Consider the following 230,686-nt stretch of genomic DNA (forward strand, 5'->3'; position numbering starts at 1 on the left):
GCAACGTTTACAGCCAGTTTGATGTCGATAATCGCGGCGTGATCCTCAATAACGGCCAGGGGGTTAACCAGACCCAACTCGGCGGTTTTATCAATGGCAACCCGTCGCTGGCGCGGGGTGAGGCCAGTATTATCCTCAATGAAGTCAACAGCCGTGACCCCAGCAAGCTCAATGGCTATATCGAAGTGGCCGGACGCCAGGCGCAGGTGGTTATCGCCAATCCGGCGGGCATTACCTGTGAGGGCTGCGGCTTTATCAACGCCAACCGCGCCACCCTGACCACCGGTCAGGTACTGCTCAATAACGGCCAGCTCACCGGTTACGATGTGGATCGCGGTGAAATCATCATTCAGGGCAAAGGGCTGGACAGCAGCCGTCAGGATCATACCGACCTGATTGCCCGCTCGGTCAAAGTCAATGCCGGCATCTGGGCCAGTGATCTGAAAGTCACCGCCGGGCGCAATCAGGTGGATGCCGCGCACCAAAATATTAGCGCCAAAGCCGCCGATGGCAGCCCGCGCCCCACTGTGGCGGTGGATGTCGCCAATTTGGGTGGCATGTACGCCGGTAAAATCCGCCTGATTGGCACTGAAAGCGGTGTTGGCGTGCGCAATGCCGGCGAGATAGGCGCGTCAGCCGGCGATATCACCATCACGGCGGATGGCATGCTGGTAAACAGCGGCCAGATTAACAGTGCTCAACATCTGGCGGTGAATACCGCAGCCGGCATAGAGAACGCGGGGGTGCTCTATGCGCAGGGCAATACCCAGCTCACCACCGCCGGTAAGCTCAGTAACAGCGGTACTATCGCGGCGGCGGGTGACACCTCACTGCGCGCGGCAGAGGTGAACAGCAGCCGCGACTCGGTACTGGGTGCGGGCGTCAAGTCCGACAGCAGCGCTATTACCAGTGGCACCTTGCGTATCGACGCCAGCGGTAAGCTTACCGCGCAGGGGAAAAATGTGAGCGGCACGGCGCAGCTATTGAATGCGCACAGCATCGATCTGAGCGGCAGCCAAACTGAGAGCCGTGATCTCACACTCAGCGCGCAAGGCGGGCCAATTGATCTCAGCGGAGCCAAATTATCCGCCAGCCAGCGCCTGTCAGCCGCGACCGCTTCTCTGCTACGCACAGATAATGCCCGCCTGATTGGCGAGAAAATCACCCTCGACGCGCAATCGCTCTCTAATGTCGGCGGCGTGATAGCCCAAACCGGAACCACAGATTTCAATCTGAATCTGCCGGGTTATATTGATAACCGGGATGGCAAAATCCTCTCTAGCGGCACACTCGCGTTGCAAGCCGAGAGCTTGAACAGCAGCGGCAACAGCTTGCTGGGCGCAGGTGTGCAGAGCGATGGCAAGCTGGCCCAGAGTGGGGAGCTTAATGTCGCCACCCGTCAGGTATTGATTGCTCAAGGGCAAAATGTGGCCGCAGGTGCCATGGCATTAACAGGTAGCCGGGTTGATCTGACCGGTAGCCAGACTCAAGCTAGCAATATCACCATCACTGCCCGTGACGGCGATGTTTCTACTCAAGACGCGACCGTGATGACACCCGGAACTCTTGCGATCACCGCCGCAGCAGACCCGAAACAAACACTGAATAACAGCGGCGGTAAATTACATGCGGATAATATCCAGCTCAATCTCGCCAGGCTGGATAGCAGCAAAGGGGAAATAGCGGCCGCCACCGACATGTGGATTCGGCTGCAAAGTGATTTCACTCACCAAGCTGGCGCACGTTTAACAGCGGGGCGTGATCTGCTCTTTAACACCAGTGGAGCACTGATTAACCAGTATAAACTGGAAGCCGGGCGAGATATGCAACTCACGGCGCTCAGTATCAGCAACAGCAATGCCGATAACAGCAGCGCCCTACTGGCCGGTCGGGATTTGTCATTGAACACCGATAGCCTATTTAATAGCGGAACTCTTTATGCAACCGGAGTTGGGCAATTTACTGTTAACGGAAATGCCGAAAATCTGGGTGAGATCTACACCGAACAACAATTGACTTTAGTCTCTGCTGGCAATCTGGATAATCGCGGTGTGGTACAAACTCGCGGGGATATGCAGTTATCCACACAGGGCTATCTCAACAATAGCGGCACCCTGTACGGTGCGGGTGACCACATGGGGCTATCTGTCACCGGTAACCTGACCAATAAGGGCAGCCTCTATGCCGCCAAGGGGGACTTACACCTGTTAACTGAGGGCAATCTGGATAACAGCGGCAGCCTCTATGGCGCGGGGAACAGTGAGCTAACCGTGCAGGGTAATGCGGTTAACTCCGGCTCCGTTTATACCGCAGGCGCACTACAGTGGCAGTCTGGCGCAAGTGTACATAACAGCGGTTCCATTGCCGCACTTGGCAACCTCCAACTGAGTGCCAGCGACTTACTCAGCAGCACTCCGTCCCTGATAGCGGCGGGTTTGACAGCAGACGGTAGCCACGCCAACAGCGGTGATTTAACTATCACGACTGAACACGATTTGATTGCTCAAGGGCAAAATATCGCCGCAGGAACATTGGCGCTGTCAGGTAGCCAACTTGATTTAACTGGCAGCCAGACTCAGGCTAATGCAATCACCCTGGCGGCCAAATCGGCAGATATCACCTTAACTGAAGCGGTGGTTAAAGCGGCGACGCAGCTGTCGGCCAACACCAGCACATTGCTGCGCACCGATAAGGCTAACCTGATTGCCGAACAGATAACCCTCGCCGCGCAATCACTCTCCAATCTTGGCGGTGTGATAGCGCAAACCGGAGCGACAGATTTCAATCTGAATCTGCCGGGCTATCTGGATAACCGCGGTGGCACCCTGCTCTCTAAAGGCAATGTGGCGGTCAATGCACAGCGCCTTGATAGCAACAGCACCAGCCTATTGGCTGCTGGGGTGCAGAGTGATGGTCGCCTGACAGATGCCGGTGATCTGGCGGTAACCACCGGTCAGGACTTAATCGCGCAAGGGCAAACCCTCGCCGCGGGGGCTATGACGTTAACCGGTAGCCGGGTTAGTCTTGCCGATAGCCACACGCAAGCCCGTGAGATGAATATTATCGCCAACAGTGGTGATGTCAGCACGCAGCGCGCCAACATCATCTCCCTTGGCTCACTGACCATCAGCGCGGGCGCTAATGCAGGTCAAACCCTCAATAACCAAGGTGGTGCGCTGGCGGCGAATAACATCTCATTGAATCTTGGTCAGTTTGATGGCGGCGCAGGTAAAGTTACCGCCAGTCAAGATCTGACCATTGGTTTACTGAGTGATTTCAATAATCTGGCCGGTTCTACACTGCAGGCTGGTCGAGATTTAACCTTTACCACTCATGGTGCCTTAACCAATGATGGGCAGTTGTTGGCAGGTCGAAAACTCAGTACCGACTCCACCACTTTGTTCAACCGCGGCAGCATTATTGGCGCAGAGGCCACACTCAAGGCACGGGAGCGCATCACCAACTCCGGCCCTAATGCCCTGATCGGGGCCACCGATGAGAACGGCACCTTAGCTTTACTGGCGCCGGTGATTGAAAACAGTGATACCGTCACCAACACAGACAGCGCCCCGAGCACCACCATTTTAGGGATGGGCAAGGTTATCTTTGCTGGCGCATTAGACAATAGCGGCAATTACCTGGCGGCCAGTCAGGTGCTCAACATTTCCGGTCTGATTGAATCCGGCAAAGATCTGCTGGTTTACGCCACGACACTGACCAATCGCCGCCATATTCTCACCGCTAATAGCAATTTCGTTGCGGCTGGAACGGAGAGTGGAACAGCTTACTGGACAGCAGCAAACCCCGACATCCCCGGCGGGCGCTATGCTGAACCACCCCATGGCGGCTCCATGAACAGCGACTATATTGGCACAAACTATACGTCGACTATCGCCAAAAACAGCATCGATAAAATCAGCCCTGAAGCGCAACTGTTAGCGGGAGGAAGCTTAACGCCTCATGTTGGTACACTGGAAAATTACTGGAGTAAAATCAGTGCGCAAGGCGAGATTGACCTCTCGAGTGTCACCCTAAACCAAGATGGTTGGGGGAGTGCACAACGGCTGATCGAAAGAACCACCTCCACCGGTGAGTGGCGCTACCGCACCTACAAAGGCAATTTGTGGGGCACCGGTTGGGGGCCAGAGGTAAGGGAGCACGCGACCAACCAATACGCCTCCACTCTTACGGCGAAAACCATTAGTGGCAGTGGGGCGACTATTCACAATGGGGCAAACTCCGGCGCAACCACCCCACCGGGTGATCGCGACAATACCGGCAAAGAGATTGCTGTCGAGTTTGACGGTATTTCGCTAACACTTCCCAGCGGTGGGCTGTATCAACTCAATACAGACAAAGGCCACTACGCGCCAAGCCCGGAAGGTGACCTCTCGCTTGGCAGTATCAATAACCCGTCGCCCCTTGATCCCAACTTGGGCGGCACCAACCTTGCTACCCCTGGTCGTGCAGTGAGTGGTGGCTACCTCATAGAGACCAACCCTGCGTTTGCCAACCTAAATAACTGGCGCGGCTCGGACTACGTGCTCCAGCAGCTGAATAACGACCCTTCAGTGATCCACAAACGTCTGGGGGACAATATTTATGAGCAGCGTCTGGTGCGGGATCAGGTGCTGGCGTTGACCGGGCAAACCGTCGCCACTGGCTACAGTGATGCGCAGGCGCAGTTCGAGCAACTCTTTGCGGCGGGCCTCAAGTACAGCAACGAATTCAATCTTGCCCTTGGCACCCACCTCAGTGCTGAGCAGATGGCGGCATTAACCAGCAATATTGTGCTGATGGAGACCCGCGAAGTGGCCGGGCAAACTGTGCTGGTGCCGGTGGTCTATCTGGCGGGGGTGAAACCGGGTGACCTGCAGGCCAATGGCGCGTTGATTGCCGCCAATAATATCGAATTGACTGATATGCAGGGGTTAACCAATCAGGGGGCGATTAAAGCCACCAATAACCTGCAAATCAGCATGGCCAAAGATATCACTCTGACCAGCAATGGCGGCCTGCTTCAGGCGGGCGGCAATATGCAGCTCAGCACACTGAACAGTGATATTGATCTGACCGGCGCGCGGCTAAATGCCACCAATCTGCAACTGGATAGCGGCCGTGATCTGATACTGCGCACTGATAGTGAACAACTCAGCAGCAATGGCGCAGTGCTGCGCAATCAAACCATCCTCGGGCAGCTGGCGAGTATTAATGTCACCAATAATGCGGTGATCAACAGTGATCGTGACTTTATCATGCAAGGCGCGGGCCTCAATGTCGGCAAGGATCTTCAGGTCAATACCGGTGGCGACTGGCTGCTGAATACCGTACAAACCCGCGACCAGATCAGTGCAAATTATGGTTATGGCCACGCCAGCAGTGAACATATTCGCCATCTGGGTAGTGAGGTGAATGTCGGCGGTGCGCTGACCGCCAAGGTTGATAATCTGACCGCCGTGGGGGCCAACATCAATGCCGGCACTATTGATGTGCAGGCGCAGAATATTAACCTCAGCGCGGCGACCGACAGCCTACAGGTCACCGGTAAAGCTACCACTAAGCTCCATAGCGACTCAGTGGATCTCTATGATGAAACCCTGCTGGGTAGCCAGTTAAATGCCACGGGCGATATCAATTTACAGGCGGCAAAAGATATCACCCTCAGCGCCAGCAAGGCGCAAACTGACGGCGCGCTGAAGCTGGCGGCGGGCGGCGATGTCACCTTGACTACACAGACCGAACAGCATGATGAACTGCGCATTCATACCGGTAAGCACAAAGGTCTGGCTTCCAGCTCCACCACGCACACCGAAGACAGTATTAGCCAGACGCTGGCGGTCGGCTCGATGCTCTCGGCGGGTTCGCTTGATATCAGCGGCAAAAATATTGCGGTCAGCGGCAGCAATGTGGTGGCCGACAATGATGTTAGCCTGCGGGCGAAAGAGAACCTCACCATCGGCACCGCGCAACAGCGCGAGAGTGAATCTCACCTGTATGAGAAGAAAAAATCCGGCCTGATGAGCACCGGCGGCATTGGTGTTACGGTGGGCAGTAACCGTCAAAAAACCACCGATCAGGCGCAAACCCTAACGAATGTTGGCAGCACGGTGGGCAGTCTGGGGGGCAATGTCACTCTTGAGGCCGGCGATCAGTTGACCCTCCACGGCAGCGAGGTGATCGCGGGCAAAGACATCGCCCTGAAAGGCGCGGATGTGGCGATCACCGCCGCAGAGAACAGTCTGTCACAACAGCACACCACCGAGAGCAAACAGAGCGGATTAACGGTGGCGCTGTCCGGCCCGGTCGGCAGTGCCGTCAACAGTGCGGTCACCACTGCGCAGCAGGTCACCAAAGAGACCGACGGGCGACTGGCCGCCTTGCAGGGCACCAAAGCAGCGCTATCGGGGGTGCAGGCAGTACAAGCAGGCCAACTGGTGCAGGCGCAAGGGGGCGATACTGCCAGCATGTTCGGCGTCAGTGCCTCATTAGGCTCACAAAAATCGGCCTCGCAGCAACATCAGGAACAGACCAGTGTCAGCGGATCGACAGTGACGGCGGGTAACAACCTGAGCGTGACGGCCACCGGTGAGGGGAACTCGGCGAACAGCGGCGATATTGTGGTGCAAGGCAGCCAGCTTAAAGCCGGCGGCGACACCACCCTGGATGCCGCACGAGATTTACTGCTACTCGGTGCCGCCAATACCCAGAAAACCGACGGCAGCAACAGCAGCAGCGGCGGCAACATTGGCGTCAGTCTGGGGTTCGGCAGCTCCGGCGGTGGCCTGAGCATCTTTGCCAACGCCAACAAGGGGCAGGGAAAAGAGCACGGCGACGGCACCTTCTGGAGTGAAACCCAGCTCGACAGTGGCGGCACGCTGTCGCTCAGCAGCGGGCGTGATACTTCGCTGATAGGCGCGCAAGCCAGCGGTGAAACCGTCAAGGTGGATGTCGGCCGTGACCTGTTACTGCAAAGCCAGCAGGACAGCGATAATTATGACTCGAAACAGAGCAGTATCAGCGGCGGCGTCAGTGCCGCGGTGGTCGGCGGCGGTGGCTCTGCCAACCTGAGCATGAGTCGTGACAAACTGCACAGCAATTATGACTCGGTGCAGGAGCAGAGTGGTATCTACGCCGGTAAAGGTGGCTTTGATATCACCGTGGGTGAACACACTCAGCTCGATGGCGCGGTGATTGCCAGCACCGCAGACAAGAGCAAAAACAGCCTCGACACCGGCACATTGGGCTTCAGTAATATTGAAAATAAAGCCGATTTCAAGGCCGAGCATCAGGGCGGCAGCCTGAGCAGCGGTGGCCCGGTGGGGTCTGACCTGCTGAGCAATCTGGGCAGTGTAGCGCTGTCAGGACTGGGCGGGAGCGGTCATGCGGAAGGCACCACACAGGCGGCGGTGAGTGAGGGCACGCTTACAGTTCGTGACACGGATAAACAGCAGCAGAGTGTCGATAACCTGAGCCGGGATACCGACAATGCCAATGGCAGCATCGGGCCAATATTTGATAAAGAGAAAGAGCAAAACCGGCTGAAGGCGGCGCAGCTGATAGGAGAAATTGGTGCGCAGGCGATGGATATTGCGCGCACACAGGGCGCGATAGTGGCGACCAAGGCGGCGAAAAAGCAACAGAACGACCCGGATGCACAGGCGGCGGCGAAAGCGAAACTGGAGAGAGAAGGCAAACCGGTAACAGCAGACGCCATCCGGAAACAGGCGTATGACACGGCATACAATCAGGCGCTGAATGACTCCGGGTTCGGAACAGGAGGCTCGGTACAACGCGCCTTACAGGCTGCGACGGCGGCGGTACAGGGGCTGTCTGGCGGCAATATGGCGGCGGCACTGGCGGGGGGTGCTGCGCCGTATATCACTAAACTTATCGCCGATACCCTGCCTGATGATCCGGTATCGCGCACACTGGCACATGCGGCGGTTAATGCCGCACTGGCAGCGGCACAGGGTAATAACGCGCTGGTTGGTGCGGGTGGCGCGGTGACAGGCGAACTGATAGGCATGATTGCAATAAATGCTTACGGCAAGCCGGTTAGCGAATTGAGCGAAACGGAAAAACAAACGGTCTCGGCGCTGGCGACACTGGCGGCAGGATTGGCGGGTGGATTGATTGGTGACAGTACAGCGGATACAGTAGCAGGGGCGCAGACCGGTAAAACGGTGGTGGAGAATAACTCCCTGAGTGGAGATCAAGCCCGTGAGTCTGTTAAGCAGGTTACGAGCAACCTGAAAGATCAGGTAAGAGACAAACTGGGTGAAGGCACACTCTCCGCTATCGTTAACAGTATAATTAATGCGACGGCTGACACAGGTGATGCGATATTAGGCGGAGCAGATTACGGCGCTGATGCAGCGATGGCGCTCACCTCATGTGCCATGGGAGACAGTTACTGCACTCAGGCATTAAACGATCTGGCGGGTAAAAATCAGGCTGCGGCAGATACGCTGAAAGCCCTGATGAAGAGTGAAACCTGGTCAGCGGTTGCAGGACAGGTGAAAGAAGCGGCTCAAGGTAACCAGCTTGCTCTTGAAGCAACAGGCGGAATGTTGGCGGGTATGTTCCTGCCGGGCAAAAAAATACCTGATATTGAGGCTGCTAAGTTACCAAGCGGACCGAGTAGCTCAATAGTTCCTAGTGGGGGATTAGCTGCTCATGAAGCGGCAGGTGGACACCTAATCGATAGGCATGTTGGAAAAACAGAAGCGGAGCTATTAAATAGAGTGTCAACGGGTAATGTTAAATCAGCGTCCTCATTCACAGATAGGGCTACTGCTGAAGCAGTCACAAGCAAGGCAATTGATAGCAATCAGGCTAAAATCGATAGTTATCTTTCTGGTAGCCAGAAAGGATATTTAGAGATTGATTATCAATCCAATGTACCGATTGGTATTAGTGTCTCTCGTGGTTCTACAAATGTCTCTTCAGTGACGAATGCTAGAATTATCATTGCAAGAGATCCTTCAATGCCAACAGGGTATAAAATTATTACTGGATATCCAACGCCATGATTATTAACGAAAAATATCCTTCTTTGTCATATCTACTAAGGTGTTACTTTAACCAGGATTTTGAGGTGCTGTTTGGTAATGCAGATGAAACATTGGCAGCTTATAAAGCTACTGAGACTGCGGAAGAGCGGTTGCAGATGAAGGCTGAAATAGATTATCTGCTGGCACTTTCTCTGCCAGATGATGAATTACAGGACATCCTGCTTAACAAAATTGATTGTAGTTATTATTACCCTAATGAATGGTCTTCATCTGAGGAATGGTTGAAGCATATATATAAACAAATGAACTGAAAGATCCCGGCCAGTTGGCCGGGATCTTTGCTTCTAAACCCTAAAAACTTCCCCTTCACGCCGCTGCAATCGGAGCACATCGGGCGCGGCGGTCACTTCCAGTTGTTCCGCGTCGGTAATGCCAGACTCAGTAAGCCAGTCGCCAGCAATCACCAACTCGCCGTTCTCCCGTACCCAATCTGCCCCTAAATCTTGGCGGTCTTGGCTGGCCTCGCACAGCACTTCCTAGGTGGCTTCGTCGGTGACGACAGTGATCCAGAGCATGTGATGCTGGCGTGTCAGTTGCAACGGGGTGCCAGTGGTAAATCCCAATGCGGCCAACGTGCCGCCTGTCAGTGTCAGTTCAGGGATCGGTTCGGGGGTAAAGGTGATGTTCATGCGGCACTGCGCGGAAAAGCAAGAGCGAATCTCACCTGTTCGAGCAGAAAAAATCGGGCCTGATGAGCACCGGCGGCATTGGTGTTACGGTGGGCAGTAACCGTCAAAAAACCACCGATCAGGCGCAAACCCTGACGAATGTTGGCAGCACGGCGGGCAGTCTGGGGGGCAATGTCACTCTTGAGGCCGGCGATCAGTTGACCCTCCACGGCAGCGAGGTGATCGCGGGCAAAGACATCGCCCTGAAAGGCGCGGATGTGGCGATCACCGCCGCAGAGAACAGTCTGTCACAACAGCACACCACCGAGAGCAAACAGAGCGGATTAACGGTGGCGCTGTCCGGCCCGGTCGGCAGTGCCGTCAACAGTGCGGTCACCACTGCGCAGCAAGTCACCAAAGAGACCGACGGGCGACTGGCCGCCTTGCAGGGCACCAAAGCAGCGCTATCGGGCGTGCAGGCAGTACAAGCAGGCCAACTGGTGCAGGCGCAAGGGGGCGATACTGCCAGCATGTTCGGCGTCAGTGCCTCATTAGGCTCACAAAAATCGGCCTCGCAGCAACATCAGGAACAGACCAGTGTCAGCGGCTCGACAGTGACGGCGGGTAACAACCTGAGCGTGACGGCCACCGGTGAGGGGAACTCGGCGAACAGCGGCGATATTGTGGTGCAAGGCAGCCAGCTTAAAGCTGGCGGCGATACCACTCTGGATGCGGCGCGTGACTTGCTGCTACTCGGTGCCGCCAATACCCAAAAAACCGACGGCAGCAACAGCAGCAGCGGCGGCAACATTGGCGTCAGTCTGGGGTTCGGCAGCTCCGGCGGTGGCCTGAGCATCTTTGCCAACGCCAACAAGGGGCAGGGAAAAGAGCACGGCGACGGCACCTTCTGGAGTGAAACGCAGATTGACACAGGCGGCACACTGTCGCTCAGCAGCGGGCGTGATACTATCGCTGATAGGCGCGCAGGCGAGCGGTGAAACCGTCAAGGTGGATGTCGGCCGCGACCTGCTGCTGCAAAGCCAGCAGGACAGTGATAATTATGACTCGAAACAGAGCAGTATCAGCGGCGGCGTCAGTGTCGCGGTGGTGGGCAGTGGCGGCTCGGCCAACCTGAGCATCAGTAAAGATAAGCTGCACAGCAATTATGACTCGGTGCAGGAGCAGAGTGGTATCTACGCCGGTAAAGGTGGCTTTGATATCACCGTGGGTGAACACACTCAGCTTGATGGCGCGGTGATTGCCAGCACCGCAGACAAGAGTAAAAACAGCCTCAACACCGGCACATTGGGCTTCAGTAATATTGAAAATAAAGCCGATTTCAAGGCCGAGCATCAGGGCGGCAGCCTGAGTTCAGGCGGCCCGGTGGGGTCTGACCTGCTGAGCAATCTGGGCAGTGTGGCGCTGTCAGGACTGGGAGGGAGCGGTCATGCGGAAGGCACCACTCAGGCGGCGGTATCTGAGGGCAACATCACCATCCGTGATACCGATAAACAGCAGCAGAGTGTCGATGACCTGAGCCGGGATACCGACAACGCCAATGGCAGCATCGGGCCAATATTTGATAAAGAGAAAGAGCAAAACCGGCTGAAGGCGGCGCAGCTGATAGGAGAAATTAGTGCGCAGGCGATGGATATTGCGCGCACACAGGGGGATATCCTCGGGCTTGAGGAGGCTTTGAAACGCCATCCTGAGTTGAAAGGCGATGCGGAAGCCTTGCGTGAGACAAAAGAATACAAAGCCGAAATGAAGAAATACGGCACCGGCAGCGCACTGCAACAAGGGCTTCAGGCCGCGACAGCAGCCATACAGGGCTTGGCCGGAGGAAATATGGCGCAGGCACTGGTGGGGGCTTCTGCGCCGTATCTGGCTGAAGTGATTAAGAAAAGCACCGGAGATAATCAGGCAGCCAACGCCATGGCGCACGCCGTATTGGGTGCAGTCACCGCCTATGCCAGTGGCAACAGTGCGCTGGCGGGTGCGGCTGGCGCGGTCACTGCCGAGTTGATGGCCCCGACGATTATCGCGGCAATGGGCTGGGACAAGAACAATCTCAGTGAAGATCAGAAGCAGACGGTCAGCGCGTTGGCGACACTGTCAGCAGGACTGGCCGGTGGCTTGACCGGCGACAGCACCGCTGATACGGTTGCCGGTGCACAGACAGGGAAAAATGCGGTTGAGAATAATGCGCTGGGTGAGATCGTTGATCAGAAAGTCTCTGGTGTATCGCAGGCCGAGAAATACCAGAATGCACAAAAGCAAATCGAAGCAGCGGTGGAGGAATTCAAAGCTCAGAATTGTGCGGGAATAAGTGCCGATGCGTGTTCAGCCAAAATGCAGGCCAATAGCGACGAATTGCTGAAAGGTGCCGCCGGTTTTGGGATAGACTTCGTTCCCATCATCGGTGATATCAAGAGCATTGCGGAAGCCCAGAGTACGCTGGATTACCTGATTGCCGTGATAGGGTTTATTCCAGGTGCAGGTGATGTCGCGGGTAAAGCGATCAAGGCAGCAGAGACAGCACTGAAAAAAGGTGATATTGCTGAAGCGTCGAAATTACTCAATAAGGCCAGCGATGAAGTTAGTAGCGCCAAGTACTTCGGCCAGGAAAGAAAATATTGGTCTGATGAACCAATACAATTTAATGGTAATAAGGTCTATCAGCGGCATGATTTGTTCGATCCTCACTATGTGGATCCAAAGTCTGGAAAAACAAATCTCCAGCTAATGGATGCAGGTAGGGCACCAATAGGTACTGATGGTAACCCTGTGAATCTCCATCATATGTTGCAACGACAAGATGGGCCAATTGCTGAAGCCACTCAATCTTTCCATAAGGAAAATCATGAAGTTATCCATATCAACGATAACAGTATTCCTTCTGGCATTAACCGTGCTGAGTTTAATAAATGGCGTTCTAACTATTGGAAGGAAAGAGCTGCAGGACTTAAGTAGGAGAACATATGAATAGTGATATCGACAAAGTAATTAATGAGTTAAAGATTTTGTCAGGTGGTGAAATTCTTAATATAGAACTACCTGACGACGCATTAATAGCGAGCTATGAAAAAAATATTGGTTTTACTTTTCCAGAAGACTATAAAAAAGCTCTAAAAGAGGTCAGCAACGTCTTCTATGGAACAGTTGAGCTATTATCGGTTACTAAAGATGGGAATTACTACGGTGAGCTTGCTCAGGCGCTACGTGATGCGAAAGAGCAGGGGCTACCAGAAGGTTGGTTACCTATCTGTGAAGATAACGGTAGTTATTATTGCCTTGTTCCTGACGGCCAAATTAGATACTGGACGACAGATGGCTATAGTGATGAGAAATGGCCGGATTTGGCAAGCTGGATTAAACAAGTCTGGATAGAAAGTAACTAAGCAGTAACCCCGGCTTTTGCCGGGGTTACTGTATCTAAGTCCTAAAAACTCCAACTCTCGCCGCTGCAACCTGATCACATCGGGAGCGGCGGTGACGTCCAGTTGTCCCGCATCGGTGATTCCGGATTCGGTCAGGTATTGGGCAATGCCAGCATGATCGCCGGTAAAAACGTCACTATTCTGGCGGCGGAAAATCAAAGCAGCCAGACCCATAGTGTCGAGCAAAAAAGTAGCGGCCTGACACTGGCACTGTCCGGTGCAGTCGGCAGCGCGATGAATACCGCGGTCACCACCGCCAAAGAGGCCAGTGAAGAGAGCAATGGCCGACTGTCTGCGCTGCAAGGTGTTAAAGCGGCACTCAGTGGTGCGCAGGCGGTACTGCACTCAGGCATTAAACGATCTGGCGGGTAAAAATCAGGCTGCGGCAGATACGCTGAAAGCCCTGATGAAGAGTTAAACCTAGTCAGCGGTTGCAGGACAGGTGAAAGAAGCGGCTCAAGGTAACCAGCTTGTTCTTGAAGCAACAGGCGGAATGCTGGCAGGCCTTTTCCTGCCGGGTAAGAAATTGCCTGATGTTGGCGCTGTAATTGCCTCTGATAGCATCGTTTTCAGCACCAAACAGTTAGATAAAAAATTCAAACATGCAGTTGATTTTGATGTTGTTACCACAAAGAAAAACTCTGAAACACTTAAGCAGTATGAGACTGCAATTAAAAATCATATGGATGATACTACTACCTTTGAAAAGGGTACTTATGGTTTTGTGAAAGACTCTAAAGTATTTTTTAACCCTACTACAAATAACGCAGTTATTATTGATAAAACAGGTGAATTTATTACAGGTTTTAAAGTCATTCCTGGGACACCACAATATGATAACTTTATGAAAAATGGGGTTTTAAGATGAATTACTTACTTTTGGACTTTGCTAGATCTTTTGTTGCTGAAAGATTGTCAGCAACAGTATTTTCAGAAGCATATATAGAGCTTTGGCGTATAGAAAGAGATAACAAAAATATACTTAACTATGATGCGAAGATAAGTGAGTGTTTATCAAGTATATTTTGTCTGGCTGATATGTATAACCCAGATGAAGATCGTGAGGAGTATGAGTTTAATGATGATCAGCTACGAGATGAAATAAATAAACTCATAGTTAATTATATTTGATAGTAATAAATATCTCCCGGCATAGCCGGGGTTTTTTCATATGCGCCTATAAGGCTTTGTTACCTGCCGCGCCCTAACAGGCGCATAGCAATCTGACAATTGAAATCCCGCCCTTCACGGCGGGATTTTTACACCTAAGCCTCAAATCCTCCAACTCCCAACCGTTGCAACCGAATAACACCGGGAGCAGCGGTCACCTCCAGTTGTTCGGCATCAGTGATACTGCCAGCATGTTTGGTATCAGCGCCTCATTAGGCTCACAAAAATCGGCCTCGCAGCAACATCAGGAACAGACCAGTGTCAGCGGCTCGACAGTGACTGCGGGCAACAACCTGACCATCAACGCGACCGGACAGGGCGGCGCGGCGAACAGCGGCGATATCCTGATTGCGGGCAGCCAGCTTAAAGCTGGCGGCGATACCACTCTGGATGCGGCGCGTGACTTGCTGCTACTCGGTGCCGCCAATACCCAAAAAACCGACGGCAGTAACAGCAGCAGTGGCGGCAACATTGGCGTCAGTCTGGGGTTCGGCAGCTCCGGCGGTGGCCTGAGCATCTTTGCCAATGCCAACAAAGGTCAGGGCAATGAGCACGGCGACGGCACCTTCTGGAGTGAAACCCAGCTCGACAGTGGCGGCACGCTGTCACTGCACAGCGGGCGTGATACTTCGCTGATAGGCGCGCAGGCGAGCGGTGAAACCGTCAAGGTGGATGTCGGCCGCGACCTGCTGCTGCAAAGCCAGCAGGACAGTGATAATTATGACTCGAAACAGAGCAGTATCAGCGGCGGCGTCAGTGTCGCGGTGGTCGGCGGCGGTGGCTCTGCCAACCTGAGCATGAGTCGTGACAAACTGCACAGCAATTATGACTCGGTGCAGGAGCAGAGTGGTATCTACGCCGGTAAAGGTGGCTTTGATATCACCGTGAGTGAACACACTCAGCTTGATGGCGCGGTGATTGCCAGCACCGCAGACAAGAGTAAAAACAGCCTCGACACCGGCACATTGGGCTTCAGTAATATTGAAAATAAAGCCGATTTCAAGGCCGAGCATCAGGGCGGCAGCCTGAGCAGCGGTGGCCCGGTGGGGTCTGACCTGCTGAGCAATCTGGGCAGTGTGGCGCTGTCAGGGCTGGGCGGGAGCGGTCATGCGGAAGGCACCACTCAGGCGGCGGTGAGTGAGGGCACGCTACCGGTGGTGATCAGATAGCAGGGTCTGGCTCAACCAACACGGGCGGAAACCAATTATCAGAACAGGGCGTGAATCATACAGGTAACAATAATGGTCAGACTGATACAGGGCCAAATAATACAGGTGGAAACCAAACTGTAGACCCATCACCAAACAACACGGGTAATACTGAAGCTGTACCTGACCTACCTAACCATATGGTAAGTGATGGACAGGACAATGGAGCTGAAAAACCCTCCAACATAAAAGTTGCCGATGATAAATTCCTAAAAAATAATGAAATAGATGCTCATCAAATCAAAAAAGACTTCTTAGGTGCTAAAGCGGAAATCAAGCTTTATGATATTTACGTTGATAAAGACAGTGGGCAGCTATGGATCTTTAGAAAGGGCGGCACAGGTGAAGGCATTCCAACTGGCGAATTTATCAAAAAATAGGATAGTTACATGGAAAAAACAACAGTTAAAGCTGAGTTTTCTATTTGTGGGGATGTTTTTGACCCAGAAGAAATAACAGCCATGCTACAAATAGAACCTTCTGAAATTTATATCAAAGGTGTTATCAGTGGCACAAGAAAAAGACCTAGTACAGAGACTAGTTGGTCAGTATGTACAGAAAAGGAAGAGTCTTATGATGTTAATGAACAGACAAAAAAGTTGCTTTTTTTATTCAAAGATAAAACTGAAATCCTAGAGAAAATAAAAGAAAAATATGCTGTTACGTTCATTTTATCTCTCTTAATAGAGATAGAAAATGGTGAAAAGCCATCCATTTATTGGTCGGCAGAAACGAACAAATTTCTAGGTGATATCGGCGCGGAAAGCTCCATTGACTTATATGTCTACAGCTAAAGCAGTCTGAAGTAGTTTGGCTCTTATCTGACATACAACCCCGACCAATAGTAGCCGGGGTTACTGTCTTTAAGCCCTAAAAACTCCCACTTCTCTGTACTGCAACCGAATAACACCGGGCGCAGCGTTGACTTCCAGTTGCTCAGCATCAGTAATACCGGACTCGGTAACCCAAATGTTCAACGTGCGCCAGCTTCGACATTCAGAAGTGGTACATATGCTGAAAAAGTTGCGGAAACGGATATTTATCTATATCGGAATTATGGCGGTTCTGCGAAAGCTGATGGTCGTTATTGGACACCAGAACCATCAAAAGGGCCGCTACAATCTCAGCTATATAGCGCGGTTCTCCCTGAGTGGGGAAACACGTTCCAAAATCAAGCCGTTATAAAAATACCTAAGGGTACAACGTACTACGAAGGTGCAGCAGCAGCCCAAACTGGCACTCAAGGGACAAATCCAATACTAAATGGCGGCGGTACTCAGATATTTTTACCTACTCCGCAAAATGACTGGATCATAAAAAAATGAATACGAATGAAATAGTTGAGCAATGGATAAGTAACAGAAGTTCATTTTACTTCTTTCTACCCATGTGAGTGTCCTGACAACCCGTGTGGGCAGTGACAGCGTGACCAATTCACAGGGTGAGCACCTTTCATTATTAGTTTTAGCCGTTAATCGGCCCCCTTCAAGTTAGCACTCACGTTGCGTGATACCCATTCTAAAATTTACCGCTAGAGCTTCTGCTAAATAAAGTGACTGACAGTTGTTATCACTATTTCTTTTATAAAAAATCTAATTATGCTGATACGACATAATAGCTTTCACGGATTTAATAGTGCTGCCACAAATGCTATTTAATTATAGTGCGCTGGTTCGCAACTATAGATAATCACTGATTTTTTTGTCATCAACAATCTACAGCTGTCGCCTAAATTTAATTTATTTATATTTGGTTTTAGCAACTATAATAGTGCTTTACTCTATGATTGAGATCGCGCCTCTCTGATTATTGATTCGGCGAACTGTTCATACAGGAGAGATTTATGTCTCACAGGCCATTAATTCAGCTCCCCCACACTCATGGCGAAGGTTGCCTCTGTAATAGCCCCGTATTCGCGCGCATCAATACACTATTTTCCCAGAAAGCCGCGCAATCAGCCCCCATTACTGCGGCGACTGTCACAGCGGCGGTGCCGGAAACATCACGACAAAAAAGAGCTATCGCCGCCAATGCTGTGCCCGTCAAGGCTTTCATTAATGTTCGTGTTTTTGATGGTGTTTCGGACCAACTGCGGGATGGGTTACGAGTATTAGTGGAGGGTAACAAGATCAAGGCGGTAGAGCCTGCGAATGCACCGCTGTCGCCGGATGTGGAGCTGATTGATGGCGGTGGTGGTGTATTGATGCCGGGGCTGATTGATGCGCACTGGCACGCAATTATGGCTCGCCCGTCGATGATGACCGCCATGACGGCCGACTTTAACTATATCCAGGCACTGGCTATTGCTGAAGCCAATGCCACATTGATGCGGGGTTTCACCACCGTGCGTGATATGGGGGGGCCGGTTTTTGGATTGAAACGGGCAATCGACGAACAGGTGGCGACTGGCCCACGTATTTTCCCTTCGGGGGCATTCATCACGCAAACCGGCGGGCACGGCGATTTTCGCTTGATTGGCGAGTTGCCCCATACGCCGTCAGATCCGCTGAGTTATGCCGAGCGCGTGGGTATGACCGCCATTGCTGATGGTGTTGATCAGGTGTTATTGCGGGCCAGAGAGCAATTGATGCGCGGTGCATCGCAACTCAAATATATGGCGGGCGGTGGTGTGGCTTCCATGTATGACTCCATCAGTGTGACCGAGGGGTCAGTGCCAGAAATTCAGGCGGCGGTCACGGCCGCTGAAAACTGGGGTACTTATGTGACGGTCCACGCCTACACTGCCCGAGCGGTGACTATGGCTATCAAAGGCGGGGTTAAGTGCATTGAGCACGGCCAGTTGGTGGATGAGCAAACTGTCCAGTTAATGGCAGAAAAAGGCATCTGGTGGAGCCTGCAACCCTTCCTCGACGATGAGGATGCGGTGCCCATGGCCAGTCCGGCGTCGCGTGCCAAGCAACTCGAAATGGTTGCCGGTACAGATACGGCATACCGGTTGGCGAAAAAATATAACATCAAGACGGCATGGGGTACTGATACGCTGTTTGATGCTCGGCTGGCAACCCGGCAGGGCGCACAATTGGCTAAGCTGACTCGCTGGTATTCACCGCTTGAAATTCTCAAAATGGCGACCAGTGTTAATGCTGAACTTTGCGCCCTCTCTGGCCCAAGAAATCCCTATCCCGGTCAGTTGGGCGTGGTGGAGAATGGTGCGTTTGCTGACTTGATCCTGGTCGCGGGTAATCCACTCGATGATATCCAACTCATTGCCCAGCCAGAGAAAGCATTTCGGTTAATCATGAAAGATGGGCAAATTTTTAAAAATACCTTGGGAAACGAACAGTAGCGGCGGCTTAGGCTAATCAACCCGGTTTTCTGGTGGAGTGTCGCGTGTTAATTAAGGTTATTCAATGAATAATATGACTTCCCTCAGGAAGCCGCAGTGGTTTTTCGGCAAGTTATTAAGCACCATAAAACAGACGCCATGGTGTGGATCATGGGGTCTGTTCTCAGCTATCGCGCTGAGTGGATGCTCGGGTGCTGAGGCCCCCTCATTTTCATTAGTCGGCTCCTATTTCCCCTCCTGGATGGCATGCGCTTTTATCGGAATAATCACGGCGGTGATTGCTCGCGTTCTGTTTATTCGTGTTGGTATTGATGAGGTGCTGCCATGGCGGCTATTGGTGTATGTCTGCCTGGCGCTGGCAGTGGCATTTATCTGTTCCCTATTACTGTTTACGCGATGAATGATAATGATGAATAAACTACCAGGGAGTGGGGGCAAGCGGCAACTGGCGCTGATTGTTGCGGGCGTTATCATGGTCGCGGCCGTGATATCAGGATGGCTTTCAGTGCGGCAGACCACACTGAATCCGCTGTCTGAGGATGCTGAGCTGGGAGCAAGCGTGGTGCATATTGCCAGCTCGGTTCCTGGTCGTATTAGCGCCATTAATGTGGTGGAAAATAGCAAGGTTCGGCGTGGCGACCTGCTGTTCTCCATTGAGCCAGATCTCTATCGCCTGCAAGTCGAACAGGCGCAGGCTGAGTTGAAAATGGCACAGGCGGCCCGTGATACACAGCAACGGACTGTCGTCGCTGAACAATCCAATGCAGCGATTACCGATGAGCAGATTGTTCGGGCGCAAGCCAACCTCAAATTAGCGACGCAGACATTGGCACGGCTGCAACCTCTGCTACCCAAGGGCTATGTTACCGCTCAGCAAGTCGATGATGCCGCAACGGCAAAACACGATGCCGAGGTCAGCCTAAAACAGGCGTTGAAACAATCATTTGCGGCGCAAGCTTTGGTCAGCAGCACCGCCGCCGCTGAAGCGCTGGTCGTTGCGCGTCGCGCAGCATTGGCTATTGCCGAACGAGAACTGGCGAATACCCAAATCCGCGCGCCCCATGATGGTCGGGTTGTGGGGTTGACTGTCTCTGCTGGTGAGTTTGTGGTGCCGGATCAGGCTATTTTTACACTGATCAATACCGAACATTGGCATGCCTCAGCATTTTTCCGCGAAACGGAATTGAAGCATATCAAAGTGGGGGATTGCGCCACCGTGTATGTCATGGCGGATCGTCAGCGCGCAATTGAGGGGCGGGTTGAGGGGATTGGTTGGGGCGTTAGCTCCGAGGATATGCTGAATATCCCGCGTGGCCTGCCTTATGTGCCGAAATCCCTCAATTGGGTGCGTGTTGTCCAGCGTTTCCCAGTGAGAATCAGTCTGGAAAAACCACCGGAGGAGCTGATGCGTATTGGGGCGACTGCTGTGGTTATCGTGCGCAATGACGACGGTTGCTGACGGTACACTTGGCGGCATAATCCGTCAGGCAAAGGCGGATTTGGCCTATTTCCCCGGGCGAGTCGCGATGACCTGGCGGGTAGCTGCGCTCTGTGCATTGATGGCGATGGTTGCCATGGTGTACGGCATCCCGGAATCCGCGCTCAGTTGCTATCTTATTATTTTCGTTATGAAGCCGGATGGCGTAGAGAGCATGGTGATGGCCATCGCCATCACCCTACTGGTGTCGCTGGTTGTCGGGCTGGTATTTCTGCTTATCCACTTCACTTTGGAAGCCGCGCCGCTGCGCATGGCGGCCTTGATCGTCAGCTCGTTTTTGTTTCTCTATCTTGGCTCGGCCAGCAAACTCGGCCCGGTGGGCAGCATCATTGCGCTGGTGATCGCATTTGTGATGACGTTGCTCAGCAATATTCCGATGGGTGAAGTAGCAACGCGGGGGCTGTTGTATGCCTGGTTAATGGCGGTTTCCCCGATGTTACTGATTATTGGCTTTAACCTTCTCCTTGGCCGAGCGCCACAGCGGTTATTGCGCGCCAGTTTATCCGAGCGACTCCTCAGGGTCGCCGTGGCATTGCAGCAGCCGGACGTCACCAATATGGCGGGAGTGAGGCAACTGCTACAGGAAGGGCAAAAGGAGCATCAACAGCGGGCGCTTTTTGTCCGTATCTTTCATCTGCGGCCCTGTGCCGAGGCCATCTGGCTTGAGAGTGCCGTAACCAGCAGTTACCGATTGCTGCTGGCGACATCGGCTTTACCCCCCACCTCACCTGAGAGTGCGCGCCTTGAGCTTGCGGCCTACTGTCGTGATGTGGCGCAGGCGATTGCTGAGGGGCGGCTTGTTGTTCCCCCGCACTTTGCGCTTAAGAGTGCGAGCGCTGAAATCGATGAGATCAACAACGCGCTGATAGCACTGGCGAATGGTGATATTGGGCCAGATTTGGATGCCCCTAAATCCTCATTTTTTGCCGCAGACGCGCTGACTAACCCCGCCCATCAGCGTTTTGCACTGAAAACCACAGCAGCGGCGCTTATCTGCTATCTGATCTATAGCGCATTGGATTGGCAGGATATTCATACCGCCATGATCACCTGCTATGTTGCGGCGCTGGGGACGACCGGCGAGACCGTGCATAAACTGGTGTTACGGATTATTGGCTGCCTGATTGGGGCGCTGATAGGGGTGCTGGCGATCATGTTTATTATTCCCCACCTGAATGATATTGGGCAATTGATGGCACTGGTATTTGGCTGCACGCTATTGGCTGCTTGGGTCTCCTGTGGCAACGAACGTATTGCCTATGCCGGTGTGCAGATAGGGCTGGCTTTCCTGCTTACCGTGCTACAAGGCTTCGGGCCAAGCACGGATATGGGGGTAGCCCTCGACAGGGTGCTCGGCATCTTGCTGGGCAATCTGGTGGTGTATCTGATTTTTACTCGGTTATGGCCAGTGGCAATTGCTGACGCGGTACAAATACATATTCGTCATGCATTGACGGGGCTAACAAACTTGGCGGCACTATCAGCGGATGCACGACCTGCGGCGCTAAGAGAAGCTACCACCGTTGAGGCAGAGATTACCGATGCGCAAGAGGAGCTGGCGCTGATCCCCTTTGAGCCAGCACAGCTACGGCCCTCGCAGGAGGAGTGTGCGCGCTTACAGGCGATACTGTCAGAAATGAGTCAATTGTGCCCGGTGCTGTTTCTACCCATTGAAAAATCGGCGTCCGATGTAGCGCGATTGCGCCAGCTCTCAGCGGGTGGCGATGCCATGACATTATCGGCTGAACAACAACAGAGTAGCGCATCATCACGGCCAGAATTATCGCCAATTGATCTGACTATTCAACAACGTATAAAGCGGCTCGAGCAGCTTCTGGGAACTTGATGACATGATGACGCACACTGTACTGACGGCCCGGATAGCCAAAATAAGCCTAACTTATTCGGTGTTGAGTTTGAGCATGTTGATTGCCGGTTGTGCTACCGATCGCTTAGATCTGGCTCCTGCATCTTATTCCGAACCCTGGGCACCTGATGCGAATGCTGGGGCCACAGTGGGGGCTGGGAACTTTTCTGTACCGCCGAATCCGCTGGTGGCGGAACTTGCGCCACCACCCAGTATCAATCGCGACCACAGCTATTCGTTGCCGGAACTGATTGATATCGCTCAGAGTCAGAATCCTGACACTCGCATTGCCTGGCAACAGGCGCGGCAGGCCGCGCTGGCGGTAGGGATGGGGGAGGCGATATTTTTGCCGATCATTTCGGCGAGTGTGATTGGTGGCTATCAGAGTACCACCACGCCGCTGCCTTACGCGATCGGCAATGAAAAGGATCTGAAAACGAGTGGTAGCGCTGTTGTTCCTGCTTTGGCATTACAGTGGCTTATCTTTGATTTTGGGCAACGCAGCGCACTGCTTGATGCGGCGAAACAGACCTCCTATGCCGCCAATGTGACTTTTAATGGTATGCACCAGAAGCTCATTTACGACGTGACTCGCACTTACTTCCAATATGGCGCAGCACAAACTCAGCGCGAGATAGCAGAACAGACGCTAAAAAATAGCCTAAAGATTCAGGATGCTGCCGAACAACGCCGGAAAAATGGGATTGCTACGACGGTAGAAGTCGCGCTGGCACAACAGCAGGTTGCGCAATCTGAGCTGCGCCGGGTGATGACAAAAGGCACCGAACGCGATGCCTATCAAGCATTACTCGGGGCGATGGGGGTTTCCCCTTCGTTGGTCATTAAAGTCGGTTATGCCGAGGATCGTGCCTTGCCAGAGGTTGCCAGTCCACCGACAGAAAAGATGATTCGGCTGGCACTTTCCCAGCGGCCAGATGTCTTGGCTAGCTATGCGGCGGCAGAAGCGGCCAAGGCGGGTATCAAAGCGACTGAAGCGGATTTCCTGCCAAAAGTCTATCTTGCTGGGGCTGTCGCGGGTGGCGATGGGCACTTTGATATTCAGGGCTTGCCGGGTATCAGCCCGCAGACCTCATCCTCCAGTATTCTGATTGGCGTCAGTGTACCTCTTTACGATGGCGGGATCCGCGCAGCTCGGGTTAAAGAGGCACAATCGCGTGCGGCGGTTGCTACCGAAGGTTTTAAGAAAACACAAGATCTGGCTGTGCGTGAAATTGTGGTGGCGGCAGATACATTGCGCTCGGCGCTTGAATCCAATCAGGCGGCATTAAATCTCGTGAAAACATCATTTATTACCTATGACGCTGCGCTGGAATCCTATCGCAATGGGGTTGGCACTATCACAGTCGCCAACGAGGCGGCAAATGGTTTGCTGAATGCACAACAAATGAGTACAGATGCACATGCCGCTTCTTTGGTCGCCGCAGCCAATCTGGCTTTTGTGATGGGTAAAATGACTAACAGCCCAGAATAGGGATTACGCCAAGTATGGTAAAAGTCTCTTCTGTACTCTATAACGACGTATTTTTAGTGGAAACATGCGTCTTTAAATTAATAAAACTTAGAAATATATCGAAGTAGTCATGAAAATCAGCATTTAACTTTAAAAAGTAAATTGATATATACCCATTGAAATCCTAATTAGGATTGCTGACTTGTGATTATTTTTTAATTATATTTTTCATGTAATTAACATGATGTCTGTTTTTTATGTCAAGATTAATCTTGCCTTTTTATAGGCTCGGCAGGATAAATAACAAGAATAATCCTAACTTGGGGTGTGGCCACAAAATAATACAAATGTGATTTTGAACGCTATATTCATAGGTAAAAGAATAACTATATTAGAGTTATCAATGTGTTTATAAAAAGCTGACCGCCGATATGTGTTATTTTCTATGTGAGGCTCGCTGATATGGAAAGAGATACATCCATAAAAGAGCTAGCAGCGTTTGGTTTGGCAATAGGGGTATCCGCTGTAGGTAAAGCCTTCACCAGGGAGCATGGATTACCCGACAAAATGACCGCTATACAGGGCCGCTTGGGCGAAACTAACCGCCCCACTTTGCAACCATCATATTTAAGGAAATAAATATGTCACAGTCCCCAGCCAATCATTCAGATGTCAAACATTCCAAACAACGCCGCTCGTTATTAAAAACCGCGGTAGGGATGTCTATTCTTGGTATCGCCAGCGGATTAAGTTTAGCCACGCCGGGGATATCTTATGCAGCAGCACTAACACGTGAAGAGCGAGATAAATTAACGCCGGAGCAAATTATTGCTGGAATGAAAGAGGGTAATATCCGCTTTAGAACAGGCAAGATGCAACAGCATGATTATTTGGCTCAGAAACGTGCTAGTGCTGAGGGGCAATACCCTGCTGCGGTTATCTTAAGTTGCATTGATTCACGGGCACCGGCAGAAATTCTTTTTGATACCGGGATTGGCGAGACATTTAATGCCCGTATTGCCGGTAATATTGCAAATAATGATCTACTGGGCAGTATGGAGTTTGCCTGTGCAGCAGCCGGGGCAAAAGTGGTTCTGGTATTAGGACATACGGCCTGTGGCGCAGTACGTGGGGCTATCGATGGCGTAGAACTCGGTAATCTGACCGGACTGCTAAATCAAATTAAACCAGCCATTGAGGCCACGCAATTTAGTGGAGAAAGAACCGGTAAAAATGATCAATTTGTTGATGCTGTTGCTAAAAGCAATGTGCTGCATACGATCAATGAAATACGGAACCGGAGCAGCATTCTCAATGGATTAGAGAAGGATGGAAAAATTAAAATAGTTGGCGCTATGTATAATCTTAATGGCGGAGCAGTTGAGTTCTTTAGCTAATAGATGGCAAGCTCCGGGCTTTGTTGCTCGGAGCCTGTAATTAGGCATGATTCTGTTTTTTCTATTTTTTATCAGAGTAGTAATAATCTGATAGTACCCTGATTTGTCACTATAGCTAATCCGTGCCTCGTAAATACATTTTTTCTCCGGTGTGAAGCTAATATTCACATGCCGACTATGCTCTTGTACCCAGCCTCCAACAAACTTCCCATCGCATTTTTTGATATCCCATTGTTCCAAGATCCAAGACTCTATAGGTGATAATCGCTACATTCTCATTTGTAACAACATCCTAGAGGGTGACTTAACACTAATATATTTAATGTATGTTTATATGGCATTTAATTTTCGAATGATATGTTAATAAATAGTTGGCGTTGGTGATTTTTTTGTAAAATAGCAAAGGGAAATTGATGTGAAAATGAAACAATGGCTTGCTTTTATTGCCTTATTTGCAATTAGTTTTATCGCATCGGCCTCTGCCCTTGACTCGATAATGATTAATGCACAACAAGGTGCTCTGGGAACTATGACAATAGGTGAGAGGTTTATCTATACCAAACGATTTAATATTGAACTCAATAACGCAGGTAAAAAGACAATAGACCTGAACAATATTTGCTTTAACGTTTATGCGCCGGATGGGGAAAAGTTCAATTTTGATACTGTGGATGCATCACTGGTTGAGGGTTCACTGAAACCAAAGATGTCAGTAAAGGGATTTGTCGTGTTTTCCTCGCAGAATGATTCAGTTTATAAGGCAAAATTTGTGAAAATATCAACCAACTGCTAATGATATTGAATCACTGCGACTATATTAAAATAGCCTACCAATCTTTGTGGGTTTTATTTGTTAAGTCCCTGTCTGAACAGTGATTTCATCATCTCTGCACTCAGTTAATTAAGGGGTAGGTTCACGTTTTATACGTTTTGCTAGAGAATGAATTCAGGTTTGTGAATATTAAAATGTGTGCTGGCTCACATTTATCCTACTGAAAAAATAAAGTGCCACAACTTGCATATTATTCTTGCCAGCTCAAAGTAGCCGTTTGTATTGTTAGGTTGTGCCTCACCAGGGAACAACACAGTTATGAAGTAAATAACTTAATATAGATAATATTAGCAGTTATGTCATAACAATAATAATTATAGAAGTACACCAATCAGGGTGAAAATTAATTTTCACGATTATGAAATGAAGAACAGGTCCAGTTAACGAGATTTTTAGATATGGAGAGCATGTTATGAATGAAGATGAATTGACTAGGAGTAAGGTAATGCCTTTGTAATCAAAGATATATTGAGGTGTGGCTTCTCCTTCTTATGCCCAACCAGTAGTCACGCCTCAATATAATTATATTTTCATGCCCGTTGATACATATTCAGAGATATAGCTCCCCAGCACCGTCTATCTGGTAAATGTTATATTTTTTCTCGTCATTAAATGAATCTAAATATACTTATTAATCAATAAGCTCTATGGTTATAGACCAAGGGGCTTGATCCTGTACATTATATTTTGAAACGCAAAGTCTACTACCATGGGCTATACCCAAATTACCGTTTGAGTCTTGCCCAATGCTAAGGGATATATCATCAAAAGTTAAACCGATCATCGACTTGACTCCATTTCCCCGCCAATTCATAGTAATTATTAATAATTCATTTTTTAATATAAGTATTGGTGGATCGCTATCTGGTTGACTAAGTCGATGGCCATTAATATACAAAATTTGATCGATAAATCTCGGCGAGTTATCAATAACTATATGATTTTGAGTAGAGTTTTTTACTGTTACAATGATTGTTTTCATGTTGTTTACCTATAAATCATTGTTAACTATATAAAATTGCAACAAGCCCCTCCTATTCAACTAAAACTGGATAAGAAAAGAATTTCTTACAATCTCCTTTTTAAGTATATAACCATAACCAATATTAAATATAATGAAAAAGAGTTATCGATTGGTGACATCCAGTAAAACTGACAGATTTATATAGGGTAATAATTCATTATAGAGAAATAAAATAATTGGCTCAATCAGGCGGTCATAAAAAAATCCCCACAGGGTTAGTGGGGAGCACTGTGCTTCAAATCGAAGCAAGATGGGTAGAACTGCAATGACAAAATAATTCTCTTAACGGTAGTGCATTATTGTCAACAGGTTTACCTGTGACTATTTATAAAAATTTAGTAGCCAAAATCACTGATAATGAGTCGATCAATAGGTCGACGTTTCTTGCTAGTAATAGCAGATTTCACTTGTGGATGTAGACGTGGTTTTTTTGTACTTAAGTTAGGTTATCAAATGATAACTTTTCTTCATTATTAATGAGGGTTTTACTCTGCTATGTTTGTACTTGTTCTTTGTCAACCATTTGTAATTTATAATAATAACACTATGATACTTGTTTTTTAATATTGCCAACACCAGGCTATTTAAGTAAGTTAAATAAATATAATTTATGATTCTATAAGATTTTAAAAGTTAAAGTGCCGTATTTTTGTTACATCAAATTTAATGCTTAATTCATGTAAGAATATTTTTCATTCATTTTTTTAATTTTTACTAATTAAGGAGTATCTCTCTATCCTGAGAGATAGATAATATTATGGATGTAGAAGGAAAGTGTCGTTTATCGGCTGAACATGGTGGATGTGTAGGATTCCTCGAGGGGACTTTTGTCCGTTTTTACCAACAAGGGCTATTTACATGGAACAGTTTTACAGATACCCCATTAAAAGTTTGTGGTCGACAGGTAAAAAAATTAAATGGCACCTGGCTATTAAGTGGTGGATTGCCTTTAGCATCGTTTTTGGCACAAAAAATTGATGCCAAAATATATAAATGGGGAGCTGTGCTGGATATGGCATGGGAGAATGAGAAGTATGAGTTTTGGTATCAGAAAGAAGTTAATCGGCTTAGTGTTCCAAGCTATCAGCCAACTATAACAACACAAATTTTGATGGAAGGTAATGATGAATCTCTGACGTTTCCATTAAATACTCTTTTTCATTGGGGGTTATTTACATCCACAAAAAAAGAACAGAAGATGCTTATTAGAAAAATCAGAAAAGAGATGTTAAATATCAGGTTGAAAGAGAGTAATGATATTTTCTAAATTGCGCGGGATGTTGATTCTTGCACTTTTTCCTGCATGGAGTTAGCTTTTTAGAGCCATGTCGATATTGTTTTTAGATTATTTATATGTGGTTTATCAATGAGAGATATTTCTTCTTTACATCATTTAACAAATGGCCAGAGATTCTCATTATATAAATATATGATAGCCGTTAGTAGGGCTGCTGTACTTCCACCAGAAAAAACTAATATTAGTGTTAGGCTAGCACTGTGCCAGCTATGATGAAATCGAGCTGCTATCCCCCATAATAGGATGATGAAAATGATGAGCTGTAGCCATAGATCTTGTGGCAGTAAGTAGATACTGAACTGGAGAAGAAATAACGTAATAAGATAAGCTGCCAGGCTATTTGCAGGAGAAATTCCTAATGAACGGCTCAGAAGAGTACCGATACCTGCGCCTAATCCAATTATGGTTAGCATTGATTTTCATCCTTATTTTTCACCGATATCTGCTGTTGTTATGATGTTATCGTTCAGGGTATTAGCATGGCGTTATTCTCTTCATAAATAAGCTATTTCCCAGTGTGAAAAATTTGACGTTATGAATGGTTGATTTTGACTGTCAAGCAGAATATGACCGGTCACTCGAATTTATTTTTAACAATAAGCTAGCTGGGGCTGTATAAGTATTTATCCTTTTAATCCTATTATCGAAAACGCTGATTTTTACCAGAACTTCGTGGCGAATATTTGACATAGTCGAGCTACCGTTCAAATGCTGGATAGATAGGCTCTTTCTATCAAGTAGTGATCAACTGCAACTTGCGTGCAGAGCCTTATGTCAACTGGTTGGTTTTCTTTGAAGACCAGCAATGCTTACAGGTTCTGGAGTATTTGATGATGAGAAAATTGACAGGTACACGTAAATTGTTCTTTTTTGTCTCAGCTGTTATTGCCGGTTTTTATTCATTGCAGATCGCAGAAGCTTGCACGCGTATTTTATGGAATGATAATAAATTGGGGGTGTTTGTTGCGCGATCAATGGATTGGCCGCAAAGTACAGAACCTATGTTATTTGTATTTCCCAAAGGTATAACACGTAATGGTGCTGATTTTGGTTCAGATACAGTTGTAAAGGACAACCCTGCGGTATGGACATCACAATATGGCAGTATGGTGACAGCAATTTATGGTAGGGGCACTGCCGATGGATTTAATGAAAAAGGTCTGGCAATCCATATGTTATACCTTAATGCGACGGATTATGGCCCAAGAGATAGTAGTAAACCTGGCTTACAGGTTGGAATATGGGGGCAGTATGCATTAGATAATGCTGCGACAGTGGCTGAAGCATTAGATAAACTGTCACAAATACAGCCCGTGATGGTGACAGTAAATGGATTTAAGGGGACAGTTCATTTGGTTTTGGAAGATGCGTCGGGGGATTCAGCTCTGATCGAATATATTGATGGTAAAGCTGTCATTCATCAGGACAAAAAAAATCGTGTTGTAACCAATGATCCTCCTTATACAGAACAACTGGCCATGTTGGGTAAATTGGATTTTAGTCACCCGCAAAGTACGACACCTTTACCGGGCAATATGACTTCAGCAGATAGACTTGAACGTGCCACCTATTTTCTTCAGTTACTGCCAGAACCTAATAATGAACGAGAGGCTGTCGCGAGCATAATGGCCGTTGCGCGAAATGTTTCCGTGCCCTTCGGTGCACCCTACAAAAATTTTGGTATTTATGACACAGAATATCGGACGGTCATTAATTTTAACGATCAACGGTATTATTTTGAGCTGACAACTAGCCCTAGTGTTATTTGGGTAGACTTGAAAAAGTTTAATTTATCAGCAGGAAGCAGTATTTTCGCTTTTGATCCGCGCAAAACTTCCTTGTCAGGGGATATCTCTGATGCATTTGAAAAAATAGATAAGGCGCCATTTTAAATTAATTTTTTCATTACTTAATTAACGTTCTGGAGTATTTCCCGTTATAGCTTGCTTCTCAATAATCGGTTATATCACTTATTCGGAAGGTGTTATATGCCTATGATATTTTTGCGCATGTTAATGTTACTATGCTTATCTGGCTTAAATACAACTGTATTTGCAGCCACGTCTCCATTAGCGAATGATGATTGGACAATAACCGTTACACCCTATCTTTGGGCGCAGTCATCGAATGGTAATGTGTCGGCATTAGGGCACAGAGCGCCGTTGAATGTTCCTTTTGATAAGGCATTGCGTGATACTAATGCTGGCTTTATGGGGAACGTGAGCGTGACTCACGGACGACTGGGCGGGTTTATTGATGCACAATATCTTAGATTATCTGGCAGCCATAATATTGATGCCTATGGGGATCAGATAAGTGGGCGTGGTAGTTCAACAATGGTGAGTCTTGGGGCTTTTTATCGGGCCTATCAATTTCCATTGGGGGGAAATACTATCTTTAATGATCCCCGACTCTTTATTGTGGAACCTTTGGTGGGTGTTCGCTGGACTCGCTTATCTGCCCATATCGGTGCGCTGGGGCACGAGGTTAGTGACCATGCTCTTTGGCAAATTCCCTTCGTGGGGAGCCGGTTAATATATGATCTGTCGGATCGTTGGCGTTGGGGGATTGAGGGGGATATTGGTGGTTTGCACGACCAACTCGCTCTTCAAGGGCAAACCTGGCTCGGTTATCGTACCGTTATTTTGGGGGTCAATACAGAATTACGTGCCGGTTATCGAGCGTTGTACCAGAATTATAAAAAGGGTGACTTCGACTGGGATGTTACCCAGTATGGGCCTGTTGTGGGAGTGGCAATGCATTTTTAACGGGAGAGACCGGCGTATATATTCGCCGGTTTGATGCCGACTCATGAGTTGTTTCTCTCTTGGTGTGAGAAGCGTAAAGGTTATGTCGTGTTCGTTTATTACCTTGCTGCGAAGCGCCTCTTTTTAATTCCCCGTTATAATTTTATATTTGTTATTCATCAATAATAACTTTACCGCAGCAATGTGGGCTACTGAGGGAAAGCCTATGAAAGGGTATAGATATGTGCGTGGTTTTATACTCCTTATTGGGGTGTTCTTGAGTTCGCCATTGTTGGGGAAAGGGGAAGTACATTTACTATTCCATATGGGGGCGGGCGGGGGCGGTCAATTTATTGTGGGCGGAACACTGGTTAATACCGGCGATACTGCAGTCGCCGGAGGTTATCTGGTTATCATTCCTGTCGGGGCTAACTGTCAATTGGCCACGCCGAAACTACAAACCTTTGGCCCTTTGGCCCCAGGGGAAAAAGTGGGATTTCGAGCCGCAGTGGATATACCTCTGACAGATTATCATTTAGCCAGTTTCGCGGCCTATGACGATATGGGGTTCCCGTTACCGGTCGTCGACGAAACCCGTGAAATAATAAAAGTCCGAGAGCCTGAGCAACGTAAGGCTTGCTCTGCTGCACGTCAGGCAAGTGATACGAAAAACAGTGGATGAGTGGCTGCTGAAATTCAGCAGTGCGTTACATTTAAATAGGCACTTAGCTCAGGAGTTAATGCTAAGTACCCAGTTATCAGTGTGTTTCGTCGAGAGTATTATATTGATAGACAAATGTATTATTTTCCAGCGAGATGTGTAACTGGTGATAGCGCAACGCATTTGCTTTGGCCGTCAGCAAAGTGTGGCTGATCTGCGGCATAAGAGTATTCGTCAGAATAGTGTCGACCATTCTCGCCCCGGATTCTACTTCGGTGCATCGGGCCACAATCTGGCCGATTACCTCGTTGCTGAATGTACTGGTAATCCCATGATTTTCCAGTAATCGGTGTTGAATATTGCCCAATTGTAAGCGCACAATATTTTCCAGTATTGCGTCGGTAAGCGGATAATAGGGTGTTATCAGTAGGCGGCCAAGTAGTGCCGCTGGGAACACTGAAAGCAGCTCTTGGCGCAACATTTGCTGCAGTGCCTTCGGCTCAGGGATCTGATCAGGCCTGCTACACAGCCTGGTTATTAGTTCACTCCCTACATTGGACGTCAAGATGATGATAGTATTGCGGAAATCGATATAGCGCCCTTCGCCGTCCTCCATCCAACCCTTATCAAATACCTGGAAAAAGATCTCGTGTACATCCGGGTGTGCTTTCTCAATCTCATCCAGTAGCACCACGCTGTAGGGGCGGCGGCGTACGGCTTCAGTGAGCACTCCACCCTCACCATATCCAACATAACCTGGAGGTGCTCCTTTCAGAGTGGAAATAGTGTGTGGTTCCTGAAATTCACTCATGTTAATGGTAATAATGTTCTGTTTGCCCCCGTATAGGGTTTCCGCTAAAGCAAAAGCTGTTTCAGTTTTACCTACACCAGAAGGGCCAGCTAGCAGAAATACGCCAACGGGTTTATTGGGATCATCTAGTCTGGCGCGAGAAGTGTGAACCCGGCGGGCAATCAAATCCAATGCATGGTGCTGACCGAAGACTCGTTGATTCAATGTGTCAGAAAGTTGTAACACCGCTTCAATTTCATTTTTGACCATGCGGCCCAGTGGAATACCTGTCCAGTCGGCAACAACAGCTGCAACGACATTGGCATCAACGGCAGTGAAGATCAGCGGCGATTCACCCTGTAGCTCATCCAGTTGTTTATGACATTCACTAAGTTGTGAGCGCAATTCATCAATGGAGGGAGAGGGCGGTTCTGCTATTTTCGTGTTGGCTTTATCTGTTTCCTGTTGGTGCAATCTACCCCGTAACGCAATGATCTGTTTGGTTAGCTGCAGTTCCTGTTGCCAACGTAAAGTTAATTTTTCCAACTGCTGTTGCAGCACAACCAGTTGTGCTTCAATTTCTGCTGGGCGCTGCGGGTTGCCAATACTCACCTTAATTTCACGGCGCGCGATATCAAGTTCAATCTGCAATGCTTCAATATTACGCCGGCAATGCTCGACGGAAGCGGGTTCTGCGTGTTGGCTGATGGCTACGCGAGCACATGCCGTGTCTAGCAAGGCTATTGCTTTGTCTGGTAATTGGCGAGCCGGGATGTAGCGATGAGAAAGGTGTACTGCAGCATCCACCGCTTCATCAAGTAGTAGTACATGGTGGTGCTGTTCCAAAGGTGATACAAAACTGCGAAGCATTAGCAGCGCCTTATCTTCGTTTGGCTCATAAACTTGTACTACCTGGAAACGACGGGTTAGCGCGGGATCTTTTTCGATATACTTTTTGTATTCAGCCCAGGTCGTTGCACCGATAGTGCGCAGTTGACCACGAGCCAGTGCAGGTTTCAGTAAATTAGCTGCATCGCCAGTACCTTGGTGACCACCAGCTCCCATTAGTGTGTGAATTTCATCAATAAAGAGAATGGTGGGTGTTTGGCTGGATTGCACTTCATCAATCACTGACTGTAACCGTTTTTCAAATTCACCTTTTACTCCAGCACCTGCTTGCAGCATATTGATATCAAGCAGATAGAGTTGTACATCACGCAGTTGTGGTGGAACATCCCCTGCGATAATACGCAGGGCCAGACCTTCCACTACTGCGGTCTTCCCCACACCTGCCTCGCCAGTCAGTAATGGGTTATTTTGTCGACGCCTCATGAGAATATCGATAACTTGACGTATCTCTTCATCGCGTCCGACGACCGGATCAATCTCCCCTTTGCGCGCACGCGCTGTGAGATCCAATCCATATTGTGCCAACACACTGCCGCTTGTCGTGGGCTCAGTAGTTTCTGCTATCAATGGTGCAGAAACATTTTCCGACGAGCGGGCCGTAATGGCTGTGAATTGATCAATCAATTGGTCAACATTGATCTGGCTGAATAGCGCAGATATTTCGGTTAGTTGATAGCGCAAGCTATGTGTTTTCAGAAGAGCAATCAGTAAATAACCACCACGGATCTTCTGTGAACCGAATTGCAGTGAGCTGTGTACCCATGCCCGTTCTACCGCATTATCAATGTGCTCAGAAAGATCGGATATGGCGCTAGCCCCACGGGGTAGACTATCAAGTGCGGCGATGATGTCTTGCGCCAATCGATCTCCATCAAGGCCGAAATGGCGAATAAGTTGCTGTAAGTCCCCTTCCGCTGACTGCATTAATTGATGCAACCAGTGTACCAATTCAACATATGGATTGCCGCGCAGCTTACAAAAAGCAGTGGCATTCTCTATGCCGGTAAATAAATGACTATTCAATTTTCTAAATAATGTCGAACGGTTAATTTCAGACATGCCTTTCCTTAATTTTCAAAATGATAGATTGGACCACTTATTGGGTTACCCCAATATGCATTGGCTAATGTGATGTTTTTGGATATGGAATACGTTTTAGATATGGAATGCGTTTTAGGGGATCACTCTTAATCCTGACGCACATCAGGCTCAGGGCTGAACGTTAGATCGCTGACATCATGCTGTGGTTTGGTGTTGCTCAGCCAACTGCTTAATCCCAGGCGCTGTGTGCCGCCAATTTGAGTGTTTTGTAATGCCTCTTTTGCCAGAATTAAGCGCAGTTCCCAAACCAACTCAATACCAAGATATTGCCGCACCCAGTCGCGTAGTTGCTCACAATATGCAGAGCCTGGTAGGAATTGGTCGTAATCTTGTTGCGACATCGGACCCAATTCGATACGAAATTTGTGCTGTATATCGCGTACCGCGACTCCGAGGAGTGTTGATACCCCTAAACGTGTGGCGTTGCGCCCTGCTCGTAGTCTGGCTCGTTCACAGGGTTCCACTCTTAACCAGTGAGGAACATTTTCCACAATATGTACTGGCACTTTAAAATAGTGGCGCAATATTTTGCCCAGACCTTCCGGATCGTGACTGTGGCGAATTAAGTGGCCAGCCATGAAGTGCTTAGCGTGAACGTTGATGCTATCGCGCGCTTGCAGTACGGGCTGCCCGATACCAATCAGATTAGAGAAGTAGTTGTCGAAGCGTTTATGGTCTGCGCGATCCAGTGAGACGGTAGGCTGAGTATCTGCCCAGGCACGATAAAATAGTGCGATCAGCCGATGGTGAAATAGGTCGGCAAATGCAAGTAATGTGTCATCCTGATGGTGTTGTATTCTCTCGTGCACAAACTCGGTCAGGTGGAGAGGGAGTGGGCCATCGGGGCCAAATAGACCAAAGTTGAAAATAGAGACCTCATGCAGTTGTGTACCACTACGTGAGCTAACTTTTGTCAATATTGAGGGGGAGAAGGAGAGTTGGGGCTTCTGGCCCAAACGTAGTATTTCGTAGCGTGGTAGTGGTGCTTGCCCCAGCAAGAAGGGTTGACCCGATCGGGCATCAATGTGCCGTAATAGGTGAAATAGCCCATGGCGGCCAGGGCTTGTGATCAGATCCTGCCAAAAATCGAGTGACAAGCGGCATTTATTGTTGATATGAAAGGTTTTTTCCACCACAAATTCGCTCATATCAGCATCCTTTTACCTAGACGTGCTTGCCAATGGGCAATTTCGCCACACTGCGGACTGGAAAGTGTCATTTCGGTAAAGGTATTTATTGCCACCAGACGTGAAAATAGGTGCTCCAATACACTGCCAAGTAAGTAGGGGCTGCTGCCGGAGAATGCTTGATCGTCCACCGTGAGTTCAATGGCAATACCACGGGCGAATACAATTGGCCCTGGCTCGGGAATGCGGCGATAGACCGGGCGCAAGCGACAGTGACGTATTCCTTGAATTTGCTTGGCGACAGCCGGTTCGCTGAGATTACCGTATAGCCCAAGTAACTGACGTAGACTCTCTGCGCCCTGCTCGGGGTCACTATCCATGATGCTGAGGTAGTTGAGTTGTAGCTGGCTGATTAACCGCCATGTAACAACGCCCTCCGCTAACGCAGGCCGTGGCGGTGTTGGCCCTTTTCGCAATGAAACCTGCTTGATAGGGATCGAGTCCGGCATTTCAAAACTACCTTGTTGCTGCAGTAACATCAGCGGCAGATCACGATTGGTGCACAGCACGTCGGCTGTCAGGTATTTAAGATCACTATTCCAAGGCGACTGGTGCTCATCGACCAGTGAGACAAATAGTTCAGAACCCGAGTAGTTATTACGGCTACCATGTTGACGCGCATGTTTGGACAGCGTGCGTTGTTCGCGGCGTTGTGAAAAGTAGGCACCGTAATTGCCACTGTCGGTACTTGCGGTACGGTAGAATGGGTTGAACTCTTGCGTGTAGTCCTGTTTGCTAGCCCTCAGTCGTTGAATAGAAAATATTTCATAATCAACCGGATGGATATTATCCACCACCAGATGGTATTCGTGGTTTTTATCATTAATTGTGATGCGTTCGGTCACTTTAGGGAATAGGTTGATAACCGGTGTGCAGTGCAGTGCCAAATGGTTGATGTCAACCACACGCTCCAGAAACTCACTCTGGCTATCCAATAACACCACTATCTCGAATTGGCGCAATGCGCTCTTATTGTTTAACTGCCTCGGTAGCCCGTTAACACTAAAAAACTGGAAACGTGCCGGAAAGGCAAAATATTCTTGCAGTAGGCGATAGCCCTCAAAATTGCGTTGATCACTTGGTAATAGCGCCTGCTCTGGTTCAAATCCCTCCTGGCGTAATGCCTCTTTTGCCAATAACCACCGCTGTGGCTGCTCTTCTACCGTTTGATACACAACCCCAATGTTGTGCTGCATGAGCAACTCCAACAGCTGTACTGCTTGTTGGTCGGGGCCTGCGAGAAAGAACACCAACTGGTCGAGTTTCATGTCGTTCAGCGTGACTGTCTCATCGCACTCAAGCCGGATACGCAGTGCGCTGACACAGTGCTTGAGATGTGGGTCAAGTGTTGAAAGGGGGATATCGGTTGGAATACCGGTCAGTTCAATCTGTTTCAGCCGTATGGGCTGTAAAGTGACATTATGCGCGGTGGTATAGCTACAGGTTATGCCGCTCTTTTTTAGTGAGCTGCTGTCTATCCGCGTTCCTCGTGGCACCACAAAACCGCCACTGATGTCACCTTTGCTGATATCCGGCTGCAACTCTGCAATGGCTATTGATGGTGTAGGTGAAAGATAATTGGGATAGAGGCTCTCCAATAAATGTTGGGAGAAATTCGGAAACTCATCATCCATCTTTAACTGTATGCGCGAGGTAAGAAAAGCAAAACCTTCCAGCAGGCGTTCGATATAGGGGTCTGCTACTTCAATTCCGTGCATACCAAGGCGGCCAGCAACTTTTGGGTAGCGTTCGCTGAACTCAGTACCCATCTCACGGAGGTAAGCCAGCTCACGGTTATAATAATTCAACAGTTTTGTATCCATCTGCTTACCCTATATCTTTTAGATCGAAGTGGCCGCTTTCCAGATCCATATCAGTACGAAACAGGAATTCGAGTGGGTGGGGTTTGCACCATAGACGGCCTTTAATTTCAATTGATAGTACATTGTAGAGTTCTAGTGAGCCGTTATTCGTCACACAGCTTACCTGCAATCCATCGCGTAGAATGCGTGGCTCAAAGTTAAGGATCGACTGGGTTAGCGCATACTGAATATCTTTCCATTCGATGCCTGAGATACATTTGCCTGCCAGGGAGGCGATACCATAGTTAATAGTGGAGCGTTGCACCCAAGGAAGATCCCCTAAGGTATTATTCGACTCGCTATTGATGCAGTTGAATAGTCGTTGCAGATCGTGCAATACATGAAGTCGTAGTTCATGGTGTGATATTAAATTACTTAAGGGCGCTTCTTGTTTTTTTTGTGGTTCGTTATCGGTGAGCATGGTGAGTAGCATCGGCAGTATATTATTACGCGATGTCTGTCGTTGACTCTCTTTACGTTGAGGATAATTTGAGTTGTACAGTAGGTCGTTTTCTTGATAGGGAGTAAGTTGTTTAGCATCCATAGTTAATTATCCTGATTCAGCTAATCTTTATGATTCTTATATTTTTGTTAGATGGCGGTATCTATTCAGGTATCTGGCTACTCTTTAGATTTGGTCTGTCATGTTTTGCGTTGGTTGACTTGCTTGAATTAGCTCAGATAGATGCCCACTCTTCGTGTCGACAATAAGTTGATGATAAGATTTTACAAAGTGATCCCATAAAATTGCTTTACGATAATAGGGTAGAGGCCACCGTGATATGCTGCGTGTACTACGGACTTCTTCTATCAATGTTATTGGATTTAAGGATTGTAGAGCATGGGCAATAATTATGGGGGTTCTGTTCTGGTATATATCTTTATTGTTTAGTGCCACAGAAGGTTTTTTTTCTGGTTGTATGGTATCCATAATTTTCGGTATCATGTGCTCTTCAAAACTATTATTTTTTGGCGTATGCGGTGGGGCGATTGAGTGCTGTAGTTGTTGATTATCCTCAGCCAATAACACGCTTGGTGTCGTATCTGCCAGCAAGTTTTCATATTCAAAAACAGTACTGTTATCGAACAGTGCCATGGGGTCACTTGTTCTCTGTTGCACATGAATGTGACCCGCCAGGTTCTCCCCTGGTTTATCCGTGGGTAGTTCGGGTGAGGGTTGCATAATTTTATTATTTTCGCTGACATCCACCAACGGTGAGGAGGCAGAAAATGGCATAGGAAACTCTTCTAATAGAGTATCCCAAATTTTATCTTCAATGAGGTTTTTATTGTATTTTTCGTCTTTGATATCGGTGAGTTCTGTCGCCTGAACTTCTCTTTCGCAAGACTGTGGTATTGCATTTGATTGTTGTAACTGACTGATTTGTAATTGGTAGTTATTGATGCAGAGGCGATCTCCGTGTAGCAATTCCATTTGTTTACTCTCTGCCAGAGGTGCATTATTTAATAATATGTTGGAAATGTTGTCATAGTTTATGATATAGCATTTATCATCAGCAGATACTGTTACAATAAGCATGCGGTAAGGTGTTTTTTCATTTTTATTAAAAATATAGTTATTTCCACTGTTGTTAAGAGTGCTTCTTGAAAATAAATTATGACAGCAATTGACATGGCAGATCTTATTATTTTGTTTTTTTTCATTATGTGGTTGCATAAGTTATTCCTGCTAATTTTAGAGTAAATAAAATGTGACTAATGATTCAATTATTATATTTTATTTTTTAATGTAAAATAGAACCCCAGGTATTACCCTGGGGAGTTTTTTATTAAACTTCAACGCCTTGTTTGATATTCCATCCAAAGTTTTTACCTAAACCTTGACCCCCATCCTTTGTTTGCTCAGTATACTTTTGATCTACTATTGCAGCTTGGAAAGTATAAATCATACCAACTTGTCCGTTATGACCAGGCCCAGTATATTGCATGGCCGTAATCAAGGCTTCTTTTAAGGTGATAGTTAAATACTCAAATTTTGATCCAGCATTCCCGGCTTTACAAACAGATAACACAACTTCATCTATGTGTTTGCCTGTACTGCAGAATCTCAGCATTGTTGGAGTTGCTATATCGATGAAAGCATTAATGTGCAAGTCGTGATAAATCACTTTACCAGCTCCTCCCCCACCACCGCTGCCCATATTTCCCGGCTGTGTAGCTCCCCAGGAAAAAGAGTTAATAGCTATTGTTTCCTTATATGATTTGTCTTTGGATTCACCTTTAACATGACTAATTTTTAGAAACATATCGGTATTAAGTTCACTCATAGTGTTATCCTTTATCATGGTTGGATAGATCGATTTGGCAATTAATTTCAGTAGTGTTAATAGGGTAATAAATAGGATGGTCTATTCCCATTAACTCTCTGATATTACACGCCGATTTTGCCATAATCATGGCATATGAAACTGCATATTAATGTATCTATGCAGTCTTATTTTAATTAGAGTTATTAACATATATAAATATACGAGATATGAACATCTAATTAATAATAATCAATTAGAGATAGTACTTAAGCATTATTTTGTTTTAACGAAGGTAATTTTGATGTCAGGCGCAAGGATACCGTCAAACCTTCTAGCTGATAATGTGGACGCAGGAAAAATTTGGCACTGTAGTATCCGGGGTTATCTTCGTTTTCCTCGACGACGACTTCAGCTGCCGCCAGTGGTTTACGGCATTTGACTACCTGTGAGGAGTTAACTGGGTCACCATCAACATAATTCATGATCCAGTTATTGAGCCAACGTTCCATGTCTTCACGCTCTTGGAAAGAGCCAATTTTATCGCGCACAATGCACTTGAGGTAGTGCGCAAAGCGACAGCAGGCAAATAGATAGGGAAGGCGGGCTGAGAGGTGCGCATTGGCTGTGGCATCTGGGTCATGATACTCCGCTGACTTTTGTAATGATTGGGCGCCAATAAATGCAGCCACGTCGGAGTTTTTGCGGTACACCAACGGCATAAAACCATTTTTCGCGAGTTCACTCTCTCGGCGATCACTGATGGCAACTTCTGTTGGGCACTGTACATTCATACTGCCATCATCACTTGAGAAAGTGTGGCATGGTAACTCCCCTATGGCACCGCCGGATTCCACACCACGTATTGCGCTACACCAACCAAACTCTTTGAATGATCGGTTGATATTGACAGCCATCGCGTAGGCAGCATTTGCCCAAACATAATTGCCCTGTGCCGCATCGTGACAATTCTCCTCAAAGTTGAAATCATCCACCGGGTTAGTGAGGATACCGTATGGCAGCCGTGCCAGAAAACGTGGCATTACCATACCTAAATAGCGTGAGTCTTCAGACTCGCGCAAACTGCGCCAGGCGGCATATTCAGTATTCTGGAAGATTTTGCTCAGATCGCGCGGGTTGGCTAGCTCCTGCCAAGACTCCATCTGTATCACATTCGGCGACGTGCCAGTGATAAACGGGCAATGGGATGCGGCACCAATCTTCGCCATTTCGCCCAGCAGCTCCACATCGGGTGGGCTGTGGTCGAAATAGTAATCTCCCACCAGGCAACCAAAGGGTTCCCCACCAAACTGACCATACTCTTCCTCGTAGACTTTCTTGAATATCGGGCTCTGATCCCAGCCAGCACCCTTATGCCGTTTTAATGTACGACCTAACTCTTGCTTGGAAATACTCATAAAGCGTATTTTCAGCATATTGTCAGTTTCGGAGTTGCGCACCAGGAAGTCTAGCCCAGTCCATGCCCCCTCTATTTTTTGAAAGTCTTCGTGATGAATTATCTGATTGATTTGTTGTGATAGTTTTTCATCAATCTCAGCAATTAATGCCTGAATGGTGTGATAAGCATCTGATGAAATTGAGACCGTTGTTTTCAGCGCCTGTTGAGCCAATATTTTCACCGCATTTTCTACTGACTCTTTAGCCTGATCAGTTTTTGGTCGGAATTGTTTACTCAACAGCGCGTTGAAATCATCACTGGATAGAATATCCGTCGCTTGCTGAAATGGCTGTTGCAACTGTAAATCATTCATTAATTACTCCTCAGATTTATTGTCGTCACTATTGTTGTCTTCGGTTTCAGGTTTGGGAGCACTAACAAGGGACTTCAGCATCTCGGGATTTTGCAGTATTTGTGAGATCAGTTCCTCTGCTCCATTCTTGCCATCCATATAGGAGAGCAGATTGGATAATTCAGTCCGCGCATCAAGTAGGTGATTCAGTGCTGGAATTTTGCGGGCGATAGCAGCGGGAGAAAACGCGTCCATACTTTCGAAACTCAGATCGATATTCAGCTTACCTTCACCGCTTAAGGTATTGTCTACCTGGTAGGCGACTCTCGGTTTGAGTGATTTCATGCGCTCGTCAAAGTTGTCGATATCGATTTCGAGGAACTGGCGTTCACCAACACTTGACTGAGGTTCGGTAGATTTTCCGGCCAAATCGGCCATGACTCCCATGACGAATGGTAATTCAACTTTGCGCTCTGCACCGTATAGCTCAATATCGTATTCAATTTGTACACGTGGTGCACGATTACGGGCGATGAATTTTTGTCCGGACATAATTCACTCCATCTAACATCAGATAATGATTAAAAGTTTATCCCGCCGTCTGTTGGTCGGGGTTACGAGAATTGAGCATTTAGCTCGGGCACTGATAAGCCAAAAAAGGATCATCATAAAAATGATGATTAGTGATGATCCTCGCCATAAGTTTGGCCCAGAATGGTCTCCAACTGGCTAAGGCCATTGGGGATCAGGTTTTGAATGATTTGTATGAAATCCAGGGCTATCAGTTTTTGCGCCCGATCGATCATCAATGGCGCCGGATGACTGGGTTCATAAAGGTAAAAATAGTTTTTTACCTTCTCGAGTAGCAGTTGCGCATCATCGCGTGATTGAACTTGCAAACCGTGCCAGTCGAATGCTGCTGGCGTGGCTTGTGGGGTTAATATGGATAGCTGCTGTGTTGCCATTGGCGGCTGTTGGCTGGTTGGAGGCGGATGGCAGGCTTGAGCAATAGTATTGAATTTTTTCAATAAATTATTAAATTCTGGTTGCGCCGCTTCCCCTAAATGTTGCGTTACCTGCTTGTGGATAGCGATAAGATATCGAGGGATGTCGGTAATCAGTTGAGTTACAGATTGCTGTTGGCGCATTAATTCGCTCTGTAGACGTGTGCGCCCCCCTGGGAAATTCGGATTATCTTGATTATTGCCATTAAGTAAGTCACTCGCGGCTAGCAATGAAATTTCACTGCCCGTCTCTTTTAATAGAGTGCTGTTATACACACAGGTTGCCAGGATGGATTTATCACCCAATTCTGCCAGCACATTGGTGCGTAATAGTGGGTCGATTTCCCCCCCAAACTCCAGTGATGGAAATAGAGAACTCCAATAGTTTTCCAGTGTTTGATAGATTAGCTCCAGCCCATCGGCATAACCCTGTAGGCCCCGTAATTGAGTCCAGGCTCGGGTGAGATATAACATGATGCGCAAGTCTTTAGTGCGTGTCAGTAAGTTGCAGGCCAAACCTTCAACCAACATCCAATCTGGTGTTTGTGCGGGGATAATCGTATCGCCAAATTGTTGTTCGGCCTTGCCTATAAAAGCCTGCTCCAAGGCCAAAAAATCAGCATCATACTCTAAGTTTTCCCCACAAGGATTTGCTGTATTTATGGGGGATAGCAACTTATTGATTAATTCAGACGTCATGCTTTAAATCGCCTTTATCAGGTGGTTAGTCGGTTAGGTTTCATATGTTGTCGCAAGAGGCAAGTTGCTTTAAGGGCAGGAGAAAGCCGGTAATTGAAAGGGGCTATAGATACTGTTTGCGATGAATTCCAGTGTGACTCGATGACCGTCTATATTGAAGGTGGATTGTTTGCCATTGAAGGCCAATTGATTATTGCTGCCCTCAGAGGGTTGCGCCATATCAACCATACGGTTCAGCGCCCACGGACCGCTGGTGGTTAAATTAGCACTAGAGCCATTAGCCAGCGTTAATTGTAGAGATACCATGTCAGTATTACGTGTACCCGGCCAGGTCACTACCAGTGGCACCAGTGGGCCATGGCTATACTTGAACAGCTGCCCGTCAATATCCAATGTTAGCTTGAGAATGTCGCTATCCATCCGCACCGGGCGTACTGTTACGCGATAAGATGGTGCAGGAGTGCTGCCGGCAAAAAAAGTATTACGGATCTGTTGTGCCTGTTGGAATGATTGCAGGATATTGCCGCTGCTAGGGAGTATTTTGCCATCCACTCCTGGGGTAAAAGCCCAGTTATTTTGTCTGGTATCCACCTTCCCTTGTAAATTGTCGCGAAAGAATTTGTCCATCAGGCCAATATTGGGGGCGAATATATGGGCCAGATCGTCAGGCGTGATTTCCTGTTTGGCGTGAGGGGATAAAGGATAGCGTTTGGCTATTTCCTGTTGGCAGAAACTGCTCACTTCGAAGTTAATACGCTGCTTGAGATTTTCCATCTCTTTATGTTGAGTGTCGCTACTCGCGCCCACTGCTAGCGATAACAACATTGATTTGAGTGGCTCGGGTAAACGCCCTGAATCTGCCTGTAGACGTGAGATAATATCGCTTGGTGGAACTGCGATACCACTGTTGGTCGCCCCTTGCACCGCAGTCAGATAGTTATACAGTTCATCCACTTGTTTGAGTATATTATCGAACGGAATGGCTTTATTACCCTGCTCCTGACTGCGAGACAACTCTAACCATGGGGCGTAATGTGCCCTAATGGCCTGCACAGGCTGAGTCGCGATATCATCACCAATATTGGCTGTTGTGGAATTAAACAATACATCCAATGTTGGGTTGTTACTCTGGTTCAATTTGCTTTTGGTTTTATCGAGTAGTCCGTTGCGGGCGTCAGTGCGCAACAGGGTGTTTTTACTGACGTTCATCAGTAAATTAAGCAAAGGAGAGTGAGGGCTGGATAATAAGCGTGCGCTACTAATTCGTTGTTCCAGGTTGCTAATATTTGTCAATTGAATGTCGTTTAATAACTCATCCCAGTTTTTGATAAATTCCTGCATATACAGCTGTTGTATAGTGGTAATCAAAATAGCCCTTTTTTGCTCTATTGGGCCGCTGTCCAATACCCAAGTATCCTCTTCCCGCAGTGTATCGACGGCGCGGTCAATATCTTTGTTGAATGCAGACCAACCTTGTGGGGTAAATAGCTCCGACACACTATCCGTCAGAGGTTTACCGCTCTTGCGGGAGAAGACTAACTCGGCTTGCGGCCCCGCCAGAGTCAATAAGTTCACCAATTTTATCTCAGCCTGGCTGAGCCATTGGCGTTTAAGCTGGCGTTTTAGTCTGCTATAGACCCGTTGAGATAATGGAACCTGGTTGATAATCGCCTGGCTTCGCTCCACTAACAGTTGATTTTTGGTGTAGGGTGAAATCTGAGTCTGATTGTCAAGCAACTGGCTCAGGTGCCATTCAAGCCGCTGTAACAGTATTTGTGGAACCCCTTGCGGCAAGTTGCGCTGTAGGTTGAGTATCACCCAAGAGCGCAAATACTTACCGTCATACCGCTCCGATAGAAATAGCATTTGGTACGCTTTCAGTGCTTCATAGCTGAACTCCACATCATTTTGTGGGTCGTTACGCAGGGTATTGGTAATTTGTTGAACTAACAGGGGTAATAGCAGTTCTTTTAGCGCTTTTTGGTACAACTTATTACTGGCTGTACTCACTTCATCACCAGAATAGAGGCCCATATGATAAGTGAACGGCGGGTTCCTTAGCGGGAAATCCTGACTTTCTGGCAGGGACAGCACACTGTCAAGAAATGGCAGTATGGAGAGCATATCTTCTGGCTTCGGTGGTGAGAGTTTTTGCCCCTGGCGCTCGAGTGATGCCACCTTGGTTCTGACCTCTGTCAGGTAGGTTTTGCTGTCGATGTAATTACTGCTCCATAAAACAGTTAATGTTGTCGCTATTGCTGCTAACAGAATATAGCCCGCCCAGTGAAGTGCGCGGTTACGGTATTCCCACCATTTGTTACTGCTGGCCAGTCCCGCCTCTCGAAATACAACGTCTTCCAGCATTTTTTTCAGAAAAAAACTCTGTTTAGGGACGGGCGGCTCTAACGCTTTTGGGGGGAGGCCCGCCGTAAGGGGCGAACTATCGCCGTGACTGCCCGCAGTAGAGAGCTGTAAATAGTGACTTAATTCGCCCATCACCTGGTCAATGGGTAAACCTTCTTGAGTCGCGCTGGTGAAGTAGATGCCGCGTGGGATAAAACGGGTTTCAAAGCTTGACGTAACGAATAAAGTGTCCAGATATTGACGAAGTAATGGGCGTAATGCAGAAAATTGTTGAGGAAAAAGATGACTTTCTGCACGTTGATTCATTGAGTGATTAGTCAGCAGAGTATCCGGTAATGCATCAATGAGTCGCTGTTCCAGCAGGGCATATTGGTGCTCAAACTCATGGCCGAGGTGGAAATCAGGCTGAGTAGAGGCCTCATAAGGGAATACCAAGCCCCAGATTTGTTCACGTTGTTTATTATCGAAATTACCGAAATAAGCGGAGAAACCCTGCAGTAAATCACTCTTGCTGATGATGACATAGATCGGAAAGCGGATACCCAATTGTTCGTCAAGTGATAGCAGTCTTTTGCGTAGCTCATTGGCCTGTTTAGCCAAGGATTCGGGGCTATCAGAGAGTAGATCCAAAATACTGATAGTGACGACTACGCCATTGATGGGCTGGCGAGGGCGATATTTTTTCAGTAAACCGACGAATCTTTTCCATTCGTCGGTATTCTCATCGTACTGACCATGGGGGATGCTGTAACGGCCCGCAGTATCCAGCAGTATGGCGTCATTCGTAAACCACCAGTCACAATCACGGGTAGTGCCGGTATTGTGCAGGGATAAAGGGTTGATATGGTCCGCCAAAGGAAAATTCAGCCCCGAGTTGACCAACGCAGTGGTTTTCCCAGCACCTGGTGCGCCGATGACCATATACCAGGGCAACTGGTACAAATAGTGTTGACTGAAACAGGATATCCAACGGAATTTACCGGTATGGTTTAAGAAATAGGCTTTTTTCAGCCGTTGTTTCACCTCGTTAAAACGCTGCGTCAAGTCACTCTCTTGCTGCGGTTCTTCCTGGTTTTTATTTTTCTCTGATGAAGCATCAGTGACATTCAAATTACGCGGGGAAGCGGCACGATTACGGCGTGAAATAGTGTACCAAAGCCCCCAGAGAAGATAGATGACACTGATGATAATGATGCGGTTCAATTCCAACTTCATGGGTTGGCTTTTACCGATGGCAACCTGTGGGCCGAATATCCAAATGGCTAATGCCAAAATAGAGATGCCGACAGTTCCCCATACCAAGCGATTGGTAAGGATAGAGAGTAATTTTTTTAACATTTTTGATTGTTCCTTTACTGCAATTTATTCAATTCCGTTTTCGTATTTTCCGGCGGAACTAATAATGTAATTTCAACCCGACGGTTTAATGCCCGATCCTTTTTGCTGTCATTGGGGGCTACCGGATTGGCTTCACCACGACCTTCAGTTTTTACCCGTTGTGCACTATCAAGGTATTTTTGCAATTGGCTTCCGACTGCATTTGCTCGGGCCAATGAAAGTGCTGAATTGGACGTGAAGGTTGATTTGCGAATAGGGACATTATCGCTATAACCCGTGACCATGATCTTACCGCTGACGCCGTTCAGTGCGTTGCCGATGTGATTAATGACCTGATTGTAGGCGGGGCGTATTGTGATCATACCGGAGTCGAACAGCCCGTCTCCTCTGAGAGCAATGACACTTTGTTTGTCATCGGTACGAACCACCACCATCCCACTGGCAATTTCTTCCTGCAGGAAGTTCGCCAGATTTAATACTGGGGACACTGCTGGTATAGGTAAGGGAGTGAGCCACTGTGGTAAGGCTACCTGGTAAATTGATGCCAGCACTGGGCGAGTGGCATCATCCAACTTCCAGCTCAACACAATGAACAGTAGTGAGGCCAGGAATGCGGTGAGACTGGTGCTCGCCCACAATGGCATCTTAGGCTTCCTGCGTTTTTGTTGAACCGAAAACGTCTGGGCATCTGGAGAGAGTAGCTCGCTATAACCGCCACGCACCAAACGAATGCGCTGTTGCAGGCGCTGTTTCAGCGTTTCTAACAGTGAATGGCCGTTGTCCATGACTTTGTAACGCCCTTTGAATCCGAGCAGTAGGCAGTAATTTAATAACTCCAGTAATTCGATATATTTGTGTGGGTTTTGCGATAACTTGGCGAGCAGATCAAAAAACTTATCGCCGCCAAAGGTTTCATTGTGGAAAGTGACCAGCAGCCCATTCCCTGACCAGATGTTGTCATCTCCCCAGGCGGGCATCAGCGCGGCAGCTTCATCCAGTGAAGTGCACAAACAATAACGTGCACCAATAGTGATTTCATACGGCAGATTGTCGAGTTGGCAGCGAAGTTCAAAACGCCTGATCTCTTCAATCAAATGTTGGCGTAATTGTGTCGGGTTATCATGGGTCGCTGACTGGCGAATTTTAGCAATAATATTCAGCAGCGGCCTGGCCGCAGAGACCAGCGAATTGCTCCCAGAGACTAATTGAGTTTTTTCCTGAGTCATGGTTACCTGTCCGTATGGTTGCGAATGGCCCAAAATTCCATATTCATGCCAGGAAAATCACCAGCCAAATACAGGGCAAAAGCACTGGATTGTTCCATCTGTTCCCACAGGTCACCGCTCTTCTCTAGTTGAAAGTAGGTATAGCCTGAGTGGTACGGGATTTGACGCGGTGCCGTTGAGGTGTTGCATAACTTGATGCCTGGGAGTTGTAACTGCACGATATCGCGGATCTGGGTGATGGGGGCAATCTTCATTTGTGCCGGAAAATGTGCCAATAGCACGTCAGCCGTGACATTAGCGCGTACTGCCAAAACAAAATCGAAATCCCGTATCATAGCTGCGTCTTGTATGATGGCGACATTGAGCCCTGGGGAGCGCTCAACCAACGCCAGTTGGATGGCGTTGTCTTTCAATATCACTGACAGCCCGTGGCGCAGCAGTAGCATCAGTTCGCCAAAGCAATAAGCCAAATTGTTGTGGTCATACACGGGTAACTGAGCATCAGGTGTACGCTGTAAAGAAAAACTGGCCAGCTCAGTGGCAAATTGTAGCCACTCGGCAAACAGGCGTTCCGGGTGTATATGACTGAGCTGGGAGACATGATTGACTTGCCCCACATAGCGGTTAATCAACTGTAACTGCATGAAATCAATCATTTCTGAACTATTGCGGTTCTCAGGTTGCTGAAGGCGCAGGCTCATCTGTAGGCTACGTTGCAGCAGCAGCCCTGCGAGACCATTGATAAAGGTTTTCAGTTGATGGTTGTTTTGGCAATTAAGTGTTGGGGGAATGCAGTTTTTTTCCAGTTGTAATCGGGGGGGATCACTTTTTTCCTGTATCTCCGCCACAATTAATGCTGTCCACTCGGCACTTAAGTCGCTTTCCAGCATCAGACGCAGACGCAGGGAGCTAAATTGCAACTCGGTGCTGCTAACGGAGACCTCGTTCAGATCATCGACCTCCGCTTCATACGCGAGATAACGGGCTAGTGCGTCGGGTTTCTCCTGAAAAATGATCTCCTCACGACCAGCACGTTGGCTGGGGAGTGCCAGTACCACTTTCTCACTGTTTTTACTCGTTTTTATCACGAGTGGTGTGGGCGCATATTGTGCCCCGCTGAAGTTGAAAGGCGTTCCGTCAGGCATGATGCCACAAGCCTCAGTCAGTGCGATTTTGCCCTGCTGTAGCAGTTCTTGGTCTACTTCCAGATTTAAAAAACCCCAGAAATAACCATTGTGTGCTTGCCCCCAGGCGCGTATGTAATGTTCCAGATAATGTTCTGCCCGCTGAAAATGGTGTGGGCGTAAAAACATTCCTTCAGTCCAAACGATCTTATGAGCTTCTTTCATTATCATAATTAAATACGTTCCTTGCCTTAGAAAGCCGATTACTATTCATTTGTGTTGATGGTTTTCAAGCCCTCAATACCCGCAACGATATATGTGCCCCGCCCATCTGACGAAGATTGACACTCTTGGTCGGTATCTATTGTGGGCATCGTAGATAACGGCAGGGAAAGGCGCCAAACCTTAGCATTCAGGATTTGGTATTCGGCAATAACGCCGATGTAACGGGCATCTTGTGCTATTTGTCCCTGTAGCTTTTTTCCTCTCTGCCCTGGCGTCAGAAAGAACTGATCGCTGCTCAGCAGGCTATTACCAAGAGCGTTCGGGGCATCGTTTTGCAAGCTAAAGAAATCAGCATCCATAAACTCTGCATCAGAACGAAGTAGCAGTGTGCGTATCTTTATCGGTAAGGGATGTCGCTGTACTCCCGTATTAACCTGACGATCGGCATCGAATACCAAACAGTAGATAGGCGGGCCGTCCGGGGACGAAAACGTACAACTGCTCAGTAGCATAAAACCAAGAATGATTAGCAATAGATGCAAACATCTTGAGGCAGTATGTGGTTTTCTCATGATGTTTTTCCGTTGCTATTTGTGTTTGCCGCTGGAAGTTACTGGTTGATTTATCAATGAATTTTTCGGTTTTAACTCTGTCTTTTTACTATAATTTTACTGCTGTAAAGGGTTTTTGGATTGAGTTAGGAGGCAAGGATCAGCACTTTGAACTGACTTGGAACCATACGAGAACCCGAAGCGTTAGTTGAATTTTGTAGGCTGCTGCTGGTGAGTCGAGTAGCGGGTGAACCTTTTAACAATACTGAGAATGCGCCGGACAGATGGCGTGATGGCCCCATCACTGTCGCGGAAGCGACTCCACCCGCAACGCCAGGGCTATCGCCATTGGTTAATGGTATTATTGTCGCCATATTGTGCGCAGGTGCACCGACGAATAAGATATTGAATGCATTTGGGATAGCTGTCTGCGCCGATGCAAAGTTTGGGTAAGGTACGGGGAGTGGAAGCGGACTGGGCGTTAAGCAAACGTCAGGTAACGCAATATCCATGCCCATCATTTGGGTATTGGCAAACATAGTTATTCCTTATCCAAGATGGATCTGTTCTGAATCCAGTTTAGTGATATTTTTTGACGTAATGATCAGGTTACGGGCATGCAAACGTGCATAATCCTCGGCCTGAAGATCAAGTTGTCCTGCACGTACGTGTTCGATCTGACGCACTCGGCGAAATAAGGTATGGCTGGTTTGAATGATTGAATGCCATAAGGATTCGTAACGTTTACCGACCAGACGAACCAGACTAATAAAGCCAGAGAACTCGTTACCGCTGTAAGCCATTTTGTCAATATTACAGTCAGCGCTTTGTGCCTGTATCGCCAGCGTATCGCTACTGATTTTGACCTGTTTAGTGCTATGTAATATCAGCGAACCACTGGGTGTTTCTATTTGTAGATCACCCACCACATTCAGGCGTGTCACTGTGCCTGGATCGGCTCGCTCCAACACCGCGATAACCCAAAATTGTTGACCAGCGTCGGCGACCAGAACCGTATCACCAATATTCGGCATCACCAGGCAACTGGTTGCCTGACGACAAACTCTACCCTGACTCGAATATTGCACTAGCAAACTGCCATCAGGTAGCTTGTCTGCAATCAAACCTGCTGTTTGTTGTGGTAGTAAGCTACTGATTGAATGGTTTTTTGTGACTGTATTCATGGCGTTGCCTCTTGAGTATGGGGGATCAAAGTTTGCGTTCTGAGCTCCAGATTTCGGCGGTATGTAACGCTTCATCCCTTTCTAATACGCCACTACGATCACTCCAGTGCGTTTGCTGTTGCCTGGCTCCGTGTAAGCGTGTGTGCATGAGATGGGCATAGCTCATGTTTGCCTCATTAATATTGGCGTAAGAAAAATCGGCGTAAACTAGATAGCTTTTACTGAAATCGCAGCGTTCTGCCTGACAATAATGGAACAGGCTTTGGAAAAGGCGCGCTTGATGAAAGCTGGCATTATTTAGCGTAGCCCCGTTGAATATTGCTTGATCAAACTCCCCATATTGACACTGCGCCCCGGTCAGGTTGGCTTCTATAAACAGTGTTTGTTGAGCCTGTACTGTATGTAACTTGGCGCGTTGCAAAGAGGCTCCCTTAAAGTTGCTTTGGCGCAATACCGCATTGCTGAAATCAGTATCGTCCAACTGATTATGGGTAAATTGACAAGCCTGCAATTGTTGACCTGCGTAACTTTTCCCACGATGGTCACATTCGAAGAAAGTGACCTGATCAAAATGGGCACCAAGGGTCTGTGTATTGCGTAAATCCAGGCGGAAAAAAGTGACAAGATTCAACTGACAATCATTTAAAAGGGCATCGCTCATTGCAGTTTGGTTAAAGGTCGTTCGTTCTAATTTTCCTGCCGTGAAGTTGCTGCCGCAGAGAGTGCTATCAGTGAAACTCACTTTATTAATTGTTAGCGCACTAAAATCGGCATTATTTAACGTACAGTGGTGAAAAATGGCTTCTTCACATTGGCTCTCCAAAAATGTGGCATGACTTAATTCACAACTATTGAACAGTGTTTTAATAATATTTGCGTGGTTGAATACGCAATCAGTCAGTTGGCAGTTATCAAATACTGCCTCGTTTAAATTACAGTGACTGAAATCAACCCCGGTTGCTGTTAGTTCAGAAAAGATCCCGCCGGAAAGATCCATACCGCTGAGTTGTAGTCCAACAATATTGTGTCCACTGACATATTCGCCACGCTTTATTTGTTGCTGTAACTGAGTTGCACTGAGTCTCATCAGCTTTCTCCTTTGATACGCGGCTGCATTTTGGTGCTTTCGGTATAGGCGCCATCCCAGTTAGTTATATCGTCAAAACGTGATTGCGATATATCCGCACGGAATAGATTGGCCCCGCGTAGGTCTGCACCGCTTAAAATAGACTTTTGCATTATCGCGCTGATCAAATTGGCATTCATGAGTTGGGATTCAGAGAAGTTGCTGCGGATAAAAAGGCTGCCACTACCGTTCAGATATTGTAGATTTGCTTTGATCAACTGTGCTTCCGAAAGATCGCTATTATCTAATCGTGCCCGCTCAAAGCTGGTTTGATGTAAGGGGGTCTGCCGTAAATTACATTGTTTTAGTGTGGCATCACTAAAATCGGCCTGCGCCAAGTCGCTGCCAGCGGTAAAAGAGCAGGTGACAAGATGTGCTGCATGGAAACTGCTGCCGATGGCTTTTGTGTCTACCCAGCAACCGTTCTCTATCTGAGCGTGACTACAATTGAACTCCAGCAGACGGCATTTGATAAAACTGACTTTTTTCATCTGCGCCTCAATAAAACTCATACCATTGAGTTCGAGTTCAATAAAGGTGGTATCAATAATATTGGCCCGCTGAAATAAGCACTGAATAAAAATAGTTTGGTCACCGAACAAATTTTCCAGAAGGGCGTCAGTGAAATTGCAATTTTTAAATAAGGTTTTATGGATATTAGTTCCAATCAGACGAGAAGAGGTAAAATTAGTATTTTCACATTGTGCTAATGCTAAAGATGCATTTTCTAAATGGGTGTGGCTCAGATTAGCGTTAGTGAGATCAGCCCGTGCCAGCATAGCTTCCTGGAGAGAAGCATATTCAAGATTGCATCCATATAAATTAGCATTTTCAAGTAATGTCCCCCGTAGATTAGCATGACGTAGATCCATCTCAGCCAAGTCGGCTCCTGTTAAATCTATACCACTGAGATTTTTATCTCTGGCCATTACGGCACCCACATAGTCACGCACTATTGCTATTGTATTTCCGGTTAGCCGTGTTGCTGGTTCTTGGGCCTGAGCACTCATTAGATAGGTTTGAAACAATGTCTGTTCAGTCTGAGCCACACTTTTCTCATCGTTTTTCCCTACCCCCTTGTAGAGCAGATTGAGTTGCTGATGATAATTATCTGCACCAGAAAACGGCATGTGAGGATTGGACGATTTTTCCGGAGCAAATAGGTCAGCCTGGCCCACATTATTAATCTGTAGTTCCAATACATCAGCTTGTTGCTTTAATTTTGCAGCATAATCTGGCAGTTGTTCCAACGAGGGGGGAGTCGTCTCCTTACTGGTGGGAAATAGTTGTTCAATATCTTTTCCTTCCTCCGCTAACTTAAGACGGTAATATTCGTGCTGATGACGTTCAAAATTTGATATATTTTCATGTATCGGACTTTGAGTATGAGATGAATGGGCGTTCAGACCAGTGGCAATAGCTATTTCAGGGAGTAAATCCTTTTCACGAAATGAGAATAGGGCACCTTTTTCTTTATCCAATCGCTGTTGTAGCACTTGATAGTAGTGAATTGAGGAGCGTGGCTGGTTGATAATTTCCAGTGCTGGCATCAATTCCAGAATGTCGGTTGCATCATCTTCGCTAACACGAATATACCCCTGATAAATTAATACCATCTGTTCACGGTGCGGAAAGAACCAGACCGTGGTGTGGCGCATGGTGATCTCTTCAAATTTCTCTTCACCATCACGTAGGCTATTAACAAAACAGCGGGCTCGCCAGGGCGGAAGTTTGCCCTGCTGGAGTGGCTGAGTGGGGTGCATGTTCCAGATACAGTAGTTCGCTTGGGGAGGTAACTCATTATATTGAGGAAATTGTTGATCACTCTCCGCCATATTAAATAAGCGCCAGTCAATATCCTTGGCAAAACCGGGAAAATCATTTTCCAACCAGTCGGCATCATAGTTTTTACCAATGCGAGTAAAACGACGTGGGCAAGTAATATCGATTGCGTCAAAACTGACGGGTAAAATATTTTGGTGAGGAGAGGTTAATCTAACCTGTGGCGATTCAATATTTGGCAGTTTCTGATGCACATTAGGGTTGGGTTGCTCAGGGGCGACACCTACGCCGTATGGGTTCTCGACAAATTGTGGCCCGCCAAACGCATTACTCCAACCAAGCCCCATTTTTGTGAAGGGTAATGGCTCAGTGGAACTTTCTTGAACCCAGTGGCGATCACCGGTAACAATTAAGGTTTTTTCAAGGATATCGAGCTGGATCTTTACTGCACAAGTTGTTTTATCACTCTGATGATGGGTATATGCGTTACCCGTCGCGAGAAACTCAGCACAATTTTTAGGCATTGCAAGGTCGAGGAGACCTCCACTCGTGGTTAATTCCTCGCTAACAAGTTTCCACAATTCTGCTTCAGGAGATAAATGTGGCGTTTCCTCCATATCTGCCAGAACCAAAACGGAAACACCTAGATGATGCTGCCCCTGCAAGGTGAAAGGTCGCTGAAGTATGCTCAGATGTAACGGTTTTACAATTTTCATCAAATACATCCTGTTATTTTGACTAAAATTCATTTGTTAGCAGTATTTTTAATATGCTGTAAATGAATGAAATGAACACTTCCAGGATATATACGTGACCGATTTTTGACAGGCGTGACTGATCCTGATGTCAAATGGCTTCACCAAAATAATCCAATGATACGTTGTTAAATCTATTCACCCATATATTGCTCTATGTATTAACCCATGACTTTATTATGAGTTAAATAATATTTATAAGTTACTTCCCACCATAGCTACCGCACGAGATTGCAATATTTTTGCCTCGATTAATATAGGTGCAATGCTAGTGGCAGAGTTATGCCTGCATTGATAATAATGATTATAAAAAACAATCACAGAATAGGATTGTTATAATGCGAGGTTATCGATGTCAAGGGATAAATATATATTTCTCCATTGTGATTATTACTTTTTATTTATTACTAATTTTTACATTTTGTTATTTTTGTTACAAGTACACTGATTTCTAATTTATATGTAAAAATAAAAAAATAACTATATAACAATGAGTTGATTTTTAATTTGTGCGAAAATTCAAATTAATTTGATATTTACATGTGGTGCTGAATTCAATGAATTAATTATATGTTTGATTTTTTTCTTGACTATCGCGAGCTGCCGTTAGCACTATGTAAAAATTATATTTATTAAGTTAAATGGATAACTGAGTGGTGGAAATTAATGCGAAGAACGATCAAGTTAAACTCAAAGAAATTATCTGATGAATGGATTTTTAGTCGTTTAATCGGTAGTGAGTCGCTTTCGACACTCTATAAATATAATCTGACATTATTGAATTCTTCCGCTGAAGTTGACCAGCGTGACCTTTTAGGGACGCCGCTGTCCGTTTATATTGAAGATGAGGGGCAACCCGCAAGGTATATTAGTGGCGTTATCACCTCAGTATCACGACAAATTCACGCAACGACTCGCGGTGATTATTATATTTACGATCTTACCCTGCAACCGGCATTATGGTACTTAAGTTGCGGTCGCGACTGCTCTATTTGGCAAGGAAAGTCTGTACCAGAAATTGTGCAGGAATTCCTCAATCGCCACAATATATTACTAGAAAGTAAATTATTAGAATCCTACCGTGAGTGGGAGTACTGTGTGCAGTATCAGGAGAGTGATTTCTCCTTTATTAGCCGTTTGATGGAACATGAAGGCATTTATTACTTTTTCCGCCATGAGTCCAATCAGCATGTGATGGTACTTGCTGATCATCCGCAGGCACATGAGGCTACTGGTGTGAGTAAACTTGCGCTAACTCCTGCAGATAACAAGGGTAATGAAGTCGCTGGGATCTATGATTGGCGGGAAGAGGATATCATTGGCCCTGCGCTATATAGCACCGATGATTATGATTTTCGTAAACCACGTGCTAGCCTGCTACAGACCAGAAAGAACCCAGGTTCTCAAGCCCCTGAAGCCGTGAGTATTTTTGATTGGGCAGGGCATTATACCGATAGCAAACATGGTGAAACTTATACTCGAGTGCGCCAACAAGCATTTGCTGCGAGCCAATATCAGATTATAGGGCAAGCACGTGCTTGTGCTGGCGCGATGGTCCCAGGACAACGAATTTCAGTGGATCATGGTGGGAATTCTGGGAGTAAAACCTATCTGGTGGTGAGCATCGAGTGTGATTATCAGCAAAGTGGGGATGTCTCGGCAGATTTCATCTCTGCTCAATCCGGCACCATTTTCAGTGTCGTACCTGCATCAACTGTTTGGCATCCCACGTGTGAAACCCTATGGCCACGTACCTTTGGGCCGCAAACAGCGGTGGTGACCGGACCCGCTAATGAGACTATTTGGGCTGATCGCTATGGGCGAGTAAAAGTACATTTTCGTTGGGACCGCTATGGAAAGGGGGATGACAGCAGCTCTTGCTGGATCCGCGTATCCAGTCAATGGGCAGGATGGAAATATGGTGCAGTGCAAGTACCACGAGTAGGGGAAGAGGTCATTGTTGATTTTATTAATGGGGACCCTGACCGCCCAATGATTATTGGCCGAGTTTATAATGAAGACAATCAGCCGCCGCTTAATCTGCCCCAGGATGCAACCCGCATGGGAATAATGACTCGCAGTAAAGGCGGTTCTGCAGATAAGTCCAGTTATTTGCTGATTGATGATGCACTGGGGGGGGAGTCAGTCGCTTTGCACTCTGAACGTGATATGAAGATTTCAGCTGAAAAAGATCAGGACATCCATATTCAGGGCAATATGCAACACCGCACCGATGGCAATAAACATCAGGAGATCAAAGGGAATGTAAATATCGATATCACAGGGAATTTAACTGAGGATATCAAAGGGAATGTAAAGCGCAGTATCACCGGCAGTTGGGATGAAAATGTTCTGGGGGGGATTACTATTAGTTCGCCACTGGCTATTACCATTAACAGCGGTGTTAAACTTAATATGCAAGCTCCCGCGTCAAGCTTGACGATTGCTGGTCACACAGAGAGTATTACCGGCAGTTCCAGTTCTATTGTTGGGTCATCTCAGGATCTGAAAGGGACAAGCAAATCAATGGTAGGGCAGAGTCTTACCACCACGGCACAGAGTATCTCCTATACGAAAAATAATACTGCAATAAATGATGTGAATATATCTTACACAAAAATGGGATATAAACGCAAAGGGCAAGAATATGAGTATACCCAAAGCAAAACGGAGACCGGTGTGCACCGCTTGATTCAAACTGCACTATTTTCTATTAACTGATGTCGGTGAAAATAAACGAACTGTTATTGAACACCGCATAAAAGACTTTATAAATCTCTATATAGGATGTGATATGGATTTTCAGCCAGTTGAAGTACAAAATGCTGCGCCGGTAACGAAGCAGGCCATATTGATCCGTGAGCGACAGGCGGTGGGCAATGCGGTATTTACTCGAGGAGATTATAAGCCGGGTGAGGTTAAGCACATTGTATTATTCCGTTACGCTGAATTTGTCAGCCCAGATAAACGACGTCAACTGATGGAAGATTTTCTGGCGTTGCAACATTTGGCACTGCGAGAAGGTAAACCTTATATCGTCTCGATAACCACAGGTAAGCAAGCGAGTGGTGAGGGGGTTGCAGGGGGCTTTGAACAAGGATTTATCGTGACCTTCCGCTCTCAAGGGGATCGCAATTATTACGTGGGTACTCCCGTGGTTACCTCGCCCACATTTTATGATGCAGCACACCAAAACTTCAAAAATCAGGTAGGCCCATTTTTGGCGAAAAAGCAGGGGGTGCTGGTATTTGATTTTATCAGCGGAGATTGAGCTGATACCTGCCTTATTTATTTGTGGTTGAGGCCAAGCGGTGTCTTGGCTAATCAATATTCTGTCAGTCACCATCTCATCTTGTAGGTTAGCACTGAGAATGCTGCCGGGCAGGGTGGCGAAATATCCCCTCTCGGAATGCCTGCATTCAACTTATTGACATCGTTTACCTTCCGTTTATAGCGTGATTTTGAGTGTATCAAGCTGCACAGTGAGGATATATCTGCTGGCGGCACCTATAGGCAGGAGGATGTATGGGTGACAGTAATTTATTGAGTGAGCTGCTTTCCGCGGACCCGCAAACGGGGAATTTGAGTATACAAAATATCGTCAGCTGGGTTGAATTACATGGCGGAGTGAAAGGAATTACCGAAAAATTCAATCAGAATGGACTCGGAGATATTGTTAAGGATGTCGGCGGGCAGAATGGACAGCCAATAATATCCGATGGACATATACAGCAGGTATTTGGTCAGGAAGAGATAGGTCGATTGGCGACGCAATTAGGCATTGATCCACAGGCTACCACCGCTATGCTGAGTCGATCTTTACCTGCGTTAATGGCCCAAATTCCTGGTAATGGATCTATTGCTAAATCAGGGGTTTTGAATGTGATATTACGTTTTTTCAAACGCACGTAATTGAAAACCACGTAATTGAAAACCTTGTCAGGAGATGTTTATGTGTATAAACAGAATGTTATCTATCTTGGTTTTGTTGTCTACAGTACTTATTATCGGCCCGGTTAATGCCGCTCAGACTAAAGCTACTGCAGCAGTCGATCCGGCATCGGCAGCGAATTTAGTTCAAGATCCTAATGGTATTAAGCCCACAGTAAAATCGCCACGCAAACCACGAACCAATGCGAGTGAAGCGGAAGTCTCGGGATTGCCAGCAACAGTGAAAGTACCTGCATCAACACGTAAATCTCACTCTTCTGTGCTCTCGGCAGAAACGACTCCCGCTATTCCAGCGCCGATAACAGTGAAGCCAACGACTCCCGCTATTCCACCGCCGATAACAGTGAAGCCAACGACTCCCGCGACCCCACTGCCGGCAACAGTGAAGCCAACGGCATCGACACCATCTGTTCCTCGGGTGGCTGCATCGCCAGCGTCAGGCAATATTCCATCAGGTGCCACTGCGCGTTGTCAGGATGGTACTTATAGTTATAGCCAACAGCATAGTGGAGCTTGCTCCCGCCATAAGGGCGTGGATAGTTGGTTACAGCAATAGCGCGGAAAAATTATTATGACATAGCATGACAGAAATATTGTTGACCCTGGCATGCTATGTGTATTGACGTCGTTTAGGGCAAAAGGATGATGTTGAAGTAGGTTACAATCCCTTTTACGGGATCGATATCGCATTGGAAAGTAAAATCATGCCAAATATTATCGGCTCGCACCTCACCACTGCCGGTAAGATGATATTGTCCTGTTAGGCTCAAGCTATCTTGGTTATTATCACCAAGAAAAACCCGATCGGCTTTTAGAAAGTCTTTGCTTTGTATTTCAGCGAGGGCCGCGGGTCTACAGATAAATTCAGATACTTTTTTTGCATTATCCCACCGAATAGCGATTTGTCGCTCTTCTGCACGATAAAGCTGACTGATAGCGACATCGATTCGAGTTTGAATACCTGCTGTTAAAGGTGGAGGTTCTGAGGCAATGAGTTGATTGACAAATAATAGTAATAACCAAATGTTATGCTTAACAGGTAGTCGCATTAATATCTCCTGTATATGTATAAGTACAGCATGATAATATTACATCATGCTGTAACTTGGGCTTTTAGAATATTAACTGGGGGCTGTAAGTGTCAAGTTAAGAGTGATAAATGCGAAGGTGTGTTTATATCAATCCCATGATCAGTGCTTTTGAAATGGCCTGGAATTTATTTTTGCAGTTGAGTTTTTTTATAATATTTAACATATGAAAATCGACGGTGCTTTTTGATATGAATATTTTACCTGCTATTTCATGAGAAGTCATTCCATCAACACTAAACATAAGTATCATTAATTCCCGTTTGGTTAAGGTGATATTGTTTTTGTTGAATGTTATCGGGCTTTCAGCGTTCAGAATTATTGAGTTTATTATTTTTACACAGATTTTTGAAAAATAGGATTGTGCGAGTGATATTTCTTTTGGCGTTATTGAGTGACTCATATTTGAAAGTGATAGAATGCTATGGTAACCCTGTGGGAGTGGCATGCCAAATGTAATACCACTCTGGTAACCATACTCTACACCATAGGCCCAGATCTCTTCATGTCCTTTGAAAAAAAGACTATCCCAGACCGCATATTCTAGTTGTGGCATTGGTTTGTAAAAAATCACGGGATCTATTTTCCATAATTTATTTTTCTCATATAGCGTTCTCCATGAGTCATTATAATTATCAAATGTATATATACGTGATTCCGTTATCGGGTATATTTCTCTTATCACAAAAGAAAAGAATGAAAATCCCGTATTTAATGTTATGTAATTACTTATTTGTTGTAGAGTTTCCTCTGATACATCAATTCTATTAAAGGACTCTGGATTATATTTTGATATAAGCATTTACTTTATTCCAAGAGTTACTGCTGGTAGGCATAATGAGATTATACCGTTATTTTTTTTCTCATTTCATTTTATAAATAACAACTTTATTGATATTTATCATATTTACTGTTCTTATCATTATTTAATGAGATGGCGATAGGGCACTGATTGTACCAGTAAACACCATCACCGATGCTGACAAAGGCATAAAATAAGATAACTCAGTGAGTCAATCAAGAACCTGTCGCATCCAGGGTATCTCATCATGCCTTCTGTGTAGGTATTTTAATTATATTAGATTCATTAATTAATAGCTGTCTAATAAAATAAAGTTATCAACCGATAACTTTATTTTATTGGTTTTTTAACGAGAGTGAGATTAATTTGTATGATTTATTTTTCTTGTGAGTGATAGCAAGTATAAAAAATAAAATAGCACTATTAATACGATATTTTGGGGTTATATAGATAATGTCATTCATGTTTTTTATTCTATTATCAGTTGATAACTTAATATTATTTGATGGCTATTTTTTTACCGACTAAGGTGAGTATTGCAATGCAATAATAAATCAGAATGTCGGAGATTAAAATGAAACAGAAACTGAAAACCTTTTTAGAGGATATTGATGCCACACTACCTGCACCTATCATGGTAGATGCGATAGGTTATGCTGGTCTAAATCGAGCAACGATTTTTGATCCAAACAAAAGTCTCACGGTTCGAATTCCTTTTAAGCCTGGGACTAAAGTAGATACCAGAGTAGATTTGTTTTGGTGTAAAACGGGGGATGAAGCTAATGCTATCAATATTAATTTTCCCATAAAGACAATAACCAGTGAAGATATTCAAGTGGCTCACAAAGATATATTTGTTAATATTGGGCAGCTTGATATAGTCGATGGAGATACAACTGTATTTTATACTTTTGCCGAACCACCAGGAAGTAATATAACAAGATCATTTGATGCCAATTTCTTGATAAAAACAACTGTACCCGGCGGGATTGACCCTGACCCTGCAACGCCTTATGTGAACGATTTGTTACCTGCGCCGGGGGGCATTCCAAATGAAATAACAACGGGTAATATTAACGCTATTTCCGCTTCTATCCCTGCTTATAAAAATATGACTAAAGGCGATGTTGTAACATTAAGTTGGGCTGGGAATAAAGATTCTAAATATACGGTGGCAGAGTCTGATATCAATAAGCCTGTGATCATTAACGTTACTGCGGATACTATCAAATTGGCGGGGGACTATAGTGATGCAATCATAAGGTACGAAATAAGAGATACCGTAAATAATTGGTCTTTATGGTCGATTAGTTCCATGGTTGATATTGATGTCGAAGATAGTATCTATCTGGCGCCGGGAGTTCAACAGGCAGTCAATGGTATGATTAATATTGATGACTTGAAGGGTAAGGATGTTTATGTTCAGATCCCTGTTTATCTTAATATTAAATTGGATGATATAATAACACTGAAATGGAAGAATGGGGGGATATTACCTACGGAACAGACGGCTACTATTTTGGCTTCTGATCTTAAATATGGTCATACTTTTATTATCCCCTACTCACAAATTCGTGGGATGGGTGGGGAAATGGTCACCGTCTATTATGAGGTGAATGGTAAAAAATCCCAAAAAACTAATCTGATCATTAATGGTAACCCTTATACACTCCCTGCCCCTGTCGCCCCACAAGCCAAATCTGGAATCCTTGATCTTAACACCATACCGGAAACGGATAACTTTTTGGTTAGACTTAATCAAGATGGAAATTTGGTGAAAGATGATATAGTGACATTAATTATCTCGGGTGTAACTTCTGCCGGTGAGCCGATTGTCATATACGATAAGTCTCATATCGTTACCGAACTTGAGGTTGGTACACCGCTGGTCTTCTCTATTGCCAGAGATAAAATAGTGGGTATGGCCGGTGGCGGTTTGACTATTAGTTATCGGGTTAAAAGTGAGACGAGTGAAGATTTTTCTAGCTCTTATCCTTTAGAATTGGTGTTATTGCCATTAAATAACAATTTGCCAGCCCCCACTATTACCGAAATGGTTAATCCAGGGATACTGAACCCGATGGATGCTGATGCTAACGGGGCGGTGCATGTTCGTGTTGGGAGTTATCCAAACAAGGCGCGCAGAGATGGAATACAATGCTATTGGAGAGGGAAAGTAAATTATGATCCGGATGACATAATTCTGAAAAATGGGGTCGACGATAATTTTTTCACAATTCCGAAAGATATCGTGCAACAGAGTATCGGTGGTTGGGTTGAGGTGTACTATGAAGTCGATGATCTCGCCGGGGATATATTTTACTCTAACCGATTGATATTCCAGGTAACCGAAGATTTACCTGCACCCACAGTTGATCAAGCAGTGGGAAATACTATTACTCTGGTGCAGGTTCCGGCCACTGGTGCAACCGTCACGATACCCGCTGGGGCCAAATTAAAAGAATCAGATGAAGTTGTGCTTAGCTGGACAGGCTCAGGTCCCACTAACTCGAGAAAGGATATACATCAAGTCACTAATCTTGAGTCTGGATTGTCGCTGACATTCACCATACCTTATGAATATGTTGCCGCCAGTAAGGGTGAACTGATTAGTGTGGATTATAGCATTAAGCGCGCTAATGGCGGGATGCAGTTCTTCTCACCGAAAAACAGCTATAACGTTGTTAGTGTCCCTGTTTCAGGAAAACTTAAGGTGATGGGCGCCAGGTTCTCACCTGGTAACTCCTATGGTTTTGGTAATATCAACTCCAAATATATTACCGCGTTGTCCTCTGATACAAATAAACCTCTTGATGGTGCTGAATGGCAATACGCTGGGGATTCGAACTGGAAGCCGGGCGCTCGTTTTCGCGATGTTTCACCAGAACGTGTGTTACGAGTAAGAACGGAGAATGATAGCGTGACACTCTCCGCCTGCAATGTGGCGGGCAATGGGGTTACGGTCGACCCGGCTTTTGCTGTACGGCGCAACAATGGTCATATTGCTGCTTGGGGAAGTTCCATCTTGGGTGGCGATGTACCCGCAACGCTCTTGACGCTTGATGACGTCGTTTACATTGCTGCCAGCCAAACTGCTTTTGTGGCGCTACGGTCTAATAAGCGGGTTGTCTCATGGGGGGAAGATACATATGGGATTGTACCCCCTGAGATTGCGGCAATGAATGACATTGAGCAAATTGTGGCTGCAGGCTACGCCTTTGCTGCTTTACGCTCTAGTGGTAAGGTTGTTGCATGGGGCGGAGCAGTTTCCAAGGGGGGGGTAGTGCCAGCTGATATTGCTCTTCAGACGAATATCAAAAAAGTTTTTGGCGGAGAATTGGGCTTTGTCGCGTTGTGTACCGATGGATCAATTGTGTCATGGGGAGGATTGGCCTTACCCAGTGTTATTAAGCAGCTAACTGATATTGTTGATATTCAGTCGACGCAAGGCGGCTATGTCGCGCTGAGAGCAAATAAAACGGTTGTTGGTTGGGGATTGGCGGTACCTACGATAATCGCGGCCAGAACTGATATCGTGGAGCTGATGGCTTCTACCAATAATTCCTATGTCGCCAAATGCAGTGATGGGACACTGGTTGCATGGGGGGGGTATGGTGGTGTTATTCCTGCGGATATCGCGGGGTTCACAGATATTGTTGACGTTGCTAGCACCGCCAATACGTATATTGGGTTACGAAATAATGGCACTGTCGTGAGTTGGGGGAATGATATATCAATTGTAAATGGCATCGCGACAGAAGTCGCTATGCTGGAGGATGTCGTCCAAATAAGCACCACTGGCTCTGCGGCTGCGGTACTGCGGGCAACAGGGGAGGTTGTGGCATGGGGAAACACTGCGTATGGGGGAGATGCATCGATGGTTCAATCATTATTAACCAATGTACGGGCGTTATATTCAACCTCGACAGCATTTCTGGCCTTAACCAAGGATAACCGTGTTGTCACTTGGGGTGACCCAACCGGTGGGGGAGATAGCAGTACAGTACAGCCATATATTACTGAGCAGCTATCCTATGAGATGACACCACTTTAACAAGGCTTAGTACATTATTTGCTAAAATAATTCAGGAGAGTCAGTTTTATTGATGGCTCTCCTGTTTCATATTGAAATCACAGGTTAATTTTTCCAAACTTCCACCTTCGATAAGCTCTTACCTACAACACCGCCTTGCCAATCCTTCATTTTTGCCAACAAAACTTATGTTACGTTTATTGTTATTTGTTCATTAATCATATGATTTAAAACGTGACTTAAATCTCATTTTAGGACTTCGATGATAAAAAAACCTATGATAAATACTAGAAGATCGACTATTTAGGCGGTCTTTGTTTACATTTATGTAAGAATTGTCCTATGGTTGTTATGGTGACTTTCACTAAGATTAAATGCACTAAAATACCTACTGGTGAATTTTAGAGTGTGAACATCACTATATTTTACCCTATATACCGGACTAATATTTCTTTAGTCTATTTATCTACCTTGCTAGTAAAGAGGGATACAATGGATATTAGAAAATTGAATGCCTTTATCGTGCTGGCGGAAACGTTGAATTATCATAAGGCGGCAGATAAACTTTGTGTCACTCAACCGGCGTTGACTAAACAAATAAACTCATTAGAGGAGAGGCTCAATTGTATCCTTTTTTACCGAGGGCCAGATGGTACACATTTAACGTCTATTGGTCAGAGTGTTTATGCTGAAGCAAAAATATTGATGAATCATGTGAATAAATTCAGAAGAAATACTGCTGAGCTATCAACCGTTAAATATAATGAATTTAAGATTGGGGCTTTCTCTTTTGATTCACATCATAACTATGTATTTAAACAATTCACCGATCTTTTCCCTGATGTTCCTTTAGTGTTATTGAATGGCATGTTACCTAATGAATTAGCTTACCAACTGACTCAAGGTTTATTAAATTTAGCGATTATGCCTTACCCTATCCCTAAAGAGTTATCTTCCCGCCGACTATTCAGTGATTCATTAGTGATTGTCGAGAGAAAAAATATAGATAGAACAACAGGTTTTTCTCTAGGGAGTATTAATAAGTTGGGGTGGCGGGAGACGCAAGAGTTAGAGAGTTACTCCATTAATGGTAATATAAATATATATGCAGTATATGATAGATTGACAATGAAACCGGTAGTGACTACCAATAATATCATGACCGTTCTTGAGTTGGTTATCAGGAAGGATGCCTTTTCCTTTGTGCCGAAAAGTGTTATTTCAGATGTAAGTAATAAATATCTTGAGCTTATGGATATAAAAGAAACAGATATGAGCGTAGATATAGGCTTAGTTTGGGAACCTAATTTTACCAATGAAATTACTCGTAGTGTGATTGATATTTTCCTAGGAAGCCAGGTCGCATCTGTCTGCTAATTATTTATCTAATAAAAATAGTCATGACAATCAAATTGATATCATTATCAATTTGATTGCTATGCCCAAAGGTTATCATCTGATGATACTAATTCATTAGACAGATAGTTATTTTAGTAGGATAACTGTTATTGAGATTAACATTATTTAATCTCAATGGACATCTGTATTATCGGTAGCTATATCAATTATATGACTCACTGTTGTCATATAATATACCTATTCTTTGTTGGAGATATAAATCATGAGCACAAACTATAGAACTACGGTTAAAAGCTATGCTCCACCTCCACTTATTGAGGCTAGAAACACTCTTATACCATCATTTAGAATTATCGACGCTCTACCTGATGGCGTTATTCTCAAAGAGAATGAAAATAATGATCTTGTTGTGAGGGTTGATTCATGGCAAAATTTAAAAGATACCCCCCCCAAGGCTGCTAGAGGTGCTATGCGGGTTTATATGGTCATGGATACTGATGCTGAACCAGAAATACTAGATCCTCCAGGTATCGATAATTATATCGTGGCGAAAGGAGTTGATGCCGAATGGACTCAAGATGAGAAAAATAATGGTTTTACTATGACTATAGATAAAAAATATTTTATTAATAGTGATGAGAATAACCACTATGTCATGCTTTATATAATGCCAGTGTCTGGTAATGTAGATTCTACTATCAGGAAGGAATTCACGTTATTGAAGAAATCTTCGGGAGGAGTGCCGGTTGCTCCATTGATATTTGACACGATATATTCTACAAATGGTATAACAGAGCTAAACCTGGTCAATAATGCGAAAGTACCGCCAGAAAAAGTATTGCCTGTGCACATACACTCATATTTTGATATGCGACAAGGTGATAAAATAAGTCTGTTTTTTGGAGCCTCCTCAGATAATCTTCTTCCCGTCCCCGATGCGGATGTAATTGTTAGTTTAAACCAACTTGGCCAAGATATACCAGCCGAGTTTAATCAAAGTTTATTTAATGGAGAGCCAGATGGGCCTCACTTTTTTAGTTATACCATAACTAACGAAGCAGGCTATACTAGTGACCCGGCTGAACCGGTTATGCTGCAACTGGCCTTTGGTGACTTCCCGGCAGGATTAAAACCTCCAGTGCTACCTGATATTGCAGACAATTTTATTATTAATGATTTTATACATCCGCTTCGTATTGATATACCAGCATATGATAATGTACAAGTTCAGGATATTATTACCCTTCATTTTAAGGATGATAAAGGTGTAGATGTCGTTATAAAGTCCTCACCTCCAATACAAACAAAAAATCTTGGTAGTGACCCCATTTTTACATTTTTCCCAGTCTATGATGAAATTATACCCTATGATAAGAAATCTGTTATTATTTATTACGTGGTGAGTCGCGGGGATAGTAGTATTAAAAAAACCGCTTCGCGAGAGTTAGTGGCAGGTGTTGATCTCTCTATTCCTGCTGAGCCTAATCCTGATCCTGACTCACCTGAAAATGGAAATTTGAGGCTTTTAACTATTTTTAGCGATAGTAATGAACAGAACAAAATAACAGGGCCGGCGGTAAATAAAGATGCGAGAGTATTTATTCCTTTTCAGACAGTGAAAAACGCTAACTATTTGCTTGTTGGTGATGTCATTACCGTTACATGGGGGGCGGTAACGTTAGCCCCCTTTAAAGTAACTACTATTCCCACTTCGGAAATAATTATAACTTTACCTGCTGCTGATATTCTCGCCTCTGGAGGTGGGCATATTCCGGCACATTATACTGTTACCCGATTATTAGTGGATAATATACACTCTTCAAGTTCTGTTTCACCGAAGATAGACATTCTTGTCAACTCGACCAATACTAATCCAGGTGGTAAGGACGGGTTACAAAAACCACTTTGGTTATTTAGGAATAAACAAAACACAATAAATATCAAAACAATAAATGATACTAGAGGTTGTATTTTTAGTGTGCTTAAATATGAAAATATTCGTATTGGGCAAATTATCATACTAAAATTAAGGGGAACAGAAGGATTTGAGGATGTTAATGGTCCAGCTGTAGATAACGCAGATTATGATTCTCCCCCCTATGAAATAACTGCAGTTAATATTGGTTTGGATGAACATGAATTTCTTGTTCCGGCAGCCCCGTTTTACACCCTTTGCCAGGGAGTGGTGCACGCCACTTATACAGTTCAGGAGAGTGCTGGTGGCGAGGTTTTCAACTCACTAGAGCTAGTAGAATTTAGTGATATGAAGCTGCCTACCCAAAATGCATGTGGTGTTCCTCCTGTTTTTAATTAGTTTGATTAAGGCTGCCACTCCAGGCAGCCTTATTTCGATATGGAAAAGTTTAGAGGCAGCTTACAAGCTGTCCGTCGGTTGCTACCAGGCCAAATGCTTGCCCATTATTCATGTTAATACCATAAAATCCGGCAGGGGCGCTTGTTATTGACCAATAATAATAACCTGTGCCGTTTGGCCACCCATGGCTATTCACTCCCCCAGCGATATACAATGCATCAAGTTCTGTCTTTGTGGGCAAGTTATTTACACATGTTTGCATGGCATCATTATGAGATGGGACATTCCACTGCTCATTATTCAGTTCTTCCGAGCCTTGGCCAGAAGCTGCCTCCGCTGCCAATAATGGCCGTTTAAAGGTCACACCCGCTGCCGTTATTGTCTCATCCATATGTCCCCAGTACTTGGCTAAAGTACTATCCGGGCTGGTGATCACAGTGAAAATAACATCGTTAGTTTCACTGATGGCACCGTTACTACTGGTTAGGGTTGTTTTTATCCCCTTACCGGCTGGATCCGTCAGGGTTACCTGTACTTTTCCATCGCCGTCCGTGGTAACGTCATCGGTCAGGGGCTTACCGTTGACCTTTAGCGTTGGCGTTTCAACTTGACCACTCCGCGAGGCGGCCGATGTTGCCTCAAGCTTTATTTGAGCGCCAGAAACCGGCAGGTTATTTTTGTTGAGTGCGGTAATGGTGAAGCTAATCGTCTCGGTCACTTTCACCTTATTATTGAATGGATCTATCTGAAGTTTTGTCACCGCCGTTGACCCGGTGACTTTACCCTGCTCGCCGCCCGTGGTTTTATTGGTATTGGTGTCGGCCGAGGCCGAGTCCACCGTGAGCGTATTGCCGGTAACCGCAAGGCTATTTTTCGCCTGTACCGAAATTTCCATCACTTTACCGACATCAGTCGATTTCAATAGGTATTCCGGTACTTGCCCAGAGGTTGTCACGGCTGAACCGTTAGCGACGTTGGCCGCTGTTGCCCCTTTTTCACCCCATTGATAGGTTGAGGCATCCGTTGCGGCAGGCCCGCCCACCGGTTGGGTAAAGGTATAGGTTGCCGACAGTTTGCTATCTTCCGCCAATTCACCCAGCAGAATCAGGTTAGACACTGAGGGTTTTGTGGTGGATGTATCGGTATAGGTGATGGTGGCTGATGCTAACTGCGATCCCTGAAGCTCAGGTGTTAATGTCAATATACCGGGGTTGGTGCCCGCAGTTACTGTAGTTTGGTAGACCCCTGGGCTGATTTCAGTCAGGGCACTGAGTGTGGGTTCGCTGCCGGAGCCACCCAGAGTATTTTTCTTCAGGGTGATGTTATTCGCCTGGCCGATCAGTGGGTTGCCTGCCGCGTCTTTTAAGGTCAGAGTCAAAAGGACGGCGCTATTACCATCCGCAGGCTTGGTACTTGCCGCTGGGGTCCAAGTGCCGCTGATAGTAGCAGGGGTGTCTTGCAACTGCACCAGTGTCACGGCGCGGTTAGATGTGTTCCCCTTGACGTCGCTGGCAATAGCACTGATGGTCCAGTTATTGCCCCCGGAAGGTTGCGGCGGTAACTGTAAGGCAAACTGGCTAGGGCCTTGAGGAATAATTTTCCCACCGGCAGCGGCCAGTGCGCCCTGGTCAAACTGGATATTTCTCAGGCCATATTTTGAGGTGACACTCACGACAAGTTGTTTGGTCTCAGCAGCACGACCGCTAACATTGTTGGATACATACAGGTTGATAACATCCTGTTTTTTGTATTCCAGTACAATTTGGTTATTACGTTCGACCAAATCATTGCGGCTACCTTGCAGAGTACGGCGCGCATTGACCGCATCAGGGCTTATCTGTTTGGCCCATGGTGTGCCGACCTCATAGTTGACGCCAAGGTTGAACAGCGTTTCACCGTTACCGGCGCTTCCTTGTTTGCGGTCAATACCGACCGTGACCAGTGGGATTGGGGTATAGTTGATGCCCGCGGTGATGGCCGCCGGGTTTTGTTGCCGGTTATCCTTGCCAAACAACCCAACATCATTACCAAAGTACTGTTCATACATCAGCTTCCCCCCCAACTGTGGCAGTGAGGGTAAGTAGGCTTCTGCCCGCAGATCAAATCCGGTTGCCGGACGTTCGCTATAGCTGCTGAAATCTGGGGAGTCACGCCAATCGCTCAAACGCAGGTAGCCGTTTGCCGCCAGTTTCAGGTAGTCACGGGCATATTCGGCACCAGCACCGACGCGGGTATGATCGCGAGTGATATCGCGGTCGAGGAAGAGGTTGTAACCGACCATCCAGTCGTCAATAAAATGGCGGATCCCAATCCCCAGATTGGCGGTGGTGCGTTTGTCGATCCGACGTATGCCAAACTGCGTGAAGGCCATTTGTGATGGCGTATCATAGAAAGGCATCAGCATATCGAATTGACTGCCGTCGAGATCTCCACGGTCATCAACATTCGCCTGTAGGCGAGCGGTGCCGAAATTGTTAAGCCAGCTATTGGCTGCCTGATTGGCATTGCCAACCGCCAGCCCACGTAATTGGCGGGCTGCCGCTTTATCACCACTATTTAGCATCTGAGCACTTGTTGTGGCTGCTTTGGCCAAATTACGTTCAGTGGTTTGCGTATCAGTCAGCGCTGTATTCTCAGGGGCTAATCCGAGATTTGACCGGGCCTGAGGGATCTCTAGCTCATCACCCGCTTGCAGTTTGGCGAAGGGTTTACTGAAAGTGCGTAACTGATTGATTTTCTTCAGTTGCACTAAAGTTAAATTATGCTGTTTGGCAACCATATCCACTGTTTCGCCCGGTTTTAGTACATAGGGCATGGTAGGAAGAGCCGCCAGGCGTTCATCCCCTTGCTGGCTGGTGCGAGGCAACATGTTCGCATTAGCCGGAGTGAAAGCCAGGGTTAGGGGAAGGGTCAGATGGGCGGCAATAGTGCCCCATGTGATAACCTTTACCCGATATGGTTTAGTTGATGTACTCATATATGATCCTGATTTAATGGGTTTTTTACATAAAATATGTATAAAGTGTGGCGGTGAAACTTATTGTTTTGTCGTTTCTGTGCTTCCTGTGGTGCTAGCGGTATTGATAAATAAATTGCTTCAAAGGCAGAGCATTGCGATCGAACATATGTTGAGGTCGGCGCAGACCGAGTTTTTGCAATGCATTACTGCGCTGGGTGTAAATCGTTTTACAAGAAATCCCTAACTGGCGGGCGAGCTTGGCAACGGACATGCCTGCTAATAGGCTCTGAAGCGCGGTTAATTCCCGAGGTGTCAGTTTCGGTAACTCTGTTGTTGGCTTTTGGGTCTGCAATAACCCGGCCCGTAGGGTGGCTTGTAATACGTCCAGAGGGCCTCGGGCAGGCAACATCGTGGCTACGCCAAGGGCATGGTAGATAGCCAGCAACGCGATATTGGGCACATCGGCCATCATAAATACCCGGCAATGTGGGTGGATGCGTAAAAATAGGGTGAGGAAAGCGATACCGCTGAGATCTTGCTCTTCAAAACTATCTGGATGAATAATTAATAAATTTGTGCGGACACGTAAGGCAAAAGGTAGGGAGTGGAAAGCCATGACTGAGGCTACCTCGCACAAAACCTCCGATTTCTCAGGAAGTTGTGACAACAGCGCTCGAAGCCCTGTGGAACGAAAATGATTACTGCCAATCACGACAATACGATGCTGCTTGATTATCACGTCTTCATTGATGTCTGTGTCTGAGACAACCTTCGATGCATAAGATAAAGTGCTCATCATAGAACTCCTGCCAATGTTATTTCGGGCGCAATGCCAGCCCAGAAAGCATCCCGTGGTATGCCAGCAACGACCGATAGTTGCCCATTCATATCCGCCAAATGCCCGCCCGCATGCTGGCTGCGTAACAAAAATCCCTGGTGTCCGGTGATACAACAAAGCTGCCAAAGTGATCCTGAAACCGGCTTTTTCTCTAATACCACTGCGCGTCCGGCGCTATTGACTAAACTGCGCGAGCCGGCGGCTAACCACCGCGTCCCTAATGTAGGGTGTTGAACGCTAAGGCGACCGGCATCTCTGGATATGGGTTGCCACTGCAACGGCAGTAAGGGTTTGGTTGTGGGGTAGGGGCTGGTGGTCGCACCTTGGTCAGTGGCGATTAAATAGCGTCCGTTTGCAACCTGTATCAGGCTAAACTGCTGGCCGGTATAGAGCAGATTGAATGTGGGATAGAAGGTCTCTTCTCGCCATAAAGTGCCCTCACCTTTGCTTAGGCCGACACTGTCCGCCTGTAGGGTGAGCGCGCCAGAACCATCAGCTTTGATCAGTCGAATAAAACCTCTTTCCGACCAGATGCAATCCCAATGTGCGCCGGGCACTTCCGGCCCGATGTCCGGTATGATCTGCAGTTGCTGGTCACTGCTGACTAACCAACTGCGACTAAATGTGTTCCAGAGCCGCCAGCTTGGGCGCCCACTGGCGGTAGGAATACCGCCGGGAACCCTCACCCAGAAGCTGAATGCCTCCTCAAGTGAGTAGGGGGGCCGCAGGTTACTTTCGGTACTGGGTTGCAGGGTGATGTCTTTAAGATGTTGGCAGGCGCTGAGTACGCGTTGCCCGGCATGCAGGCGCACTATCTGGCCCTGTTGCTGTGATGGTCTGATGTGCCAGATGGCGTCTTGTGGCTCAATATCTGGTGTTGGCTTGCCGGGTAATAGGCTGAGTTGCCAGATCTCGACTGGTTGGGATAGTGGCAAACGGTGCAACACATCTGGTCGCGCCTGCACACTCCAGTGGCGGTCTGTTGTTGTGATGTCCCATAACTCAGTACCAAAGATGGCGCAGTCATCACTATCTTGCCAGACGTTATCCTGCGCACCGGTGAGCATGTCACGCTCCTCCGGTGTTAATCGCAAGAGGCTGTCACCCATAAGGGAGGCCTCAGCTCTCTCTGTTGTGAGCTTATATCGCCAGTTATCACGTATCTGTTGCAGTCTCTCTGGCCAGTGGTGAGGCATTCTTTTCCCTACCCCACTGATCCGTAAGCAAAATGGCTGGTCTGGTGCTATCTGTAGCGAAAAACACTCACCCTGGGGGAGTTGATGGCACAACTTGCCACTGGCACGAACCTCAAGTGCGAATGGGCAAGTGTTGTGCAGGGTGACGCTAATGGTGGCGGTAGATGAGATCATTCAGGATCACCTCCCGCTGGACGTGTCAGGAGCCAGTGCCATAGCTCTTGCTGCCCTTCTTTGTTATAGGCGTTGGATGTCCGGCGCTCCGGGGGGCGAAATGCCTGACGGGGTGGGGCAGGTTCAGCGACTGCCAGCACCTGTAAATAGAGGCAAGAGTGGCCACTACCGATGTTGACCAACGACTTTTTACTGGTAATACAATTTTGGCGTTCGATATAGATATAGGTCATCACATCAGCCGCTCGTCGCACCGTAATATGGAAAGCCGCACTGAGGTCATCGCGCGTAAACGGGGACTTTTTGAGCAATCCCCAATAGGCCACGGCCATATATAACGGGGGGCTGCCGAGGTGGGCAAGGCAGGCCGGCAGGTAGTAATCACCGTGATTGCTTTGACGACCTTTTATTTGATTGTTGTTCTGCTTATTCACGGGACACTCCTTTTCTGCTGGCGGTTAACCGTTGCGATAAAAACCAAATAATCCAGGCGCGGATGCCGTTATTGAGAAGGGCGCATGGTCTTTTGGGGTCAAAATGACTACCCAGCACATTTCTGGTTTTATACTTTTATTTTTTGATTTTTAACGGTTTTTTATTTTGATATTTTGGTTTTTATTGAGATTTTATTTCGAGATTGTGTGAGGGAAGGTAAGATGTGCGCTGTGGGAATCTATGGGGCTTAGCAACGACAATAGCGGCTCAATAAGCTAGCCCTAGGAATAATTTTCATATAAGTCAAATCGTTGAATTAATTCTTAACAAAATAATAAAAAAATACGTATCTTACTTGCACAATTATTGAGTTATGTCATAGTTAAGTAGTCATTTTGACCCCAAGTGACTCGTATTTTTTTGCGTTTTATTTTAAAAAATAAATTAAAATCAATGCGTTACTGTTTCCTCTTGAATTGTTTCATATTAGTTAATATAAAAATTATATTTATGAAATAAATCACTCCAGTGATTAAGCTGACTCAATTTATCCTCCGTTAGTTGCTATTTCTCGTCTCCCCCCCGCTGATAACCACTCTCCACTTAAAGTGTTTGTCGCTATTTACGAAGATAAGAAAACCTAAAAATTAATGGCACCGCAGAAGGGGAGGGCTGTGGAGTTAAGTCCGTTTGGCGTTGATAGTGAGGGGGATTTGGGGCTTGTGGTGGGCAGAAAAAATGGGGCTGTTTTTCCAAACGCCCCATCTGCTACTGGCTGAATTAAGCCGTTATTTATATCGCTATCATCCCTTTAGATAAGCATCATCTTGGCAAAGATAAATAGTCGTGCCTGAAGCAGGAGATATACTGCCACTTGAAAGATCTACGCTTGTGATATCCCAGCCTAGATAGCTTTTGCTGGTTGGGAATCCTGAGTTTCTCAGGGCGCTGGTACCTGCGAAGTCCTGTAATGTGACCAAACCAGCTGTCCTTGCGCCCTGAGGTAGAACCAGACGAAAGTTTGTGCCGCCACCAGATCGTGCATTGCAGCTCGCGTTGCCATCAGTTGTATTACTGACTGCCGACCATTGCTCATTGTCGGCAGTTATTGAGCTATATCTACCATTTTCAGTATAAAGTTGTGGGCGGTAGAAAATAGCACGACTGTAGGTCACGCTATCTGACATGTGCCCCCAGAAATTAGCTCCTGAGGCATTTGGGCTGGTTGAAACGGTAAAAGTGACACTTTGCGAACTGGTTGCTCTATCACTGACGATGTTGAGATTGGTTGCTACTCCCTTGCCATTAGGGTCGGTCAGGGTAACCGTCAATGGATTAGTGGTGCCAGTGAAACTGCTTTGCCCGTTAATGAGCAATGTGGGGGTCTGTGCCGCACCTTTGCGGTTAGTTGCTGAGACACTGGTCAGGCTTATTGATGCCCCATCCGCGGTATTCCCGCTCGCATCTTTGGCTGTGACCGTCAGCGTAATAGTCTCTGTTACCTTAGCTGTAGTTCTACTGACACTCGGCACCAGTGTGGCAACAGTTCCACTGCCACTTCCGTTAATGACGGCACCATTGTTACCACTAGTACTATTATTACCTTCTGCCGCACTGGCATCGGCCGCAAGTGTCAGGGTGTTGCCGGTTTTATCCAACCCGTCCCGTGCTTGCACTGACACTTCCATTACCGTCCCCACATCCGCTGCGACCAGAGGGCGTGCGGGTACTTGGCCGGAAGTGGTCACATGTTGACCGGAAGGAACGGCTGCGGCAGTACTACCTTTGACACCCCATGCATAATTGGAGCTGTCAGTGGTATTGCCGCCTGCATTCTCAAAGGTGTAACCGGCCGTCAGCGACTGCCCAACTTCCAGTTTGCCAGCGAGGGTCAACTTACTGATCACTGGGCCGCCATCCGGGTTCGTCACACCACCTTGTCCATTTCCGCCGGTCGTCTTGTTACCTTCTGTGCTGGCATCAGTTGCTAGAGTTTGTATATTACCGATCTTATTCTGGCTATTTTTAGCCCGTACTGATATTTCCAGTACTTTTCCTGCATCAGCCTTAACGATGGTGTAACCGGTGGGCTTACCAGATGTTGTCACCGTTTGGCCCTGAGGAGCCTGAGTTGCCGTACTGCCTTTTTGGCCCCAGGCAAAGGTGGATTTGTCCCCAGAGCCACCCTGACCTGCTGAGAAGTTGTAGCTCGCTTGCAAAATTTGATCGACATCCAATACGCCAGTGAGTGCCAAATTACTGACCAATGGCGAGAACGGATCTCCCACTCGTCCTTCGCCATCACCCTCCTCGGTGGAATTGCGTGGATCCTCGCTGTCGCTGGCCAGTGTTAATGTGTTGCCAATGATGCCGAGGCCATTTTTCGCCTGTACCGATAGCTCCATCACATGCCCGATATCGGCCGATACCAGCAGGCGGGGTGTCACGTAACCGGTACTGCCGATCATGGTTCCGTTGGCAACCTTTTGCGCGGTTTCGCCTTTATAACCCCAGCTAAAGGTGGATTTGTCCACGGTATTGCCACCGTTGGCACTAAAACGGTAATCACCTTTAAGGGACTCTCCTACATCTAAGTCACCTCTTAAGAACAATTTACTGATGACTGGCGCGGGATCGGCGGCGGTAGCGATGACAGGGAACAGTGAGCCAAACATCAAAGAGACCAATAACGTGAGTGGGGTAATCAAGAATGAGGGGGAAGGTGCTGATGGTGTCGCAAGGGATTTCATCATGGGGATACCTTTATTATTTTTTAAGAGGGCAATATCAGACCTACGAACGGCTAAAGGTCGTCAATGTGAAAGAAGCAGAGTATCGTTGATAACGAGTTAGCAAAGTTCTGCACTCTCAGAGAACGAATGTAGGTTGGTTTGCCTGATTGGGATAATGAAAAAAAGGACTCAATTGATAATTATTGGTATCACAGATAAATAGATTGTTATTTTTAAGTTAAATTGGATTATTTTTCACCCAAGTTTAATAAACGAAAATAATACCATCATTAATGGTGAGTTTAATTGTTATTAATATTAATCAGAATAAATAAATTAATTACGGATAAGCCGAACGGGAGGTCTTCTCATTACTGCACTGTGCCTTATAGTTAAAGCCGGCTGACATATGATCAGACTGTTAATAGTTTGAAAGGAGTGAACATGATTAAGCGACTTTTAGCTGAATTAATAGGCTCGTTCTGGTTGGTGCTTGGCGGATGTGGCAGTGCAGTTCTATCGGCAAGCTTCCCTGATTTGGGAATTGGTTTTCTGGGTGTATCACTGGCTTTCGGTCTTACGGTTATTACCATGGTTTATGCTGTCGGGTCTATTTCAGGCGGTCATTTCAATCCGGCGGTAACGTTAGGAGCATGGGCTGCCGGGCGTTTTCCTTTTCGCGATATTTTACCTTATATGATGGTACAAGTAGTTGGCGCTATTTTGGCGGGCGGTACACTGTACCTTATTGTTACCGGTAAGAGTGGTGGGCTTGATATTGTCAGTAGTGGGTTTGCGACTAACGGCTATGGAGAGCACTCCCCGGGCGGATATAATCTTCAATCTGCTCTCTTAACGGAAATAATAATGACAGTGTTCTTTCTGCTAATCATCCTTGGTGCAACTGATAGCCGGTCATTGGTTGGTTTTGCACCACTGGCCATTGGTTTGGCGCTAACACTGATTCACCTGATTACTATCCCTGTGACTAATACCTCGGTCAATCCTGCCCGCAGTACTGGTGTGGCGATTTATCAGGGGAACTGGGCACTACAACAACTGTGGTTATTTTGGTTAGCACCACTGATTGGGGGTCTGTTGGGTGGTGTCTTATACCGAGTATTGTTGTCTAACACTCCTACTTCATTTTCGAATGAATTAAAGGATGAGTAAATGGATTGCCGCACGATGGGTTAAGGAAGACCCTAGTTCCGGATGTATTATCTTCGCTATTTAAACTTTATAAAATTATTAGCGTTTCTTCACGGAAGCTGCGTTGGTTTTTTTTGATTTTAGCTAGGTGATTTTTATTATGCAGTTTAATACAGAAATTATATTTTTCTGGGATAAGGGCTATTATTTTTATGTTGTGTGATGTTTGTGACAAGGTACGATCATTGGTATGGTTTTCCACCGTTTCTTATGCGAACGTTTGGAACGCTATCATTTATAGCCGGCCGATGGCTGTCGTATCTTGCATTCCTTCTATAGTACACACTTGGCTGTTGTGCTCTGTTTCTTATTCGTATCCTTGTGGTGTCCTATTATTGGTAAACAGGAGGCACGCAACTGCGTGTGATATCGATAGCTAAAATTACGCAATAACACTCCCCGAGGAAAGTATGGCAACGCATAAACGTAAACATTTAACTCAGGATGAAGTAACAGCATTATTGCAGGCGGCCAAAGCTGGCTCTCATCCAGAACGAGATTATTGTCTTATCACGCTATGTTTTTTACATGGATTTAGGGCCAGCGAACTAAGACAATTAAGGCTATCTGATATCGATTTGATAGGGAAACGGATCTGTATTTATCGACTTAAAAAGGGGTTCTCCACTATCCATCCTTTGCTGGATGAGGAGGTGAGAGCTCTGACAGTATGGTTGGGTATGAGAGGGGATTTTCTTAACGCACATACTGAATGGCTCTTTCTATCCCGCCAGGGAAATCCACTCTCTCGTCAGCGAATCTATCAACTGATAGCTCAATTGGGCGCTATCGCAGGAATAGCGGTACAAGCACATCCTCATATGCTGCGACATGCATGTGGGTTTGCGTTGGCAGACCGTGGGGTTGACACGCGGTTGATACAAGATTATTTGGGGCACCGTAATATTCGACATACGGTATGGTATACAGCCAGTAACGCGCAACGGTTTTATGGTGTCTGGGATGATAAAAAAAGCCAGCTTTAGGTGGAGTGTATATAGAAATAAAGCATACTCCTAACAAGAGGTTCCAAAGTTGATTGCTATTCATCATGGCGGCAGTATTCAGCATACAGCACATCAATTCTACATGGAGTTGATCTTTGTTCCATTACTGAATACTACCATTGATATAAGCCGTTTTGAGTACTAATCACCTCTTAACTTAACATTAGCAAAATATGTTATGCGGCGATGGCGTAGATATGGAGGTCAATAAACAGTTCTACCTTGTATAAATAAAATACTAAAAACGAGAGGCTGGCATTGTCAATAGTCATATAGCGAATAGGGCTATATATATTTGTTAATGCCAGTGTCCATTAGCCTATTATTTCCTCTCATCTGACATACCTTTCATTAACCATGCCGGGTTCGAACATATCAATCCCTAAGCATCACTATCAGTGCTCACTAAAATAGCCAATAACCCTCCATTTTTTAATGTTTTCTTGTAGATAGCTTTAATCACTTGTAACAATTCAACATGATTCTGAGGATTGATTTTCATTAGCTCCCGTTCCGGTAATTCACACGCTGTGATTTTGTACTATCGCTATGCAAAATAGGGTCTTAGGGTTTTTTGGAAAAATAGCCCTGTATAAACAGTCATAATGAAAGGAAGACATAATGGCAGATGAAATATTTCCCCCTTCGATATTATATAAACGACTTTATGATGAAGCTACAAGAGAAGGGCTTAATATAACTACCTATAACAAAATTATTGCATTTGCAAATTCTTTGAATAAGGCAGATGTTGAACATTTTTTATGGTTAGCCGATAGCACCTATCCTGCATATCTAAAATTAAAGGGATTGGCTTTATCTGGCAACGCTGATGCGATAGCAATTTTCAACGAATTTAATCACAAAGTCAGTTATAGGATGTCTGCTTCATTAGGAGATTATCATGCTCTTGGTTATACGATGGGAGTGGGGATTGGTCTAACTGCTTTCATCGCTATAATTATGGTAGGAGTAAACACTGTAGCTACAGGTTGGTTACAAACAGCATTGAAAATGACAGAAAGCACCGCAAAGGGGGTTGCGGCATTCCTCGCCATTATTGTTGTTATTGTGGGTTTTGTAGACAGAAGAGTTAATTACAATGACCGGGTCATTAAGCTTATTAAGAAAATAATGAATCTAAGGTTGTCTGGAATTAAATATCTGGAAAATATAAAAGAAAAACACAGTAATAAAAAAGATGCTTTACTTGGACTCATTAATGATGAATTCAAGGAAAATGTAGAGTCTCGACATTTAATTATATTAATTAATACAATTTTCGACAATGCAAACTCAGCCGAATGTTACAAGATGCCAATTCAGGAAAATTGGCAGGGTCGCAAACCTATTTTTTGCTTAAATGCTGTCAATGGAGCCGCGGGAGAGTCTTTTTATTTAGAAACAGAAAATCTGTGGAATAGCGTTATTACCCGGATAGGTGAAAATCCCGCCCTCGTTATATTGCCTGGTGCTGTTGCGGCAGATCAACCTGGCGGCCTTGACGATATTGTACCGGTACCACGTGATCGCGCAGACTCTGTTGTTCAACGTAGGATAAGACAATTTAATGGTAATGCCTAAACGCAAAACCATGGTGCGCAGATACTTGAAACAATGGATGGCAGAGCCACTATTGCTGTCTTTATGCAAAGAAAACTAGCTGACACAAACTTGAACGATCGACAGCAGCACTTTCGCTGGGATCACGTTGCCGCCAGCAATACTTCCGCTGGAGCAACGTGGTCCGTATTTAAGTCTATAAATATAGGGCATACAAAAACGTTACCATTACCAAAATAAGTTGAAAATATTATGAGCAACTGCTACCTAGATGGTAATAGTTGTTTTTTAGTGGTTAACTTAAATATTAACTATGACCCTGCTTAAAGTACGTATTAGATTCTTAAATAATTGGAACACATATCTTCTGCGTTAATTTTAGTGGCGTGCTTGAATTTCATTTTAGAATTGTGTGTGAGGTGTTTTTTTAGAAAAAATAACCAATTTTTATTAGTCTGCTTATTATTATTCATAGATGAATGATATGTAATAATATTTGAGTGCATTTATATCTTTTTGATAATTAAAGTGTTAATGAATAAATCCAAATAATCTGCCAATAATGGTTATATGCCCCGTTTTATTTTCAATTAATGGTTTATTTGACTGCTTATTTTTAAAATATACAGATTAAATGCTAATAATTATCCTAATTGCACAGGTAAGATTCTGTACTTTGATATGCAGTAGCGATCGTTTTTGTGTTTTTGATAGGTTGCGGCTATCAAAAGAAATGAAACATAAGCAACAAAACGATTATACAAATTGTCAGTTTTTGTATAGCCTAATTAAAGTAAGTTGTTTTTGGTTTCTATTATTTGATGTTTGATTCAATCAAGGGGATTTTATCTCTTTGTTTTAAGACTTTTCATTCTTAATTTCTCGTGCAGCCAAGTTTGTGTTTTCTATTAAAAATAAAATGGTGAGTGGTTGGTTTTTGAGTCAATTGCTTCGAGGATGATGTTGGGACTGTCGAGTGGCTAACTTAACTCATGAGTCGCGGATAATTGTTGTGAACAAAGTCTGTTTATCACTAAGAATTTATCTTAGCTAGTACTGTGGTAGAGAGTTTTGCGTTAAAGCATATATGGCGTCTATGGGGAGAATAGTTAATAAAATAGCCCTAAAAGGATAGGTTATAAAGTCTAAAGGAGATTAGATAACATGGCTAAACGTATCGTAATTTATTCCGAATGCCCACATGCGGCATTGGGTTTGGCGAGCTTATGCCAAAATTTGCCAGGTAAATCAGACTGTCAGGTAGTTATGACCCTGGATGCTTTACATCAAGCACTGATTCAGCCAATTGTCACTTTATTGCTTTGTGTGGCGAAAGGAACAACAGAAGAGATGGCCGGCTTGCTTGAGATGTCTGTGCCAAAACATTGCCATCGAGGAAGCGTAACACTGCATGATACGCCAGTGTTGAAAAGAATGTTTGATGCTGCCGGGTTTGATATGGTGCTGTCAGCTCGTGAACCACTGGCATCATTGGCAGAGCGTTTGCGACTTATGTGGCGTCGCACGCCGCAGCAATATAAGCAGCAATGTAAAAAGGCAACCATTTACCTGGCGAAAGAGCGAGCCGTGTTATGTGAATTGCTACGTGGCAAGAATTTGCATTATATCGCCGATAATTTTGGTCTGTCATATAACTCGGTTAGTCGCTATAAGCAACGGGGGCTTCGGCGTACCGGAATAGACTCTTTAAATGCCATGATATGTGAACTCAATGGCAATAGATAATTGTTATCTATAGGGTAATATTTTTTTAAAATTAATTGAGTCTGGGACGTAAACTCTCCAGAGGGATCTCTTATTTTTAAAATATGTTTTGAATGATGGTGTGGTGAGTGATGAATAGATAAGTCACACCATTATTCATTCGTGGTGACGTTATCTTTTTCATGTTGAGTTACATCGACATATCAGATGACGCTTGATATCTATTTTTATAAATAAATAAGGAAATATTTTCATGAAAGTATCTAAATTAGCTATTATTGCAGTACTGGGTGTTATCTCTTATGGCGCAACAGCAGCAGGTAATAACGGAAAAATAACCTTTAATGGTGAAGTGGTAGATTCACCATGTAATTTAGCCCCAGGTCAGGATGGTACGGATGTCAAAGTACCATTTGGTCAGCTTTCATCATCCCAATTGAATGCCAATGTGGTCACCGCCAAGAAGTTTCAGATCCATCTGGAAAATTGTAATTTAACGGGAAAAACGGCTGATATTACCTTTGCCAGTACCGATCTGCTCAGTGGTAAAAATCTACTGACCACTCATGGTTCGGCTACCGGGTTGGGGATCGCTATTTCTGGCATCACTTTTGGTACAGCCAAGCCTATTCTTGGTCTGAACCCGACGGGTGACAATATTCTGACTTATACCGCAGAAGCCAAAAAAGCAGATGCAGCGACCAATGTTACTGTGGGTAATTTTGAAGCTACAACTAACTTTGTCATCGCCTATAAGTAATTTTCAGCCCCTCTTCCATAATAGGATGAGGGGATTGAACTGATACGGTTAGGCTGTTTTAGGTGATGTTGTACTGTGCCTTTCTGGAAGTTTTTCTTCTAGAGCCAGGGAATAATTATGGCGTATTACATCTCAGTGAGATTAATACGCCAAATTAACTTAAAAATAATAACCTCATCTGAAAATAAAATTTATATCCGTACAGATGACTTATGGGTCACTTTTCTGTGTGGAAGGATACGCTCGTGTCAATAGCAGGAATTAATGATACGGAATTCAGATAATTATTCCGGTGATAAATTATGAATCAGCGTGTATTGAACATAAATCGTGTATTGAACATAAATCGTGTACTGAAGATAAATAGTGTATCCGCCTTAGTCATTATGGCGCTATTTTCTATCAAAGCATTTTCAGTGGAGTTTAATACTGACCTTCTCGATACGGATGATAAGAAGAATATAGACTTCTCCCGATTCTCAAGGGAGGGGTATATTCTGCCCGGCACATACCAGATGCAAGTGAAATTGAATGGTGAAAGGTTAGGAAATGATATTGCTATTCCTTTCTATATTAACCCGGTAGCCGCAGAGACTTCATCTTCCCCGAGTATGCCTGAGGCTTGCCTATCGCCAGAGTTGCTTAGCCATCTGGGTTTGACAGAAAAGTCCATCAAGCGGGTAGGTGTTTGGCATCAGGGGCAGTGTATCGATTTCACACCGCTGAAGGGCACCACTTTGAAAGGTGATATCAGCAATGGCACCCTGAATATCAATATGCCTAAGGCGTGGCTGGAATATTCAGATGCGACTTGGTTACCCCCCTCCCGTTGGGATAATGGCATTCCTGGGGTGATGTTGGACTACAACATCAATAGCACGATGATAAAAACTCAGGGTAATGGGCAGCAGCAAAATGCAAGCCTCAGTGGGACGCTGGGTGGGAATTTGGGGGCATGGCGTCTGCGGGGAGACTACCAGGGCAGCTACTTCCGGGCTAGTGGCCGAGAAGCTTCACAGCATAATTTTGATCTGACTCGGGTTTATCTGTACCGCCCACTACCGATGATTGAAGCGCTGCTGACTATGGGTGAAGACTATGTCAATTCTAACCTGTTCGACTCATGGCGTTACTCTGGCGTTAGCCTTGTCAGCGAAGAGCGCATGCTACCACCGCGTTTGCGTGGTTATGCGCCTGAAATCATCGGGGTGGCGAGAACCAACGCCAGAGTTACGGTAACTCAGCAGGGACGGATGGTTTACGACAGTATGGTCCCGGCCGGGCCATTTCGTATCCAGAATCTAGACAGTGGCGTCCGTGGTCAATTGGATGTGAGGGTGCTCGAGCAAAATGGTGAAGTGCAGACCTTTAGTGTGACGACGGCATCGGTGCCCTATCTGACTCGTCCGGGCCAGGTTCGCTATAAGGTCGCCACCGGGAAGCCCAGAACTTGGAACCGTCATACCGAAGGGCCGCTCTTTACCATGGGAGAGGCATCATGGGGGATATCTAACAGTTGGTCGGTGTTCGGCGGTACAACGGTGTCGGATGATTATCAGGCCTTGGCGCTAGGGGCTGGTCGTGATCTCTTTCAATTTGGTACTGCGGCACTAGATGTCACCCAATCATTTGCAAACTTACCCGTACAAGGGAGGCGGGAAGGTAAATCATGGCATATCAGTTACTCCAAGCATTTTGATGATGCCAATACTGATGTGAACTTTGCCGGATATCGCTTCTCCGAGCATGACTATATGTCCATGCAGCAGTATTTAGATACCCGGTTTCGAGACAATAACAATACCCGTCAGAGAGAGCGTTATCAGATCAATGTCAGCAAGCGGTTTGATGAGTTGGCTCTGCCGCTATCCCTTAGCCTCAATTATGAACACCAGAACTATTGGGATCACGGTGGTACTGACCAGTATGGCGTTAGCCTTAACACCTGGTTTGATCTGCCGTCACTCGGCTTGAAGGGTCTCTCTTTGACCGCGACTGGCAGCCGCAGTCGGTATCTGGAGCGTGATATGGAACGTTATGATGACGCCATTAATTTGACGTTGTCGGTACCGATAGGAAAAGGAACGGCCAGTTACAGTAGCGATTACAGCGGGAAACGGATCGGGCAGCGCGTGGGATATTCCGCTTCTGTCGGGCAGCTCGACAGCTACAACCTGAGCGCCGGGCGGGATCAGGGCAATGGCCAGGCTGCGCGCAGTCAGTTTAGTGGCATGTACACCCACAACAGTCCTTTGGCAAACCTTACCGGTAATGTGGCAATGGCGGAGAACAGCTACAGCTCTTTGGGGATAAGCGCCACCGGAGGAGTGACGGCAACAAGCAAAGGTGCGGCACTACACTCTGGTGGCTATAACGGCAGTACCCGCTTAATGGTCGATACCGACGGAGTCAGTGGCGTACCGATAGATGATGGCCGGGTGGTGACTAATTCGCGGGGCATCGGGGTATTGACTGATGTTAACAGCTATTACCGCACCACGGCGCGAGTCGATATCAACAATATGGCCGATGACATAGAGGCAACACAAGGGGTAGTGGAAACCGCACTTACCGATGGTGCCATTGGTTATCAACATTTTGGTGTATTGAAAGGGGAGCGGTTGTTTGCGGTTCTGCGGCTGAAAGATGGGACATACCCGCCATTTGCTGCCAGCGTGCGTGATCTAAAAGGCCGGGAACTGGGGATCGTCGGCGACAGTGGCCTAGCCTGGTTGAGTGGGGTGACCCCCAATACGGTGCTTGATGTGGCTTGGGACGGGCAGACCCGTTGTGAGGTTACGATCCCGTCGAACTTAGATGGGAAGCAGTTGCTGTTGCCCTGTGGACCCACTGCGGCAGCTAAGCATTAATGGGCACACAGCCTTAATAGATAGGATAAGACAACATGAGAAGCATTCATAAGGTATTAAGTCTGGTTTCGATGACAGTGCTGTTTGCGATACATCCAGCGGTACAGGCTGCCGTGGGGTTAGATCGCACTCGAGCCATATTTAATGCAGACAGCAAATCGATCACTTTAAATATTAGCAATGAAAACAAACAACTACCCTATTTGGCGCAAGTCTGGTTGGAAGGAGAGCACCAACAGAAACTGGTGCAGGGGCCTTTAGTGGTCACCCCTCCGGTACAGCGTCTGGAGCCGGGAATGAAAAGCATGATACGGGTGTCGTCAACCCCAGATGCCAATCAGCTTCCTCAGGACAGAGAATCACTGTTCTATTTTAACCTGCGGGAAATTCCACCCCGCAGCGATCAACCCAATGTGCTGCAAATAGCATTACAGACCAAAATCAAATTATTTTATCGTCCGAAAGGGATAGTCACCACTCCCGGCGCTGTCTGGCAAGACCAACTTATCTTGCATGAGGAGGGGAGCGGCTATCGGATAGAAAACCCGACACCTTATTACATCACGGTCATTGGCCTGGCGGGCAGCCAGCGACAGTCTGAGGATGAAGCATTTGATGTAGTGATGGTGTCGCCCAAAAGTAGCACTCAGGTGAAAGTCGGGCACTACACAACCCCCTATCTGACCTATATCAACGATTATGGTGGTCGTCCGGTGTTGAAGTTCAGTTGCCGTGGCGGGAACTGTGCTGTGAAAAAGGTTTAGCCAGGCGCTTCCTGTTTCAGGGCTGGCATTGTGTGGAGAGGATGATGAGTAGAGACAATTTATGGTGTGTGTTGGCGCTGCTGGTGGTTATCCCCAATGGGGGATCTGCTGCGGGGGCAGGCGTCGATCTCACGTTTAACGGCACACTGCTGGACACTCAGTGTAGGTTTGAACGGGAGGATGCCCCGCTATTAGTGACGCTACCCTCCCGTTCAGTACAAGATTTTAGTCAATATGGGCGCACACCGAGCGAGCCATTTGATATAGGGCTGAAAGATTGCACGGCGGCTATGCAGGGGAAACTGGTCACGATGATGTTCAGTGGAGCCAAAACCCAGACTGTTGGTGGGATAACGATGTTGGCGGCAGAGGGTGGAACCGGTCTGGTTATCGGGCTAGAGGATGAAGCCGGTAGCTTAATCTCGTTGGGTAAAACCGTCACTGCGGGGCAAATAACGGTGACAGGCAGTGGGCAGGTAAACCGATTCCGTTTTGGTGCGTATGCCTTGGCACCGGATAGGGCAGCGGTGAAAGAGGGGCCTTATACCGCGACGGCGACATTTGAGGTCTCCTATCAGTAGAAATAGGCCAGAGAGCGCAGGATCAAGGATTTAGTAACGGCAATCTGGCTCTAAATTGAGGAAACAGGCGATGAAGCGATTAATGCACGGGATGTTGTTGTGTACGTTGCTGTGGAGTGTTCATGGGCAAGCGGCCACTCTCCCTATTACGATCAAAGCGACCATTCTGGAACCGGTGTGTACAGTAACGGGTAATAATGGTGAATCGGCGGTAGAGGTGCCATTCGGCGAACTAACTTTGGAACAAGTTGGAACAGCGGCGGCCGAACAGTCGGTGAACCTGAAGATGAGTTGCGACAATTCAGCACCGACGGGCAAGACGCTGAAAATGTATCTGAGCCCGACGAGCTACGGGGTAATGAGTGAAATGGGGGCAAACGTACTCTCCACCTCACTGAATGGGTTAGGCATCGCACTCACATCGGGTAAAGCGGGGACGACACCGGTGAACCTGAATAGCTGGGTGCCGGTCGAGGGTATGGGAACGGGTGAAAGTACAGTAGAGGGGCAACTGCAACTGAAAGCACAGTTAGTGACACCATCGATAGCGCAATTGCACGCCGGTACTTTTCAAGCGACGGCAAGCCTGATGATAAATTACCAGTAACCGTTTAAAACGGTTGTGATAAATATCAGCGCCGAAACACACAAGGAAAAGTGAACTTTTGAATGAGGCTCAATCCCTTTCGATAAACCTATCAGGAATTTATTATGCTCTATTTTAGAATGCCAATTAAAGATGGTTATTTTTTTATGAAAATAGCGAAGCTGTCGATAATAACAGCACTCTCTTTTTATGCTCAGTTTTCTCTTGCTTATAGTTATGTTCAGGAATCATCAAGAATACAACACACCTGGTCACTACCCTCGGGTGATGTTATTTTGACGCCAGGTGGGAGTGCGGAAACGATTAATATATCATTGTCTATTTTTGGTGACTATAATTCGAATGGTGAAGATGCATCCTGTGTTGCAGGTTGCCAGAATGGTACTATGTATTCTCATCCAGGTATACAACTTGATCGCTGGATGATGGGGGTTGGTATAACAGCACCATCATCCATCACAACTAATAATGGTGTTAGCTTTAATATTGAAGGGCAGCAATCAAGAGGTCGTAATTATATCAAAATAGCATCAAAAAATATGGCATTTACTGATGGAGTCGCATATCACTATAGCCCTTGGATTGAATGGTTTAATGTACCAATGACAAGGCCATACGTTTGGCATAATGAGACCTATACTGCACCAATAAAAATAACCGCGCCGGAGAATACGCCCGCCGGAACTTATATTTACCGAGGGGTCATTGCCTCATTTAACCATCAATACTGTGGGACTGCCTCATGCTCCATGCGACATGATGATGGTCGCTATTGGTTTGATTACCAAGGAGAACTTCGTATTACAGTCAGGGATACGTGTAAGTTCTCTGCAAGCAGTTTAGTTATTGACTATGGTTCTATACATGAAAAGGAGATTCAGGGAAACAAGAAAGCAGTATCGACACTGCTAACCTGCAATTCAAGTGTAAAGTCGGGAACATTAAAACTCATATCATCATCGGGGAGTAATTGGAGTTCAACTGATGGAACACCGGTAAAACTAGGTAAAAATATTGACGCTGTCGTTAAAATTAATGGAAAGAATGCATCACAAGGTATACCTGTGGCATCTTCCACACCTATTTCAGAGCCTATCGAAGTGACTTCTGAATTAACTACTCAGGGTAATAAGGTAGAGCCGGGTGTTTACTCAGGAAGTGCGGTGTTAAGTTTTAACATTAATTAGCCTGCTTGAAAAAACATTAATTACTCATATAAGCATCATTTTTAAAGTGGAGCTGGCGATATGGTGCAGTGCCTCGAATGAAAAATTATACTGCACTATAATGTGTGGAACTAAAACGGGTCTACTTACAATATGTATTGCAATGCTATTTACTATATTGAATACACGACCCGCAATTTTTCATCGGTGGGAAATTCTCCTGCATGGGGAACTAGCGGTCAACCAGAAACCGCCTTTGATAGTGACTCAAATTTCAGTGGCGAGGAGCAAGTGGCTGGGCATTATAATTATCTCGCCCGCAGATTCAGCCCACCAAAGGTGATAACAGCTAATGACTGATAACGATTTTCCCCACATGCTGGCGTGAATCAAAATGCTGCCATGCCTGTTTAGCTTCAACAAAAGGAAAAGTGCTATCAATGACGGGTATGATTTTATGCTGCACTAACGCCTGGTTCATTTGTTCGAAATCTTCACGTGAGCCCACACTGATCACCCGAAAGCGCGCTGCACTTTTAAACAGGCTGAAGAAATCTATTGCCACCGCATCCCGAGCGACAAATCCGATCAGCGCCAGCTCACCACCAATGCAGATAGAGCGAATGGATTGATTTAGCGTCCCTGGGCCACCGACCTCGACCACTAAATTAACCCCTTGCCCAGAGGTTAAGCGCAAAACTTCTTCACTCCATTCAGGGTGTTGAACATAATTGATGACTTCGTCGGCACCCAGTGCTTTCAACTGTGCGCTTTTGGCTTCACTCGAAGTGGTGGCGATAACCCTTGCACCCATTGCTTTTGCTAGCTGGATAGCAAACAGTGAAACTCCACCGGAGCCTAAGGTTAAAACTGTCTCACCGGCTTTAACCGGTCTATCGCCGTTGAGTGCCACCCACGCGGTCACAGCCGCGCAGGGAAGTGTTGCGCCCTGTTCGAAGCTGAGGTAGTCGGGTAATGATAATAGTGATTCCTCACTAACCACTTTATATTCAGTCAGCCAGCCATCACGGTCACTACCATAAAGTTCATCACGTGCTGAAGCCTGAAAAGCACCACCGAACCAGCGTGGCATAAAGGTATTCACCACCCGATCACCGACCTTAAAACGTTCGACCCGCTTGCCAATTTGAATCACTTCACCGGCGGCATCGGAGAGCGGAATATGCCCCGGGCGAGACGGCAAGGTGTATTCACCATTCATAATGGCCAGATCACGATAATTCAACGAGGTGGCGCGCACCCGAATGAGCACTTCTCTGGCCTCAGGTATCGGCATATCTTCCTGGTGAAGTTCTAAGTGCTCAATATTGCCAAACTGTTTGAAACGATAACTTTGCATATGAGTATTTCCTATTGAGATAAACATGATGTTTATAATCCGGCGAGCTTTACATTTTGATCAGATACATGACCTTGGAAAAATGCGGCCAGCAACAACCAGTGAGAAATTCTAGACAAGGCTGATTAATGAAACTAGATTGATAAATTCAATCTTAAATTCCGAATATGAAATTATGTTGGATGAATTAGCCCTATTTGTGAGCATTGTAGAAACGGGAAGTTTGCGGGCTGCAGCGGAAAAAGCCGCGATTCCAGCGTCTACGCTGACACGCCGTTTACAGAAGTTAGAGCAGCATTTAGGTTGCCGCTTGCTGCACCGCAGCGCCCGGCGCATGACACCAACGAGTGAGGGCTGGCAATATTACGAACAGTGTCGCCCGCTGGTGCATTCTTTACAGCAAGCCACGGCGAAGCTGGACGTTACATTGCATCAGATCAGTGGCTTGATCCGGATACTGGCTCCGGCGGATTTAGCCAACGATAATCTGGCTCCCGCCTGGGTGTCTTTTTTAACGCGGTACCCCGAAGTCCGGCTTGAGCTAGAACTGAACAATTACACTCAGGATCTGATTGGTAGCGGCGCTGATGTGGCGATCCGTGTGGGTGCTCAGCCGGATTCATTACTCAATATGCGAAAACTGGGGCAAAGCAAGGAGATACTGTTGGTCGCCTCGCCTGATTATCTGGCGAAGAATGGCATTCCTGAATCTATGGATGAGCTGAGGCTACACGACTTGGTAATTAGTGCGCCATTATCAACCTGGGTGATGCAACACCGCCAGAATGGAGACACCGTGCGCTGGCAGCCGCAGGGAAAATTTTGTGTTAACGGCATTTATCTGGCGCTACAGGCGGCGCAGGCCGGGTTAGGGATTCTGTTTTGCCCATTGAGTTTATGCCATAACCCACTCCAGTGCGGCGAACTGGTCAGAGTATTACCGGAATGGCAGGGTGCTCCCCGGGAGATTTATGCGGTATGGTCGCAGCAACGGTATGTTCCGGCCAGAGTCCGGGCTCTAATTGATCATTTGGCCGACTTTTGTCAGCAAGACCCTCAGTTGATGATGTGAGTCTTTTGCTTCACCCACAATCTCGGCAAACTTAATGACTGACTTGATATGCAAGCGCCTTGATATAGTCATCCTGCTTATGCAGGTTATAGCCTTCTAAATCCATTTTGCTACGTAATAGTTGGCTCCAATAGAACTCTAGGAAAGGGAGTTCCGGATAAGGCTTACTCGTTTTAGGGTTAAGACTTTTATCTGACTTATCGTCAGAGATACCACGTAAATAATAGAGCATTGAGTGATACGGATCGTCCTGAAGACCGCTCATGCCCAGAGTGTTAGGCAACTACACCCCAGAAAGCGCTAAACGCTTGGTATCTATCACTCAGATTAAAGCTTTCCCGTTGGCCAGATATCAACTGTGTTCATATCTGCGTCCACTCATTGAATGTTGGCTAATATATTTATCCACCTCAATGGGAGGGGGCATTTGCATAAATTTGCCACTCACATCTCTTTGCAGATTACTTGTAATACACAATGACGTTGCCTATCGATAAGTCATTTTTACGTTATTAGAGGTTAATTGATTCACGGCAATAATAGATAAGTCTCTTGTTACGCAACAGATTAGCAGCAACACCCAGCACCCATTCTTATTGCAACTGGCCGATCAGTTAGCGCGCCAGCCAGATTCTGTCGCCGGCCCGCTGACTACGCTGCTGAATCCCTATCGCCCTTCACCGTTGGCGGGGGTGATATTCAGCCCGGCGTCGGTCAATGCAAAACGCAGCGTGAAGCACCACTGGGGCAAGGATAACCGCTGGGATGTGTTGATTGATTCACTGCCGTCATTGCCCGCAGGCTTAGCGGCGAAAAAGCTGGGGTTTGCCTGGCGTAAAACGCTGGCGATGGCGCTGGCGGGCATCATGGTGTTGTGGGGGGCGGGCATGGTGATGTCATTCCTGGTCAACCGCGACACCCTAAATACTAGTGAATCTCAGGTGAAACTGGCGGCTAACGTGCAGCAACCGTTGCCCGCCCGTCTTCAGGCGCAGTTGGATCTGCAACACACATTAGACCGATTGCAATATCGCCAACAGCAAGGTGCGCCTTGGTACAGCCGGTTTGGTCTGAGTCAGAATGATGCGTTGCTGGCTGCGCTCTGGCCACACTATCAGGCCAGCGCCACCCCTCTGCTGCGCGATGCTGCCGCTCGTCACCTTGAAGCGCAACTCAGCACCATGGCGCAACTGCCACCGGATTCTCCGCTGCGCGATACGCTGGTAAAACCCGCTTATGACCAGCTAAAACTCTATCTGATGCTGGCGCGCCCGGAGAAAATGGATGCGCCATGGTTTAGTCAAACACTGCTGCGCGACTGGCCGCAGCGCAGTGGCGTGCCGGACAGTCTCTGGCAGGGCAGCGGCCCGGCGCTGCTGGATTTTTATGCCCGTAATCTTGCCCAGCACCCGGTCTGGCGTCTGACGCCGGATGAGAGTCTGGTCAGTCAGGTGCGAACCCGGCTGATCAGCCAGATGGGGGCGCGTAACAGTGAATCTTCGCTCTACCAAAAGATGATGGTGCAGGTAGCGCATCAGTATGCTGATTTGCGCCTGTCTGATATGACCGGCGATACCGATGCTGAACGCATCTTTACCACCGATGCCGTGGTGCCGGGCATGTTCACCCGTAAAGCCTGGGATGACGCAGTAAAACCGGCGATTGAAAAAGTGGCCAGTGAGCGTCGGGAAGAGATGGACTGGGTACTGAGTGACAGTAAAAATACCGCATTGCAGCAGGATTCTCCCGAAGCCCTGCAGGCGCGGTTGAAAGCGCGCTATTTCGCTGATTTCTCTACCAGTTGGTTGGACTTTCTCAATAGCCTGCACTGGCAGCAAGCACAGACGTTATCGGACTCCATCGACCAACTCACCCTGATGGCAGACGTGCGTCAGTCCCCCCTGGTGGCGCTAATGAACACCCTGAGCGTACAGGGGAAAACCGGGCAAACCGGTGAGGCGTTGTCTGATTCGCTGGTCAAATCGGCCAAAAATCTGTTAAACCGCGATGAGCAGCCCGCTATTGATCAGCAAGCGGGTGCACAGGGGCCGCTGGATGCCACTTTTGGTCCGGTACTGGCGCTGATGGACGGCAAGGCCGGCGGACAGGGCAATACCAACCTCAGTCTGCAAACCTTCCTGACCCGCGTTACCCAAGTACGCCTTAAACTTCAGCAGGTGGTGAATGCTGCCGATCCTCAGGCCATGACCCAGACTCTGGCGCAGACGGTATTTCAGGGCAAAGCGGTCGATCTGACCGAAACCCGTGATTATGGCAGTCTGGTTGCCGCCAGCCTCGGTCAGGAGTGGAGTGGATTTGGCCAGACGGTATTTGTCCAGCCGATGGAACAGGCGTGGCAGCAGGTCTTAACCCCCGCAGCCCAGAGCCTGAATGCCCAATGGCAGGCGTCGATCGTCGATGACTGGAACAGTACTTTTGGCGGACGTTATCCGCTAAAAGATACCAGCAGTGAAGTGTCACTCCCGCTGCTGGCACGTTATCTCAACAGCGACAGCGGCCGTATCGCCCGCTTCCTGCAAACCCGGCTGAACGGCGTGCTGCACAAAGAGGGCAGCCATTGGGTGCCGGACAGCATCAATGCTCAGGGGCTGACATTTAACCCGGCATTCCTGAAAGCGGTGGACCAGCTGAGTTACCTGTCTGACGTGGTGTTTGCCGACGGTGAAGCAGGCATACGCTTTGAACTGCGCCCCGGCACCGCCAAAGACGTGATGCAGACCGATCTGGTGATCGACAGCCAGAAGCTCAGCTATTACAACCAGTTGCCGGTGTGGAAACGTTTCACCTGGCCCCATGATACCGAAGCACCGGGCGCTAGCCTGAGTTGGATAAGTACCCAGGCCGGTACCCGACAGTTTGCCGATCTCCCCGGGGCCTGGGGGTGGATCCGTTTACTGGATAAGGCGCAGGTCACCCCGTATCAGGGAGTGAACAGCAGCTTTAATCTTGCCTGGAAAGCGCCTGATGGCAGGCCGCTGAACTACACCTTACGCACTGAAGCTGGAGAAGGCCCGCTGGCGTTACTGAAACTGCGGAATTTTGTTTTACCGACGCAAATATTCAGCGTGGATGCCACTGGCGGTGTTCAGAAAGCGGATAGCGCAACCGGAGAAGAATACTGATGGCCACCTTGCACAGCTTACTCAGCGCCTGCCATGCCGAACAGCAGGCGCTTTCGCAGCAGGCCCAGCAGCAGATTTCGCTCTGGGAAAAATGGCTGGTCCCCATTGCCCCGGATTCACCGGTGGGTGATGACCCCGGTTATGACGATGATTTCCAGCAGATGCGTGAAGAGGTCAACAAACTGTCCGGCGCAGATACTGGTTTGGTCTGTGCACTGGCGGAGAAGCTGCTGACTGGTACGTGCAAAGATGTGCGCGTCGCGACCTATTATATCTGGGCGCGACTGCATATTGATGGTGAAAGTGGATTAGCGGACGGTCTGGCCTTGCTGGCCGGGTTGGTCCAACGTTTTGGTGATGCACTGCATCCACAACGTGGTAACAGCCGCAAACTGGCACTGGAATGGTTGGCGGGTAGCCGGGTGCTGGACAGCCTGTCACTCTATCCGGAAGTGGCAAAGGCTGACTTTGAGCGCATCGTGGGCGCGCTGGCGTTAATCGAAGACAGTGTGGGTGGCTGGGATGCGCCCACCTGCCCTCAGTTTGCTGGCCTTTATGCGGCATTGGAAAATCGACTGATGCAGTCCGGTGGCCCAGACGCCGTCATTCCGCAAAACAGCAGTCCCTCCCGTCACGCCGCATCGGATGCGCCTGCATTGAAAGCGGTCAGCTCCGGGCGTGACTTGCTCGATCAGGCAAAACTGCTGGCGAGTTTCTTGCGCGACCAGCCGAACGGCTGGCTGTCGGGCCACCGCCTGATGAAAAGCATCCGTCTGGACACGTTGCATGAATTGCCGCCGTTGGCCGCCGACCGATGTACCCGTCTGGCCCCACCCAAACCGGAGAACCGCGCCCTGCTGAAACGTCTTTATCTGCAACAAAGCTGGCTGGAATTGTTGGAGCAAGCCGACATCCTGTTCGCACAGGGCGTTAATCACCTGTGGCTGGATCTCCTGTGGTATACCCATCAGGCATTGACCAAAACAGGCGGGCTGCATGAACGCTGGGCTGACATCATTCAGCAAGATTTAAATGGCCTGCTGACCCGCCTGCCGGGGCTTGACGGTCTGGCATTCAGTGATGGTACACCTTTTGCTGATGAGGTGACCTTGCACTGGATAAACCAGCACGTCATGGCAGCAGAAAGTTGGGGCAGTGAACCGGCGGCATCCGCCAGTACGGCGGGTGATGACGATATTTTGCAACTGGAACCGGAAGCGCTGGCGCAAGCCGACAGCGAAGGCGTGGAAGCGGCACTGAACTGGCTGCAAAACCGCCCGGGTGCCCGCACGCCACGCCATCAGTGGCTAATCCGCCTGCTGATGGCGCGGGTCGCCGAGCAGTACGGAAAAAACGACATGGCATTGCATTTGCTGGGTGAGCTGGAGGGGAACGCGACCTTGATGACGCTCACCCAATGGGAGCCGGAATTACTGTTTGAAGTGAAAGCCCGCCGTCTAAAACTGCTGCGCATGAAAGCCAGCCGAACCGAGTCGGACAAATCACGCTTGCATGGCGAGATGGAAAACCTGCTCGCCGGATTAGTGGCCCTCGACCCGGCACGGGCTGCGGTGCTGTGTGGTTAATCGATAACCCTATCCTGATAAAAAGAAAACCATGAAAGACCTTACCCTGCGTTATTACGACGCCGAAATGCGCTATCTGCGCGATGCAGCTAAAGAGTTTGCCCAAACTCACCCTGACCGGGCAGCGATGTTAGATCTGGATAAACCCGGTACGCCTGACCCTTACGTGGAACGTCTGTTTGAAGGTTTTGCCTTTTCCATGGGGCGGCTGCGCGAAAAAATTGATGACGACCTGCCGGAGTTCACCGAGGGGCTGGTCAGCATGTTGTGGCCGCACTATCTGCGTACCATTCCCTCACTCTCCATTGTTTCGCTGACCCCCAATGTCCCAGCGATGAAAGTGGCCGAAACCGTGCCCGCAGGTATGGAAGTCTATTCCCGCCCCATCGGGCCGAAAAACACCGTCTGCCAGTACCGAACCACTCGCGATATGGTACTCAACCCACTCGCTGTCTCAACCGTGGTGATGGCAACTGAACCAGACGGCCGCTCGGTGCTGCGCCTGCGACTGGCCTGCAGCCCACAAGCCGACTGGTCGCAAGTGGATTTACGTCGTCTCTGTTTTTATCTGGCGGGGGATGCGCCAGTCAGCAGTGCGTTACATCTGGCCCTGACCCGGCGTCAGGCCGCGCTCTATTTGCGTCTACCCAATCAGGCTGAGCGGATAAAACTGGACGGCTGGTTTTCACCTGGCGGCTTTGCAGACCAAGATCTGCTGTGGCCCAAAGGCGAAAGCGCCTTCAGCGGCTATCAGCTATTGCTGGAATATTTCACCTTCCGCGAAAAGTTTATGTTCGTGCATCTGAATGGGCTGGAAACCGTGACGCTGCCAGCGGGGATGGCCTGGTTTGATATTGAGGTGGTGTTTGACTGCCAGTGGCAAAGTGACCTGCCGGTCAGGGATGACGCGCTGCATCTGCATTGTGTGCCCGTGGTTAACCTGTTCTCGCTGGAAGCTGACCCGCTGACCATCAATGGGTTGGAAAGTGAATATATGCTGCGTCCGCGCCGTTTGCAGGATGGGCACACTGAAATCTACTCCGTGGACGCGGTGACCGGCTCACAGCGGACATCCGATGCCACCTATGTTCCCTTTACCAGTTTTCGCCATCGCGGCGGGATGCAGAGACGCCATGCGCCAGAGCGCTACTTCCATACCCGCGTAAAACGGGGTGTGACCGGGCTGCACGATACCTGGCTGATCCTCGGGGGTCAGCAGTGGGAAGCGGATCGACTGTTCACTCGTGAGGCGGTGTCGCTGAAAATTACCGGCACCAATGGCCAGCTACCGCGCAAAGCATTACAGAGCACGCTGTTGGACCGCTGCGAAGCAGTGTTACAGACGCCACTGAAAGTGCGCAATCTCTGCAAGCCGACGCTGCCGTCTTATCCCCCGGCGGAAGATCACTTCCAGTGGCGGGTATTGAGCCATCTGGGTTCAAGCTACCTCAACCTGATGAGCAGCGCACAAGTGCTGCGTGGGACGCTGGAACTCTACAACTGGCAGGGGGATGAACTGAATAACCGACGTCTTGACGCCATTCAGCAGGTGCAGCACCACCAGATTCAGCGTTTTGAACAGGGCTTTCTGCTGCGGGGCATCGACATTGAAGTGACACTGGATGGCAACGGTTTTACCGGTGAAGGCGATATTCATCTGTTCGGGGAAATGCTCAACCGCTTCTTTGCCCTTTACGCTGACATCCATCTGTTCAATCAGCTCACCCTTATCGTCCAGCCTGCCGGGAAATGTATCCGATGGAAAGAGAATCACAATCAGCGTCTGCCCGGCTAATCGAACAACTGTGGGATAAACTGCCATATACCCAGTTTTATCGCTTCTGTCAGTTACTGGAGCAAAGCCAGCCGGATGCCCCGCCATTGGGTAGTCACTGGCAGGTCAGGCACGATCCGGTGCGTTTTCGCCCCCATCCCGGCATGGGGTTTCCGGCCAGTGAATTTAAACGGGTGGAAATACCCGAGCATCCACACCTGCCGCCGACCATCCGCACCACCTTTCTGGGGCTGTATGGCGTGGAGTCACCGCTGCCCACCGCCTATATTGATGATATTACCCAGCGCCGCGAAGGGCATGAGGCAGTCAGCGACTTTCTCGATATCTTCAATCACCGATTGATCACGCAGTACTACCGCGTCTGGCGGAAGTACTCTTATCCGGCCAGCTTTTCGCCCGGCGGCACCGATAAAACCTCTCGGTATCTGCTGAGCCTCTGTGGTCTGGGCATTGAGGGATGCGCCCAAAATATCGCTACGCCGGTATCCCGCTTTCTGGCGCTGACCAGCATGATGCGGCTGCCGACGCGCACCAGTGAAGGCATTATGGCGCTGGTTCAGTTGCTGGCACCGGAAACCGAGGCCCGCGTGAGTGCCCATGACCGCTGCCGTATCCCGTTGCACAACCCACTGACCATGAGTGCACGCCACCCGGTCAGTATGAGCAACAGCCCGGTGATGGGCAGTCACGCGGCGGATGTTAACAGTCAGGTATTGCTGAGATTGAAGACGGATAATCCCGATGAAGCCCGAGAGTGGTTGCCCGGCGGGCAGTTACACACGGATTTGATGGCGTTGTTGCATGTGTATCTGGGGTCGCGGCTGCATGTGCGTTTACAACTGACGGTGTTACGCGCGCTACTGCCTGACGCACAGCTCTCCTGCCAGCCGAAAAGCACCGGTATTCTGTTAGGCAGAACCGCCGTAATGCGGACACAGCGCGTCGCGTCAAACACACCCACCGACACTGAAATGATCACAATTAATCTGGGCCGCTATCAGCGCGTTCAGGAAAATTTTCACCGAAGGGACACCGATGAATATGGCGATTACCGCTGGTAAAACACGTTTTGCATTACTGATGCTGGTCATGATATCCACCCTGAGCGGATGTGGGCTGACCCAGAAAGTGAGTGACGGCACCGTCGCGGTGACAAAATCCATTTTTTATAAGCAGGTGAAAATACTGCATCTGGATATACAGGCGCGGGATGCGGTAAACAATAATGCGGCCGGGGCCCCACTGGCCACGGTGGTGCGCATCTATCAGCTACAAGACCGTAAAACGTTTGATGGCACCGATTATCCCTCATTATTTGCCGAGGACAGCCAGGCCATCAAAGCTGATCTGCTGGCTGAAAAAGATATCCGTATTCGCCCGGGTGCTGCGGTGTCCATCGATATGCCGCTGAACGAAAAAGCGCAATATGTGGCAGTCGCGGGTATGTTTCTGGCACCTGATATCGCTAACAACACCTGGCGGGTGGTGTTGAACCGTGACGACCTCGACCCCGATAAGGCCCGTCAGATTGAACTGAATAATCATGGCATGACGCTGTTACCCCTGAAGGATAAGTAAGATGTCCCAGCCTTCTCTCTATGAAATGCTGTTCGGCAACGTCGCGGGTGAGCTTGACCTTCATCAGGTGAGCGAGGAAAATCAGGTCATTCTCTCGGTGCTGGATAATATGCAGCGCATTCTTAACTGCCGCGCCGGTACACTCAGCCATCTGCCAGATTACGGCCTGCCGGACATGAGCAAAATCCTGCAAGGGATGCCCGGCACCGCCCATTCACTGCTGACCACGCTCTCAGCCACGTTGCTAAAATATGAGCCACGGTTGAAAAGTCTCAATGTGGTGCTGCTACCGCAATCCACCCCGGGGCATTTGGAATATGGCATTGACGCCGAGCTAAAAGAGTTGGGGCTGGTGCACTTTGGCACCGCGTTTATGCCGGAAGGCCGGGTGCTGATACGTCATCTTAAACAACAACATTATCTCAATCCGGGTGAGTCATCTTAACGCCTATTCAGGGAAGACAAACACATGATATCGAATACTGAGCGGACGGTTAAAACCGGCGGCGACCCGCGCCATTTTGCTGAATTTAGTGCCTTACGTGACGAAATCGGCAAATTACATCATCCTGCTCGCCCGGATGTTGATTGGGCGCGGGTCGAGCAGCTTTGTTTAGCGCTGTTTCGCCAGAACGGGGTTGAGTTGCAGACCACGGTAGATTTTACCCTGGCGCGGACTCACATCGCAGGACTGGCTGGGTTGTGTGAGGGGCTGGAGTTGCTGGCGGGCTTGCTGTCTCATCAATGGAGCGCATTGTGGCCACCGCAAACTCATGCCCGAGTGGCGTTACTGGCCTGGTTGAGTGACAGATTACAGCAAGTCTGGCGCACCATGACACTGTGCTATGGCGACCTGGCGCTGGTGTATAGGGCTGAACGTGCGCTGGAGCAGCTATGTACTCAACTGCAAACTTTAGAACTCAAGCATCTGAGTAAATTGGATGGTGTTCGCCTGATGTTACATAACGCCGCACTGCGTCTGGAAAGTGCCGAGGCGAGTTCTGATACGCCAGTCCGGTTGAGGGTTCCGGCACGGCACCTCGGTATCACTGAATCACCAGTGCAACCCACATTTTCGTCTGCTGCAGTCAGTGAGCCACTGGTCTATATTGTTAACGAACCGGCGCCGCCGAGTGTTCAGGTGGCATTGTCCGCTCCGCCGCCGCGTTGGAAAGCGGGTCACGGTTTTGTTGCCGGGTTATCACTGATGGCGGTGTTAATGGTGGGCAGTTTTGTTATCTGGCAGTCATTGTCATCCCCTCAGCTGGAAGAGGTATTGTTAGCTCGCGCTGCGACTTTACCTGTGCCGTTAACAACTAAGTCAATGGATGAACTGAAGAATCAGGCCTCAGATATCGAGTGGGCGCGTCTGGCAGAACCGGTGTTGCAAGCCAGTGCGGCGCAGTTGGATCAACTGGCACAGTTACCGCCGTTATGGGCGCAACAGCAGGGTGATGCACTGTTAGCGCAGGCGCAACAGCTGTGGCCCGCTAATCCAGAGGTCAAACGGTTGAGTACGGTGTGGCAACAGCAACGAGAGAGTGGGGCTGCCCCATTGGTGGAGCTGAAACATTACGCGCTGGCGCAAGACCGCTTGCGGCAGTTGGCTGAGCGCTTGAACAGTCTGGATGAGAAAAAACGGGGATATATGACGGTCTCTGAACTGAAATCTGCCGTCTACGCTATCCAGCAGCCGCTGGCAAAAACCTTACCGCTGGAAGAGTTGCTGCGGCAGTATCAGGAGCAGTTAGCGTCAGGGCAAACCCCGCCTTCGGCACTGCGCCAACAGATAGACAACCGATTTACCCAACTGCTGAACCGGTACGCGCTGCTGGCCTCATCCTCTAACGCTCAGTAAACCTTTATGGTGCCCGGACTCGGACAACCCGCGAAGCGGTGTTGAACGTCGCTTGCGACGGCCCCGAAGGGGTGAGTCCTGCTGGCAGGGCGAATAATCGAACGGCGTTCGATGGAGAGTCAAACGTCAGAAAGCAAAAAACCAGCTATTAAGCTGGTTTTTTTAAATATGGTGCCCGGACTCGGAATCGAACCAAGGACACGGGGATTTTCAATCCCCTGCTCTACCGACTGAGCTATCCGGGCAACGGGGCGCATTAAACCGTATTGGTGCCAAATCGTCAATGAGTTTCTGATATAAAGGCGGTTAGTTGCTCTATTTTCATGCAAAATAGTTAGAAAGGAATAAAATTACCCGTTTTTACTATCACAGCTAGATATTTTATCTAATTGATTTATCGATTTTTTATTTTTTAGCTCATTAAATAACAATAGCTTAGATATTCACTAAATGTGCATTTTTATTGGTTGCTAAGGGTTGCCCCCATGGATGAAACATGCAACTATTGCGCAAAATTTAGCATTAGTATTCATGCTTATAGTCCATATCATTTTGAGAGTTCAAACAAGAGGCGGTCATGGCACTATTACACTCCCCAATGCATATTGAACGCCTTATGTGTCCTTTTTTCTCTTATATCCCTGCAAAGTCCCTTACTCCTTTTATGCGGTAAGGCTATCTGTGGCCCACTGTTAGGCATTATTAAAAATAGAGTAAATGCTCTGATTTTACTGATGTTTATTGGTTGGTGCTGAAACCAGCTCACCTATTACTCAGACTTACCTTTCCGCCGATGAAAGGCGTAGGTGTACAACATCAATTTACCGGCATTGCATTAGCGCTCAATACTATGCGATGTCATCTATATGCCTGAGTGGCAGCCTCATACCTGACCGTTTGAGAGTAAGTGATATGACACTATTAAAAATAGCAACAAGTGCCCGTCTGGCTTCTTATATAGAAACTCAGCGCGGTGTTGTGTACCTCAATCATACTGATTTTACTGATGTTGCCGCCGTGGTGATGTCGGTTGAAGATGCGAATGCCGGTATATTGTCAACACTGCATGACCTTGGTTTTGCTATTCCAACTTTTATTGCTGTGATGTCAGAGCAGAGGGTTTCTGCGGACTATTTGCCGTTAATTCAAGGGATCATCACGTTGGGTGAGGCAAATAAAGGGTTTTACAATGCTCAGGTGGAAGCTGCCGCCAGCGAATATCAAAGAAATCTATTACCACCTTTTTTCTCAACGTTAAAAAAATATGTCGAGATGAAAAACTCAACCTTTGCTTGTCCAGGGCATCAGGGGGGCGAGTTTTTCCGTAAGCATCCTGCCGGGCGTCAGTTTTTTGAGTTTTATGGCGAGACAATATTCCGTTCAGATATGTGCAATGCTGATGTCAAATTGGGCGATTTGCTTATCCATGAAGGTGCGGCAAAAGATGCGCAAAAATATGCGGCGAAGGTATTTAATGCAGATAAAACCTATTTTGTGCTGAATGGCACGTCGGCTGCGAATAAGGTGGTCACTAACGCCTTATTGACCCGTGGTGATTTGATATTGTTCGATCGCAATAACCATAAATCTAATCATCATGGCGCACTGATTCAGGCTGGAGCGACACCAGTCTATTTAGAAACGGCTCGTAACCCATTCGGATTTATTGGTGGTATTGATGCCCACTGTTTCGATGAAAATTATTTACGCCAGCAGTTGCGTGAGGTCGCGCCTGAACGTGCGGAAGAGACACGGCCATTTAGATTGGCGATCATTCAGTTGGGCACTTATGATGGCACTGTCTATAATGCACGCCAGGTTATTGATAGTATTGGTCATTTATGTGATTACATTTTGTTTGATTCCGCGTGGGTTGGTTATGAGCAATTTATTCCGATGATGAAGGATTTCTCGCCGTTGTTGCTGGAACTAAATGAAAACGACCCTGGGATTATTGTGACTCAATCGGTGCACAAGCAGCAGGCTGGTTTTTCTCAGACCTCGCAAGTGCATAAAAAAGATAACCATATCAAAGGGCAAAAACGGCACTGCAATCATAAACGTTTTAATAATGCATTTATGTTGCATGCTTCGACCAGCCCATTCTATCCATTATTCGCTGCACTGGATGTTAATGCCAAAATACACTCTGGTGATAGCGGCCGCCGTATGTGGATGGATTGCGTGAAACTAGGTATCGAAACCCGTAAATCATTATTAGCGCGTTGTTCAATGCTGCGGCCTTTTATTCCTCCGATTGTCGGTGGTAAACAATGGCAAGATTACGATACTAATATCATCGCCAATGACGCGCGTTTCTTTAATTTTGTGCCCAATGAGGCTTGGCATGGATTTGAAGGATATAACCAAGATCAGTACTTGGTTGATCCTTGCAAATTGTTGCTGACGACGCCCGGCATTGATGCCAGCACTGGCCAATATACTGAGTTTGGTGTTCCGGCAGCAATATTAGCGACCTTTTTACGTGAAAATGGCATTGTGCCGGAAAAGTGCGATCTTAATTCGATCTTATTCCTGCTCACGCCAGCAGAAAATCCAGCAAAAATGGCACATCTGGTTGATATGTTGGTACAGTTTGAGCGCTACGTTGAGCAAGATGCACTACTTTGTGATGTGTTGCCGACGATATATCGTAAGAATGAAGTGCGCTATCGCGGCTACTCTTTACGCCAGTTATGCCAAGAGATGCATGACTTATATGTCAGTTTTGATGTTAAGCAGCTGCAAAAAGAGATGTTCCGCAAAGCGGGTTTTCCGCAGGTTGTCATGAACCCGCAAGATGCCAATATCCAGTTTATCCGCGATAATATCGAGCTGATTCCAATTGCTGAAGCAGAAGGACGTATTGCTGCTGAAGGTGCGTTGCCGTATCCGCCGGGTGTATTGTGTGTGGTGCCGGGCGAAGTATGGGGAGGGGCAGTGCAGCGCTATTTCCTGGCGCTGGAAGAGGGCATTAATTTACTACCGGGCTTTTCTCCAGAATTACAGGGCGTTTATATCGAAAAAGGTGATGTGGAGTGGCGGCGTATCTTTGGTTACGTTATTACTCAGTAATTGCAGTAAGCAATAAATAGACAGCCGATGAGTGTATTGGCTGTCCCGCCCACTATTTTTCGCTATCGGGTTAATCAGTAACCGAAATATCGGGCTAATAAAACGGCTCCGGAAATCAGCAATAAGATGTTTATTATTCGGATAAGTTGCTCGCGGCTGATCCCTAAACTGATTTTATTGGCGATAAGTAGCCCAACCAACATGCCTGGTGCGAGCAGTAACACCATCCATAAAATGGATAAATCCATATAAACCCCGGCCAGAGTAAATAAAATGACTCGGGTTAGGGTGCTTAGACCAATGAGTGTCGTCTGAGTAATCCGTAAATTATCTTTGTTGGCTATTCGGCCTGATAAATAAATGGCATAGATAAACCCTCCACTACCAAATAGTGCACTAAAAATCCCCCCAATCAAGCCGAAAGGAATCGCTGCGATAGAGTTGAATTGCCCTTGTGGCTTGCGTCGGCTGAGTGAGTAGATTGCATATAAAATGACAAATAGACCCAGAGCCAATAATAAAATATCGGGTCGAGTACGCAGCAATATGGTTGCACCAATCAGGCTGCCAATAATCATTAATGGCACCAGCCGTTTAAGCTCAGCAAGATCAGCGTGTCGACTATGGCGTGCGACATTGGTCATTGCTGCGAACATATCGACGATTGCCAATAGCGGTACAATCTTAGCGACAGGAATAAACAGTGCTAATACTGGGCTAGCAATTAACGCGGAACCAAATCCTGTGATGCCAAAAATAGTGTAGGCAACAACCATCGTGGAGAAAATTGCTACCATTTCGAAAACAGTAAGTCCAAAATCCATGTGCGCAGCCTGCGAGTGTGGGTAATAGAGTGATGATCGATACTATAAGCATTTTATTAAGAATGGTTGTTATTCAAATGTGCAATATTTTTCTGTGACCACAATTTTCCATAAAAAATGGCACGGTGAGTTGTGCCATTTGAGTTTTATTTATCAAGTCTCACTAAAACTAATAGCGGCGGTAGCTCTTCTGCGCGCTGTTCACTTTCACCAGATAACGGCGGGATTCACCGGATGGGTGCTTAGTGGTTAGCGTTTGGAATACATCACCCGGTGCCATATTGTTGATAATATTCACCGCTTGATTTTTATCGCTGTGGAATACTCGTAATACGCTGCCTGCACCACCATTATAAGAGGTAATAACGGCATAACGGCGTGAGGTTATATTTTGAATACCACCTAAATAGGTATTTTGCAAAATTGACAAATATGCTGTGCCTGCATCGATATTATTTGCTGGATCAAATAGATAACTGCGACTTGGCTGACCACCTTTGCCTTTCAATTTGAATACATCTCGCCCGGCAGTATGCTGAACGACTTGCATCAGGCCTAGCGCATCAGAGCCGCTGACAGCATAGGGGTTGAAGCTAGACTCTGTCTGCATGATTGCCAGAATCAGTGACTCTTCGACACCATATCGCTCAGCTGATTGCCGAACTAGTGGCAGATATTTATGAGCACGTTTATCCAGATGGTTTGGCACTAATTGCAAGGTTACCGACCAGATAACATGCAGACCAGAGGTGCGTTTTTGCATTCTGGTTTGCAGTAAATAATCAGCAAAATGGGCCGCCCGCCACTCCCAGCGAATCGGCTCGCCATTATTATCGAGCACCTGCCCATAGAGGAATGGCTCTTTACTGATCTGAATATCGTTAGCGTCAGAATAGAGATCAATCGAGCCTGGGTCATCGCCCATTAATAATGTCGTGATTATCGCCTGACGTAAGTGAGCCGCCGGATCGGTCGTGGCAATAGTTTCAACTGTAATAGTACCGGCATCGAAATTGATATGGCTGCGGGTTTTATACTGATCCGTATACTTAACGTAATCTTTCGGACCCGCGATTAAGACTTCTTTTAATCCCCAAATATTTTCAATGTCGTGGGCAAATTGGCCCATTAAAATCTCAAAACCGTTGGTGTCTTTGACAAAGGCTTCGCTATCTGCCTGATTTTTATTACCCGAGCAAGACACTAACAATGGTGCAATTACCAACAAAGCTAAAATTTTCTTCATCTTACAAGCCATATCTTGATGAGGAGTGGAGCCTACAAAGGCCCCACGTGGTTATTTACTCGGCGGAGTATAACCTTCAATATGAACGTCCTGTCCCTCGAACAAGAAGTTGACCATCTCTTGTTCCAGCAGTTTGCGGTCTGCCACATTCATCATGCTGAGTTTTTTCTCATTAATTAGCATGGTTTGTTTGGCTATCCATTGTGACCAGGCTTCTTTTGAGATTTCGTTATAAATACGTTTGCCTATTTCACCCGGATACAGCTGAAAATCCTGCCCCTCAGCATCCTTCTTTAAAAACGTGCAAAAAATCGTTCTGCTCATGCTAAATCCTCTTCTATGACTATCGTCAAATAAAGCAGTTTGGGTCGATGGTTGTGCTGCCCGTTATTGTTTTGCCAACTCTGTTTTTGCCAACATATGCAATAAACGCTCAACTGGGGCGGCCACTCCTACCGAAGGTGGCTGTGTTAAGTTATACCAGAGACCAGCACCATCATCCATGCATCCACGGGCTGATTCCACATTCAGCCACATCGGAACAATATCCAGATGGAAGTGGCTGAAGGTATGACGGAATGCGGTCAATTGCTGCAAACCACTAGCCGAAATACCTCGTTGCTGTAACCAGCGCTCAAGTTCTTCTTGCTCCGCAAATTGCGGGAAACAAAATAGCCCGCCCCACAGGCCCACTGGTGGGCGCTGTTCAAGCCACGCTTGGGTGCCATTTTGCATCAACAGAAAATAGGCGGTTTTTTCCGGTATTGTTTGTTTGGGTTTTTTACCAGGGTAGCGTGCCCAACTGTGGTTAGCATAAGCCATGCAGCCGATATTTAATGGGCAGAGTTCGCATTTGGGCTTAGAGCGGGTACAAACTATGGCACCTAAATCCATCATTGCCTGATTAAACTGGCCTACACCTTTAGCGGGGGTTACCTCTTCACTGATTTGCCACAACCGGCCTTCGACCTCCTTTTTACCGGGCCATCCCTCAACCGCATAACAACGTGCCAGCACTCGCTTAACGTTACCATCTAAAATTGGAAAATGCTGCCCTAAAGCGAGCGACAATATGGCACCGGCCGTTGAACGACCAATCCCCGGCAGTGCAAGGATCTCGTCAAAAGTAGTGGGAAACTCGCCCTGATGGCGTTCCACCACGGTTTGGGCTGCTTTATGTAGATTTCTGGCTCGGGCGTAGTAGCCCAGTCCAGTCCATAAATGCAGAACTTCATCCAGCGGCGCTGCTGCCAGAGCACGGATATCAGGGAAGCGCAGCATAAAGCGTTGGAAATAGGGGATCACCGTCGCAACCTGAGTCTGTTGCAACATAACTTCAGACAACCACACTTGATAAGGTGTTTTATCCAACTGCCACGGCAGTGTCTTGCGGCCAAAACGTTGGTACCAATCAAGTACCGCGTGCGCGAATTGTTGCGCTTGCATCATAAGCAGGTATCGATATCCGGCAGATAAATAAATAGGGCTGGATTGCAGCATAGAGTTCCAGCGCTGTAAACCCCCTTCGTACTTGAAACTACAGCGGTGTTAGCTGCACTCACTCACCCGAATCACTGACTTGAGTCAGCTCATCGGGATTCATTCATTGGCTGCCTTGCTGTAGCTCCAATTACTTTGGGGGATACCTTTGGACTTGAAACTACAGCGGTGTTAGCTGCACTCACTCACCCGAATCACTGACTTGAGTCAGCTCATCGGGATTCATTCATTGGCTGCCTTGCTGTAGCTCCAATTACTTTGGGGGATACCTTCGTACTTGAAACTACAGCGGTGTTAGCTGCACTCACTCACCCGAATCACTGACTTGAGTCAGCTCATCGGGATTCATTCATTGGCTGCCTTGCTGTAGCTCCAATTACTTTGGGGGATACCTTCGTACTTGAAACCACAGCGGTGTTAGCTGCACTCAATTTCCTGAATCACTGACGTGATTGAGCATATATACGTTATTTACTGCTTAATTTTGTACTTATGACGTCCATAGTTGATAAACTGGCGTATCTTTGCATAATGCGCATTCATATACGCAATTAACAGACAGAAAGCACCATGATAAATGACGTCATATCCCCGGAATTTGATGAAAACGGCCGCGCTATGCGCCGTATTCGTAGTTTTGTCCGCCGTCAGGGCCGCCTGACCAAGGGTCAACAACTGGCGCTGGATAGCTACTGGCCGGTGATGGGCGTGGAATATCAGGCAACGCCGGTTGATTTAAGCGCACTATTTGGCCGCGAAGCGCCAGTGGTCTTGGAGATCGGTTTCGGTATGGGCACTTCTCTGGTGACCATGGCGGCCAGTAATCCACAGCAGAACTTTCTGGGAATAGAAGTTCACTCTCCGGGGGTTGGTGCATGTCTTGGTTCAGCGCACGAAGCTGGCCTGAGTAACCTGCGGATCATGTGTCATGACGCCGTTGAAGTGCTGGAAAACATGATTCCGGATGCTTCATTGGATATGGTTCAGCTGTTTTTCCCCGACCCATGGCACAAAGCGCGCCATAATAAGCGCCGCATCGTCCAGACACCTTTTGTTGAACTGGTGAGAAGTAAATTAAAAGTGGGTGGCGTGTTCCATATGGCCACCGACTGGCAACATTATGCGGAACATATGCTGGAAGTGATGTCAGGTGTGAACGAATTCCACAACCTTTCAGAACAAAATGATTATGTACCTCGTCCGGACTCACGTCCGCTGACAAAATTTGAATTACGTGGCCAGCGTCTGGGACATGGCGTTTGGGATCTGATGTTTGAGAGGAAAGAATAATGGCTAATAATCGTAGTCGTCGCTTACGTAAGAAAATGCATATCGCTGAGTTTCAGGAATTAGGTTTCTCGGTAAAGTGGACCTTCCCTGAAGGTACAGGTGTTGATGTCATTGATGAAACTGTCGATGCTTTTATCGATGAAGTCATTGAAGCAAACGGCCTGGCATTTGATGGCAGTGGCTATTTACAGTGGGAAGGTCTGATTTGCTTGCAAGAGATCGGTCACTGCACTGATGAGCATCGTGCATTGGTTACTAAATGGCTGGAAGCTCGCAAGCTGAAAAATGTAGAAACCAGTGAGCTGTTTGACATCTGGTGGGATTAATCTTTCGTTTTAACGGCAGATAATGAATAAGGGCGCCTAAGCAGGCGCCTTTATACTGTTTCATGATGTTGAAATTAAAGGATTAATTTCTATCAGTGTCCACGCATTGACCACATCGACAAAAAAGGCCCGCGATTGCGGGCCTTAATTTATGCGTAACGGAACAATTAGTTAGATTTTGGTCGTGTAAACAAAACCAACATCCCGATAATGATATCGCCGATAACCCAAATGGTGCCGATCATCATCATGCCGATACCTGTACCGATAGCCGCCCCTGCACGTTCTGCATCAGAGCCAGCATTTTGCATAACTTCGCCAGTAGAACCGACGCCCGCAACTAACCAATAAATCATAAGCAGATTAAATAAGATAAAACTCCACTTAATGACTTTACCAAAAAATGTACGCTTTGGTTTTCTTAGCTGATGGCCGCAAGACGGGCATTTAAACGCAGTATCACTAACATTATTGGTGCATGAAGAACATTGAACTAATGCCATTTACTTATTCCCTTTTATGTAATTACTTCTAGCCCAGTGGTTTAATACTTCAGCAATTGTAATGAGTAATAAGTCATCAATCCAATAAAAAGCCCGCACGCGGCAGGCTGATTGAAAACTGTTGAGTATCAAAAACCTAAATCAAACTGATCATCACCCAGATGCCCTGGCAGAAACAGATCGCGGGGTAGGGTGGCGGTGTTATTACGGTTGGGGTGGGACAGGATTTTATCGACTGATTGCAGCGTGGTGAATGTGCAACTGCAAAGCAGGTTTTGGCATTGGTGGTAATTCTCTTTGGTATTGACGGTTATCATTCTGCTGGTACGGGTGCGGGTGACGGCACCACATTGTGGGCATGACATCATGATAATAACTCCAACCTTCTCTTGCTTGGCTAAAGTATAACCTATTCATTCTCCGAATTCTTTTACTCTGTTTCTTCTCCCGCCATATCCCAGTTGGATATTTTCACTTCAAAATTTAGCGCAGTCGTAAAGCCATTATCGCCGATGGTGTGGGTGACTTGGGTAATGATCCAATCGGCCTGATCAATCTCCGGCTTAAAGCCTTGCATGACAGCGGGCAGTTCTGGAAATAGGTCAGCGCGGCCGCGTGCCAGTGTCATAGTAAATTCAGCCGCACCCCGTTGCAGTTTCGACCAGCGGGCGGCAGCGGCGCGACGGGCGGCCCGTTCTGTCTTGAATGTTTCGCGCATCACAAAAACATTTCCCTCGACACCCTCCAGATAATTTCCCTCCTTGCTGGTCGATGCCGGGATTTTGACTTTCGGGGGTGTTTTGCTTTTCCGCTTGCGGCGAACGCTGGTTTTTTGTGGCTTGCCGTAATTGAGATCCAGCCAGTAGGCGGTAACGCCGGTATAGGCGTCACGGTCAGCCACCCGAAAACTGTGTTTGTCACCACTGGCGCGGGTGATGGTAATAGCCGGTAACAGCTTGCCGCTTTGGGATACCGCGCGCCCTGGGTGCATGAATAACAGCATGCCGTTTTTGATGGTGGTAATTGCGCCGAGCTTTTCCGCCATGCGGGTTAAAAAACTGATATCTGACTCGCTGGTCTGGTCGGCGTGATCAATCTCTATCTTGCCTAAATCCTCACTAACGCCCGCTTTCAGGTCATAGCGCGAGGCAATACTGGCAACCACTTTCCCGACGGTAATATCGTGCCAACTGTACTCCCGTTTCACATTGAAGGTATCGCGAAAATCAGCACTGCGGGCGGTGACAATCAGCTGATCCGGCGGGCCAGTATGGCTGATTTCATCCACGGTAAAGCGGCCCTTACTGATCAGCGGTTCACCTTTCCAGCCCAGCGCAATATCAATCTGTGCCCCACGTTTAGGCAAGGCGACTTTCTGGTCAGCGTCATCAATGACCAATTCCAGCATATCAGCTTCAAAACCACGGTTATCGGTCAGCGTTAAACTGATCAGCCGGTCGTTAACCGTGGTCTGAGTTTTGCCGCCTATTTTGATATCAAAGGCGGGGCGTGGGGTGAGGTCGTCCGGGAGTAGTTGCATGGGGTAATTTTGCGGGGAAATGACGCGCAGACAAACCCCTGTTTGCTGTGTCAGGCCTGATACAACAGGCAGGCGGTGATTTACGCGCGAGGTTGGTTAATGATTTCGGCAAGGATTAATCCTTTTCGGAGCGTACCCCAATGGCAACAAATTATCACCACGGTGTGAGCGGTGAGGAAACCACTGACACCTCGACCATCATTAACGATATCGACTCCGCCGTGATTGGTGTGATCTGTACGGCTGACGATGCTGACGCCGCCACCTTTCCGCTGAATACGCCGGTATTGCTGACGCGGGTTAAGAACGTGCTCGGCAAAGCAGGGAAAACCGGCACATTACGGCAAACCCTGAAGGCTATTTCTGACCAGGCCAGCCCGCAAACGGTGGTTATTCGCGTGGCGGAAGGCGGCACAGAAGAGGGTGAAAAAAGCACTGAAGCCAATGTGATTGGTGGCGTGGATGAGAACGGACTTTATACCGGCCTTTATGCCTTGCTGGTCGCTGAAATGCGTGTCGGCGTGAAGCCACGCATCATTGGCGCACCGGGGCTGGATACCTTGGCAGTGGCCAATCAAATTGCCATTTTTGCCCGAGAACTGAAGGCGTTTGCTTATATCAGTGCCAACGGCTGCAAAACCATTGCCGAGGCCAAACTTTACCGCAAGAACTTTATTCAGCGCGAAGTGATGGTGATTTACCCCGACTGGCTGGCCTATGACAGCGAAGCTGAAAGCAACGTTGTGGTGCCCGCACCGGCTTATGCGTTGGGATTGCGCGCCAAGATTGACGCGGATATTGGCTGGCATAAAACCCTGTCCAACGTGCCGGTTGATGGTGTGCTGGGGACATCGGTTGATATCTATTTTTCCTTGCAAGGCAAAGACACCGACGCCGACGAGCTGAACAGCAACCACATTACCACGCTGATCAAGCAAAAAGGTTTTCGCTTCTGGGGTTCCCGCACCTGCGAGGAAGAGGTGTTTATTTTCGAGAGCTACACCCGCACCGCCCAAATCCTGCTAGATACCATTGCGGAAGCCCATTTCTACTATATCGACAAACCGCTAACGCCGTCACTGGCGAAAGATGTTATCGACGGTATCAACCGCAAATTGTCGGCCTATGTTACCGCCGGTCGCCTGTTGGGTGCACGGTGCTGGTATGACACCGACGCCAACAGCACCGACACGCTGAAGCTGGGCAAGTTGACCATTCGTTACAACTACACCCCGGTGCCGCCGCTGGAGAATCTGGGGTTGATTCAGGAATTCACCGACGAATATTTCGCGAGCTTTGCGAATGCCGTCAATAGCTAAGGGTTATTACTATGGCATTGCCAAGAAAACTTAAGTATTTCAACGTCTATGTCAATGGCGAGAGCTATCTGGGGCAAGCCTCAGAGCTGACACCGCCAAAGCTGACTATCAAGACGGAAGATTATCAGGGTGCCGGTATGCCCGGTTCGGTGGCGGTGGATCTCGGCTTTGAGGCGGGGGCGCTGGATATGGAATTAACCCTCGGCGGGCTGGCCCCTGAATTGCTGAAACTGTGGGGTACGCCTACCGCTGACGGGGTGCAGTTCCGTTTTGCTGGCTCCTATCAGGCGGAGGATACCGGTGAGGCGATCCCGCTGGAAATCCAAACGCGCGGCCGTTACACCGAGCACGATCCCGGCAGCGCGAAACAGGGTGATGATACCAGCCATAAATACACACTGAAAAATACCTACTGCAAAATCACGGCCAACAACGAGGAACTGGTCGAGTTGGATGTCCTGAACATGATCTACCGGGTGAACGGTGTGGATATGCTGGAAAAACACCGCGCTAATATTGGCCTTTAATCTGGGAATTTATTTATGTTGAATACCATTGTTTTACAAACACCGATCAAGCGCGGGAAGACAATCATCAAAGAAGTTTCTTTGACAGGCGCGCTGAAACAGGCCGGTTCTTTACGTGGCCTGAAGATGTACGACATCATTACCACCGATGTTAACGCCCTGATTAAGCTGTTGCCGCGCGTCACTTCTCCGGCGCTGACCGAGATTGAACTGATCACCATGGACACTTGGGACTTTTCCCAATTGGCACAAGAGGTTGTCACTTTTTTACAACCTGCTTCGGAGGCGGAACCGACGACAACGGAAGCCCTGCCTGCGAATTTGGATTTAGCCAAATAGAAGAGGTGATCGCTGATATCGCGGTTGTTTTTCACTGGTCATTGCCCGATCTCTGGGTAATGACTGTGCCCGACCTTTTAGACTGGCGTGAACGTGCAGTAGCACGCTGGGGAACCACGGAAGAATAAGCATGGCTGACCGCAACCTACAGATCAAAGTGGCTTTAGGGGCGGTCAATAATCTGACTCAACCTTTTAATGCCGCCCAGAAAAGCACCGCCGCACTGGGGCGGCAAATCAAATCCACGCGCGATAACCTGCGCGACTTACCCAAACAAGCCGCCAGTTTCGACAAGCTGGCCGAGTCCAGCAATAAAGCCGCCGCCCGTATAGAGAAATTGCGCCGGGCATCAGACGCGGTTAAATCCCTCGACAATCCTACCCAGAAGCAGATCGCCGCTGTGCAAAAGTGGGATAGCCGTTTGGGTAAGTTGCAGGAAAAACAGACCGTTGAAGTGCGGCGGCTGGCTGAACTGCGCGCCAGTCTTTACCAGCACGGCGTCTCGGTTGCCAGTAACAGCACTGCCACTGAGCAAATCACCCATCGCACCGCCCAATATAACCGTCAGTTGCAACTGCAAGAGCAGCGACTCAAGCGGGTGGCAGCGGCGCGGGCCAGTTACGATCGCGGGCAGGAGCTGCGCGGTAAGTTGCAATCCGGCGGTATGACGGCACTCGCCACCGGTGCGGTGATGGCGGCCCCGGTGGCTCTGGCGCTGAAGAGTTACAGCGGCATGGAAGATGCCATGAAGGGGGTGGCGAAACAGGTTAATGGCCTGCGCGATGATAACGGCCAGCGCACCACGCAATTCTATGAAATGCAAAACGCCATTAAAGACGCGGCCGAAGATGCCCCCTTGCCGGGTGGCGCGGCTGACTTTGCCGCCCTGGTCGAAGGTGGCGCACGCATGGGGGTGACAACCGAGGGGGCTGACTGGGCGCAGCAGAAAAAAGAGCTGTTGGACTTTGCTAATGTCTCCGCCAAAGCGTCGAAAGCCTTTGAGCTGCCCGCCGGTGAACTGGCGGAAAGCCTCGGTAAAATCTCCGGGCTGTACAAGATCCCCACCAAAGATATTGAGCAGCTGGGCGACGCCCTGAACTATCTGGATGATAACGCCCAGTCGAAAGGGGCGGATATTATTGATGTGCTGCAACGGATGGGCGGCGTGGCTGACCGGCTCAACTATAAACAGGCAGCAGCACTGGGATCGACCTTCCTGTCATTGGGGGCGCAGTCTGAAATTGCCGCCAGTGCGGCTAATGCCATGGTGCGCGAACTGTCGATTGCCACCATGCAAAGCGACAAGTTTCTCGCCGGGCTGGATGCACTGGGCATGGATGAAAGCAAGATTGAAAAGGCGATGTCTGTCGATGCGATGGGCACTATTCGCGAAGTGCTGGGGGCGGTTAAAAAATTGCCCGACGTGGATCGGCTGCGGGTACTCACTCAGCTGTTTGGTAAAGACTTCGGTAAAGATGCCGCCAAGCTGGTGAACAATATTGATGAACTGGATCGGCAACTTACCCTTACTCAGGGAAAGGGCGCAAAAGGCTCGATGCAAAAAGAGTCTGATATTGATAAAGACTCTATTTCGGCGCAATTGCAGCTGTTGAAATCCGGCGGCGGTAACGCGCTGAGTTCGATGGGGGAAACCCTGCGCGCGCCGATGCTGGAGGTGGTCGAGACCTTAAAAAACATGATTGGTGGCGTGCGTCGTTGGGTGGAGGCTAACCCTAAACTGGCAGGCACCATCATGAAAGTGGTAGCGACACTGTCGATTGCCACGATTACGCTGGGCGGATTGGCACTGGCTGCGGCGGCATTACTGGGGCCGATGCTGGCCCTGCGGTTGGGGTTCTCGTTACTGGCCGGTAACGGTGGCTTAGGATTATTACTGCCGAAATTCAGCTGGTTATCGGGTGGGATCAGTCGGTTGGTGCCTAACCTGCTGCGCGTCTCTCCGGCGTTATTGTCGTGGCGAACCAGTGCCAGCGTGGCCGGTTCTGCGCTGGGTGGCTTGCAGTCGAAAATGGCACTACTGGGTTCTAATGCGCAAATGGCACTGTCGGGTGCGTCTGGGCGTGCTGGTGCGGCTATGTCCGCTGCGTTTAGTCAGCCGGGTGCAGCGCTGGGTCGTCTTGGCAATATGTTGAAATGGGTAGCAACTTCGCCGCTGCGCCTGTTGGGCAGTATTGGCGGTGCGGTATTTGGTGCGCTGGGGTCTGTGATTGGCTTTCTGTTAAGCCCTATCGGACTACTGGTCGCCACGTTGGTCGGGGCTGGCATCCTGATTTATAAATATTGGGAGCCGATAAAAGCATTTTTCAGTGGCTTCTTTACCGGGTTAATCGAAGGGTTAAGGCCAGTCAGAGAAGCTTTTGCACCGCTGGCTCCGATATTTGACGGCATTGGCAGCGCGATTGGTCGGGTGTGGAACTGGTTTACTCAGTTGCTTTCACCGGTCGAGTCGTCAAAAGCCTCACTGGAAGCGGCCACCAATGCCGGTAAAACCTTTGGTGAAGTGGTCGGGGCGGTAATTAGTGGGCTGTTCTGGCCGGTAGAACAACTGGCGAAGGGGTTAGGCTGGTTACTGGAAAAACTGGGGGCTATCCCGAAAGCGGCGGATGCCGCCAGCGGTGCGGTGGCAGCGATGAACGGGCCGAAAGCACCGGTGATGTATGAGTGGGACCCGGTACTAAAAAAGATGGTGGCAGCGAAATCCGCGTGGTCGTGGAGTCCTGATAAGCCGGTCGCCGGCAACAGCAGCGCCATGGCGAACGCAGCAGCATCCCCGATCGCCAGCGCGCCCACGGCGGCCCCATCCATTTACGGTGCCGTTGACCGCAGTAAAAAGAAAAAAGGCAGTGGTGACAGCCTCGCCAGCAGTTCGCCAGCCACCGCAGCGGCGGATAATGCGCGGGATAAACTGGGCGATATCGTGTTTAAGAATGTGCCGGATTATCTGCCGCTGGCCTCACCGTACTTATCCGCTCCGGCAAAAGCGGCGGCACAGCCCGGCCTGTTGGCAAGAATGCAGCAGAGCGCCAGCGATATGCTGGCCCGCACGCGGGAGATAATCGCGCCGGGTAATGATTTTGACCAGTTATCACTGGCCGGTGATATTCCACAACTGGCGAGAAAGCCGCTCAGTGCGCAGCGCAATAGTGGCCCGATAACCCATGAGGGCGACCGCTACGACATCACCATCAACCTGCAAGGTCAGCAGGCGGCCAGCATAGATGAGAATAAACTGGTCAATATGTTGTATGACAAAATCGCCACGCTACAGCGCCAGAAAGAGTCCCGCCGCCGTTCCACGCTGACAGACAGGGAGTAATAATTATGATGATGGTTTTTGGGCTATTTGTGTTTGAACTGCGCACTGCGCCTTATCAGAATCTGGGGCAGGAGAGCACCTTCAGGCACGTCAATAACAGTCGGGTAGGCAAGTCGCCACGCTATCAATATATCGGCCCCGGCGAAGATAAAATTACGCTGGGCGGGACGTTGTACCCAGAAGTGACCGGCGGCGATGTGTCGCTGGCGGCACTGCGCACGATGGCCTACACCGGCAAGGCCTACCCGCTAATCGAAGGCACTGGCGGGATCTACGGCATGTTTGTGATCACCGGTATCAGCGAAACCCGCACCGAGTTTTTTAAGGATGGTAAGGCGAGAAAAATTGAGTTCTCGCTCAGTCTGGAAAAAGTCAGCGAGGATTTGCGTGAAATGCTGGCTGATGTGGATCTGGGGTTGAGGTTTTTGTAATACCATGGAGCACAGTCAGCTTTATCTGTACTGCAGCAACAAAAAAACCGCTATTTATGCGGGCTTTTTGTTTGTTACTTATGACGTTATGGCGTGTCGTTCTTCGGCCGGAATATATTTGTATATAGTTTTGGGGGATACATCAATAATCAAAGTCACTTGATGCAGTGTCGCGTCCTGTGGAAACATTCGCCTTACCCTGCCCACCCATAGCTCTATTTTCAGAACATTCGGAGCTTAAATCATTAGGAGTAATTAGATAAAACCCAATATGATTGAAACAATACTGTAACAATCAGGGAAAGGTTATGGATTCAGCAAGATTTATTAAGGCAATGGCCGAGGGAATTAAATCTATTCCCATGGACTTATATTTGGGGGTTGAACGAACCTTTCAGGATTTGAATCTCTCGGATGGTGGGCGATATTATCAACAACGTAATATGGTTGATGATAAGCGTTTCCTGAAAGTCTTTGATAACCTTATTCGCGATCGATTTATTATCGCTAAAGTGGCTGATATTATCATTAATGATACTCTCAGCCGCCTACCAGATGAAACCATTCGACAATTGCACCAAGAGCTTATCTATGGTGCAACGGGTAAAATCACTCGTATGGCCGCCCAAACACTGATATCAGGCCACATCAGTGGCAAAGTCGTTAGTGGTTTAGTGGCAGGTGCCTTAGTAAAATTTAGTGTCAGGTTTGGCACTACCATTATGATTTCCGGTGTAATGTTTCAAGGGGTTATGGCGCGGGCATGTGAAGCGTCACGAAAATTATCCCAAGAAAGTCCATTTCTTTTTAATAAACTAAAGCCAAACGACTACGATATGCTGTTCTTCCTTTTTGAAAAACCATTTGAGCGTTTTATTCAACTCAGTAAAATGGCAAAAAATAACCTTATATCTTTAAAGTGCTTAGCAGATGAAATCAAAAGTTATTAATGGGTTATTACGTTTTGCCTTCGATATGATTGGCACTATAGTCTCATTTATAGTGGTAATAGGGTTGGCTGTTGCTTATGCTTTCTATGACGGAATAACTGCCTGGGTAGTCGCTATCGGATCAATCATCGTCGGCGGTATCATCTTTTGGGGCGTAGAAAAATGTAGTGATAAATGCACAGCGACTAAACAGAAATAAAGGTTATGCGATTGAACGATATCTGATGTTTTCTAGATTTGTTTAATAGACCGGGCAATTAACCCGGCCACGGTTAATCATTCAGGCACCAACGCGAGACGCTCTCCAGCCGGAATATATTTATAGATAGTTTTGGGTGAGACATCGAGCACCAGAGCGACTTGATGCAATGTTGCACCTTGGGCAAACATCCGTCTGGCGCGATCAACCACTTCAGAGGTCATGACTCGACGACGGCCCCCGATCCGCCCTTCCGCTCTGGCGGCAGCTAATCCGGCAAGTGTACGCTCGACAATCAGCTCACGTTCCATTTCAGCCAACGCAGACATGACATGAAAGAAAAAGCGCCCCATGGCAGTGCTGGTATCAATGCTGTCGGTCAAACTGCGAAAATGCACGCCTCGATTTTTAAGCTCTTCTATCAGCGAAATTAAGTGACGCACGCTGCGCCCCAGTCGGTCAAGCTTCCACACAACCAACGTATCCCCTGCCGACATGACCTTCATAGCTCGTTTTAGCCCCGGCCTGTCCGAGGCTTTCCCGCTTATTTTATCTTCAAAAATCTGTTCACAATTTGCACTCAATAATGCAATGCGTTGCAGTTCGGTGTTTTGGTCATTTGTTGACACTCTGATATAGCCAATCAGCATGTTTGGTTCCCCAAAGAAAATGACGGGAGTGTGTCATTTTTATGGGAATGGCTAAAGAGTTAGTGTTCGCTTAAACCTTGGTTTAGGCGATGCCGCGAAACGAACGGTAGGGACTGGCACTAATCAGATCCCAGACATGAACTCGTTTTCTAATAATTTCGGCACTGATAGCGGATGGATGAAACTACCCGGCGGACTCATGATTCAGTGGGGTTTCTTTTCTGGAAACGGTACATCAACCCCAGCAGTCATATCTTTTCCATCCCCGTTCCCATCTGCCGCAATTTCAATAGTCGCATCATGTAGAAATACAGAAACACAAGCTGTTGCACTGGTATCGATAATTAATAACGCTACATTCAAAGGAGCGTTTCGATCGCCATCCCCAACCACCGATACCGGTTACTTTATCGCCATTGGACGTTAATCATGAAAACTTATAAGTGGTCAGCAAAGAATAACGCATTTCCTGATATAAAATTATTTGTTGAGTACACCGCCGCTGGGTGGGATTTATCAGATATGATAGATGTTTCAGAAGATATATATCGTGAGTTCGGCACCCAATATCCGGCGGGTAAACAACGTGGCGTTATTGATGGAATGCCTGCATGGGTCGATTTACCACCACAAACACACGATGAACTAGTTGCTAGCGCCAAGGCTAAAAAAGCTGACCTAAAGGTTGTTGCAGATTCAGAGATAGAATGGCGGCAAGATGCAGTTGACGCAGGGGATGCAAGCGAAAAGGAAATAGCTGACCTTGCCGCATGGCGTAAATATCGAGTGGCGTTGATGCGTGTTGATACCTCAAATCCGGCTAATATTACCTGGCCTCCCGCACCTTAATAATTAAAAAAGATGCCGGGTACTAAGCCCGGCTAATATCGACTATTCCGGCACTACCGGCCATGCTGGGTTATTAATATCAACATCATCAAGCGCAATGCGATAGGCCTTCCACAACTTCAACTCAGCGGCTTTATCCTGCCCCGCTTCGATCCGGTCTTTTAGTATTTCTACCTTATCGCTGGCATCGCTAATTAATTTCGATTTATCAACTTTAGCTTGAGCCACATTGATGGCTTTAATCTCAGCAAGTTGCTCTGGTGTCGGTGGTGGTAAATCCACCCACACAGGCCGACCATTAGTAGCTCCTAGCGTTTTCCCATCGGGAGGAGTTTGACGCCAGTACATCGCAAGTTCTTCATTCGTGGCAGCAATAAGATTGTCTGTAATGTCCTGGCTATAACTTCCATCAACTGCCATATTCTCAGGGATGAAGGACATAAGTTCATGGCTAAATAGTGCTTTCATATCAGTATCCTATAGCCAGTATTAGAGGGTAAATGGAACCACTTGCTGCGGAGGTTGTAAATTGTTGACAAAAAATAAGCGCCGAGGTTTTAGTCCATGATGTCACTTGCGCCATGTAGTCAGATGTATTTGAATTATTCCCCTGTGTTGCGGCACTCACGAAAACACAGGCCGTTGGGAACGGAATAGGAAAAGTGATCGCTGGAAATGCCCCCTCGTTAAATCCAGCAGTCGCCCCTCTTACCCATTGAATGATTAGCCCGCCCGGAACGTCGGGGATTCGAATGTAATCAGCAGCAGCAAATGAACGCTTGGCAAAAAGGCTCATCACGGCAGCAACCGTAGGAAGCAAGGATGTGCTGGTGCCTGCCGCCATTTGCGAGTTAGTTGCCACTCCCAATTTAGCCGCATCGCCTAAACCAAGGTTAGCAAGAAAGGCTGCCACATTCGCAATATCGCTACCATTTTTGGCTTTATCCATTTTTCCGGCCAAGGCGTTGGTCATGGTGGTGGCAAAATTAGGGTCATTGCCCAGTGCGTCAGCCAGCTCTTTTAGTGTGTCGAGTGCGGCCGGTGAGGATGCAACCAATGCCGCCAGTGCGGCCTGCACAAAAGCAGTATTCGCTAGCTGCTGGGTACTGTTTCCCGCTGCGGCTGTGGGGGTTGTCGGTGTGCCGGTCAGCGCCGGACTGGCAAGTGGTGCATAGTCTGCAAGCGCCAATTTAATATGCGCCGTGGTTGCCAGTTGGGTGCTGTTATCGGTTTTTGCCGCCGTGGGGGCGGTGGGTTTGCCAGTCAATGCCGGGCTGGCAAGCGGTGCGTATTGTGAATGGGGATCAGCCGCTGCCAAATGCGCAGCCATCAATCCATCGGCATAGGCTTTAACCTCAATCGCCTTATCATCCACTTTTTTATCAACGTATTGGCGCGTTGCCAGCACCACCGAGGGATCAATTTTTAACGTGACCGCTTCGGTACTACTGACAATCAGCACCATGCGCACGGTTTGTGTGCGGCCGCTGCCCTCCTGCAACTGCGGTTTATAGGTCTCCGGGCAGTTGGCAATGGCAATTAAGACGCCATCTTTATCAAACAGGCCGATTTCACGTATCCACCACCCGCCATCCGTTTCCGGAATAACCTGTTCGGCGATAATCTGGCTACTGTTGGCTGCATCGACACTTAATGAGTTCAGTGCGGCGCGACGTTTCTCGCCAATCAGCTGCGTTTGTGCGGCGTTCGGCAGCGGTAATACGCCACCACCGTCGCCCACAGCCATCTGAGTGATCTGTAGTTGGGTGCCGAGGGCCGTGGCGTTCGCCAGTTTGGCCGCCCCCAGATGGGTCAGTATGGCAAAGAATTTTGTGGTCATGGGTTCACGCTCACGCTGTCAATAAGATGAAGTGTGCCGCCGGTGTAGTGTTGGCCGCTCACGGTAATAGTTTCAGGTAAATAGGGGTAAACGGTCAGCTCGTCACCGTCGTAACTGGCGACACTGACAGGGATCGCACCGGAGACATCCAGATTGATAGACAGGCCCACCAGATGGCGGCTACAGGGTTTTGCCCCATCAATTAGCCGCTCCAGTTCAAAATACATTTCATCGGTAATGCCGGTTTCCAGCACGCCGACATCAAGGCGAAAGGTGCCGGGTGTCTCGCCGGTTTTCCACCATTCGGTTACCCGGATAAGGTAGCCGAGCGGCTCAACCACACGACGCAGTGCGCCAATGGTGCCCTTGCGTTTGTGTACGTAAGCCGAAGATTTCACTACCGCGCGTTTGGTGGCTTCCGGCCAGTTCTCATCCCAGCGATCCACTGACCACGCCCACGCCAGATAGGGCAGTAACGGTAGCGGGCACAGGTCCGCATTCCATAACTGGCGCAACGGCACCGGCACCTCACCCAACCGGGCGCAGGCTTGCGCGGCGGCGATCTCCAGCGGGGATGATCCCGCCGGTAGCAAGCGGTTATTCATCAGTTCCCCCGACCGTCAATACCGCATGGGTGCAGTAAGCCGCCTGTGTGCTGTCGAGTACCACATCAGCCAGCGGCGCATTCAGTTCGACGCGTTGCACCCCTTCAACATGCAGCGCGGCATAAATGGCGGAAGTCCGAATATCCCGTCCGAGTCGGCGCTGAGTGCTGATATAGGCATTGAGCTTGGTCTGAGCAGCGGCGCGGACCGGTTCAGCTTCCGGCCCCGGATAGATATAGAGCACGGCGTCAATCTGGTAATCGACAATGACAGCGGATTGCACGGTGACGCGGTCAGCCACCGGCCGCACGTCCTCGTCATTCAGGGCAAGGCGGACAATGTCGAGCAGTTCCGGCGAGGCTTCGCCGTTTCCGGCCCGCGCCAGTACGGTGACAGTGACACAGGCCGGTGATGGACTCAGTGCCGAGGCATCAGCCACCCGACCATCAGCGCTGCGGGCGTGGGCCTCATAGGCTCCGGTCGGACCGGCCACACTCAGCGCTTCAAAGGCTTGCGGAATACGCAGGCGAAAATCCGTATCAGACTCCATCACGGCGGCAACGGGCGGAATGGCATCCGGATCGGCGGGCGTGATAATCAGGCGTTGAACGTTATTGTTAGCCCCCAACTGGTCTAAGTCGCTGCCATTGGCATAGGCCACCATCACCGCCTGCGCCGCCTCGTTAACCCGCTGGCGCAATACCAGTTCACGGTAGGCGTTCTCTTGCAATAACTTGACCAGCGGCTCGGACTCTAACGATAAGGTGCGGGTGATGGCCGCCTGCTCGTCAACCGGATACAGGGCGATCAGTTCCGCCTTGCGTTCAGCGAGTAGGGTTTCATAATCCAGTGCTTCCACCGCCAGCGGAGCGGGTAGCTGTGACAGGTCGATAGTGCTCATGAACCGCCTCCAACGGGGATCGCCAGATTAAAGATATCAGCCAGATCGGTGCGCTGGCCCTGAAGCTCCAGCGTCATTTTCCCCGCCTGCGGTTCTGCCAATAACACGCGGGTCAGTACCACGCGCGGCTCCCAGCGCATGATGGCGCTGTAGGCCGCTGACATGGCTTTTAGCCGTAACAGCGGGTTCTGCGGGTCGTCAATCAGGTCAGACAGCAATGAACCATAGCCCCGGCGCATACAGCGCGTGGTGGTCGGGGTGGTGACGATGTCGGTGATCGACTGGGTGATATGGTCCATATCGGTAATGCGCCGCCCGGTCTGGGCGTTCATGCCTAAATAGATCATTTGTTTGGCCCGTCAGTATTGCTACCGCCGCGCTGTACGCCGCCGTGGTCATGGCTATCAATCATCACGCCATTAGATGAGAAGCTGCCGCCGGAATGTTCAATATTTCCGGTCATTTTGCCGCCTTGCTTCACTTCTAAGGTGGCAGTGGTCAGATGTTGGGTGCACTCCACAATGGGCGTATCCAGTGTGATTTTGATCGAAGCGGTACAGGTGATCTCTGGTGCGGTGGCCTGAATGGATTGGCCTGCATTAAGGGTGGCGGTTTTAATGCCGCTGGCTTTCAGTGCGCCGGTATCAGCGTTGTACTCAATCACTGCGCCGTCGGGGTAGGTGGCGTGTTGAGTGTTGGCGGTATTCAGCGGCGTGGGGGCACTTTTCTGATACAGGGAGGCAATGATCACCCCGGCGGACAGCTCACCGCCAGCGGCCAGAATAATCACCTGTTCCCCTTCGGTTGGCGGCCACCACGTTTTAGCGGTTCCGGCGCGGCGCACCGACCACGGCAACCAGTCGGTCAGTAATTCACCGCAGCGTACGCGGGCTTTGGGCGGATCGAGGGTTAAATTCACCTGTTCCACGATACCGAAACGGATCAGATTCATTATCAGGCGATAGATTTCGGCGTTGGTCATGGCGGTCAATACTCGTTATTCAGCGTAACGGTATTGTTTACGCGCGCGGGCAGGGGCGCAACGCGCGGCAGTTGTAGGGGGACTGTGACAACTTTTAACAGGAAATGTCGGAGTGGTTTAACGAATACAGCGGGCGAATAACGCAGTCATGCGTTGATAACGGCAATGGTAACCATCAATATTGGCCTGAATCCATTCATCGGGGTTGATGCCAGCGAAGGAGATTTGAAAGCCACAATTGATAATAATGTGTTCGAACAGCAACCGCTGCGCCCGGCCATTACCTTCACGGAAAGGATGGATAACATTAAGGTCAGAGTAGTTCTCAGCCAGTTTTACAATCAGCGAGTCATAGGGGAGACCAACCAGATAGTTTTCTTGCGCCAGTTGGTTAAACAGTCGGTTGGCTTCAGGTGTAATACGATTGATATTGCAAAATCGGGTAGTGCCTTTGGATATATCAATGGTTCGCAGCTCTCCGGCCCAATGATAAATATCGCCAAACAAGGCTTGATGCAGTGCGCACCAGTAGCGCAAATCATAGGGTGGCGGGCTAAATTCGATGTCCATAATAGCCAGCTCGGAAAAATCTTTTTCCATCTCAATAAATTGGTCGTCATCAGTAATGCCGAATTTATTGATTAACACCTGACTGTTCGGATAGGTATAAGGATCTGGGCCGTCACCGTATTTATCGCTGTTCACCGCGAACTCGGCTGGCTTTTGGTGGCGTATTTATTTATCAGGCTTTGCTTCAGTTTAGCCCTTTCGTTCTTTGAGGTTGGCAACGTTTGATTAGTACTGTTCAAGCCTTCCAAACGCATACTTTGACGATAATTTTCTAACTTCACACGGTCGAAGTATTGTTTTTTCTCAGCCAGACTCGTCATTACATTAGCCATTACGATCCCCGGTAATACATATAGAAATGCAGATAAAACAAATATACGCGATCCAGCGGAGTTTTTCATCCCAGCGTAATGTTAGCCACGGGCGATAAAATCAAACACCTGATTGAGTACGTTATCGCTGTCTTTTGACGTGATACCGAGCAATTGACGGGCGGGGTAATCCGCTTTCACATAGGGGTTAACCTGATCGGTGCCGCCGTACTGGTGTATCTGGGCAATTTTGGCCGCAACACCGACATAACCGGCACCGGCGGAATCAGGTAACGCCTGAAGGCGCAGGAAGGTGGCATTACGCAAGCGGCGAAACATCGGCTGTTTTTTGTTGGTACGCTGGGTGGTGGCTTCGGTTTCGACCGATAAAAAACGGTCAATATCGACACGGTTAAAGGTGCGGATAGCATTACGATCGTTATCCCAGCCGGTTATCTGGCGCTTATTGCCCGACCAGTTTTTCAGGTCGCGCACCGTGCCCTGATAGATAAACCGCAGGCGTTTTTGCACGGTTTTGATGCTCTCTTTGCGCTTGGTATACGGCGAGCCGTCCGCGTTTAATTGTTGGCGAATACGTTGTTGCTGACCACGGCGCAAGGTGATGGCGATATCGCGACTCAACTTGTGTCGTGCGCCGGATTTCCCGCGATTAATCAGGCGTTGTAAATAGTGTTCAAGTTCCTGAAATTCGTTATCCATGGTGCCTCTTTCTCTCTATGGCCAACACAGTCATTTTTGGCTGTGCGCGATGTCAGCCCGCCCAAGGGGTGTTGGCGGCGGCCTGTTCCCAAGCTGCCAGCATATCGCCGCGCGGGTCGGCGGGTTCGTCAAGGTGGGTTAATTCCAATCGGTCATTCACGTCCGCCACTCTGACCGCCTCGGTTAGCTCAAGGTGCAACATAATATCGGCGGTGGTGCTATTGAGAATATCCGCCTCAAAGGTGAAGCCGGTTTTGCGCCGATCGGGATTAAAAATTAAGTCCGGTTGATGGCGGTGGATCCACAGCATGGCGGGCAAGGTGACGGTATCCATGCTGTAGGGGTAATCCATCACCATAACGTGCGCGGTGTAGCGGTATTCGAATGACAGCGACTGTTGCCCGGTGGCGACCACAGTTCCTTTATCCAGCCAGATCGCCAGTTTGTCGGGATTCTCCCGCAGGTAGGGCACCGCCTGACTCAGCGCCGTTCGCAGCAGATTAGGTTTTAGCATTGGCCGTTCCTTGCTGGCAGGTTAGCACGGTATCAACCTGTGCCGCGCAAGCGTGCAAAGCCGCTTCTAGCTGGTCGATATCGTCGCTCAAATCGCCGTTAGTTTGCGGGCTGGCCGCCGGAAACAGGCAGGGAGTGACCTTTGGACAACCATTGACGGTAATCTGTGGCCCCGGTGAAGGCGGGGCGCTGACGCAGCCGGATAATATCATCAGGCAGGGGAGTATCAGCCCAGCGGCGTAAGGTTTCATTTTCACGGTATAACCTCTTGATTTGGCTGTTACGTTGTGCCAGCAACTGATCGGCGCTGGCAACCTGTTGACGTAATTGTGATTGCGCCTGATTGTTGGCATTGGCGGTCAGTGCCAGCGCGATAAGCTGGCCGCTTTTAATCGTTGCCTCAGCCGCTTGCTGGTCAATCATCACTTGGCGAGACTCCGCCAAACGGTAAGTCTGTACGCCACTGGTAACCAGTAAGGCGGCGGCAATCGCCCATGCGAGCGGGGCCGTGTTGAAGATTGGCATAATGTCAGCCCGGATATTGACGGGCGGGCAATTGAAAATGCGGGCCGTCTTTAAAGGTGGTCCAGTTACCACCCCATTCCACGGCGATCCCCAGCTCGGCGGCGGCTTGCTTCATCGCATCGGCCATCGGATAGAAATACTTCCATTCCCAACTCACCTTGCCGTCCGGCAGCGGCACAATATCGATCGCATGGCCGGTTAAATGGCGGCTGTTCAGGGTTTGGCTGGCACCGGCTTTAACCAGTTCGCGCTGGCGTTCCAGTGTGCGGCGGCCCTCAATCACTTTAAAATCCATCGGGGTTAGCTCCAGCGCGCGGCGCACCACCTTGACCAAATCAGGATGTACGCCGGTCAGGTTGTTTTCGCTGGCTTTGCCGAAAATAAATTTAGGGTTTGGCATCAGGGGTTCCCACCTTTTTATTGACGATTTTAAACACCAACTCTCGGATAGCCTGCAAGCCGATTAGCCCGATCAAGCAGCTGATAAAAATTTCCACTTTTCCGGCAGCGACTTCAGTTAGCGCGCCGTTTAGCCACGGGATGGCATCAATGGCGCGGATCAGCATCGGGGAGATTACCGGACCGATATTGACGCCGACCAGCCCGCAGACCACCCCCTCGCCAATGCCTTCGCGCAATTTTCCACCGCCCCAGACCACGCGGCGAAAGGCCACAATAAAGCCGACCAGAAAGCCGTTGATGACCGTGGAATGAGCAGAATAAAAGGCCAGTAATGCACCTATCCAACTTGGATCTTTTTCTGGCATTTTCATGTCCGTTACCCCCTTTGGGGAGCCGTGGCTGTGGCGATTAGTCCCACAGCTGAATAATATTTTGTTGTGCCGCTTCGGTGGTGTTGGGCAGTTCCAGCCAGTGACCGGCGGGCAGTAGCGGCCCCAGTTCAGCCAGCCCCGGGTTAGCCTGATAAACCGCCTCAGTCACCCCCTCGGTGCGGCCGTAGTGACGCCAGCACAAAGCGTCAACGGTGTCATATTGCTGAGCCTGAACCCGCATTTACACCAACTCGGCAATGCCGCGCTCACGGCCTTGCACATCACTGATGGCCCAGCGGGCATCACGCCACAGGTCGGTGATTTGCGGATCAAGGGCGTCCGCCCGCTTATTGCCATCGCCAGTGGTGTCCATATCGCGATAGCGTTCGGTCAAATTGGCCTTAGCATGGCAGTAGACCGCCCGCCGGTAGCGCTGTACCCGGATGGATTCGCCCGCGACTTGTTCGGATTCCACCGCTTCCAGCTTCAACACGCCAGCGGCCTCTTGCTCGATGCGCCATGCCCGTAACTGGCCGTTGGTGTTACTGATGGCCTCGATCACCGCTTCTTTCAGGCGTTCGGCGGTGACATTGCCGTCCAGGCGCATCACTTTGCGTAAATCACCCAGTGAGATCACCGGCCAAAACGGCGCGCTGGCGATTGTCACGTCCGGCCCTTCGGGTGGGCTTGCCGGGTGTACTGGTTCAGTGGCTAACAGGCTCATATCATCACCGTTAATAAAATGGGCGGTGGACGCGGTTATCAGGGATAAACCTCATTGCCGCGTGCCGCCCGACGTGCGGGGCACGATTCAGGAGGTGCGTTTGGCGCGCACCGTGTTTGTTTTGGCTTTGGCCGCCAGTTTTTTGGCAGCGGCAGCGGATGTCGTTTTGCTGATTGTTTTCGCCGCTGGGCTGGCAGGGGTTTCTGCGCTAACCGCTGGCGTATCGGGCAAGGTGGCGACCACGTCAGCGCTTGCGGTCGTGATAACGTCGGTAGCCGTGGTCTGCTCAGTAGCGCCTACACCACCAACTTCCGCACTGGCCGCAGCCAGCGCGGCTTTTTTCAGGTTGCGCTCCAGCACTTCAATATCTTTTTTCACCCCCGCATCTTTATGCGCGGCTAAAGCCCGCTGCAACCAGATAAGCGCAGATGCCTGATCGGCCAGATTAGTGCTTTCACGTTGGGTATAACCAATCGCTTTAAGCAGTTTGGCGCGGGCTTCATCCGGCATATCTTTATCCGCCGTCAGCTCTTGCAGGCGCAGCAAAATATCAATTTCAATCGCCGGACTATTGGCGGACGCAAGTTTGAAATTCAGCAACGCGGCTTCAGAGAGTTGATCGACAACGAAGCAGGCGGCCGTGCGCTGGTATTTGTCAGCCATTGGCAGGTTATGGCCGATCACATATTCCGCCAGGCGCAGTGCGTCACGGTATAAACCGGCATCCACTGACCACACCATGCAGGTAGTGACCACCTCGTCACTTTGGCCGCTATTGGCCGCCAGTACGCCATCGAGCCAGCCGTCATAGGCGGGCAGCATTTCCCGTTTCATGGTGGCGCGGGTGAGATGTGATTGGAATTGCGACAGGCGGCGTTGATCAATGCGCAGCCGGTAAAGCTGTTGTTCGTAGGCGGAGCCTTGCACCACGTCTTCCGTGGTGCCGCGCCGTTCTGCCATCACTTTGTCGTAATGGCGTTGTGCTGGAGTTAACATCATGCCCCCTAGGCGTAATGGGGCGGCGGGCCGCCCGTAAGTGACTAGCGACCGTTAAACCGGCTCACCGGCTTTGATACCTTCAATCAGGCAACCGAAACCGTAATCCTCCACGCAATAAGCCTCGTTATCCGACTCATAGGTGGTGACGCGGTTAAACTCCGGTTCCTCTTTGATGGTGCGGCGGTGTGTCCCTTCCTGCACATAGATAGCCAGATTGTCGAACGTAGTGATAAACATGGCGTCAGCTGGGAAGAATGGCGCGCGGTAGGTCTGCATACCACCGATTTGCTTCTGCGATACCAACATCTGACCGGCCAGCGCTTCAGTGTGGGGATTGCTGCCGCTGACGGTGTTCAGCACCGGGAAGTATTTATCCGCCAGCAGTTTGCGGCCGCAGATAACAATCAGGCCGGTGTCGTCCTGATACCACGGATCGATCAGGCTGTTGACCGCATCAAAGGCCAGTGAATCAAGGTTGCCATACTGCCCCTTGGTGATGAGTTTATTGTCCTCATCACGGGTGGAAACCATCACGTCAGACATCACACGCTGTGGGGCAAACAGACGGTATTTTTTCAGCCAGCCGATATTCACGTCTTGTAATAACGGGTTAGCGGTAATATCTGATTTAGCCGCCACTGACGTGCCATTAAAGCCAATCATGATGCGATCCAGTGCGCGGCGCGTAATAATCTGATTGGTCACTCGCGTTTTAAAGTCACGCTTACCGGCCCATGCATCCAGACGGGCATAGCTGATATAGGTATCAGAGTTGGTCTGTTCGCAGCGGTATTTGCCATCATCTTCAATGGCTTCCGGTGAGTTAGGCTCACGGCGTACCGTTGTTGAGGTATTGCGGCTGGCAATCGGGCCACTAACACCAATGCCGATGCGCTGGCCTTCCTGTTCCGGGACAAGGTTTACATTGATGCGTTTTAGAAAATCACTGGAGTGCTGGATCTTATCTTCCAGTGTTTGAGCAACGGACGGAGCCACCGTAAATTGTTTAGTGACTCGATCTACAGGCAGGCTGTTAAGTCGGGCCTGTGCGGACAGATATTCGTCCCATTTATCACGTGTTTCATTTCTCATGTTCTTCATTCCTGTGGATTAAATAGGGCGATTTAGCAGTTGATAGTGTCGTCGGCACTGCCTTCCGGGCCACCTTTAGCCGGTGGGCGACTGGTGTGCTGACTATCTTCGCCTTGTAGCTTGGTCGTCAGCGCGGCAAACGAGGTGGACAACTGGGATAGCTGGCCTTTTAGCTCAGTCACTTCCTGTCGGCTGGCGGTAAATTGTTGCTGGGTTTCCAGTACGGTTTTCTGGCTTTCGGCAATCACCTGCACGGCGTGGCGAATATCGTCCAGATTGCCATCGGTTTTGCGTTTGGCACCAAATAGCAGGTCTTTAATCTGTTCGGTGAATTTCTTGCTGGTATCGTCTACCGGCATGGTTTCATCGAATTCAATCAGGGTTTCTTCCAGCGCGGTGAACAGACAATCGTCGGATTGTTTGCGACCGGCTAGCGGGTGCGGCTTACCGGCTGCAACCTGTTGCGCGCAGAACTGGATCATTTCCGTACCCAGACTGCCTGGGTTATCGGTCAGCGCCAGCCCCTTTAGATAAGCGCGGCCACTGTCGGCAAAGTTGGGGGAAAACTGGATCGAGGTGTAGACCTTCTGACGGCTCTTATTCAGCGTCAGCATTTCATCTGTAGGGTTGATTTGTGCCAGCAAAGCCAGCTTGCCACTCAATGGGCCGTTAATGATTTTTTCAGTCTTGACGGCCGTCACGTCGCCATAGCAGCGGAATAAGCTATCAGGCATCAGGCTTTTGTAGTGCTCCAGATCGACGCGGGCACCAAAAACCGTGGGGTCATAGGTCAGCGCAATATCTTCTAAATCCTGACGGTTAATCGTGCGGCCATCAGCGGCGGCCCCTTCAACGGCAACGCGGAAAAACTTGGATAATTTAGGCATATAACAATGCTCCGGGTATCAGCAATCGGTGTGCAATAAGCAGCGGACACCATCATCACCCCAGCGGCTAAACCCGCGCAAAGCCTTGTTATTGTAAGGGGTCTGCTACAACTTTATCGCCTCGCCGACAGTCACGCGGGCGCGATAGCCTAAGCCCCATGAGCAAATTAACCCCCGATTCTGTCCGCGATGCCCGTAGTCTTTACTGGCAGGGATACCAGATATCCCATATCGCCAAGTTGACCGGTTTCAACGTGCATACGCTGTACTCCCGGCGCAAGCGCGAGAACTGGGACAAAACCGTGCCCCTCGACCGGGTGCGCTTTACCACCGAGGCCCGTTATAACCAGCTGATTGATAAAACGGAGAAAAGCGGGCGGGATTTTAAAGAGATAGATTTGCTGGCGCGCCAGCTGGTGCGCTTTGACCGCCAGCTAAATAACGAGGGCGGTGAAGGGCGCAAAAAACAGCCGAAGAACCATTTCAGTGATGAGCAAATCGAACAGTTGAGAGCCAAGTTTTACGAGGGGCTTTATGAGCACCAAAAGCGTTGGTATAAAGCCAAAAGTCTGGCGATCACCATCAGGAATATCCTCAAGTCGCGCCAGATTGGGGCGACCTGGTATTTTTCCCGCGAAGCGCTGATCGATGCACTGGAAACCGGCCGTAATCAGATATTCCTATCCGCCTCTCGCGCTCAGGCGCATCAGTTCAAACGCTTTATTATCAAGTTTGCCGCCGAGGTAGGGGTCGAGCTGAAGGGCGATCCGATCATGCTGTCCAACGGGGCCGAGCTGCATTTCCTCGGCACCTCGGCAGCGTCGGCGCAGTCGTATACCGGGAATCTCTATTTCGACGAATATTTCTGGACCAGTAATTTTATTAACCTGCGCAGTGTGGCCGCCGGGATGGCGACACAGAGCGGGCTGATCGAAACCTATTTCTCTACCATCTCCAGTGAAGAACACGAAGCCTATCGCTTCTGGTCGGGCGAGCTGTTCAACGAGGGCCGCAAAAAAGCTGACCGCGTTAACATTGATATCACTCACAAGAATCTTAAAAACGGCAAGATTTGCGCGGATATGCAGTGGAAGCAGATCGTGACAGTGAAAGACGCTGCGGGGTTGGGTTTTGACCGTATCGATATTGACGACCTGATCGCCAAGAAATCCCCGGATGAATTCAACAATCTGTACATGTGCCAGCCCATCACCAACGGCGAACGGCCATTCTCATACAGTGAGTTGATTAACTGCGGCGTGGATGGCTGGAATGCGGGTGTGTGGGATGACTGGCGGCCCTATTCGCCGCGACCATTGGGCAATACGCCAGTGTGGATTGGCTATGACCCCAACGGCGAAGGCGAGGGGGGCGATAGCGCCGGACTGGTCGCCGTCGCACCACCACAGGTGGAAGGGGGCAAGTTCCGCGTGCTGGAAGCTATTCAGTTGCGCGGGATGCCGTTTGAACTTCAGGCGGAGGAGATCAGGAAAATGACCCAGCGCTATAACGTGCAGTTTATCGGTATTGACGGCACCGGCATTGGTGGCGCGGTGCATTCGCTGGTACTGAAATTCTTCCCGTCCGCAATGAAATTTGTCTACAGCATCAGCGTGAAGTCTGCTTTGGTCCTTAAGGCGCAGATGGTGATGCGCCGTGGCCGTTTTGAGTATGACGCCGGGCTAAGTGTGATTGCTCAATCGTTTATGACTATCCGTAAATCAGTGACACCGGGCGGAATGACGACCTATGTGTCCGACCGTTCCAAAGGGGCCAGTCACGGCGACGTGGCGTGGGCCATTATGCACGCATTGCAAAATGAACCGATTGGCGCAGAAACCGGCAGCACCGGCGGCGGCTTTGTACAGGAGTTTTAACCGTGGAAATGAAGACTGTTTTACCCGCAATACCCGCTGATGCACCGCCAGCCCCGCAGCCCATCTCGACGATGGAATCCTTTACCTTTGGTGACCCGACACCGGTATTGGATCAGCGCGACTTATTGGATTGCATGGAGTGCGCCCGCAATGGTGACTGGTACGAGACGCCGATCAGTTTTTACGGGCTGGCGCGTATTTTTCACTCGGCTATTCACCACCAATCACCGCTGAATTTTAAACGCCGGGTACTGATGAGTTGCTACCGGCCGCACCCGTTACTGTCCCGCGCCGATGCCGGGGCATTCGTGCAGGATTTTCTGGTGTTCGGCAATGCCTATCTTGAACTGCGCAAGAATCGACTGGGCGGCCCGCTGGCGCTAAAACATGTTCCGGCTAAATACATGCGGCGGGGGAGCAATCTGGATCAGTATTGGTTTGTGACCTATGAGAAAGAGGATTACGCCTTTGCGGCTGGCTCGGTGTTCCATCTGGCCGAGCCGGATATCCATCAGGAGATTTACGGTTTGCCGGGGTATCTGGCCGCCATCCCGTCGGCGTTGCTCAATGAGGACGCCACGCTGTTCCGGCGCAAGTATTATATTAACGGCAGTCATGCCGGGGTGATTGTTTATCTGTCTGACGCCATGCAAAACGATACTGATGTGCAGGCGCTAAAGCGCACCCTGACCGACGCCAGAGGGAAGGGGGCATTCAAGAACGTATTTGTCTACGCGGCAGGCGGGAAGAAAGACGGCCTGCAAATCATGCCGTTCAGTGAGATAACCGCCAAAGATGAGTTTAACGGCATCAAGAACGTAACCCGCGATGATTTGCTGGCCGCGCACCGAGTACCACCGCAACTGATGGGGATCATGCCGACCAATACCAGCGGCTTTGGGGATGTCGAGAAGGCCGCGAAGGTGTTCGCCATCAATGAGCTGTATCCCATCATGGAAGATCTGAAAGCCCTGAATGACTGGCTGGGCGTGGAGGTATTCCGGTTCAACCCCTATGCACTGGCCGCCGTGTGAGTCTAACCCGCCGATTCATTCAATAATTTTCATCCACACCCGCACGGGCGCGCCTTGCAACCCGTGCAATTCTCCGTTCGCGCTATAACGCGCTGTGCGCCCCATAGCGAGGCGCACGCCTCACGTATCCGATCACGACACCCATCACCCGAATGCACATCACCATGACCCACAGGCGGAACATCAGCCGGAGGTGCCCGACCTCCCCCACACCCTTCAGCGCGCGATTGTCTCCCCTCCACGCCTGCACGCGAAAAGGGTCGCTTTTTGTGCATTTGTGCAAGTGGCGGCAGGCCGCGCCAGTTCTGGGCTGGAAGGGGGTAAATAGCATCAAAATTATTGTGCAAATTTGTGAAAAATATAGATTTAATTTTATATGACTAAATGATTGCTTAGATAATAATTTGCATATTTAAGTAGTTGTGAAAATATTATTAACATAAGATTGAAATGTAGCTTAACTGGCCAAAAATCAATGATTCCAGCTAAGAAAGTTTTTAGTTTATTATTCTTAGTATATTGTATTTAGAAATTACATTTCACTTATGCATCAATAATGAGAGGGATCACAAAATGCCAGTAACAACTGCACAAGAAACTCCTGAAGATAACGAGCCAGTCGACCAGACAGTCAATGGTGATGAACTAATCGGAGTATCTGAAGAGCAGGGTAACGAACCTTATGAGTATGTTAAGGAACGTAAAGTTGTCATTCAACCATACGATTATGCTGTTCGAACGCTTATGGATATGATTATTGAAGAAGACTTAATTCTTGACCCAGACTATCAAAGAAAGTATCAGTGGGATGATCTTAAAGCTTCGAAATTTATTGAGTCTATTTCATTAAATATTCCAGTCCCGGTTATATATTTAGCTGAAGAAAAAGATGGTTCCTTCAGTGTTATTGATGGGCAGCAGAGACTGACCTCACTGTTTAGATTTATGAAAGCTTCTGATATAGAAGGGGTGTTCACAGACCCAAGTATTTTACCACTCACAATAAATGGTCTAAAAATACTTCCTGAATTCAATGGGAAGACATATCTTGAATTAGATAGAATATTTAAATCTACTATAGCAAAACGCCCAATTAGATGCATTGTGGTATTAAATGAGTCTGATGAGGCTCTAAAATTTGAAGTATTTGAACGGCTAAATACTGGTAGTGCATCATTAACAGATCAAGAGGTAAGAAATTGCGTATACAGAGGCGCATATAATTCATTAATAAAAAGACTTTCTAGTTATGAAAAGTTTCAAGAGCTATTATCATTGCCAGCACATTCTTTAAAATCAATGAAAGATTCAGAGTTGGTATTGAGGTTTTTAGCGTATAGAGATTTAGGACCAACTGTTGAGTACTCTGATAATTATTCTGAATATCTTAATATTCATATGGAAGAAAATAGAGGGTTATCACCATCAAGAATTAATGAAATTGACGCGATATTTAAAGGAACTGTCGATTTAATCTATGAGGTGTTAGGAAGTGGAGTTGCATTTAGAAAACCTAAAAATAGAAATAATCCAACAGATAATGGTTTTGCTCATAACGTAATAAATGGTGCTATCTATGAATCTCAAATGGTCGCATTTTCGAGAGTGTTAGATTTGGAGGATAAATCAGATTTAGCAACAAAAGCTCTTTCGGCGTTTAGTAATGATCAATATTGGGATTGTCTATTCCAAGGAACATCTAAAAGATCTAAAGCGTTGCGTAGAAGCACTATTCTTACCGACTGTTTGCAAGCGGAGTAGATTATGACTCTGACCTGTACCGTTACACATCTTTCATATCTCGATGAGATAGATATTATTGCTGGCGCTGTAACAGATGAGTTGAATCTTGGTGCTAATGTTAACTTTGTTAAAGCCAATGCAATGACTCGTTCTGGGTTAGTATTACTATGTGGTTACTTCGAGGGATTCATTAGGGAAATGAGTAAAGAGTTCATTGATATAATAAATGATTCTCAGCTTAAGTCTAAGGAAATACCGATAAGTTTACTTTCAGAACATGCTGTTGAGTGCTTAAGTAAATTCAAAACTAAAAATGCGACTCCCTTTAATGCCATGATTCAGAGTTTTATCATGGATGATTGTTTAATATTGGACAGTAAGAAATTATCGTCAACAAAAGCAAATCCTTCTGTAGATACTATTGAAAATATATTTTTTAACTTTGGCATACCTAATGTAATTGATATTGTTACAGTAAATGATTATTCTGACTTGGATAGTACATTTATTATGGATTCGCAGATTAATAATGCTATGCTAACTGCAATAAAAAATGCAGTCGATAATGATCCAGAAAAAGAAAGGTTAATCATAGATGTAATCGAATTAAAGTGGATGAAAAAAAACAAAAGAAGACGGGTGGGGTATTTGAACGTAATTGATGAGTTGCTGAAGAAAAGAAATAGAATAGCTCATGGTGAAGGGATGGATTTAATTACCCCCGAAGAGTTGTCAGGGATGACAGATAGTATAAGGAAGCTTTGCTTAAGTCTAGCTCGCGAGTTAGAAATAAAGATTGCAGATTTAATAACTTGATTTTTTAATTATCCGGCATAGAGAGAGGTAATGCTTTCTCTATGTTTATATTCACTGATTTTTAGCAAATAATATGGTTGCTTATTATATTCTACGTGGGTTGATTATGCTATTTAAATGCCCATTTTCACACATGAAAAATCTCATTTCACCCCCAAAATCCACCTTACCCCCCATCACCAACGCCCGCAATTCCCATGCTTCCGGCTCTATGCCGATTTTTCGCAGGAAACTGAGCACCTGACCTGCTAACTCACCGACAGGCTGATACTGAGCCGCTATCTCTGCTTTTTTCACCTCGCGATTATCTGAGACTGTCTTACCCTTATCCCCATCATTGCGGATACGTTCGGCCAGTTCTCGCCGTTCTTTACGCCCCATATCCTCAAAAAGCTGGCTGGTTTGCTGGTGATAGCGTTTTATCTGCTTGGCTGTGGCGTTCTTTGGCAGTTTTGGATAACTAAATTCTGCGGCTGGCGGGGTGCTTTCAACCGATTTTTCCGGTTGAGGATCGCTACCGCGTACAGTTATTGACAGAACTCCAAGGGGCGGCGGGCCACCCTGAACGTCAACAGAAAAATCCGCGTCTGCTTTGATTTTAGGGACAATTTTGTAAGTGGTGGTGCGGGTATAGATAATTGAATTAGAACCTGATTCGGGGGCAAAGACGCCAGTGATCCGGCTGACGTTATCCCCGTAATCATTGCCGTTCTCGGTGATGTCGTAATTGAGCCTTACACGCAAATCTTTACGGGCAACTAACGGGCCGCCTTGTGCGAGGGTGTAACCCGCCCAGTTGCCCTCGTCAGCGGCAACCTGTGCCGGTGATATCTCTGGGAATAGACGCAGCTCCTTATCACGCAGACGGCGTAATTCACGGTATACCGTGACCGGAGCACCACCTATTTGCTGAAACTGGCGAATACGCCAACGGGACGCCCATGCACTGACTCGCTTGGCGGTTTCCTTTAGGGGTTTACCGCTTTCGTCGTCCAGCTCATCATCAAGCGCATAACCGTCGATATTCTTTGATATATATTTGGCAATGTAGCCGGTGGCGCTACCCAGTTCTTTATCAATGGGTACGACATGGAAACGGGCTTTAAGTGCATCTTGTGATTGCAGCTCTTCCGAGTCTTCCCAGCGGGCATAGGTGCAAAAAATATCGCGAGCCAGTTCGATGTCAGTAGGCAGCATAAACAGCAGCATATGCCAGTGGGGTGTTTCGTCATGGTGGGGTTCTGCCACACGGAAACCAAATACCCGGATATCGGCACGTTTCCACGCGGCACGAACCTGTGACCAGATGCGACATAAATACTTCTGCGTCTGCCGTGGGCTGGCACCACGCCATTTGTGATTACGTTTGCCACTGTTGTGCATGGAATGGAATTTCGACGGCGCGGTTAACGTGTAGAAATCACCGGCTAAATTCTCTTGTTCCGCGATATCCTCAAAACCGCGCATTCTGGTCATTAATTCGCAGCGGCGGATCGCGGGATTGGCAATACTGCCATCGTATTTATCAACCAGTGAAATTCGGTTCCCGTCTTCATCTTCAAGCTCAAACGCCTGAAGGAATTCACGGTTAGACTTCTTCTGTGCTTGCCATTCTTTGAGGGTGGGATCACTGCAATAGGGCGCTGATTTGGCGTGAACATAACCCGCCGCAATCATCAGGTGTTCACGCCACTGATCATGGATATGCTTCAGACGGCGTAACCACCATGAAGGGGACTCAATACGGGCAGTGGCGCGCAATGCTTCGTCCGCTGTCATCGTTTGGCTTTCGTATAATCCCCAGCCCGGTGCGCTGGTATTTAGCTGACGAGTTAAAAAACCGATATAGCCATAACCGGATACAATCGCGGTTTCAATATCACCATCAGGTAAACCCATTTGATGATCATATTCGCGGATAAATTCGCCAGTCATACAATCTGATAGGCGATAGGCCAGCCTTTTGATCTCGCGCTTGCCGTAGTAAGGAATACGGCGAAAATCATCGTAGAACGGGAGTAACACATGGGATCGAATATCAATCTGATATTGCTCTGTTACGCAGTCCACACGCGGCAATAGGTACTTTTCGATTGAGTTGATTAAGTAGCTATTGGCTCGTTTGGCTCCACTGTTTTGTTTAATGTTCTCCACCCGTGAAGTGTAGTAGCGGCGGATATAGTGAGGCAGTGATTCAAGACGGCGCATAACACGCCGCGCACGGGGAATGGGTTCATTGGTTTGAGCAAAGCGTCTGAATAAATCCTCGCTGATTGGTTTCTCACCGGCAGCGGTCGCAATAGATGGTCGAGGCGCATTCCACGAGTAAGCCCCGGTAAACGTTTCAGAGTTACCGGGGTAAGGTTTAGGCGGGTTTGGGGTACTGCGACCGCGTGAATGGTTGGTCATTCATTGCGCCTAAGAGTCGCGATGATTTCCCCGGTACTTTTTCGGCCGTCCGCCTTACAACTGATAGAGCGCGGAGCCGTAATAGAGTGAAGAGTGAAACGGCTATAAAGATCACGGGCGATAGGAGTATCGCTATTAGACGCAACAACATGACAACCATTTTCAGCGGCCCTTGCCAATAATCGGGCTAACCGAAATTGTTGATCAGCGCTGAAACCATCGGTGTGGTATTTGGTAAAGTCAGCGGTGCTGGAGACTGGGATATAAGGTGGATCGCAATAAATCACATCGCCTGCAACAGCCATATCTAGCGCTTCGGTAAAATCGCAACATAAGAAGGTCACTTTCTTGGCTTTTTCAGCAAAGAAGCGGATCTCAGCTTCGGGAAAGTAGGGTGCTTTGTATTTGCCATAGGGGACGTTAAATTGCCCTTGTTGGTTATAGCGACAAATACCATTAAAGCAGTGACGATTTAGATAAAGGAAGATTGCCGCTCTGGATATATCATCGCGGTTTCGCGCATTAAATATTTTGCGGAAAATATAATACTGTTCGGGGGAGTTAGCCGTAAGAAACAGTGCGGAAGCCACATTGATTAAGTCGCTCGTCTCTCTTTTGGCGACTTCATAGAAGTTAATCAGATCATCATTGATATCCGTTATCAGATATTCATCATAATCAGTATTTAACATCACTGAACAAGAACCCGCGAACGGCTCTACCAGCCGTTTACCTGTTGGTAAGTGTTGGCGCAAGGTTGGCATGATACGAGCCTTTGAACCGGCCCATTTCAATGGGGAGCGATTCATAAAGCACCCCGATAGTGTTTCTTTTTCTCTTCATGGATTTGCTGGCAAGTCACACAATAAATTACCCCCGGCACACTGATACGCCGTTGCTCTGGAATTGCAGCCTCGCAGGATTCACAGATAAAAGTAGAGGGGGCGGCTGGCTTACTGCGAGCATTGGCGATCTGAGCGGCTAATACCATCTCTTGCCGTTCTTGGACGAGATCGATTAAATCAGGCATCAGTGTTGGCCCTCAGAAATGGCTTTGAGGTTGTCAGCAACTTGGCGAATTAATTCAATAGCTTCAATGCTGTTAAGGTCACGTTGGGAAATATGATCTGAAAGGGCCGTTAACTTTTCTGACAAATTAAGCGCAAAGGCTTTTCGTTCCTCCATTCGTGCGCTATTTAAATATTGGTGCATGGCTTCAGTTGAAGTGGATGTTGCGGCAAGTCTGCGATTCATCATTTTGCTATTCCTTGTTTTCAGACAATAAGAGTCCCGGCGCGATATAAAACGCCTGTGGCTTTCTGGTAATTAATTACGGGTCTTGATTGATTACAGCGTCAGCATCGGGCAGTTCTTTAGGAAATGAGGCCGTCAACTCGGATAATTCTCTCATGGCCTTAATCACCCCTAATCGGTCTGATTTATCTAATTCGTGAAACTTCAATTTATGCTTATCCCGGTGCAGTCCAGCAGTGAAGTAGATCAATCCTCTGTGGCGAAATGACACACCTGATAAAAATGCGGCAACTCTATTCGTTCTCCTTAATGCCTTGTTAAGCATTAGCCGGACATTAGCTGTCTGAATAAGGCCGGTTTTTATTTGCTCCGCTGTGAGTTCAATTGCTCTTGCAGACTTTTGCATAGCAACACCTCCGGCAAAGATAAGTTAAGCGAATATCCCCATAAGGCGGGCAAACCAGCGACGTGGCGCTCTGGGTTTCGCCATATAAGGTGTTCTTAGTCCTGGGATAAACTGCACTTCGCTAGCTTTCGGTTGGAAATATCGACCGTCTGGGGTTTCTAACCAGCCGCGTTGGTGATGGTAATGCGTGACTTGCTGGCCGTTCACCAATAATGCGGCAAGGGATGGGCACTGTGAGATTTGAGTCATGACGCATTCCTCATCTGGTGCAGTTGATCAACGTAAGCCGTTGCTTGTGCCTGAGCATCAAACTTGCCGTAAGAGTGATCGCCCTGGCTCACCTGATAGCGAGTAATTGGGTTTATTTTGTTACGTTTCAGGCGGGTAATAGAGAATCCACGGTAAACGCTGGTATGTTCGCTGACTTTAACCACGGCAAAAATCGGGTTGAATGTTTCTTCGAACAGGCGCTTTGTTGCTGAAATGGCAAGGTTCATCATGCTGCCGCCCCTACTTTATCTTTACGCCCCTTTCCTGGCTTGCTAGCGCTGATGCGGTCTTTCCATCCATGCCAAGCTGATGGAGCATCTTCAACTAATTGTTCAGCGTATTTATCCCACTCCGACCGGCTAATCCACAATTCAGCGTTGCCGCCGGGCTTAGATGGGTCAGCCATGTAGAACGCGGGAAGCTTGCCAGCTTTCGCCATCGAAACCACAGCGTCTACTGTCTTGCCTATATATAAAGCGAAGCCCTCTTTCGAGAGAAGATTGGCGGGTTTTTCCGACAGCCTAATCGTTCTTTTGGTTGGGGTGTCTTCATTTTTCAGCAAACTTTCAGATCCAAGAGTTTGAGCGACTTCTGACATTTGCTATTCTCCGTGTTGGTTCCTGAATCACTATCTAGCACTACATAGGACTAGTTAACTGTGATTTGGGTTTTTGTTTCATTGAAAGATTAGCGGATACAGAAACTATATGTCAAGTACGCAAGGTGAGAAACTCAAACTGATAAGAGAATCAGAAAGACTAAATCGTAGGGAACTAACTGATTTAGTTGGAATACCTTACGGTAGTTATGCGAATTATGAGTTGGATAAAATGAAAATGTCATTTGAAGCTGGTACCAAGCTATTCAAACACCCAAGATTTAGGAAATATAGAGACTGGTTTATGTTCGATGAGATAAACCCCGGAGCCGGACAGATCGCTCCGGCCCTCTCCCCTGATGGGCAGTACGGAACAATCTCTACCCACTTAGGGAAAGAGATTGGTTAAGTGTTTATAAAACCTATATTTTTGAAATAATATTCCAAGATGAAGTATTCATCGGAGGGCTATCTTATGTCGATTAAGAAGCTCGATGATGGTCGTTATGAAGTGGATGTAAGGCCGCAGGGTTCCGAGGGAAAGCGAATCCGGCGTAAGTTTAATACCAAGGGCGAAGCACAGATTTTTGAACGTCACACCTTGGTTAATTTTCATAATAAAGAGTGGCTAGAGAAGCCAGCCGACCGGCGAAAGCTCACTGAGTTACTGGATTTGTGGTGGATATACCACGGCAAGAACCATGAGACAGGCAAGAAACAAAAAGAGCGATTAAATGCGGTTATTCGGGACTTAGGTGATTTGGGTGTAACTCGCGCAGATCAGCTAACAAAGAAAGCCATTATTGATTACCGGGTATATCTGCTAGGTACTAACTTGAAACCGTCTAGTGTGAATAAACTCCATTACATCTTAAGAGGCATGTTCACAAAACTCATTAAGGCTGATGAATATCATTGTTCAAATCCATTCGATGGGATTAAAAGATTTCAAGAGGCTGAATCTGATATGGCTTTTTTATCTGATGATGAGATGATCAATCTTCTTGAGCGCCTGAATGGGGATAACCGTAAAGTTGTTATGATGTGCCTGGCAACCGGTGGCCGTTGGAGTGAAATAGCTAACATTAAATGCCAGCATATTATAGGCAATAAGGTTAGTTTCATGAAAACCAAAAACGGGAAACAGCGAACAGTGCCAATTTCTAGCGAACTGAAAGCCTATGTGACGCATGGGCAATCTGGTGCACTGTTCTCGCCAAGCTATACGACTGTCCGCAATGTTCTGAAAGAAATAAAACCTGATTTACCACATGGTCAAGCGGTGCATGTGTTAAGGCATACATTTGCCACGCATTTCATGATGAATGGCGGTAACATCATTACGCTTCAACGCATTTTAGGGCATGCGACAATACAGCAAACTATGACCTATGCGCATTTTGCACCGGACTTTTTACAAGATGCTGTAACGCTAAATCCTATTGCGGGAGTGTCCATAAAGTGTCCATGAAGTAGGTCTAGTTAGTGCTAGTTAGGACTATATAGATACGCTAAGTGGTTGTTTTATAGCTACAACCCCCGTTCCTTTAGGGGTTGTAATACGCCTAAGCAGGCGCCTTTGTTTTTATCAGTTGCGATTAGCAGAAGCTGTTATCGGGGTTTTATTGGGAGCATCGTGTTGGCAAAGGTTTTTGAGAAAGCGACAGTTTTAGATAATGCTCTGCTAGCGGATATATTGCAGCAAGTTCACCCGCTGATTGGTCAGGGAAAAGTTGCTGACTATATTCCCGCGTTGGCTAAAGTCTCAGCTGACAAACTCGGTATTGCCGTCTGTACCGTTGATGGCAAGATATTTCAGGCCGGAGATGCCAATGAGCGATTCTCAATTCAATCGATTTCGAAAGTATTAAGCTTGACGCTGGCATTATCCCGTTATGGTGAGCAGGAGGTATGGCAGCGAGTTGGCAAAGAGCCATCCGGTCAGCCATTCAACTCACTGGTTCAGCTAGAGTTAGAAAAGGGTAAACCGCGCAATCCTTTTATTAATCCGGGGGCGCTGGTGGTGTGCGATATGCTGCAAAGCCGCCTGAGTGCACCGAAACAGCGGATGTTGGAGGTGGTACGTCAACTGGTGAGTGATGATAGCATCAGCTATGATTCTCGAGTCGCTCGCTCGGAGTTTGAGCATTCAGATCGTAATGCCGCCATCGCCTATTTGATGAAATCTTTCGGCAATTTCGAAAATGATGTGCTGACGGTACTTCAGACCTATTTTCACTACTGCGCCATGCGCTTGAGTTGTACCGAGCTGGCCCGCTGCTTTGTCTATCTGGCGAATCAGGGGCGCAGCATAGGTGGACATGATCCATTGATTACGCCGATGCAGGCGCGGCAAATCAACGCCCTGATGATTACTAGTGGCATGTATGATGGAGCAGGTGAATTTGCCTTTCGCGTAGGTATGCCAGGAAAATCTGGGGTGGGTGGTGGCATCATCGCCATTGTGCCAGATGAACTCTGTATTGCTGTTTGGTCACCTGAATTAGATAGCGCAGGGAACTCTCTCGCCGGAACCGCTGCCTTAGAGCTACTGGCACAGCGGATTGGTCGCTCCATTTTTTAAACCGTTTTTCAGGAGTCTTATGTTACATAAAATGAAAGCATTACGAACCGCAGGTTTGGCACTATTAATGCTGACCACCTGGCAGGCGCAGGCTGAATACCAGTGCAGCGTAAAGCCACAGGATGATGTAATTATCAGGCCGCAATCTGTCCAGATAGTGGGGGCTAGCGGCAATTTGCAGATTTCACCCGACGGTGATGTTATTCGTAATGGCAAAACATTGACGCTAACAGATGCACAGCGCCAACAGGCATTTCGCTATCAGACTGCATTGCGTAAAGATTTGCCTTGGATAGATCAGGGGGCGCAACAACGTCTGGAGAAAGCACGAGTCTCGTTAGATAAAGTGATTGTTAAAGAGCTGGGCAGCAACAGCAATGTGCGTAACCGCCTGACCACGCTTAATGATCAACTAAAGCAGCAGATGAGCCGTATCATTGAAAAGCGCAGTGATGGTTTAACCTTCCATCACCAGGCTATTGATCAAGTTGAGAAAGATGGCCGGCAACTGGTGCAACAAAGTATGGGCGGCGTATTGCAAGATAGCCTGAACGAGATGGGGGTCAAGCAAGCGACCAGCGGCGCGGGTAATAATCCGTTGCAGGCCATTATGGGCAATTTGGGCGGGCTACAGCAGGCCATTCAGAATGAGTGGAACAGCCAGGAGCAGGATTTCCAGCAATTTGGCCATGAAGTCTGTGGGCGGGTGACGGCATTGGAGCAGCAGCGTAAAGATCTACTCAACGCTTTGAATTAATATCTTGCTTCAGATTTTGCAGGTTCAGACTGGGGATGCCATCTGAACCTGTTTTCTATCCATTAGCGTTATAAAAATAGCTCTAACAGTGAGTTAAGGAATAGTTTTCCTTTCTCGGTTATCTGCCAGTACTCCTCGGTTTCAATTAAATACTCTTTTGCTAATGCCTCATCCAATTGCGGGCGGATGGTGCTTTCAGCCAAACCAGTAAAGTGGTAGAAATCCGCGCGTGGCGCAGCTTCTAGCAGGCGGAACCGGTTCATAAAGAACTCAAAAGGCCGATCGGCGGTTTCCACTTCATATCTCTTATCCAGGTATTTACCCTGCATAAAACCACGGGGATGCTTGGTCTTTATCGTGCGTAAAATTCGCCCATCGCTGAAGGTTATTTTACCGTGCGCACCACAACCAATGCCCAAATAATCGCCAAAGCGCCAGTAGTTAAGGTTGTGTTGGCATTGATAGCCCGGTTTGGCATAGGCCGAGGTTTCGTACTGCTGATACCCAGCAGCACTGAGCAGCTGATGGCCTTGTTGGAAAATATCCCACAGTGCATCATCGTCTGGCAGAATTGGCGGGCGTGAACTGAAACCGGTATTCGGCTCGATAGTCAGTTGATACCAAGAGAGGTGAGGCGGATTCAGTGCAATCGCCTGGCGCAAGTCGCTCAGTGCCTGCTCTAATGTCTGGTCGGGTAGGCCATGCATCAAATCCAGATTAAAGCTGCGCAACTCCAATGAGGTTGCCAGCTCTGCGGCACGTTTAGCCTCCTCTGGCCCATGGATTCGCCCAAGGCGCGTCAACTTCTCTGCGCTAAAACTTTGCACCCCAATAGAGATGCGATTGATACCGGCGCGTTGATAACCGCTGAAGCGATCAGCTTCGACTGCACCGGGGTTAGCTTCCATGGTAATTTCAGCATCAAATGCTACGGGCAATCTGGCGCGGACACCATCGAGCAACTGTTGCATTGCCTCGGCACTGAGCAAACTTGGGGTGCCACCGCCAATAAAGATAGTGCTGATTTCACGGCCACTGACCAGCGGCGCGTCTACATCAAGATCCGCCAATAAGTGCTCTACATACTCCTGATGGGGTACATCGCCTTTCAGCGCATGGGAGTTAAAGTCGCAGTAAGGACACTTCTGCACACACCAGGGAATATGAATGTAGAGGCTGAGCGGAGGTAATTTAAGCATTGCGCAGTGCATCCAACATCATTTTCAGGGCTTGACCACGATGAGATACCGCATGTTTCTCTTCGCGGGTCAATTCTGCTGCGGTTTTGCCCAGTTCAGGGACATAGAAAATAGGGTCATAGCCAAATCCGGCACTACCCGCAGGCTGACGGGCAATCACGCCAGGCCATTGACCGTGAAACACCAGCGGCGTTGGATCATCACCATGGCGCATATAAACCAGTACGCAATGGAATTGAGCACTGCGCTGTTCGTCGGGAATATTTTTCAGTGTTACCAGCAGCTTATCGAGGTTCTGTTGATCACTGGCATCTGCCCCCGCAAAACGTGCGGAGTAAATTCCCGGCGCACCACCCAAAGCATCAACAGCTAAACCTGAGTCATCGGCGATGGCTGGCAAACCGGTTGTCTGTGCGGCATGGCGCGCTTTTAATATGGCATTTTCAATAAAAGTTAAGCCAGTTTCTTCGACAGACTCAACACCCAGATCGGTTTGTGCGACGACATCTAAGCCGAAATCAGCGAGCAGACTTGCCAGCTCACGCACTTTTCCGGGGTTGCCGGTAGCTAATACTATTTTTTGCATGAATGAATCCTGAATTTTTAGCTGATACTACTTGGCTGAGACTTAATGGCCTGACGGGGAAGTATCACTCGAGCAGTACCGCAACTTCTGGCGGTATCTGTTGCGGATTGACGATTTTAATCTGCTTATGTCGCCCCAACTCGCCCTTTTCGATAATCACCTGACTTTTCGCTACCCGGAACTGTTTAGCGATAAATTTGATTAAGTGGGCATTGGCTTGCCCATCAACGGGCGGGGCAGTAATGGCGACTTTCAATTCATCGCCATGTAAACCGACTATCTGATCACGGCTGGCTTTCGGCTGAATATATAGCCTGAGCACCAGCCCGTCCAGCAAGGATGTTGCTGCACTCACAGCATAACCCAAAGCTCGCCCAACATATCCATACCTAAGAAATTGATCAGATACAGAATAAGGATAACCACCATCGCTGAGAAATCGATACCGCCCATGGCGGGTAAGATGCGACGAATTGGTGCCATTAAAGGCTCTGTTAGCTGATAAAGCAGATAATCCATCGGGCTGCGGCCCTGACTGACCCAGCTCATTAGCGCGCGAATAATCATGATCCAGAAAATCAGATAACCCGCGGCTTTAAACAGGGCAATAACCCCAAACAGTAAATTATAAGGGCTGAGGGATATCGAGCCGCTGCCAATCAGCAATAGCAGTGGGAACTTAATGGTCATCAACAAGTACGCTAACAGCAATGACGCGCTATCGATTGGCCCTAGCGACGGGATAATCCGGCGCAGCGGCCCCACTATTGGCTGGGTTATTTTCACCACAAATTGTGAAAACGGATTGTAGAAATCGCTGTGAACCCACTGCATCCAGATGCGCAACAGCAGTACCATCACATACAGGTCAATGACCGTTTTGGCCAGAAAAGTCAGCGTTAGCATGAGTTGCTTTCGTCCTTAATATTAGATATTCGCGTACATTACCGGCCCCTATCTTAACGAGAAAGTGTCAGAGCCAGTGTCGGTTTTTGTAAATATTGTCGTCGTTAGAACAGCTTTTCCATCTCTTTCGCTCGCGAAATAGCTGCTTGCATAGCAGCGGCGACGGTTTCAGCCAAGTGTTGCTCACTAAATACCCGAATGGCTTCTGCTGTGGTCCCACCTTTAGACGTCACTTGCTGACGCAGTGTTGAGATAGGTAGTTGCGGGTTGGCTTCCACCAGCGCAGTGGCGCCAGAAGCGGCTTGTTGTACCAGCAGACGGGCGGTTTCACTGTCAAAACCTAACCGCTCAGCTTCTTGCTGCATCGCTTCCATAAATAGGAAAAAATAGGCGGGTGCACTACCCGCAGCGGCAATCACGCTATTGATGCCATTTTCATCATCTACCCAACAAACTCTACCCACTGAACTCATTAGTGCGGTAGTGAAATCTCGATCACCCTGCGAAACCTGTTCTGGAGCATATAAGCCGCTCATCCCTTTCCCAATCAGTGATGGGGTATTGGGCATAATACGCACCAGATTGAGTCTATCGCCCAATAATGCATAAAAGCGCGAAACCAGAACACCAGCAGCAATGGAAAGTACCAGTTTATCGGTGAAGTCGACATTTTCCTGCAACGGCTGACATACATCGGCCATTAACTGCGGCTTAACCGCCAAGATAACCACGTCGGCCCTCTGTGCCTCGGCGATATTATCATCGCTACTGATAACACCAAACTCAGCGGCCAGAGCGTCACGATTCTTACCTGAAGGCGCACAGACGCTGATTTTTTTTGCGGGATAACCACCGGCAACCAAACCTGCGATAATCGCGCGAGCCATATTGCCCGCGCCAATGAATGTAATGTGGCGATGTTGCATTGAATTCTCCTATACCCTTCGTACTTGGAGCCGCAGCGGTGTTAACTGCGCTCACTCACCCGAATCACTTACTGATGTAAGCTCATCGGGACTCATTCGCTTGTTGCCTTGCTGCAACTCCAATAACTTTGGGTAACCTGTTTCGTACTTGGAGCCGCAGCGGTGTTAACTGCGCTCACTCACCCGAATCACTTACTGATGTAAGCTCATCGGGACTCATTCGCTTGTTGCCTTGCTGCAACTCCAATAACTTTGGGTAACCTGTTTCGTACTTGGAGCCGCAGCGGTGTTAACTGCGCTCACTCACCCGAATCACTTACTGATGTAAGCTCATCGGGACTCATTCGCTTGTTGCCTTGCTGCAACTCCAATAACTTTGGGTAACCTGTTTCGTACTTGGAGCCGCAGCGGTAGCTGTGCTCACTGGTACTCTGGGTGTTTACGCGCGGGCACCAAAAATGGCGGTGCCAATACGCACTAATGTACTGCCGGCAGCAATAGCTGCGGGCATATCATCTGTCATACCCATAGAAAGCGTATCCATCTGAGGATACTGGGCTTTTAAAGTCAAGAAAGCCTGATTCATTTGCTCAAATACCGCCAGTTGTCGCTGATAATCAGCTTCAGGGGCCGGAATGGCCATCAGCCCGCGTAAATGCAAATTAGGTAGTTCGCTAATATTGGCTGCCAACGCCGGCAATTCCGCTAAAGTAATTCCTGATTTGCTCTGCTCATCACTGATATTGACCTGAATCAGGACGTTTAGTGCGGGCAGCTCTGCTGGGCGCTGGGCACTCAAGCGCTGTGCTATTTTTAGCCGATCAACTGTATGGCACCAGGCGAAATTTTCTGCCACTAAGCGGCTTTTATTGGATTGCAGCGGGCCAATAAAGTGCCATTCAAGAGGATGGTTATAGGGCTTATTCGCGAAATAGTGGATTTTATCCACCCCTTCCTGCACATAGTTTTCACCAAAGGCATATTGCCCAGCGGCAATAGCTTCTTCGATAGCGGTCACAGGTTTGGTTTTACTCACTGCAAGCAAGGTAACTTCTTCTGGAGAGCGTGCGCAACTACGTGAAACAGTTGCGATCCGCGCTCTGACATCCTGTAGATTCTGCTCAATTGTGCTCATATGGACCCAGGAGTTTGATATGGATTTCACCAGTCTGGATGATAAAAACTCAGAGCCGGATAACCCGGCATCTAACGGTATAGCCGCCAGATGCATTGATTTAGAAAATCCCGAACCTACCAATGATGGTTTCGACGAACAGGATTTCGCTAATAAGGTGGTGGCTAGTGTAAATCATAATGCGTCAGATCTGCACCTTTGTACTGGTTATCACCCGGTATTACGCATTGATGGTGAATTGAAAACCTTTACTCACTGGCCACGAGTTAATGCTGGTTGGCTCAATGGGTTAAGTCAGCACTTATTGAGTGAGACGCAGCAAAGGCGCTTGCAACACACAGGGCAGGTGGATTGCGCCTACACCACAGTGGCGGGCCAAAGGTTACGCGCTAATATTTTTCAGCAACGGCAGGGGCAATCAATTGCTTTTCGTATTATCTCTACGCTCTGTCCGTCACTGGCTGAATTAGACGCCCCAGACATCATTAGCCAACTTATTGAGCAAGAGAATGGATTGATTCTGGTGACTGGTGCCACAGGTAGCGGTAAATCCACTACATTGAGTGCAATGATCAGTGCCATTAATCAGCAGCAGGCTCGCCATATCATCACACTTGAAGATCCGATCGAGTTTATTCATACCAGCCAATCATGCTTGATCCAGCAGCGGGAGTTGGGCAGTCATACCCACTCTTTTGGCAGCGCCTTGAGTGCAGCCCTACGACAAGATCCCGATATCATCCTGCTGGGGGAGTTACGGGATCAGGAGACGATCAGGTTAGCGCTGACGGCCGCTGAGACCGGGCATCTGGTATTGGCGACACTGCATACTCGCACCGCCACTCAGGCAATAGATCGGCTGGTGGATGTTTTCCCGGCGGCAGAGAAAACCGTTATCCAGGCGCAGCTAGCGGCTAGCTTGCGGGCTGTTATCGCGCAAAAGCTGTGTCAAAAAAGTGGGGGTGGGCGTATTGCAGTGTTTGAAATACTGACGCAGACCACCGCGGGCAGTCATTTGATACGCGAAGGTAAAACCTACCAGCTACCGACAGTAATACAGTCCGGCGGACAATGGGGAATGCAGACCTTTGAGCAGAGTATCGCGCAGCGACAGCAAGAGGGAACTTTGGCGAATGAGAACTGAATACCTGGCCACTGATGGGCAGAGTAAAGAGAGCCGCTAACACAGTAGCGGCTCCGAGTACGAAGGGGAACCTAGGCTGCGGGGATCTGCTGGGTAATACAGTGAATATTGCCCCCCCCTAGCAGGATCTCGCGGGCAGGAACACCGACAATCGCGTAGTCAGGGAACATCTGCTGCAATAGATCCTGTGCCAACCCGTCAGTGCGGCTATCTAGCAGAGGATAAATAATCTGCTGGTTACTGATCAGGAAGTTGACGTAAGAGCCAGCAAGTCGCTCGCCAGCGGTGCGTGGCACGGCATCGCTGGACAGCACATCGAAAGTCTCTTCTTCGGTGTTATACAGCGGGCCAGGAGCGGGTAACTTCCAGATTTTCAGCTTACGACCTTTGGCATCGACGGCATTAGATAGCACATCAAAAGCAGCAACAGAACGTGCGTACTGCGGATCCTGTTGATCGTCGGTCCAATGCAGGGCGACTTCACCGGGGCGGACAAAGCAGCACATATTGTCGATGTGACCATCAGTCTCATCGTTATAAACGCCGTCCTGCAACCAGATGAAATGTGTGACGCCAAGATATTCACGCAACAACTGCTCAATCTGCGCCTGATTCAGATGTGGATTGCGGTTTGGGTTTAGCAAGCATTCAGCAGTGGTCAGCAAAGTACCTTCGCCATCGGTATGAATGGAGCCACCTTCTAGCACCAACGGAGCGCGGTAATGAGCATTCTTCAGGAAGTCACTCACCTGAGCGGCAACTTTTTCATCTTGCTGCCAGTCGCTATACAAGCCGCCGTTAAGGCCGCCCCAAGCGTTGAACTGCCAGTCAACAGCCCGGCGCTCACCAGCACCGTTGATAACCATGGTCGGGCCGGTATCACGAATCCAGGCATCATCGCTGGCCATTTCTACCAAGGTGACACTGGCCGGCATGGTGGCTTTAGCCTGCGCCATAAACTCAGCAGGTACGCCCATAAATACCGGCGTAGTGCGGCTGATGGCTTCGGCCACTTTGGCAAATGTCTGCTGAGCAGGGATACCTTTACCGCGCCAGTTATCCTGGCGATAGGGCCACAGCATCCAGACGGCATCTTGCTTCGCCCATTCGGCAGGCATAAAGAAGCCATCCTGTTGTGGCGTACCGGATAGTGCTTGTGAGGCAGGGTTTGGTAAAACCGCGCTTTGTACAATCGTGTCTTGTGCAGACATAAATTATCTCCGGGTCTTGCCGTCAGAAGTAGCTAATGCCTGATACATTTCCGGGCGGCGATCGCGGAACAAGCCCCATGACGCGCGCTGTGCTGCTATCTCCTGCAAATCAAACTCATGCAGCAAAATGGCCTCATCAGTTTTGTTCGCCTGAGCCAGCAGGGCACCGGTTTGGTCTGCAATAAAGGAAGAGCCGTAGAAGGTCATTTCCAGGCCATCAATAAACTTACTCTTCTCAGTGCCGATGCGGTTAGAAGCAATCACTGGCACCAGATTCGCGGCAGCATGACCTTGCTGGACACGGGTCCAGTGTGGCTGACTATCGATTTCAGGGTAAGCCGGTTCAGAACCGATGGCCGTTGGGTAGAAGATAATTTCTGCGCCAAGCAGTGCCAGACTACGGGCGGTTTCTGGGAACCACTGATCCCAGCAAATGCCCACACCGACTTTGGCATAGCGGGTCTGCCAGACTTTAAAACCGGTGTCGCCTGGGATAAAGAACTGTTTTTCCTGATAGGCCGGGCCATTTGGAATGTGAGTTTTACGGTACACATCCAAAACAGCGCCATCAGCATCAATCATGACCAGCGAGTTGTAATAGGCATTATTGGCTTTCTCAAAGAAACTCAGTGGCAATACCACTTGCAGTTCGGCTGCCAGCTTAGAAAAGTGTTTGATCAATGGACTATTATCCAGCTCTTGGGCCAGTGCATAGTGTTCTGGGCTTTGATCAATACAGAAATAAGGCGCGGCAAACAGTTCCTGAATCAGGATTATCTGTGCGCCCTTGGCGTGTGCCTGACGTACCAGTTTCTCGGCATTTTCAATGTTCTTAGGCAGGTCCCAAGAACAGGCCATTTGAGTCGCAGCAACAGTTACTTTTGTCATGAGAAAACCTCAATAAATGTAAAAAACACCCGCGTGGGGTGTGCAATATTTTGAGCCGCTGATTGGCATAAAGAGAGTATACAATTCCGTGGGCGCAGGTGCCATGATATGCGTGGATCACCCAATCAGAACATGGAAACAGCCGGTAAGAACAGCCTTTGGCAAATAAAAATAGCTTATTTAGCCAGGCTGTTCATCAAACCAACTTTCTAGAATAATGACCGCAGAAGCGGCGTCGACACTGCCTTTGTCCAGTGCGCGATAGCCGCCACTGTCAAACAAATTGGCGCGCGCCTCGACAGTGCTGAGGCGTTCATCCTGTAAGGCTATTTGTACACCAAAGCGGCCATGTAGGCGGTTGGCGAACCGACGCGCACGAGCGGTCAGTGGCTGTTCGGTGCCATCCATATTTAGCGGTAACCCGACCACCACCAAATCAGGTTGCCACTCTTTCAGCAGCTTTTCGACCTTCTGCCAGTCCGGTGTGCCGTCCTGAGCTTTAAATGAGGTCAGTGCTCTGGCGGTACCGGTGACTTCCTGACCAATAGCTACGCCGATACTTTTGGTGCCAAAATCAAAGGCGACAATAGTGCGATTAGCCATTAAGCATGTCCTGCTTGCGGGGCAATATTAAAAATATTGATACCCAACTTGTTGGCAGCCGCTTGCCAGCGCTCAGCAATCGGGGTGTGGAACAGGATCTCGGTATCCGCCTCAATAGTCAGCCACGTGTTATCCAGCAACTCCTGCTCTAGCTGCCCCTGTTGCCAGCCCGCATAACCGAGTGCCACCAGTAGATTTTTAGGCTGCTCTGGTGTGCCAAAGGTCTCCAACACATCTTTGGAGGTGGTTATCATGGTATCGGGTGAAATTGGGATACTGGAACCGAAACCTTCCTGTGGCGAATGCAGAATAAATCCGCGATCTTCTGCCAGCGGCCCACCAGCTAATACCGGTTTATCCAGACGTATAGCAGGATCGCGTGGTGAAGGGCTGATTTTCAGTTTTTTAAGCACAGTTTCTACCGTGAACTGTTCCATCGGCCGATTAATCACCAAACCCATGGCTCCCTCTTCGTTATGCTCACAAATATAGATAACCGAGCGCATAAATTGAGGGTCCTGAAGTGACGGCATAGCGATAAGAAAATGATGCTGTAAATTCATTATGTTATATAGAGGATTCGCTGAGTTAAGGGGTGAATTGGTGTCAGTATGCGGATAAATGATGATAAAGTCACGACCCCCTTCGCCCTTGAAGCCGCAGGGGTGTTGGCTGCGCTCACTTACCCGAATCACTTACTGGAGTAAGCTCATCGGGATTCGCTCCCTTGCCGCCTACCTGCAACGCCAATGGCTTTGGGGGGTATCCTTCGCCCTTGAAGCCGCAGGGGTGTTGGCTGCGACTCCAGGTTTATGGGCGGGGTATCCGGCTTACTTATTCGCCAACCGAACTTCAATTGCATCCATCAACATACCGGTAATCGATACATCCGGGAAGGCGGCTTCAATTTCACATATGCAGGTTGGGCTGGTGACGTTAATCTCAGTCAGGCGATCGCCGATAATATCCAAGCCGACAAAAATTAAGCCTTTTTGCTTCAATACTGGGGCGACTGCACGGGCAATCTTCCAATCACTCTCACTGAGTGGACGAGCTTCGCCACGACCACCTGCGGCCAGATTACCACGGGTTTCACCCTGCGCTGGAATACGTGCCAGGCAATAAGGCACCGGTTCGCCGTCAACTACCAAGACACGTTTGTCACCCTCTTTAATGGCTGGCAGGAAGTTCTGCGCCATGCAGAATCGGCTACCCAACTCGGTCAGTGTCTCAATGATAACTGACAGGTTAGGATCATCTTGCTTCACGCGAAAAATTGAGGTGCCACCCATGCCATCCAGTGGTTTCAAGATGATATCACCGTGTTCCTGATGGAATTTACGGATATGATCTTTACTGCGGCTAACCAGTGTGTCCGGCGTCAAGTCAGCGAACCAGGCGGTAAACAACTTCTCGTTGCAGTCGCGCAGGCTCTGCGGCTTATTCACCACCAAGGTACCTTTATCTTCCGCACGTTCCAGAATATAGGTGGCATAGATGAATTCGGTATCAAAGGGGGGATCTTTGCGCATCAGGATGACATCAAGATCATGCAATGGCAGGTCTTGCTCTGCACCAAAACTGAACCAGTGGTCTTTATCCTGCTTCACACTCAGCAGGCGGGTGCGGGCGCGGCCATCGCCGCCACGCATATAGAGGTCACCCATCTCCATGTAATGCAGTTCCCAACCACGGCGCTGTGCTTCCAATAGCATGGCGAAGCTGGAGTCTTTCTTGATATTAATGGACGTGATGGGGTCCATTACGATGCCGAGCTTGATCATTATTCTCTCCTAATGGGAACGAATTTTATCCCAGATCGCCAAATCGCACCTGCAAAGCGGTGATTGCGGTAAGGGCAGTAGTTTCGGTACGCAGAACTCGCGGCCCCAGCAGAATATCAGTAAATCCAAGGCGCGAGGTCATGGTAATTTCATCGGCGGAAAGGCCGCCTTCTGGACCAATCAACAATCGCACTTTATTGAGCGACGGGGGGAGGGTATTAATGCTGTTGCTGGCACGGGGATGCAGATTCAGCTTCAGGCTGTCATCTTGCTCTGCGCACCAATCGGCTAACTGCATTGCAGCACGGATTTCAGGAATAGTATTGCGCCCGCACTGCTCGCAGGCGGCGATAGCAATTTTCTGCCACTGCTGGATTTTTTTCGCCAGACGCTCACCATCCAACTTTACGCCGCAGCGCTCAGAAAACAGCGGAGTAATGACATTGACCCCCAGTTCAATGGATTTCTGAACAGTAAACTCCATTTTTTCGCCACGGGAAATCACCTGACCTAGATGCAGGTTCAGTGGTGATTCGCGGTCTTCCAACTGCCCTTCGGCAAGGCGAACTACCAGACTTTTTTTATCTGCCCGGATGATTTTTGCGTCGAAAACCTGATTGCTGCCATCAAATAGTTGTAGGCTTTGCCCCTCCGCCATCCGGAGCACGCGGCCTACGTGATTGGCGGCTTCATCACTCAGCGCCAGTTCGCTATTCGCCTGCAAGGGTTGCGGATGATAAATGCGGGGTATACGCATGGGTTGCCCTAACTCCTGAAACGAAAACATACCGCGCGGCTGATTGAGCTGCGCGAAATAAATTAGTGCCTAAGGATACCAGAGGCAGGGAAACATCAGCCAATCGAAAATATCGCCCATACCGCAATCCTATTTATGAGGCGCATACGGGATTCGAATTGATTGACCAATATACTAGATTAGCCCTTTCGCTGCTGGCAAGCCCGTTGTACATAAGGGTTATGATTCCCTTGGACTTTCGCTACTCGCTCGTCGCGCAAGCACTCCCAATCTGTCACCGGATATTGGCGATCCCAAACAGCAAACAGTTTGCTTTGCTGGCTGGAAAGTCGCAGTTGATACTGCTCGCTCATATAGAAGTAGGTCCGCGCGATCGCCCCGCGAGCACGAGCAGGTGGCTCCGCGACCTTACTCTTAAAATCAACTTTCATCTCACACTGACCGTATTGACCGTTGCCGCCATTCCATTGGGAATACATGAAGTTATTGCGATCACCATTCACTTCGCCAATGGCTGGTTGCAGATTATGTAAATCTGTCTCTATCTGGCGGTAGACCGGATCTTTAGCGCAGTTTTTACGGCCGCCTTGCTGCCAGCACTGACGCTGATGACCAAATTGCCAGGCCGGAACCACATGTTCCCACTCAATTCGCGCGGCTCGTTGGGCATTTTTTCTGGCTTGATAACCGCAGCTCTTCAGGTCAGGGAGTCCTTTTTTACCTTGCCAGTCAATCTTGCAGCCACAGTAAAAACTGCCGGGCGCATCTTGGTTAATTTTCGCGGCGACCGCTTTGGCCTGAGTGAAGTTATTGATGCTTTGACTGTAGACCGTCAGGGGTAGCAAAGGGGGGGATAAAACCAGCAGGAACAGAAAGTTGCGTAACATATCTCAAAACAGCCCGGTGATGAAAAGCAGGCAGGTTATCGATATTATTTATGGATGGCAAGTTAACGCGCTGTTTTATAACAAGTAACGTAAAGTTCTAACAGTTTTTTACCGTGATAAATTGTAGTTTTTCACCGCACTGACGACAGCGGTACTCACTCTCTCCGCGCTGTACTTTATTGTGGCGGCGAATGGTTAAGGCGTGCTGCTGGCATTTACATTGATAATTGAAGCTCTTGCTGCGCACCGAGGCCACTTCAAACTGATGAGTACGGCTGGCCGAAACTTGCAGCACTTGCTCCATCATCCAGCGCCACTCCTTACCATGGGGGGCCACTCGGCCAAACTGGCGATAAACCAGCAGGTGGGCCAGTTCATGGGGCACCACTTCATCTATAAATGGCTGTTGATTTTCCAGCAATAAAACGGGATTTAGGCGAATTTCGAAGGTTTGCAGATAGGCACTGCCCGCGCTAGTACCACGTTGATAATAATTGATTTTTGGCTCCGGATAAGCGGTGCCAAGGTGCTGATTCGCCAGCTGCAATTTGTCGCGTAGACAGCGCATAACGGCTTGCTGTAACGCGATGGGGATTCTTAGTGCACTCATATGGCGGAAGAATAAAACGGCAGATAACCAGATGCAAGCCAGTAGATGGGGCTAATTTCCCCTTCAGTTCGCTCGAAGGGGATTATCGGCGATAACTCGGCGGCAAAAGAAACCCCGCAGCGCGGGGTTTCAGACTACTGACAAAGTTGATAAGCGGGGAAATGTGCCGAATGGGTCGTAACGGCGTGAGCCGTCGGAGCGCCCATCGGTGCAGTCGCCCCGCCAGTTTCGGAGTGACAAAATAGGTTTGTCATCAACCTCAAACCCCGCAGCGCGGGGTTTTTACCGTGCGATTCTGGTGGGCTAAAACTTATTTCAGGCCCGCAGCATCACGCAATATTGCGGCTTTGTCGGTTTTTTCCCAAGGGAACTCTTCGCGACCAAAGTGACCATAGGCGGCGGTAGCTTGATAGATTGGGTGTAACAGATCCAGCATTTGGATCAGGCCATAAGGGCGCAGCTCGAAGAACTCACGTACCAGTGTAATGAGTCTCTCTTCAGAGACTTTCCCTGTGCCGAATGTTTCTACCATGATGGAGGTAGGCTCTGCCACACCAATGGCGTAGGAGACCTGAATTTCACAACGGTCAGCCAGACCAGCCGCAACGATATTCTTCGCCACATAGCGGGCGGCATAAGCTGCTGAGCGGTCAACTTTAGAGGGATCTTTACCTGAGAATGCACCGCCACCATGACGCGCCATGCCGCCGTAGGTATCAACGATGATTTTACGCCCGGTCAAACCACAGTCACCCATTGGGCCACCGATAACAAAACGACCCGTCGGGTTGATATGATATTTGGTGCTTGCAGTGAGCCACTCGGCAGGCAGAACCGGTTTGATGATCTCTTCCATCACCGCTTCTTGTAAGTCTGTCAGACGGATATCTTCTGAATGCTGAGTTGATAGTACTACCGCATCAATACCAACAATTTTGCCATCGTCATACTGGAAGGTCACCTGGCTTTTTGCATCTGGGCGCAGCCATGGCAAGGTGCCATTTTTACGCACCGCTGCCTGGCGCTCAACCAAACGGTGAGCATAGGTAATGGGGGCTGGCATCAAGACACTAGTTTCGTTAGTGGCATAGCCAAACATCAGGCCCTGGTCACCCGCGCCTTGTTCCAGTGGATCTGCACGGTCAACACCTTGATTAATATCAGGAGATTGCTTACCGATTGCGCTTAAAACGGCACAGGAGTTAGCGTCAAAACCCATCTCAGAATTGACATAACCGATTTCGCGTACTGTACGACGGGTGATCTCTTCGATATCTACCCATGCGTTAGTGGTGACTTCACCGCCAACCAATACCATACCCGTTTTGACATAGGTCTCGCAGGCAACACGTGCTTTGGGGTCTTGCTCAAGAATTGCGTCGAGGACGGCGTCTGAAATCTGATCAGCAATTTTGTCCGGGTGCCCTTCAGAGACCGATTCCGACGTAAATAAGTGTTTAGCCATTATCTTCTTTACCTTGAATACAAGTGAAATGTCACTGCATAGCGTGTGAGCCCAACAGCATAAAGCCGCGTTTGCGCTGACTTTTTGCGATTTTGCTCCGAATCACGCCCCTTTAGGCAAAGCCTTTAGCAGTCTATCAATTGAGAAACCGTTAGCGTTGATAACGTAACGGGAATTATAGCAATTTAAGTCTATGGATGTATTAACATCTAGACGTCTATTTTAGGCCAGATTTTATCCTTAATGCCAGCGCTTTTTACATCAAGATATTTCTTATTTCGGTTGCCCTTCAGTTTATTTACCGCTTGATACAGTTACAGATCATTTTCATTTTGCATTTTACTTGCGTTATCGGTATAAACTGCGCGCGCAGCTTATTTGATACGCAATGATGAAGATGGCAGAAGATGACATTAGCTCATTGCTCGATTTTTAGTGTTTTACCCTCGCTGAGGGCGCTCAATATTGATGAGCGCTTAATGGTAGGTGGGCACTTCAATGGCAGCGTCATCAAACTGTTACCTAAATTGTCTATTAATAAAGTCTTGTCCGTTCATGGTGAACGGCCTGCGTGGAGGTGGTTGGATTAATGATCCGTTGTCTACTGGTTGCTGCACATCAACAGCTGCGTCGTTCTGACGTTCAATCCCCCCTTGCAACCTTCCTTTCTTGTACACCATCAACCCGATGTTACACCCACATGGGTGCGACTCAGGATTCGCGGGCAGGTTAACCACCGCCTGAAACACTGAATCCGGCTAGCCTGACTACTTTGCGGCTAATCCGATTCACAAAATCTCAATACGTATTTACAGTCAAACGTATTTTACATTTAAACCTGTTTTACCCTTTGGGTAATGAATAGCTGAGTGATAAACCGCTCGTGGATGGCGCTTTCCAGCGTATTATTCTGCCAATTTGGCATTCACGCGGGTTGTCCTTGCCGGTTGTAGCTGCGATAGTGGCTGACTTTATCGTCAGTATCGCAATAGAGGCGAATTATGTCTGATGATAACTTGATTGGCCGTCCGTCAGCTGCGGGCGCACATGTTTCTTTACGCTCCATGCAGGAGGTTGCCATGAATGATCGTAATGCCAGCAAGATGCTGAGCACCTATAACGTCGCCTATTGGGGTGGCAACTATTATGACGTCAATGAGTTGGGTCATATCAGTGTTTGCCCTGATCCCGATGTTCGTGAAGCTCGTGTCGACTTGGCACAACTGGTCAAAGGAATGCAGCTTGAGCAGGGGCAGCGCCTGCCGGCGTTATTCTGTTTCCCACAAATTTTGCAACACCGCCTGCGCTCAATTAACGGGGCGTTTAAACGTGCGCGAGAATCCTTTGGTTATGAAGGCGATTACTTCCTGGTTTACCCCATTAAGGTCAACCAGCATCGTCGGGTCATTGAATCCTTAGTGAGTTCTGGCGAGCCGCTAGGGTTGGAGGCCGGTTCTAAAGCGGAAATGATGGCGGTTCTGGCCCATGCCGGTATGACCCGCTCGGTCATTGTCTGTAATGGCTATAAAGACCGTGAATATATCCGTCTGGCGTTGATTGGTGAAAAACTGGGCCATAAGGTTTATCTGGTTATCGAAAAGATGTCAGAAATCAAGATGGTACTGGAAGAGGCCGAGCGCCTGAATGTGGTGCCGCGCTTGGGTGTCCGTGCGCGTTTGGCATCACAAGGCTCCGGTAAATGGCAGGCCAGTGGTGGTGAAAAATCTAAATTCGGCTTATCTGCCACTCAGGTGTTGCAACTGGTTGATATGTTACGTGAAGCCAACAGTCTGGAGAGCCTGCAATTATTGCATTTTCATTTGGGTTCTCAGCTGTCCAATATTCGTGATATCTCCACTGGCGTGCGTGAATCCGCGCGATTCTATGTGGAGCTGCATAAACTGGGTGTCAATATCCAGTGCTTCGATGTCGGTGGTGGTCTGGGTGTGGATTACGAAGGGACGCGCTCTCAATCTGATTGCTCGGTTAACTATGGCTTGAATGAATATGCCAATAACGTTATCTGGGGTATCGGTGATGCTTGTAATGAGCATGGTCTGCCGCATCCTACTGTCATCACGGAGTCTGGTCGTGCCGTCACTGCGCATCACACGGTGCTGGTCTCCAATGTTATCGGCGTAGAGCGTAATGAGTTCAACGAGCCACTGCCACCAGCAGCTGATGCGCCTCGCGCGTTAGAAAGCTTGTGGGACACCTGGCTGGAGATGCAAGAGCCAGAGAACCGCCGCTCGCTACGTGAGTGGCTACATGATAGCCAGATGGATTTGCACGATGTCCATACCCAGTATGCTCATGGCATGCTGGAACTGGCACAACGCGCTTGGGCTGAAGAGCTGTATCTGAGCATTTGTAATGAGATCCAAAAGCAGTTGGATCCAAGCAACCGCGCGCATCGGCCCATTATTGATGAGCTGCAAGAGCGTATGGCTGACAAGCTGTATGTCAACTTCTCCCTGTTCCAATCAATGCCAGATGCATGGGGCATTGATCAACTGTTCCCGGTGTTGCCATTGGAAGGTTTAGATAAGCCACCGGAGCGTCGCGCAGTGTTGCTGGATATTACTTGCGACTCTGATGGCACCATCGACCACTACATTGATGGTGATGGCGTGGCAACCACCATGCCAATGCCGCCATATGATGCGGAAAATCCACCGCTGCTGGGCTTCTTTATGGTCGGCGCTTATCAGGAAATTCTGGGCAATATGCATAATCTGTTCGGTGATACAGCGGCCGTTGATGTGTATGTTTTCCCTGATGGCACAGTTGAAGTTGAGCAAACCGATGAAGGTGATACTGTGGCCGATATGCTGGAGTATGTTCAATTGAACCCAGAGAAGTTGCTGGCTCATTTCCGCGATCAAGTGAAAGAGACGGATCTGGACACTGAGTTGCAAGCTCAGTTTATGCAAGAGTTTGAAGCCGGTCTGTACGGCTATACTTACCTCGAAGACGAGTAAACCACTCACTGTTCTATCACGATTTAAGGGCGAACTTCGGTTTGCCCTTTTTTGTTGTTATACCCGCTGGTAATTAGTTAAATCTCAACCACACTGATATTAATGGTTTCTATCATGATTCAGTGGACAACGGGGGGCTTCAATGGGGTGGTTCAGTGTCTGTAAGGTTAATTATGTCAAACAGGACTCCCCTTTTTCCGCTCAGGCAGATGATAAAAGGATTGGTGTTTACCTGGTTGATGGCGAATATTTTGCGATGGAAGATATCTGCCCTCATGCGAATGCGCTATTAAGTCAGGGGTTTGTTGATGGCGCGACCATCGAGTGCCCCTTGCATGGCGCGCTGTTTGATATCCGAACCGGGCAATGCTTACGTGAGCCAGGTGATCGGGACTTAACTATCTATCCCGTGCGAATCAATGGCGATCAGATTGAGGTCTCTCTGGGAGAGGGGAGCTAGCTTCAGCCGCTATCAATTGGGGCAGTATCCACAATGACGCCCGTATCATCACGGGCGTTTTGTATTGATAAGTTGGCCTGATTTACTTCTCGGTCGCAATACGCTGGCGGATATGATCGGCGCGCGCTTGCGAGGATGGATGGTCATCAAACATGCTGCTGGTGCGGCCCGCTTCCATGGTCGCCAGTTTTTCGAAGCTGGTGACCAAACCATTAGGATCGATACCCCGCTTTTTCAGCAAATCGAATGAGTAATCATCAGCTTCACTCTCTTGCTTTTGTGAGAACTGGGCGCTAACCAGCTTCTCGCCAATATCAACTAACTGAGATTGGGAGAGTTGGCCGGCAATGCCACCGGCGGATGCTGCCGCAGTGCGCAGGGCGGTGGTGCCGTAGGCCACTTGCATGGCTTTGCGGGTGTGGCCCAATGCCACATGGCCCATTTCATGGCCGAGAACACCCTCCACTTCATTGTCGGTCATCATGTCCATTAAGCCGCTGTAGACGCGAATACAGCCGTTAGCCATCGCCCAGGCATTGACATCTTTCGTCACGTAAACCTTATAGTTGGCTGGCGTACCATTGATATTATCACCCAATGCAGCCGAGATTTTCGCCAGACGTTTACCGTAAGTGCTATCCGCTGGCGCTATTTGGGCCTTTTGATCCATCTCTGCGCAAGATTTTTCACTAAGAGTTTTCACATCAGCATCGCTTAGGGTTGCGGCCTGAAATGCCTGCGCGCCAGACTGCATTAAGCCATCAGTGTTCATATTTTGGCAGCCGCTAAGCAGGGCTGTCAGGCTCAGTGCAATCATAGAGGTACGAATTTTCATAACACTTTTTCCTGTGGTTACGCCATTTTTATCATTGGATAGGGCAATTCTATTGGTTTCGACAACGCATTATTAGCTGTTATCTATTCATAGCGCTTTGCCTATAGTAGCTGTCACATTCTTGTCAACTATCGCATTAATAGCTGTTGAATCGACGGCGGTTGTTCTACTCTGTCGGCAATAGGTCTTACCCGAAGTTGTAGTTGCAAAGTAAGGTTGGTACTGGTCTGTTTGCAAAAACGGGCGCTTCCAGCTCCTCGAGTGTTTACCCGCTCATTGTGTGGCTAAAAACGCAGCGAGGTTACCGTGCCTTGGGCGTTACAGCTATAGCTTAATTCTGAAAATCAGCAGATTCCATTCGTCATTAATATGGAAGTTATAGCCAATAGATTTAAAGATGCAGGAAGGCGGCAAACGAGAAAATCCCGATGAGCTTACATCAGTAAGTGATTCGGGTAACCGAGAGCGGCTAACACATCTGCAACTTGAAAGATGAAGGGTATTGCTCATTTGTTTTTAGTGATTGCCGTTTCAATGCTTGATCTGAGAAAATGGTAAACTTGAACGCTTTTTTTAATCCGACCTGGAGTAAAACATGTCCTCTCGTAAAGAGCTTGCCAACGCGATCCGCGCACTAAGCATGGACGCAGTGCAAAAAGCGAATTCCGGCCACCCCGGCGCCCCTATGGGCATGGCAGATATTGCCGAAGTTCTATGGCGTGATTACCTGAACCATAATCCAACGAATCCACACTGGGCAGATCGCGACCGTTTCGTCTTGTCGAATGGTCACGGCTCCATGTTGATCTATAGCCTGCTGCACCTCACGGGCTACCCCCTGCCGATGGAAGAGCTGAAAAACTTCCGCCAATTGCACTCTAAAACGCCAGGTCACCCAGAATATGGCTATACCGCTGGCGTAGAAACCACCACTGGCCCGCTGGGTCAGGGCATTGCCAATGCCGTTGGTTTTGCGATTGCAGAACGCACGCTGGGCGCGCAGTTTAACCGCCCTGGCCATGATATTGTCGATCACCACACCTATGCCTTTATGGGCGATGGTTGCATGATGGAAGGCATCTCTCACGAAGTTTGCTCTCTGGCTGGCACCATGAAGCTGGGCAAACTGACCGCATTCTACGATGACAACGGCATCTCTATCGATGGTCACGTTGAAGGTTGGTTCACCGATGATACTGCTGCCCGTTTCGAAGCTTACGGCTGGCATGTGGTGCGTGCTGTGGATGGTCATAATGCTGACTCCATCAAAGCCGCCATCGAAGAAGCCCACAAAGTGACCGACAAACCTTCGCTGCTGATGTGCAAAACTATTATCGGTTTTGGCTCACCGAAGAAAGCCGGTACTCATGACTCACATGGCGCACCATTAGGTGCCGATGAAGTTGCGGCTACCCGTGTCGCACTGGGCTGGAAATACCCGCCATTCGAAATCCCGCAGGATATCTATGCGGCGTGGGATGCGAAAGAAGCGGGCCAGGCGAAAGAAGCGGCCTGGAACGAGAAGTTTGCCGCTTATGCTAAAGCGTATCCAGAACTGGCTGCTGAATTCAAACGCCGCGTAAGCGGTGAGCTGCCAGCTAACTGGGCGACTGAATCGAAGAAATTTATCGAACAGCTGCAAGCTAACCCGGCTAATATTGCTAGCCGCAAAGCCTCACAAAATGCGCTGGAAGCTTTCGGTAAAGTGTTACCTGAATTCCTCGGCGGTTCCGCTGACCTGGCACCAAGCAACCTAACTATCTGGTCTGGCTCTAAATCTCTGAGTGACGATCTGGCTGGTAACTACATTCACTACGGTGTCCGTGAATTTGGTATGTCTGCCATCATGAATGGTATTGCTCTGCACGGCGGGTTCATCCCTTACGGCGCAACCTTCCTGATGTTTGTAGAATATGCCCGTAACGCAGTGCGCATGGCGGCACTGATGAAGATTCGCAGCGTATTCGTTTACACCCATGACTCCATCGGTCTGGGGGAGGATGGCCCAACCCATCAACCCGTTGAGCAGATGGCGAGCTTGCGTGTCACACCGAACATGAGCACCTGGCGTCCGTGTGACCAGGTTGAATCTGCGGTGGCATGGCAGTATGCATTGGAACGTAAAGATGGCCCAAGCGCACTGATCTTCTCCCGTCAGAATCTGGCACAACAGCCACGTACTGCCGAGCAGTTAGCCAACATCGCTAAAGGCGCTTATGTGCTGAAAGATTGTGCCGGCCTTCCTGAACTGATCTTTATCGCGACCGGTTCTGAGGTTGAACTGGCGGTGGCTGCTGCGGATCAACTGACCGCCGCTGGCCGCAAAGTGCGCGTTGTTTCGATGCCATCAACTGATGCATTCGACAAACAAGACGCGGCTTACCGTGAATCAGTATTGCCATCTGCTGTCAGTGCTCGCGTTGCAGTAGAAGCAGGTATTGCTGATTACTGGTACAAATATGTTGGCCTGAATGGCGCAGTTGTGGGTATGCACTCCTTCGGTGAATCTGCTCCAGCTGACTTGCTGTTCAAAGAGTTTGGCTTCACCGTAGAAAACGTGGTGGCGAAAGCTCAGGCGCTGTTGAAGTAATTTATCGCTAGAGATGAGCGACCTGTAAAGGGTAATGATAATCTCGGTAATGCACCTGTTAAAAGACCGCTTCGGCGGTCTTTTTTTTCGCCAATTGATGGATGAATTGTGCCCTTTATCAGGCAGATATTCCTTTTATGATTGGTTTGGTTTATTCTGGCTGAAGCGTTTCAGTCATGATTGGTTTTCCATTTCAGCCAAATTCGCTGAGGAAAAAGTCGGATGTATTCTGGCTGAATTGTGATAAGACGATTACCATCTTAGGGGGCAGTGCAGTAGGCTATAGGGTTGCATGATAATAACCAGAATCAGGGAGTAACATGACAATCCGCATAGCGATAAATGGCTTTGGCCGCATTGGCCGTAGCGTTTTACGCGCATTGTATGAATCGGGTCGCCGGGCAGAAATTTCAGTCGTTGCGATTAATGAGTTGGCGAATGCGGAAGGGATGGCCCATCTGTTGAAGTATGACTCCAGCCATGGCCGGTTTGCCTGGGATGTTCGTCAGGAGTGCGACAGTTTATACGTCGGGGACGATATTATCCGGCTGATACATCAGCCAGAGATCGGGCAGTTACCCTGGGGTGAGTTAGGAATTGATGTGGTTCTGGATTGTAGCGGCGTGTATGGCAGCCGCGCAGATGGCGAGGCGCACTTAACCTCCGGTGCCAAAAAGGTACTGTTTGCCCATCCCGGTGGTCATGATTTGGATGCGACTGTGGTCTATGGTGTTAACCATCAGGATTTACTGGCTGAACACCGAATTGTCTCCAACGCCTCCTGTACCACGAACTGTATTATTCCTATTATTCAGTTGCTGGATGATGCTTATGGTATTGAGTCCGGCACTGTGACCACCATTCATTCATCAATGAATGACCAGCCCGTTATTGATGCTTATCATCAAGATTTACGTCGTACCCGGGCAGCAAGTCAGTCGATTATCCCCGTGGATACTAAACTGGCCGCAGGGATTACCCGTATTTTTCCGAAGTTTTGCGACAGGTTTGAAGCTATCTCGGTACGGGTGCCGACCATCAATGTGACGGCTATCGATTTAAGCGTTAGCGTGACAAGCCCGGTTGGCGTGGCTGAGGTTAACCAGCTTTTGCAAAAGGCAGCAAGAGGCTCATTTCGTGGTATAGTTGACTATACGGAATTACCTTTGGTGTCGACCGATTTTAACCATGATCCGCACAGTGCAATTGTCGATTGCACCCAGACGCGGGTCAGTGGGCAGCACCTGATTAAGACGTTGGTATGGTGCGATAACGAATGGGGTTTCGCCAATAGAATGTTGGATACGACATTGGCGATGGCCCGCAGTGGTTTCTAGTATGGTATGCCAACGTATTGTTTTTCCGTGATTTATTGCGGTTATATCAGCGTTGATGTGCAGCTTATGCAACTTTAAAGAGAATCAACAAGAGGATTCACCATGTCTGTAATTAAGATGACCGATCTGGATCTGGCAGGCCTTCGCGTGCTGATCCGTGCGGACCTCAATGTTCCGGTAAAAGATGGCAAAGTGACTTCTGATGCGCGTATCCGTGCATCTCTGCCGACCATTGAAGCGGCACTGAAGCAAGGCGCTAAAGTAATGGTTACCTCTCACCTGGGTCGCCCGACCGAAGGCGAGTACAACGAAGAGTTCTCCTTACTGCCAGTCGTTAACTACCTGAAAGACAAATTGTCTGCTCCGGTACGTCTGGCGAAAGACTATCTGGACGGCGTTGAAATTGCAGCTGGCGAGTTGGTTGTTCTGGAAAACGTTCGCTTTAACAAAGGCGAGAAGAAAGACGACGAAACGCTATCCAAGAAATATGCCGCACTTTGTGATGTGTATGTGATGGATGCATTTGGTACTGCTCACCGTGCTCAGGCGTCGACTCACGGCGTGGGTAAATTTGCCCCTATCGCGTGCGCCGGCCCGCTGTTGTCAGCAGAGCTGGAAGCACTGGGTAAAGCATTGGGTAACCCAGCGCGCCCAATGGTTGCTATCGTGGGTGGTTCTAAAGTTTCAACTAAACTGACGGTGCTGGGTGCGCTATCTAAAATCGCTGACCAGCTGATTGTTGGTGGTGGTATTGCAAACACCTTTGTTGCCGCTCAAGGCCACAATGTGGGCAAATCGCTGTACGAAGCAGACCTGATCCCAGAAGCAAAACGCCTGCTGGAAACTTGCGATATCCCAGTTCCAACTGATGTTCGTGTTGCGACCGAGTTCTCTGAAACTGCCGCTGCAACACTGAAACCTGCTGATCAAATTAAAGATGATGAGCAAATTTTGGACTTGGGCGACGTCTCTGCGGAGCGTCTGGCTGAGATCCTGAAAAATGCCAAAACCATTCTGTGGAATGGCCCTGTTGGCGTGTTTGAGTTCCCTAACTTCCGTAAAGGGACCGAGATCGTCGCTCGTGCTATCGCAGACAGCGAAGCATTCTCTATCGCAGGCGGCGGTGACACACTGGCAGCAATCGATCTGTTCGGTATTGCTGACCAAATCTCCTACATCTCTACTGGCGGCGGTGCATTCCTTGAGTTCGTTGAAGGGAAAAAACTGCCAGCGGTTGTGATGCTGGAAGAGCGCGCTAAGCAGTAATTTAGATAACGGGGGGCGAAAGCCGCCCGTTTCGCTGTTAGCTCATGCAGCTAGGCAAGCGAAACCGATTTACATTTAGGGCCTATCCCATCGGATAGCTGCTATCTTCAGTCGACGAAACAGGACAACGTACATGTCTAAAATTTTTGATTTCGTAAAACCAGGTGTCATCACAGGTGATGACGTTCAGAAAGTGTTCGCAGTAGCAAAAGAGAACAACTTTGCTTTGCCAGCAGTTAACTGTGTCGGCACCGACTCTATCAACGCAGTGCTGGAAACAGCAGCCAAAGTGCGTGCGCCGGTTATCGTTCAGTTCTCTAACGGCGGCGCTGCATTTATCGCAGGTAAAGGCGTGAAAGCAGAAGGCCAAGGCGCTGCTATTCTGGGTGCTATCTCTGGCGCCCACCACGTGCATCAAATGGCTGAACACTATGGTGTTCCGGTTATTCTGCACACTGACCATTGCGCCAAGAAGTTGCTGCCATGGTTAGACGGCTTGTTGGACGCGGGCGAAAAACATTTCGCAGCGACCGGCAAACCACTGTTCTCTTCTCACATGATTGACCTGTCAGAAGAGTCTCTGGAAGAGAACATCGAAATTTGCAGCAAATACCTGACTCGCATGGCGAAACTGGGTATGACACTGGAGATCGAACTGGGTTGTACTGGTGGTGAAGAAGATGGCGTGGACAACAGCCACATGGACGCATCTTCGCTGTACACTCAACCACAAGATGTTGATTACGCTTACGAAAAACTGAACGCCATCAGCCCACGTTTCACCATCGCTGCCTCTTTCGGTAACGTACACGGTGTTTACAAACCAGGTAACGTGAAACTGACCCCGACTATTCTGCGTGATTCTCAGGATTATGTTTCTAAGAAACACAACCTGCCGCACAACAGTCTGAACTTCGTGTTCCATGGCGGTTCAGGTTCAACTGCTGCTGAAATCAAAGAAGCGGTAAGCTACGGCGTAGTTAAAATGAATATCGACACCGACACCCAATGGGCGACGTGGGAAGGTATTCTGAACTACTACAAAAAGAACGAAGGCTATCTGCAAGGCCAACTGGGTAACCCAGAAGGCGCGGACAAACCTAACAAGAAATTCTACGATCCACGTGCGTGGCTGCGTGCAGCCCAGGTGACTATGATCGCTCGTTTGGAAAAAGCATTTGAAGAACTGAACGCGAAAGACGTTCTGTAATTCGATACTGCTTCACACGATATGAAAGGCCCTGCGGGGCCTTTTTTCGTGTGTGCCGGGCATGCTCAGCAGCTCGGGGGTGAAAGTCCCCTGTCCAGCCTGATGGTGGCGAAGGACTAGTGAAGCGCAAGGGCGTCGTCGTGAGGCGGGGTCTGAAGGAAGCGTGGAGCAAAACCATGACCTGACGGACAGAAACCCGATATAAGGCCTACCCGACTGGCGGAGCAAGCATGTGATTGCGAAGGCCATAACCATCAAGAGCCGGGGTGGTAGATTGGGCAGGTGTGTGGTGAAAGCGGCTGAGCTTACCCCGGGAGGCCTGTCCGGCGTTCTGTATTCAGAACTGAGTGCATCGTAAGGTGCGCTGACCGGTGGACAGGAGTCAGCAGAGGGCATAGTAGGACGTGACGTCTGAAGGCCCGAACGGTAATGAGTGACGAGTATCAGCGGAGGTTCTGAACGGTCATGCAGCAGAAAACGCATCGCGGCCCTGAAGCCCGAAGAAGGGGTGAAGCCCCGGACGCCGGTTCCCGGGGGGCTGAAACCGGGCAGGCACCGACGACCAGAGAAAGTCCGTCGTCAACAGCGTGGCTGATGGAAGCCATCTGTGAACCCGTCAATCTCAGGCAAGCCCTGAAAAGAGTGAAGGCCAATAAAGGTGCGGCGGGAGCCGACGGCATGAGCGTAAGCGAACTGCCGGAGTACCTGAAACACCACTGGCCCGAACTGAAAGCGCAACTGCTGTCCGGCAGCTATCGCCCATCCCCTGTAAGAAGAGTGACCATCCCGAAACCCTGCGGCGGCGAACGTCTGCTGGGTATCCCGACGGTGGTGGATCGTTTTATCCAGCAGGCGATGATGCAGGTGTTGCAGATGCAGTGGGATGCGTCGTTCAGCGACAGCAGCTACGGGTTCCGCCCCGGGCGCTCTGCCCATCAGGCTGTGAAACAGGCTCATGAATATATTGGGTCCGGGTATCACTGGGTGGTCGATCTCGATCTGGAGAAGTTCTTCGACCGGGTGAACCACGATGTACTGATGAGCCGGATAGCGAAACGGGTGTCGGATAAACGGGTGCTGTCACTTATCCGCAGGTTCCTGAATGCAGGCGTGATGGAAGCCGGTCTGGTAAGGCCGGTGACAGAAGGGACGCCGCAGGGCGGCCCGCTGTCGCCGTTGTTATCGAATCTGCTGCTGGATGACTTCGATAAGGAACTGGAGAAACGCGGCCTGAAGTTCGCCCGTTATGCAGACGACTGTAATGTGTATGTGAAAAGCGAACGTGCAGGCAATCGTGTGATGGCGGGGCTGACGCACTGGCTGAGCCGTAAACTGAAGCTGAAGGTGAATGCGAAAAAGAGCGCAGTGGCGCATCCGGAGTCGCGTAAGTTCCTGGGTTACAGCTTCATAAGGGGCAGGAAAGTGTGGTGCGTGGTGTCGCCGGGATCGGTGAAGCGGTTCAAAACGCGGATAAGGGAACTGACGGGACGTAACACGGGCAGAAGCCTGGAGCAGCTAATCGAGCCGTTAAAGCGATATATGACGGGCTGGAAAAGCTACTACAGGCTGAACGAGTGGCCATCGCTGATAAGAGAGCTGAACGGGTGGATAAGGCGCAGGCTGCGGAGTGTCCTCTGGAAACAGTGGAAAACGGGCGGCAAGCGTTATAAAGAGCTGCACAATCGCGGGGTTAGCAAAGACCTCTCGGCGCAGACGGTGGGAAGTTGCCATAAACAGTGGCGGGTGAGCTGTAGCCCGGCGCTGAACATAGCACTTCCCAATAACCTGTTCGTCAGACTGGGCCTGCCAGAGTTATAGGAAGGCGACGATCAACATAACCGAACCGCCGTATACGGACCCGTATGTACGGTGGTGTGGGAGGAGGCTGGTTGTGAGATCAGCCCCTATCCCGATTTTTTTAAAAATGGCTATTAGGGCCAATGTGATTGATTAATCGTGTGATATCTCCGGCTAAGATTGGCGGGCAAAATTGGCAACACGCCCCATTGTTGGTTACCCTAGATAAGTTGTCTGCTTTATCAGTCAGCATTTTGCGGTATTTTTTTGCGTAATCTCTCCCGCTGGGAGCTTTTTGTAGGATGGTTCAAATGGAAGAATTAAACGTAGTCGATGGTATCAATGAAGCCAGTACCTGGTTGGTCAATAATCAGGATTTGCTAATTCAATATGCAGTTAATCTTGTCGCGGCACTATTGATCCTGACTGTCGGTTCGATCATCGCTAAAGTGGTCTCGCGGATGTTGGGTCGGGTCATGAAGTTACGGGGCATCGATGTCACGGTCGCGGATTTCCTGGCGGCAATGGCACGTTACAGCATCCTGGCCTTCACCATCGTTGCTGTATTAGGCCGCCTTGGTGTGCAGACCGCCTCGGTCATTGCGGTTATCGGTGCCGCCGGTTTGGCTGTGGGTTTGGCGCTACAAGGCTCACTGTCCAACTTTGCGGCCGGTGTACTGCTGGTGGCCTTCCGTCCATTTAAAGCGGGTGAGTATGTCGATCTGGGCGGGGTAGCGGGTACTGTGGTGCAGGTGCAGATCTTCTCAACTACTCTGCGTACCGTTGATGACAAAATCATTGTGGTGCCAAATGGCAAAATCATTGCCAACAACATAATCAATACTAGTCGCGAGCCGAACCGCCGCACTGATATGATTATTGGCGTGGCCTATGATGCTGATATTGATGTGGTGAAGAAAGTGCTGGGTGACATCATTGCTGCTGATAAACGCATTATGCATGATCAGGGCGTCACGATTCGCCTCAATGAGATGGCGGCCTCTTCACTGAACTTCACGGTGCGTGTCTGGACCACCAACGGCGATGCGATGGAGGTGTATTGGGATTTGATGGAGAGCTTCAAGCGCGCACTGGATGCCCATAAAATTGGTATTCCATACCCGCAGATGGATGTGCATTTGCATCAGGTAGCCAAAGCGGAATCTAGCCCGTCGGCGTAAATCTAGCGCATGGTAAATCCTGTCAAGACGGGCTGTTATTGGCCCGTTTATTCGCTCTTCTTCCCGCCGCGCCCTTAAATTTATCAGTTATTAGTTTTACTTATAGTTGATAAGAAATATCAATTTCCTCTGATGACTAACTCCCCGTACTATGCTGCTCATAGCTCTCCTATTTCCTCAGTTAGCTCTGAGTATTATCTAAAGGTAACAGTATGTTAGCTGTATTTTTGCAAGGTTTTGCCCTCAGTGCCGCCATGATTTTGCCCCTTGGGCCACAAAATGCCTTTGTGATGAATCAGGGTATCAAGCGGCAACATCATTTGATGAGTGCCTCGCTGTGCGCCTTGAGTGACATCATCCTCATCTGTGCGGGTATTTTTGGCGGCAGCGCTCTACTGAGCCGCTCACCACTGCTGTTAGCACTGGTGACGTGGGGCGGTGTGGCTTTCTTGCTCGGGTATGGCTGGGGGGCGTTAGTGGCCGCATGGCGGGGTGAGGGCGCATCCTCTTCTGCCACTGCGGGCGCACAGGGCCGCTGGCCGATAGTGGCCACTCTGCTCGCGGTGACCTGGCTTAATCCCCATGTCTATCTTGATACCTTTGTGGTGCTGGGGAGTCTCGGTGGTCAACTGTTACCTGATGTCCGTCCCTGGTTTGCTTTTGGCGCGGTGAGTGCGTCGGTTGCCTGGTTTTTTGCACTGGCGCTGCTGGCGGCATGGCTATCGCCATGGCTTAACCGGCCCACCTCACAGCGGGTGATTAATCTGCTGGTGGGGGGCGTGATGTGGTTTATCGCGTTTCAGTTAGCGCAGCAGGGATTAAATCTGTGAGTTTTATCATTAATCCGAATCCCATGCCTCGAAAGATATGCTACGGTTGATGTGTTGATGGCGTTACCGACGGCAAATTAATCACTCTGCCAATAGGACCTCAGTAAGTGTAATTAACTGCAAATATATTTGTGGCTAATTGAATTCACTGGTTATCTGGTTGGCGTAGATTGGCTTACCATGAATAATTTGTCATGCATATATTAGGAGGCACCGTGAAGTTGAAGACATTGGCTTTGGCCGCAATGATGGGATTAGGGACGTTACCTTTGGCGCTATCAGTTCAGGCTGCCGAAGTGCCAGAAGGGCCGCATGTTGTCACCTCCGGTACGGCCAGTGTTGATGCGGTACCGGATATCGCCACCATCGCCATTGAGGTCAGTGTATCGGCCAAAGATGCTGCCGATGCTAAAAAGCAGGCAGATACCCGCGTCGCGCAATATTTTGATTTTCTACGTAAAAGTGGCATTGATAAGAAAGATATCAATGCAGCTAATATTCGCACCCAACCTGAATACGACTACCAGAAAACTGGTGAAGCGGTGTTGAAAGGTTACCGCGCGGTGCGCCAGGTTCAGGTCACCCTACGCCAGCTTGATAAGTTGAACGAGTTGCTGGATGGGGCGCTGAAATCGGGTCTAAATGAGATCCGCGCAGTGGAGTTAGGGGTCGCAAACCCGGACACTTATCGCGAACAGGCACGTAAAAAAGCCATTGAAAACGCGATTAGCCAGGCCGGTTCTTTAGCGGAAGGGTTTAAGGTCAAACTGGGGCCTGTTTACAGTATTCGTTACCATGTGGCGAACTACCAGCCGATGCCGGTAGCCCGCATGTTTAAGAGCGCTGAAGCAGCACCGGCTACGGATGCGGCCCAAACTTACGAACAACAGACCATCCATTTCGATGATCAAGTTGATGTGGTGTTTGAGCTGCAAACGGCCGCCCCTGCCGCCAAATAACTCAGTCCTGCCGCAATACCTGACGCCCATAAGATAACAGGGCGTCAGTCACTTTCCTCATGGTCCGGCTTTCCGGTGCAAAACGGTGCCAGAACAGCATTCGCCGCTGCCGTAGCCCCGGAGTCAAATCAATCAACTCCCCTGACGCCAACTCTTTTTCGATTTGCAGATGCGGGATCATGCAGCAAGTAGTGCCCTGCCTTGCCAACTGCACAAAGGCTTCCGACGAGTTAACGATATGGCAGGGGACGCTGCCGGGTGATAAATCAAAATTCTGCTGTAAAAATGCCTGATGCATATCATCCAGATGGTCAAAGGCCACCGCAGGTGCTTTCAGCAATGCCGAGCGGGTCACGCCATTGGGGAAGTAGCGCTCAGCGAAGGGTTTGGACGCCACAAACAGATAGTCCAGCGCACCCAGTTGGTCAACCAAACAGCTCGGCAGTGGCTGTGGTTGGATACTGACCGCCCCCACCACTTCCCCACGACGCAGCCGCTCCTGGGTTCGGGTTTCATCTTCAACCTGCAAATTCAGCCGGATTGGGGAGTCTGCCAGCACCGGTTTCAATGCCGGTAACAGCCAGGTCGCCAGACTGTCGGCGTTGACCGCCAGTGACAGCAATAGCGGCGTATCCACGCCGTTATCATTGCCGAGCCACTCCTCCTCCAGCAACTCCACTTGATGCAGTAAGGCGAGCAGTTTCTGCCCCTGCTCTGTAGGACGAGGGGGCACTGTGCGCACTAACAGCGGCTGACCGAACAGGTTCTCCAACTGCTTAATGCGTTGAGATACCGCCGATTGGGTGATGCAAAGTTTTTGTGCAGCGCGTTCAAAACCGCGTTCACGGATCACCGCGTCCAGCGCTTGTAGCGTACGGTAGTCTGGGCGTTTCATCGGAGTCATCTCTCCAAATATTAAGTCGATACCGCACTATGCCACATTTCGCCGCCATATTTTGGTCATTTTACTCTGGCTGAAGAGTAAAGTGCCCGCCATAAATAAACCGCTATAACTGTGATCCAGCTAGAATTAACCGCGTCGCAAGTCCGCTTTATTGCGACGATTTATCCTGCGCATGTTCTATAATGGATACAGTTTTTTCATATCATAGGCAGTGAACTCACCATGACTCAGGATGAACTTAAAAAAGCAGTGGGCTGGGCAGCATTAGATTACGTCAAACCCGGCACCATCGTCGGCGTTGGTACTGGCTCCACCGCAGCACACTTTATTGATGCTCTCGGCTCGATCAAAGATCAAATTGAAGGGGCGGTTTCCAGCTCTGACGCCTCTACCGATAAACTGAAAAGTTACGGCATTCATGTCTTTGATTGCAACGAAGTGGATGTGCTGGATATCTATGTTGATGGCGCTGATGAGATTAATGGCCATATGCAGATGATCAAAGGCGGTGGTGCGGCCCTGACCCGCGAGAAAATCATTGCGGCAATCGCCCGTAAGTTTATCTGCATTGCCGATGCGAGCAAACAGGTTGATCTGCTGGGCAAATTCCCGCTGCCCGTCGAAGTGATCCCGATGGCTCGCTCTTATGTGGCTCGTGAGTTGGTTAAGCTGGGCGGATTGCCAGAATATCGCCAAAATGTGCTGACCGATAACGGCAACGTTATTTTGGATGTGCACAACCTGACGATTTTGGATGCTGTGACGTTAGAGAATAAAATCAACGGAATTGCCGGTGTGGTGACAGTTGGGTTATTTGCCAACCGTGGTGCTGATGTGGCACTGATTGGCACCGCTGATGGTGTTAAGACGATAGTAAAATAATCGGCTAAATCATTTTCAGGATGAGGTGATACAGCTTCATCCTGATAACTTTTTTGCCTTTAAATATCTTTTCTTAAAAACGTTAAATTTGGTGATATATATCACATTCTGTCATTTCAATTTATTAACCTGCCATTAACCCTCTCACCGCCAGTTTTTTATTCCATAAATTAACACTTGTGCTGATTGTTATGCTGATAGGTAGGCAATCGTTTGTATTGCTGCCTGCGTAATATTTGTTATGTTGACAGGGTGCTGACCGGATTCATTCGATAGCGGCAGCCACATCTGAAGTCTGAAAATAGGGTCGGGGACATGGCAAAAGTATCACTGGAGAAAGACAGAATTAAGTTTCTGTTAGTGGAAGGGGTGCACCAGAGCACAGTTGATAATCTGCGTGCAGCCGGATATAGCAATATTGAATACCATAAAGGTGCCTTAGACACCGAATCACTGAAAGAATCTATTCGTGATGCCCACTTCATCGGAATTCGATCGCGCACTCATCTGTCCGAAGAGGTTTTTGCCGCAGCAGAAAAATTGGTTGCGGTTGGTTGTTTCTGTATCGGTACCAATCAGGTTGATTTAAAGGCGGCCACCACGCGCGGCGTGCCGGTATTCAATGCACCTTTCTCCAATACTCGTTCGGTGGCCGAAATGGTGCTGGGTGAGTTACTGCTGATGTTCCGAGGGATTCCGTCGGCGAATGCCAAAGCTCATCGTGGTGAGTGGAATAAGCTGGCGGTCGGCTCCTATGAAGCCCGCGGTAAGAAACTGGGCATCATCGGTTATGGTCATATCGGCACACAGCTGGGTATTTTGGCTGAAAGTGTCGGCATGAAAGTTTTCTTCTACGATATCGAAAATAAGCTGTCGTTGGGGAATGCACAGCAGGTTCGCCATCTGTCTGATTTGCTGAATATGAGTGATGTGATTAGCCTGCATGTGCCGGAAAACCACTCCACCAAAAATATGATTGGCCCTGAGCAGTTAGCCCTGATGAAGCCGGGTGCGATGCTAATTAACGCCTCACGCGGTACTGTGGTTGATATCCCGGCCCTGTGTGATGCTTTGGCGAGCAATCATCTGGCAGGGGCGGCAATCGACGTCTTCCCTGAAGAGCCAGCAACCAATAAAGAGCCGTTCAATTCACCATTGTGTGAGTTTGACAATGTGTTATTGACTCCGCATATCGGTGGTTCAACTCAGGAAGCGCAGGAAAATATCGGTGATGAAGTGGCCGGTAAGTTGGCGAAGTATTCCGACAACGGCTCCACGCTGTCTGCGGTCAACTTCCCGGAAGTTTCTCTGCCAGCCCATGGTGATAATACCCGCCGTCTGCTGCATATCCATGAGAACCGCCCAGGCATTCTGACCAGCATTAACAGAATCTTTGCTGAGCAGAACGTCAACATCGCCGCGCAATATTTGCAAACCAGCGCTGAAATCGGTTACGTCGTGATCGACGTTGAAACTGATGATGAGGAAAATGCAGAAAGAGCGTTGCAAGCGATGAAGGCTATCCCAGGGACTATCCGCGCACGTTTGTTGTACTAATATGACTAAACACCCGCTATGTATAATATCGGGTGTTTTTTTATGTTGAACGCCCTAGCTCACCAGCGCCAGACTTTTTCGGCTGTCACAATCTCTGGCAACGGCACATCCCAATATTCACTCGGTAAATGCTCGACTCGTTGGCAATCATGGGCCAGCCCAATAGGGTAGGGGCCAGCTTGCTGCCAGTGTTGCAGTGTACGATCATAAAACCCGCCCCCCATACCTAAGCGCTGACCATGGCTATCAAAGGCCACCAGAGGGGTGATTACCACATCCAACTGATTGAGCGGTAGAACTTCACGCACATCAAGCTGTGGTTCCAGGATCTTCAGGCGATTACGGATGAGCTGGCTATCGGGGCGATAGCGGAGAAATAATAGATTACCGGCGCTGAAAGGGTGGAGAACAGGCAGGTAGACCTGTTTTTGCTGCTGCCACAACATCTCAATGATAGGGCCGGTATTCAGCTCACCATCAAAGGAAAGAAATATCGCCACAGTGCTGGCTTGTTGAATTTTATCATGGGCAGCGAGATGACTGGCGACCAAATCGGCAGCGTGTTGCTGTTGTTCCGGTGTTAGCAGGCGTCGACGCGCACGAATTTCTTTGCGAATGTTATGCCGCTCAAGGGCGTGTTGTGGATTCAAAGTCTGTTGCGGGTTTAGAGGCATGTAGTTGACTTAAAGACATGTAGTTGACTTAAAGACAGATGACTTAAAGAGGTGAATAGTGGCTTATATCAAAATGAACGTGATAACTCAAAATATAAGTTACCCGCTAAGAAAGGGATCTCCGAGATGCCGCCGCAGGCTGTAACCCTTGAACCCATGGTTCAAGGTGAACGCAGCGTCGCAACCTTAAGGCTTCTCGGCGGACCGAGCATGCGCACCGGTTACGGAGGCACTACATTCTGTTGGTATTAAATATCGGCTCAGGGGACTGGCCCGCTGGCAAACACCTCAGAGAAATTCTTTACTCGCTATTGAATCTATCATTCAACAGAGATTTATTCAAACTGTGCATCCTGACGTTCAGAGATGCGACCTTGTTCAAGCAGCGCCTGTTCAATGGTCTGTTGTAACATCCGAATACGTTGCTCCATATTGGATGCATAGTCACGGGTTTTCAACCTTTCCTGAGCTAATTCGTGACAGACGTTCAATGCCGCGATAAAAACTAACTGCTCAGTATTTGTGACTCTAGTGCGAACTTTAAGATCTTGCAACCGTTGGTTAAGATCTTCTGCAGCCATATTCAACGCATCTTGTTGTTCTGGCGGACAGTTTACCCTTAACGAGCGACCAAAAACTTGAATATCTACCGGTTGTGCAGACATGCCACCTTCCTGACTAATTTTCGCGCCAGCCTTGAAAACCAGAGGCAAATTGCTCATAGCTGCAAAGCGGGCGTCACTATATATACCTGTTTACCAAGATACAACCCCTACCCGTCATCTTTCAAGTTGCTGGTGTGTTGGCTGCTCTCACTCACCGAATCACTTGCTGGTGTAAGTTCAGCGGGATTCCTTCATTTGCCGCCTGCCTGCATCTTGAAAGCTATAGGGTAATATGGCTATGCGTTTTCTGGTATAGGGACTGAGCTTGATGGTAGCATAACATGAACTTATCCAGCCAACGATGACCAATACGCATGTCTATAGAGAATACATTACCAACTTATCAATCCGTTGCCCTGGCGTTGAACCAGCAAGCAGTGGCATTAACCCCTGCTGAAATGCACGGCCTGATCAGCGGCATACTCTGCGGTGGTAGTAAAGACGAGGGCTGGCGCGTGTTGGTGCATGACCTGACCAATGACGGTGTTGCCTTCCCACAGACGCTAGGTTTGCAGTTACAGCAGTTACATCAAGCAACACAAGATGCACTGGAAAATGAAGGTTTTATGTTTCAGTTGCTGATCCCTGAAGGCGATGAAATTACGGTATTTGAGCGCGCTGATGCATTATCCGGTTGGGTGAACCATTTCCTGCTAGGGCTTGGGATGCTGCAACCTAAATTGGCGCAGGTGAAAGGAGAAGTGGGTGAAGCCATCGACGATCTGCGTAATATCGCTCAGTTAGGCTATGACGAAGATGAAGATCAGGAAGAGCTAGCCCAATCTCTGGAAGAGGTCATTGAGTATGTGCGCGTGGCCTCTATTTTGTGCCATATCGAATTTACGCAAGAAAAACCTACTGCGCCAGAGATGCGCAAGCCGACGCTACATTAAGCGAACCAACCAGGTTGTGCGTTGGATGATGAAAATCGGATATTTCAGGAGGGTGTAATGACTCAGCAAGAGTACCAGAACCGCCGTCAGGCGCTATTGGCGAAGATGGCTCCGGGCAGTGCGGCAATTATTTTTGCGGCACCAGAAGCTACACGCAGCGCAGATTCTGAATATCCCTATCGGCAGAACAGCGATTTTAGCTACCTGACAGGCTTCAATGAGCCGCAGGCGGTACTGATTCTGGTGAAAAGCGATGAGACTCATAACCACAGCGTGCTGTTTAACCGGCTGCGGGATTTAACCGCTGAAATCTGGTTTGGTCGCCGCTTAGGGCAAGAGGCTGCCCCGGCGAAGTTAGGGGTTGATCGGGCGCTACCTTTCGATGAGATCGATGAACAACTCTACCTGCTGCTCAATCGTCTTGATGTGGTTTACCACGCGCAGGGCCAATACGCCTACGCGGATAAAATTGTCTTTGCCGCACTGGAAAGATTACGTAACGGTTTTCGTAAAAATCTGCGTGCACCTGCAACCTTAACTGACTGGCGGCCATGGCTGCATGAAATGCGCCTGTTTAAGTCAGAAGAGGAGATTGCCGTGATGCGCCGCGCGGGTGAAATCAGTGCGCTAGCCCATACCCGTGCAATGGAAAAATGCCGGCCCGGTATGTTTGAGTACCAGCTGGAAGGGGAGATTCTGCATGAATTTACCCGCCACGGTGCGCGCTATCCGGCTTATAACACCATCGTCGGCGGCGGTGAAAATGGCTGCATCCTGCATTACACCGAAAATGAGTGTGAACTGCGGGATGGCGAACTGGTGCTCATTGATGCGGGCTGCGAATATCAGGGCTATGCGGGCGATATCACCCGCACCTTCCCGGTGAATGGCAAATTCACGCCAGCGCAGCGGGAGATTTATGACATCGTGCTCGCCTCCATTAATAAATCACTGGAACTGTTCCGCCCAGGCACCAGCATCCGCGAAGTGACGGAGCAGGTGGTGCGGATCATGATTACTGGCCTGGTCGATTTGGGCATTTTGCAAGGTGATGTCGAGCAACTCATCGTGGAGCAGGCGCATAAGCCATTCTTTATGCACGGGTTGAGCCACTGGCTGGGGCTGGATGTCCATGATGTCGGCGACTATATCAACAGTGATCGTGGCCGCACTCTTGAGCCAGGTATGGCGCTGACTATCGAGCCGGGTCTCTACATCGCGCCGGATGCTGATGTTCCCGCGCAATATCGCGGCATTGGTATCCGTATCGAGGATGACATTGTGATCACCGCTGACGGCAATGAAAACCTGACCGCCAGTGTGGTAAAAGATCCCGATGACATTGAAGCATTAATGGCGGCGGCGAGATAACTGATGAGCGTGATCATTGTGGGTGGCGGTATGGCCGGTGCGACACTGGCACTGGCTATCTCATCCCTGACGCAAGGAAGAGTGCCAGTCGCGTTGGTGGAAGCGCAGCAGCCGGATAGCCGAGCGCATCCGGGTTTTGATGCCAGAGCCATTGCGCTGGCGCAGGGGACATGCCAACAGCTGGACCGCATTGGCATCTGGTCGGCACTGGCCGATTGTGCTACCGCCATTGATCATGTCCATGTCAGCGACAGCGGCCACTCCGGCTGCGTGAATTTACGAGCGCACGACTATCGCGTGCCGGCGCTGGGTAATGTCATTGAGCTGTTTGATGCCGGTAAACGGCTGTTCGCCTTGTTGCAGAAAGCACCGGGTGTGACGTTACATTGTCCGGCGAAAGTGGTGGATGTGGTGCGCACTGCTGAATCCGCCGCTGTGACGCTGGATAATGGGCAGCAACTGAGCGCCAAATTACTGGTGGCAGCAGATGGATCTCACTCGACACTGGCCCGCGCCTGTAATATTCAGTGGCAGCAGCAGGATTACCAGCAGATTGCGGTGATTGCCAATGTCACCACCTCCGAGCTGCCCGAGGGCCGTGCCTTTGAGCGCTTTACCCGCCATGGGCCATTGGCACTGCTGCCGATGTCGCAGGGGCGCAGCTCACTGGTCTGGTGCCATGCAAAACAAGATCAACAGCAAGTCGATAGCTGGGACGACACCCGTTTTCTGGCTGAGTTACAGCGTGCTTTCGGCTGGCGGTTGGGAAAAATACGCCATGTAGGGCGGCGCCACAGCTATCCATTACAGCTACTCACCGCCTCGCGCCATGTCAGCCACCGCCTGGCATTAGTCGGCAATGCTGCGCAAACACTGCATCCGATTGCCGGGCAAGGCTTCAATCTGGGGCTGCGCGATGTGATGTCGCTTGCCGAAACCATTGCGCAGGCCACCTCGTTGGGGCGCGATCCCGGCGACTACGGGGTACTTGCCCAATACCAACAGCGGCGGCGGCAGGATCAGCAGGCCACCATTGGTGTCACCGATGGCTTGATTCGCCTGTTTGCCAACCGCTATGGGCCGCTGGTGGTGGGTCGTAACCTGGCATTGATGTCGATGGAGTACCTGCCGGCGGTTCGTGATGCATTTGCCCGGCGAACATTGGGCTGGGTTGAACGTTAAAGTTTTTTACCCGTGCTCTGTCACGTTGCAGGTGTGTTGACCAATTTGTCTCTCGCTTGCCGCTTTCCTGCATCGAGAAATCTTTAGGGTAAGTTAACTTCATATTTTCATGGGGAAATGTTTCGGCATGCAATCATATGACGTAGTAATCGCCGGTGGTGGAATGGTCGGTCTGGCATTGGCCTGCGGCTTGCAGGGCAGCGGTCTGCGCATTGCCATTCTCGAGCACCACTCCGCGCCGGAGCCACTATCCGCGCCCTTGACTGCTGAGTTGGCGTTACGCGTCTCGGCGATCAATGCTGCTAGTGAGCGCTTGCTGCAAAAAATTGGCGTGTGGGACGGCATTCAAGCACTGCGGGCCAGCCCTTACAGTGGCATGGAAGTCTGGGATCAAGACAGTTTCGGCAAAATTACTTTCCATGCGGATGAGTACGGTTTTAGCCATCTTGGGCATATCATCGAAAACCGCGTGATTCAGCAGGCGTTGTGGCAGCGTGCCAGCCAACTGGCGGAAGTCACGCTGTTAGCACCCGCCAGCCTCAAACAGGTGGCTTGGGGGGAGAGCGAAGCTTTTATCACCCTGGCGGATGATCGTATGCTCAGCGCCAAATTGGTTGTCGGTGCCGATGGCGCTCACTCCTGGTTGCGCCAACATGCTGATATTCCACTGACTTTCTGGGATTACGCTCACCATGCACTGGTGGCGACCATCCGCACTGAAGAGCCTCATCAGGCCACCGCTCGGCAGGTATTTCATGGCGACGGCATTCTGGCCTTCCTGCCATTTAGTGACCCGCACCTCAGCTCAATTGTCTGGTCACTGCCCCCTGAACGCGCTGCCCAATTAGCTGCACTGCCTGCTGAGGAGTTCAACCGAGCGCTGGGCATGGCATTTGATATGCGCTTAGGGCAGTGCCAATTGGCGAGTGAGCGCCAGACCTTCCCGCTGATGGGGCGCTACGCCCGTAGCTTTGCGGCACATCGGTTGGCGTTAGTCGGCGATGCTGCCCATACGGTGCACCCGCTGGCTGGACAGGGGGTTAATCTGGGCTTTATGGATGCCGCCGAGCTGGTTTCAGAGTTGCGGCGCTTACAGCGTCAGGGCAAAGATATCGGTCAACACCTCTACCTGCGCCGTTATGAACGCCGCCGTAAGCACAGTGCTGCGGTGATGCTCGCCAGTATGCAGGGCTTCCGCTCACTGTTTGCCGGCAGCAACCCGGCGAAAAAGCTGCTGCGGGATCTTGGGTTAACACTGGCGGATAATTTGCCGGGGGTTAAACCGCAGTTAGTGCGGCAGGCGATGGGGTTAAATGATTTGCCCGCTTGGCTAGAGTAGTTTTGTGGGAAATTCCCTCTTCAGTTGAAATAATCTAATTCCAGTCCATTTTTCGCATTAGTTTTTCTCACGCCAAGCCAAAACCTGAAAAGTTGAATCTGATAGGGTTTTGGCTGTTTGGTTATATAACATCGCTACTTTCACTGCTTAATTGTTAATTATGTGCCTGTGTGCGCAGTTTTGCAGTGGAAAGCTCTGCATAATAGCCCTGCACTTTATACCTTCATCCTGTGTCATTGCTTATTTTAGCTTATGGTTACCAGATAGATTCGGTGATAACGTTGGGTAAAAGGTATCGTTTGCGTAGCGGTGCTCATACCTGTTTTTAGTGGGTTTTGGAGCCGATACAAAACACTCATTAATGTTATTCCCAAAGTCTTGGCGTTGCGGGTAGCAAGCAAGCTCCCCCCTGTAGTGCTAAGCGCGATGGGTATATTGAGGGAAAAGATGGCTAAGCAGACCCCGCTGTATGACCAACACGTAGCGTGCGGTGCGCGCATGGTAGATTTTCATGGCTGGATGATGCCATTGCATTATGGCTCGCAAATCGACGAGCACCATATCGTGCGCCAGGACGCCGGTATGTTTGATGTTTCTCACATGACGATAGTCGACCTGCACGGCGCGCGTACCCGTGAATTCCTCCGCTACCTGTTAGCCAATGATGTTGCCAAACTGACCCTGCCGGGCAAAGCCCTTTACAGCGGGATGCTGAATGCGTCCGGCGGTGTCATTGACGATTTGATTGTTTACTTCCTCCGCGAAGACTATTTCCGCTTAGTGGTTAACTCCGCCACCCGTGACAAAGATCTGGCCTGGATCACTCAGCATGCTGAGCCGTATCAGGTTGAGATTACTGTGCGCGACGATCTGGCGCTGGTGGCCGTACAAGGCCCTACGGCGCAACAGCGAGTAGCCACTTTACTGACCACTGAGCAGCAACAAGCCGTTGCAGGAATGAAACCATTCTTTGGTATTCAGGCGGGTGATTTGTTTGTCGCCACCACTGGCTATACTGGCGAGGCGGGCTATGAAATCGCGCTGCCAAAAGAGCAGGTGGTTGAGTTTTGGCAACAACTGCTCGCCGCTGGCGTGAAACCTGCGGGCCTGGGTGCACGTGACACTCTGCGGCTGGAAGCGGGTATGAATCTCTATGGCCAAGAGATGGATGAATCTGTCTCCCCATTAGCCGCCAATATGGGCTGGACGGTGGCCTGGTTGCCGGAAGATCGCCAGTTTATTGGCCGTGAAGCACTGGAGCAGCAGCGTGCTAATGGAACTGAGCAACTGGTCGGCTTGATCATGACCGAAAAAGGCGTATTACGTAATGAGCTGCCGGTGCATTTCACTGATGCTTCGGGTCAGGCGCAGGTGGGGGTTATCACCAGCGGCTCCTTCTCGCCAACACTGGGCTTCAGTATCGCGCTGGCCCGTGTGCCTGCCGGTATCGGCGAGAGTGCCGTAGTGCAGATTCGTAATCGTGAAATGCCAGTGCGCGTCACAAAACCGGGTTTCGTGCGGGCCGGTAAGCCGGTCGTGCAGTAAGTCTATTTGTCATCATTCCAGCTTATACGAGCCTAAATATTGGCTCTATAGCCAAATTAATTGGAGTTGCAGCAATGAGCAATGTACCAGCAGAGTTAAAATATGCCTCTTCCCATGAGTGGGTTCGTGCCGATGGTGATGGCGTCTATAGTGTCGGGATCACTGAACACGCGCAGGAGTTACTGGGCGACATGGTGTTTGTTGATTTGCCAGAAGTGGGTAGTGATGTTTCAGCGGGCAGCGACTGTGCTGTTGCTGAGTCAGTTAAAGCGGCATCCGATATCTACGCGCCAATTAGCGGTGAGATAGTCGCGGTCAATACCGAACTGGAAAGCTCACCAGAGCTGGTGAACAGCGCGCCTTATACTGATGGCTGGCTGTTTAGCATTAAAGCGTCAGATGAGAGCGAACTGGAAAATTTGCTTGATGCTGATGCCTATCTGGCGGCTATCGACGAGTAAGGGCTATTTTATTTGCCATTTTGAACCTGGGCAGTGCTCGAAATCCTCACGTAGCCATGATTTACAAGGTCATGGTGTACGCTCCGGTTTCTGTGCGCTGTCCGAGTCCAAACTGTCTGCAACAATAACGCCCTTTGAAATCAGCCTAATTTCCCGTCCCATGCCCTATTCAGGAATTTGTAGCAATGACTCAGAATCTCAGCCAGCTTGAACATAACGATGCTTTTATTCAGCGCCATATCGGCTCCTCAACTGAACAGCAGCAACAGATGTTGGCCGCCGTGGGTGCCAGCTCGTTAAGTACATTGATCCAGCAGATTGTTCCGGCAGATATCCAATTGCCCAGCCCGCCACCGGTGGGTGATGCCGCCACTGAACATCAGGCGCTGGCGGAACTGAAAGGGATTGCCAGCCAGAATCAATGCTATAAATCCTATATTGGCATGGGCTACAGCCCGGTTCTGACGCCACCGGTTATCCTGCGCAACATGCTGGAAAATCCGGGTTGGTACACCGCTTATACCCCCTATCAGCCAGAAGTTTCTCAAGGCCGCCTTGAAGCGCTGCTCAATTTCCAGCAATTGACCCAAGACCTGACAGGTCTGGATCTGGCGTCCGCCTCTTTACTGGATGAAGCCACGGCAGCGGCAGAATCGATGGCGCTGGCTAAACGCGCCAGTAAGCTGAAAGACGCGAACCGCTTCTTCGTCGCTGATGACGTTCACCCACAAACTCTGGATGTGGTACTGACCCGCGCTGAAACCTTTGGTTTTGAAGTGATCATTGATCGTGCGGAAAAAGTGCTGGAGTTGGAAGGTATCTTCGGCGTACTGCTGCAACAAGTGGGCACCACCGGCGAGCTGCATGACTACAGTGCGCTGTTGGTTGAGCTGAAAAAACGCAAAATTATTACCAGTGTTGCCGCCGATATTATGGCGTTGGTGCTGCTGACTGCGCCGGGCAAACAGGGGGCTGATGTGGTATTTGGTTCCGCTCAGCGCTTTGGTGTGCCAATGGGCTACGGCGGCCCACACGCCGCCTTCTTTGCCTGCCGTGACGAATTTAAGCGCTCAATGCCGGGCCGGATTATTGGGGTATCGCGCGATGCTGCGGGTAACACTGCGCTGCGTATGGCGATGCAAACCCGTGAGCAACATATCCGCCGCGAAAAAGCCAACTCCAATATCTGTACCTCTCAGGTGTTACTGGCCAATATCGCCAGTCTGTATGCGGTCTACCATGGCCCACAGGGCTTGCAGCGCATCGCTGGCCGTATTCATCGTCTGACCGATATTTTGGCGGCGGGGTTGCAGCAAGCGGGTCTGACTCTGCGCTTCCAGCACTGGTTTGATACCCTGACGGTGGATGTCAAAGACAAAGCCGCGGTAATGGCCCGTGCATTGAGTTTCGGTATTAACCTGCGCACTGACATTCATGGCGCTGTAGGTATCACGCTGGATGAGACCACCTCCCGCGAAGACATTCAGGTGCTGTTTGCCCTGTTAGTCGGTGATAATCACGGCTTGGACATTGACCAGCTTGATGCCAAAGTCAGCCAGCACAGCCAGTCGATTCAGCCTGCAATGCTGCGCCAGGAGCCAATCCTGACGCACCCGGTCTTTAACCGTTACCACAGCGAAACCGAAATGATGCGCTATATGCATCGTTTAGAGCGCAAAGATTTGGCGCTGAATCAGGCGATGATCCCGCTGGGTTCCTGCACCATGAAGCTGAATGCTGCCGCAGAGATGATCCCCATCACTTGGCCGGAATTCGCTGAGCTGCACCCATTCTGCCCGCCAGAGCAAGCGGCTGGCTATCAACAGATGATTGGTCAACTGTCACAATGGTTGGTGCAACTGACCGGTTATGACGCCGTCTGTATGCAGCCGAACTCGGGCGCACAAGGGGAGTATGCCGGTCTGCTGGCGATCCGCCGCTACCATGAGAGCCGCAATCAGCCGAGCCGCCATATCTGCCTGATCCCAAGCTCTGCCCACGGCACTAACCCCGCTTCCGCACAAATGGCGGGGATGTCAGTGGTGGTGGTCGCCTGTGATAAGCAAGGCAATATTGATTTGCATGACCTGCGCCAAAAAGCGGGTGAGGCCGGTGATGAGCTGTCATGTATTATGGTGACCTACCCCTCCACCCACGGCGTGTACGAAGAGACGATCCGTGAGGTTTGCCAGATCGTGCATCAGTTTGGTGGCCAGGTTTATCTTGATGGCGCGAACATGAATGCGCAGGTGGGGATCACCACGCCGGGTTATATCGGCGCGGATGTTTCCCACCTTAATCTGCACAAAACCTTCTGCATCCCACACGGCGGTGGCGGGCCAGGCATGGGGCCAATTGGCGTCAAAGCCCATTTAGCGCCATTTGTTCCCGGCCATAGTGTGGTGCAAATTGATGGCATGACCACTCAGCAAGGGGCGGTTTCTGCGGCACCATTTGGTAGCGCGTCTATCTTGCCAATCAGCTGGATGTACATCCGCATGATGGGGGCCGATGGCCTGAAGCAAGCAAGTCAGGTGGCTATCCTGAATGCCAACTACATTGCGACCCGCCTGAAAGGGGCCTATCCGGTGCTGTATACCGGTCACGATGGTCGCGTCGCGCACGAATGTATTCTGGATATTCGCCCGCTGAAAGAGGCGACTGGCATCAGCGAGATGGATATCGCCAAGCGATTAATTGATTTCGGCTTCCATGCGCCGACCATGTCCTTCCCTGTGGCAGGGACGTTGATGGTGGAACCCACTGAATCTGAAAGTAAAGTTGAGTTAGATCGCTTTATTGATGCCATGCTGGCGATCCGTGCGGAGATCGAAAAAGTGACCCACGGCGAATGGCCGCTGGAAGATAACCCACTGGTGAATGCGCCTCATACCCAAGCTGAGTTGGTTGGTGACTGGCAGCACCCCTATAGCCGTGAGTTGGCGGTTTTCCCCATCGCCGGTGTGATGGAGAACAAATATTGGCCGACAGTGAAACGTCTGGATGATGTTTACGGCGACCGCAATCTGTTCTGCTCATGTGTGCCGATTTCTGATTACGAATAATCCGTGTTGTGAATGAAACCAAGGGTCGCGCAAGCGGCCCTTCACACTGCTGGTAAACCCCGATGGCTCTGATCGATAACGGTGAGGATGGGCAAATGATGCACCGCCGACACTATGTATGGTTTACGAGACTGCGGTTTACGACACTATGGCTTACATATGCTGACAGAATATTTAAGCGTACACGTGTACACTGGAATCATTCTCAGTTAATCTTAGTGCGGTCTTTTTGTGCAATTGGATACTCTGCTACCGCGCTCAGAGCTAATAACTAAACACAATAAAATAAATAATATTCAGGATAATTAGTATTGAAGAACAAATCATCTACACCAGCAATTTCTGAGGTGCCAACGGCACCAACAACCCCGCTTTACCCTTGGGCAGAAGAGATAGCCAACAGTATCAGCCATGGCATTGGTGTGGTGCTCGGCATTATCGGGTTGATACTGCTCTTGGTGCAAGCCGTGGATAGCGGGGCTGATACCAAAGCGCTCACCAGCTATAGCCTGTATGGCGGCAGCATCATTCTGCTGTTTCTGGCCTCCACCTTGTATCACGCGATTCCACACCGCAAGGCGAAACTCTGGCTACAGAAGTTTGACCACTGTGCCATTTACATCTTAATTGCCGGAACCTACACGCCGTTTCTGCTGGTGGGGCTGGATTCCCCCTTAGCGCGGGGTTTAATGGCGGTAATCTGGGGGCTGGCACTGGTTGGCGTGATATTCAAGCTGGCCTTTGCTCACCGCTTTGAAGTGCTGTCACTGGTCACTTATCTGACGATGGGCTGGTTATCTTTGATCGTGATTTATCAGTTGGCGGTGAAGCTTGAGATTGGCGGGCTGGCGCTACTGGCGATCGGCGGTTTGCTGTACACCCTAGGGGTGATTTTCTACGCCTCGAAACGCATCCGCTTCGGTCACGCTATCTGGCACGGTTTTGTATTAGGCGGCAGTGTCTGCCACTTTATGGCGATCTATTTGTACGTCTGACTCCTCCAGATAATATTTTGATAAATATAGATAATATTGAGGCCAGATAACCGACCTCAATATAGGCATATCAATATTATTTATCTTCGGCCAGCGAATAAGGTAGCGGCTGAATAGAAAGCACGCTATCTGCATCATCACGCACCCGCAACACACTCTCTGCCGCCAGATCGTTATTCAGTACCGCTTGAACCCACACCTTACCATCACTGAGCTGAATTGCTGCCAGCACGCTACCGGTACGACGCCAGTTCTCACCCAACTGCCACTCTAAATCTTCACCGGCTGCCGGCACGCGGCTGGCCTGACCGGCGAGCCAGTACAGCGCACGTTTGTTGGCACCACGGTATTTTGCTCTGGCGACCATCTCCTGCCCGGTGTAACACCCTTTACTGAAGCTAATGCCATTTAGCGCCTGAATGTTCGTGGCTTGAGGTATAAATTGTGCGCTGGTATCCGCATCAATGATCGGGAAGCCTGCTTCGATATCCAACGCCAACCATTGCTGGCTGTTGTTAAGCTGCGCACTATCAGCCAGTTTATCAATCAGTTGCTGTGCCTGTTCTGTGTCCGTCACCAACAGAAAACGTTCGGCAGGCAGTGAGAAGTGCAGCAGTGTGCTACTCCCTTGCTGGAGCACCGGATGCTCGGCATCGGGTAGTTCGGCAAACAGCTCGGCCAGCGCAGCTCTGGCCTGTGCGCCGGCGATCCCCAACAATACCGCCTCGGGTTGTGCGGCAATCACCACTTTAGAGAACACCGCGTATTTTTTCAGCTCACTTAGCTGGTTATCAAGCAGGCTGCGGCGTTCAATAAACGCCAACCCCTCACCACGGTAAAACAGCCGCAGGTTGCTCCACATCTTCCCTTTGGCATCACAATGGGCGCATAGAATATGTTGATCAGCGGGCAGGGCATCAATATCTGCGGTCACTTGCCCTTGCAGATATTTGACTCGATCAGCGCCGGTTAAGGTTACCAGTGCCCAATCCTCAAGTGAGATCAGCGTTAACGGCAGCTCGGAGGAGGCGACCGGCGGTTGTGCAGCGAACGGAGTATTATATGTCATGCTGTACCTGCAAATTGAAAAGTACCTGCCAATGAGGTGGGTGCTGTGGGCTTATGCCCTAATGGTAAAATAGCCGGGTAGCTTTGCAAGCGGTTATTCTACGGATTTACCACTATTATCCAATCTCCGCACTCCCCCTATCTGAGGTACAATAGCCGCAGATTTTGTGGCGCAGTGCTGGATATAGTTGAAAAAACAGCACTATAGCGCCTTTAACCTATCAGCATCCTTTCTTTGAGGAGTCAATCAGGACATGGAAATCGATAATAAAGCCCGTATTCACTGGGCGTGCCGCCGTGGTATGCGTGAACTGGATATCTCTATCATGCCGTTTTTCGAATATGAATATGATGGCTTGAGTGATAATGAGAAGCAGGTTTTTATTCGTTTACTTGAGTGCGATGACCCAGATTTATTTAACTGGCTGATGAATCATGGGGAGCCGCAGGATAGTGAGCTGCGTCAGATGGTCAAATTGATTCAAGCACGAAATAAAGCCCGTGGCCCAGTGGCGATGTGACCTGCGGGTATCCTGGCACACTCAACTTTTCTCGTTATTGACGCACGGTGTTTTGGTGATACTCACCTTGGTCGCGCCCTGGCCCCAGGGCTATACCGCACTATGGTTAGTATTGCTGACACTGGTGGTGTTTGAGTGTATCCGCAGCCAGAAAAACATCACCTCCTGTCAGGGTGAAATCAGGCTTAAACCCGGCAATCTGGTGCTATGGAAAAGGCTCGAATGGATGGTCGTTAAGCAGCCCTGGATCACCCGCTATGGGGTGTTGTTGAGCTTAAAACAGGCGAGTAACCACGCTATCCATAAGCGTTTATGGCTGGCGGCTGATAGCATGTCAGAAGATGAGTGGCGGCAACTCTGCCTGCTACTGCGCCACTCCTTTGATGCTGATGAGGGTTTGAATCGATGAAGCCTTTGATTTGGCTGGTGGAAGATGAGCCGAGCATCGCCGACACGCTGATTTATACATTGGAAAGCGAAGGTTTTACCCTCCGGTGGTTTGACCGGGGGGAGCCGGCGCTGGCGGCACTGGCTAACGGGCCGCCGGCACTGGCGATCGTCGATGTTGGCTTGCCTGATATCAACGGTTTTGAGCTCTGCCGCCGTCTATTGGTACAGATGCCGGAACTGCCAGTGGTTTTTTTGACGGCTCGTAGCGAAGAGCTGGACCGGATTGTCGGTCTGGAAATTGGTGCTGACGACTATATTGCTAAGCCCTTCTCGCCCCGCGAAGTGAGCGCCAGAGTTCGTACCGTCTTACGGCGCTTACAGAAGTCACAAACGCTCTCGATACCTGCCGCGCTACACCAATTTGGCCATTTCACCCTAAATGAAGCCAGCGCGCGCGTGACCTATCATCAACAAGTTTTATGGCTAACGCGCTATGAATATCTGCTGCTAAAAACCTTATTGCTGGCACCTGAGCGCATATTCTCACGCCAACAACTGATGGATATTGTCTGGGCGCAGGCGGAGGAGAGCCAGGATCGCACTGTCGACACTCACATCAAAACTCTGCGCTCAAAGCTGCGCATGACCTACGATGAAGAGTCGCCGATCCGCACTCATCGCGGCTTGGGCTATAGCCTGACGTATCAGCCCTAACTTGCCGATGATGAGTCCGCGCCCATGAGCTTATTACTATGAAGATCGGTGCCCTATGAAAATCGGCGTACGTCTGCTGCTGGGTTACTTTTTGATAGTCGCCATTGCCGGTTACTTTGTGATTCGTATTTTTGTGCAGGAAGTAAAGCCCGGCGTGCGGCGTGCCACCGAAGGCACCTTGGTGGATACCGCGACCTTGCTGGCACAGTTCGCCCGGCAAGACATGCTACAAAATAGAGTCGCAGGGGGCCAACTGGCACAAGCTTTTGCGTCGCTGAATCTGCGCCCCATCGGGGCCAATATTGAAGGTATCCGCAAGGATCGTAACGAATATCGGGTCTATCTAACCGATGCCGACGGGCGAGTAATTTTTGATTCATCAGGCAAATCAGTGGGGCAGGATTATTCACGCTGGAATGACGTCTGGCTGACGTTGCGCGGTGAGTATGGCGCACGGAGTAGCCGCAGCGACCCCCATGATGAGCAAAGCTCGGTGATGTATGTGGCCGCACCGGTCATAGTTGAGAACAAAATTATTGGTGTGCTCAGTGTGGGTAAACCCAATATCTCCATGGCCCCGGTTATCAAACGTAGTGAACGTAAGATCTTGTTAGCCGGTGGAATTTTGCTGGGCATTGCACTGCTGATTGGCTTGGGGTTTGTCTGGTGGATCAACCGGGCCATTGGTAAATTAGTCAATTACGCCGAGCGGGTTGCCGAGGGGCAATCAGTAGCGCTGCCCGCCATGGGGAGCAGCGAACTGAATGATTTGGCGCGGGCGCTGGAAAGTATGCGGCTGAAATTGGATGGTAAAGCCTATATCGAACAATATGTTCACACGCTAACTCATGAACTGAAAAGCCCGCTGGCGGCCATCACCGGGGCTGCTGAGTTATTGCGCGAGTCTCCGCCACCCGCCATGGCTCAGCGCTTCCTCCTAAATATCGAGCAGCAAAGTGCGCGCATCCAGCTATTGGTGGATAAAATGCTGATTCAGGCGCGGCTGGAGAGTCGGGTAGACCTGCAACTCTCTCCATTGGAGGTCAGCCACATCTTGCAGCAGACCTTCAGCGGCAAAGAAGCACAGGCGGTTAGTCGCGGCATTCGTTTGCGGCTAATCGGTGCCGATAGCGCGATATTAATGGGTGATGCTCTGTTGCTGAGCCAGGCGTTGAGCAATCTAATTGATAATGCACTGGATTTTACGCCTGTGGGGGGGGACGTGACATTATCTGGCGAGCGGCAAACGACGGAATATCTGATCACGGTTGAGGACAGTGGTAGCGGTATTCCTGCTTATGCCCAAGAGAAGATTTTCGACCGTTTTTACTCGCTACCCAGAGCCAATAGCCCTAAAAGTACCGGGCTGGGGCTGAATTTTGTGCGCGAAGTCGCCGCTATTCATCAAGGAGCTATTTCGCTGGAAAACCGCCAGCCACAAGGGGTACGCGCCCGCTTGATATTGCCACTCGATAGCGCCTGATTCGCTGACTTCACTTTCACTTCACATAGCCTCATTCTCCTTTCACTTCACTCTCTTAAGCTGCTCTCCTGACCTTACAAGGAGCGCAAGCCATGTTCAAATCTGTTCTGTTTTGGAAAATAGCCACACTGTTGGGCTTAATTTTGTTGATGATGATCCCGAAAGAGATGTTGCTGAATGTTATCTATGAGCGCAGCGGCTATCGGCAGAGTGTGATTGATAAAGTGAGCGACAGCACCAGCCGATCGCAGAAGATCCTTGGCCCGCTGATTGTGGTGCCCTACAGCGAATGGGTGGAGACGGAAGTGGACGGTAAGAAGCAGGGCCAGCGTATCAGCCGCCATCGCTACTTACTGCCCGAGGTCATGACAGTCAAGGGCGCGCCAAATGTAGAAGTGCGCCAACTGGGTATTTATAAGGCTCAGGTATATCAGGGGGAGCTTTATTTTCATGGTCAATTTGAACCCTCCTCACTGGATGATTTAGATCGTGAGGGGGTCATCATCGGCGCACCGTCACTGGTATTGGCGCTGAGTGATTCACGGGGTATCCAGCAGATTTCGCCGCTGACCTTGGGCCGTGAAAAAATCAACTTCGAACCGGGGGCTTTTCTGGGGCGCGCCGCGCAAGGGGTGCATGTCCCGCTGACACGGGCACAGATTCAGCAGGGCAAATTTGATATCGACTTTAAGCTGACCCTGACGGGCACCAATAGCCTCTCGGTGGTACCGGTTGGCCGTAGCAGTGAGCTGACCTTGCAGAGCAACTGGCCACACCCTAATTTTGTCGGCGAGTTCCTGCCGATGCAGCGCAAAGTGGATGAAAATGGTTTCCGTGCGCACTGGAGCAGTAATTGGCTGGCCAATAGTATGAATATTAACTTTGCCAGCGACGGAGCACTTTTTGATATCAATGAGTTACCGGCTTTCACCACCAGCCTGATTGAGCCAGTTGACCACTATCAACTCACTGAGCGTGCGATCAAATATGCCATTTTGTTTATCGGCCTGACATTTTTCAGCTTCTTCCTGTTTGAAAGCCTAACCTCACTGCGTGTCCATCCGATTCAATACTTGCTAGTGGGTGCGGCGCTGGTACTGTTCTATCTGATGCTGCTGGCGTTCTCAGAGCACCTTGGTTTTACCTTGGCTTATATTATCGCCAGTCTGAGTTGCAGCGCACTGATTGCTATCTATCTGAGTGCTGTTTTGGGCGGCTGGTTACGTGGTCTGCTGTTTGCCGGTGGCCTATTACTGCTGTACGGGGTGTTGTTTGGCTTGCTGCAATCCGAAGATAATGCGCTGCTACTGGGGGCCGGATTGCTGTTTATTGTTTTGGCGGCAGTGATGGTACTCACACGAAGACTCGACTGGTATCAAGTGGCCTCACCACAACGCTTTACTGGCGCCAAAAATAGTGAGTCAACGAACACGGAAGCCGAAGTTAAAGCTGAAGAGATGTCGATCGAAGCCACGCCAGCGGGGGGCAGCTCTCAAGATAAATTCCGGTTGTGGAAGTAAAATTGGATTAAATCGGGCACACGAGTGCCCGTTTTTTTGATTTTTAGTGTTGGGGTAATTAAAGCAGGGCGTCCATCTCTAACAGGATCTGCTCGCACCACTGCTCGATCCGCGCGTCACTCAAATCGTATTGATTGACCTCATCCAACGCCAGGCCGACAAAGTGTTCACCATCGGTACTGAGCGGTTTAGGGCTGGTAAATTCAAACCCTGCCGTTGGCCAAAAACCGATAAATTTCACGCCCAGTGGCGCAATATGGTGATACAACATGCCAAGGGCATCAAGGAACCATTCGCTATAACCGAATTGATCTCCCATACCATACATGGCGACAATCTTTCCCTTGAGATTAAGCGCTGTTAACTGTGGCCAGATAGCTTCCCAGTCCTCCTGTAACTCCCCGAAATCCCAGGTGGGAATGCCCAAAATCAGGATGGAGTACTCCTCCATCAAGCGGGGGCTGACATCCTTCAGATTATGTAAATCAACCAAATCTTCGCCGAGAATATCGCGGATTTTTTCTGCCACCATTTCGGTATAACAGGTGCTGGAGCCGTAAAAGAGACCAATCTTCATGATGTATAGCCATAGCATTACTAATAAGGAATAGCATCGAGTGTACCAGATTTGTCCCGTCATCAGGCATAATGGCGGCTGAGTTCAATCAAAGAGAGCAACAGCAATGCAACAGCAAAATAACCCGCTGATTGAACAGTTTCTTGATGCTTTGTGGCTAGAGCGGAATCTGGCGGAGAATACGCTGGCGTCATACCGTTTGGACTTACATGCATTAACCGGATGGTTAGATCATCACGGCAGTGATTTATTGCGCGCCGGTTCGCAGGAGTTGCAATCTTTCCTTGCTGAGCGCATTGAGGGTGGATATAAAGCCACTAGTTCCGCCCGCTTGCTCAGTGCGATGCGGCGGTTGTTTCAATATTTATATCGCGAAAAATTACGTGACGATGACCCGACAGCCATACTTTCATCACCTAAGCTGCCGCAACGTTTACCGAAAGATCTCAGTGAGGCGCAGGTTGATGCATTGCTCAATTCACCCAATGTTGATATCCCGCTGGAGTTGCGTGATAAAGCGATGCTGGAAGTGCTCTATGCTACTGGCTTGCGGGTGTCTGAACTGGTCGGGCTGACAATCAGCGATGTAAGCTTGCGCCAGGGCGTGGTGCGGGTGATTGGTAAAGGCAATAAAGAGCGGCTAGTGCCTTTGGGCGAAGAGGCGGTGTACTGGATTGAGAATTACATGGAGCACGGGCGACCGTGGCTTATCAATGGTCAGTCGCTGGATGTGCTGTTCCCCAGCAACCGCAGTCAGCAAATGACCCGCCAGACTTTCTGGCATCGAATCAAACACTATGCGATCCTTGCCGGTATTGATAGTGAACGGCTTTCGCCCCACGTATTGCGGCATGCTTTTGCCACGCATCTGTTGAATCATGGTGCGGATCTACGTGTGGTACAAATGTTACTGGGCCACAGTGATCTGTCGACGACCCAGATTTATACCCATGTAGCGACTGAACGTTTGAAGCAGCTACATCAACAGCATCATCCGCGCGCATAATTGCCGCGTGGAAAAGGATAGGATTTTTATATGAAAAAAAGTTTATTACTGCTGCCGATGTTAATCGCGGCCCTCACTGGTTTGGCTCATGCTGACGATACTGCTATCCAGCAGACACTGAAAAAACTCGATATTCAGCAAGCGGATATCCAACCGTCGCCGATCCCCGGTTTGAGTACGGTAATGACTGAAAGTGGTGTGCTTTATATTTCGGCGGATGGCAAACATCTATTGCAAGGCCCGTTGTATGACGTAAGTGGTAGCCAGCCGGTGAATGTGACCAATCAGTCGCTGGTGAAACGACTTAATGCATTGAGCGGCGAAATGATCGTGTACAAAGCGCCGCAGGAGAAGCACGTTGTTACCGTGTTTACCGACATCACCTGCGGCTACTGCCATAAATTACACGAGCAGATGAAAGAGTATAACGCGCTGGGGATTACCGTGCGTTATCTGGCCTTTCCGCGTCAGGGTTTAAGCTCCCAGGCGGAAAAAGATATGCGCTCTATCTGGTGCATGGCCGATCGTAATAAAGCATTTGATGATGCGATGAAAGGCACCGAAATCTCACCGGCAACCTGTAAAACCGATATCAGCAAGCATTACCAGCTAGGTGTGCAGTTTGGTATTCAGGGAACGCCAGCCATTGTGCTGCAAAATGGCACTGTCGTTCCGGGTTATATGGAGCCAAAAGAGATGTTACAGATGCTGAATAAGCATCAGGCTTCCGCAAAAGCGGCGGGTTAATTGCCCGTGACATTGAAAACTCAACTTCGTCGTCGTGAGGCGGCAGATGACAGCCATTTGCCGCCACAATTGCATCCGTTGCTGCGCCGTCTCTACGCCAGTCGCGGCGTAAAAAGTGCCGAAGAGCTAGAGCGTGGCGTCAAAGGGCTGTTGGCATGGCAGCAACTAGATGGCATTGACGCGGGAGTCACTCTGCTGCAGCAAGCGCTGGCAGAGAGGCGGCGCATCGTGATCGTCGGTGATTTTGATGCCGATGGCGCAACCAGTACTGCGTTGGCGGTGCTCGCATTACGTAGCATGGGCGGCAGTAATATTGATTATCTGGTGCCCAATCGTTTTGAAGATGGCTATGGGCTTAGTCCTGAAGTGGTTGAGCAAGTTGCTGCCCGTGGGGCAGAACTGATCGTCACTGTAGATAATGGAATTTCCTCCCATGCAGGGGTGGAGTTGGCCCATGCCAAGGGGATTCAGGTGCTGGTTACCGATCACCATTTGCCTGGTGAAACCTTACCTGCAGCGGAAGCCATCATTAACCCGAATCTGGCCGGATGTGATTTTCTGTCCAAATCGCTGGCAGGGGTTGGGGTCACCTTTTATCTGATGCTGGCGTTACGCGCCCGCCTCAGGGACAGCGGCTGGTTTGAGCAACGTGCGCTGGCCATACCCAACTTGGCTGAGTTGCTGGATTTAGTGGCACTCGGCACAGTGGCTGATGTGGTACCGCTGGATGCCAATAACCGAATTCTGGTTCACCAAGGCCTAAGCCGCATTCGTGCGGGAAAATGCCGTCCGGGAATTCGTGCATTGCTGGAGGTGGCAAATCGCGATGCCCGCCAACTGGCTGCGAACGATTTGGGCTTCTCTCTCGGCCCACGGCTAAATGCCGCAGGGCGTTTGGATGATATGTCTATTGGGGTGGCGCTACTTCTTAGTGACGATATTGCTCAGGCCCGCGCGCTGGCAATCGATCTTGATACGCTAAATCAGACCCGCCGCGAGATAGAACAAGGTATGCAGGTCGAAGCCCTGCAACTGTGTGACCAATTGGAGCGCACCAGTACTGAACTACCTTACGGCATCGCGATGTATCATCCGGAGTGGCATCAGGGGGTGGTAGGGATTCTGGCCTCACGGATTAAAGAGCGCTTTCATCGGCCGGTCATCGCTTTTGCCCCTGCGGGGGATGGCTTACTGAAAGGATCGGGCCGCAGTGTTGCCGGTTTACATATGCGCGATGCTCTTGAGCGCCTCGACACCTTGAACCCTGGATTGATTCTCAAGTTTGGTGGGCATGCCATGGCCGCCGGATTATCGCTAGAGCAGGATAAATTTGATCAGTTCCGCCAATGCTTTGCAGATTTAGTCGGTGAATGGATGGACGCTTCTCAATTAGAAGGCGTTATCTGGTCTGATGGAGAGCTGAAAGGTGGCGACTTATCAATCGAAACCGCAGAGTTACTGCGCGATGGTGGCCCGTGGGGGCAATCTTTCCCAGAACCAATATTTGACGGCAAATTTCGCATTCTGCAACAGCGGCTGGTGGGGGAGCGCCACCTGAAGCTCATGATTGAGCCATTGAATGGTGGGCCGTTACTGGATGGCATTGCTTTTAATATCGATACCACCCTATGGCCGGACAGCAGCGTGCGTGAAGTTAAGCTCGCTTATAAACTCGATATTAATGAGTACCGCGGTAACCGTAGTGTCCAGTTATTGATTCAGCACTTGTGGCCTTATTAGCTCATGACTAAACACAACCCGAATTGCTCACCTCTGCCAGTGATTCGGGGTAATACTGACTGGTAACACGGCTGTAATTCTCAGTAAGCAGGAAATATAGTCAACTTGCTATAAACCGTCGTTGAGATCCGCTAGAATTACCGGTTCTAATGACATTCCGTCATCGACGACTCAACGTAAGACTTTAAATCATGTTTGAAATAAACCCGGTAAAAAACCGAATTCAGGACCTGTCTGATCGGACAGCCGTTCTCAGGGGGTATCTTTGACTATGATGCCAAGAAAGAGCGACTGGAAGAAGTAAACGCCGAGCTGGAACAGCCCGACGTCTGGAATGAACCTGAGCGCGCCCAAGCGCTGGGTAAAGAGCGTTCTGCGCTGGAAGAGATAGTCACCACTATTGATCAATTGGATCAAGGCATGGAAGACGTCACTGGCTTGCTAGAACTGGCGATTGAAGCTGACGACGAAGAGACGTTTAACGAAGCGGTTGCTGAGTTAGATATCCTTGATGGCAAGCTGGGCCAGCTTGAATTCCGCCGTATGTTCTCTGGTGAATATGATAGCGCCAACTGCTACCTGGATCTGCAAGCAGGCTCCGGTGGTACAGAAGCTCAGGACTGGGCCAGCATGTTGCTGCGCATGTATCTGCGCTGGGCTGAATCCAAAGGTTTCAAAACTGAAATCATTGAAGAGTCGGATGGCGATGTCGCGGGCCTGAAGTCTGCCACGATCAAAATCATCGGTGAATATGCATTTGGCTGGTTACGTACTGAAACTGGCGTACATCGCCTGGTACGTAAAAGCCCATTTGACTCCGGTGGCCGCCGTCATACCTCTTTCAGTTCTGCCTTTGTCTATCCTGAAGTTGACGACGACATTGATATCGAAATCAACCCGGCAGACTTGCGTATTGACGTTTACCGCGCATCTGGTGCGGGTGGTCAACATGTTAACAAAACGGAATCTGCGGTACGTATTACCCATATTCCAACCAATATTGTGACTCAGTGTCAGAATGACCGTTCTCAGCATAAAAACAAAGATCAAGCGATGAAACAGTTGAAAGCGAAGCTGTATGAGTTTGAGATGCAAAAGAAAAATGCTGATAAACAGGTTCTGGAAGATAACAAGTCCGATATCGGTTGGGGCAGCCAGATCCGTTCTTATGTACTGGATGACTCACGTATCAAAGATTTGCGTACCGGTGTGGAAACACGCAACACGCAAGCGGTACTGGATGGTGATCTGGACAAATTCATCGAAGCAAGTTTGAAAGCCGGGCTATAAGGAACTGAGATGTCAGAGCAAAAAACGCAAGTCGCTGAGCAAGCGCAAGAACTCAATAGTGAGTTACAAGCTCGTCGAGAAAAACTGGCAGTGCTGCGGGAAAAAGGGATTGCTTTCCCAAATGATTTCCGCCGCGAGCACCTCTCTGACCAGTTGCATGCTGAGTATGGCAGCAAAGAGAACGAAGAGTTAGAAGCACTGAATATCGAAGTAACCGTTGCCGGTCGCATGATGACCCGCCGCATCATGGGCAAAGCATCATTCGTGACACTGCAAGATGTCGGTGGCCGTATTCAGTTGTACGTTTCCCGTGATGATCTGCCGGAAGGCGTTTATAACGAAGAGTTCAAAAAGTGGGATCTGGGCGATATCCTGGGTGCACGCGGTAAACTGTTTAAAACCAAAACCGGCGAGCTGTCTATCCACTGTAGCGAACTGCGTTTACTGACCAAAGCACTGCGTCCGCTGCCAGATAAATTCCACGGCCTGGCTGATCAGGAGACCCGTTATCGCCAGCGTTATCTGGACCTGATCGCTAACGACGAATCTCGCAATACGTTCAAAGTGCGTTCGCAAGTGATGTCTGGCATCCGCAGCTTCATGGTGGAAAAAGGTTTCATGGAAGTCGAAACCCCAATGATGCAAGTGATCCCTGGCGGCGCGTCTGCACGTCCGTTCGTGACACATCATAATGCGCTGGATATCGATATGTACTTACGTATCGCACCAGAACTGTACTTGAAACGCCTGGTTGTCGGTGGTTTTGAACGTGTGTTCGAAATTAACCGCAACTTCCGTAATGAGGGTGTTTCACCGCGCCATAACCCAGAGTTCACTATGATGGAACTCTATATGGCGTATGCGGATTACAAAGATCTGATCGTATTGACCGAAGAGTTGTTCCGTACCCTGACTGAAAACATTCTGGGTAGTAGTGTGGTGCAGTATGGTGAGCAGACATTTGATTTTGGTAAACCTTTTGTCAAGTTGACCATGAAAGAAGCCATTTGCAAATATCGCCCTGAAACCAATGTGGCGGATTTGGATGATATGGGCAAAGCTGTGGCCATTGCCGAGTCACTTGGCATCAAAGTGGAGAAGAGCTGGGGCCTGGGCCGCGTTCAATGCGAAATTTTCGAAGAGACCGCAGAGAGCCACCTGATTCAGCCAACATTCATCACTGAATACCCGGCAGAGGTTTCTCCGCTGGCACGTCGTAACGACGATAATCCATTCATCACTGACCGTTTCGAGTTCTTCATCGGTGGCCGTGAAATTGGCAACGGCTTCTCTGAGCTGAATGACGCTGAAGACCAAGCTCAGCGCTTTGCCGATCAAGTTAGCGCCAAAGAAGCAGGCGATGATGAAGCAATGTTCTACGATGAAGATTATGTCACCGCACTGGAACATGGCTTGCCGCCAACGGCTGGCTTGGGCATTGGTATTGACCGTATGGTGATGTTGTTTACCAACAGCCACACTATCCGCGATGTTATCTTGTTCCCAGCGATGCGCCCGGTAAAATAAGCAACCTTGGTTAACGGTAAACCTATTAGGGCGCTACGGCGCCCTTTTTACTGAGCAAAGGATTCCCAGAAAATAGCAGTAGTTACGGCTTATTTAAGCTAATCGCTTAAAATACCGGCGCTTAGACTATATCTTCGCTTGCCCACGTCAAAGAACCGGTTATAATGCAAACCGCACACCGAAGCGGGTGTAGTTCAATGGTAGAACGAGAGCTTCCCAAGCTCTATACGAGGGTTCGATTCCCTTCACCCGCTCCAAACTCCTTGTATCTCAATAAATTAGAGATATAAGTGCTTCTAGCGATAGTGATAACTCACATACCTGCCTTTTGTCCCCATTGAACTATCCCAGATAATTGAACTATCCCAGATAACTGTCACGTCTTGATATGTGGTTAATCGGGTAGCTTATCAATACACTGGCGGCTCTTTCAGAGCTTTACCGCGATAGCACAACAAGAATCTATGCCGCCAACCAACGGCTCTAAACTCTATCTAAAACTCATAGCAGGGCGCATGTTAAGCCCGATGCTCTCTTATGCCACACGTCGTGATGACGTTGCAGAGGATAAACAGGTCAATCTAATGTTACTCCCAGCTTAATGTAGTCAGTAAAAGTATGGCACTGGTTATGTAAGGGAGGGACGTCCATCACATCACGACATAGACGACATACCCGTGAATACACTGAGCGATGTTATCGACGGGATAATACAGTCGTTTGAAGGCTTTTCGTATCAGAGAAATGGGCGGAGATTCTGGTAAATAAATGAGATATTACCCGCGCCTTTGCTTAATGCAACACAACCTAAATCCCGGAGGTTCATTGAGTCCTAGACCGAATAATTCGGGTTCTACAGTGGCAGCAATTTGAATATCGATGCGAAAACTAATGGAGAAAGCCGCTGGTTTTGTTTTCCTCAATACACCGACACAAATCAAAGCTAATAAATAGCATCATTAATAAAGGTAATTCATCTAATTAAATAATTTCGCAAATCAAAATACGTTAAAAATACAATTCAAAAATCCTGTAAAGGTAAAAAATACATTGCATATCATTTTGATTTAATAGGGTTTTTAATTAAAAAAGGAAAAATTAATTTTTAAGACTATAGATCAAACAAGTAATTTAAAGTAAATTATTGCTCTAGATTGATTTTGCATACCTGAATGAAAGTCAGTGCCCCCTTGCAATAATCCTTATTCAAATCTAATTTTTACGGGAAAGGAATATCAATGTAACCTAGTGCAAATGGGATAGGGAATATTACTTCCCATTAGTTCCTCTGAACTCAATTATTGATAATTAACTTCCCATTGTGATTAAAGCACAAGGGCGGAAAACACGTCCATTTTCTGCAGTCTGTTCTCGTTTTCGGCATATTGGCAGCTGTAAGTCAGGCGCGGTAGCGTGGGTAAATATTAACCAATGGGAAACTGATGGCACGTAGTGGCTTGGAAGTACAAAAAGCTGCCGTTAAGGCACTTTTTTTAAGGGAAATTAAAACCCGGTTTGGCAAATACAGGCTTGGATATCTATGGGCAGCGCTGGAACCCATGGCCCATCTGCTGATCCTGTTGACTATTTTCGGCTTCATCATGCACCGCACCATGCCGGATATCTCCTTCCCGGTATTTTTGATCAATGGAATCATTCCCTACTTCGTTTTCAGTAACATCACCAATAGGTCTATAGGCGCGATTGAGGCCAATCAGGGTCTGTTCAACTACCGGCCAGTCAAACCTATAGATACGATTATTGCCCGCGCCATTTTAGAGGCGTTGATCTACGCAGTGGTTTACGTGCTGCTGATGGTAATTGTGGCTCTGGCAGGCGAAGAGTTTGAAGTGGTTAAACTGACTTCGCTGGTACTGGTTTGGGTACTGCTGGTGATCTTCTCTTGCGGTGTAGGGCTGATCTTTATGGTGGTGGGTAAAACCTTCCCTGAAACCGAGAAGTTTTTACCTATCCTGATTAAGCCGCTGTACTTTATCTCCTGCATTATGTTTCCGCTACATTCAATTCCAAAAGAGTACTGGCCATATCTGTTATGGAACCCGATCGTGCACGTGGTCGAATTATGTCGTGCCGCCGTCGTCCCCGGCTATGTCAGTGAGGGAGTAAGCCTGAACTATCTGGCGTTCTGTGCTCTGGTTACCTTGTTTGTCGGGCTCGCGCTCTACCGTAACCGTGAAGAGGCGATGCTGACCTCATGATCAAAATTGAAAATCTCACCAAATCATACCGCACTCCTGCCGGTCGCCATTATGTCTTTAAAGATCTCAACGTAGAGCTACCTTCGGGGAAAAGCGTCGCATTAATTGGCCGAAATGGCGCGGGTAAATCTACCCTGCTGCGGGTTATTGGCGGTATTGACCGGGCTGATTCGGGCCAGATCCATACAGACAAAACAATTTCTTGGCCTGTAGGACTTGCTGGCGGATTTCAGGGCAGCCTAACAGGACGCGAAAACGTCAAATTTGTTGCTCGCCTGTATGCTACTCACAGCGAACTTCGAGAAAAAGTTGCCTTTGTCGAAGCGTTCGCCGAGTTAGGAAAATACTTCGATATGCCGATCAAAACCTACTCTTCGGGTATGAAATCCCGCCTCGGTTTTGGCCTGAGCATGGCATTTAAGTTTGACTACTATCTGGTGGATGAAGTCACCGCCGTCGGCGATGCCAAGTTCAAGCGGAAATGCGCTGATGTATTCAAAGCCCGCCATGAAGAAGCCAGCTTTTTGATGGTATCGCACAGCCTAGGCTCGCTGAAAGAGTTTTGTGATGTTGCGCTCTTTATAGGTCGGGATAATCAGGTGAAATATTTTGACTCAGTGGATGAGGCAATTGCCGTTTATAAGGTGGATGAAGGGATATAGTTTGTCTGCCCTACATTTTAGATAACAAATGAAAAAATTAAAAAAATTCCTTCAAAGTCCAGGCGTGTTTTTTCGTGATCACTTAAATAAAAAATACCCTATCATTAGAAATGAAATTCTTTGTCCTGAATTAGAAGAAAATATTCTTATTCGCCATGATTTGTCATTGGAAAAACTAACAAATGTTAACTTTCCAATAGATGTTGTTTTTACATGGGTTGATGATTCTGATCCCGCGTGGCAAAAACGCTATCAACAAAATAAGAACATAGTAGATAAAGATACTCTGGGTCAGCATGCAACAGATAGTGCGAGATTCAGTAACCATGATGAATTGCGTTATTCTATTAAGAGCGTAGAGCTTTACCTACCTTGGGTTAGGCAGATATACATTATCACCGATAAACAACGTCCTGCCTGGCTACAATGCAACTCTCGAATTACAATAATCGATCATAGTGACATTATTGAAAGCCAATATTTACCTACCTTTAACTCACATGTTATAGAAGCTCATTTACATAAGATACCGGGCCTGGCAGAGCACTTTATCTATTTTAATGATGATGTTTTTGTTGCAAGGCCCTTGCCGCCAGGACATTTCTTTAAAGGTAATGGTATAGCTTCATTATTTCTTTCTCAAAAAAGCCTGGCGGATATGCAAGCTAAAGGAACGAATACACCAACGCTTTCTGCCTCACACAATGTAATAGATATCTTCGAAAAAGATTTTCAAATAGCGATTGATACCCCCTTGGTGCATACCTATGTTCCGCTCAGGAAAAGCATTTTTGAACAAAGCCATCAACGGTATGAACGTGAGATAAAAAAGTTTTTGCCTAATAAATTCCGAACAAACCATGATATGAATTTAGCAACATTCTTTGTTCCTTGGCTATCTTATATTCAAGGCGCAGCCGTGCCAGCCCGAGATATTTGCTACTACTTTAATATTAGATCGACCGCAGCAAGAAGCAGCTTTAAAGCATTAAAAGTAGCCAAGAAAGAGGGCTGCCTACCTCACTCTTTTTGTGCTAACGACTTCAACACACAGAAAGCCCCGCTTGAAAATTATAAATCCCTATTAATATCCGCACTTAAATATCATTTTGAATCAGAGAAATAAAATGCTCACTAGAAAATTAAAGAAATTAATTCGCAATCCTAATCTGTTTCTTTTAGATATGTTAACAAAACAAGAAAGAAGAATAAAAAAGTTAAGGATAAGGAAATATAAAGGCACTTATCAATATACAATAATTTCAGCAGTATACAATGTTGATAGATATTTAGATGAGTTTATTAAAAGCATTGTCAATCAACATATAGATTTCAAAAATAACATTCACATAATCTTGGTTGATGATGGTTCAACCGATGGTTCAGGAAATACAATAAAGTACTGGCAGAAAAAGTATCCATTAAATATAACTTATCTTTATAAAGAAAATGGTGGGCAAGCCTCTGCAAGGAACCTAGGTTTAGAATATGCTAATACAGAATGGGTAACTTTTATTGATCCTGATGATTTTATTGATAATGAATATTTTTCATCAATAGATTTATTCATTAAGAACAACAGTGACAAAAATTTAAGTCTAGTTTGTTGTAACCTTATATTTTATTTTGATGCCATGAATATATATAAAGATACACATCCGCTAAGATATAAGTTTTCGAAACAAGAAACAATAGTCCCAATAAATGATTTAGGACAGCAAATTCAACTTCATGCCAGTTCTACTCTATTTAAGTTGTCCAATATAAAAAGTCATGACATATCATTTGATGTGGAGATAAAACCTAACTATGAAGATGCACATTTCATAACAAAATATATTTTTCCGTTAAATTCAGGTAATGCTGCATATTTAAAGAATGCGAAGTACTTTTATAGAAAAAGAAGTGACGGCACATCAACTTTAGATAATGCATGGGAAAATCCAGGGCTGTACGGTATTGTACTGCAAAAAGGCTGTATTGAATCTATGCAACGTTACCAACAGTCGGGTAGACCTATCCCTGAATCCCTACAAACTCAGATTCTATATCATGTTTTTTGGTACCTAAGGCGACTTATAAACCATGAATCTAAACTCTCTTTTTTAGAGAGGGAAAAAGTAGTTTCATTCGAGAAAAATATACACGATATTTTTTCAATGATTGATAATAAAATCATTATGCAGTTCGGACTTGCAGGATGTTGGTACTACCATAAGGTTGGGATGCTTTCATGCTTTAAACAAAGTGAACCTACATTCCAGATAGTATATGTAGAGTCATATGATAAGATGAAAGGGCTGGTTCAATTACGTTACTTTACTGGCAAACAAGAACTTGAGCACATAACTGTCAATGATGTAGATACTATTCCTGTTTTTATTAAAAATATTACTCATAAATTCTTATCTAAAAATTTCGTCAATGAAAGACGGTTATGGGTTAAATTTGACCCAAAATCAGTTATAAAAATTAATATTTGTGGAAAATCCGCCAGAATATCACTTGCTGGAAAACAAGAAAAAAATGGGGTGCACGGCGCGGCTATTATTAAGTATTTTGAAGACGTCACACCTAAATATAATGTATCAGAGAAGTATAGAAACGCATGGATATTGATGGACCGCGATACACATGCTGACGATAATGCTGAACATTTATATCGTTATATCCGAGCTAATCATCCTGAAATTGAGATATTCTATGTACTAAGAAAAAGCTCATGTGACTGGCTTCGCCTTATTCACGACAATTTTAACTTGCTTGAATTTGGCAGTGAAGAACATAAAATTGCAGTGGGAAGTTGTTCAAAATTAATTAGCTCTCATGCAGATCACTTTGTGACTAATTTACTGGGGCCAAAGATGTTGTCAGGCCGACATTTTGTTTTCTTACAACACGGTGTAATTAAGGATGACCTTTCTGGATGGCTAAATCAGAAAGACAATATTGATTGCTTTATTACTGCATCAAAACCTGAATTTGATTCTATTGTTTCTGATGACTCACATTATAAATTTGGCAAGAAAGAGGTGGTTCTGACAGGACTGCCGAGGCACGATAGCTTATTAAAATCCACCAAACCTAATAACAATAAGAATATATTGATAATGCCAACTTGGCGATCTTCTATTATTGGGGCGGCGAATAAAGAGGGTACTGAAAGAGATCTCAACCCTTTGTTTATGGATTCTAGCTATGCTAAACATTGGTACAGCCTACTTCATTCACCAGAGCTGCGTCGGATTTGTACGAAATATGGTTATGACGTTGTTTTTTTTCCACACGTAAATATTTTACCTTATCTAGATGAGTTTAAAACCCCCGATTTTATAAAAATAGGAAGCCAGGATAACAGAAATATACAAGATTTATTCAACGATGCTTCACTATTAGTTACAGATTACTCATCTGTTGCTTTTGATATGGCAGTGCAATCTAAATCAGTAATTTATTATCAATTTGATGAAGATACCTTCTTTCAGGGAGATCATACTTATACCAAAGGGTATTACGACTATCGCAAGGATGGTTTTGGCGCAGTAGTCACTAATGAGCAGTCATTTTTCTCAGAATTAAATGTCGTGCTTAAGAATTCAGCCAAGCCATCAGAGAAAATTCAAAAGCGGATAGATAATACTTTTCAACATCGTGATGGCAATAACTGTAAGCGCGTTGTTAGCGCTATTGAAGCACTTGACCTTCCATTACCAATTGATTTTGTAGATGCGGATATATTATTTGAATATGCTACTCACGCCAGTAATAGTAAAGATTGGCTTCTTGCGATTTCACGCTGGGCACTAGTCTCCAAGTATGGCAATGAGCATCATAAATATGAAGCGACAATTCAAAATATTATCTCATTGAACAACCTTGGGAAAATCAGATTAGCTTTAGAATCTATTAATGAAAATTATGGGAGTAATAAATTAGTCTGGCCAAAACCAGTGATTCGTGAATTCGCGATCATTCAGATGAAACTTCAACAATGGGAAGCCGCTGTGGCATGTTGGGAAATGCTAACTGACCATAGTGGTGAGGACACGATTGCTATCCTTCAATGCACAGCAGAGCTTTCAGACTCAACCAGATTCGAGTATATTTATAAAAAATACTTCTCTAGTAGTGACGAAAAATATTTGCTACTTAGCAAGGCTTGGTATTATATATGTCATTCTGATTGGTTAAATACTATTATGCTATTAGATGGTGATTCTGTTGACTTAATCAATTGTGAATTCTCAAGATTACAAGCTGGTATTATGTTGGCTCGTTGTAATAGGGAGTTAGGACATTATGAAGTCGCAAGAGAAAACCTTGATCTGGCATCAATACAACTAATCGACAAAAGCATTTTGAATTATGAAAATGCAAAAATATCTTTTTCAGAAAATAAGTTAGATGAAGTTGTTCAACAAATATTTAATAGAAATGTCGAGTTACTCTCTTTATCTAAAGAGCTAATTATTATTTATCTCAAAGGGCTACGTTCACAAGAGAGATATCTAGAAGCGGAAGCTATTCTTAATAAGCTACCGATTGAATATTTTGATAATAAAGAACTTTTATTTGAGGCTGGTGAAAATTGCTACTCAATGAGGAGATGGGATGCTTCTGCAAAGATCTGGTTACAACTGCTAAATGAATATGATATTGCAAACTATCGGTTGGCATACTCTTATAGAATGCTGGGAATGATAGAGGAGGCAATGACTTTATTGAAAATTTCTAAAAATACTTTTCCTGAGAGTATTGATGAATTGATTCTCAGAGCCGAAATTACCCAACTTTGTTGCAAATGGGATGAAGCTGTTCACTGCTGGTCGTCAATACTTCATTATTATCCTGATAATGCGCCACAGGACAGTTGGTCAAGACTTCATCAATCTCAAATGATGTTGGCACTTTCAAGGCCTAATTAATTAAATAAAATGAGCGGGAAACATATTTCCCAGTGTGGTAGTAATTCCAACATTCCGAATACTGCGTCATTCCCGCTCTTTTAAATCCTCCACACTCACTAAGCTATTTTTTTGAAATACTCGGAACGAGGCTCTTTTTTTTCCGTCGGTATGGGTTCAATCTGATTATCACCATAGTAAACAGCATTAATCTGGGTGTTTTTCAGCATATAGAGACGGAATTTCTTGAATAGCTTCATATCCGGTTTGAAGTCAGATTGCCAGAATTGGTTGAGATGCCCCTGAAACGTCAACCCTTTTATGTTATACATCGCACGGCCCATCACAATTAACGGCTTGTTATGGATCAGCGCTGAAATACCCGCTGTGCTGTTGATGGTGATCACCTTTTTGGCGTGGTTCAGCAGCTCCGGCATCGGCAGGTCATGCACGTATTTAACCCGGCCACTGATGTTGTACTGTTTGCACAGTTTGCGGATTAATGGCCCATATAAGCGGTGTCCCCGGTCCATGGGGTGATGTTTGATCACCAGATACTGGTCACTGGCCGCCTTCTTTGAAAATGAATACATAACTTCATTAATGTAGTCGCGCACGTCATTATAGGGGCTGTGATTGCGGATTTGGCTGTCGTTGTAGACCTGCAAAATGGCCAGATGGTAGCGCTGATCCAGCTCGCCCTGCAGTTGGGGCAACACCTTTCGTTGCAGGAATCGATACCCTTGTTTTCTCACTGCAGCACGCGCCCAGCAGCGCGCTTCATAGAGGGGGGAGAAGGATTTATGGTGTCGATATTGCGCAAATTCGTGGCGATAAAACCAGCCGGCCAGGTAATAAGTCATGGCATGGCGCACGCGCAGACGAAAACATGATGCCAATTTTTTTGCCACCGGGGGCGTTGCATCGGGCAACTTACGGTAGAAATCTGGATGACGCGGCAATGAAGAGAAGGCGTTTACGCCCCCCTCTTCCAGCGTAATAAAATGGGGCCGGAGATAGCCCTCCTCAAACGCCAGAAAACGCACGCCTTTGGCTTGCGCCCACAGCTTCGCCGCCTGATGCAGTGGCCGACAATCGCCAAAGCACAAAATAGTGTCGAAGTGGTAGGTTTGCCAGGTCTCTTTTAGCCAGACGGGAAACTCTTTTGGCGTCTGCTTAAACAGCAAATAGTCGCGCTTACGACAATAAAACTTGTCGCCGCCGTTGAATACCACGTTTACCGCTTCGCAGCCCATGGATTCAAGCCACCCGGCGATATCACTGAAGAAAGGCCCCATCGGGCCTTGTAGCAGCAGGTATTTTTTCCCAGCGAGAAGTTTGGTTAGTGCGCGGCTATTTGTAAGCATAAACTGGTCACCATTAGGATTTAACAGACTGATTTATAGATTCATTGTGACTTTGGCTAACATGATCAACTTTCGGTAATAGCGGATAATCCTGCCCGCCCTCTTTTTACTCAATTGCATCCTGGCGCGGGGTTGAGCGGCCAGAATGTCTAACGCCCGTTCAGCGGTGATGGCTTCGCGCCGTTGCGGGTCAACATAGGTCGGGTAAGCGATTAACGCCTGATAAACCAGGTCATCCAACATCAAAATACGGTTTCGGCGGGGCGAACGATGTTCATCCTGTGTCAGCCCCCATCCGGCGTAAAATGGCAGGCCGTAACAGAACACCCGCTTGCCGTGCAGCAGGGCTTCAAAACCTGAGAGTGACGTCAGGGTATGCAACTCATCGGCCACCTGGATACACTGAATGATATCGGCGTCCAGCGCCTGAAGATCCGCCCAGCGCGCCACATCGGCGGCAGGAATATCGCCTTGTCGGTTGCCGACCAACACATCCGGGTGCGGCTTATAAATGATGAAAGCATCGGGGTTACGCTGGCGGACAGTTTTCAGCAGCTCGCTGTTAGTCCGAATCGTGACAGTGCCAGTCAGTATTGAGGCATCATCCTCCACCTGACCGGGCACCAGAAGAATACGTTTCCCCTGCGCGGTCAGCGGCAGACGGAATGTGCCGCCAATGTTGTATTTACTGACTTTGCTGCTCACCAGTCGTTGGCGGAATTCTGCTGCCCGCGCAGACTGTAGTGCAGTTAACTGACTGCGGTTGAGTAAGGTCTCCAGGTCACTTGGCCGGGTGGCATCGTAGTAAATGCCACTTTTGTCCAGCACCAATGACAGCGGTAGGTTCAGGTCGGAACCCAGCCCCGATGAACGTAAAAAGCCATCTTCCATCCGCCATACTGGCAGGTGTTGCGACAACGCCTTCTCTTGCCAGCGCTGTTCACCTTTACTCCCCCACACCACACAAGCGGTGTTCGCGGTTTTACCTTCTCTGAAAGAGACACGGTTCAGTGATGTTTTTAAGAACAGCAGAAAAATGCTGCGTTTCCAGAGTGTTAACCCCGGCGCCCATAGCTGTCCCTGCCGTTGGTATTGATGATTTTTTTGCATCAACAGGCCATTAATCACATCAAACAGTGTGGCGGGCTGCCCACTACAGGGGTCGATATAGCGGCTATAGCGAAAATAAGCTGCGCTAAAGAGATCCTGCAAAGTTGCCTGCCCGCGCCGCGCCGATAAAGCACTGGCCTGTGGATGGCGATCGTCGGTCAATCCCCAACCGGCATACCAGGGCTGGCCAAATACCGTGACGCTCTTCCCTGCCAGTAGCGCCTCAAAACCATATTGTGAGGTCACCACATAGACGCGGCTGACATGGCGCAATAGCGACTGTGGGCTGACATTTTCTGCGAGCAACTTGATGCGCGGATCGTGCGGGATGGCTGTGAAGTAGCCCGCTTTCTTGCCCTGTAACACATCTGGATGAATCTTCAGCCAGATCTCTGCCTGCGGGTTTTCATCCAACGCGGCATGCAGCATCGCTTTAAAATCAGCCGCATCCGCATTGCCGTACTTCACCGCCATATCACCGAAGGTCTGGTCCACCACCAGCACTGCATCGCCTTGCGGCGGCTCGCCACAAAATGGCGGTGCCAGGTTATATTTCGATAGATCCGCCGCGACTATCAGCTGCATGGCACTCTGCGCATCGGCATAAAAGGGCTGATTACCGGCGCGATCAATAATCAGTGTTTCCAGCGAACTGGCCCGACTGGCGTCGTAATAGATCCCCTGGGTATCCACCACCATCGACAGCGGCGGACAACCCATCACGCCCAACCCTAGTGAACGGATAAAACCATCTTCGAGACGAATAACCGGCAGACCCGCGGCGTGCGCCAGCGAGACGGCTTTCTCCCCCGTCGGGCGATGGCCCCACACCGCCACCGAGTGAACCTCTGGCGGAATGGAGCGCAGCGATGAAAGTTTGCAGCAAGGCTGCGCCAGAAAGTTTTCCAGATGCTCAATGCGGCAGATGCCTGCCGAGAAAATGCCTATCATCAGAGTGTTAACACCACTTTAGCCGCAACCGCCAGTTGGTAAAGAATGGTCGAAATGCCACGTGTGACTTCGATATTCTTCGATTCAAACTTCGGCAGCACCATCAGTTCGTCGCCCGGTTGCAGTGTTTTGACATCGTCAGCATTCAGCGCTTCACCATTTTGCTTAATCAGAATGACCTTGGTGTTGCTGGCTTTTTGCGTGTAGCCGCCAACCTTGGTGATGTAGTCATCCGGGCTAAGCCCTTTCTGCCAGCTCACCGCATTTGGGAACAGCACTTCACCGTGGATCATGACCAGCGAAGTTTTCTCTGGGATCTTAATGACGTCACCATCTTCCAGAATCACCTGATCAAGATTGCTGTCGTTAAGCACCACTTCGCCCTTCGGCACCACATTGCGGGCCTTGGAAACGAAGCGGCTGATAAGCTGTGCCTCCTGCATCCGCAGGCGGGCCTCTTCTGAGGTGGAGGATTGGGCAGATAAAGAGGCCTCCTCGAGTTTTTGCAGCGACAGATCCAGCATCTCTTTTTGGCGCAGCGCTACCGAGCGGCGGTGCAACTGAATGGCATCCATTTGTGACATGCTGTTGGGGCGAATTTTGGCCAACACCTGGCGCATCGTCGCGCCATAAGGCAATACCATGGCATGTTCGCCGGAGTGCGCGCCTTCAATTCGTACCTGAATGGTGCCGGAATACCGATCAGTACTGATGATAAGTCTGTCGCCATCCTGCAATGAGCGGCCCGGCGCAGAGCTGAGCGGATAGTATTCACTGCGCTTTATCGTGCCCTGCTGGCGGATAATGGTCATGTGTGTCGCACCCGGCTTAGGGCGCGCCCAGCTCAGTGCTTCGGTCACCGGGATGGTGCTATTGCGGAACTCAAAATCATAGCTATTGAACACTTCGCCCTCCACACTAAAGGTGTGCTGACGCGGCCCGACCACGATGGTATCGCCATCAGAAAATTGTGATAACCCCAGATTGCCATTGAGTAAAAAATCATACAGATTGACCTGCGAGCGCACGTTTTTACCGCGTTTGATGCTGATATCCACATAACTGCCGCTCTGGGTATCGACCCCACCGGCTTTGCTGAGGTAAGAGAGCAGGGAGTCCGAAGCGACACCGCCATACAAACCGGGGTTATTGACATAACCGGTGACAAATACCTTGACCGGCTGGGCCTGTAATAAAGAGGCGTAGACGTTCACGTTGGATTGATAGACCTGTTTGACCTTGGCGGTCACCACGCTATTAATCTGGCTATTCGGGATGCCGGCCACCTTCAGCGGGCCGACATTCGGCAGGAAGATATTGCCTTTCGGGTCTACACTCAGTGCGCCTTCAAAATTGAACGCCCCCCACAAGCGCACTTGGATCTGATCCCCCAAGCTGACAACATAGTTCGGATTGAAACCAATGCTGGAACCACTGTCCGCAGCAGAGACCGAGGTAAAGAGCTGTGCGCCAAACATGCGGCTCATCACTGCCGGCATCACAGCCGGTGGCGGGTCGTAAAACTGGCCGTCGTTATAGGCTTGCTGCTTTTGACCCGAGATCATTGACGGCAAAGGTGCCGCCCCCGTCATATTCGGGTCAGCATTCAGATCGACGGCCTGAACTGATGTTGCCTGGATGGCCATAATCAGAAGAACAGATTTCAATAATTTCATAACATGCTCTGAGTGACTGCCTGCGGTGTCATTCCGACAAGCCGGATATTGCATTAAAACAGCGTCAGTCTTTATGATCGTCAATCACCGCCAGCAATAACTTGACGGTGCCAAAGAGTAAGCAACACACCAGTAACCAGCTGATGAGCAGATACAGGCGATTGGGGAATTTAGCCTCCTCCGGTAGCTGCGGCGAACTGATAACTGACAACATTTTCAGTTTTCGTGCCGCCTCAACACGGGTTTTCTCAATCGATGTCAGGGTCAATTTGTAGATATCGGTGTCGAACAGCACCCTGGCTTTGATCTCTTCAAAATCCACCGCCATGCGGTTTAGCTTGTGGCCGTCGGGGGCGGTGATTTTGCTTTTTTCATCCTCAATCTGGCTGGAGAGCGATTTGAGCGCATTCTTTGCGCTGATGACCTGCGGAGCATCTTCACGGAGATAGGTCAGCAGGTTACGCAGCTCAGTTTCCATCTGAATTTTCTGCCCTACCAGGGTATTCACCAGCGAGGTGGCGGCCAGCGCCTGGGCTTCGGGATCGAGGGTATTGTGCTGGTTCTGATAAGCCAGGAGTTGGCCTTTGCTGGCACTAAGACGGGTGCGGGCCTTGAGCATTTCGTTTTCAGCAAAATCCTGCTGTTCGCGTGCAATTTTGTGTGAGATCTCGTTGATGAAACGTTCTGATTCCTTCAGTATCGCTTCGTTAAACAACTTAGCGAATGCAGGCGTGAATCCCTGTGTACCGATAGTCAGTAGCCCCGTTTTATCGTCATATGTGACTGAAATACGGTCGCGGTAGTAATTAAGGAGTTGCTCACGGGTGGCGCGGTCAGACAGATGATAGAAAAAATCCCAGCCGCTATGGCCGAACGCAGAATGGAAATCTAACTGTTTGTCCAGCACAGCCAGCATGTCAGGCGAGTTTATATATTCTTTCAGATACATCGCATCCTGCGACGAGCCAGGATTGGCGGCCCCCAACAGCAAGCCAACATTCAGACTGCCGCCACTGAGGTCATTTGAGCTTTTGATCGCCACAGTAGATTCACTGAGATAACGCGGATGACTGAACATAAACAGATAGATGATAAGCAGTATCATCGGTAAGCCAATAATAATCTTTCCCAGATTCTGATTAAGCGCCGCCAAACTTAAATAAGGCGATCGACAAGCCAGGGTAATATATCCCCTTATCCGAACAGACTTCATTTTCTCAATAAACATTTATTATCACACGATAAGTAGCACGTATTCACTTTCGTGCCTTATGTAAAAAGCACTGCGTACTCCCCCTGTTATCTTCTGATATAAGATTAGGGTGTGGAATATAGCTGGTGCACAAAATTAATCGAAAATACTAACCAGCCTGGCAACATTATTCTCTTTAGCCTTCATTTACATAGCGGCATGGTACTGCAATGCCTCTATCTGCTTAGGGCGCGAATTTTGCTCTGAGTCGATCAGACAGTTCAGCGCTACATTGCAGCAAAGGAAAATGAATGAGTAAGTAACCGGAATCATTCCGAGTATAAATATCTCTCCCCGCAGGTTATATAAAGGAGAAAATACAAATTTGAGGTCATTATTAATATTAGAAACACATTCATTCAATTCATGTATTTTTAACATGGGCTGCGACACAATACAAACCAGCTATAAGCCCCCAGTAGAACTTGATGTTATAATGAACAAATAGTCTGGCGAGTTAAATGAGGATATTTTCTTTTATAACAGCAAGTTATTTCAATTCTTCCGTCAGGGGGTAAAGTCATCGTTGAATATCCCCTCTCTTTTGACGGATGTTCACAGGATGGGATTAACCAAAAGCAAGGTCATTATGTGGGCGCATGTTCTGTGGGCGTATGGTAGCGCTGTTCAGGATCAGATTGGCGATACCGTTCAGCGGCTTATGTTGCATTAAGTGAAGGCACTATTTGTGTTATCACCTATCACGCCACCGGAACCCTACAACTTTAATGGATCATGTTGAAAGTAAAGTTGAGGAGGCAGAGGAGTTTACGGGTTAACTGAAAGAGATTAAGTAGGGAGGAGTGCAGATTATGGCCGGTGCCGGAGAGACTCTGCTGCAAAGAACAGAAATCAAAATGTAGTGAATCTGTGGTAATTAACTGTATTCTGTTCCTATGCCAAATCTCTATCGGTATTCCTATGTTGATAGCTTACTTAGATGCATTAAATATTTTGAGTACGCCGGTTTGGGTTGTCATGCCCAAAAATCAAGAGTTGCTGTTTGCTAATAAGGAAGCCCGAAAGATTGCAGGTGACTGCCAACTACCGTTAATGCGTAATGGCCGGTTTTCAGCACATGCGCAGCAACAGTTGGATGCCTACCTCCCGGCGTTAGCTGGCGACGATCAGATTGTCGAGATTTGGACTATCCAGAGCGCAGGAAATATCTTTCCCCTAAGTTGCCGGCTCTCCCTCACACAGATAGAGCCTTATGGCGATGTTATTGTTTTTGAAGGGTTGTATATCGCCGAAAACGTACTAACCCAACCCAATATGGGGCAGTTATGCTCAAAACCCTATCGCCGAGATGAACAGGGCTTTTATGAGCAATTATTCAATACCAATACCGCCCCGATGCTGCTTATTGATCCCTTGAGAGAGGGGCAAATTGTTGATGCTAATCAGGCAGCAACCCGTTTCTATGGCTATTCGCGGGATGAGATGTGCATGAAGCACACCTGGGAAATCAATACCATGGGAAGGGATGTGTTGCCGGTCATGAATGAGGTCGCTAGATTACCGGGGGGTCATAAGCCGCTAAATTTTATTCATAAATTAGCGGATGGTAATACCCGTCACGTTCAAACCTATGCCGGCCCGGTTGAGTTGGATGGCGTACGATTGATGCTATGCATTATCCATGATATCACCGAACAGAAACGGCTGGAGCAGGCGCTGGAACATGCTGCTCTGCGCGACCCACTGACAGATTTAGGCAATCGGCGTCAGTTCTTCCCCTTAGTCGAACATGCTCATGCCCAGAGCCAACGTTACGGTCACTGCTTCAGCTTGATTTTATTGGATGTAGACCATTTCAAATCTATTAATGATCAACTTGGGCATAATAAGGGGGACGAAGTTCTGATTTTGTTGGCAAGAACCTTAGAGTCCATCATTCGTGAAAGTGATAGCGTTTTTCGTTGGGGAGGCGAGGAGTTTACGATCCTCCTGCCCTTAACCCATCTGGAGGGAGCATTACAACTGGCTGAATCTATTAGGGAAACTATTCAGATGATATGTCAGCCTAATCTGCCGCAACTCACAGTTAGCATCGGCGTCGCGCAACATCAGAGCGGCGAAGATACCGATAGCTTGTTCAAACGTATGGATGAGGCCCTCTACCGCGCAAAAGCATCAGGGCGAAACCGGGTACTGGCGGCGTAGAGGGGGGCAACAACTCTGCGCAAATTTACGTCAGTGGCAAGTGATCTAGCGGTTTGACTTCGCGCAGCACGAAGGTGGTTTGCATCTCTTTAATCCCCGATAGCCGGCGAATAACCGACATCGCAAAGGTGGAGAAACTGTCGAGGTCTTCCGCCACCACTTGCAGTAAGAAATCCGCATCCCCCGCGACAGCATAGCAAGCAATCACCGGTTTTAGCGCCCCTACCTGCATTTCAAACAGCCTGGCTTCCTCTTCACTGTGACTATCAATTTTTACCCGAATAAAGGCCAAAATCCCCAAGCCAATTTTTCGCCGATCAATATTGGCCTGATAACCAGTAATGACACCACTCTCTTCCAGTTGTTTCACCCGTCGCCAGCACGGGGAGGTTGCCATACCCACTTTATCGGCCAGCTCTTGGTTGGTCATGCGGCCTGCATGCTGTAATTGCTTTAATATTTTTATATCTGCCGCTGTTATTAATGATGATGGCATATCTCACCTAATTATTATTCAATTTGGGTATAGATTACCAATATTAGCTGAATCAGAGTGATAAAAGAAAGCACTTACCGGCAGAGGAGAGATATGATCTTTTGCACAGACTTATCGGTAAAAAGGTACTGATGTGGCAGAACAGATGCGGATCGCAATTATTGTTAACCCTGAACTTCCGGTTGGCTTAATCGCCAATACCACCAGTGCGGTGGGGATTGGTTTGGCGGCAAGATTTCCACAACTAGCAGGGGCAGTGTTGTCCGACTCAGAGGGCAAAGAGATTGATGTGAGTTCAAAATTGCCAGTACCCATTCTACAGGCGAATGCTTCACAGATGAGAGAGGTGCTGCTGAAAGCATTGGCGGCAACTCATGAGCGGGCGATTGTGCCTTTCCCGGCATTTGCCCGTTCGATGCACAGCTTTGAGGATTATGAGGCAACCTTTCCGCTACGTTCACTTACCAATGAGCAGTTAGATGGCCTGGGGCTGGTCGGGCCGGAAAAATGGGTGCGCTCATTGACTGGCGCACTAAAACTGTTGCGCTAGTCAGGTATGACTATTTAAGTAAAAAAAAAGTTAAGTGAAAAAAAAGCGGGTTCTGGCAAGGAACCCGCTGAGTAAATGCATTTCACTGCACTATTTCAGCTGATTTAACTGAAAAGTATGGCCTGTAACGCCGTTGATCACTAACTCGCGCCGCTCATCCATTGGCAGATTCACGGTCAATTCATGCCATGCGGGTTGATAGCTCCCAGTGCGGCTGAAGGTGATATTGATATGGTGATTATCAGTCGTCACCAGCCAGCTTAGCCATAGCGCGTGGCCTTGCTGCCAGCGGTGACTTTCGCCGTCATCTTCAAACAACAGGCCACTGGATTGCCCCGCCCCTTTGGTGGGATAGAGCGCCAGCTCGCGTTGAGAGTCCAGTTTGGCATTCACAAAGGCGATGCGCCGTGATAGCGGCAGTGCGGCACCGGCTCGCACCAGGAGCGGCAAACGTTCCAGTGGTGCATCTAAAGTGATTGTCTGCCCGCCGCTGTACCACTGCCCGGTGTGGAAACAGTACCAGCCGACCTGATTATCCGGCAGATAGATCTGGCGTTGGCGCTGACCCGGCTCTACAACACTGGCAACCAGCAGATCACGGCCCAGCATAAAGTCGTCATTCTCCTTGAACGTGCGGCTATCGTGCTCATGATCGAGGAAAGTTGGGCGCAACATCGGTTCATCATCATGAGAGGCCTGCCATTGCAGCGTATAGAAATAGGGCAATAATTGATAACGTAAGGCCATGGCATCCCGAATCATCGGAGTCGCTGCGGGGTACATCCAAGGCTCATTTACCGTGTTGTCGTCATTCCATGAGTGAATGGTAAAGCGCGGATGCATCACGCCGTTTTGTACCCAGCGAATAAATAACTCTGCTTCCGGTTTATCGCCAGAGAAGCCGCCGACATCGTGGCCCAGGTTGTACAACCCTGACAGACTCATGCCCAGCCCCATACGGATGTTATAGCGCAGAGTCTGCCAACTGGTGCGGTTGTCGCCGCTCCAGGTCTGGGCATAGCGCTGCATCCCGGCGCAGCCAGATCGTGATATCAGATACGGGCGCATATCTGGTGCAAATGTTTGTTGAGCCTCCATTGAGGCGCGCATCATCAGTAGAGGCATGACTGGCCTGATGTGCTTGATGGCAATTGATTCACCAAATCCATGGCATTGCGCCTCCCCATCCCACACTTCATATTCGTTATTATCATTCCAGGTCGAACCAATTCCCATCTCCAACAGCTGTTTGGTCACATTCTCCTGCCACCAATCCACAGTCGCGGGGTTGGTGAAATCGAGGTGAGAACCTTCGTCATCCCAAAATGATGAGCGCTCAGGTAACCCGGTTTCGCCATCACGGATAAACAGCCCACGTTCAGCAACTTGCTGATATTTTGGATGATCCTGCAACAAGCAAGGTTTGATATTAGCTGCCAGCTTGATGCCAGCTTGCAGGAAAGTTTGACTCATTACCTTGGGCTGCGGCACTTTGTCGTTATTCCAGTTAAAGACATAGCGCTTGTTTTTGATGGAGGTATAGCCAGATGAGAGCTGGAAAGAGTCGCAGGGAATATCATGTTGCTGACACAGCGCAATAAACTTTTGCAATTGCACCTGCGCATCCGGGGCGTCGGTGTAGTGCATGGTGGAGCCACTGTAGCCGAGGCTCCATTTCGGGCCAAACTGGGTCTTACCGGTCAGGCGGACAAAGGCTTTGGTGACATCCAGCACTTTCGGGCCGAGGAACAGGTAGTAATCCAGGTCACCGGCTTCAGCCTGATAGCGGCGATAGGCCAGATGGTAGTTATCGATTTCGTTACCCAAATCCAGCCAGCAACTGCTGAGATTGTCATAAAACAGGCCAAAACTGACGTCATCACGGCGGGTGATGGTAAAGGGAATGTGCTTATAGAGCGGATCAGTACTGGCGGCGTTATAACCCATGGCATCTAAATTGCGCATCTCAAAGCGACGACCTGCGCGGTTAAGGTCACCGGCTTTTTCACCCAGCCCATAATATTGCTCATTGGGATAGCGGCGCTGATAGTGAGCAATCGCTTCGCCTTGCGGGCTGAGCAGATAAGCGCTGGTGGGCCGATCGGCGGCCAGTGGCTGCCATTGATCCTGCGAATTTTTGTACTCCCACTCCAGATGCAAAGGCTGATGAATAGTGACCCTTAGGCACTCGGTGGTCACTACCAGCTGTTGCTTATGCTGCTGCAACTGATAGCCCGGCACGGAGAAGCCCGCCAGACTCAATCGGTCACGCCCTGACCACGGCACATCCCCTTGCGGCGCAATGCTCCAGGTGCGATTGAGTGCCAGTTCGCCATTGCGTTTAATCAGTACGCGGCAGAGGTTTTGCTCTAACACATACAGACAAAAAATATGACGGTCATCGACCAGTAATTCCAAATGGTCAGGGAACTCATTTATTAACTGCCAGTTTTTTAATGTTTTCATCACAGCTCATCTCTTTTGGCAACAGCACTGCGGCACTGTTGCAGACAGAATTAGGGGATAGATCAGGTTGCCGGTTGTGCCTTATTACGGCGCTCAGCAAATAGCGCAATCAGGAATACGGCACCAATCAAATCGAAGAAGCCCATGGCAATAAACAGCGGGTTAAAGCCGATGGTGTCGGAAACCGCACCAATGAGTAAGGTAAACAGGAAACTGGCGATCCATGCGGAGGAACCCCGTAGACCATTGACGGTGGCAACTTGGTTTTTATCAAAAGAATCAACCACTAATGCGCTAAGCATACAGGAGATAACCTGGTGCCCGAAGCCGCCAATGGAGATTAGCGCAATCGCCAAATAGGGGTCTTTGGTGATTGCCACAAAGGCCAATGAAACCATCATAAAGGCCCCGGTTACTGAGCTGGCAACCACCGAGTTGATGCGGCTGAAGCCGAACCACTTCTGATATAACCGGGTTAAATAACCACTGGCAACACTGCCGATATCTGCGGCCAGGAAGGGGAGCCAGGCGAACATGGCGATCTGCTTTAGATCCATCCCGCGTTCTGTGGCCAGGTAAAGTGGCACCCAGAAGCTAAACACGGCCCAGGCGGGTTCCGCCAGAAATGCGGGGATCGCAATGCCGTAAAATTTCTTATTTTTGCTCAGAATGGCCAATGATTTGAGGAAAGGGAGCCGTGGTAGCACCGGTTCATTGTCCTGATGAATCAGTTCAAACTCTTCTTTACTGAGATTTGGATGGGTATCCGGCGAGTGGTAGAAACGCCACCACAACAGCACCCAAATCATGGCTAAAGCACCGGAGAATAAAAACGCACCTTGCCAGCCAAGTGCCACATGGGCCAATACAATAATAGGGGGGGCTAACATCGCACCAATAGAGAAGCCGACTCCCGCCCAACCGGCGGCAATTGGCCGCTCTTTTTTCGGGAACCAGTCAGAGATCGCTTTGGCGTTTGCCGGTGTTGCCGCCGCTTCGGCACTGCCCATAAAGAAGCGCAGCACCGCTAACTGGAACCAGGTCCCTGCGCCGGCATGCATCATGCACACCACGGCCCAAACACTGGCGCAAATCAGGAACCCCATCTTTAAGCCGATGACATCAATCAGCCAGCCACACAGCGGTTGGAAAACGGTGTAAGCCAACTGAAAAGAGGCCACGATCCATGAATATTGCTCCGTGGTCATATTCAGGCTGGTTTTCAGTTCGGGGGCGAGGATACCCAGAGAGTTACGGGTAATATAGTTAACTGTGACACCAAGTAAAAATAGTGCCAGCATCCACCAACGTAGTGACTTTATTTTTCGCCGCCCGATAACTTTCGCGGATTGATTAATCTCAACACTCATCCAAGCCTCCTGGTGTTAGCCGGTAGCAAGTTAACCGGGCCAACTAATTATTTTGGTATGATCCATTTTCGGTTATTAAGATTTCGCTGAGTTTTAATGTGACTTTGTTCACACTAAATCGGCCAATAAAATATACTTAATTGTTTTTTATCGTATTTTTATCATTCATCAAAACAAACCGGACTGATAAGTTTTTAAAATTGGTTTACCAAAACAAGGTAGCTAGCTTAAATTGGCTTTAATATGCGTTTTTTTGAAAGAATTTTCATAAGCTGGATAATATTTCAGCATTTATATTGTGTAATGGCCTGAATAAGGTATTTACCAGCTATGAAAGTTTTTTCATTTGCTAATTTGAGAGAGATCACAAAATGAATGGAAAGCTAAAAATACAAGAAATAGCCAATCAGACGGGCCTTTCAATTAGCACGGTCTCCAGAGTCTTAGCCGGTAAAGCAAACACCAGTGCGAAGGCGAAACAGCAGGTCATGGCGTATGCGCAATCACAGGGGATTTTGCAGAATCTATCCAGCGGGCGATTAATGCTCAATAACATTATGGTCTTTGCACCGCACCGGGCCTTCGATGTGCGTACCGACATTTTTTACTACAAAGTCATCCAAGGCATTACCGAAGCCGTTAGCCAACATGAGGTGATGATTCGCTACTGTGGATTATCGGAAACGCAAAGTGATATCTCGCTGTTTCTGGAGAAAATGACCAATCCGCAGACCGAGGCTGCAATCATCATCGGTATTGATGATCCACGTATTCATACCTTGGCGGCTGGCGTGCATAAACCCTCAGTACTGGTGAATTGTCGCGACAAAGAGATGTCACTGGATAGTGTGTCGCCAGACCATCAATTGATTGGCGAATTTTCTGCCAACTATCTGATTCAACAAGGGCATCGGCAAATTTTGACCTTGCAATGCTTACGTCGTAATACCATGGAGCTGCGCTTGCTGGGGATTAAAGAGGCTTTCGCCAGCCATAATATAAGTTTTGATGATAACCAACATCTGATCACTACCCATGGTTTTGGTGGCGAAGAGGCAGAGCAGGCGGTCAGCGACTTTATGGCAGCTTGTGAGGATAAACGCCAGTGGCCGACGGCAATTCTAGCCGGTGGCGACTATATGGCGGTAGGTGCCGTTAATGCGCTGAATAAGTTGAAAATAAGTGTCCCTGATAGCATATCGGTGATGAGCATGGATGGCTTTAATCTGGCTGAGATTCATGATGTCCCGCTCACGGCGGTGCATGTCCCTCGTGACGAGTTGGGGGCTGAGGCGATTCAACTGCTGCAACGGCGCTTATTACGCCCAGATGCCCCCTTCAGTAATACCTTATTGCAGGGGCGACTAGTGGTTCGCTCCTCGGTGAAGCAGGTTAATCATAAAAGGGCAATGTCCGCCGCCAATAAGCCATCGGATCAGTTATATGATTTGTAATATTCACGTGGGCAATGGTCAGGATGACAATATAAAACCCACAAATAAGCCATTGCCGCTATAGTTTAGATTTACTTCGTTTAAGGTTTTAAACGGTTGAAATATGCACAAACAGGTTTTATATAAGTCAAATGGGGAAACTTATAGCACATTGAATTTAAGGATATTGCCGCATGGAATTTAAAGACTATTATGCCGTGATGGGCCTAGAGCCCACCGCCTCCCTGAAAGAGATTAAAACCGCCTATCGTAAGCTGGCGCGCAAATACCACCCTGATGTCAGTGATGAACCCGATGCTGAAAGTAAGTTTAAAGAGGTCGCGGAGGCTTACGAAGTACTGAAAGATGCTGAACGGCGCGCTGAATATGATGAATTAAGGCTACATCGCGACGATCCTCGCTTTACCCAGCAGCAGGCCGCCTATCATTCAGGTGGTCAACAGTGGCACAGCAGTGCTGGTGGGGGGGACTTTTCGGATTTCTTCGAGTCCTTCTTTGCCAACCGTGGCGCTTCAGCTCACCACTCATCTCACCGAGCATCTCACGGGGTTCGGGGCCAAGATCTTGAGATGGAATTGCCCCTCTTTTTAGAGGAAACACTGGCAGAGCAGACGCGCTCAATCTCTTACAAAATTCCGACTGTCGATGCTTCAGGTTTTCCGGGCGCAGACACCACCAAGACCCTGAAAGTAAAAATTCCTGCCGGTGTGGGTGATGGTGAGCGCATTCGTCTTAAAGGACAGGGAGCGCCGGGTTTTGCGGGGGGAGCTAATGGCGACCTATTTCTGATTATTCGCCTGGCACCACACCCGCTATTTGATGTTGATGGTCATAATTTACACATTGTCGTGCCGTTAGCCCCATGGGAAGCGGCATTGGGGGCTAGCGTCGAGGTGCCGACGCTGACCGGTAAAATTAGCTTAACCATCCCGGCGGGTAGCCAAAGTGGTCAACGATTACGCATCAAAGGTAAGGGCCTGGTTAGCAAAAAAGCGACTGGCGATTTGTATGCGATCCTCAAGGTGGTGATGCCACCGAAGCCAGACGAGAAAACGCGGGCGCTGTGGCAGCAATTGTCAGAGCAGACGGCATTTAATCCTCGTACTGGGTGGGAGTAACAGATTATGGCTGAAATAGAAATCACCTATACTGTCACTGAATTGTGCCAGTCAACGGGCATTATGCAGGAAGAGCTGGTCGAGGTGGTTGGACTGGGCTTGATTGTGCCACTAGAACCTGCGGACAGTGTCTGGGTTTTTGATGCTGATGCATTGAGCAGCTTAAAACGCGCCCAACGTCTGCAAAATGAGCTGGATCTGGACTGGTCTGGTGTGGCGATGACCCTAACGCTACTCGAGAGAGTTGAGCAGCTAAAAAAAGAGAACAATCAACTGCGTAGGCAGCTTGATCGCTTTTTACAAACATCCTGACGTGACCTGAGACGGGTTGGTACGCGGTGTCGGCCAACCCGATTTAGCCTGTAACCGATGGGTAAAATAGCACCTATAGGGTGATTATTTTGGCGTTATCAGTCTCAGTCTCAGTCTCTGGCTGATCTTATTTTCATTGTTACTCCTTAAAGGCTGCTGACGCCGCCATCGACTCGCAATTCGGTTCCGACAACAAAGCTGGACTCATCTGAAGCCAGAAAAACGGCTGCATGGGCAAGCTCAATCGAGGTTCCCATTCGTTTGATTGGCACCAGTTGGCGTATCTGCTCAGCCAATTTTTCTTGTTCATCACCCGATAGCCCCAATTTTTGCAGCGCCGGTGTCTGTGTTGGGCCGGGACTTAAGCCATTTACCCTAATTCCTCTTTCCGCCCACTCACCGGACAAGGTTCGCGCCAGAGAGAGTAACCCCGCCTTACTGGCGGCATAAACACTGCTTTGAGGTAAGCCAATATGGGCGCTGGCAGAGCCACAAAGGATGACGGATGCAGGATTAGTTAGCAGCGACAATAGTGATTGTAGAAGGAAAAAAGGGCCTTTCAGATTGGTTGAGAGTACCCGGTCAAAACTTGACTCATCCCACTTCTCAATTGGATTGTGAGTAACATCACCTGCATTGATATAGACAATATCCAGCCGTGGCCAGACTTCCGCTAGTTTTGCGGCTAACTGATATTGGTCGGTGATATTACTGGCATCACTATTTAGCAGCAAAACAGAATCCCCCAGTTCCGCGCGGGCCGCCTGCAAAGCGGCGGCATTTCTACCGGTGATAGCGACTGTTGCCCCCTCGGCGAGGAATTGGCGCGCTGTTTCCAGCCCGATGCCGCTGGTTCCTCCGGTAATCAACGCATATTTATGGCTTAAACGATTCATGGTGAGCCTTCTGATTAATAGCAGTGGAACACCATTTTTAATATAAAAGTATCTAAAGTATAGTAGGTACTGATTGGATACTAACGATGGATTAGGAAAGCAATGACAACCCATAAGCTATTAACAGATAAAAATAAATCGGCATCTGGGAGCGAAATAGCGGAAGAAAGGTGCCCAATGGTGCAATTTGTTGAACTCATCGCCGGGAAGTGGGCAATTCCCACTCTCTATCGCTTGATTGTGACAGCAGCGCCAATTCGTTTCGGAGAGCTGCAACGGGCGATTGCGCCCATTACCCAAAAAGAGCTGACCCGGCAACTGCGCGCTTTTGAGCAACGCGGCTTGGTCAATCGTAAAATCTATGCTGAAGTCCCGCCACGGGTTGAGTATGAAATTACCCCGCTGGGTAAAACATTGCAGCCCACACTGGACTCATTGGCTCAATGGATGAGAGAGCACCATAAAGATCTCAATAGTCGTTTGTAATACTCATAACTATTGCATTGAGAAATAGCTAATTCTTGTTAATTAATATTGTGGTTGCCACATAACATAAAAAACATGCACGACACTCAATCAACTGCTCACTAATTATGTAGCATCAAAAATGGTAACAAAAGAGTAGAAGCGCAGGAGGGCAATTTCCAGCGGCTGTCATCCTGAACTGTATTGATTCCTAAGCGACAGTAGAAATTGTTCTGGATACGGGGACGGGTGAAACATATTTAGTTATATCCTGCGCCCATGATATTGATTCAATGGGAGCATCTATGATTACGCGATTAGATAACATTATTTTATATATCCCCTTCTTTTATTTATAGCTGCTTTATGCTTGGCGGAAATTTACACTTGTGTTTATATGACTAAAGCAACAATAGTGTACCAGGTAAGTCAAACGGCATACCAATAAATGAAACCTGAACTTATAAGTGATTACACTAGCAATATGAAATTTATAGTGGCTTATTGACCGGTATACAGATGGTACATATAAATGTTATTAATGCTTTTTTATCCAGTGATGTCCCCTGAGATTATTGAAAGATATTTCCCTTGAAATTTTCTATCATTATTGTATGTTAACTTCGGTGATGACCTATACCTTTATAGATGAATAAAACGAATTTAGAATGTTAAGAGCAAGGGTGGAATTTACATTGATATAAACTACACTATCCATGTAAGTGATTCACTTAAGTAATGCATTGCTCTTTGATTGTTGATTTTTAATTAGCCACCAATAGATATATTTTTATATAGATATCAATATTTGTATGTAAATCGCACATTAAATATAATTAAAATATATAATTTAATTTGTTTTATTCATTGAATGAAAGTAATAATAATCACTTGTTCCTTTATCACATTTGACGTGTGATTGGCTTTTATTAACTGAGTGAATATGTTTGAGGGGTTATCTATGTATGTCGATACAGTCTCTGTTGTTTCGGGTAGTAAATTTATTGATATCAATGGAAAAGGAGTGATTGATTATGAAAAAGAGATATCACTGGATTGCTGTATGAATAAAATCCATTTCCATACTAAGAAATTAACTGTAGATATTAATGAAAAGCAAAAGAGATTGGTTATGTGCTTGTTTAATGATGTCAATCGAAAACAAGATATTATAAAAGTTGTATGGTATGAGAATCATAAAAGCATATCTGATAATAACTATCACCAATTAATACATAAGTTCAGAGCCCACTTGAAAAGTGCAGGTATACCCGACGGAATAGTTAAAACTATAAATAGGTATGGTCTTCGGCTAGATGCAGGAATATTGAAAGCCATGGCTTCCAATAAGATGAATGATAGATTCCTAGGCTATTAACAGAAAATACAGGTAGTGCTATTTTCTAGATTGACTTGACTATAAATGAGAGGTAAGGGTGTTATCGTTTTTTAAAAGGATAAAAATAGCACCCAACCAAACCTTGGTAAGTAAAATACAATACGTTTTTATAATAGCTATAATACTAATTATATTATATCAACTCATCGTTGTCTGCTATACAGTGATGACTCAGGTCGAGTCTCCAACTCTGGTGACATATGAAGGTTACAGTGGTGGTGACGAAAAGGAAAATAATAGCATTAAAATGATAGCGAAAATAAAAAAAATGATGCTATTTAGTCAGAAACGTTTTGATGATAATTCGAAAGATATTGTTAATGTTATAGATAATAATGCTAACTATCCAATTTATACTGGCGAAGTAAGGTTGGTAGGCATTCTGGAGCATAAAGATGAGACTAAATCCATTGCGATATTACAATCTAATGGCCGACAAAAAAGCTATTTTATTCACGATGAAATAAGTGATGGAACCACAATAGTGAAAATACTGACAGATAAAATCATTCTTAATAAAAAAGGTTCTTATTTTTTATTAAGAATGTTGTAATGAATATGCCCTAAGTTATTACGCATGGGGAACATTATGTCTTATTGTAGCCATTTCACCAGCACTCCTAATATTATACCTTTAAAACATCTCATAACTAAAGTATTCAGGGTTAAGTTAGTCACACTATTTTTATTTTTGTCAATTGAGATTAGCAGTGCTAACTTT

At 48.5% G+C, this 230,686-nt stretch carries 201 protein-coding genes, 2 tRNA genes, 1 other RNA gene and 6 pseudogenes (2 of these 210 only partly in view); 114 read left to right on the plus strand and 96 right to left on the minus strand.

Annotated elements, in window-relative coordinates; genetic code table 11:
• Together FFE93_RS03485 and FFE93_RS03490 are read left to right on the plus strand one after the other, a co-directional pair.
• A protein-coding gene (locus FFE93_RS03485; protein ID WP_186367691.1) for a hemagglutinin repeat-containing protein crosses the window boundary here: on the plus strand, positions 1-9,032 show its 3' portion. Its footprint begins 316 nt before the window's first position; the window shows 9,032 of its 9,348 coding nt (coding positions 317-9,348); its start codon lies beyond the left edge, outside the window; its stop codon occupies positions 9,030-9,032.
• Positions 9,029-9,325 carry a contact-dependent growth inhibition system immunity protein gene (locus tag FFE93_RS03490; protein WP_226714023.1) on the plus strand — a complete coding sequence of 99 codons (297 nt, stop codon included), beginning with the start codon at positions 9,029-9,031 and terminating at the stop codon, positions 9,323-9,325. The genes FFE93_RS03485 and FFE93_RS03490 overlap by 4 nt, the downstream gene beginning before the upstream one ends.
• A gap of 33 nt (positions 9,326-9,358) precedes the next feature.
• On the opposite strand, the pseudogene FFE93_RS21835 reads toward FFE93_RS03490, so the two are convergent.
• A pseudogene (locus FFE93_RS21835) lies at positions 9,359-9,703 on the minus strand (hypothetical protein).
• A gap of 62 nt (positions 9,704-9,765) precedes the next feature.
• Here FFE93_RS21835 and FFE93_RS21915 point away from each other — a divergent pair.
• From FFE93_RS21915 to FFE93_RS03580, 17 genes and pseudogenes are all read left to right on the plus strand, one after another.
• Complete coding sequence (locus FFE93_RS21915) at positions 9,766-10,680, plus strand: hemagglutinin repeat-containing protein (protein WP_409994329.1); 915 nt, start codon at positions 9,766-9,768, stop codon at positions 10,678-10,680.
• Positions 10,595-12,655 carry an HNH/ENDO VII family nuclease gene (locus tag FFE93_RS03505; protein ID WP_409994330.1) on the plus strand — a complete coding sequence of 687 codons (2,061 nt, stop codon included), beginning with the start codon at positions 10,595-10,597 and terminating at the stop codon, positions 12,653-12,655. The genes FFE93_RS21915 and FFE93_RS03505 overlap by 86 nt, the downstream gene beginning before the upstream one ends.
• Before the next feature lie 8 nt (positions 12,656-12,663).
• Positions 12,664-13,083, plus strand: a complete 420-nt coding sequence (locus tag FFE93_RS03510) for an SMI1/KNR4 family protein (protein ID WP_005279994.1) — start codon at positions 12,664-12,666, stop codon at positions 13,081-13,083.
• 102 nt (positions 13,084-13,185) lie between these two features.
• Positions 13,186-13,461, plus strand: a pseudogene (locus FFE93_RS03515) (hypothetical protein); the annotation flags it as partial.
• 103 nt (positions 13,462-13,564) lie between these two features.
• Entirely contained in the window at positions 13,565-13,990 is a 426-nt protein-coding gene (locus tag FFE93_RS03520; RefSeq protein ID WP_226714024.1) for a colicin D domain-containing protein, read from the plus strand.
• Positions 13,987-14,253, plus strand: coding sequence for a colicin immunity domain-containing protein (locus tag FFE93_RS03525; RefSeq protein ID WP_032899259.1), 267 nt, complete (start codon positions 13,987-13,989; stop codon positions 14,251-14,253). Before FFE93_RS03520 ends, FFE93_RS03525 begins: the two co-directional genes overlap by 4 nt.
• A gap of 218 nt (positions 14,254-14,471) precedes the next feature.
• A pseudogene (locus FFE93_RS03530) lies at positions 14,472-15,449 on the plus strand (hemagglutinin repeat-containing protein); the annotation flags it as partial.
• A 62-nt stretch (positions 15,450-15,511) separates the two neighbouring features.
• Positions 15,512-15,880, plus strand: a complete 369-nt coding sequence (locus tag FFE93_RS03535; protein WP_233420404.1) for a polymorphic toxin type 33 domain-containing protein — start codon at positions 15,512-15,514, stop codon at positions 15,878-15,880.
• A gap of 9 nt (positions 15,881-15,889) precedes the next feature.
• Positions 15,890-16,294 carry a DUF4279 domain-containing protein gene (locus tag FFE93_RS03540; protein WP_054873063.1) on the plus strand — a complete coding sequence of 135 codons (405 nt, stop codon included), beginning with the start codon at positions 15,890-15,892 and terminating at the stop codon, positions 16,292-16,294.
• A gap of 138 nt (positions 16,295-16,432) precedes the next feature.
• On the plus strand, positions 16,433-16,825 hold the full coding sequence (locus FFE93_RS03545; protein ID WP_138774773.1) for a hypothetical protein: 393 nt from the start codon (positions 16,433-16,435) through the stop codon (positions 16,823-16,825).
• A 518-nt stretch (positions 16,826-17,343) separates the two neighbouring features.
• The gene (locus FFE93_RS03550) at positions 17,344-18,807 is read left to right on the plus strand and encodes a metal-dependent hydrolase family protein (protein WP_138774774.1); all 1,464 of its coding nucleotides are present in this window, start codon (positions 17,344-17,346) and stop codon (positions 18,805-18,807) included.
• A 64-nt stretch (positions 18,808-18,871) separates the two neighbouring features.
• Entirely contained in the window at positions 18,872-19,207 is a 336-nt protein-coding gene (locus FFE93_RS03555; RefSeq protein ID WP_005272121.1) for a YtcA family lipoprotein, read from the plus strand.
• Between the two features lie 9 nt (positions 19,208-19,216).
• Positions 19,217-20,266, plus strand: a complete 1,050-nt coding sequence (gene mdtN, locus FFE93_RS03560) for a multidrug transporter subunit MdtN (RefSeq protein WP_032896960.1) — start codon at positions 19,217-19,219, stop codon at positions 20,264-20,266.
• Positions 20,250-22,151, plus strand: coding sequence for an FUSC family protein (locus tag FFE93_RS03565; protein WP_032896912.1), 1,902 nt, complete (start codon positions 20,250-20,252; stop codon positions 22,149-22,151). Before mdtN ends, FFE93_RS03565 begins: the two co-directional genes overlap by 17 nt.
• Before the next feature lie 4 nt (positions 22,152-22,155).
• A complete protein-coding gene (locus FFE93_RS03570) occupies positions 22,156-23,664 on the plus strand; it encodes a TolC family protein (protein WP_138774775.1) in 1,509 nt (502 codons plus the stop codon).
• Between the two features lie 620 nt (positions 23,665-24,284).
• Entirely contained in the window at positions 24,285-25,040 is a 756-nt protein-coding gene (locus FFE93_RS03575) for a carbonic anhydrase (protein WP_005272130.1), read from the plus strand.
• Between the two features lie 421 nt (positions 25,041-25,461).
• Positions 25,462-25,833: a DUF4354 family protein gene (locus tag FFE93_RS03580; RefSeq protein WP_032896962.1), complete on the plus strand. Its 372-nt coding sequence runs from the start codon at positions 25,462-25,464 to the stop codon at positions 25,831-25,833.
• Between the two features lie 670 nt (positions 25,834-26,503).
• Here the strand turns inward: FFE93_RS03580 and FFE93_RS03585 are convergent.
• Complete coding sequence (locus FFE93_RS03585; RefSeq protein ID WP_032896916.1) at positions 26,504-26,854, minus strand: hypothetical protein; 351 nt, start codon at positions 26,852-26,854, stop codon at positions 26,504-26,506.
• Positions 26,855-27,653: 799 nt separating this feature from the next.
• Between FFE93_RS03585 and FFE93_RS03590 the strand changes: the two genes are divergently transcribed.
• The gene (locus tag FFE93_RS03590) at positions 27,654-28,163 is read left to right on the plus strand and encodes a hypothetical protein (RefSeq protein ID WP_005272133.1); all 510 of its coding nucleotides are present in this window, start codon (positions 27,654-27,656) and stop codon (positions 28,161-28,163) included.
• Between the two features lie 122 nt (positions 28,164-28,285).
• Here the strand turns inward: FFE93_RS03590 and FFE93_RS03595 are convergent, their stop codons facing one another.
• On the minus strand, positions 28,286-28,606 hold the full coding sequence (locus FFE93_RS03595; protein WP_032896918.1) for a hypothetical protein: 321 nt from the start codon (positions 28,604-28,606) through the stop codon (positions 28,286-28,288).
• A gap of 417 nt (positions 28,607-29,023) precedes the next feature.
• Here FFE93_RS03595 and FFE93_RS03600 point away from each other — a divergent pair, with 417 nt between their 5' ends.
• From FFE93_RS03600 to FFE93_RS03610, 3 genes are all read left to right on the plus strand, one after another.
• Positions 29,024-30,085, plus strand: a complete 1,062-nt coding sequence (locus FFE93_RS03600; RefSeq protein WP_080375805.1) for a linear amide C-N hydrolase — start codon at positions 29,024-29,026, stop codon at positions 30,083-30,085.
• 96 nt (positions 30,086-30,181) lie between these two features.
• Positions 30,182-30,961, plus strand: coding sequence for a hypothetical protein (locus FFE93_RS03605; protein WP_138774776.1), 780 nt, complete (start codon positions 30,182-30,184; stop codon positions 30,959-30,961).
• 205 nt (positions 30,962-31,166) lie between these two features.
• Positions 31,167-31,622 (plus strand): hypothetical protein, encoded by a 456-nt coding sequence (locus FFE93_RS03610; protein ID WP_049601897.1) that lies wholly within the window; start codon positions 31,167-31,169, stop codon positions 31,620-31,622.
• 76 nt (positions 31,623-31,698) lie between these two features.
• Here FFE93_RS03610 and tssH read toward each other — a convergent pair whose 3' ends face one another.
• The 17 genes from tssH to FFE93_RS03695 all read right to left on the minus strand — a co-directional run bounded on the left by tssH (position 31,699) and on the right by FFE93_RS03695 (position 54,807).
• Positions 31,699-34,359 (minus strand): type VI secretion system ATPase TssH, encoded by a 2,661-nt coding sequence (tssH, locus tag FFE93_RS03615; protein WP_138774777.1) that lies wholly within the window; start codon positions 34,357-34,359, stop codon positions 31,699-31,701.
• A 128-nt stretch (positions 34,360-34,487) separates the two neighbouring features.
• On the minus strand, positions 34,488-35,549 hold the full coding sequence (tssG, locus tag FFE93_RS03620; protein WP_138774778.1) for a type VI secretion system baseplate subunit TssG: 1,062 nt from the start codon (positions 35,547-35,549) through the stop codon (positions 34,488-34,490).
• Entirely contained in the window at positions 35,546-37,411 is a 1,866-nt protein-coding gene (tssF, locus tag FFE93_RS03625; RefSeq protein ID WP_138774779.1) for a type VI secretion system baseplate subunit TssF, read from the minus strand. The genes tssG (FFE93_RS03620) and tssF (FFE93_RS03625) overlap by 4 nt, the downstream gene beginning before the upstream one ends.
• Before the next feature lie 4 nt (positions 37,412-37,415).
• A complete protein-coding gene (locus FFE93_RS03630; protein ID WP_138774780.1) occupies positions 37,416-37,994 on the minus strand; it encodes a type VI secretion system baseplate subunit TssE in 579 nt (192 codons plus the stop codon).
• Between the two features lie 84 nt (positions 37,995-38,078).
• Entirely contained in the window at positions 38,079-39,128 is a 1,050-nt protein-coding gene (locus tag FFE93_RS03635; RefSeq protein WP_138774781.1) for a hypothetical protein, read from the minus strand.
• 112 nt (positions 39,129-39,240) lie between these two features.
• On the minus strand, positions 39,241-39,738 hold the full coding sequence (locus tag FFE93_RS03640; RefSeq protein ID WP_138774782.1) for an Hcp family type VI secretion system effector: 498 nt from the start codon (positions 39,736-39,738) through the stop codon (positions 39,241-39,243).
• 248 nt (positions 39,739-39,986) lie between these two features.
• Positions 39,987-41,489, minus strand: coding sequence for a type VI secretion system contractile sheath large subunit (gene tssC, locus FFE93_RS03645; protein WP_005272148.1), 1,503 nt, complete (start codon positions 41,487-41,489; stop codon positions 39,987-39,989).
• Positions 41,490-41,492: 3 nt separating this feature from the next.
• Entirely contained in the window at positions 41,493-42,020 is a 528-nt protein-coding gene (gene tssB / locus FFE93_RS03650) for a type VI secretion system contractile sheath small subunit (protein ID WP_005272151.1), read from the minus strand.
• A 128-nt stretch (positions 42,021-42,148) separates the two neighbouring features.
• On the minus strand, positions 42,149-43,171 hold the full coding sequence (gene tssA, locus FFE93_RS03655; RefSeq protein ID WP_054873073.1) for a type VI secretion system protein TssA: 1,023 nt from the start codon (positions 43,169-43,171) through the stop codon (positions 42,149-42,151).
• A gap of 69 nt (positions 43,172-43,240) precedes the next feature.
• Positions 43,241-46,873, minus strand: a complete 3,633-nt coding sequence (tssM, locus tag FFE93_RS03660) for a type VI secretion system membrane subunit TssM (protein ID WP_138774783.1) — start codon at positions 46,871-46,873, stop codon at positions 43,241-43,243.
• A 14-nt stretch (positions 46,874-46,887) separates the two neighbouring features.
• Positions 46,888-48,099, minus strand: coding sequence for a DotU family type VI secretion system protein (locus FFE93_RS03665; RefSeq protein WP_138774784.1), 1,212 nt, complete (start codon positions 48,097-48,099; stop codon positions 46,888-46,890).
• A 2-nt stretch (positions 48,100-48,101) separates the two neighbouring features.
• Positions 48,102-49,448, minus strand: a complete 1,347-nt coding sequence (gene tssK / locus FFE93_RS03670; RefSeq protein WP_032896924.1) for a type VI secretion system baseplate subunit TssK — start codon at positions 49,446-49,448, stop codon at positions 48,102-48,104.
• Between the two features lie 41 nt (positions 49,449-49,489).
• Positions 49,490-50,020 (minus strand): type VI secretion system lipoprotein TssJ, encoded by a 531-nt coding sequence (tssJ, locus tag FFE93_RS03675; protein ID WP_032896926.1) that lies wholly within the window; start codon positions 50,018-50,020, stop codon positions 49,490-49,492.
• 125 nt (positions 50,021-50,145) lie between these two features.
• A complete protein-coding gene (locus FFE93_RS03680; protein ID WP_005272173.1) occupies positions 50,146-50,538 on the minus strand; it encodes a DUF4150 domain-containing protein in 393 nt (130 codons plus the stop codon).
• A 9-nt stretch (positions 50,539-50,547) separates the two neighbouring features.
• The gene (locus FFE93_RS03685) at positions 50,548-51,183 is read right to left on the minus strand and encodes a DUF3540 domain-containing protein (protein WP_005272176.1); all 636 of its coding nucleotides are present in this window, start codon (positions 51,181-51,183) and stop codon (positions 50,548-50,550) included.
• Between the two features lie 25 nt (positions 51,184-51,208).
• Positions 51,209-52,270 carry a pentapeptide repeat-containing protein gene (locus FFE93_RS03690; RefSeq protein WP_138774785.1) on the minus strand — a complete coding sequence of 354 codons (1,062 nt, stop codon included), beginning with the start codon at positions 52,268-52,270 and terminating at the stop codon, positions 51,209-51,211.
• Positions 52,270-54,807 carry a DUF2169 domain-containing protein gene (locus FFE93_RS03695; protein ID WP_138774786.1) on the minus strand — a complete coding sequence of 846 codons (2,538 nt, stop codon included), beginning with the start codon at positions 54,805-54,807 and terminating at the stop codon, positions 52,270-52,272. The genes FFE93_RS03690 and FFE93_RS03695 overlap by 1 nt, the downstream gene beginning before the upstream one ends.
• 705 nt (positions 54,808-55,512) lie before the next feature.
• Between FFE93_RS03695 and FFE93_RS03700 the strand changes: the two genes are divergently transcribed.
• From FFE93_RS03700 to FFE93_RS21620, 4 genes are all read left to right on the plus strand, one after another.
• A complete protein-coding gene (locus FFE93_RS03700; protein ID WP_005272179.1) occupies positions 55,513-57,567 on the plus strand; it encodes a type VI secretion system Vgr family protein in 2,055 nt (684 codons plus the stop codon).
• 73 nt (positions 57,568-57,640) lie between these two features.
• Complete coding sequence (locus FFE93_RS03705; protein ID WP_005272180.1) at positions 57,641-58,117, plus strand: Dabb family protein; 477 nt, start codon at positions 57,641-57,643, stop codon at positions 58,115-58,117.
• 254 nt (positions 58,118-58,371) lie between these two features.
• Positions 58,372-58,758, plus strand: coding sequence for a YidB family protein (locus tag FFE93_RS03710; protein WP_005272181.1), 387 nt, complete (start codon positions 58,372-58,374; stop codon positions 58,756-58,758).
• Positions 58,759-58,798: 40 nt separating this feature from the next.
• Positions 58,799-59,353 (plus strand): DUF3761 domain-containing protein, encoded by a 555-nt coding sequence (locus FFE93_RS21620; RefSeq protein ID WP_226714015.1) that lies wholly within the window; start codon positions 58,799-58,801, stop codon positions 59,351-59,353.
• Between the two features lie 73 nt (positions 59,354-59,426).
• On the opposite strand, the gene FFE93_RS03720 is transcribed toward FFE93_RS21620, so the two are convergent.
• Both FFE93_RS03720 and FFE93_RS03725 read right to left on the minus strand, forming a co-directional pair.
• Entirely contained in the window at positions 59,427-59,846 is a 420-nt protein-coding gene (locus tag FFE93_RS03720; RefSeq protein ID WP_050413677.1) for a hypothetical protein, read from the minus strand.
• Between the two features lie 124 nt (positions 59,847-59,970).
• Positions 59,971-60,687 (minus strand): autoinducer binding domain-containing protein, encoded by a 717-nt coding sequence (locus FFE93_RS03725; RefSeq protein WP_005272183.1) that lies wholly within the window; start codon positions 60,685-60,687, stop codon positions 59,971-59,973.
• Positions 60,688-61,261: 574 nt separating this feature from the next.
• Between FFE93_RS03725 and FFE93_RS03730 the strand changes: the two genes are divergently transcribed.
• The 3 genes from FFE93_RS03730 (at position 61,262) to FFE93_RS03740 (ending at position 68,393) form a co-directional block, all read left to right on the plus strand.
• A complete protein-coding gene (locus FFE93_RS03730) occupies positions 61,262-64,741 on the plus strand; it encodes an RCC1 domain-containing protein (RefSeq protein ID WP_138774787.1) in 3,480 nt (1,159 codons plus the stop codon).
• A gap of 471 nt (positions 64,742-65,212) precedes the next feature.
• Complete coding sequence (locus FFE93_RS03735) at positions 65,213-66,097, plus strand: LysR family transcriptional regulator (protein WP_138774788.1); 885 nt, start codon at positions 65,213-65,215, stop codon at positions 66,095-66,097.
• A gap of 244 nt (positions 66,098-66,341) precedes the next feature.
• Positions 66,342-68,393 carry a hypothetical protein gene (locus FFE93_RS03740; RefSeq protein WP_138774789.1) on the plus strand — a complete coding sequence of 684 codons (2,052 nt, stop codon included), beginning with the start codon at positions 66,342-66,344 and terminating at the stop codon, positions 68,391-68,393.
• 49 nt (positions 68,394-68,442) lie between these two features.
• Here FFE93_RS03740 and FFE93_RS03745 read toward each other — a convergent pair whose 3' ends face one another.
• The 5 genes from FFE93_RS03745 to FFE93_RS03765 form a co-directional block, all read right to left on the minus strand.
• Positions 68,443-71,370 (minus strand): inverse autotransporter beta domain-containing protein, encoded by a 2,928-nt coding sequence (locus FFE93_RS03745; protein ID WP_138774790.1) that lies wholly within the window; start codon positions 71,368-71,370, stop codon positions 68,443-68,445.
• A 94-nt stretch (positions 71,371-71,464) separates the two neighbouring features.
• Entirely contained in the window at positions 71,465-72,151 is a 687-nt protein-coding gene (locus tag FFE93_RS03750; RefSeq protein ID WP_138774791.1) for a helix-turn-helix transcriptional regulator, read from the minus strand.
• Positions 72,148-73,560, minus strand: a complete 1,413-nt coding sequence (locus tag FFE93_RS03755; protein WP_138774792.1) for a hypothetical protein — start codon at positions 73,558-73,560, stop codon at positions 72,148-72,150. Before FFE93_RS03755 ends, FFE93_RS03750 begins: the two co-directional genes overlap by 4 nt.
• The gene (locus FFE93_RS03760; protein ID WP_005272195.1) at positions 73,557-73,994 is read right to left on the minus strand and encodes a CaiF/GrlA family transcriptional regulator; all 438 of its coding nucleotides are present in this window, start codon (positions 73,992-73,994) and stop codon (positions 73,557-73,559) included. The genes FFE93_RS03755 and FFE93_RS03760 overlap by 4 nt, the downstream gene beginning before the upstream one ends.
• 804 nt (positions 73,995-74,798) lie before the next feature.
• A complete protein-coding gene (locus tag FFE93_RS03765) occupies positions 74,799-76,748 on the minus strand; it encodes an adhesion domain-containing protein (RefSeq protein ID WP_138774793.1) in 1,950 nt (649 codons plus the stop codon).
• A 423-nt stretch (positions 76,749-77,171) separates the two neighbouring features.
• Here FFE93_RS03765 and aqpZ point away from each other — a divergent pair, with 423 nt between their 5' ends.
• The 10 genes from aqpZ (at position 77,172) to FFE93_RS03815 (ending at position 89,003) form a co-directional block, all read left to right on the plus strand.
• Positions 77,172-77,900, plus strand: coding sequence for an aquaporin Z (gene aqpZ, locus FFE93_RS03770; RefSeq protein WP_005272200.1), 729 nt, complete (start codon positions 77,172-77,174; stop codon positions 77,898-77,900).
• Positions 77,901-78,349: 449 nt separating this feature from the next.
• Complete coding sequence (locus FFE93_RS03775) at positions 78,350-78,925, plus strand: tyrosine-type DNA invertase (protein WP_032896938.1); 576 nt, start codon at positions 78,350-78,352, stop codon at positions 78,923-78,925.
• Positions 78,926-79,567: 642 nt separating this feature from the next.
• Positions 79,568-80,530, plus strand: coding sequence for a hypothetical protein (locus tag FFE93_RS03780; protein ID WP_138774794.1), 963 nt, complete (start codon positions 79,568-79,570; stop codon positions 80,528-80,530).
• Between the two features lie 1,143 nt (positions 80,531-81,673).
• On the plus strand, positions 81,674-82,255 hold the full coding sequence (locus FFE93_RS03785) for a helix-turn-helix transcriptional regulator (protein WP_005272214.1): 582 nt from the start codon (positions 81,674-81,676) through the stop codon (positions 82,253-82,255).
• Between the two features lie 232 nt (positions 82,256-82,487).
• A complete protein-coding gene (locus tag FFE93_RS03790) occupies positions 82,488-82,994 on the plus strand; it encodes a fimbrial protein (RefSeq protein ID WP_005272215.1) in 507 nt (168 codons plus the stop codon).
• Positions 82,995-83,296: 302 nt separating this feature from the next.
• Complete coding sequence (locus FFE93_RS03795; RefSeq protein WP_138774795.1) at positions 83,297-85,864, plus strand: fimbria/pilus outer membrane usher protein; 2,568 nt, start codon at positions 83,297-83,299, stop codon at positions 85,862-85,864.
• Positions 85,865-85,899: 35 nt separating this feature from the next.
• Positions 85,900-86,628, plus strand: a complete 729-nt coding sequence (locus FFE93_RS03800; protein WP_054873082.1) for a molecular chaperone — start codon at positions 85,900-85,902, stop codon at positions 86,626-86,628.
• A 41-nt stretch (positions 86,629-86,669) separates the two neighbouring features.
• Positions 86,670-87,209, plus strand: coding sequence for a fimbrial protein (locus FFE93_RS03805; protein WP_261369042.1), 540 nt, complete (start codon positions 86,670-86,672; stop codon positions 87,207-87,209).
• A gap of 70 nt (positions 87,210-87,279) precedes the next feature.
• The gene (locus FFE93_RS03810) at positions 87,280-87,816 is read left to right on the plus strand and encodes a fimbrial protein (RefSeq protein ID WP_005272228.1); all 537 of its coding nucleotides are present in this window, start codon (positions 87,280-87,282) and stop codon (positions 87,814-87,816) included.
• 104 nt (positions 87,817-87,920) lie between these two features.
• Positions 87,921-89,003: a PapG chaperone-binding domain-containing protein gene (locus FFE93_RS03815; RefSeq protein ID WP_138774796.1), complete on the plus strand. Its 1,083-nt coding sequence runs from the start codon at positions 87,921-87,923 to the stop codon at positions 89,001-89,003.
• 328 nt (positions 89,004-89,331) lie between these two features.
• On the opposite strand, the gene FFE93_RS03820 is transcribed toward FFE93_RS03815, so the two are convergent.
• Complete coding sequence (locus FFE93_RS03820; protein ID WP_138774797.1) at positions 89,332-90,342, minus strand: zinc-dependent alcohol dehydrogenase family protein; 1,011 nt, start codon at positions 90,340-90,342, stop codon at positions 89,332-89,334.
• A 175-nt stretch (positions 90,343-90,517) separates the two neighbouring features.
• Between FFE93_RS03820 and FFE93_RS03825 the strand changes: the two genes are divergently transcribed.
• The gene (locus FFE93_RS03825; protein WP_005272233.1) at positions 90,518-91,414 is read left to right on the plus strand and encodes a LysR family transcriptional regulator; all 897 of its coding nucleotides are present in this window, start codon (positions 90,518-90,520) and stop codon (positions 91,412-91,414) included.
• Between the two features lie 31 nt (positions 91,415-91,445).
• Here the strand turns inward: FFE93_RS03825 and FFE93_RS03830 are convergent, their stop codons facing one another.
• Positions 91,446-91,697: a hypothetical protein gene (locus tag FFE93_RS03830; protein WP_138774798.1), complete on the minus strand. Its 252-nt coding sequence runs from the start codon at positions 91,695-91,697 to the stop codon at positions 91,446-91,448.
• 274 nt (positions 91,698-91,971) lie between these two features.
• Here FFE93_RS03830 and FFE93_RS03835 point away from each other — a divergent pair.
• From FFE93_RS03835 to FFE93_RS03865, 7 genes and pseudogenes are all read left to right on the plus strand, one after another.
• Positions 91,972-94,557: pseudogene (locus FFE93_RS03835) on the plus strand (ImcF-related family protein); the annotation flags it as partial.
• The gene (gene tssA / locus FFE93_RS03840; RefSeq protein ID WP_138774799.1) at positions 94,557-96,143 is read left to right on the plus strand and encodes a type VI secretion system protein TssA; all 1,587 of its coding nucleotides are present in this window, start codon (positions 94,557-94,559) and stop codon (positions 96,141-96,143) included. The pseudogene FFE93_RS03835 and the gene tssA (FFE93_RS03840), both read left to right, overlap by 1 nt.
• 31 nt (positions 96,144-96,174) lie before the next feature.
• Positions 96,175-97,938, plus strand: a complete 1,764-nt coding sequence (gene tssF, locus FFE93_RS03845) for a type VI secretion system baseplate subunit TssF (RefSeq protein ID WP_138774800.1) — start codon at positions 96,175-96,177, stop codon at positions 97,936-97,938.
• A complete protein-coding gene (tssG, locus tag FFE93_RS03850; RefSeq protein WP_186367692.1) occupies positions 97,893-98,999 on the plus strand; it encodes a type VI secretion system baseplate subunit TssG in 1,107 nt (368 codons plus the stop codon). The genes tssF (FFE93_RS03845) and tssG (FFE93_RS03850) overlap by 46 nt, the downstream gene beginning before the upstream one ends.
• Positions 98,980-99,516 (plus strand): type VI secretion system lipoprotein TssJ, encoded by a 537-nt coding sequence (gene tssJ, locus FFE93_RS03855; RefSeq protein WP_276528254.1) that lies wholly within the window; start codon positions 98,980-98,982, stop codon positions 99,514-99,516. Before tssG (FFE93_RS03850) ends, tssJ (FFE93_RS03855) begins: the two co-directional genes overlap by 20 nt.
• Before the next feature lies 1 nt (position 99,517).
• Complete coding sequence (tssE, locus tag FFE93_RS03860; RefSeq protein ID WP_138774801.1) at positions 99,518-99,961, plus strand: type VI secretion system baseplate subunit TssE; 444 nt, start codon at positions 99,518-99,520, stop codon at positions 99,959-99,961.
• Positions 99,962-99,985: 24 nt separating this feature from the next.
• Positions 99,986-101,374 carry a VasL domain-containing protein gene (locus tag FFE93_RS03865; protein ID WP_138774802.1) on the plus strand — a complete coding sequence of 463 codons (1,389 nt, stop codon included), beginning with the start codon at positions 99,986-99,988 and terminating at the stop codon, positions 101,372-101,374.
• A gap of 169 nt (positions 101,375-101,543) precedes the next feature.
• Here the strand turns inward: FFE93_RS03865 and FFE93_RS03870 are convergent.
• Positions 101,544-101,619 (minus strand) — tRNA-Phe (locus tag FFE93_RS03870).
• A 667-nt stretch (positions 101,620-102,286) separates the two neighbouring features.
• On the opposite strand from FFE93_RS03870, the gene speF reads away from it, so the two are divergent.
• Positions 102,287-104,449 carry an ornithine decarboxylase SpeF gene (gene speF, locus FFE93_RS03880; protein ID WP_138774803.1) on the plus strand — a complete coding sequence of 721 codons (2,163 nt, stop codon included), beginning with the start codon at positions 102,287-102,289 and terminating at the stop codon, positions 104,447-104,449.
• Between the two features lie 74 nt (positions 104,450-104,523).
• Here speF and FFE93_RS03885 read toward each other — a convergent pair whose 3' ends face one another.
• The 4 genes from FFE93_RS03885 to mutY form a co-directional block, all read right to left on the minus strand.
• Complete coding sequence (locus tag FFE93_RS03885; protein WP_138774804.1) at positions 104,524-105,273, minus strand: sulfite exporter TauE/SafE family protein; 750 nt, start codon at positions 105,271-105,273, stop codon at positions 104,524-104,526.
• A gap of 169 nt (positions 105,274-105,442) precedes the next feature.
• Entirely contained in the window at positions 105,443-106,519 is a 1,077-nt protein-coding gene (gene mltC, locus FFE93_RS03890) for a membrane-bound lytic murein transglycosylase MltC (protein WP_005279448.1), read from the minus strand.
• Positions 106,520-106,570: 51 nt separating this feature from the next.
• Positions 106,571-106,843 (minus strand): oxidative damage protection protein, encoded by a 273-nt coding sequence (locus tag FFE93_RS03895; RefSeq protein ID WP_004876892.1) that lies wholly within the window; start codon positions 106,841-106,843, stop codon positions 106,571-106,573.
• Between the two features lie 63 nt (positions 106,844-106,906).
• Positions 106,907-108,019, minus strand: a complete 1,113-nt coding sequence (mutY, locus tag FFE93_RS03900) for an A/G-specific adenine glycosylase (protein WP_005279451.1) — start codon at positions 108,017-108,019, stop codon at positions 106,907-106,909.
• Between the two features lie 570 nt (positions 108,020-108,589).
• Here mutY and trmB point away from each other — a divergent pair.
• Together trmB and FFE93_RS03910 are read left to right on the plus strand one after the other, a co-directional pair.
• On the plus strand, positions 108,590-109,309 hold the full coding sequence (trmB, locus tag FFE93_RS03905) for a tRNA (guanosine(46)-N7)-methyltransferase TrmB (protein WP_032899056.1): 720 nt from the start codon (positions 108,590-108,592) through the stop codon (positions 109,307-109,309).
• A complete protein-coding gene (locus FFE93_RS03910; RefSeq protein ID WP_032815284.1) occupies positions 109,309-109,635 on the plus strand; it encodes a YggL family protein in 327 nt (108 codons plus the stop codon). Before trmB ends, FFE93_RS03910 begins: the two co-directional genes overlap by 1 nt.
• A gap of 167 nt (positions 109,636-109,802) precedes the next feature.
• On the opposite strand, the gene FFE93_RS03915 is transcribed toward FFE93_RS03910, so the two are convergent.
• The 3 genes from FFE93_RS03915 to FFE93_RS03925 form a co-directional block, all read right to left on the minus strand.
• Positions 109,803-110,138, minus strand: a complete 336-nt coding sequence (locus tag FFE93_RS03915; RefSeq protein WP_138774805.1) for a hypothetical protein — start codon at positions 110,136-110,138, stop codon at positions 109,803-109,805.
• Positions 110,139-110,266: 128 nt separating this feature from the next.
• The gene (locus tag FFE93_RS03920; protein ID WP_138774806.1) at positions 110,267-110,506 is read right to left on the minus strand and encodes an ogr/Delta-like zinc finger family protein; all 240 of its coding nucleotides are present in this window, start codon (positions 110,504-110,506) and stop codon (positions 110,267-110,269) included.
• Positions 110,507-110,568: 62 nt separating this feature from the next.
• Positions 110,569-111,678, minus strand: a complete 1,110-nt coding sequence (locus FFE93_RS03925) for a phage late control D family protein (RefSeq protein ID WP_138774807.1) — start codon at positions 111,676-111,678, stop codon at positions 110,569-110,571.
• A gap of 140 nt (positions 111,679-111,818) precedes the next feature.
• Here FFE93_RS03925 and FFE93_RS03930 point away from each other — a divergent pair, with 140 nt between their 5' ends.
• From FFE93_RS03930 to FFE93_RS03960, 8 genes are all read left to right on the plus strand, one after another.
• Positions 111,819-112,997, plus strand: coding sequence for a phage tail sheath protein (locus tag FFE93_RS03930; RefSeq protein ID WP_138774808.1), 1,179 nt, complete (start codon positions 111,819-111,821; stop codon positions 112,995-112,997).
• Positions 112,998-113,008: 11 nt separating this feature from the next.
• The gene (locus tag FFE93_RS03935; RefSeq protein ID WP_049601750.1) at positions 113,009-113,524 is read left to right on the plus strand and encodes a phage major tail tube protein; all 516 of its coding nucleotides are present in this window, start codon (positions 113,009-113,011) and stop codon (positions 113,522-113,524) included.
• Positions 113,525-113,539: 15 nt separating this feature from the next.
• The gene (locus tag FFE93_RS03940; protein ID WP_186367693.1) at positions 113,540-113,863 is read left to right on the plus strand and encodes a phage tail assembly protein; all 324 of its coding nucleotides are present in this window, start codon (positions 113,540-113,542) and stop codon (positions 113,861-113,863) included.
• Positions 113,864-113,922: 59 nt separating this feature from the next.
• Entirely contained in the window at positions 113,923-113,991 is a 69-nt protein-coding gene (locus FFE93_RS21670) for a GpE family phage tail protein (RefSeq protein WP_249192948.1), read from the plus strand.
• Positions 113,992-113,993: 2 nt separating this feature from the next.
• Positions 113,994-117,200, plus strand: a complete 3,207-nt coding sequence (locus tag FFE93_RS03945; protein ID WP_138774809.1) for a phage tail tape measure protein — start codon at positions 113,994-113,996, stop codon at positions 117,198-117,200.
• A gap of 5 nt (positions 117,201-117,205) precedes the next feature.
• A complete protein-coding gene (locus tag FFE93_RS03950; protein WP_138774810.1) occupies positions 117,206-117,631 on the plus strand; it encodes a phage tail protein in 426 nt (141 codons plus the stop codon).
• 308 nt (positions 117,632-117,939) lie between these two features.
• Positions 117,940-118,581, plus strand: coding sequence for a hypothetical protein (locus FFE93_RS03955; protein WP_049601739.1), 642 nt, complete (start codon positions 117,940-117,942; stop codon positions 118,579-118,581).
• Entirely contained in the window at positions 118,562-118,780 is a 219-nt protein-coding gene (locus FFE93_RS03960; protein WP_049601736.1) for a hypothetical protein, read from the plus strand. Before FFE93_RS03955 ends, FFE93_RS03960 begins: the two co-directional genes overlap by 20 nt.
• A 77-nt stretch (positions 118,781-118,857) precedes the next feature.
• On the opposite strand, the gene FFE93_RS03965 is transcribed toward FFE93_RS03960, so the two are convergent.
• The gene (locus tag FFE93_RS03965) at positions 118,858-119,430 is read right to left on the minus strand and encodes a recombinase family protein (protein ID WP_138774811.1); all 573 of its coding nucleotides are present in this window, start codon (positions 119,428-119,430) and stop codon (positions 118,858-118,860) included.
• Between the two features lie 178 nt (positions 119,431-119,608).
• Between FFE93_RS03965 and FFE93_RS21920 the strand changes: the two genes are divergently transcribed.
• Together FFE93_RS21920 and FFE93_RS03970 are read left to right on the plus strand one after the other, a co-directional pair.
• Positions 119,609-119,857 (plus strand): gp53-like domain-containing protein, encoded by a 249-nt coding sequence (locus FFE93_RS21920; protein WP_409994335.1) that lies wholly within the window; start codon positions 119,609-119,611, stop codon positions 119,855-119,857.
• Between the two features lie 2 nt (positions 119,858-119,859).
• Complete coding sequence (locus FFE93_RS03970; RefSeq protein ID WP_138774812.1) at positions 119,860-120,279, plus strand: tail fiber assembly protein; 420 nt, start codon at positions 119,860-119,862, stop codon at positions 120,277-120,279.
• A 42-nt stretch (positions 120,280-120,321) separates the two neighbouring features.
• Here the strand turns inward: FFE93_RS03970 and FFE93_RS03975 are convergent, their stop codons facing one another.
• The 19 genes and pseudogenes from FFE93_RS03975 to FFE93_RS04065 all read right to left on the minus strand — a co-directional run bounded on the left by FFE93_RS03975 (position 120,322) and on the right by FFE93_RS04065 (position 131,721).
• A complete protein-coding gene (locus FFE93_RS03975; protein WP_261369043.1) occupies positions 120,322-120,747 on the minus strand; it encodes a tail fiber assembly protein in 426 nt (141 codons plus the stop codon).
• Between the two features lies 1 nt (position 120,748).
• A complete protein-coding gene (locus tag FFE93_RS03980; RefSeq protein ID WP_053100131.1) occupies positions 120,749-122,119 on the minus strand; it encodes a phage tail protein in 1,371 nt (456 codons plus the stop codon).
• A complete protein-coding gene (locus tag FFE93_RS03985) occupies positions 122,116-122,724 on the minus strand; it encodes a phage tail protein I (RefSeq protein ID WP_138774813.1) in 609 nt (202 codons plus the stop codon). Before FFE93_RS03985 ends, FFE93_RS03980 begins: the two co-directional genes overlap by 4 nt.
• A complete protein-coding gene (locus tag FFE93_RS03990; protein WP_138774814.1) occupies positions 122,717-123,625 on the minus strand; it encodes a baseplate J/gp47 family protein in 909 nt (302 codons plus the stop codon). Before FFE93_RS03990 ends, FFE93_RS03985 begins: the two co-directional genes overlap by 8 nt.
• Entirely contained in the window at positions 123,622-123,972 is a 351-nt protein-coding gene (locus FFE93_RS03995) for a GPW/gp25 family protein (protein WP_138774815.1), read from the minus strand. The genes FFE93_RS03990 and FFE93_RS03995 overlap by 4 nt, the downstream gene beginning before the upstream one ends.
• Positions 123,969-124,607 (minus strand): phage baseplate assembly protein V, encoded by a 639-nt coding sequence (locus FFE93_RS04000; RefSeq protein ID WP_186367694.1) that lies wholly within the window; start codon positions 124,605-124,607, stop codon positions 123,969-123,971. The genes FFE93_RS03995 and FFE93_RS04000 overlap by 4 nt, the downstream gene beginning before the upstream one ends.
• Before the next feature lie 117 nt (positions 124,608-124,724).
• Entirely contained in the window at positions 124,725-125,312 is a 588-nt protein-coding gene (locus FFE93_RS04005) for a Fic/DOC family protein (protein WP_138774817.1), read from the minus strand.
• Positions 125,309-125,509: a YhfG family protein gene (locus tag FFE93_RS04010; RefSeq protein ID WP_249192806.1), complete on the minus strand. Its 201-nt coding sequence runs from the start codon at positions 125,507-125,509 to the stop codon at positions 125,309-125,311. Before FFE93_RS04010 ends, FFE93_RS04005 begins: the two co-directional genes overlap by 4 nt.
• 81 nt (positions 125,510-125,590) lie before the next feature.
• Positions 125,591-126,208 (minus strand): phage virion morphogenesis protein, encoded by a 618-nt coding sequence (locus FFE93_RS04015; RefSeq protein ID WP_138774818.1) that lies wholly within the window; start codon positions 126,206-126,208, stop codon positions 125,591-125,593.
• Positions 126,209-126,260: 52 nt separating this feature from the next.
• The gene (locus FFE93_RS04020; protein WP_138774819.1) at positions 126,261-126,722 is read right to left on the minus strand and encodes a phage tail protein; all 462 of its coding nucleotides are present in this window, start codon (positions 126,720-126,722) and stop codon (positions 126,261-126,263) included.
• A pseudogene (gene lysC, locus FFE93_RS21625) lies at positions 126,709-126,909 on the minus strand (Rz1-like lysis system protein LysC); the annotation flags it as partial. The pseudogene lysC and the gene FFE93_RS04020, both read right to left, overlap by 14 nt.
• A complete protein-coding gene (lysB, locus tag FFE93_RS04030; RefSeq protein WP_138774821.1) occupies positions 126,821-127,246 on the minus strand; it encodes an Rz-like lysis system protein LysB in 426 nt (141 codons plus the stop codon). The gene lysB and the pseudogene lysC, both read right to left, overlap by 89 nt.
• Positions 127,247-127,250: 4 nt before the next feature.
• Positions 127,251-127,646: a M15 family metallopeptidase gene (locus FFE93_RS04035; protein ID WP_138774822.1), complete on the minus strand. Its 396-nt coding sequence runs from the start codon at positions 127,644-127,646 to the stop codon at positions 127,251-127,253.
• Positions 127,633-128,019: a phage holin family protein gene (locus tag FFE93_RS04040; protein ID WP_138774823.1), complete on the minus strand. Its 387-nt coding sequence runs from the start codon at positions 128,017-128,019 to the stop codon at positions 127,633-127,635. The genes FFE93_RS04035 and FFE93_RS04040 overlap by 14 nt, the downstream gene beginning before the upstream one ends.
• Positions 128,020-128,056: 37 nt before the next feature.
• Positions 128,057-128,260, minus strand: a complete 204-nt coding sequence (locus tag FFE93_RS04045) for a tail protein X (protein WP_138774824.1) — start codon at positions 128,258-128,260, stop codon at positions 128,057-128,059.
• Positions 128,261-128,743, minus strand: a complete 483-nt coding sequence (locus FFE93_RS04050) for a head completion/stabilization protein (protein WP_138774825.1) — start codon at positions 128,741-128,743, stop codon at positions 128,261-128,263.
• A gap of 87 nt (positions 128,744-128,830) precedes the next feature.
• Positions 128,831-129,742: a phage terminase small subunit gene (gene gpM, locus FFE93_RS04055; RefSeq protein WP_249192808.1), complete on the minus strand. Its 912-nt coding sequence runs from the start codon at positions 129,740-129,742 to the stop codon at positions 128,831-128,833.
• A gap of 51 nt (positions 129,743-129,793) precedes the next feature.
• Positions 129,794-130,834 (minus strand): phage major capsid protein, P2 family, encoded by a 1,041-nt coding sequence (locus FFE93_RS04060; RefSeq protein ID WP_138774826.1) that lies wholly within the window; start codon positions 130,832-130,834, stop codon positions 129,794-129,796.
• A 32-nt stretch (positions 130,835-130,866) separates the two neighbouring features.
• The gene (locus FFE93_RS04065) at positions 130,867-131,721 is read right to left on the minus strand and encodes a GPO family capsid scaffolding protein (RefSeq protein WP_138774827.1); all 855 of its coding nucleotides are present in this window, start codon (positions 131,719-131,721) and stop codon (positions 130,867-130,869) included.
• Positions 131,722-131,879: 158 nt separating this feature from the next.
• On the opposite strand from FFE93_RS04065, the gene FFE93_RS04070 reads away from it, so the two are divergent.
• The 4 genes from FFE93_RS04070 (at position 131,880) to FFE93_RS04090 (ending at position 137,191) form a co-directional block, all read left to right on the plus strand.
• Positions 131,880-133,598, plus strand: coding sequence for a terminase large subunit domain-containing protein (locus FFE93_RS04070; protein WP_138774828.1), 1,719 nt, complete (start codon positions 131,880-131,882; stop codon positions 133,596-133,598).
• Positions 133,599-133,600: 2 nt separating this feature from the next.
• Positions 133,601-134,632, plus strand: coding sequence for a phage portal protein (locus tag FFE93_RS04075; RefSeq protein ID WP_138774829.1), 1,032 nt, complete (start codon positions 133,601-133,603; stop codon positions 134,630-134,632).
• Between the two features lie 573 nt (positions 134,633-135,205).
• Positions 135,206-136,393, plus strand: a complete 1,188-nt coding sequence (locus tag FFE93_RS04085; protein ID WP_138774831.1) for a DUF262 domain-containing protein — start codon at positions 135,206-135,208, stop codon at positions 136,391-136,393.
• 3 nt (positions 136,394-136,396) lie between these two features.
• Positions 136,397-137,191 (plus strand): MAE_28990/MAE_18760 family HEPN-like nuclease, encoded by a 795-nt coding sequence (locus tag FFE93_RS04090; protein WP_138774832.1) that lies wholly within the window; start codon positions 136,397-136,399, stop codon positions 137,189-137,191.
• Positions 137,192-137,275: 84 nt separating this feature from the next.
• On the opposite strand, the gene FFE93_RS04095 is transcribed toward FFE93_RS04090, so the two are convergent.
• The 8 genes from FFE93_RS04095 to FFE93_RS04130 form a co-directional block, all read right to left on the minus strand.
• A complete protein-coding gene (locus tag FFE93_RS04095; protein WP_186367695.1) occupies positions 137,276-139,600 on the minus strand; it encodes a replication endonuclease in 2,325 nt (774 codons plus the stop codon).
• Positions 139,597-140,409 carry a Dam family site-specific DNA-(adenine-N6)-methyltransferase gene (locus tag FFE93_RS04100; protein ID WP_138774833.1) on the minus strand — a complete coding sequence of 271 codons (813 nt, stop codon included), beginning with the start codon at positions 140,407-140,409 and terminating at the stop codon, positions 139,597-139,599. Before FFE93_RS04100 ends, FFE93_RS04095 begins: the two co-directional genes overlap by 4 nt.
• A complete protein-coding gene (locus tag FFE93_RS04105; protein WP_138774834.1) occupies positions 140,406-140,630 on the minus strand; it encodes a TraR/DksA family transcriptional regulator in 225 nt (74 codons plus the stop codon). The genes FFE93_RS04100 and FFE93_RS04105 overlap by 4 nt, the downstream gene beginning before the upstream one ends.
• Complete coding sequence (locus tag FFE93_RS04110) at positions 140,630-140,857, minus strand: DUF2732 family protein (RefSeq protein ID WP_138774835.1); 228 nt, start codon at positions 140,855-140,857, stop codon at positions 140,630-140,632. Before FFE93_RS04110 ends, FFE93_RS04105 begins: the two co-directional genes overlap by 1 nt.
• A gap of 73 nt (positions 140,858-140,930) precedes the next feature.
• Complete coding sequence (locus FFE93_RS04115; RefSeq protein ID WP_049603001.1) at positions 140,931-141,260, minus strand: DUF5347 family protein; 330 nt, start codon at positions 141,258-141,260, stop codon at positions 140,931-140,933.
• Between the two features lie 24 nt (positions 141,261-141,284).
• Positions 141,285-141,509: a phage filamentation protein Fil family protein gene (locus tag FFE93_RS04120; RefSeq protein ID WP_049603000.1), complete on the minus strand. Its 225-nt coding sequence runs from the start codon at positions 141,507-141,509 to the stop codon at positions 141,285-141,287.
• Complete coding sequence (locus FFE93_RS04125) at positions 141,506-141,760, minus strand: hypothetical protein (protein WP_315850381.1); 255 nt, start codon at positions 141,758-141,760, stop codon at positions 141,506-141,508. Before FFE93_RS04125 ends, FFE93_RS04120 begins: the two co-directional genes overlap by 4 nt.
• Positions 141,757-142,128, minus strand: a complete 372-nt coding sequence (locus tag FFE93_RS04130) for a Cox family DNA-binding protein (RefSeq protein ID WP_049602999.1) — start codon at positions 142,126-142,128, stop codon at positions 141,757-141,759. Before FFE93_RS04130 ends, FFE93_RS04125 begins: the two co-directional genes overlap by 4 nt.
• Positions 142,129-142,237: 109 nt before the next feature.
• Between FFE93_RS04130 and FFE93_RS04135 the strand changes: the two genes are divergently transcribed.
• The 4 genes from FFE93_RS04135 (at position 142,238) to FFE93_RS04150 (ending at position 145,469) form a co-directional block, all read left to right on the plus strand.
• Positions 142,238-142,537 (plus strand): helix-turn-helix domain-containing protein, encoded by a 300-nt coding sequence (locus FFE93_RS04135; RefSeq protein ID WP_049602998.1) that lies wholly within the window; start codon positions 142,238-142,240, stop codon positions 142,535-142,537.
• 66 nt (positions 142,538-142,603) lie between these two features.
• The gene (locus FFE93_RS04140) at positions 142,604-143,599 is read left to right on the plus strand and encodes a tyrosine-type recombinase/integrase (RefSeq protein WP_049602997.1); all 996 of its coding nucleotides are present in this window, start codon (positions 142,604-142,606) and stop codon (positions 143,597-143,599) included.
• A gap of 153 nt (positions 143,600-143,752) precedes the next feature.
• On the plus strand, positions 143,753-144,712 hold the full coding sequence (gene glsB, locus FFE93_RS04145; protein ID WP_138775203.1) for a glutaminase B: 960 nt from the start codon (positions 143,753-143,755) through the stop codon (positions 144,710-144,712).
• Positions 144,713-144,731: 19 nt separating this feature from the next.
• On the plus strand, positions 144,732-145,469 hold the full coding sequence (locus FFE93_RS04150; RefSeq protein ID WP_138774836.1) for a DUF2884 domain-containing protein: 738 nt from the start codon (positions 144,732-144,734) through the stop codon (positions 145,467-145,469).
• Positions 145,470-145,537: 68 nt separating this feature from the next.
• Here FFE93_RS04150 and hemW read toward each other — a convergent pair whose 3' ends face one another.
• From hemW to FFE93_RS04180, 6 genes are all read right to left on the minus strand, one after another.
• A complete protein-coding gene (hemW, locus tag FFE93_RS04155; protein ID WP_057647799.1) occupies positions 145,538-146,668 on the minus strand; it encodes a radical SAM family heme chaperone HemW in 1,131 nt (376 codons plus the stop codon).
• Entirely contained in the window at positions 146,661-147,254 is a 594-nt protein-coding gene (locus FFE93_RS04160) for an XTP/dITP diphosphatase (protein WP_057647797.1), read from the minus strand. The genes hemW and FFE93_RS04160 overlap by 8 nt, the downstream gene beginning before the upstream one ends.
• A gap of 64 nt (positions 147,255-147,318) precedes the next feature.
• Complete coding sequence (gene yggU, locus FFE93_RS04165; RefSeq protein WP_032815286.1) at positions 147,319-147,609, minus strand: DUF167 family protein YggU; 291 nt, start codon at positions 147,607-147,609, stop codon at positions 147,319-147,321.
• On the minus strand, positions 147,606-148,160 hold the full coding sequence (locus FFE93_RS04170; protein ID WP_005279463.1) for a YggT family protein: 555 nt from the start codon (positions 148,158-148,160) through the stop codon (positions 147,606-147,608). The genes yggU and FFE93_RS04170 overlap by 4 nt, the downstream gene beginning before the upstream one ends.
• Positions 148,161-148,264: 104 nt before the next feature.
• Positions 148,265-149,086 (minus strand): pyrroline-5-carboxylate reductase, encoded by an 822-nt coding sequence (proC, locus tag FFE93_RS04175; RefSeq protein WP_049602996.1) that lies wholly within the window; start codon positions 149,084-149,086, stop codon positions 148,265-148,267.
• A 439-nt stretch (positions 149,087-149,525) separates the two neighbouring features.
• Positions 149,526-150,221 (minus strand): YggS family pyridoxal phosphate-dependent enzyme, encoded by a 696-nt coding sequence (locus tag FFE93_RS04180; RefSeq protein ID WP_032899140.1) that lies wholly within the window; start codon positions 150,219-150,221, stop codon positions 149,526-149,528.
• A gap of 19 nt (positions 150,222-150,240) precedes the next feature.
• Here FFE93_RS04180 and FFE93_RS04185 point away from each other — a divergent pair, with 19 nt between their 5' ends.
• Positions 150,241-151,365, plus strand: coding sequence for a type IV pilus twitching motility protein PilT (locus tag FFE93_RS04185; RefSeq protein ID WP_005279783.1), 1,125 nt, complete (start codon positions 150,241-150,243; stop codon positions 151,363-151,365).
• Between the two features lie 71 nt (positions 151,366-151,436).
• Here FFE93_RS04185 and aguA read toward each other — a convergent pair whose 3' ends face one another.
• From aguA to metK, 9 genes are all read right to left on the minus strand, one after another.
• Entirely contained in the window at positions 151,437-152,576 is a 1,140-nt protein-coding gene (gene aguA, locus FFE93_RS04190) for an agmatine deiminase (RefSeq protein WP_138774837.1), read from the minus strand.
• Positions 152,577-152,579: 3 nt separating this feature from the next.
• Complete coding sequence (gene aguB / locus FFE93_RS04195) at positions 152,580-153,464, minus strand: N-carbamoylputrescine amidase (RefSeq protein WP_032899142.1); 885 nt, start codon at positions 153,462-153,464, stop codon at positions 152,580-152,582.
• Between the two features lie 180 nt (positions 153,465-153,644).
• The gene (gene ruvX / locus FFE93_RS04200; protein WP_032899144.1) at positions 153,645-154,067 is read right to left on the minus strand and encodes a Holliday junction resolvase RuvX; all 423 of its coding nucleotides are present in this window, start codon (positions 154,065-154,067) and stop codon (positions 153,645-153,647) included.
• Positions 154,067-154,630, minus strand: coding sequence for a YqgE/AlgH family protein (locus FFE93_RS04205; protein ID WP_005279788.1), 564 nt, complete (start codon positions 154,628-154,630; stop codon positions 154,067-154,069). Before FFE93_RS04205 ends, ruvX begins: the two co-directional genes overlap by 1 nt.
• A gap of 267 nt (positions 154,631-154,897) precedes the next feature.
• Positions 154,898-155,851 carry a glutathione synthase gene (gene gshB / locus FFE93_RS04210; RefSeq protein ID WP_138774838.1) on the minus strand — a complete coding sequence of 318 codons (954 nt, stop codon included), beginning with the start codon at positions 155,849-155,851 and terminating at the stop codon, positions 154,898-154,900.
• A gap of 25 nt (positions 155,852-155,876) precedes the next feature.
• Entirely contained in the window at positions 155,877-156,608 is a 732-nt protein-coding gene (rsmE, locus tag FFE93_RS04215) for a 16S rRNA (uracil(1498)-N(3))-methyltransferase (protein ID WP_032898617.1), read from the minus strand.
• 179 nt (positions 156,609-156,787) lie between these two features.
• Positions 156,788-157,495, minus strand: coding sequence for a deoxyribonuclease I (endA, locus tag FFE93_RS04220; RefSeq protein ID WP_138774839.1), 708 nt, complete (start codon positions 157,493-157,495; stop codon positions 156,788-156,790).
• A gap of 97 nt (positions 157,496-157,592) precedes the next feature.
• The gene (locus tag FFE93_RS04225) at positions 157,593-158,105 is read right to left on the minus strand and encodes a SprT family zinc-dependent metalloprotease (protein WP_138774840.1); all 513 of its coding nucleotides are present in this window, start codon (positions 158,103-158,105) and stop codon (positions 157,593-157,595) included.
• A 310-nt stretch (positions 158,106-158,415) separates the two neighbouring features.
• Positions 158,416-159,570: a methionine adenosyltransferase gene (metK, locus tag FFE93_RS04235; protein ID WP_005277800.1), complete on the minus strand. Its 1,155-nt coding sequence runs from the start codon at positions 159,568-159,570 to the stop codon at positions 158,416-158,418.
• Between the two features lie 1,001 nt (positions 159,571-160,571).
• Between metK and speA the strand changes: the two genes are divergently transcribed.
• Positions 160,572-162,551, plus strand: coding sequence for a biosynthetic arginine decarboxylase (gene speA, locus FFE93_RS04240; protein WP_005277802.1), 1,980 nt, complete (start codon positions 160,572-160,574; stop codon positions 162,549-162,551).
• A 142-nt stretch (positions 162,552-162,693) separates the two neighbouring features.
• Positions 162,694-163,011 carry a non-heme iron oxygenase ferredoxin subunit gene (locus FFE93_RS04245; protein WP_005277804.1) on the plus strand — a complete coding sequence of 106 codons (318 nt, stop codon included), beginning with the start codon at positions 162,694-162,696 and terminating at the stop codon, positions 163,009-163,011.
• Positions 163,012-163,093: 82 nt separating this feature from the next.
• Here the strand turns inward: FFE93_RS04245 and FFE93_RS04250 are convergent, their stop codons facing one another.
• Positions 163,094-163,846 (minus strand): M48 family metallopeptidase, encoded by a 753-nt coding sequence (locus FFE93_RS04250; protein ID WP_138774841.1) that lies wholly within the window; start codon positions 163,844-163,846, stop codon positions 163,094-163,096.
• A gap of 595 nt (positions 163,847-164,441) precedes the next feature.
• On the opposite strand from FFE93_RS04250, the gene tkt reads away from it, so the two are divergent.
• The 8 genes from tkt (at position 164,442) to FFE93_RS04295 (ending at position 175,016) form a co-directional block, all read left to right on the plus strand.
• Positions 164,442-166,436 carry a transketolase gene (gene tkt / locus FFE93_RS04255; protein ID WP_005277810.1) on the plus strand — a complete coding sequence of 665 codons (1,995 nt, stop codon included), beginning with the start codon at positions 164,442-164,444 and terminating at the stop codon, positions 166,434-166,436.
• Positions 166,437-166,756: 320 nt separating this feature from the next.
• Entirely contained in the window at positions 166,757-167,773 is a 1,017-nt protein-coding gene (gene epd, locus FFE93_RS04265; RefSeq protein WP_005277815.1) for an erythrose-4-phosphate dehydrogenase, read from the plus strand.
• A gap of 102 nt (positions 167,774-167,875) precedes the next feature.
• Positions 167,876-169,039: a phosphoglycerate kinase gene (pgk, locus tag FFE93_RS04270; protein ID WP_032898619.1), complete on the plus strand. Its 1,164-nt coding sequence runs from the start codon at positions 167,876-167,878 to the stop codon at positions 169,037-169,039.
• A gap of 133 nt (positions 169,040-169,172) precedes the next feature.
• Positions 169,173-170,249 (plus strand): class II fructose-bisphosphate aldolase, encoded by a 1,077-nt coding sequence (gene fbaA, locus FFE93_RS04275; RefSeq protein ID WP_004876708.1) that lies wholly within the window; start codon positions 169,173-169,175, stop codon positions 170,247-170,249.
• A 594-nt stretch (positions 170,250-170,843) separates the two neighbouring features.
• A complete protein-coding gene (gene ltrA, locus FFE93_RS04280) occupies positions 170,844-172,067 on the plus strand; it encodes a group II intron reverse transcriptase/maturase (RefSeq protein WP_261368997.1) in 1,224 nt (407 codons plus the stop codon).
• A 290-nt stretch (positions 172,068-172,357) separates the two neighbouring features.
• Positions 172,358-173,227 (plus strand): small-conductance mechanosensitive channel MscS, encoded by an 870-nt coding sequence (mscS, locus tag FFE93_RS04285; protein ID WP_138774842.1) that lies wholly within the window; start codon positions 172,358-172,360, stop codon positions 173,225-173,227.
• A gap of 212 nt (positions 173,228-173,439) precedes the next feature.
• A complete protein-coding gene (argO, locus tag FFE93_RS04290; RefSeq protein WP_138774843.1) occupies positions 173,440-174,057 on the plus strand; it encodes an arginine exporter ArgO in 618 nt (205 codons plus the stop codon).
• Positions 174,058-174,272: 215 nt separating this feature from the next.
• Positions 174,273-175,016, plus strand: a complete 744-nt coding sequence (locus FFE93_RS04295; protein ID WP_005277832.1) for an oxidative stress defense protein — start codon at positions 174,273-174,275, stop codon at positions 175,014-175,016.
• Position 175,017: 1 nt separating this feature from the next.
• On the opposite strand, the gene FFE93_RS04300 is transcribed toward FFE93_RS04295, so the two are convergent.
• Positions 175,018-175,911 (minus strand): LysR family transcriptional regulator ArgP, encoded by an 894-nt coding sequence (locus FFE93_RS04300; protein ID WP_005277835.1) that lies wholly within the window; start codon positions 175,909-175,911, stop codon positions 175,018-175,020.
• Positions 175,912-176,142: 231 nt separating this feature from the next.
• Between FFE93_RS04300 and rpiA the strand changes: the two genes are divergently transcribed.
• Both rpiA and serA read left to right on the plus strand, forming a co-directional pair.
• Positions 176,143-176,802 (plus strand): ribose-5-phosphate isomerase RpiA, encoded by a 660-nt coding sequence (rpiA, locus tag FFE93_RS04305; protein ID WP_138774844.1) that lies wholly within the window; start codon positions 176,143-176,145, stop codon positions 176,800-176,802.
• A gap of 315 nt (positions 176,803-177,117) precedes the next feature.
• A complete protein-coding gene (serA, locus tag FFE93_RS04310) occupies positions 177,118-178,359 on the plus strand; it encodes a phosphoglycerate dehydrogenase (RefSeq protein WP_005277844.1) in 1,242 nt (413 codons plus the stop codon).
• A gap of 59 nt (positions 178,360-178,418) precedes the next feature.
• Here the strand turns inward: serA and FFE93_RS04315 are convergent, their stop codons facing one another.
• From FFE93_RS04315 to zapA, 3 genes are all read right to left on the minus strand, one after another.
• Positions 178,419-179,033, minus strand: coding sequence for a 5-formyltetrahydrofolate cyclo-ligase (locus FFE93_RS04315; RefSeq protein ID WP_138774845.1), 615 nt, complete (start codon positions 179,031-179,033; stop codon positions 178,419-178,421).
• Positions 179,034-179,147: 114 nt separating this feature from the next.
• A non-coding RNA gene (gene ssrS, locus FFE93_RS04320) (6S RNA) lies at positions 179,148-179,331 on the minus strand.
• Between the two features lie 37 nt (positions 179,332-179,368).
• The gene (zapA, locus tag FFE93_RS04325) at positions 179,369-179,698 is read right to left on the minus strand and encodes a cell division protein ZapA (protein WP_004715962.1); all 330 of its coding nucleotides are present in this window, start codon (positions 179,696-179,698) and stop codon (positions 179,369-179,371) included.
• 314 nt (positions 179,699-180,012) lie between these two features.
• On the opposite strand from zapA, the gene FFE93_RS04330 reads away from it, so the two are divergent.
• The 8 genes from FFE93_RS04330 (at position 180,013) to trhA (ending at position 190,549) form a co-directional block, all read left to right on the plus strand.
• Positions 180,013-180,591, plus strand: a complete 579-nt coding sequence (locus tag FFE93_RS04330; protein WP_005277852.1) for a YecA family protein — start codon at positions 180,013-180,015, stop codon at positions 180,589-180,591.
• Between the two features lie 57 nt (positions 180,592-180,648).
• Complete coding sequence (gene pepP, locus FFE93_RS04335) at positions 180,649-181,962, plus strand: Xaa-Pro aminopeptidase (RefSeq protein ID WP_049602515.1); 1,314 nt, start codon at positions 180,649-180,651, stop codon at positions 181,960-181,962.
• 3 nt (positions 181,963-181,965) lie between these two features.
• The gene (gene ubiH / locus FFE93_RS04340) at positions 181,966-183,144 is read left to right on the plus strand and encodes a 2-octaprenyl-6-methoxyphenyl hydroxylase (protein WP_138774846.1); all 1,179 of its coding nucleotides are present in this window, start codon (positions 181,966-181,968) and stop codon (positions 183,142-183,144) included.
• Positions 183,145-183,271: 127 nt separating this feature from the next.
• Positions 183,272-184,483: an FAD-dependent 2-octaprenylphenol hydroxylase gene (gene ubiI / locus FFE93_RS04345; protein ID WP_054872557.1), complete on the plus strand. Its 1,212-nt coding sequence runs from the start codon at positions 183,272-183,274 to the stop codon at positions 184,481-184,483.
• Positions 184,484-184,930: 447 nt separating this feature from the next.
• The gene (gcvT, locus tag FFE93_RS04350; RefSeq protein WP_005279331.1) at positions 184,931-186,028 is read left to right on the plus strand and encodes a glycine cleavage system aminomethyltransferase GcvT; all 1,098 of its coding nucleotides are present in this window, start codon (positions 184,931-184,933) and stop codon (positions 186,026-186,028) included.
• Positions 186,029-186,102: 74 nt separating this feature from the next.
• Positions 186,103-186,489, plus strand: coding sequence for a glycine cleavage system protein GcvH (gene gcvH / locus FFE93_RS04355; RefSeq protein ID WP_005279332.1), 387 nt, complete (start codon positions 186,103-186,105; stop codon positions 186,487-186,489).
• A gap of 185 nt (positions 186,490-186,674) precedes the next feature.
• Positions 186,675-189,554, plus strand: a complete 2,880-nt coding sequence (gcvP, locus tag FFE93_RS04360) for an aminomethyl-transferring glycine dehydrogenase (RefSeq protein ID WP_054872558.1) — start codon at positions 186,675-186,677, stop codon at positions 189,552-189,554.
• Between the two features lie 311 nt (positions 189,555-189,865).
• Complete coding sequence (trhA, locus tag FFE93_RS04365) at positions 189,866-190,549, plus strand: PAQR family membrane homeostasis protein TrhA (RefSeq protein ID WP_264189730.1); 684 nt, start codon at positions 189,866-189,868, stop codon at positions 190,547-190,549.
• Between the two features lie 76 nt (positions 190,550-190,625).
• Here the strand turns inward: trhA and ygfZ are convergent, their stop codons facing one another.
• Positions 190,626-191,618, minus strand: coding sequence for a tRNA-modifying protein YgfZ (gene ygfZ / locus FFE93_RS04370; RefSeq protein WP_054872559.1), 993 nt, complete (start codon positions 191,616-191,618; stop codon positions 190,626-190,628).
• Positions 191,619-191,871: 253 nt separating this feature from the next.
• Here ygfZ and sdhE point away from each other — a divergent pair, with 253 nt between their 5' ends.
• From sdhE to creD, 5 genes are all read left to right on the plus strand, one after another.
• Positions 191,872-192,138: an FAD assembly factor SdhE gene (gene sdhE / locus FFE93_RS04375; RefSeq protein ID WP_004706797.1), complete on the plus strand. Its 267-nt coding sequence runs from the start codon at positions 191,872-191,874 to the stop codon at positions 192,136-192,138.
• Positions 192,119-192,547, plus strand: coding sequence for a protein YgfX (locus FFE93_RS04380; protein ID WP_032899026.1), 429 nt, complete (start codon positions 192,119-192,121; stop codon positions 192,545-192,547). Before sdhE ends, FFE93_RS04380 begins: the two co-directional genes overlap by 20 nt.
• On the plus strand, positions 192,544-193,242 hold the full coding sequence (gene creB, locus FFE93_RS04385) for a two-component system response regulator CreB (RefSeq protein WP_032899028.1): 699 nt from the start codon (positions 192,544-192,546) through the stop codon (positions 193,240-193,242). Before FFE93_RS04380 ends, creB begins: the two co-directional genes overlap by 4 nt.
• 55 nt (positions 193,243-193,297) lie before the next feature.
• Entirely contained in the window at positions 193,298-194,725 is a 1,428-nt protein-coding gene (gene creC, locus FFE93_RS04390) for a two-component system sensor histidine kinase CreC (protein WP_138774847.1), read from the plus strand.
• 92 nt (positions 194,726-194,817) lie between these two features.
• Entirely contained in the window at positions 194,818-196,245 is a 1,428-nt protein-coding gene (creD, locus tag FFE93_RS04395; protein WP_138774848.1) for a cell envelope integrity protein CreD, read from the plus strand.
• Positions 196,246-196,303: 58 nt separating this feature from the next.
• On the opposite strand, the gene fldB is transcribed toward creD, so the two are convergent.
• Positions 196,304-196,822: a flavodoxin FldB gene (gene fldB / locus FFE93_RS04400; protein WP_032897254.1), complete on the minus strand. Its 519-nt coding sequence runs from the start codon at positions 196,820-196,822 to the stop codon at positions 196,304-196,306.
• 106 nt (positions 196,823-196,928) lie between these two features.
• Here fldB and xerD point away from each other — a divergent pair, with 106 nt between their 5' ends.
• The 6 genes from xerD to FFE93_RS04430 all read left to right on the plus strand — a co-directional run bounded on the left by xerD (position 196,929) and on the right by FFE93_RS04430 (position 203,389).
• On the plus strand, positions 196,929-197,828 hold the full coding sequence (xerD, locus tag FFE93_RS04405) for a site-specific tyrosine recombinase XerD (protein WP_057647765.1): 900 nt from the start codon (positions 196,929-196,931) through the stop codon (positions 197,826-197,828).
• Between the two features lie 30 nt (positions 197,829-197,858).
• Positions 197,859-198,575 carry a bifunctional protein-disulfide isomerase/oxidoreductase DsbC gene (gene dsbC / locus FFE93_RS04410; RefSeq protein WP_049602526.1) on the plus strand — a complete coding sequence of 239 codons (717 nt, stop codon included), beginning with the start codon at positions 197,859-197,861 and terminating at the stop codon, positions 198,573-198,575.
• A 6-nt stretch (positions 198,576-198,581) separates the two neighbouring features.
• Complete coding sequence (gene recJ, locus FFE93_RS04415) at positions 198,582-200,315, plus strand: single-stranded-DNA-specific exonuclease RecJ (RefSeq protein ID WP_005272804.1); 1,734 nt, start codon at positions 198,582-198,584, stop codon at positions 200,313-200,315.
• A 191-nt stretch (positions 200,316-200,506) separates the two neighbouring features.
• A protein-coding gene (prfB, locus tag FFE93_RS04420; protein WP_099460520.1) for a peptide chain release factor 2 occupies positions 200,507-201,605 on the plus strand; the annotation gives its coding sequence in 2 pieces (ribosomal slippage) (positions 200,507-200,581 and positions 200,583-201,605; 1,098 coding nt in all).
• 9 nt (positions 201,606-201,614) lie between these two features.
• Positions 201,615-203,132, plus strand: coding sequence for a lysine--tRNA ligase (gene lysS, locus FFE93_RS04425; protein WP_049602527.1), 1,518 nt, complete (start codon positions 201,615-201,617; stop codon positions 203,130-203,132).
• A gap of 183 nt (positions 203,133-203,315) precedes the next feature.
• Positions 203,316-203,389 (plus strand) — tRNA-Gly (locus FFE93_RS04430).
• A 405-nt stretch (positions 203,390-203,794) separates the two neighbouring features.
• Here the strand turns inward: FFE93_RS04430 and FFE93_RS04435 are convergent.
• Positions 203,795-203,878 (minus strand): annotated as a pseudogene (locus FFE93_RS04435) (IS6 family transposase); the annotation flags it as partial.
• Between the two features lie 696 nt (positions 203,879-204,574).
• Between FFE93_RS04435 and FFE93_RS04440 the strand changes: the two are divergent.
• From FFE93_RS04440 to FFE93_RS04455, 4 genes are read left to right on the plus strand one after another with little or no spacing between them, the layout of a single operon-like run.
• Positions 204,575-205,351, plus strand: coding sequence for an ABC transporter permease (locus tag FFE93_RS04440; protein WP_049602528.1), 777 nt, complete (start codon positions 204,575-204,577; stop codon positions 205,349-205,351).
• Positions 205,348-206,013: an ABC transporter ATP-binding protein gene (locus tag FFE93_RS04445; RefSeq protein ID WP_057647758.1), complete on the plus strand. Its 666-nt coding sequence runs from the start codon at positions 205,348-205,350 to the stop codon at positions 206,011-206,013. The genes FFE93_RS04440 and FFE93_RS04445 overlap by 4 nt, the downstream gene beginning before the upstream one ends.
• 28 nt (positions 206,014-206,041) lie before the next feature.
• Entirely contained in the window at positions 206,042-207,139 is a 1,098-nt protein-coding gene (locus tag FFE93_RS04450) for a Stealth CR1 domain-containing protein (RefSeq protein WP_138774849.1), read from the plus strand.
• 1 nt (position 207,140) lies between these two features.
• Entirely contained in the window at positions 207,141-210,938 is a 3,798-nt protein-coding gene (locus FFE93_RS04455; RefSeq protein ID WP_138774850.1) for a CDP-glycerol glycerophosphotransferase family protein, read from the plus strand.
• Between the two features lie 98 nt (positions 210,939-211,036).
• Here the strand turns inward: FFE93_RS04455 and FFE93_RS04460 are convergent, their stop codons facing one another.
• The 4 genes from FFE93_RS04460 to FFE93_RS04475 form a co-directional block, all read right to left on the minus strand.
• Complete coding sequence (locus FFE93_RS04460; RefSeq protein WP_054872574.1) at positions 211,037-212,284, minus strand: capsule biosynthesis protein; 1,248 nt, start codon at positions 212,282-212,284, stop codon at positions 211,037-211,039.
• A 33-nt stretch (positions 212,285-212,317) separates the two neighbouring features.
• Complete coding sequence (locus tag FFE93_RS04465) at positions 212,318-214,345, minus strand: capsular polysaccharide biosynthesis protein (protein WP_054872575.1); 2,028 nt, start codon at positions 214,343-214,345, stop codon at positions 212,318-212,320.
• Positions 214,345-216,021, minus strand: a complete 1,677-nt coding sequence (locus FFE93_RS04470) for a polysaccharide biosynthesis/export family protein (RefSeq protein ID WP_032897259.1) — start codon at positions 216,019-216,021, stop codon at positions 214,345-214,347. The genes FFE93_RS04465 and FFE93_RS04470 overlap by 1 nt, the downstream gene beginning before the upstream one ends.
• Before the next feature lie 64 nt (positions 216,022-216,085).
• Entirely contained in the window at positions 216,086-217,249 is a 1,164-nt protein-coding gene (locus tag FFE93_RS04475; RefSeq protein WP_005272823.1) for a hypothetical protein, read from the minus strand.
• 945 nt (positions 217,250-218,194) lie between these two features.
• On the opposite strand from FFE93_RS04475, the gene FFE93_RS04480 reads away from it, so the two are divergent.
• Positions 218,195-219,439 (plus strand): sensor domain-containing diguanylate cyclase, encoded by a 1,245-nt coding sequence (locus tag FFE93_RS04480; RefSeq protein ID WP_032897261.1) that lies wholly within the window; start codon positions 218,195-218,197, stop codon positions 219,437-219,439.
• 25 nt (positions 219,440-219,464) lie between these two features.
• Here FFE93_RS04480 and FFE93_RS04485 read toward each other — a convergent pair whose 3' ends face one another.
• Positions 219,465-219,935 carry an Lrp/AsnC family transcriptional regulator gene (locus FFE93_RS04485; protein WP_005272826.1) on the minus strand — a complete coding sequence of 157 codons (471 nt, stop codon included), beginning with the start codon at positions 219,933-219,935 and terminating at the stop codon, positions 219,465-219,467.
• 145 nt (positions 219,936-220,080) lie between these two features.
• On the opposite strand from FFE93_RS04485, the gene FFE93_RS04490 reads away from it, so the two are divergent.
• Positions 220,081-220,485, plus strand: a complete 405-nt coding sequence (locus tag FFE93_RS04490; RefSeq protein ID WP_049602566.1) for a DUF2000 domain-containing protein — start codon at positions 220,081-220,083, stop codon at positions 220,483-220,485.
• 90 nt (positions 220,486-220,575) lie between these two features.
• On the opposite strand, the gene FFE93_RS04495 is transcribed toward FFE93_RS04490, so the two are convergent.
• The gene (locus FFE93_RS04495; RefSeq protein WP_057647751.1) at positions 220,576-222,951 is read right to left on the minus strand and encodes a glycoside hydrolase family 31 protein; all 2,376 of its coding nucleotides are present in this window, start codon (positions 222,949-222,951) and stop codon (positions 220,576-220,578) included.
• Between the two features lie 62 nt (positions 222,952-223,013).
• Positions 223,014-224,321, minus strand: coding sequence for an MFS transporter (locus FFE93_RS04500; RefSeq protein WP_005272831.1), 1,308 nt, complete (start codon positions 224,319-224,321; stop codon positions 223,014-223,016).
• A gap of 371 nt (positions 224,322-224,692) precedes the next feature.
• Here FFE93_RS04500 and FFE93_RS04505 point away from each other — a divergent pair, with 371 nt between their 5' ends.
• From FFE93_RS04505 to cbpM, 3 genes are all read left to right on the plus strand, one after another.
• The gene (locus FFE93_RS04505; RefSeq protein WP_005272834.1) at positions 224,693-225,775 is read left to right on the plus strand and encodes a LacI family DNA-binding transcriptional regulator; all 1,083 of its coding nucleotides are present in this window, start codon (positions 224,693-224,695) and stop codon (positions 225,773-225,775) included.
• A 173-nt stretch (positions 225,776-225,948) separates the two neighbouring features.
• Complete coding sequence (gene cbpA, locus FFE93_RS04510; protein ID WP_005272836.1) at positions 225,949-226,893, plus strand: curved DNA-binding protein; 945 nt, start codon at positions 225,949-225,951, stop codon at positions 226,891-226,893.
• A gap of 6 nt (positions 226,894-226,899) precedes the next feature.
• Positions 226,900-227,205: a chaperone modulator CbpM gene (gene cbpM, locus FFE93_RS04515; protein ID WP_005272837.1), complete on the plus strand. Its 306-nt coding sequence runs from the start codon at positions 226,900-226,902 to the stop codon at positions 227,203-227,205.
• Between the two features lie 146 nt (positions 227,206-227,351).
• Here cbpM and FFE93_RS04520 read toward each other — a convergent pair whose 3' ends face one another.
• Positions 227,352-228,101 (minus strand): SDR family oxidoreductase, encoded by a 750-nt coding sequence (locus FFE93_RS04520; protein WP_005272838.1) that lies wholly within the window; start codon positions 228,099-228,101, stop codon positions 227,352-227,354.
• A gap of 102 nt (positions 228,102-228,203) precedes the next feature.
• Between FFE93_RS04520 and FFE93_RS04525 the strand changes: the two genes are divergently transcribed.
• The 4 genes from FFE93_RS04525 to gspD all read left to right on the plus strand — a co-directional run.
• The gene (locus tag FFE93_RS04525; protein WP_032897265.1) at positions 228,204-228,587 is read left to right on the plus strand and encodes a winged helix-turn-helix transcriptional regulator; all 384 of its coding nucleotides are present in this window, start codon (positions 228,204-228,206) and stop codon (positions 228,585-228,587) included.
• 940 nt (positions 228,588-229,527) lie between these two features.
• Positions 229,528-229,944 carry a transcriptional regulator gene (locus tag FFE93_RS04530; protein WP_032897267.1) on the plus strand — a complete coding sequence of 139 codons (417 nt, stop codon included), beginning with the start codon at positions 229,528-229,530 and terminating at the stop codon, positions 229,942-229,944.
• A 58-nt stretch (positions 229,945-230,002) separates the two neighbouring features.
• On the plus strand, positions 230,003-230,518 hold the full coding sequence (locus FFE93_RS04535; protein WP_138774851.1) for a type II secretion system protein N: 516 nt from the start codon (positions 230,003-230,005) through the stop codon (positions 230,516-230,518).
• A gap of 36 nt (positions 230,519-230,554) precedes the next feature.
• A protein-coding gene (gene gspD / locus FFE93_RS04540; RefSeq protein WP_261369044.1) for a type II secretion system secretin GspD crosses the window boundary here: on the plus strand, positions 230,555-230,686 show its 5' portion. The gene runs 1,842 nt beyond the window's last position; only the first 132 of its 1,974 coding nucleotides appear in the window; its start codon is at positions 230,555-230,557; the stop codon falls past the right edge of the window.

This window comes from Yersinia sp. KBS0713 (assembly GCF_005937895.2).
GTDB classification, from domain to species: Bacteria; Pseudomonadota; Gammaproteobacteria; order Enterobacterales; family Enterobacteriaceae; genus Yersinia; species Yersinia bercovieri.

Bases quoted from the DNA above. Each gene is read 5' to 3' on its own strand.
- tssA (WP_054873073.1), bottom strand. From the start codon at position 43,171: ATGACGTCTGAATTAATCAATAAGTTGCTATCCCCCATAAATACAGCA.
- FFE93_RS03550 (WP_138774774.1), top strand. From the start codon at position 17,344: ATGTCTCACAGGCCATTAATTCAGCTCCCCCACACTCATGGCGAAGGT.
- tssG (WP_186367692.1), top strand. From the start codon at position 97,893: ATGTATCCGATGGAAAGAGAATCACAATCAGCGTCTGCCCGGCTAATC.
- FFE93_RS03580 (WP_032896962.1), top strand. From the start codon at position 25,462: ATGAAACAATGGCTTGCTTTTATTGCCTTATTTGCAATTAGTTTTATC.
- rsmE (WP_032898617.1), bottom strand. From the start codon at position 156,608: ATGCGTATACCCCGCATTTATCATCCGCAACCCTTGCAGGCGAATAGC.
- FFE93_RS03800 (WP_054873082.1), top strand. From the start codon at position 85,900: ATGAGAAGCATTCATAAGGTATTAAGTCTGGTTTCGATGACAGTGCTG.
- FFE93_RS03805 (WP_261369042.1), top strand. From the start codon at position 86,670: ATGATGAGTAGAGACAATTTATGGTGTGTGTTGGCGCTGCTGGTGGTT.
- FFE93_RS04140 (WP_049602997.1), top strand. From the start codon at position 142,604: ATGTCGATTAAGAAGCTCGATGATGGTCGTTATGAAGTGGATGTAAGG.
- rpiA (WP_138774844.1), top strand. From the start codon at position 176,143: ATGACTCAGGATGAACTTAAAAAAGCAGTGGGCTGGGCAGCATTAGAT.
- FFE93_RS03600 (WP_080375805.1), top strand. From the start codon at position 29,024: ATGATGAGAAAATTGACAGGTACACGTAAATTGTTCTTTTTTGTCTCA.
- FFE93_RS04245 (WP_005277804.1), top strand. From the start codon at position 162,694: ATGGGGTGGTTCAGTGTCTGTAAGGTTAATTATGTCAAACAGGACTCC.
- gpM (WP_249192808.1), bottom strand. From the start codon at position 129,742: ATGATGTTAACTCCAGCACAACGCCATTACGACAAAGTGATGGCAGAA.
- FFE93_RS04050 (WP_138774825.1), bottom strand. From the start codon at position 128,743: ATGAGCCTGTTAGCCACTGAACCAGTACACCCGGCAAGCCCACCCGAA.
- FFE93_RS03920 (WP_138774806.1), bottom strand. From the start codon at position 110,506: ATGATGTCATGCCCACAATGTGGTGCCGTCACCCGCACCCGTACCAGC.
- FFE93_RS03825 (WP_005272233.1), top strand. From the start codon at position 90,518: ATGTTGGATGAATTAGCCCTATTTGTGAGCATTGTAGAAACGGGAAGT.
- FFE93_RS03590 (WP_005272133.1), top strand. From the start codon at position 27,654: ATGGATGTAGAAGGAAAGTGTCGTTTATCGGCTGAACATGGTGGATGT.
- FFE93_RS03725 (WP_005272183.1), bottom strand. From the start codon at position 60,687: ATGCTTATATCAAAATATAATCCAGAGTCCTTTAATAGAATTGATGTA.
- lysS (WP_049602527.1), top strand. From the start codon at position 201,615: ATGTCAGAGCAAAAAACGCAAGTCGCTGAGCAAGCGCAAGAACTCAAT.
- pepP (WP_049602515.1), top strand. From the start codon at position 180,649: ATGACTCAGCAAGAGTACCAGAACCGCCGTCAGGCGCTATTGGCGAAG.
- tssJ (WP_276528254.1), top strand. From the start codon at position 98,980: ATGGCGATTACCGCTGGTAAAACACGTTTTGCATTACTGATGCTGGTC.
- FFE93_RS04485 (WP_005272826.1), bottom strand. From the start codon at position 219,935: ATGCCATCATCATTAATAACAGCGGCAGATATAAAAATATTAAAGCAA.
- FFE93_RS04455 (WP_138774850.1), top strand. From the start codon at position 207,141: ATGCTCACTAGAAAATTAAAGAAATTAATTCGCAATCCTAATCTGTTT.
- gcvT (WP_005279331.1), top strand. From the start codon at position 184,931: ATGGCTAAGCAGACCCCGCTGTATGACCAACACGTAGCGTGCGGTGCG.
- FFE93_RS04495 (WP_057647751.1), bottom strand. From the start codon at position 222,951: ATGAAAACATTAAAAAACTGGCAGTTAATAAATGAGTTCCCTGACCAT.
- FFE93_RS04180 (WP_032899140.1), bottom strand. From the start codon at position 150,221: ATGAGCACAATTGAGCAGAATCTACAGGATGTCAGAGCGCGGATCGCA.
- ltrA (WP_261368997.1), top strand. From the start codon at position 170,844: ATGGAAGCCATCTGTGAACCCGTCAATCTCAGGCAAGCCCTGAAAAGA.
- FFE93_RS04490 (WP_049602566.1), top strand. From the start codon at position 220,081: ATGCGGATCGCAATTATTGTTAACCCTGAACTTCCGGTTGGCTTAATC.
- FFE93_RS03710 (WP_005272181.1), top strand. From the start codon at position 58,372: ATGGGTGACAGTAATTTATTGAGTGAGCTGCTTTCCGCGGACCCGCAA.
- trmB (WP_032899056.1), top strand. From the start codon at position 108,590: ATGATAAATGACGTCATATCCCCGGAATTTGATGAAAACGGCCGCGCT.
- FFE93_RS04150 (WP_138774836.1), top strand. From the start codon at position 144,732: ATGTTACATAAAATGAAAGCATTACGAACCGCAGGTTTGGCACTATTA.
- FFE93_RS03780 (WP_138774794.1), top strand. From the start codon at position 79,568: ATGGCAGATGAAATATTTCCCCCTTCGATATTATATAAACGACTTTAT.
- ygfZ (WP_054872559.1), bottom strand. From the start codon at position 191,618: ATGACATATAATACTCCGTTCGCTGCACAACCGCCGGTCGCCTCCTCC.
- FFE93_RS04070 (WP_138774828.1), top strand. From the start codon at position 131,880: ATGAGCAAATTAACCCCCGATTCTGTCCGCGATGCCCGTAGTCTTTAC.
- tssK (WP_032896924.1), bottom strand. From the start codon at position 49,448: ATGAAAGAAGCTCATAAGATCGTTTGGACTGAAGGAATGTTTTTACGC.
- FFE93_RS03640 (WP_138774782.1), bottom strand. From the start codon at position 39,738: ATGAGTGAACTTAATACCGATATGTTTCTAAAAATTAGTCATGTTAAA.
- FFE93_RS04095 (WP_186367695.1), bottom strand. From the start codon at position 139,600: ATGACCAACCATTCACGCGGTCGCAGTACCCCAAACCCGCCTAAACCT.
- gcvP (WP_054872558.1), top strand. From the start codon at position 186,675: ATGACTCAGAATCTCAGCCAGCTTGAACATAACGATGCTTTTATTCAG.
- FFE93_RS04115 (WP_049603001.1), bottom strand. From the start codon at position 141,260: ATGCAAAAGTCTGCAAGAGCAATTGAACTCACAGCGGAGCAAATAAAA.
- FFE93_RS04470 (WP_032897259.1), bottom strand. From the start codon at position 216,021: ATGAAATTATTGAAATCTGTTCTTCTGATTATGGCCATCCAGGCAACA.
- FFE93_RS03885 (WP_138774804.1), bottom strand. From the start codon at position 105,273: ATGGATTTTGGACTTACTGTTTTCGAAATGGTAGCAATTTTCTCCACG.
- FFE93_RS04465 (WP_054872575.1), bottom strand. From the start codon at position 214,345: ATGATAGGCATTTTCTCGGCAGGCATCTGCCGCATTGAGCATCTGGAA.
- FFE93_RS04530 (WP_032897267.1), top strand. From the start codon at position 229,528: ATGTATGTCGATACAGTCTCTGTTGTTTCGGGTAGTAAATTTATTGAT.
- creC (WP_138774847.1), top strand. From the start codon at position 193,298: ATGAAAATCGGCGTACGTCTGCTGCTGGGTTACTTTTTGATAGTCGCC.
- FFE93_RS04035 (WP_138774822.1), bottom strand. From the start codon at position 127,646: ATGCCAAACCCTAAATTTATTTTCGGCAAAGCCAGCGAAAACAACCTG.
- FFE93_RS03790 (WP_005272215.1), top strand. From the start codon at position 82,488: ATGAAAGTATCTAAATTAGCTATTATTGCAGTACTGGGTGTTATCTCT.
- FFE93_RS04040 (WP_138774823.1), bottom strand. From the start codon at position 128,019: ATGAAAATGCCAGAAAAAGATCCAAGTTGGATAGGTGCATTACTGGCC.
- FFE93_RS03795 (WP_138774795.1), top strand. From the start codon at position 83,297: ATGAATCAGCGTGTATTGAACATAAATCGTGTATTGAACATAAATCGT.
- FFE93_RS03695 (WP_138774786.1), bottom strand. From the start codon at position 54,807: ATGAAAATTGTAAAACCGTTACATCTGAGCATACTTCAGCGACCTTTC.
- creB (WP_032899028.1), top strand. From the start codon at position 192,544: ATGAAGCCTTTGATTTGGCTGGTGGAAGATGAGCCGAGCATCGCCGAC.
- FFE93_RS04085 (WP_138774831.1), top strand. From the start codon at position 135,206: ATGCCAGTAACAACTGCACAAGAAACTCCTGAAGATAACGAGCCAGTC.
- FFE93_RS03820 (WP_138774797.1), bottom strand. From the start codon at position 90,342: ATGCAAAGTTATCGTTTCAAACAGTTTGGCAATATTGAGCACTTAGAA.
- argO (WP_138774843.1), top strand. From the start codon at position 173,440: ATGTTAGCTGTATTTTTGCAAGGTTTTGCCCTCAGTGCCGCCATGATT.
- FFE93_RS21620 (WP_226714015.1), top strand. From the start codon at position 58,799: ATGTGTATAAACAGAATGTTATCTATCTTGGTTTTGTTGTCTACAGTA.
- FFE93_RS03995 (WP_138774815.1), bottom strand. From the start codon at position 123,972: ATGATCTATTTAGGCATGAACGCCCAGACCGGGCGGCGCATTACCGAT.
- xerD (WP_057647765.1), top strand. From the start codon at position 196,929: ATGCAACAGCAAAATAACCCGCTGATTGAACAGTTTCTTGATGCTTTG.
- FFE93_RS03740 (WP_138774789.1), top strand. From the start codon at position 66,342: ATGAGCACAAACTATAGAACTACGGTTAAAAGCTATGCTCCACCTCCA.
- FFE93_RS03745 (WP_138774790.1), bottom strand. From the start codon at position 71,370: ATGAGTACATCAACTAAACCATATCGGGTAAAGGTTATCACATGGGGC.
- FFE93_RS03665 (WP_138774784.1), bottom strand. From the start codon at position 48,099: ATGACTCAGGAAAAAACTCAATTAGTCTCTGGGAGCAATTCGCTGGTC.
- FFE93_RS03685 (WP_005272176.1), bottom strand. From the start codon at position 51,183: ATGAATACAGTCACAAAAAACCATTCAATCAGTAGCTTACTACCACAA.
- serA (WP_005277844.1), top strand. From the start codon at position 177,118: ATGGCAAAAGTATCACTGGAGAAAGACAGAATTAAGTTTCTGTTAGTG.
- FFE93_RS04100 (WP_138774833.1), bottom strand. From the start codon at position 140,409: ATGAATCGCTCCCCATTGAAATGGGCCGGTTCAAAGGCTCGTATCATG.
- sdhE (WP_004706797.1), top strand. From the start codon at position 191,872: ATGGAAATCGATAATAAAGCCCGTATTCACTGGGCGTGCCGCCGTGGT.
- speF (WP_138774803.1), top strand. From the start codon at position 102,287: ATGACACTATTAAAAATAGCAACAAGTGCCCGTCTGGCTTCTTATATA.
- FFE93_RS04125 (WP_315850381.1), bottom strand. From the start codon at position 141,760: ATGATGAACCTTGCCATTTCAGCAACAAAGCGCCTGTTCGAAGAAACA.
- tssB (WP_005272151.1), bottom strand. From the start codon at position 42,020: ATGTCCGGACAAAAATTCATCGCCCGTAATCGTGCACCACGTGTACAA.
- FFE93_RS03980 (WP_053100131.1), bottom strand. From the start codon at position 122,119: ATGACCACAAAATTCTTTGCCATACTGACCCATCTGGGGGCGGCCAAA.
- FFE93_RS04475 (WP_005272823.1), bottom strand. From the start codon at position 217,249: ATGTTTATTGAGAAAATGAAGTCTGTTCGGATAAGGGGATATATTACC.
- FFE93_RS04135 (WP_049602998.1), top strand. From the start codon at position 142,238: ATGTCAAGTACGCAAGGTGAGAAACTCAAACTGATAAGAGAATCAGAA.
- FFE93_RS03930 (WP_138774808.1), top strand. From the start codon at position 111,819: ATGGCAACAAATTATCACCACGGTGTGAGCGGTGAGGAAACCACTGAC.
- FFE93_RS03720 (WP_050413677.1), bottom strand. From the start codon at position 59,846: ATGCGACTACCTGTTAAGCATAACATTTGGTTATTACTATTATTTGTC.
- FFE93_RS04300 (WP_005277835.1), bottom strand. From the start codon at position 175,911: ATGAAACGCCCAGACTACCGTACGCTACAAGCGCTGGACGCGGTGATC.
- FFE93_RS03950 (WP_138774810.1), top strand. From the start codon at position 117,206: ATGATGATGGTTTTTGGGCTATTTGTGTTTGAACTGCGCACTGCGCCT.
- proC (WP_049602996.1), bottom strand. From the start codon at position 149,086: ATGCAACATCGCCACATTACATTCATTGGCGCGGGCAATATGGCTCGC.
- FFE93_RS03610 (WP_049601897.1), top strand. From the start codon at position 31,167: ATGAAAGGGTATAGATATGTGCGTGGTTTTATACTCCTTATTGGGGTG.
- FFE93_RS03925 (WP_138774807.1), bottom strand. From the start codon at position 111,678: ATGCAACTACTCCCGGACGACCTCACCCCACGCCCCGCCTTTGATATC.
- FFE93_RS04000 (WP_186367694.1), bottom strand. From the start codon at position 124,607: ATGACCAACGCCGAAATCTATCGCCTGATAATGAATCTGATCCGTTTC.
- FFE93_RS03635 (WP_138774781.1), bottom strand. From the start codon at position 39,128: ATGCAACCACATAATGAAAAAAAACAAAATAATAAGATCTGCCATGTC.
- FFE93_RS03490 (WP_226714023.1), top strand. From the start codon at position 9,029: ATGATTATTAACGAAAAATATCCTTCTTTGTCATATCTACTAAGGTGT.
- FFE93_RS04500 (WP_005272831.1), bottom strand. From the start codon at position 224,321: ATGAGTGTTGAGATTAATCAATCCGCGAAAGTTATCGGGCGGCGAAAA.
- FFE93_RS04185 (WP_005279783.1), top strand. From the start codon at position 150,241: ATGGATTTCACCAGTCTGGATGATAAAAACTCAGAGCCGGATAACCCG.
- epd (WP_005277815.1), top strand. From the start codon at position 166,757: ATGACAATCCGCATAGCGATAAATGGCTTTGGCCGCATTGGCCGTAGC.
- FFE93_RS03555 (WP_005272121.1), top strand. From the start codon at position 18,872: ATGAATAATATGACTTCCCTCAGGAAGCCGCAGTGGTTTTTCGGCAAG.
- FFE93_RS04010 (WP_249192806.1), bottom strand. From the start codon at position 125,509: ATGGCTAATGTAATGACGAGTCTGGCTGAGAAAAAACAATACTTCGAC.
- aqpZ (WP_005272200.1), top strand. From the start codon at position 77,172: ATGATTAAGCGACTTTTAGCTGAATTAATAGGCTCGTTCTGGTTGGTG.
- tssF (WP_138774800.1), top strand. From the start codon at position 96,175: ATGAAAGACCTTACCCTGCGTTATTACGACGCCGAAATGCGCTATCTG.
- aguB (WP_032899142.1), bottom strand. From the start codon at position 153,464: ATGACAAAAGTAACTGTTGCTGCGACTCAAATGGCCTGTTCTTGGGAC.
- FFE93_RS04120 (WP_049603000.1), bottom strand. From the start codon at position 141,509: ATGACTCAAATCTCACAGTGCCCATCCCTTGCCGCATTATTGGTGAAC.
- FFE93_RS04460 (WP_054872574.1), bottom strand. From the start codon at position 212,284: ATGCTTACAAATAGCCGCGCACTAACCAAACTTCTCGCTGGGAAAAAA.
- FFE93_RS03915 (WP_138774805.1), bottom strand. From the start codon at position 110,138: ATGGCATTAGTTCAATGTTCTTCATGCACCAATAATGTTAGTGATACT.
- FFE93_RS03755 (WP_138774792.1), bottom strand. From the start codon at position 73,560: ATGATCTCATCTACCGCCACCATTAGCGTCACCCTGCACAACACTTGC.
- FFE93_RS03510 (WP_005279994.1), top strand. From the start codon at position 12,664: ATGAATAGTGATATCGACAAAGTAATTAATGAGTTAAAGATTTTGTCA.
- FFE93_RS04505 (WP_005272834.1), top strand. From the start codon at position 224,693: ATGAATGGAAAGCTAAAAATACAAGAAATAGCCAATCAGACGGGCCTT.
- FFE93_RS04020 (WP_138774819.1), bottom strand. From the start codon at position 126,722: ATGCTAAAACCTAATCTGCTGCGAACGGCGCTGAGTCAGGCGGTGCCC.
- zapA (WP_004715962.1), bottom strand. From the start codon at position 179,698: ATGTCTGCACAACCGGTAGATATTCAAGTTTTTGGTCGCTCGTTAAGG.
- FFE93_RS03575 (WP_005272130.1), top strand. From the start codon at position 24,285: ATGTCACAGTCCCCAGCCAATCATTCAGATGTCAAACATTCCAAACAA.
- tssH (WP_138774777.1), bottom strand. From the start codon at position 34,359: ATGTCTGAAATTAACCGTTCGACATTATTTAGAAAATTGAATAGTCAT.
- FFE93_RS03730 (WP_138774787.1), top strand. From the start codon at position 61,262: ATGAAACAGAAACTGAAAACCTTTTTAGAGGATATTGATGCCACACTA.
- FFE93_RS03960 (WP_049601736.1), top strand. From the start codon at position 118,562: ATGAAATCAAAAGTTATTAATGGGTTATTACGTTTTGCCTTCGATATG.
- FFE93_RS04330 (WP_005277852.1), top strand. From the start codon at position 180,013: ATGTCTATAGAGAATACATTACCAACTTATCAATCCGTTGCCCTGGCG.
- tssE (WP_138774801.1), top strand. From the start codon at position 99,518: ATGTCCCAGCCTTCTCTCTATGAAATGCTGTTCGGCAACGTCGCGGGT.
- FFE93_RS03985 (WP_138774813.1), bottom strand. From the start codon at position 122,724: ATGAATAACCGCTTGCTACCGGCGGGATCATCCCCGCTGGAGATCGCC.
- tssM (WP_138774783.1), bottom strand. From the start codon at position 46,873: ATGTTAAAAAAATTACTCTCTATCCTTACCAATCGCTTGGTATGGGGA.
- pgk (WP_032898619.1), top strand. From the start codon at position 167,876: ATGTCTGTAATTAAGATGACCGATCTGGATCTGGCAGGCCTTCGCGTG.
- ubiI (WP_054872557.1), top strand. From the start codon at position 183,272: ATGCAATCATATGACGTAGTAATCGCCGGTGGTGGAATGGTCGGTCTG.
- FFE93_RS03990 (WP_138774814.1), bottom strand. From the start codon at position 123,625: ATGAGCACTATCGACCTGTCACAGCTACCCGCTCCGCTGGCGGTGGAA.
- ubiH (WP_138774846.1), top strand. From the start codon at position 181,966: ATGAGCGTGATCATTGTGGGTGGCGGTATGGCCGGTGCGACACTGGCA.
- FFE93_RS03935 (WP_049601750.1), top strand. From the start codon at position 113,009: ATGGCATTGCCAAGAAAACTTAAGTATTTCAACGTCTATGTCAATGGC.
- FFE93_RS04445 (WP_057647758.1), top strand. From the start codon at position 205,348: ATGATCAAAATTGAAAATCTCACCAAATCATACCGCACTCCTGCCGGT.
- tssF (WP_138774779.1), bottom strand. From the start codon at position 37,411: ATGGATACAAAACTGTTGAATTATTATAACCGTGAGCTGGCTTACCTC.
- FFE93_RS04450 (WP_138774849.1), top strand. From the start codon at position 206,042: ATGAAAAAATTAAAAAAATTCCTTCAAAGTCCAGGCGTGTTTTTTCGT.
- FFE93_RS03810 (WP_005272228.1), top strand. From the start codon at position 87,280: ATGAAGCGATTAATGCACGGGATGTTGTTGTGTACGTTGCTGTGGAGT.
- FFE93_RS03865 (WP_138774802.1), top strand. From the start codon at position 99,986: ATGATATCGAATACTGAGCGGACGGTTAAAACCGGCGGCGACCCGCGC.
- FFE93_RS03690 (WP_138774785.1), bottom strand. From the start codon at position 52,270: ATGAGACTCAGTGCAACTCAGTTACAGCAACAAATAAAGCGTGGCGAA.
- FFE93_RS03955 (WP_049601739.1), top strand. From the start codon at position 117,940: ATGGATTCAGCAAGATTTATTAAGGCAATGGCCGAGGGAATTAAATCT.
- FFE93_RS04060 (WP_138774826.1), bottom strand. From the start codon at position 130,834: ATGAGAAATGAAACACGTGATAAATGGGACGAATATCTGTCCGCACAG.
- FFE93_RS03595 (WP_032896918.1), bottom strand. From the start codon at position 28,606: ATGCTAACCATAATTGGATTAGGCGCAGGTATCGGTACTCTTCTGAGC.
- FFE93_RS03945 (WP_138774809.1), top strand. From the start codon at position 113,994: ATGGCTGACCGCAACCTACAGATCAAAGTGGCTTTAGGGGCGGTCAAT.
- tssJ (WP_032896926.1), bottom strand. From the start codon at position 50,020: ATGAGAAAACCACATACTGCCTCAAGATGTTTGCATCTATTGCTAATC.
- FFE93_RS03775 (WP_032896938.1), top strand. From the start codon at position 78,350: ATGGCAACGCATAAACGTAAACATTTAACTCAGGATGAAGTAACAGCA.
- mdtN (WP_032896960.1), top strand. From the start codon at position 19,217: ATGAATAAACTACCAGGGAGTGGGGGCAAGCGGCAACTGGCGCTGATT.
- mutY (WP_005279451.1), bottom strand. From the start codon at position 108,019: ATGCTGCAATCCAGCCCTATTTATTTATCTGCCGGATATCGATACCTG.
- mltC (WP_005279448.1), bottom strand. From the start codon at position 106,519: ATGAAGAAAATTTTAGCTTTGTTGGTAATTGCACCATTGTTAGTGTCT.
- creD (WP_138774848.1), top strand. From the start codon at position 194,818: ATGTTCAAATCTGTTCTGTTTTGGAAAATAGCCACACTGTTGGGCTTA.
- hemW (WP_057647799.1), bottom strand. From the start codon at position 146,668: ATGCTTAAATTACCTCCGCTCAGCCTCTACATTCATATTCCCTGGTGT.
- gshB (WP_138774838.1), bottom strand. From the start codon at position 155,851: ATGATCAAGCTCGGCATCGTAATGGACCCCATCACGTCCATTAATATC.
- gcvH (WP_005279332.1), top strand. From the start codon at position 186,103: ATGAGCAATGTACCAGCAGAGTTAAAATATGCCTCTTCCCATGAGTGG.
- FFE93_RS21915 (WP_409994329.1), top strand. From the start codon at position 9,766: ATGAGCACCGGCGGCATTGGTGTTACGGTGGGCAGTAACCGTCAAAAA.
- mscS (WP_138774842.1), top strand. From the start codon at position 172,358: ATGGAAGAATTAAACGTAGTCGATGGTATCAATGAAGCCAGTACCTGG.
- FFE93_RS03605 (WP_138774776.1), top strand. From the start codon at position 30,182: ATGCCTATGATATTTTTGCGCATGTTAATGTTACTATGCTTATCTGGC.
- tssC (WP_005272148.1), bottom strand. From the start codon at position 41,489: ATGAATGATTTACAGTTGCAACAGCCATTTCAGCAAGCGACGGATATT.
- lysB (WP_138774821.1), bottom strand. From the start codon at position 127,246: ATGCCAATCTTCAACACGGCCCCGCTCGCATGGGCGATTGCCGCCGCC.
- FFE93_RS03970 (WP_138774812.1), top strand. From the start codon at position 119,860: ATGAAAACTTATAAGTGGTCAGCAAAGAATAACGCATTTCCTGATATA.
- FFE93_RS03525 (WP_032899259.1), top strand. From the start codon at position 13,987: ATGAATTACTTACTTTTGGACTTTGCTAGATCTTTTGTTGCTGAAAGA.
- tssA (WP_138774799.1), top strand. From the start codon at position 94,557: ATGGCCACCTTGCACAGCTTACTCAGCGCCTGCCATGCCGAACAGCAG.
- FFE93_RS03735 (WP_138774788.1), top strand. From the start codon at position 65,213: ATGGATATTAGAAAATTGAATGCCTTTATCGTGCTGGCGGAAACGTTG.
- FFE93_RS04065 (WP_138774827.1), bottom strand. From the start codon at position 131,721: ATGCCTAAATTATCCAAGTTTTTCCGCGTTGCCGTTGAAGGGGCCGCC.
- ruvX (WP_032899144.1), bottom strand. From the start codon at position 154,067: ATGGCTAATCGCACTATTGTCGCCTTTGATTTTGGCACCAAAAGTATC.
- FFE93_RS04045 (WP_138774824.1), bottom strand. From the start codon at position 128,260: ATGCGGGTTCAGGCTCAGCAATATGACACCGTTGACGCTTTGTGCTGG.
- FFE93_RS03965 (WP_138774811.1), bottom strand. From the start codon at position 119,430: ATGCTGATTGGCTATATCAGAGTGTCAACAAATGACCAAAACACCGAA.
- tssG (WP_138774778.1), bottom strand. From the start codon at position 35,549: ATGAGCGAATTTGTGGTGGAAAAAACCTTTCATATCAACAATAAATGC.
- FFE93_RS04225 (WP_138774840.1), bottom strand. From the start codon at position 158,105: ATGAGTGCACTAAGAATCCCCATCGCGTTACAGCAAGCCGTTATGCGC.
- FFE93_RS03540 (WP_054873063.1), top strand. From the start codon at position 15,890: ATGGAAAAAACAACAGTTAAAGCTGAGTTTTCTATTTGTGGGGATGTT.
- FFE93_RS04520 (WP_005272838.1), bottom strand. From the start codon at position 228,101: ATGAATCGTTTAAGCCATAAATATGCGTTGATTACCGGAGGAACCAGC.
- FFE93_RS04090 (WP_138774832.1), top strand. From the start codon at position 136,397: ATGACTCTGACCTGTACCGTTACACATCTTTCATATCTCGATGAGATA.
- FFE93_RS03705 (WP_005272180.1), top strand. From the start codon at position 57,641: ATGGATTTTCAGCCAGTTGAAGTACAAAATGCTGCGCCGGTAACGAAG.
- FFE93_RS04440 (WP_049602528.1), top strand. From the start codon at position 204,575: ATGGCACGTAGTGGCTTGGAAGTACAAAAAGCTGCCGTTAAGGCACTT.
- cbpA (WP_005272836.1), top strand. From the start codon at position 225,949: ATGGAATTTAAAGACTATTATGCCGTGATGGGCCTAGAGCCCACCGCC.
- aguA (WP_138774837.1), bottom strand. From the start codon at position 152,576: ATGTCTGCACAAGACACGATTGTACAAAGCGCGGTTTTACCAAACCCT.
- FFE93_RS04250 (WP_138774841.1), bottom strand. From the start codon at position 163,846: ATGAAAATTCGTACCTCTATGATTGCACTGAGCCTGACAGCCCTGCTT.
- FFE93_RS04105 (WP_138774834.1), bottom strand. From the start codon at position 140,630: ATGCCTGATTTAATCGATCTCGTCCAAGAACGGCAAGAGATGGTATTA.
- FFE93_RS21920 (WP_409994335.1), top strand. From the start codon at position 119,609: ATGAAACTACCCGGCGGACTCATGATTCAGTGGGGTTTCTTTTCTGGA.
- FFE93_RS04205 (WP_005279788.1), bottom strand. From the start codon at position 154,630: ATGAATTTACAGCATCATTTTCTTATCGCTATGCCGTCACTTCAGGAC.
- FFE93_RS04015 (WP_138774818.1), bottom strand. From the start codon at position 126,208: ATGGATAACGAATTTCAGGAACTTGAACACTATTTACAACGCCTGATT.
- FFE93_RS03630 (WP_138774780.1), bottom strand. From the start codon at position 37,994: ATGGATGCTAAACAACTTACTCCCTATCAAGAAAACGACCTACTGTAC.
- fldB (WP_032897254.1), bottom strand. From the start codon at position 196,822: ATGAAGATTGGTCTCTTTTACGGCTCCAGCACCTGTTATACCGAAATG.
- FFE93_RS03680 (WP_005272173.1), bottom strand. From the start codon at position 50,538: ATGTTTGCCAATACCCAAATGATGGGCATGGATATTGCGTTACCTGAC.
- FFE93_RS03815 (WP_138774796.1), top strand. From the start codon at position 87,921: ATGCTCTATTTTAGAATGCCAATTAAAGATGGTTATTTTTTTATGAAA.
- FFE93_RS04170 (WP_005279463.1), bottom strand. From the start codon at position 148,160: ATGCTAACGCTGACTTTTCTGGCCAAAACGGTCATTGACCTGTATGTG.
- FFE93_RS04130 (WP_049602999.1), bottom strand. From the start codon at position 142,128: ATGTCAGAAGTCGCTCAAACTCTTGGATCTGAAAGTTTGCTGAAAAAT.
- endA (WP_138774839.1), bottom strand. From the start codon at position 157,495: ATGTTACGCAACTTTCTGTTCCTGCTGGTTTTATCCCCCCCTTTGCTA.
- dsbC (WP_049602526.1), top strand. From the start codon at position 197,859: ATGAAAAAAAGTTTATTACTGCTGCCGATGTTAATCGCGGCCCTCACT.
- FFE93_RS03700 (WP_005272179.1), top strand. From the start codon at position 55,513: ATGCGAAGAACGATCAAGTTAAACTCAAAGAAATTATCTGATGAATGG.
- FFE93_RS03975 (WP_261369043.1), bottom strand. From the start codon at position 120,747: ATGAAAGCACTATTTAGCCATGAACTTATGTCCTTCATCCCTGAGAAT.
- FFE93_RS03570 (WP_138774775.1), top strand. From the start codon at position 22,156: ATGATGACGCACACTGTACTGACGGCCCGGATAGCCAAAATAAGCCTA.
- FFE93_RS03750 (WP_138774791.1), bottom strand. From the start codon at position 72,151: ATGATGAGCACTTTATCTTATGCATCGAAGGTTGTCTCAGACACAGAC.
- tkt (WP_005277810.1), top strand. From the start codon at position 164,442: ATGTCCTCTCGTAAAGAGCTTGCCAACGCGATCCGCGCACTAAGCATG.
- speA (WP_005277802.1), top strand. From the start codon at position 160,572: ATGTCTGATGATAACTTGATTGGCCGTCCGTCAGCTGCGGGCGCACAT.
- FFE93_RS03765 (WP_138774793.1), bottom strand. From the start codon at position 76,748: ATGATGAAATCCCTTGCGACACCATCAGCACCTTCCCCCTCATTCTTG.
- metK (WP_005277800.1), bottom strand. From the start codon at position 159,570: ATGGCTAAACACTTATTTACGTCGGAATCGGTCTCTGAAGGGCACCCG.
- FFE93_RS04160 (WP_057647797.1), bottom strand. From the start codon at position 147,254: ATGCAAAAAATAGTATTAGCTACCGGCAACCCCGGAAAAGTGCGTGAG.
- FFE93_RS03565 (WP_032896912.1), top strand. From the start codon at position 20,250: ATGACGACGGTTGCTGACGGTACACTTGGCGGCATAATCCGTCAGGCA.
- FFE93_RS04315 (WP_138774845.1), bottom strand. From the start codon at position 179,033: ATGCCTCTAAACCCGCAACAGACTTTGAATCCACAACACGCCCTTGAG.
- fbaA (WP_004876708.1), top strand. From the start codon at position 169,173: ATGTCTAAAATTTTTGATTTCGTAAAACCAGGTGTCATCACAGGTGAT.
- FFE93_RS03940 (WP_186367693.1), top strand. From the start codon at position 113,540: ATGTTGAATACCATTGTTTTACAAACACCGATCAAGCGCGGGAAGACA.
- FFE93_RS04480 (WP_032897261.1), top strand. From the start codon at position 218,195: ATGTTGATAGCTTACTTAGATGCATTAAATATTTTGAGTACGCCGGTT.
- FFE93_RS03585 (WP_032896916.1), bottom strand. From the start codon at position 26,854: ATGAAAACAATCATTGTAACAGTAAAAAACTCTACTCAAAATCATATA.
- FFE93_RS03910 (WP_032815284.1), top strand. From the start codon at position 109,309: ATGGCTAATAATCGTAGTCGTCGCTTACGTAAGAAAATGCATATCGCT.
- FFE93_RS04110 (WP_138774835.1), bottom strand. From the start codon at position 140,857: ATGATGAATCGCAGACTTGCCGCAACATCCACTTCAACTGAAGCCATG.
- cbpM (WP_005272837.1), top strand. From the start codon at position 226,900: ATGGCTGAAATAGAAATCACCTATACTGTCACTGAATTGTGCCAGTCA.
- FFE93_RS03785 (WP_005272214.1), top strand. From the start codon at position 81,674: ATGGCTAAACGTATCGTAATTTATTCCGAATGCCCACATGCGGCATTG.
- FFE93_RS04525 (WP_032897265.1), top strand. From the start codon at position 228,204: ATGACAACCCATAAGCTATTAACAGATAAAAATAAATCGGCATCTGGG.
- FFE93_RS03895 (WP_004876892.1), bottom strand. From the start codon at position 106,843: ATGAGCAGAACGATTTTTTGCACGTTTTTAAAGAAGGATGCTGAGGGG.